The sequence below is a fragment of the Faecalimicrobium sp. JNUCC 81 genome, assembly GCF_053667625.1.
In genome coordinates this window covers 1,671,708-1,902,393 of the sequence record NZ_CM132203.1, presented here as the reverse complement: position 1 = coordinate 1,902,393, position 230,686 = coordinate 1,671,708, and the positions used below count along the sequence as shown (strand labels likewise).

Annotated in this window: 219 protein-coding genes, 1 tRNA gene, 2 pseudogenes and 4 riboswitches (1 of these 226 running past the window's edge); of the genes and pseudogenes, 68 read left to right on the top strand and 154 right to left on the bottom strand. The window is 26.8% G+C overall.

Annotated elements, in window-relative coordinates; genetic code table 11:
* The first annotated feature begins 135 nt into the window (after positions 1-135).
* Positions 136-235, top strand: a riboswitch (purine riboswitch).
* Between the two features lie 101 nt (positions 236-336).
* Positions 337-1,323, top strand: a complete 987-nt coding sequence (add, locus tag JNUCC81_RS09365) for an adenosine deaminase (RefSeq protein ID WP_454096340.1) — start codon at positions 337-339, stop codon at positions 1,321-1,323.
* Between the two features lie 40 nt (positions 1,324-1,363).
* On the opposite strand, the gene JNUCC81_RS09360 is transcribed toward add, so the two are convergent.
* Positions 1,364-1,912, bottom strand: coding sequence for a peptidylprolyl isomerase (locus JNUCC81_RS09360; RefSeq protein ID WP_454096386.1), 549 nt, complete (start codon positions 1,910-1,912; stop codon positions 1,364-1,366).
* A 231-nt stretch (positions 1,913-2,143) separates the two neighbouring features.
* On the opposite strand from JNUCC81_RS09360, the gene JNUCC81_RS09355 reads away from it, so the two are divergent.
* From JNUCC81_RS09355 to JNUCC81_RS09305, 11 genes are all read left to right on the top strand, one after another.
* Positions 2,144-2,536 carry a hypothetical protein gene (locus tag JNUCC81_RS09355; protein WP_454096339.1) on the top strand — a complete coding sequence of 131 codons (393 nt, stop codon included), beginning with the start codon at positions 2,144-2,146 and terminating at the stop codon, positions 2,534-2,536.
* 109 nt (positions 2,537-2,645) lie between these two features.
* Positions 2,646-3,275, top strand: coding sequence for an HAD family hydrolase (locus JNUCC81_RS09350; protein WP_208331465.1), 630 nt, complete (start codon positions 2,646-2,648; stop codon positions 3,273-3,275).
* A 55-nt stretch (positions 3,276-3,330) separates the two neighbouring features.
* Entirely contained in the window at positions 3,331-4,281 is a 951-nt protein-coding gene (msrA, locus tag JNUCC81_RS09345) for a peptide-methionine (S)-S-oxide reductase MsrA (protein WP_454096338.1), read from the top strand.
* 82 nt (positions 4,282-4,363) lie between these two features.
* Positions 4,364-4,468, top strand: a riboswitch (glycine riboswitch).
* A gap of 165 nt (positions 4,469-4,633) precedes the next feature.
* The gene (gene gcvT, locus JNUCC81_RS09340) at positions 4,634-5,746 is read left to right on the top strand and encodes a glycine cleavage system aminomethyltransferase GcvT (RefSeq protein ID WP_454096337.1); all 1,113 of its coding nucleotides are present in this window, start codon (positions 4,634-4,636) and stop codon (positions 5,744-5,746) included.
* Between the two features lie 54 nt (positions 5,747-5,800).
* Positions 5,801-7,195 carry an aminomethyl-transferring glycine dehydrogenase subunit GcvPA gene (gene gcvPA / locus JNUCC81_RS09335; protein ID WP_454096336.1) on the top strand — a complete coding sequence of 465 codons (1,395 nt, stop codon included), beginning with the start codon at positions 5,801-5,803 and terminating at the stop codon, positions 7,193-7,195.
* Positions 7,196-8,632, top strand: a complete 1,437-nt coding sequence (gene gcvPB, locus JNUCC81_RS09330) for an aminomethyl-transferring glycine dehydrogenase subunit GcvPB (RefSeq protein WP_454096335.1) — start codon at positions 7,196-7,198, stop codon at positions 8,630-8,632.
* Positions 8,633-8,820: 188 nt separating this feature from the next.
* A complete protein-coding gene (locus tag JNUCC81_RS09325) occupies positions 8,821-9,372 on the top strand; it encodes a glycerol-3-phosphate responsive antiterminator (protein ID WP_454096334.1) in 552 nt (183 codons plus the stop codon).
* Positions 9,373-9,588: 216 nt separating this feature from the next.
* A complete protein-coding gene (locus JNUCC81_RS09320) occupies positions 9,589-10,386 on the top strand; it encodes an MIP/aquaporin family protein (RefSeq protein WP_454096333.1) in 798 nt (265 codons plus the stop codon).
* A 106-nt stretch (positions 10,387-10,492) separates the two neighbouring features.
* Positions 10,493-12,031, top strand: a complete 1,539-nt coding sequence (gene glpK / locus JNUCC81_RS09315; protein ID WP_454096332.1) for a glycerol kinase GlpK — start codon at positions 10,493-10,495, stop codon at positions 12,029-12,031.
* A gap of 165 nt (positions 12,032-12,196) precedes the next feature.
* Positions 12,197-13,534, top strand: coding sequence for a LysM peptidoglycan-binding domain-containing protein (locus JNUCC81_RS09310; RefSeq protein ID WP_454096331.1), 1,338 nt, complete (start codon positions 12,197-12,199; stop codon positions 13,532-13,534).
* 279 nt (positions 13,535-13,813) lie between these two features.
* Positions 13,814-14,254 (top strand): DUF134 domain-containing protein, encoded by a 441-nt coding sequence (locus JNUCC81_RS09305; RefSeq protein ID WP_454096330.1) that lies wholly within the window; start codon positions 13,814-13,816, stop codon positions 14,252-14,254.
* 13 nt (positions 14,255-14,267) lie between these two features.
* Here the strand turns inward: JNUCC81_RS09305 and JNUCC81_RS09300 are convergent, their stop codons facing one another.
* Positions 14,268-15,440, bottom strand: a complete 1,173-nt coding sequence (locus tag JNUCC81_RS09300; RefSeq protein ID WP_454096329.1) for an iron-containing alcohol dehydrogenase — start codon at positions 15,438-15,440, stop codon at positions 14,268-14,270.
* A 110-nt stretch (positions 15,441-15,550) separates the two neighbouring features.
* On the bottom strand, positions 15,551-15,910 hold the full coding sequence (locus JNUCC81_RS09295) for a hypothetical protein (RefSeq protein ID WP_454096328.1): 360 nt from the start codon (positions 15,908-15,910) through the stop codon (positions 15,551-15,553).
* Positions 15,911-16,243: 333 nt separating this feature from the next.
* Here JNUCC81_RS09295 and JNUCC81_RS09290 point away from each other — a divergent pair, with 333 nt between their 5' ends.
* The gene (locus tag JNUCC81_RS09290) at positions 16,244-18,145 is read left to right on the top strand and encodes an endonuclease MutS2 (protein ID WP_454096327.1); all 1,902 of its coding nucleotides are present in this window, start codon (positions 16,244-16,246) and stop codon (positions 18,143-18,145) included.
* Positions 18,146-18,431: 286 nt separating this feature from the next.
* The gene (locus tag JNUCC81_RS09285; RefSeq protein WP_454096326.1) at positions 18,432-19,673 is read left to right on the top strand and encodes a peptidase U32 family protein; all 1,242 of its coding nucleotides are present in this window, start codon (positions 18,432-18,434) and stop codon (positions 19,671-19,673) included.
* A 43-nt stretch (positions 19,674-19,716) separates the two neighbouring features.
* Here the strand turns inward: JNUCC81_RS09285 and JNUCC81_RS09280 are convergent, their stop codons facing one another.
* Positions 19,717-20,511, bottom strand: a complete 795-nt coding sequence (locus JNUCC81_RS09280; RefSeq protein WP_454096325.1) for a M55 family metallopeptidase — start codon at positions 20,509-20,511, stop codon at positions 19,717-19,719.
* Positions 20,512-20,698: 187 nt separating this feature from the next.
* Here JNUCC81_RS09280 and alr point away from each other — a divergent pair, with 187 nt between their 5' ends.
* The 5 genes from alr (at position 20,699) to JNUCC81_RS09255 (ending at position 24,959) form a co-directional block, all read left to right on the top strand.
* Positions 20,699-21,832: an alanine racemase gene (gene alr / locus JNUCC81_RS09275; protein ID WP_454096324.1), complete on the top strand. Its 1,134-nt coding sequence runs from the start codon at positions 20,699-20,701 to the stop codon at positions 21,830-21,832.
* A 29-nt stretch (positions 21,833-21,861) separates the two neighbouring features.
* Entirely contained in the window at positions 21,862-22,470 is a 609-nt protein-coding gene (locus tag JNUCC81_RS09270; RefSeq protein WP_454096323.1) for a nucleoside recognition domain-containing protein, read from the top strand.
* Positions 22,471-22,497: 27 nt separating this feature from the next.
* Entirely contained in the window at positions 22,498-23,034 is a 537-nt protein-coding gene (locus tag JNUCC81_RS09265; RefSeq protein WP_454096322.1) for a spore maturation protein, read from the top strand.
* Between the two features lie 14 nt (positions 23,035-23,048).
* On the top strand, positions 23,049-23,957 hold the full coding sequence (locus tag JNUCC81_RS09260) for a S66 peptidase family protein (RefSeq protein ID WP_454096321.1): 909 nt from the start codon (positions 23,049-23,051) through the stop codon (positions 23,955-23,957).
* Positions 23,958-24,212: 255 nt separating this feature from the next.
* Positions 24,213-24,959: a glucosaminidase domain-containing protein gene (locus JNUCC81_RS09255; protein ID WP_454096320.1), complete on the top strand. Its 747-nt coding sequence runs from the start codon at positions 24,213-24,215 to the stop codon at positions 24,957-24,959.
* 53 nt (positions 24,960-25,012) lie between these two features.
* Here JNUCC81_RS09255 and ymfI read toward each other — a convergent pair whose 3' ends face one another.
* Both ymfI and JNUCC81_RS09245 read right to left on the bottom strand, forming a co-directional pair.
* Positions 25,013-25,750 carry an elongation factor P 5-aminopentanone reductase gene (gene ymfI, locus JNUCC81_RS09250; RefSeq protein ID WP_454096319.1) on the bottom strand — a complete coding sequence of 246 codons (738 nt, stop codon included), beginning with the start codon at positions 25,748-25,750 and terminating at the stop codon, positions 25,013-25,015.
* A 236-nt stretch (positions 25,751-25,986) separates the two neighbouring features.
* Entirely contained in the window at positions 25,987-26,193 is a 207-nt protein-coding gene (locus JNUCC81_RS09245) for a cold-shock protein (RefSeq protein ID WP_208334480.1), read from the bottom strand.
* A gap of 308 nt (positions 26,194-26,501) precedes the next feature.
* On the opposite strand from JNUCC81_RS09245, the gene JNUCC81_RS09240 reads away from it, so the two are divergent.
* Complete coding sequence (locus tag JNUCC81_RS09240; protein WP_454096318.1) at positions 26,502-27,647, top strand: aminotransferase class V-fold PLP-dependent enzyme; 1,146 nt, start codon at positions 26,502-26,504, stop codon at positions 27,645-27,647.
* 19 nt (positions 27,648-27,666) lie between these two features.
* The gene (locus JNUCC81_RS09235; protein WP_454096317.1) at positions 27,667-28,200 is read left to right on the top strand and encodes a (Fe-S)-binding protein; all 534 of its coding nucleotides are present in this window, start codon (positions 27,667-27,669) and stop codon (positions 28,198-28,200) included.
* Between the two features lie 69 nt (positions 28,201-28,269).
* On the opposite strand, the gene ytaF is transcribed toward JNUCC81_RS09235, so the two are convergent.
* Complete coding sequence (ytaF, locus tag JNUCC81_RS09230) at positions 28,270-28,893, bottom strand: sporulation membrane protein YtaF (RefSeq protein WP_208334483.1); 624 nt, start codon at positions 28,891-28,893, stop codon at positions 28,270-28,272.
* A gap of 249 nt (positions 28,894-29,142) precedes the next feature.
* Between ytaF and JNUCC81_RS09225 the strand changes: the two genes are divergently transcribed.
* The 5 genes from JNUCC81_RS09225 (at position 29,143) to clpB (ending at position 34,393) form a co-directional block, all read left to right on the top strand.
* A complete protein-coding gene (locus tag JNUCC81_RS09225; RefSeq protein WP_454096316.1) occupies positions 29,143-29,610 on the top strand; it encodes a hypothetical protein in 468 nt (155 codons plus the stop codon).
* A gap of 207 nt (positions 29,611-29,817) precedes the next feature.
* On the top strand, positions 29,818-30,195 hold the full coding sequence (locus JNUCC81_RS09220) for a hypothetical protein (protein WP_454096315.1): 378 nt from the start codon (positions 29,818-29,820) through the stop codon (positions 30,193-30,195).
* Between the two features lie 136 nt (positions 30,196-30,331).
* Positions 30,332-30,724, top strand: a complete 393-nt coding sequence (locus tag JNUCC81_RS09215) for a lecithin retinol acyltransferase family protein (RefSeq protein ID WP_454096314.1) — start codon at positions 30,332-30,334, stop codon at positions 30,722-30,724.
* A 114-nt stretch (positions 30,725-30,838) separates the two neighbouring features.
* On the top strand, positions 30,839-31,573 hold the full coding sequence (gene gpmA / locus JNUCC81_RS09210; protein ID WP_454096313.1) for a 2,3-diphosphoglycerate-dependent phosphoglycerate mutase: 735 nt from the start codon (positions 30,839-30,841) through the stop codon (positions 31,571-31,573).
* A 225-nt stretch (positions 31,574-31,798) separates the two neighbouring features.
* Positions 31,799-34,393: an ATP-dependent chaperone ClpB gene (clpB, locus tag JNUCC81_RS09205; RefSeq protein WP_454096312.1), complete on the top strand. Its 2,595-nt coding sequence runs from the start codon at positions 31,799-31,801 to the stop codon at positions 34,391-34,393.
* A 71-nt stretch (positions 34,394-34,464) separates the two neighbouring features.
* On the opposite strand, the gene JNUCC81_RS09200 is transcribed toward clpB, so the two are convergent.
* Complete coding sequence (locus JNUCC81_RS09200) at positions 34,465-35,166, bottom strand: hypothetical protein (protein ID WP_454096311.1); 702 nt, start codon at positions 35,164-35,166, stop codon at positions 34,465-34,467.
* A gap of 176 nt (positions 35,167-35,342) precedes the next feature.
* Between JNUCC81_RS09200 and JNUCC81_RS09195 the strand changes: the two genes are divergently transcribed.
* The 6 genes from JNUCC81_RS09195 (at position 35,343) to JNUCC81_RS09170 (ending at position 43,887) form a co-directional block, all read left to right on the top strand.
* Positions 35,343-36,494 carry an exonuclease SbcCD subunit D gene (locus tag JNUCC81_RS09195; protein ID WP_454096310.1) on the top strand — a complete coding sequence of 384 codons (1,152 nt, stop codon included), beginning with the start codon at positions 35,343-35,345 and terminating at the stop codon, positions 36,492-36,494.
* 1 nt (position 36,495) lies between these two features.
* On the top strand, positions 36,496-39,636 hold the full coding sequence (locus tag JNUCC81_RS09190; protein WP_454096309.1) for an AAA family ATPase: 3,141 nt from the start codon (positions 36,496-36,498) through the stop codon (positions 39,634-39,636).
* 863 nt (positions 39,637-40,499) lie between these two features.
* On the top strand, positions 40,500-41,861 hold the full coding sequence (locus JNUCC81_RS09185) for a MotA/TolQ/ExbB proton channel family protein (protein WP_454096308.1): 1,362 nt from the start codon (positions 40,500-40,502) through the stop codon (positions 41,859-41,861).
* Positions 41,851-42,477 (top strand): OmpA family protein, encoded by a 627-nt coding sequence (locus JNUCC81_RS09180; protein ID WP_454096307.1) that lies wholly within the window; start codon positions 41,851-41,853, stop codon positions 42,475-42,477. The genes JNUCC81_RS09185 and JNUCC81_RS09180 overlap by 11 nt, the downstream gene beginning before the upstream one ends.
* 426 nt (positions 42,478-42,903) lie before the next feature.
* A complete protein-coding gene (deoD, locus tag JNUCC81_RS09175; RefSeq protein ID WP_454096306.1) occupies positions 42,904-43,617 on the top strand; it encodes a purine-nucleoside phosphorylase in 714 nt (237 codons plus the stop codon).
* A 72-nt stretch (positions 43,618-43,689) separates the two neighbouring features.
* Positions 43,690-43,887 carry a hypothetical protein gene (locus tag JNUCC81_RS09170; RefSeq protein WP_454096305.1) on the top strand — a complete coding sequence of 66 codons (198 nt, stop codon included), beginning with the start codon at positions 43,690-43,692 and terminating at the stop codon, positions 43,885-43,887.
* Positions 43,888-43,934: 47 nt separating this feature from the next.
* Here the strand turns inward: JNUCC81_RS09170 and lexA are convergent, their stop codons facing one another.
* Positions 43,935-44,567 carry a transcriptional repressor LexA gene (gene lexA, locus JNUCC81_RS09165; protein WP_454096304.1) on the bottom strand — a complete coding sequence of 211 codons (633 nt, stop codon included), beginning with the start codon at positions 44,565-44,567 and terminating at the stop codon, positions 43,935-43,937.
* A 168-nt stretch (positions 44,568-44,735) separates the two neighbouring features.
* Positions 44,736-45,863, bottom strand: coding sequence for a tyrosine-type recombinase/integrase (locus JNUCC81_RS09160; protein WP_454096303.1), 1,128 nt, complete (start codon positions 45,861-45,863; stop codon positions 44,736-44,738).
* A gap of 282 nt (positions 45,864-46,145) precedes the next feature.
* Positions 46,146-46,335: riboswitch (cobalamin riboswitch) on the top strand.
* An 842-nt stretch (positions 46,336-47,177) separates the two neighbouring features.
* Between JNUCC81_RS09160 and JNUCC81_RS09155 the strand changes: the two genes are divergently transcribed.
* Genes JNUCC81_RS09155 through JNUCC81_RS09140 form a run of 4 tightly spaced genes read left to right on the top strand, consistent with a single transcriptional unit; the run spans position 47,178 to position 52,598 of the window.
* On the top strand, positions 47,178-48,650 hold the full coding sequence (locus JNUCC81_RS09155) for a 4-hydroxyphenylacetate 3-hydroxylase family protein (protein ID WP_454096302.1): 1,473 nt from the start codon (positions 47,178-47,180) through the stop codon (positions 48,648-48,650).
* Between the two features lie 37 nt (positions 48,651-48,687).
* Entirely contained in the window at positions 48,688-50,019 is a 1,332-nt protein-coding gene (locus JNUCC81_RS09150; RefSeq protein ID WP_454096301.1) for an acetyl-CoA hydrolase/transferase family protein, read from the top strand.
* Positions 50,020-50,069: 50 nt separating this feature from the next.
* Positions 50,070-51,464, top strand: a complete 1,395-nt coding sequence (locus JNUCC81_RS09145; protein WP_454096300.1) for an aldehyde dehydrogenase family protein — start codon at positions 50,070-50,072, stop codon at positions 51,462-51,464.
* 12 nt (positions 51,465-51,476) lie between these two features.
* On the top strand, positions 51,477-52,598 hold the full coding sequence (locus JNUCC81_RS09140) for a 4-hydroxybutyrate dehydrogenase (protein ID WP_454096299.1): 1,122 nt from the start codon (positions 51,477-51,479) through the stop codon (positions 52,596-52,598).
* Between the two features lie 664 nt (positions 52,599-53,262).
* Here JNUCC81_RS09140 and JNUCC81_RS09135 read toward each other — a convergent pair.
* The 7 genes from JNUCC81_RS09135 to JNUCC81_RS09105 all read right to left on the bottom strand — a co-directional run bounded on the left by JNUCC81_RS09135 (position 53,263) and on the right by JNUCC81_RS09105 (position 58,550).
* Positions 53,263-53,448 carry an H-type small acid-soluble spore protein gene (locus JNUCC81_RS09135; RefSeq protein WP_454096298.1) on the bottom strand — a complete coding sequence of 62 codons (186 nt, stop codon included), beginning with the start codon at positions 53,446-53,448 and terminating at the stop codon, positions 53,263-53,265.
* 154 nt (positions 53,449-53,602) lie between these two features.
* A complete protein-coding gene (locus JNUCC81_RS09130; protein WP_454096297.1) occupies positions 53,603-54,556 on the bottom strand; it encodes an acetyl-CoA carboxylase carboxyltransferase subunit alpha in 954 nt (317 codons plus the stop codon).
* 40 nt (positions 54,557-54,596) lie between these two features.
* Positions 54,597-55,448 carry an acetyl-CoA carboxylase, carboxyltransferase subunit beta gene (gene accD, locus JNUCC81_RS09125; protein WP_454096296.1) on the bottom strand — a complete coding sequence of 284 codons (852 nt, stop codon included), beginning with the start codon at positions 55,446-55,448 and terminating at the stop codon, positions 54,597-54,599.
* 54 nt (positions 55,449-55,502) lie between these two features.
* Entirely contained in the window at positions 55,503-56,864 is a 1,362-nt protein-coding gene (gene accC / locus JNUCC81_RS09120) for an acetyl-CoA carboxylase biotin carboxylase subunit (RefSeq protein ID WP_454096295.1), read from the bottom strand.
* Positions 56,865-56,880: 16 nt separating this feature from the next.
* Positions 56,881-57,330 (bottom strand): acetyl-CoA carboxylase biotin carboxyl carrier protein, encoded by a 450-nt coding sequence (gene accB, locus JNUCC81_RS09115; RefSeq protein WP_454096294.1) that lies wholly within the window; start codon positions 57,328-57,330, stop codon positions 56,881-56,883.
* A gap of 235 nt (positions 57,331-57,565) precedes the next feature.
* Entirely contained in the window at positions 57,566-58,237 is a 672-nt protein-coding gene (locus JNUCC81_RS09110; protein WP_454096293.1) for a hypothetical protein, read from the bottom strand.
* Between the two features lie 109 nt (positions 58,238-58,346).
* A complete protein-coding gene (locus JNUCC81_RS09105; protein ID WP_454096292.1) occupies positions 58,347-58,550 on the bottom strand; it encodes a hypothetical protein in 204 nt (67 codons plus the stop codon).
* A gap of 286 nt (positions 58,551-58,836) precedes the next feature.
* Here JNUCC81_RS09105 and JNUCC81_RS09100 point away from each other — a divergent pair, with 286 nt between their 5' ends.
* Complete coding sequence (locus tag JNUCC81_RS09100) at positions 58,837-59,115, top strand: hypothetical protein (protein ID WP_454096291.1); 279 nt, start codon at positions 58,837-58,839, stop codon at positions 59,113-59,115.
* 45 nt (positions 59,116-59,160) lie between these two features.
* Here the strand turns inward: JNUCC81_RS09100 and trmB are convergent, their stop codons facing one another.
* The 3 genes from trmB to JNUCC81_RS09085 all read right to left on the bottom strand — a co-directional run bounded on the left by trmB (position 59,161) and on the right by JNUCC81_RS09085 (position 60,622).
* Positions 59,161-59,802: a tRNA (guanosine(46)-N7)-methyltransferase TrmB gene (gene trmB / locus JNUCC81_RS09095; RefSeq protein WP_454096290.1), complete on the bottom strand. Its 642-nt coding sequence runs from the start codon at positions 59,800-59,802 to the stop codon at positions 59,161-59,163.
* Between the two features lie 93 nt (positions 59,803-59,895).
* A complete protein-coding gene (locus JNUCC81_RS09090) occupies positions 59,896-60,027 on the bottom strand; it encodes a hypothetical protein (RefSeq protein ID WP_454096289.1) in 132 nt (43 codons plus the stop codon).
* A gap of 274 nt (positions 60,028-60,301) precedes the next feature.
* The gene (locus JNUCC81_RS09085) at positions 60,302-60,622 is read right to left on the bottom strand and encodes an iron-sulfur cluster biosynthesis family protein (protein WP_454096288.1); all 321 of its coding nucleotides are present in this window, start codon (positions 60,620-60,622) and stop codon (positions 60,302-60,304) included.
* A 307-nt stretch (positions 60,623-60,929) separates the two neighbouring features.
* On the opposite strand from JNUCC81_RS09085, the gene JNUCC81_RS09080 reads away from it, so the two are divergent.
* Positions 60,930-61,808 carry a YitT family protein gene (locus tag JNUCC81_RS09080; protein ID WP_454096287.1) on the top strand — a complete coding sequence of 293 codons (879 nt, stop codon included), beginning with the start codon at positions 60,930-60,932 and terminating at the stop codon, positions 61,806-61,808.
* A gap of 26 nt (positions 61,809-61,834) precedes the next feature.
* On the opposite strand, the gene JNUCC81_RS09075 is transcribed toward JNUCC81_RS09080, so the two are convergent.
* Both JNUCC81_RS09075 and JNUCC81_RS09070 read right to left on the bottom strand, forming a co-directional pair.
* Complete coding sequence (locus JNUCC81_RS09075; RefSeq protein WP_454096286.1) at positions 61,835-62,599, bottom strand: hypothetical protein; 765 nt, start codon at positions 62,597-62,599, stop codon at positions 61,835-61,837.
* Positions 62,600-62,605: 6 nt separating this feature from the next.
* Positions 62,606-63,181, bottom strand: coding sequence for a GNAT family N-acetyltransferase (locus tag JNUCC81_RS09070; RefSeq protein WP_454096285.1), 576 nt, complete (start codon positions 63,179-63,181; stop codon positions 62,606-62,608).
* A 242-nt stretch (positions 63,182-63,423) separates the two neighbouring features.
* On the opposite strand from JNUCC81_RS09070, the gene JNUCC81_RS09065 reads away from it, so the two are divergent.
* A complete protein-coding gene (locus tag JNUCC81_RS09065) occupies positions 63,424-64,539 on the top strand; it encodes a tyrosine-type recombinase/integrase (protein ID WP_454096284.1) in 1,116 nt (371 codons plus the stop codon).
* Between the two features lie 338 nt (positions 64,540-64,877).
* On the opposite strand, the gene JNUCC81_RS09060 is transcribed toward JNUCC81_RS09065, so the two are convergent.
* From JNUCC81_RS09060 to JNUCC81_RS09020, 9 genes are all read right to left on the bottom strand, one after another.
* Positions 64,878-65,702 carry an alpha/beta hydrolase gene (locus JNUCC81_RS09060; RefSeq protein ID WP_454096283.1) on the bottom strand — a complete coding sequence of 275 codons (825 nt, stop codon included), beginning with the start codon at positions 65,700-65,702 and terminating at the stop codon, positions 64,878-64,880.
* 413 nt (positions 65,703-66,115) lie between these two features.
* Entirely contained in the window at positions 66,116-67,315 is a 1,200-nt protein-coding gene (locus tag JNUCC81_RS09055) for an alanyl-tRNA editing protein (RefSeq protein ID WP_454096282.1), read from the bottom strand.
* Between the two features lie 109 nt (positions 67,316-67,424).
* On the bottom strand, positions 67,425-67,940 hold the full coding sequence (locus JNUCC81_RS09050) for a hypothetical protein (RefSeq protein ID WP_454096281.1): 516 nt from the start codon (positions 67,938-67,940) through the stop codon (positions 67,425-67,427).
* Positions 67,941-68,038: 98 nt separating this feature from the next.
* Positions 68,039-68,998 (bottom strand): CorA family divalent cation transporter, encoded by a 960-nt coding sequence (locus JNUCC81_RS09045; RefSeq protein WP_454096280.1) that lies wholly within the window; start codon positions 68,996-68,998, stop codon positions 68,039-68,041.
* 353 nt (positions 68,999-69,351) lie between these two features.
* Entirely contained in the window at positions 69,352-70,323 is a 972-nt protein-coding gene (locus tag JNUCC81_RS09040; RefSeq protein WP_454096279.1) for an acyltransferase family protein, read from the bottom strand.
* 106 nt (positions 70,324-70,429) lie between these two features.
* Positions 70,430-71,269, bottom strand: a complete 840-nt coding sequence (locus JNUCC81_RS09035) for an alpha/beta hydrolase (RefSeq protein WP_454096278.1) — start codon at positions 71,267-71,269, stop codon at positions 70,430-70,432.
* Positions 71,270-71,533: 264 nt separating this feature from the next.
* Positions 71,534-72,865, bottom strand: coding sequence for an FAD-dependent oxidoreductase (locus JNUCC81_RS09030; protein ID WP_454096277.1), 1,332 nt, complete (start codon positions 72,863-72,865; stop codon positions 71,534-71,536).
* A gap of 232 nt (positions 72,866-73,097) precedes the next feature.
* On the bottom strand, positions 73,098-75,032 hold the full coding sequence (locus tag JNUCC81_RS09025; protein ID WP_454096276.1) for a [FeFe] hydrogenase, group A: 1,935 nt from the start codon (positions 75,030-75,032) through the stop codon (positions 73,098-73,100).
* Between the two features lie 159 nt (positions 75,033-75,191).
* Positions 75,192-75,800, bottom strand: a complete 609-nt coding sequence (locus tag JNUCC81_RS09020) for a methyltransferase (protein WP_454096275.1) — start codon at positions 75,798-75,800, stop codon at positions 75,192-75,194.
* A gap of 171 nt (positions 75,801-75,971) precedes the next feature.
* Here JNUCC81_RS09020 and JNUCC81_RS09015 point away from each other — a divergent pair, with 171 nt between their 5' ends.
* Positions 75,972-76,157, top strand: a complete 186-nt coding sequence (locus JNUCC81_RS09015) for a hypothetical protein (protein ID WP_208334135.1) — start codon at positions 75,972-75,974, stop codon at positions 76,155-76,157.
* A gap of 82 nt (positions 76,158-76,239) precedes the next feature.
* Here the strand turns inward: JNUCC81_RS09015 and JNUCC81_RS09010 are convergent, their stop codons facing one another.
* The 11 genes from JNUCC81_RS09010 to mprF form a co-directional block, all read right to left on the bottom strand.
* Positions 76,240-77,370, bottom strand: coding sequence for a putative manganese transporter (locus JNUCC81_RS09010; RefSeq protein WP_454096274.1), 1,131 nt, complete (start codon positions 77,368-77,370; stop codon positions 76,240-76,242).
* A 221-nt stretch (positions 77,371-77,591) separates the two neighbouring features.
* Complete coding sequence (locus JNUCC81_RS09005) at positions 77,592-78,431, bottom strand: 4-hydroxy-3-methylbut-2-enyl diphosphate reductase (protein ID WP_454096273.1); 840 nt, start codon at positions 78,429-78,431, stop codon at positions 77,592-77,594.
* A gap of 59 nt (positions 78,432-78,490) precedes the next feature.
* On the bottom strand, positions 78,491-79,087 hold the full coding sequence (locus JNUCC81_RS09000; RefSeq protein ID WP_454096272.1) for a lysophospholipid acyltransferase family protein: 597 nt from the start codon (positions 79,085-79,087) through the stop codon (positions 78,491-78,493).
* A gap of 19 nt (positions 79,088-79,106) precedes the next feature.
* Positions 79,107-79,757 (bottom strand): (d)CMP kinase, encoded by a 651-nt coding sequence (cmk, locus tag JNUCC81_RS08995; RefSeq protein ID WP_454096271.1) that lies wholly within the window; start codon positions 79,755-79,757, stop codon positions 79,107-79,109.
* Between the two features lie 37 nt (positions 79,758-79,794).
* Positions 79,795-80,160 (bottom strand): chorismate mutase, encoded by a 366-nt coding sequence (gene aroH / locus JNUCC81_RS08990; RefSeq protein WP_454096270.1) that lies wholly within the window; start codon positions 80,158-80,160, stop codon positions 79,795-79,797.
* Between the two features lie 8 nt (positions 80,161-80,168).
* Positions 80,169-81,383 carry an NAD(P)/FAD-dependent oxidoreductase gene (locus JNUCC81_RS08985; protein WP_454096269.1) on the bottom strand — a complete coding sequence of 405 codons (1,215 nt, stop codon included), beginning with the start codon at positions 81,381-81,383 and terminating at the stop codon, positions 80,169-80,171.
* Positions 81,384-81,393: 10 nt separating this feature from the next.
* Positions 81,394-82,035, bottom strand: coding sequence for a histidine phosphatase family protein (locus JNUCC81_RS08980; protein WP_454096268.1), 642 nt, complete (start codon positions 82,033-82,035; stop codon positions 81,394-81,396).
* 264 nt (positions 82,036-82,299) lie between these two features.
* Positions 82,300-83,187, bottom strand: a complete 888-nt coding sequence (locus JNUCC81_RS08975; RefSeq protein ID WP_454096267.1) for a glycoside hydrolase family 73 protein — start codon at positions 83,185-83,187, stop codon at positions 82,300-82,302.
* Between the two features lie 163 nt (positions 83,188-83,350).
* Complete coding sequence (locus JNUCC81_RS08970) at positions 83,351-83,719, bottom strand: hypothetical protein (RefSeq protein ID WP_454096266.1); 369 nt, start codon at positions 83,717-83,719, stop codon at positions 83,351-83,353.
* 118 nt (positions 83,720-83,837) lie between these two features.
* Positions 83,838-84,494: a hypothetical protein gene (locus JNUCC81_RS08965; RefSeq protein WP_454096265.1), complete on the bottom strand. Its 657-nt coding sequence runs from the start codon at positions 84,492-84,494 to the stop codon at positions 83,838-83,840.
* Between the two features lie 166 nt (positions 84,495-84,660).
* Positions 84,661-87,252, bottom strand: coding sequence for a bifunctional lysylphosphatidylglycerol flippase/synthetase MprF (mprF, locus tag JNUCC81_RS08960; RefSeq protein WP_454096264.1), 2,592 nt, complete (start codon positions 87,250-87,252; stop codon positions 84,661-84,663).
* Positions 87,253-87,698: 446 nt separating this feature from the next.
* Here mprF and nhaA point away from each other — a divergent pair, with 446 nt between their 5' ends.
* Complete coding sequence (nhaA, locus tag JNUCC81_RS08955) at positions 87,699-88,904, top strand: Na+/H+ antiporter NhaA (RefSeq protein WP_454096263.1); 1,206 nt, start codon at positions 87,699-87,701, stop codon at positions 88,902-88,904.
* Between the two features lie 72 nt (positions 88,905-88,976).
* On the opposite strand, the gene JNUCC81_RS08950 is transcribed toward nhaA, so the two are convergent.
* Both JNUCC81_RS08950 and JNUCC81_RS08945 read right to left on the bottom strand, forming a co-directional pair.
* Positions 88,977-89,444, bottom strand: a complete 468-nt coding sequence (locus JNUCC81_RS08950) for a hypothetical protein (protein WP_208333878.1) — start codon at positions 89,442-89,444, stop codon at positions 88,977-88,979.
* Between the two features lie 168 nt (positions 89,445-89,612).
* Positions 89,613-90,890, bottom strand: a complete 1,278-nt coding sequence (locus tag JNUCC81_RS08945; RefSeq protein WP_454096262.1) for an aminotransferase class V-fold PLP-dependent enzyme — start codon at positions 90,888-90,890, stop codon at positions 89,613-89,615.
* Between the two features lie 133 nt (positions 90,891-91,023).
* Between JNUCC81_RS08945 and JNUCC81_RS08940 the strand changes: the two genes are divergently transcribed.
* Both JNUCC81_RS08940 and JNUCC81_RS08935 read left to right on the top strand, forming a co-directional pair.
* Entirely contained in the window at positions 91,024-91,722 is a 699-nt protein-coding gene (locus JNUCC81_RS08940; protein WP_454096261.1) for a pseudouridine synthase, read from the top strand.
* Positions 91,723-91,787: 65 nt separating this feature from the next.
* Complete coding sequence (locus JNUCC81_RS08935; RefSeq protein ID WP_454096260.1) at positions 91,788-92,048, top strand: hypothetical protein; 261 nt, start codon at positions 91,788-91,790, stop codon at positions 92,046-92,048.
* A 57-nt stretch (positions 92,049-92,105) separates the two neighbouring features.
* Here the strand turns inward: JNUCC81_RS08935 and nhaC are convergent, their stop codons facing one another.
* The 12 genes and pseudogenes from nhaC to JNUCC81_RS08875 all read right to left on the bottom strand — a co-directional run bounded on the left by nhaC (position 92,106) and on the right by JNUCC81_RS08875 (position 102,993).
* On the bottom strand, positions 92,106-93,527 hold the full coding sequence (nhaC, locus tag JNUCC81_RS08930) for a Na+/H+ antiporter NhaC (protein ID WP_454096259.1): 1,422 nt from the start codon (positions 93,525-93,527) through the stop codon (positions 92,106-92,108).
* A gap of 467 nt (positions 93,528-93,994) precedes the next feature.
* Positions 93,995-94,375 (bottom strand): 3-aminobutyryl-CoA ammonia lyase, encoded by a 381-nt coding sequence (gene kal, locus JNUCC81_RS08925; protein ID WP_454096258.1) that lies wholly within the window; start codon positions 94,373-94,375, stop codon positions 93,995-93,997.
* Between the two features lie 161 nt (positions 94,376-94,536).
* Positions 94,537-95,378: pseudogene (locus JNUCC81_RS08920) on the bottom strand (3-hydroxybutyryl-CoA dehydrogenase).
* Between the two features lie 102 nt (positions 95,379-95,480).
* Positions 95,481-95,555: pseudogene (locus tag JNUCC81_RS08915) on the bottom strand (hypothetical protein); the annotation flags it as partial.
* Between the two features lie 459 nt (positions 95,556-96,014).
* The gene (locus JNUCC81_RS08910; protein WP_454096257.1) at positions 96,015-96,347 is read right to left on the bottom strand and encodes a hypothetical protein; all 333 of its coding nucleotides are present in this window, start codon (positions 96,345-96,347) and stop codon (positions 96,015-96,017) included.
* Positions 96,348-96,472: 125 nt separating this feature from the next.
* Entirely contained in the window at positions 96,473-97,129 is a 657-nt protein-coding gene (locus tag JNUCC81_RS08905) for a pentapeptide repeat-containing protein (RefSeq protein ID WP_454096256.1), read from the bottom strand.
* A gap of 65 nt (positions 97,130-97,194) precedes the next feature.
* A tRNA-Met gene (locus JNUCC81_RS08900) sits at positions 97,195-97,270 on the bottom strand.
* A gap of 82 nt (positions 97,271-97,352) precedes the next feature.
* Positions 97,353-98,126, bottom strand: coding sequence for a YdcF family protein (locus JNUCC81_RS08895; RefSeq protein WP_454096255.1), 774 nt, complete (start codon positions 98,124-98,126; stop codon positions 97,353-97,355).
* Between the two features lie 133 nt (positions 98,127-98,259).
* Positions 98,260-99,915, bottom strand: coding sequence for a hydroxylamine reductase (gene hcp / locus JNUCC81_RS08890; protein WP_454096254.1), 1,656 nt, complete (start codon positions 99,913-99,915; stop codon positions 98,260-98,262).
* Positions 99,916-100,103: 188 nt separating this feature from the next.
* Positions 100,104-101,435, bottom strand: coding sequence for a sensor histidine kinase (locus JNUCC81_RS08885; protein WP_208334781.1), 1,332 nt, complete (start codon positions 101,433-101,435; stop codon positions 100,104-100,106).
* Between the two features lie 149 nt (positions 101,436-101,584).
* Positions 101,585-102,235, bottom strand: a complete 651-nt coding sequence (locus tag JNUCC81_RS08880) for an NAD(P)/FAD-dependent oxidoreductase (protein WP_454096253.1) — start codon at positions 102,233-102,235, stop codon at positions 101,585-101,587.
* Positions 102,236-102,396: 161 nt separating this feature from the next.
* The gene (locus JNUCC81_RS08875; protein WP_454096252.1) at positions 102,397-102,993 is read right to left on the bottom strand and encodes a hypothetical protein; all 597 of its coding nucleotides are present in this window, start codon (positions 102,991-102,993) and stop codon (positions 102,397-102,399) included.
* Between the two features lie 621 nt (positions 102,994-103,614).
* On the opposite strand from JNUCC81_RS08875, the gene JNUCC81_RS08870 reads away from it, so the two are divergent.
* The gene (locus tag JNUCC81_RS08870) at positions 103,615-104,574 is read left to right on the top strand and encodes a calcium/sodium antiporter (RefSeq protein WP_454096251.1); all 960 of its coding nucleotides are present in this window, start codon (positions 103,615-103,617) and stop codon (positions 104,572-104,574) included.
* A gap of 87 nt (positions 104,575-104,661) precedes the next feature.
* Here the strand turns inward: JNUCC81_RS08870 and JNUCC81_RS08865 are convergent, their stop codons facing one another.
* Both JNUCC81_RS08865 and JNUCC81_RS08860 read right to left on the bottom strand, forming a co-directional pair.
* Positions 104,662-107,070: an ATP-binding protein gene (locus JNUCC81_RS08865; protein WP_454096250.1), complete on the bottom strand. Its 2,409-nt coding sequence runs from the start codon at positions 107,068-107,070 to the stop codon at positions 104,662-104,664.
* 527 nt (positions 107,071-107,597) lie between these two features.
* Positions 107,598-107,807, bottom strand: coding sequence for a hypothetical protein (locus tag JNUCC81_RS08860; RefSeq protein ID WP_454096249.1), 210 nt, complete (start codon positions 107,805-107,807; stop codon positions 107,598-107,600).
* Between the two features lie 310 nt (positions 107,808-108,117).
* Between JNUCC81_RS08860 and JNUCC81_RS08855 the strand changes: the two genes are divergently transcribed.
* Positions 108,118-108,636 carry a superoxide dismutase family protein gene (locus JNUCC81_RS08855; RefSeq protein ID WP_208332192.1) on the top strand — a complete coding sequence of 173 codons (519 nt, stop codon included), beginning with the start codon at positions 108,118-108,120 and terminating at the stop codon, positions 108,634-108,636.
* Between the two features lie 60 nt (positions 108,637-108,696).
* Here the strand turns inward: JNUCC81_RS08855 and JNUCC81_RS08850 are convergent, their stop codons facing one another.
* The 6 genes from JNUCC81_RS08850 to lysA form a co-directional block, all read right to left on the bottom strand.
* The gene (locus tag JNUCC81_RS08850; protein ID WP_208332191.1) at positions 108,697-108,840 is read right to left on the bottom strand and encodes a DUF4177 domain-containing protein; all 144 of its coding nucleotides are present in this window, start codon (positions 108,838-108,840) and stop codon (positions 108,697-108,699) included.
* A 276-nt stretch (positions 108,841-109,116) separates the two neighbouring features.
* Complete coding sequence (locus JNUCC81_RS08845) at positions 109,117-110,529, bottom strand: potassium/proton antiporter (RefSeq protein WP_454096248.1); 1,413 nt, start codon at positions 110,527-110,529, stop codon at positions 109,117-109,119.
* Positions 110,530-111,032: 503 nt separating this feature from the next.
* Positions 111,033-111,617: a rubrerythrin gene (rbr, locus tag JNUCC81_RS08840; RefSeq protein WP_454096247.1), complete on the bottom strand. Its 585-nt coding sequence runs from the start codon at positions 111,615-111,617 to the stop codon at positions 111,033-111,035.
* A 178-nt stretch (positions 111,618-111,795) separates the two neighbouring features.
* On the bottom strand, positions 111,796-111,921 hold the full coding sequence (locus JNUCC81_RS08835; RefSeq protein WP_454096246.1) for a hypothetical protein: 126 nt from the start codon (positions 111,919-111,921) through the stop codon (positions 111,796-111,798).
* A 32-nt stretch (positions 111,922-111,953) separates the two neighbouring features.
* Positions 111,954-113,210 carry a sensor histidine kinase gene (locus tag JNUCC81_RS08830; protein ID WP_454096245.1) on the bottom strand — a complete coding sequence of 419 codons (1,257 nt, stop codon included), beginning with the start codon at positions 113,208-113,210 and terminating at the stop codon, positions 111,954-111,956.
* Positions 113,211-113,522: 312 nt separating this feature from the next.
* Positions 113,523-114,833: a diaminopimelate decarboxylase gene (gene lysA, locus JNUCC81_RS08825; protein ID WP_454096244.1), complete on the bottom strand. Its 1,311-nt coding sequence runs from the start codon at positions 114,831-114,833 to the stop codon at positions 113,523-113,525.
* Between the two features lie 88 nt (positions 114,834-114,921).
* Positions 114,922-115,098: riboswitch (Lysine riboswitch) on the bottom strand.
* 254 nt (positions 115,099-115,352) lie between these two features.
* On the opposite strand from lysA, the gene JNUCC81_RS08820 reads away from it, so the two are divergent.
* Both JNUCC81_RS08820 and brnQ read left to right on the top strand, forming a co-directional pair.
* Entirely contained in the window at positions 115,353-115,703 is a 351-nt protein-coding gene (locus tag JNUCC81_RS08820) for a DUF3221 domain-containing protein (RefSeq protein WP_454096243.1), read from the top strand.
* 406 nt (positions 115,704-116,109) lie between these two features.
* Positions 116,110-117,396, top strand: coding sequence for a branched-chain amino acid transport system II carrier protein (gene brnQ / locus JNUCC81_RS08815; RefSeq protein ID WP_454096242.1), 1,287 nt, complete (start codon positions 116,110-116,112; stop codon positions 117,394-117,396).
* A gap of 114 nt (positions 117,397-117,510) precedes the next feature.
* On the opposite strand, the gene JNUCC81_RS08810 is transcribed toward brnQ, so the two are convergent.
* From JNUCC81_RS08810 to JNUCC81_RS08750, 13 genes are all read right to left on the bottom strand, one after another.
* Positions 117,511-118,476, bottom strand: coding sequence for an arsenic resistance protein (locus JNUCC81_RS08810; protein ID WP_454096241.1), 966 nt, complete (start codon positions 118,474-118,476; stop codon positions 117,511-117,513).
* 178 nt (positions 118,477-118,654) lie between these two features.
* Positions 118,655-119,458 carry a zinc transporter ZupT gene (gene zupT / locus JNUCC81_RS08805; RefSeq protein WP_454096240.1) on the bottom strand — a complete coding sequence of 268 codons (804 nt, stop codon included), beginning with the start codon at positions 119,456-119,458 and terminating at the stop codon, positions 118,655-118,657.
* A 410-nt stretch (positions 119,459-119,868) separates the two neighbouring features.
* The gene (locus JNUCC81_RS08800; RefSeq protein ID WP_454096239.1) at positions 119,869-120,525 is read right to left on the bottom strand and encodes an HAD family hydrolase; all 657 of its coding nucleotides are present in this window, start codon (positions 120,523-120,525) and stop codon (positions 119,869-119,871) included.
* Positions 120,526-120,658: 133 nt separating this feature from the next.
* A complete protein-coding gene (locus JNUCC81_RS08795) occupies positions 120,659-120,814 on the bottom strand; it encodes a hypothetical protein (RefSeq protein ID WP_454096238.1) in 156 nt (51 codons plus the stop codon).
* 141 nt (positions 120,815-120,955) lie between these two features.
* Positions 120,956-121,417, bottom strand: coding sequence for a DUF1905 domain-containing protein (locus JNUCC81_RS08790; RefSeq protein WP_454096237.1), 462 nt, complete (start codon positions 121,415-121,417; stop codon positions 120,956-120,958).
* A gap of 53 nt (positions 121,418-121,470) precedes the next feature.
* Positions 121,471-122,187, bottom strand: coding sequence for a DUF3298 and DUF4163 domain-containing protein (locus JNUCC81_RS08785; protein ID WP_454096236.1), 717 nt, complete (start codon positions 122,185-122,187; stop codon positions 121,471-121,473).
* A 104-nt stretch (positions 122,188-122,291) separates the two neighbouring features.
* Complete coding sequence (locus tag JNUCC81_RS08780; RefSeq protein WP_454096235.1) at positions 122,292-122,822, bottom strand: hypothetical protein; 531 nt, start codon at positions 122,820-122,822, stop codon at positions 122,292-122,294.
* A gap of 113 nt (positions 122,823-122,935) precedes the next feature.
* A complete protein-coding gene (locus JNUCC81_RS08775; protein ID WP_208331726.1) occupies positions 122,936-123,130 on the bottom strand; it encodes a (2Fe-2S)-binding protein in 195 nt (64 codons plus the stop codon).
* Positions 123,131-123,512: 382 nt separating this feature from the next.
* Positions 123,513-124,790, bottom strand: coding sequence for a GIY-YIG nuclease family protein (locus tag JNUCC81_RS08770; RefSeq protein ID WP_454096234.1), 1,278 nt, complete (start codon positions 124,788-124,790; stop codon positions 123,513-123,515).
* A gap of 401 nt (positions 124,791-125,191) precedes the next feature.
* Positions 125,192-126,442: a GTPase HflX gene (hflX, locus tag JNUCC81_RS08765; protein WP_454096233.1), complete on the bottom strand. Its 1,251-nt coding sequence runs from the start codon at positions 126,440-126,442 to the stop codon at positions 125,192-125,194.
* A gap of 701 nt (positions 126,443-127,143) precedes the next feature.
* Complete coding sequence (locus JNUCC81_RS08760; protein WP_454096232.1) at positions 127,144-127,305, bottom strand: hypothetical protein; 162 nt, start codon at positions 127,303-127,305, stop codon at positions 127,144-127,146.
* 205 nt (positions 127,306-127,510) lie between these two features.
* Positions 127,511-128,032 (bottom strand): cob(I)yrinic acid a,c-diamide adenosyltransferase, encoded by a 522-nt coding sequence (locus JNUCC81_RS08755; protein ID WP_208331730.1) that lies wholly within the window; start codon positions 128,030-128,032, stop codon positions 127,511-127,513.
* A gap of 12 nt (positions 128,033-128,044) precedes the next feature.
* On the bottom strand, positions 128,045-128,413 hold the full coding sequence (locus tag JNUCC81_RS08750) for a hypothetical protein (RefSeq protein ID WP_454096231.1): 369 nt from the start codon (positions 128,411-128,413) through the stop codon (positions 128,045-128,047).
* Positions 128,414-128,554: 141 nt separating this feature from the next.
* Between JNUCC81_RS08750 and JNUCC81_RS08745 the strand changes: the two genes are divergently transcribed.
* A complete protein-coding gene (locus JNUCC81_RS08745) occupies positions 128,555-128,767 on the top strand; it encodes a cold-shock protein (RefSeq protein ID WP_454096230.1) in 213 nt (70 codons plus the stop codon).
* Positions 128,768-128,913: 146 nt separating this feature from the next.
* Complete coding sequence (locus JNUCC81_RS08740) at positions 128,914-129,252, top strand: phage holin family protein (protein ID WP_454096229.1); 339 nt, start codon at positions 128,914-128,916, stop codon at positions 129,250-129,252.
* 51 nt (positions 129,253-129,303) lie between these two features.
* Here the strand turns inward: JNUCC81_RS08740 and JNUCC81_RS08735 are convergent, their stop codons facing one another.
* Positions 129,304-131,304: a GTP-binding protein gene (locus JNUCC81_RS08735; protein WP_454096228.1), complete on the bottom strand. Its 2,001-nt coding sequence runs from the start codon at positions 131,302-131,304 to the stop codon at positions 129,304-129,306.
* Positions 131,305-131,702: 398 nt separating this feature from the next.
* Between JNUCC81_RS08735 and JNUCC81_RS08730 the strand changes: the two genes are divergently transcribed.
* Positions 131,703-133,043 carry an APC family permease gene (locus JNUCC81_RS08730; protein ID WP_454096227.1) on the top strand — a complete coding sequence of 447 codons (1,341 nt, stop codon included), beginning with the start codon at positions 131,703-131,705 and terminating at the stop codon, positions 133,041-133,043.
* A 328-nt stretch (positions 133,044-133,371) separates the two neighbouring features.
* Positions 133,372-134,046 carry a Crp/Fnr family transcriptional regulator gene (locus tag JNUCC81_RS08725; RefSeq protein ID WP_454096226.1) on the top strand — a complete coding sequence of 225 codons (675 nt, stop codon included), beginning with the start codon at positions 133,372-133,374 and terminating at the stop codon, positions 134,044-134,046.
* 68 nt (positions 134,047-134,114) lie between these two features.
* On the opposite strand, the gene JNUCC81_RS08720 is transcribed toward JNUCC81_RS08725, so the two are convergent.
* From JNUCC81_RS08720 to JNUCC81_RS08680, 9 genes are all read right to left on the bottom strand, one after another.
* A complete protein-coding gene (locus tag JNUCC81_RS08720) occupies positions 134,115-134,927 on the bottom strand; it encodes an ABC transporter permease subunit (RefSeq protein ID WP_454096225.1) in 813 nt (270 codons plus the stop codon).
* Between the two features lie 6 nt (positions 134,928-134,933).
* Positions 134,934-135,818, bottom strand: a complete 885-nt coding sequence (locus JNUCC81_RS08715) for an ABC transporter ATP-binding protein (protein ID WP_454096224.1) — start codon at positions 135,816-135,818, stop codon at positions 134,934-134,936.
* Positions 135,819-136,196: 378 nt separating this feature from the next.
* Complete coding sequence (locus JNUCC81_RS08710) at positions 136,197-139,043, bottom strand: sialidase domain-containing protein (RefSeq protein WP_454096223.1); 2,847 nt, start codon at positions 139,041-139,043, stop codon at positions 136,197-136,199.
* A 272-nt stretch (positions 139,044-139,315) separates the two neighbouring features.
* Positions 139,316-140,137, bottom strand: coding sequence for a hypothetical protein (locus JNUCC81_RS08705; protein WP_454096222.1), 822 nt, complete (start codon positions 140,135-140,137; stop codon positions 139,316-139,318).
* A gap of 111 nt (positions 140,138-140,248) precedes the next feature.
* Positions 140,249-141,526 carry a 4Fe-4S dicluster domain-containing protein gene (locus JNUCC81_RS08700; RefSeq protein ID WP_454096221.1) on the bottom strand — a complete coding sequence of 426 codons (1,278 nt, stop codon included), beginning with the start codon at positions 141,524-141,526 and terminating at the stop codon, positions 140,249-140,251.
* Between the two features lie 434 nt (positions 141,527-141,960).
* On the bottom strand, positions 141,961-142,416 hold the full coding sequence (locus JNUCC81_RS08695; RefSeq protein ID WP_208331739.1) for a DIP1984 family protein: 456 nt from the start codon (positions 142,414-142,416) through the stop codon (positions 141,961-141,963).
* 139 nt (positions 142,417-142,555) lie between these two features.
* A complete protein-coding gene (locus tag JNUCC81_RS08690) occupies positions 142,556-143,104 on the bottom strand; it encodes a hemerythrin domain-containing protein (protein WP_454096220.1) in 549 nt (182 codons plus the stop codon).
* Positions 143,105-143,126: 22 nt separating this feature from the next.
* The gene (locus JNUCC81_RS08685) at positions 143,127-143,765 is read right to left on the bottom strand and encodes a hypothetical protein (protein ID WP_454096219.1); all 639 of its coding nucleotides are present in this window, start codon (positions 143,763-143,765) and stop codon (positions 143,127-143,129) included.
* A 212-nt stretch (positions 143,766-143,977) separates the two neighbouring features.
* Positions 143,978-144,925 (bottom strand): L-lactate dehydrogenase, encoded by a 948-nt coding sequence (locus JNUCC81_RS08680; RefSeq protein ID WP_454096218.1) that lies wholly within the window; start codon positions 144,923-144,925, stop codon positions 143,978-143,980.
* 309 nt (positions 144,926-145,234) lie between these two features.
* Between JNUCC81_RS08680 and JNUCC81_RS08675 the strand changes: the two genes are divergently transcribed.
* Positions 145,235-146,434 (top strand): DEAD/DEAH box helicase, encoded by a 1,200-nt coding sequence (locus JNUCC81_RS08675; RefSeq protein ID WP_454096217.1) that lies wholly within the window; start codon positions 145,235-145,237, stop codon positions 146,432-146,434.
* A 76-nt stretch (positions 146,435-146,510) separates the two neighbouring features.
* On the opposite strand, the gene JNUCC81_RS08670 is transcribed toward JNUCC81_RS08675, so the two are convergent.
* The 7 genes from JNUCC81_RS08670 to JNUCC81_RS08640 all read right to left on the bottom strand — a co-directional run bounded on the left by JNUCC81_RS08670 (position 146,511) and on the right by JNUCC81_RS08640 (position 153,489).
* Positions 146,511-147,020, bottom strand: a complete 510-nt coding sequence (locus tag JNUCC81_RS08670) for an HD domain-containing protein (RefSeq protein WP_454096216.1) — start codon at positions 147,018-147,020, stop codon at positions 146,511-146,513.
* Positions 147,021-147,045: 25 nt separating this feature from the next.
* Positions 147,046-147,645 carry a DedA family protein gene (locus JNUCC81_RS08665; protein WP_454096215.1) on the bottom strand — a complete coding sequence of 200 codons (600 nt, stop codon included), beginning with the start codon at positions 147,643-147,645 and terminating at the stop codon, positions 147,046-147,048.
* A gap of 199 nt (positions 147,646-147,844) precedes the next feature.
* A complete protein-coding gene (locus JNUCC81_RS08660; RefSeq protein ID WP_454096214.1) occupies positions 147,845-148,849 on the bottom strand; it encodes a LacI family DNA-binding transcriptional regulator in 1,005 nt (334 codons plus the stop codon).
* Positions 148,850-148,861: 12 nt separating this feature from the next.
* Positions 148,862-150,358 carry a UDP-glucose--hexose-1-phosphate uridylyltransferase gene (gene galT / locus JNUCC81_RS08655; RefSeq protein ID WP_454096213.1) on the bottom strand — a complete coding sequence of 499 codons (1,497 nt, stop codon included), beginning with the start codon at positions 150,356-150,358 and terminating at the stop codon, positions 148,862-148,864.
* Between the two features lie 11 nt (positions 150,359-150,369).
* Positions 150,370-151,359, bottom strand: a complete 990-nt coding sequence (galE, locus tag JNUCC81_RS08650; protein ID WP_454096212.1) for a UDP-glucose 4-epimerase GalE — start codon at positions 151,357-151,359, stop codon at positions 150,370-150,372.
* A gap of 13 nt (positions 151,360-151,372) precedes the next feature.
* Positions 151,373-152,536, bottom strand: coding sequence for a galactokinase (locus JNUCC81_RS08645; protein ID WP_454096211.1), 1,164 nt, complete (start codon positions 152,534-152,536; stop codon positions 151,373-151,375).
* A gap of 20 nt (positions 152,537-152,556) precedes the next feature.
* Positions 152,557-153,489, bottom strand: a complete 933-nt coding sequence (locus JNUCC81_RS08640) for a hypothetical protein (RefSeq protein WP_454096210.1) — start codon at positions 153,487-153,489, stop codon at positions 152,557-152,559.
* Positions 153,490-153,672: 183 nt separating this feature from the next.
* Between JNUCC81_RS08640 and JNUCC81_RS08635 the strand changes: the two genes are divergently transcribed.
* Complete coding sequence (locus tag JNUCC81_RS08635; protein ID WP_208332053.1) at positions 153,673-154,179, top strand: nitroreductase family protein; 507 nt, start codon at positions 153,673-153,675, stop codon at positions 154,177-154,179.
* A 69-nt stretch (positions 154,180-154,248) separates the two neighbouring features.
* On the opposite strand, the gene JNUCC81_RS08630 is transcribed toward JNUCC81_RS08635, so the two are convergent.
* The 4 genes from JNUCC81_RS08630 to JNUCC81_RS08615 all read right to left on the bottom strand — a co-directional run bounded on the left by JNUCC81_RS08630 (position 154,249) and on the right by JNUCC81_RS08615 (position 156,469).
* Positions 154,249-154,980: a hypothetical protein gene (locus tag JNUCC81_RS08630; protein ID WP_454096209.1), complete on the bottom strand. Its 732-nt coding sequence runs from the start codon at positions 154,978-154,980 to the stop codon at positions 154,249-154,251.
* 18 nt (positions 154,981-154,998) lie between these two features.
* On the bottom strand, positions 154,999-155,283 hold the full coding sequence (locus JNUCC81_RS08625) for a hypothetical protein (RefSeq protein ID WP_454096208.1): 285 nt from the start codon (positions 155,281-155,283) through the stop codon (positions 154,999-155,001).
* A 25-nt stretch (positions 155,284-155,308) separates the two neighbouring features.
* Positions 155,309-156,067 (bottom strand): alpha/beta hydrolase, encoded by a 759-nt coding sequence (locus JNUCC81_RS08620; RefSeq protein ID WP_454096207.1) that lies wholly within the window; start codon positions 156,065-156,067, stop codon positions 155,309-155,311.
* 117 nt (positions 156,068-156,184) lie between these two features.
* Positions 156,185-156,469 carry a hypothetical protein gene (locus JNUCC81_RS08615; protein WP_454096206.1) on the bottom strand — a complete coding sequence of 95 codons (285 nt, stop codon included), beginning with the start codon at positions 156,467-156,469 and terminating at the stop codon, positions 156,185-156,187.
* Between the two features lie 273 nt (positions 156,470-156,742).
* Here JNUCC81_RS08615 and JNUCC81_RS08610 point away from each other — a divergent pair, with 273 nt between their 5' ends.
* Positions 156,743-158,104 carry a glycosyltransferase family 2 protein gene (locus JNUCC81_RS08610; protein ID WP_454096205.1) on the top strand — a complete coding sequence of 454 codons (1,362 nt, stop codon included), beginning with the start codon at positions 156,743-156,745 and terminating at the stop codon, positions 158,102-158,104.
* A gap of 58 nt (positions 158,105-158,162) precedes the next feature.
* Here the strand turns inward: JNUCC81_RS08610 and JNUCC81_RS08605 are convergent, their stop codons facing one another.
* The 4 genes from JNUCC81_RS08605 to JNUCC81_RS08590 form a co-directional block, all read right to left on the bottom strand.
* Positions 158,163-159,536, bottom strand: a complete 1,374-nt coding sequence (locus tag JNUCC81_RS08605) for a GntP family permease (protein WP_454096204.1) — start codon at positions 159,534-159,536, stop codon at positions 158,163-158,165.
* An 85-nt stretch (positions 159,537-159,621) separates the two neighbouring features.
* A complete protein-coding gene (gene pdxA, locus JNUCC81_RS08600) occupies positions 159,622-160,617 on the bottom strand; it encodes a 4-hydroxythreonine-4-phosphate dehydrogenase PdxA (protein ID WP_454096203.1) in 996 nt (331 codons plus the stop codon).
* A gap of 25 nt (positions 160,618-160,642) precedes the next feature.
* Positions 160,643-161,956 carry a four-carbon acid sugar kinase family protein gene (locus tag JNUCC81_RS08595; protein ID WP_454096202.1) on the bottom strand — a complete coding sequence of 438 codons (1,314 nt, stop codon included), beginning with the start codon at positions 161,954-161,956 and terminating at the stop codon, positions 160,643-160,645.
* Between the two features lie 18 nt (positions 161,957-161,974).
* Positions 161,975-162,736: a DeoR/GlpR family DNA-binding transcription regulator gene (locus JNUCC81_RS08590; RefSeq protein ID WP_454096201.1), complete on the bottom strand. Its 762-nt coding sequence runs from the start codon at positions 162,734-162,736 to the stop codon at positions 161,975-161,977.
* Positions 162,737-162,985: 249 nt separating this feature from the next.
* On the opposite strand from JNUCC81_RS08590, the gene JNUCC81_RS08585 reads away from it, so the two are divergent.
* A complete protein-coding gene (locus JNUCC81_RS08585; protein ID WP_454096200.1) occupies positions 162,986-164,218 on the top strand; it encodes an aminotransferase class I/II-fold pyridoxal phosphate-dependent enzyme in 1,233 nt (410 codons plus the stop codon).
* A 98-nt stretch (positions 164,219-164,316) separates the two neighbouring features.
* On the opposite strand, the gene JNUCC81_RS08580 is transcribed toward JNUCC81_RS08585, so the two are convergent.
* The 3 genes from JNUCC81_RS08580 to JNUCC81_RS08570 form a co-directional block, all read right to left on the bottom strand.
* Complete coding sequence (locus JNUCC81_RS08580; RefSeq protein WP_208332063.1) at positions 164,317-164,913, bottom strand: TIGR04100 family radical SAM protein; 597 nt, start codon at positions 164,911-164,913, stop codon at positions 164,317-164,319.
* A gap of 26 nt (positions 164,914-164,939) precedes the next feature.
* Positions 164,940-165,422 carry a TIGR04002 family protein gene (locus JNUCC81_RS08575; RefSeq protein WP_208332069.1) on the bottom strand — a complete coding sequence of 161 codons (483 nt, stop codon included), beginning with the start codon at positions 165,420-165,422 and terminating at the stop codon, positions 164,940-164,942.
* A 235-nt stretch (positions 165,423-165,657) separates the two neighbouring features.
* On the bottom strand, positions 165,658-165,867 hold the full coding sequence (locus JNUCC81_RS08570) for a hypothetical protein (protein ID WP_208332064.1): 210 nt from the start codon (positions 165,865-165,867) through the stop codon (positions 165,658-165,660).
* A 182-nt stretch (positions 165,868-166,049) separates the two neighbouring features.
* On the opposite strand from JNUCC81_RS08570, the gene JNUCC81_RS08565 reads away from it, so the two are divergent.
* Entirely contained in the window at positions 166,050-166,526 is a 477-nt protein-coding gene (locus JNUCC81_RS08565; protein ID WP_454096199.1) for a permease, read from the top strand.
* Positions 166,527-166,528: 2 nt separating this feature from the next.
* The gene (locus tag JNUCC81_RS08560; RefSeq protein WP_286183994.1) at positions 166,529-167,050 is read left to right on the top strand and encodes a permease; all 522 of its coding nucleotides are present in this window, start codon (positions 166,529-166,531) and stop codon (positions 167,048-167,050) included.
* 185 nt (positions 167,051-167,235) lie between these two features.
* On the opposite strand, the gene JNUCC81_RS08555 is transcribed toward JNUCC81_RS08560, so the two are convergent.
* The 7 genes from JNUCC81_RS08555 to JNUCC81_RS08525 all read right to left on the bottom strand — a co-directional run bounded on the left by JNUCC81_RS08555 (position 167,236) and on the right by JNUCC81_RS08525 (position 175,035).
* The gene (locus tag JNUCC81_RS08555; protein WP_208332066.1) at positions 167,236-168,504 is read right to left on the bottom strand and encodes a sensor histidine kinase; all 1,269 of its coding nucleotides are present in this window, start codon (positions 168,502-168,504) and stop codon (positions 167,236-167,238) included.
* Positions 168,488-169,156, bottom strand: coding sequence for a response regulator transcription factor (locus tag JNUCC81_RS08550; protein ID WP_454096198.1), 669 nt, complete (start codon positions 169,154-169,156; stop codon positions 168,488-168,490). Before JNUCC81_RS08550 ends, JNUCC81_RS08555 begins: the two co-directional genes overlap by 17 nt.
* A gap of 224 nt (positions 169,157-169,380) precedes the next feature.
* Complete coding sequence (locus tag JNUCC81_RS08545; RefSeq protein ID WP_454096197.1) at positions 169,381-171,876, bottom strand: heavy metal translocating P-type ATPase; 2,496 nt, start codon at positions 171,874-171,876, stop codon at positions 169,381-169,383.
* A gap of 312 nt (positions 171,877-172,188) precedes the next feature.
* Positions 172,189-172,923, bottom strand: coding sequence for a hypothetical protein (locus JNUCC81_RS08540; protein WP_454096196.1), 735 nt, complete (start codon positions 172,921-172,923; stop codon positions 172,189-172,191).
* Positions 172,924-173,048: 125 nt separating this feature from the next.
* Positions 173,049-173,603 carry a hypothetical protein gene (locus JNUCC81_RS08535; RefSeq protein ID WP_454096195.1) on the bottom strand — a complete coding sequence of 185 codons (555 nt, stop codon included), beginning with the start codon at positions 173,601-173,603 and terminating at the stop codon, positions 173,049-173,051.
* A gap of 1 nt (position 173,604) precedes the next feature.
* Positions 173,605-174,279, bottom strand: a complete 675-nt coding sequence (locus JNUCC81_RS08530; protein WP_454096194.1) for a hypothetical protein — start codon at positions 174,277-174,279, stop codon at positions 173,605-173,607.
* A gap of 84 nt (positions 174,280-174,363) precedes the next feature.
* On the bottom strand, positions 174,364-175,035 hold the full coding sequence (locus JNUCC81_RS08525; protein WP_454096193.1) for a PspA/IM30 family protein: 672 nt from the start codon (positions 175,033-175,035) through the stop codon (positions 174,364-174,366).
* A 199-nt stretch (positions 175,036-175,234) separates the two neighbouring features.
* On the opposite strand from JNUCC81_RS08525, the gene JNUCC81_RS08520 reads away from it, so the two are divergent.
* The gene (locus tag JNUCC81_RS08520) at positions 175,235-175,774 is read left to right on the top strand and encodes a 2'-5' RNA ligase family protein (RefSeq protein WP_454096192.1); all 540 of its coding nucleotides are present in this window, start codon (positions 175,235-175,237) and stop codon (positions 175,772-175,774) included.
* A gap of 540 nt (positions 175,775-176,314) precedes the next feature.
* On the opposite strand, the gene JNUCC81_RS08515 is transcribed toward JNUCC81_RS08520, so the two are convergent.
* The 25 genes from JNUCC81_RS08515 to tpx all read right to left on the bottom strand — a co-directional run bounded on the left by JNUCC81_RS08515 (position 176,315) and on the right by tpx (position 199,062).
* Positions 176,315-177,466 carry a sodium ion-translocating decarboxylase subunit beta gene (locus tag JNUCC81_RS08515; protein WP_454096385.1) on the bottom strand — a complete coding sequence of 384 codons (1,152 nt, stop codon included), beginning with the start codon at positions 177,464-177,466 and terminating at the stop codon, positions 176,315-176,317.
* Positions 177,467-177,524: 58 nt separating this feature from the next.
* A complete protein-coding gene (locus JNUCC81_RS08510; protein ID WP_454096191.1) occupies positions 177,525-177,917 on the bottom strand; it encodes a biotin/lipoyl-containing protein in 393 nt (130 codons plus the stop codon).
* A 22-nt stretch (positions 177,918-177,939) separates the two neighbouring features.
* Positions 177,940-178,323: an OadG family protein gene (locus tag JNUCC81_RS08505; protein WP_454096190.1), complete on the bottom strand. Its 384-nt coding sequence runs from the start codon at positions 178,321-178,323 to the stop codon at positions 177,940-177,942.
* Positions 178,324-178,338: 15 nt separating this feature from the next.
* Positions 178,339-179,886 carry a methylmalonyl-CoA decarboxylase subunit alpha gene (gene mmdA, locus JNUCC81_RS08500; RefSeq protein WP_454096189.1) on the bottom strand — a complete coding sequence of 516 codons (1,548 nt, stop codon included), beginning with the start codon at positions 179,884-179,886 and terminating at the stop codon, positions 178,339-178,341.
* 29 nt (positions 179,887-179,915) lie between these two features.
* Positions 179,916-180,326 (bottom strand): methylmalonyl-CoA epimerase, encoded by a 411-nt coding sequence (mce, locus tag JNUCC81_RS08495; RefSeq protein ID WP_208332615.1) that lies wholly within the window; start codon positions 180,324-180,326, stop codon positions 179,916-179,918.
* A 15-nt stretch (positions 180,327-180,341) separates the two neighbouring features.
* Positions 180,342-181,286 carry a methylmalonyl Co-A mutase-associated GTPase MeaB gene (meaB, locus tag JNUCC81_RS08490; protein WP_454096188.1) on the bottom strand — a complete coding sequence of 315 codons (945 nt, stop codon included), beginning with the start codon at positions 181,284-181,286 and terminating at the stop codon, positions 180,342-180,344.
* A gap of 10 nt (positions 181,287-181,296) precedes the next feature.
* Positions 181,297-181,707 carry a cobalamin B12-binding domain-containing protein gene (locus JNUCC81_RS08485; protein ID WP_208332619.1) on the bottom strand — a complete coding sequence of 137 codons (411 nt, stop codon included), beginning with the start codon at positions 181,705-181,707 and terminating at the stop codon, positions 181,297-181,299.
* Positions 181,708-181,758: 51 nt separating this feature from the next.
* Positions 181,759-183,408: an acyl-CoA mutase large subunit family protein gene (locus tag JNUCC81_RS08480; RefSeq protein ID WP_454096187.1), complete on the bottom strand. Its 1,650-nt coding sequence runs from the start codon at positions 183,406-183,408 to the stop codon at positions 181,759-181,761.
* 59 nt (positions 183,409-183,467) lie between these two features.
* The gene (gltS, locus tag JNUCC81_RS08475; protein WP_454096186.1) at positions 183,468-184,718 is read right to left on the bottom strand and encodes a sodium/glutamate symporter; all 1,251 of its coding nucleotides are present in this window, start codon (positions 184,716-184,718) and stop codon (positions 183,468-183,470) included.
* Between the two features lie 234 nt (positions 184,719-184,952).
* Entirely contained in the window at positions 184,953-185,495 is a 543-nt protein-coding gene (locus JNUCC81_RS08470; protein WP_454096185.1) for a 2-oxoacid:acceptor oxidoreductase family protein, read from the bottom strand.
* A gap of 22 nt (positions 185,496-185,517) precedes the next feature.
* Entirely contained in the window at positions 185,518-186,318 is an 801-nt protein-coding gene (locus JNUCC81_RS08465; protein ID WP_454096184.1) for a 2-oxoacid:ferredoxin oxidoreductase subunit beta, read from the bottom strand.
* Entirely contained in the window at positions 186,311-187,453 is a 1,143-nt protein-coding gene (locus JNUCC81_RS08460; protein ID WP_454096183.1) for a 2-oxoacid:acceptor oxidoreductase subunit alpha, read from the bottom strand. The genes JNUCC81_RS08465 and JNUCC81_RS08460 overlap by 8 nt, the downstream gene beginning before the upstream one ends.
* Before the next feature lie 16 nt (positions 187,454-187,469).
* Positions 187,470-187,661: an indolepyruvate ferredoxin oxidoreductase subunit alpha gene (locus tag JNUCC81_RS08455; protein ID WP_454096182.1), complete on the bottom strand. Its 192-nt coding sequence runs from the start codon at positions 187,659-187,661 to the stop codon at positions 187,470-187,472.
* Between the two features lie 379 nt (positions 187,662-188,040).
* The gene (locus JNUCC81_RS08450) at positions 188,041-188,748 is read right to left on the bottom strand and encodes an MIP/aquaporin family protein (RefSeq protein ID WP_454096181.1); all 708 of its coding nucleotides are present in this window, start codon (positions 188,746-188,748) and stop codon (positions 188,041-188,043) included.
* Between the two features lie 51 nt (positions 188,749-188,799).
* The gene (locus tag JNUCC81_RS08445; protein WP_454096180.1) at positions 188,800-189,960 is read right to left on the bottom strand and encodes an iron-containing alcohol dehydrogenase; all 1,161 of its coding nucleotides are present in this window, start codon (positions 189,958-189,960) and stop codon (positions 188,800-188,802) included.
* Positions 189,961-189,991: 31 nt separating this feature from the next.
* Positions 189,992-190,417, bottom strand: coding sequence for a GlcG/HbpS family heme-binding protein (locus tag JNUCC81_RS08440; protein WP_454096179.1), 426 nt, complete (start codon positions 190,415-190,417; stop codon positions 189,992-189,994).
* Between the two features lie 15 nt (positions 190,418-190,432).
* Positions 190,433-190,789 carry a glycerol dehydratase reactivase beta/small subunit family protein gene (locus JNUCC81_RS08435; RefSeq protein ID WP_454096178.1) on the bottom strand — a complete coding sequence of 119 codons (357 nt, stop codon included), beginning with the start codon at positions 190,787-190,789 and terminating at the stop codon, positions 190,433-190,435.
* 10 nt (positions 190,790-190,799) lie between these two features.
* Complete coding sequence (locus JNUCC81_RS08430; RefSeq protein ID WP_454096177.1) at positions 190,800-192,617, bottom strand: diol dehydratase reactivase subunit alpha; 1,818 nt, start codon at positions 192,615-192,617, stop codon at positions 190,800-190,802.
* Between the two features lie 15 nt (positions 192,618-192,632).
* Positions 192,633-193,055, bottom strand: coding sequence for a diol dehydratase small subunit (locus tag JNUCC81_RS08425; protein ID WP_208332634.1), 423 nt, complete (start codon positions 193,053-193,055; stop codon positions 192,633-192,635).
* A gap of 20 nt (positions 193,056-193,075) precedes the next feature.
* Positions 193,076-193,639: a propanediol/glycerol family dehydratase medium subunit gene (locus JNUCC81_RS08420; RefSeq protein ID WP_454096176.1), complete on the bottom strand. Its 564-nt coding sequence runs from the start codon at positions 193,637-193,639 to the stop codon at positions 193,076-193,078.
* A gap of 13 nt (positions 193,640-193,652) precedes the next feature.
* Positions 193,653-195,317: a propanediol/glycerol family dehydratase large subunit gene (locus tag JNUCC81_RS08415; protein WP_208332638.1), complete on the bottom strand. Its 1,665-nt coding sequence runs from the start codon at positions 195,315-195,317 to the stop codon at positions 193,653-193,655.
* Between the two features lie 172 nt (positions 195,318-195,489).
* Complete coding sequence (locus JNUCC81_RS08410) at positions 195,490-196,479, bottom strand: PocR ligand-binding domain-containing protein (protein WP_454096175.1); 990 nt, start codon at positions 196,477-196,479, stop codon at positions 195,490-195,492.
* A gap of 553 nt (positions 196,480-197,032) precedes the next feature.
* The gene (locus JNUCC81_RS08405) at positions 197,033-197,347 is read right to left on the bottom strand and encodes a hypothetical protein (protein WP_454096174.1); all 315 of its coding nucleotides are present in this window, start codon (positions 197,345-197,347) and stop codon (positions 197,033-197,035) included.
* Between the two features lie 871 nt (positions 197,348-198,218).
* Positions 198,219-198,416: a DUF1450 domain-containing protein gene (locus JNUCC81_RS08400; RefSeq protein WP_208332644.1), complete on the bottom strand. Its 198-nt coding sequence runs from the start codon at positions 198,414-198,416 to the stop codon at positions 198,219-198,221.
* A gap of 160 nt (positions 198,417-198,576) precedes the next feature.
* On the bottom strand, positions 198,577-199,062 hold the full coding sequence (gene tpx, locus JNUCC81_RS08395) for a thiol peroxidase (RefSeq protein WP_454096173.1): 486 nt from the start codon (positions 199,060-199,062) through the stop codon (positions 198,577-198,579).
* A gap of 273 nt (positions 199,063-199,335) precedes the next feature.
* Here tpx and JNUCC81_RS08390 point away from each other — a divergent pair, with 273 nt between their 5' ends.
* Positions 199,336-199,824, top strand: a complete 489-nt coding sequence (locus JNUCC81_RS08390) for a DUF2975 domain-containing protein (RefSeq protein ID WP_454096172.1) — start codon at positions 199,336-199,338, stop codon at positions 199,822-199,824.
* Positions 199,825-199,862: 38 nt separating this feature from the next.
* On the opposite strand, the gene JNUCC81_RS08385 is transcribed toward JNUCC81_RS08390, so the two are convergent.
* Entirely contained in the window at positions 199,863-200,357 is a 495-nt protein-coding gene (locus tag JNUCC81_RS08385; protein ID WP_454096171.1) for a prolyl-tRNA synthetase associated domain-containing protein, read from the bottom strand.
* Positions 200,358-200,468: 111 nt separating this feature from the next.
* The gene (locus JNUCC81_RS08380; protein WP_454096170.1) at positions 200,469-200,639 is read right to left on the bottom strand and encodes a hypothetical protein; all 171 of its coding nucleotides are present in this window, start codon (positions 200,637-200,639) and stop codon (positions 200,469-200,471) included.
* Between the two features lie 406 nt (positions 200,640-201,045).
* Here JNUCC81_RS08380 and typA point away from each other — a divergent pair, with 406 nt between their 5' ends.
* Entirely contained in the window at positions 201,046-202,869 is a 1,824-nt protein-coding gene (gene typA / locus JNUCC81_RS08375) for a translational GTPase TypA (RefSeq protein ID WP_454096169.1), read from the top strand.
* Between the two features lie 66 nt (positions 202,870-202,935).
* Here the strand turns inward: typA and JNUCC81_RS08370 are convergent, their stop codons facing one another.
* The 3 genes from JNUCC81_RS08370 to JNUCC81_RS08360 all read right to left on the bottom strand — a co-directional run bounded on the left by JNUCC81_RS08370 (position 202,936) and on the right by JNUCC81_RS08360 (position 209,467).
* The gene (locus JNUCC81_RS08370; protein ID WP_454096168.1) at positions 202,936-206,463 is read right to left on the bottom strand and encodes a polysaccharide lyase family 8 super-sandwich domain-containing protein; all 3,528 of its coding nucleotides are present in this window, start codon (positions 206,461-206,463) and stop codon (positions 202,936-202,938) included.
* Between the two features lie 302 nt (positions 206,464-206,765).
* On the bottom strand, positions 206,766-207,932 hold the full coding sequence (locus tag JNUCC81_RS08365; protein WP_454096167.1) for a YibE/F family protein: 1,167 nt from the start codon (positions 207,930-207,932) through the stop codon (positions 206,766-206,768).
* Positions 207,932-209,467, bottom strand: a complete 1,536-nt coding sequence (locus JNUCC81_RS08360; RefSeq protein WP_454096166.1) for an alkaline phosphatase — start codon at positions 209,465-209,467, stop codon at positions 207,932-207,934. Before JNUCC81_RS08360 ends, JNUCC81_RS08365 begins: the two co-directional genes overlap by 1 nt.
* Positions 209,468-210,218: 751 nt before the next feature.
* On the opposite strand from JNUCC81_RS08360, the gene JNUCC81_RS08355 reads away from it, so the two are divergent.
* Complete coding sequence (locus tag JNUCC81_RS08355; protein ID WP_454096384.1) at positions 210,219-211,217, top strand: NAD(P)H-dependent flavin oxidoreductase; 999 nt, start codon at positions 210,219-210,221, stop codon at positions 211,215-211,217.
* Between the two features lie 143 nt (positions 211,218-211,360).
* On the opposite strand, the gene JNUCC81_RS08350 is transcribed toward JNUCC81_RS08355, so the two are convergent.
* Entirely contained in the window at positions 211,361-212,494 is a 1,134-nt protein-coding gene (locus JNUCC81_RS08350) for an aldo/keto reductase (RefSeq protein ID WP_454096165.1), read from the bottom strand.
* Between the two features lie 606 nt (positions 212,495-213,100).
* Between JNUCC81_RS08350 and JNUCC81_RS08345 the strand changes: the two genes are divergently transcribed.
* From JNUCC81_RS08345 to JNUCC81_RS08335, 3 genes are all read left to right on the top strand, one after another.
* Positions 213,101-214,036 (top strand): magnesium transporter CorA family protein, encoded by a 936-nt coding sequence (locus tag JNUCC81_RS08345; protein WP_208332680.1) that lies wholly within the window; start codon positions 213,101-213,103, stop codon positions 214,034-214,036.
* 243 nt (positions 214,037-214,279) lie between these two features.
* Positions 214,280-215,278: a calcium/sodium antiporter gene (locus JNUCC81_RS08340; RefSeq protein WP_454096164.1), complete on the top strand. Its 999-nt coding sequence runs from the start codon at positions 214,280-214,282 to the stop codon at positions 215,276-215,278.
* A gap of 204 nt (positions 215,279-215,482) precedes the next feature.
* Entirely contained in the window at positions 215,483-216,448 is a 966-nt protein-coding gene (locus tag JNUCC81_RS08335) for a calcium/sodium antiporter (RefSeq protein WP_454096163.1), read from the top strand.
* A gap of 34 nt (positions 216,449-216,482) precedes the next feature.
* Here JNUCC81_RS08335 and JNUCC81_RS08330 read toward each other — a convergent pair whose 3' ends face one another.
* From JNUCC81_RS08330 to JNUCC81_RS08320, 3 genes are all read right to left on the bottom strand, one after another.
* A complete protein-coding gene (locus JNUCC81_RS08330; protein ID WP_454096162.1) occupies positions 216,483-218,345 on the bottom strand; it encodes a tetratricopeptide repeat protein in 1,863 nt (620 codons plus the stop codon).
* 497 nt (positions 218,346-218,842) lie between these two features.
* The gene (locus JNUCC81_RS08325) at positions 218,843-220,774 is read right to left on the bottom strand and encodes an alpha/beta hydrolase family protein (protein WP_454096161.1); all 1,932 of its coding nucleotides are present in this window, start codon (positions 220,772-220,774) and stop codon (positions 218,843-218,845) included.
* A 404-nt stretch (positions 220,775-221,178) separates the two neighbouring features.
* A complete protein-coding gene (locus tag JNUCC81_RS08320; RefSeq protein WP_454096160.1) occupies positions 221,179-221,343 on the bottom strand; it encodes a hypothetical protein in 165 nt (54 codons plus the stop codon).
* A gap of 591 nt (positions 221,344-221,934) precedes the next feature.
* On the opposite strand from JNUCC81_RS08320, the gene JNUCC81_RS08315 reads away from it, so the two are divergent.
* The gene (locus JNUCC81_RS08315) at positions 221,935-222,855 is read left to right on the top strand and encodes an AEC family transporter (RefSeq protein WP_454096159.1); all 921 of its coding nucleotides are present in this window, start codon (positions 221,935-221,937) and stop codon (positions 222,853-222,855) included.
* Positions 222,856-222,947: 92 nt separating this feature from the next.
* Positions 222,948-223,100: a hypothetical protein gene (locus JNUCC81_RS08310; protein WP_208332694.1), complete on the top strand. Its 153-nt coding sequence runs from the start codon at positions 222,948-222,950 to the stop codon at positions 223,098-223,100.
* Positions 223,101-223,146: 46 nt separating this feature from the next.
* On the opposite strand, the gene JNUCC81_RS08305 is transcribed toward JNUCC81_RS08310, so the two are convergent.
* The 5 genes from JNUCC81_RS08305 to JNUCC81_RS08285 form a co-directional block, all read right to left on the bottom strand.
* Positions 223,147-223,662 (bottom strand): GNAT family N-acetyltransferase, encoded by a 516-nt coding sequence (locus tag JNUCC81_RS08305; protein WP_454096158.1) that lies wholly within the window; start codon positions 223,660-223,662, stop codon positions 223,147-223,149.
* Positions 223,663-223,781: 119 nt separating this feature from the next.
* Positions 223,782-224,912: a hypothetical protein gene (locus JNUCC81_RS08300; protein WP_454096157.1), complete on the bottom strand. Its 1,131-nt coding sequence runs from the start codon at positions 224,910-224,912 to the stop codon at positions 223,782-223,784.
* A gap of 465 nt (positions 224,913-225,377) precedes the next feature.
* On the bottom strand, positions 225,378-225,539 hold the full coding sequence (locus JNUCC81_RS08295) for a hypothetical protein (protein ID WP_454096156.1): 162 nt from the start codon (positions 225,537-225,539) through the stop codon (positions 225,378-225,380).
* A gap of 397 nt (positions 225,540-225,936) precedes the next feature.
* On the bottom strand, positions 225,937-226,107 hold the full coding sequence (locus JNUCC81_RS08290; protein ID WP_454096155.1) for a hypothetical protein: 171 nt from the start codon (positions 226,105-226,107) through the stop codon (positions 225,937-225,939).
* A 240-nt stretch (positions 226,108-226,347) separates the two neighbouring features.
* Positions 226,348-226,737: a hypothetical protein gene (locus JNUCC81_RS08285; protein ID WP_454096154.1), complete on the bottom strand. Its 390-nt coding sequence runs from the start codon at positions 226,735-226,737 to the stop codon at positions 226,348-226,350.
* A 921-nt stretch (positions 226,738-227,658) separates the two neighbouring features.
* Between JNUCC81_RS08285 and JNUCC81_RS08280 the strand changes: the two genes are divergently transcribed.
* Positions 227,659-228,021, top strand: coding sequence for a hypothetical protein (locus JNUCC81_RS08280; protein ID WP_208332701.1), 363 nt, complete (start codon positions 227,659-227,661; stop codon positions 228,019-228,021).
* Positions 228,022-228,203: 182 nt separating this feature from the next.
* Here the strand turns inward: JNUCC81_RS08280 and JNUCC81_RS08275 are convergent, their stop codons facing one another.
* A complete protein-coding gene (locus JNUCC81_RS08275; RefSeq protein WP_454096153.1) occupies positions 228,204-228,440 on the bottom strand; it encodes a hypothetical protein in 237 nt (78 codons plus the stop codon).
* A gap of 141 nt (positions 228,441-228,581) precedes the next feature.
* On the opposite strand from JNUCC81_RS08275, the gene JNUCC81_RS08270 reads away from it, so the two are divergent.
* A complete protein-coding gene (locus tag JNUCC81_RS08270) occupies positions 228,582-229,706 on the top strand; it encodes a DUF3810 domain-containing protein (protein ID WP_454096152.1) in 1,125 nt (374 codons plus the stop codon).
* A gap of 99 nt (positions 229,707-229,805) precedes the next feature.
* Here JNUCC81_RS08270 and ribH read toward each other — a convergent pair whose 3' ends face one another.
* Both ribH and JNUCC81_RS08260 read right to left on the bottom strand, forming a co-directional pair.
* A complete protein-coding gene (gene ribH / locus JNUCC81_RS08265) occupies positions 229,806-230,270 on the bottom strand; it encodes a 6,7-dimethyl-8-ribityllumazine synthase (protein ID WP_454096151.1) in 465 nt (154 codons plus the stop codon).
* A 30-nt stretch (positions 230,271-230,300) separates the two neighbouring features.
* Positions 230,301-230,686: the 3' end of a bifunctional 3,4-dihydroxy-2-butanone-4-phosphate synthase/GTP cyclohydrolase II gene (locus JNUCC81_RS08260; RefSeq protein ID WP_454096150.1), read on the bottom strand. It continues 814 nt past the right edge of the window; 386 of the gene's 1,200 nt are visible here — the last part of the coding sequence; the start codon falls outside the window, past its right edge; its stop codon occupies positions 230,301-230,303.

The following is a 230,686-nucleotide window of genomic DNA, read 5'->3' as shown; positions in this document are numbered from 1 at the left end:
TGCCTAGAGAGTTCCAAGCATAATTAAAAGTCGTTACGGATAATACCGTTGATAACTTCGTGTTTTTCTGTGGATTATTTTTTAACTGACTATAAACTGACAATTTGAAATCAAATATTACCTAAAGTATTGAAAATACAGTACTTTAGAATAATTCGTATAACCCTAATAATATGGTTTAGGGGTCTCTACCAAGAACCGATAATTCTTGATTACGAAGAGGTATTGTATGTAAATTGCACAATACTTCTTTGTAGTCGGGAATTTTTTTTATACAAAAAATCATAATAAAGTAAAAATCAACTAATAATATTTAAATAAAAGGTGGACAAACTTATGATAAAAAAATTACCAAAAATAGATCTACATTGTCATTTAGATGGAAGTGTCAGAGCTGATACAATAATAGATATAGCAAAAAAAGAAAATATAAAAATACCTTCATTTGATAGAGGTATAATTAAAGAAATAATACAAGTACCAAAGGAATGTACTTCACTTAATGAATACCTAAAAAGGTTTGAACTTCCTAATGATGTTATGCAATCAAGTTATGCACTAGAAAGAATTGCATTTGAATTGCTAGAAGATGCAGCAAAAGAAAACATTAAGTATATAGAGGTTAGATTTGCACCTCAACTTCATAGGGAAAATGGACTTAGTATAGATGACATAATACAAAGTGTATTATATGGAATTAAAAAGGCGGAAGATATCTATGATATAAAAGGCAATTTGATTCTAGGATGCATGAGAATAATGAGTGAAGAAGATGGAATAGAAGTTGTAAATGCAGGACTTAAGTTTTTAAATAAAGGTGTTGTAGCTATAGATTTATGCGGACCTGAAAAAGAGGGATTTGCAAATGAATTTAAAAAAGTTACAGATTTAGCAAGGGAATATGGATTTAATATTACAGTACATGCTGGAGAGGCTGCTAGTGCAAAAAATGTAATTGATGCAATTAATATATTAGGGGCAACAAGAATTGGACATGGGGTAAGAATAAAAGATATGAGAGAAGCTTATGACTTAGTAAAAGAAAAAGGAATTATACTTGAGATGTGCCCTACAAGTAATATCCAAACAAAAGCAATTGAGAGCATAGAAGAATATCCATTTTATAATTTTTTCAAAGATGATATAAAAACAACTATAAATACGGACAATAGAACTGTATCAAATATAGATTTAAGTAATGAGATAGATTTAATGTTTAATAACTTAGAAGTTAAAGATAGATATAAAGATATTTATTTATATACTGTAGAAGCAACATTTGCAGATGAAAAAACTAAGCAATGGCTAAAGGCATTAATATAAAAATACTGTAGTAACTATTAGTTACTACAGTATTTTTATATTAATTTAATTTTTCAGGTTCTTTGTAATCAATACCTTTAGTATCTACTTTTATAGATTCTATTATAATATCTTTTTCAGGTTTATCATTATTGCCAACTTCAATATTTTCAAGTTTTTTTACAATATCCATACCATTTATAACCTTACCAAAACCAGCATAACTACCATCTAAGTTAGGTGAATTTTTAGTAACTATAAAAAACTGGCTTCCAGCACTATCATTATTTTGACTTCTAGCCATAGATAAAACACCTTCAGTATGTTTTAAATCATTTTTAAAATTATTATTTGTAAATTCTCCCTTTATACTATATCCAGGGCCGCCCATTCCTGTCCCTTCAGGGCATCCACCTTGAAGTACAAAATCTTTAACTATTCTATGTAATGTAAGTCCATTATAAAATCTACTATTAGCTAAATAAATAAAGTTATTTACTGTATTAGGAGCAATATGAGGATAAAGTTCTGCTTCAATAGTTCCGTAATCTTTTATAGTAATTGTTGCGATAGGAAGTTCTTTTGGAGGTGTTCTAACATCATCTACCATAGGAACTTTTTTAGAACATCCGACTAATGCTACCGATGTGGTAAGTAAAGCACATAAAAATATTTTCTTTATTTTGTTTACCATTTTGTTATACCATCCTTTTGTTAATTTATGGACTCATTATATCATAAATATTTAAATTTAAAAATCTATAAAGATAATTATCAAAGAATGACTATTATGACAATTACACATAATAGATTTAATGATATTATTTATGGAGGTATAATTATGAAAAAGAAATTTATACTTATATTAATATGTACAATATTTATTTCTAATTTTAATTTATGCATAACAAATGCAAAAGAACCTATAATGGAGTATCAATATACGGCTGAGAGGAAGAAAGTTGAAAATGCACAATTTATATGGAAATCATGTATTGAAGAATTAAGAAAAAAAGATATTCTTAGCAATAAAGACGTATCAAATATAGGAAATTATTTAAGACAACAAATGATAAGTGATGAAATAGAATCTCCATCAGAAAAATGCGAAAGACAAAAAAGAGCTCTTAAACTAGCGACACTAGATAATATGGTAAGAGATAAAATAATAACTGTAAAACAAGGTGAGGAACTTAGAATAAAACTTTCTAGATATAATTTATTTAAGAAATAAAAAATGTAAAACTACAATGTATAGAATTATAAATTATATTGATATACAATATATTATATAAAATAGTTTTTATATTTTATAATAGGAAATTTTAAATGGGGGATTTAACATGAAAAGATATAAAAGTATTATATTTGATATAGACGGAACAATATTAAATACAGAAAAAATGAATTTGATTCCACTTAAGAGATTAATAAAAGAAGAGAAAAATATAGATATGAATTATGAAGACTTACTGTTTGCTTTAGCACTACCGGGGAAAAAAACATTAGAGACATTGGGTTTTGAAGATATAGAATCTTCATATGATAAATGGGTAAAGTATGTAAATGAATATGAAGAAGGAGCAACATTATTTACTAATATAGATTGCGTAATAAAAGATATTTATTCAAATAATATACTTTGTGGGATTGTTAGCTCTAAAAATAGAGCTCAATATGATATAGACTTTATGCCAACAGGACTACATGAATATATGAGTATAGTAATATTAGAAGATGATACAATAAATCATAAACCACATCCAGAACCTCTTGAAAAAGTAATACAAAAACTAAAAATTAATCCAGAGGAAGCTATATATATAGGAGATTCATTATCTGATTACAATTGTGCAAAGTCATGCAACATGGATTTTGGCCTTGCACTTTGGGGAGCTAAAAATCATATGGATATAAATGCAGATATAAATTTAGAAACTCCTAGTGATTTATTAAAATTAATAATAGATTAATACACACTTCTTTAGGGAATAAATAAAATATAAAATTCTTGAAGGAGTTGATATTATGAATAAACTTGCTACATTTTCAGGTGGATGTTTTTGGTGTATGGTAAAGCCATTTGACAAATATGATGGAGTATTAAAAGTTGTATCTGGATACACTGGAGGACATACAAAAAAACCAACATATGAACAGGTTTGCACAGATACTACAGGTCATATAGAAGCTATTCAAATTACATATGATGAATCTTTAATAAGCTATAATGAACTTTTAAATATATTTTGGAAACAAATAGATCCAACAGATGAGCATGGGCAATTTAATGATAGAGGACATAAGTATAAAACAGTAATATTCTATCATGATGATACTCAAAAAGAACTTGCCATTAAATCTAAAGAAAGTTTAGAAAAAAGTAATAAATTTAATAAAAAAATTGCAACTCAAATAGTTCCAGCCAGTGCATTTTATGAGGCTGAGGATTATCATCAAAATTATTATAAAAAAAATCCGCTTCATTATGATATGTACTATAAAGGTTCTGGAAGATATGACTTTATAAAGAACAATTGGTCTGAGAGTAAATATAATAAGAATGATTTAAAAAAAATTTTAACTCCTATCCAATTTGAAGTAACACAAAATGATAAAACAGAACCACCATTTCAAAATGAGTACTATGATAATAATGAAAAAGGAATATATGTAGATATTATAAGCGGAGAAGTGCTATTTTCATCTAAAGATAAATTCGATTCGGGTTGTGGATGGCCAAGTTTTTCAAAACCTGTTGATGATAAATTTATAGATGAAAAATTTGATTTTTCTCACGGAATGTATAGGGTAGAGGTAAGAAGTAATAAATCGGATTCTCATTTAGGTCATGTATTTGATGATGGACCAAAAGAATTAGGTGGTCTTAGATACTGTATAAACTCTGCATCACTTAAATTCATTCCTCTAGATAAAATGGATGAAGAAGGATATGGAGATTATTTAGATAAAATATAAAAATCAAAAATAACTATTTATATTTGTTGACACTAGTAAAGCATACTACTACAATTGAAATATAAAATAAAATACTTGCCAAGTGACGTTAACGAGAGATACTTTTTGATTAAAGAGCCGAAGAAGCAATTTGGAAAACTTCCAATTTTTCAAAGAAACTTTCAGGCAAAGATATCGTTAACCGATGGATCTCTGGAAAGACCTTATATTAAATATAAGGCACCGAAGAAGCAATAATACCGAGTATTAAAACTTTCAGGTACAAGAAACAGAGGATATAGGAATATTACTTAATATACCTATATCCTTTTTTATGTTGAAGTAATTTATATTTTAAAGGGAGATTTAAAGTATGGAAAATTTAAAGAAAACGCATTTAGCAGGTCAGCATGAATCTTTAGGGGCAAAGATGGTAGATTTTGCAGGATGGTTTATGCCAATAGAATATGAAGGATTAAAAAAAGAACATGAAGCTGTAAGAAACCATTCAGGTATATTTGATGTGTCACACATGGGAGAAGTTGAAATTAAAGGAGAGGATGCAAAAGAATATATTCAAAATTTAGTAACAAATGATGTTTGTAAATTAGAAAATAATCAAGCCATGTATACCTTTATGTGTTATCCTCATGGAGGAGTAGTTGACGATTTATTAGTTTATAAATTTAATGAAAATTACTATTATTTAGTTATAAATGCAAGTAATATAGAAAAAGATTTTAATTGGATGAACGATAACAAAAAATGTTACAATGTAGACATTATAAACATATCTAATAAAGTTTCAGAAATTGCAATTCAAGGACCTTTATCTCAAGAAATACTTCAAGAAATATGTAATGAAAACTTAGACGAAATTAAACCATTTCACTTTAGAAATAATATAAATGTTAATGGAGTTAATGCTTTAATATCAAGAACTGGATACACAGGGGAAGATGGGTTTGAAATATATTGTAAAAATGAAGATGTAGAAAGCGTTTGGGTAAAACTATTAGAAATAGGTGAAAAAAATAACATAAAACCTTGTGGACTTGGATGTAGAGATACTCTAAGATTTGAAGCATGCTTACCTCTTTACGGAAATGAATTAAGTGATAAAATTACACCGATTGAAGCAGGACTTTCATTTTTTGTTAAATTAAATAAAGATAATTTTATAGGAAAAGAAGAATTAGCAAAACAAAAAGAAAATGGATTAGAAAGAAAGCTTGTAGGTTTTGAAATAATAGGAAAAAACATAGCAAGACATGGTTATGAAGTTAGTATTGAAGATAAAATAATAGGATATGTTACAACTGGATATAAATCACCAACCTTAAATAAATGTATAGGATTAGCTCTTATAGATTTTAATTACGCTGAAATAGGAAAAGAAATAAATATAATAATTAGAAATAAGAAAGCAAAAGCAAAAATTATAAATAAAAAATTTTATATTAAACCAACATTAACTCATGCATAAAGAGAAGTATTAAGATTATTTAAATTGATATTAAAATTATTATGGGGGTAAATTATGTTTAAATATATACCACTTACAGAAGATGACAAATCAAAAATGCTAAATGAGATAGGGGTAAAATCTATAGACAACTTATTTGATGATATACCAGATGAATTAAAACTAAATAGAAAATTACACTTAGAAAATTCAAAGAGTGAGATGGAAATAATTAAAAAACTAAAAACTTTATCTAAAGAAAATATAACAACAGAGGAGATGACTTGTTTTTTAGGAGCTGGTGCATATGACCATTATATACCAGCATTAATAAAACATGTAACATCAAGATCAGAATTTTATACAGCCTATACACCATACCAAGGGGAAATAAGCCAAGGCACATTACAAGTAATATTTGAATTTCAATCTATGATATCTGAACTTACAGGAATGGATATATCCAATGCATCTATGTATGATGGAGCAACTGCAAGTGTGGAAGGTTGTTTGATGGCTGTAAATAGTTCTAAAAATAAGAAAAAAATATTAGTATCTAAAGCTATAAATCCAGAAATTATGGAAGTTATAAAAACATATATGAGATTTAATGAAATTGAAGTAGTTGAAATAGATTATGATAAAGTAAGTGGAAGAACAGATACAGATAGCTTAAAAATCAATATAGACAAAGAAAGTGCATGTGTGTTAATTCAAAACCCGAACTTCTTTGGAATAATAGAAGAAATGGATGAAATAGAAACTATAACACATGAAAATAAAGCAATGCTTGTTATGAACGTAAACCCAATATCTTTAGGTGTCTTAAAATCTCCTGGAGAAATTGGTGCAGATATAGCTGTTGGGGAAGCTCAACCATTAGGCAATCCTCTAAATTTTGGAGGTCCATATTTAGGTTTTATAAGTACTAAATCTAAAAATGTAAGAAAATTACCAGGAAGAATAGTTGGAGAAACTGTTGATTTAGAAGGTAAAAGAGTATACGTATTAACTCTTCAAGCTAGAGAACAACATATAAGAAGAGAAAAAGCTACATCTAATATTTGTTCAAATCAAGCATTAAATGCACTTGCTGCAACTGTGTATATGGCAACTATGGGATATAAAGGGTTAAAAGAAGTAGCAAATCAATGTATTCAAAAGTCTAACTATACTTACAATGAATTAATAAAAACTGGCAAGTATAAAAAGGTATTTACAGGAGAATTTTTTAATGAGTTTGTGCTTAAATCAAAATATAATACAGACTTAATCAATGAGAGTCTTATAAAAGAAAACATAATTGGAGGATATAACTTAGGAAATAAATATAATGAACTTAAAAATTGTTCTTTATACTGTGTCACAGAAAAAAGAAGTAAAGAAGAAATTGATAATTTAGTTAATACCATATCTAACATGAGCTTTGATAATAGTGAAGTAAAATTTCAAACTATGGGGGCTATATAAATGAAAGATTATAATAATTTATTAATAGAAATCTCAAAAGAAGGAAGGTGTGCCTACTCACTTCCGCCATTAGATATTAAGGAAGATGATACTTTAATTTCAGATAAATTAAAAAGAAAAACTATACCTAAACTTCCTGAAGTTAGTGAAGTAGATGTGATGAGACATTTTACACTTTTGTCTAATAAAAATTTCGGAGTTGATACTGGATTTTATCCATTAGGTTCTTGTACTATGAAATATAATCCTAAAATAAATGAAGATGTAGCCTCCTTAGAAGGATTTACAAATATACATCCATACCAAAATGAAAAGACAACGCAAGGATCACTTAAAATAATGTATGACTTTTCAAATATGATAAAAGAAATAACTGGAATGGATGATATAACATTACAACCTGCAGCAGGATCACATGGAGAATTAACAGGGCTTATGCTTATAAACGCATATCATGAAAATAGAGGAGATTTTAAAAGAAATAAAATAATAGTACCTGATTCAGCACATGGAACAAATCCAGCTAGTGCAAATCTATGCGGATGTAAAATAGTTCAAATAAAATCTGATGAAAATGGATGTGTAGATATAAAAGCTTTAAAAGAAGTATTAGATGATGAAGTATGTGCACTTATGCTTACAAACCCAAGTACATTGGGGATATTTGAAAAAAATATATCTGAAATTGCAGATTTAGTACATGAAGCGGGAGGCCTGCTATATTATGATGGTGCAAATATGAATGCTATTATGGGAATCACTAGACCTTCAGACATGGGGTTTGATGTTGTTCATTTAAATCTTCATAAGACATTTTCGACACCTCATGGAGGCGGAGGGCCTGGAAGCGGGCCAGTAGGAGTAAAAAAGGATCTTATACCATTTTTACCAGTACCAATAATTGAAAAAAATGATAATGGATATACACTAAACTATAATAAAGAAAAATCTATAGGTAAGATAAAGAACTACTATGGAAATTTTGGTGTTATATTAAAAGCTTATTCTTATATATTAAGTATGGGGGCAGAAGGATTAAAATTAGCAAGTGAAGTAGCTGTTTTAAATGCAAACTATTTAAAAGAGAAATTAAAGAAGTATTACACTTTACCTTTTGATACTGTATGTAAACATGAATTTGTGCTAAGTGGAAAAAATATGGGAGAAGTAACGACTATGGATGTTGCAAAAAGGCTATTAGATTATGGATATCATCCACCTACAGTTTATTTCCCAATTATAGTAGATAGTGCAATAATGATAGAACCAACTGAGACAGAAAGTCTAGAAACTTTAGATAAATTTATAGATGCAATGATTGAAATTTCAAAAGAAATTAAGGAACAACCAGAAATTTTAAAGGCTGCTCCTCACGATACAATAGTTAGAAGAATAGATGAGACTAGAGCGGCTAAAAAGCAAGTATTAAAATGGTAAAATTATAGTTTTAAAAATAGCTTACATATAATAACTTGTAGGCTATTTTTATTGGTTATAAAAATTAATTAATTATTATATAATGTGTATACTGTTTTTTTATATATATTGTGATATATTTCATAGTATAAGAAAAATATAAACTATATAAAAATATATTTAGTAGTATGAGATTTTAGGGGGACGAAATGAGAGAATTATTAGAAGTAAATCCTATAATAGGAGCTATAAAAAATGATACTGAGATAGAGCAAGTTATAGCATCAGATTGTGACATTGTATTTTTGCTAAATGGAGATATACTTACACTTAGAAAAAAGGTTAAATATTTACAAAAACATGGTAAAAAGGTTTTTGTTCATATAGATATGATAACAGGAGTATCATCTAGCCCGGTAATAGTAGATTATGTAAAAAATGAATTAAATTTAGATGGTATAATAACAACGAAAACAAATATCGTTAAAAGAGCTATAGAATTAAATTTAAACGTGGTTCAAAGATTTTTCTTTATAGATTCTATATCTTTAGAAAATGCAATTGAAAGCTTAAAAAAAGTAAAGCCACAAGCTATAGAAATTATGCCTGGGATATTACCAAAGGTCATAAAAAAAATGAGTAAAGAATATCCAAATATACCTATAATATGTGGAGGGCTTATAGATGAAAAAGAAGAGATAATTAAAGTATTATCTTGTGGAGCGATGGCAGTATCAACAAGCAAAATAGAAATTTGGTAATTTTAATTACCCATAGTTTTAGATTTAAAACAAAAAAATATGTTTGATATTTATCTAACGATGTTTTCGATTGACTGGAAAATGTTTTCATGATAATATTTAATTAACTTAACACTGGGCGAGAGAAGAGAGAGCCGTACTATTGAAAATATAGGCTCTCTCTGTTTTTTTGTCCACTTCATTTTAATGATATTAAAAATTAAGGGGGAAGTTAAAATGAAAAAGACATTGACAGGAGAATGCATTTCAGAGTTTATTGGTTCATGGATACTAATTTTTATAGGATGCGGAAGTGTTGCATCACTTGTACTAAGCGGAGCAAGTATTTCTCAATGGGAAATAAGTATTATTTGGGGTTTAGCAGTTACTATGGCAATCTATGTTACAGGAGCAGTATCAGGAACTCATATAAACCCAGCAGTTACAATTGCTTTAATGGTTTACAGAGATTTTCCAAAGAAAAAGGTTATACCTTATATAATATCTCAAATAGCGGGATGTTTTTTAGGAGCAGCTACAGTATATTTATTATTTAAAAATTTATTTTTATCTTTTGAAGCATCAAATAATATAGCTAGATCAAGTATAGATGGTTTAGCTACAGCAGGAATCTTTTCTACATATCCTCATTCAGAAATAAGCATATTCACAGCTTTACTTACAGAAATTATAATAACTATGTTTTTAGTAATGGTAATATTAGCAGTAGGAGAGTCTAGAAATAGTAATAAGCCACTAGCTAATTTAGCTCCAGTAATGATAGGATTAACTATTGCTATAATAGGTGCAAGTTTTGGAGTTTTAACAGGGTTTGCTATGAATCCAGCTAGAGATTTTGGTCCGAAGCTATTTGCAATAATAGCAGGATGGGGAACTAATGCATTAGGTCAAAATATGTACTTCTGGGTTCCTATAGTAGGACCTATAATAGGTGGATTATTTGCAGGTTTTGTATTTGATAAAGGTATAAAAAGATACATGGAAGCAGAAGAAATAACACAAAAAGCAAAATAAATTAGTAAAATTTATTAATATATATTAAAATTATAATAATAAATTGGAAAATATAATTAAATTTAAACATAGTTAAACTTTAAATAACAAAATTGGAGGAATAAAAATGGAAAAGAAATATATAATGTCTCTAGATCAAGGTACGACTAGTTCAAGAGCTATTTTATTTGATAAAGAAGGAAATATAGTATCATCATCTCAAAAGGAGTTTACTCAATACTATCCAAAGCCAGGTTGGGTAGAGCATAATGCAATGGAAATATGGGGAAGCCAAAGTGGCGTAATGAGAGAAGTTATAGAAACTAATTCTATAAGACCGGAGGAAGTAGCTGCTATTGGTATAACAAATCAAAGAGAAACTACTGTAGTTTGGGATAAACACACAGGTAAACCAGTGTATAATGCAATAGTATGGCAATGCAGAAGAACTTCAGCAATATGCGATAAATTAAAAAAAGATGGCTATGATAGTAAAATAAAAGAAAAAACAGGTCTTTTAATAGATGCATATTTTTCAGGAACAAAAATAAAATGGATATTAGATAATGTAGAAGGTGCTAGAGAAAAAGCAGAGAATGGTGATTTACTATTTGGTACTATAGATACTTGGCTAATATGGAATTTAACTCGTGGAAAGGTACATGTAACGGACTATTCAAATGCTGCTAGAACTATGCTTTATAATATAAAAGAATTAAAATGGGATGATGAGATACTTGAATTATTAGGTATACCAAAATCAATGCTTCCAGAAGTTAAACCTTCAAGTTGTTTATATGGATATACTGATGAAGCAATGCTTGCAGGAGCTCAAATTCCTATATCTGGATGTGCAGGAGATCAACAATCAGCATTATTTGGGCAAACATGTTTTGAAGAAGGTAGCGCTAAAAATACTTATGGAACAGGATGTTTCATGTTAATGAATACCGGTGAAAAAATGGTTGAATCTAAAAATGGACTATTAACTACTATAGCGTGGGGAGTAGATGGAAAAGTTGAATACGCTTTAGAAGGAAGTATCTTTATAGGAGGAGCAGCTATACAATGGTTAAGAGATGAGCTTAAAATACTATATAATGCAAAACAAAGTGAATTTTATGCTAAATCTGTAGAAGATACTAATGGTGTATATGTTGTTCCAGCATTTGCAGGTCTTGGAGCTCCTTATTGGGATATGTACGCTAGAGGTTCTGTAATGGGTCTTACTCGTGGAGCTAATAGAGAACATTTAGTAAGAGCTACTTTAGAATCAATAGCATATCAAGTAAAAGATATATTAGAAGCAATGCAAGAAGATTCAGGTATAAAACTAAAAGGTCTTAAAGTTGATGGTGGAGCAAGCGCTAATGACTTCCTAATGCAGTTCCAATCAGACATATTAGATGTAAATATAAATAGACCTAAAATTGTTGAAACAACTGCTTTAGGAGCTGCATATTTAGCAGGACTTGCAGTAGGTTTTTATGAAAACAAAGATGATATAAAAAATTCATGGATTATAGACCAAGAATTCACTCCTAATATGAGTGAGAATAAAAGAAAAGTCTTATATAAAGGATGGAAAAGAGCAGTACAAAGATCTTTAGAGTGGGCAAAAGAAGATGAAGAATTTGAAAAAGAGTTAGCAGAAATAAAAGGATAAATTATTAAAATTAAATATTTAGATAAGAGAGCCTTCTATACAGTGTATCGGAAGGCTATTTTTTATGAGTAAATTTAAGGCAAAGAACATTTTTAGACAAAAAACAATATAATAATACAAAGTAGTAATTTATCTACTTAACTATATAGAAAGGAGTAAAATATAATGTCAGAATTAAATACAATAAAGGGTATAGATATAAGTAACTGGTCAGGAAATATAGATTTTTCTCAGGTAGCTAGTAGCGGAGTTGAGATAGTATATATCCAAGCCACTGAAGGAACTTATTATATAGATCCATACCTTCATGAATTTTATAATGGAGCTAAGGAAAATGGTCTTAAGGTAGGATTTTATCATTTTTTTAATCCAGGATTTTCACCAACTCCAAATGAACAAGCACAATACTTTGTAAATGCATTAAGTGGATTAACTCCCGATGCTAGATTAGTTTTAGATTTAGAAGAAACTGGTGGATTAAGCAACTATGAATTATCAAACCAAGCAATAGAGTTTTTAGAAGAAGTAAAGAATATAAGCGGTTTAGATGTAGCTATATACACGTATACAAATTTTGCACAAACAAAGCTAAATCCAGAATTTGGCCTTGAAAATTATCCACTATGGGTTGCAGAGTACGGAGTAGACTACCCTTCTAGCAATCCAATATGGAGAAATAACTACGCAGGATGGCAGTATTCAGATACAGGAAATGTACCTGGTATAAGTGCAAATACAGACTTGGATAATTTTAAAAATGAAATACTATTAGATAGTAGCTCAAACTTACCAGGAGATATAAAACCTAGTTCTAATAGTAGTCATGTTATATACTATGTAGTTCAGCCAGGAAATACATTAAGTGGTATAGCTCAAAAATTTAATACAACATATGAGAAAATAGCATTAATAAATAATATTTCAAATCCTAATTTAATATACCCAGGTCAAACCTTAAAAATATATAGTTCTATACCTACAACCATAAAAAAAGAGGTATTTAATCAAACTTATATAGTTCAGATAGGAAATACATTGACTTCAATAGCTAAAAAATTTGAGACTACCGTTAATGAATTAGTAAATTTAAATGATATACCAAATCCAAACCTAATCTATCCAGGACAAGTTATAAAAATACCTACAAAATCAGAGAAAAAATATTCAGCATCATCTTCAAAACAATATCTTAAAACTTATATAGTTCAATCTGGCGATAACTTAACTTTTATAGCTAGAATGTTTAATACAACAGTTGATGAACTAGTTAAACTAAATGGGATATCAAATCCAAACCTAATCTATCCAGGACAAGCTTTAAAAATACTATGTTCAGGACAATCACCAAAGGATAATAATTTTAGAGGCATATATGTGGTAAAATCAGGAGATACTCTAAGCGGCATAGCTAAAAAATTTAATATGACAGTTAATGGATTAGTTATATTAAATGATATACCAAATCCAAACTTAATTTATACTGGACAAGTTTTAAAAATATAATAATCAATAAAAATGCAAGAATATTAGAAATAATAGATAAAAATGGAATTGAAAATATTATAAACACAGATGGAGAATCATTTACAAAACCTTGGTTTGGACAATTAATGACAGATCCATAAGTAATGGCATATTTAGTTCAATTAGATACCTGGTTAAATGAATATAATGTAAAACTTGAAATAGACTAAATATAAAAGGAATTGATAACTTTATCAATTCCTTTTATATTTAACATATACTATTATTAGATAAGTAATTATTTAGGGGGAATATATTATGGAAACAAAAGTATTAAATTATTTTGTTTCAAGTGAACTAGATGAAAAGGACTTAAAGGGTATAGAAATAAGTCCATTAGAATTAAAGGCACTAACATTAAAAGATGTAAAAGATTTAAATGATAAAAATAGTTCAAAAGAAATGAATATAAGTTCAAAAGAGTTTGAAGGATTATTAAAATCTGCTAGGAAAAAAATAACTGAGGCTTTAATAAATGGAACTTCCATTATTGTAAAAGATGAAAAGGAAATAAGGCCTGAGGATATAATTACAACGCTTTGTACTTTTAGATGTGCTACATGCGGTAGTATTTATACTATAAATTACGAAAAAGAAGATATAATATGTCCAATATGTTTTTCAACTAAAGTAATGACTAGTGAAGAAGCTGGATTTATAAAAAAACAATATAAATTTATAAATAAAAATAGGAAGTAGCTACTTCCTATTTTTATTTATAAGCAATATTAAATATATTTTTTACATCATTAGAATCTAATGATTTGATACATCCTATATTTCCAAAACGTGTAGCTTGAATAGACATTTTATCAAATAATGAATCATCATTTATGCCAAGTTCTTTCATAGTTGTAGGCATATTTAATTTTCTAAAGAATTCTTTTATTTCATAAATACCTTGTTTTGCAGTTGATTCTAGATTATTTTCATCATACTTAACTTTAAATACTTCACTAGCAAAAGTAGCAAAACGTTTTAAATCATATTTATAAATGTACTCCATCCAAGCGGGTATTATAACTGATAAAGTTGCTCCATGAATTGCATTGTAATGAGCACTTAATTCAGTAGCTATCATATGGGAAGCCCAGCAGCTATTTCTACCAGTATCTAATAAACCATTGTGAGCTAATGTTGATGACCACATTATTTCAGATCTAGCATTATAGTTAGTTGAATCATTTACTAAAATTAATCCATTATTAATAACAGTTTTCATAAGAGCTTCACCTAGCCTATCAGTAAGTTCAACACTTTCTGTATTAGTAAAATATCTTTCAATAGCATGAGATAATATATCTACTACACCACAGAAGGTATGATACTTAGGTAAAGTTAATGTTAATTCTGGATTTAATATAGCAAACTTTGGCCTAAGTAATGGACTTAAAATATCAAACTTAGAGTTAGTTTCAGGATTAGTGATTACAGCACCAATACTACCTTCACTTCCAGATGCAGCTATGGTTGGTATTACCCCTAAGGGAAGTACTTTATCTATTTGTATATTTTGAGTAAATAAATCCCAAACATCGCCACTATAATAAACACCTGCAGATATAGCTTTAGCGGTATCTATAATACTACCGCCACCAATTGCAAGAACTAAATCTATATTTTTATCTAAACAAATTTTAACTCCTTCCCTTACTTTGTCTATTGTAGGATTTGGAACTATACCAGATAATTCAAAAAACTCTATGTTATTATTAGTTAAGGATTTTTTAACTTTGTTCATAAGTCCAGACGATTCAACATGATTACCATTACTTCTTACAATCAATATTTTATTTCCATATTTTATGCATTCATCACCAATATTACTTTCATTATCTTTACCAAATATTATTTTAGTCTCAAAATTCCATTCAAAATTATTCATTATTTCTCCTTTATCGTAGTAAGTATTATATTAAGAAATGGTATTATTAGTATAATACCATAATTAAAAACTTAAAAGTACATAGATATATAATAAAAAAAGAAGGAATACTACTTATTCCTTCTTTTTTTATTATATATAGAGTTATTTTGTTTAGCGTTAGATTTGACAGATTTAGAAACTTTACTAGGTATAGATTTTTTTTTATCATCTACTAAGTTATCACCTTTTTTGTTAGCTAGTGTATCTAGTACTACTTTTTTTATAATACTAGCATTTCCTGATTTATTTATAAAACCAATTGAATCTTCTGTGGCTATAGCTAATTCATAATAATCAACACCTCTAATTTCATCCTTAAAGTTGATATAAAAACTATACTTTCCACATTTACTGTGCATCATTAAAGTTTCTTCATCAAGAGCAATACTTTTAAATAAACTTAAATCATCAAATTGTAATAAATCCATAAATTCACCTTTTTCTATTAAATTACATCTATTATTGTATAAAAATGTTAATACTATTATACTACAATTAATAAAATTTAATAGAAAGTTTTATGGTCAAATATAAAAAGATTAATAATTCAAATATTTTTATTGAACTAGTTTTAAAACTATGAAATAATATATAAAGATTTGAAATATAAAATAGGAGTGTGTTTTATGAAAAAAACTAATTATGCTGAGCTCGTAGGTAGACTTCTTAATAAATAAGGAGTTTATGAAATAAAAAATTCCTTATTTATTAAGATGTGTAAATTATAAAAACTGCACATTTATAAATAAAGGAGAATAAAAATGAATCAAAATACATTTGAAAAATTACAATTAAACGAGTTAAAAGAGCTAATAAAAATATACTGCGTAAGTTCCCTTGGAAAAGAACTTATAGACAAACTAAGTCCAAGTAAAAATATAAATGTAGTAAAAAGAAGATTAAAGGAAAATGAAGAAAGTAGAAAGATATTAGAAAATAGTAACCATATACCTTTGGAAGGATTATTTAATATAACGCCAATTATCGATAAAGTTGAGAAGGGAATGATACTAGAACCTGGTGAATTAGTTCATATAGAAGATTTTTTAAGAGGTTGCTCAAAAATAAAATCATTTATGGCAAATAAAGAGTTTTATTCACCTACATTAAGTTCTTATGCTTTAAATATAACAGAGTGTGAAACTATTGAAAATGAGATAAATTACTCTATAAAAAATAACAAAGTAGATTCTAGTGCATCTAAAGAGTTAAAAAAAATCAGGAGAAATATAGAATCTTTTGAGGCAAAGATAAAAGATAGGCTTAATAAGTTTTTAACATCAAGTTCAAATAAAAAATATATACAAGAATTTATAATAAGTAAAAGAGATGATAGATATGTAATACCTATTAAATCTTCGTATAAAAATGAAGTTGATGGAGCAATTCTTGATACTTCATCAAAAGGAAGTACTGTATTCATAGAGCCTTCTACTGTTTCAAAATTTAGTTTAGAACTTATTTCATTAAAGAGTGAAGAAGTTATAGAAGAATATAAAATTTTATCATATTTAACAGAACTTATATTTGAGAAAATAATGATGATAAAGTTAAATATAGAGATAATATCAGAATATGATATGGTTTTTGCTAAAGCTAAATATAGTCTAAATAACAAAGCAATTACACCAAAGGTAAATGATATAGGATATATTAAAATAATAGATGGAAAACACCCACTTTTAAAAGGTAATGTTATACCTCTTAATTTTGAAATAGGAAAAGATTATAGATCTTTAGTAATAACAGGTCCTAATGCAGGTGGAAAAACTATTGCATTAAAAACAGTAGGACTGTTAAGTCTTATGACTAGTTTGGGCCTTGATATATGCGCAAAAGAAGGGACTGAAATGAGTATCTTTGAAAATATATTTGTAGATATTGGAGATAATCAAAGTATAGAAAATTCATTAAGTACATTTTCTTCTCATATAAAAAACATTGCAGATATTATGAACGATAGTAATAAATCGACTCTTTTAATATTTGACGAGATAGGAAGTGGAACTGAGCCAAATGAAGGAGCTGGACTTGCTATTTCAATACTTGAAGAGTTTTATCAAATGGGGTGTATAACGGTAGCATCAACTCATTATGGCGAAATTAAAAAGTTTGCATCTTTGCATCCTCATTTTGAAAATGCTGGAATGATGTTTAATAAAAATACATTAGAGCCTCTTTATAAACTAACTATTGGAAGTAGTGAAGATAGTAATGCATTATTTATATCTAAAAAGATGGGTATAAAAGATAAAGTATTAAATAGAGCTAAAAATTATATAAGTGACAAGAATTATAATTTTGATTTAGTTAAAGAAAATAAAATAATGATATCAAAAGAAAATAAAGAAGAAATCATAAAGGAAATTCCTATATATAATATAGGTGATAGTGTGAAATTATTAGATAAAGATGATTTTGCAATAATTTATAAGCCAGTTGATAAATTTAATAATGTAGAAGTATTATATAAAGATACATTTTTAGAAGTGAATGTAAAAAAGATTAAGCTTCATATAAAAGCAGACCAATTATATCCACAGGGATATGATATGGATAGCTTATTCATTGATTATAAAGATAGAAAACTTGAAAAAGATATAAAAAGAGGGTCTAAAAAAGTCTTAAAGCAGATTCAAAAAGAAATAAAGCAAAATAGATAATAATACAAAAGCTAGAGGATATACTCTAGCTTTTTATATTATTTAAAGATAAGTTTACATATACAAGAGCGAAATATTAGTAAAAGAAATAGGTATATTATAAAAGAATATAAAAAATACAATTAGATATTTGTAAATATATGATATAATTATCAAGGTGAAAATCATCCTAAATATAAAACATCAATATATAATAAAAGTTTGATGAAATTCTATTTGGGTAAAATATTTTATATATTTATTGAGTCTTAAAGACTATTAAAATACAGATAAACAAGGAGACAAAATGAGAAAAGTAGAATTATTAGCACCAGCAGGTGATTTAGAAAGATTAAAGATAGCTTTTACTTATGGAGCTGATGCAGTGTATATAGGTGGAGAAATATTTGGAATGAGGTCTGCTGCTAAAAATTTCACTAAAGAAGAAATGGCAGAAGGCGTAAGATTTGCTCATGAGCGTAATAAGCAAGTCTTTGTTACTATGAATATAATACCAAGAAATGACGAATTTCTTCAAATTGAAGAATATTTATTAGACCTTCAAGAAATAGGTGTTGATGCAGTTATAGTAAGTGACCCGGGTGTATTTACTATGGTAAAAAAAATAGTTCCAAATATGGAAATACACATAAGTACTCAAGCGAGTACAACAAATGCAGATGCAGCAAATTTTTGGTATAATCTAGGAGCTAAAAGAATTGTTACGGCAAGGGAATTATCATTTAAGGAAATAAAAGAAATAAGTGATAATTGTCCAAAAGATATGGATATAGAATCATTTGTACATGGAGCTATGTGTATGTCATATTCTGGAAAGTGTGTAATAAGTAATTATACAACAGGAAGAGACGCAAATAGAGGTTCATGTGCACAATCATGTAGATGGAAGTATACATTAGTAGAAGAAAAAGTGCCAAGAGAATATGAACCAGTAGTTGAAGGAATAGATCCAGAATTCTTCTTTAACTCAAAAGATTTATGTATGATAGAGTATATACCAGAGATATTTGAAAGTGGTATAACGAGCCTTAAAATAGAAGGTAGAATGAAAACTTCTTACTACGTAGCTACAACAGTTAGGGCTTATAGAATGGCAATAGATGCATACTATGCAGACCCTGAGAATTGGAAATTTAATCCTATGTGGCTAGAAGAATTAAAAAAAGGAAGTCATAGAGATTATAGCACAGGATTCTATTTAGATAGACCAGATTCTAATGCTCATAATTACAAATCTGCATCATATATAAGAAATTATGATTTTATAGGTATTGTAAAAAATTATGATGAAGAGAGCGGACTTCATACAGTAGAACAAAGAAATAAAATGTATGTTGGAGATAAAATAGAAATAATAGGACCTTATAAAGAAACTATGTTTAGTACTATTGAAGAAATGTACGATGAAAATGGAGAACCAATAGAATCTGCACCTCGTGCAAAGCAAATAGTAAAAATGAAATTAGATATAAAGCTTGATAAAGATTATATATTAAGAAAGCCAATAGTAACTATGAATGTATTATAAATTATAAAAATAGACACTATACCATATGGTATAGTGTCTATTTTTATAAAAAGAAAAACATTCTTAAAAATTCATAGTAATCATCAGTTTTAAATTGTATAGTTTGAGAATTAATCTGTTTTACACCAGGATAAAAAGAAGATTTATAGGCTTTATAATGTTGTCTAAACTTTATTTCTATCTCAAATTTATCAGGTAACTTTATTATATGTCTAGATAAATCTCCTGTTAATGCATTTTTAACACCGTCTTTTATTTTATTTAATGCCAAATTAGGATGAATAGATATAGATGCATTTCCAATGCCTTTTGATACTGGTACAGTAATAATATTTGGATTGATTTTATTTGCTTCATTACAAAGCATTTCATCACCACTGACAAAAACTATAGGTACTCCAAAATAAGCGGCAGTATATGAGTTTATAGTAAATTCACTTACTATATTTCCGTTTATTTTTATATAGTCATAGTCACAATGCATAGTGTGAGATAGGGGGTTTCCATTTTGACTAGATCCACTATGATAGCCAATAAAAATGCAAGCATCAAAACTTTTATTAATACCAGCCATCATTACAAGAGGATCTCTAGTCCATCCTCTTAGTATACTAACATTTTCAGGAAGTGATAATGGATTTATACTTCTAGCACTATCATGTGCATCTTTAACTAAAATATTAGTAGCATTAGCAAAATTTGCTCCTATGCAAGCCGCATTAACTTCTTTTGTCATCTGATCTCTATGATAGCTTCCTACATTACTATCTAATTTAGTTTCATCCCAGTCTACAATTCCACAAGTTCCTTCTATATCAGCACTTAGATAAATTTTCATACTAATTCCTCCATAAATTTTAATATTAAATTAAAAATATATAAACCATAAAAAACTAAAAATAGGTAATATAAGCAAAAATATGGAATATATAAGGATTTTAACTATATATTAATAATAAGAAATATGGAACATATATAGAACTAAATTATAAATATAATTTAGCTTTAATAAAGGAGGCATAAGATTGAGATTATTAAGACCTACATGGGTAGAAATTAATCTAGATTACATAAAGCATAATTACATACAAATAAAAGAAAGTATCAATAAAAATGTAAAAATAGGCGCTGTCTTAAAAGCTAATGCATATGGTCATGGAGCTGTAGAAGTAGCTAAATTGTTAGAAGAAGAAAATGTAGATTATATATGTGTAGCTGGATTAAATGAAGCTATAGAACTTAGAAATGAAAATATAAATTCAAAAATGTTAGTAATGGGAGATATACCAAGTGATTTTATAAAGTTAGCTATAAAGAAGGATATAATTATAACTATATTTTCACATTCGTATGCTAAATTAATATCAGAAGCTGCCATAGATTTAAATAAAATAGCTAAAGTACATATAAAAATAAATACAGGATTTAATAGACTTGGACTTGATATAGATAACAATATATCTAATATAATACACGATATTTATAGATTACCAAATATATATATAGAAGGCATATTTTCACACTTAGCCCTAAAGGATATAAAAAGCGATTATGCTCAGTATGAGATATTTAAAAAATGTCTAGATAGTATAAAAGATATAAATATACCTATAAAGCATATATGCGATAGCATAGGTATGGTTGAATATAAAAATTTAAATATGGATATGGTCAGAGTAGGATCTAGCCTTTATGGTTATAACAGCAGAAAAACTAATATGCAACTAAAACCAGCAATGACATTTAAAAGCAAGATAACTCAAATAAGAAATATAAAAAGAGGACAAGGTATAAGTTATGATTATACATTTATAGCACCTAAAGATATAAAAATAGGAACTATTCCTTGTGGATATAGTGATGGAATACCGAGATTATTGTCAAACCAAGGTTTTGTAAGCGTAAATGGTTATAAAGCGAATATAATAGGAAAAATGTGTATGGATCAGTGTATGATTGATTTAAGTAACATAGAAAATGTAAAGGAAAACGATGAAGTGATATTTTATGGAAATGATGGACCAAAGTTATTAGATGTATCTAAGTTTGCTCAAACAAATAGAAACGAAATACTATCTTTAGTTTCAAGAAGAGTCCCAAGAGTTTACTTGAAAAACAATAAAGTTTACAAAATAGTAGATTACATAGAAAATAACTAATATTTAAAATATTAGAAGGGGGAGTTCTAGTGTTAAATTATGTATGGTTTGCTTTATTAGTAGGAGGGGTGATAATAGGAGTTTTTACAGGTAATACGCAAGCAGTAACTGATGCCGCCATATCGAATGCAGAAACTGCAGTAGAATTATCTATAGGATTAATAGGAGTTATGGCTTTATGGCTAGGGCTTATGAAAATAGCTGAAGAAGCTGGTTTGGTTCAACTTATAGGTAAGTGGTTAAGACCAATAATGAAAAAGTTATTTCCAGAGGTGCCTCAAGATCACCCAGCTATGGGAGCTATGGTTATGAATTTTGCAGCAAATATATTAGGGCTTGGAAATGCTGCCACACCACTAGGGATAAAAGCGATGAAAGAATTACAAACACTAAATGAAGAAAAAGACACTGCTACAAATGCAATGTGTATGTTTTTAGCTATAAATACAGCATCTGTAACATTAGTATCTTCAAGTGTTATAGCATATAGAGCTGCAGCGGGATCAGCTAACCCATCTGAAATAATAGGGCCTACATTAGTTGCAACATTAATTTCTGCAATAGCGGCAGTGATAGTTGTAAAAATATTTGAGAAATTTTCTAAAAATAATAAATCTAAAAAAATAGAGAATATGTAAGGTTAAATTATTTTAGGGGGAGTATAAATGTTTGAGAATATTATAAATGGAATATCATTGTATGCTATACCATTTTTTATGGTAAGTATACCTATATACGCTCTTGTAAAAAAAGTCAAGGTATATGAAGCATTTACAGAAGGGGCAAAGGATGGGTTTACAACTGCAATAACAATAATACCATTTTTAGTAGGAATGTTAGTGGCTATAGGAGTATTTAGAGCATCAGGTGCGATGGATTTAATAACTGATTTGTTTGCACCTATTACAAATAAAATAGGTATGCCTTCAGAAGTATTACCAATGGCTATGATGAGACCTTTATCTGGTGGTGGGGCATCAGGTATTATGAATGAGTTATTTACAGTTCATGGACCAGATTCACTTATAGGTAGAATGGCTTCAGTTATAAATGGATGTACAGAAACAACTTTTTATGTATTAGCAGTTTATTTTGGGGCAGTAGGAATAAAGAAAACTAGACATGCATTACCAGCAGGACTTATAGCAGATGCAGTAGGAATAATAATAGCCGTTATAGTAACTAATATTATGTTTATGTAAAAGGAGATGAATATATGATATTTCCAAAGGGGTTAAAAATAGGAGACACTATAGGTATAATAGCTCCATCTAGTCCATTTAGTAAGTATAGTTTAGAAGAAATCGAAATAGGATTTAAAGATTTAGGGTATAAGGTTAAATTTGGGAAAAGTTTAATAAGAAGATATAAAGGATATTTATCAGGAGAAGATAAAATAAGAGCTAAAGATATAGAAGATATGTTTTTAGATAAAGAAGTATCAGGAATAATTTGTATAAGAGGTGGGTATGGGACTCCTAGAATATTAGATATGATAGATTATGATATTATAAGATCAAATCCGAAATTTTTCGTAGGTTTTTCTGATATAACAGCACTCCATGTAGCATTTAATCAAAAGGCTAACTTAGCAACTATACATGGTGTAATGGCTGGAAGTGTTTTAGAGTGGGATTCATTTACATATAAATCCTTATTAGATAGTATAAATATGAGTCACAAATTAGAAATATCAAATCCTAGAAATGAAAAAATAATTACTATATCAAATGGTAGTTGTGAAGGAAAATTAATAGGAGGAAATTTATCTTTATTAGTGTCAACAATTGGTAGTAAGTATGAAGTAAATACAAAAGGAAAAATAATATTTATAGAAGAAATAGGAGAGTCAATTTATAAAATAGATAGGATGTTGACACAGTTAGGTCTTGCAGGTAAGTTTGATGATTGCGAAGGAATAATATTTGGTGATTTTTGTGACTGTCAAAAAGATGATGATGATGAATTTACAATAGAAGAAATACTAAAGGATAGAGTAGAAAAATATAATAAGCCTTGTATATATAATTTAAAATCTGGTCATTGTATGCCTATGATAACAATACCTTTTGGAATTAAATGTAAATTAGATGCAAGTAATCAAACTGTACAATTTTTTAGATAATTATAAAATAATTGCTTAAAAAGAGTACAAAAAAATATAGTAATATACGACAAATAAAAAAATCGAATAAAAGAGAAATTTAACTAATTTTAAAAATAACTATCCTAAAAGATAAAAAATAAAAGTCATAATAAGTATTTTAATGGAATTCGAATTTTCTTTGAAATTTCAACGATAAATTATATGAAGGGAATATGAAATAATTTAGTGAATTATATAATATACTTTATATTTTTTCAAAAGGGGATAAATAACATGAGATTGAGTAAAAGAGTAGTTAGCTTAATATGTTTATCATCTATGATGTTAAGTTTTAATTCATCATCAGTAAGTAACATAGAAGATAATTTTAATTTAAGCTCAATGAGCGTTATTAATAAAAAAGTAAATACAGTTGTAAAATCAATAAAATATGAAAATTCGGATTCTGAAAAATTAAAAGAACAAAGTAAATTAGAAAAAGAAAGAAAAATAAAACAAAAAGATTTAGAGTTAAAAAAAATAGAAAAATTAAGAAAAGAAAATATTACATATCTAAGAGAAAATATTACAGCCATTAGTGGTATAACAGAACAAGAATTAAAATCAGTTCTGTTAACTTACAATGGTGCAAGTACTATGGCTCATTTATCAAAAGCCTTAGTAGATGCAGAAAATAAATATGGAGTTAATGCTTTTGCTATGGCTGCTATAGTAGCTTTAGAAAGTGGATTTGCAACATCAAGAAGAGCTGTAGAAGATAATAATTTAACTGGATATGAGGTTTACAGTGACAATTCAGAAGGACGTTTGTTCAATAGCCAATATGATTCTATAATACAGACTGCAAAACATTTATCTAAAAATTATCTAACAAAAGGAGCTGTGTATTATAATGGTGTATCCGTTGACTCGGTACAGATAAATTATTGCCCAGATGAAGGTAAAGGCAAAAATTGGAATGGAAAAGTAGATAGCTTAGCAAATGATTTTCTTAAAACATATAAAAAATTATATTTATAATTAATAAAATTAAAAGCTTATAAATAGTTTTAACTATTTATAAGCTTTTAATTTTAAATTACAAATCCACCATTTGGACTAATTATCTGACCTGTTATAAAGTTAGATTTATCATCAGCTAAGAAAAGAGCTACGTTTGCAATATCTTCAGGAGTACCAAGTCTCATTAAAGGAGTTTCATCTTTTAGCACGTCTAAAATTTCATCGCTAACATTGTTTATCATATCAGTTTGTATAACTCCTGGAGCTATACAATTAACTTGAATGTTAGAAGGGCCAAGTTCTTTAGCAAGAGCTTTTGTCATACCAATTATTGCAGCTTTTGAAGTTGAATAATGAACCTCATAAGATCCACCCACCATTCCCCATATTGAAGAAATATTTATTATTTTACCGCTCATTTCAGGTATCATGTACTGAAGCGCTTTTTGAGTACAATAAAAAACACCATTTAAGTTAACATTCATCATATTTGTCCAGTCTTCATCAGTTATATCAGTGAATAATTTGTCTTGACTTATTCCTGCATTATTAACTAAAACATCAATACGACCAAATTCACCAATGCAATAGTTTACTAGTAAGTTCACTTCATGTTTTTTAGATACATCTGCTTTAAATAACTTAACAGATAGACCTTTATTTTTTAAATCAGTATAAAGTTCCATAGCTTCTTTTTCAGACTTACTATAATTTATTACTACATTATACCCAGATTCTGCAAATAAAATTGCAATTGCACGTCCTATACCACGAGAAGAACCTGTGACTATAGCTGTTTTTTTATTCATATTACTATCCTTTCTTAATATATAACTTAATTTATATAATTTTATGTATATTACAAATTATAAAATAGTATTTGAAATTTGTAAAATGTAGTTCCTATAAATGAATTAAATTTCACATAGAATTTTTATAAATTCTTTTAATATGTTAAATGTTAAAGTAGTATAGCTACTCTATAAACTCCTAGTAGAGATAATTATTACAAAAATAAAAGGTATTAAAATACCTTTTATTTTTGTCAAACTCTCTTAACATTAAAAGCACAAAGTCCTCTATCTGCTGATACCATTTCAAAGTTAACTTCTTCGCCTTCATTTAAATTTTTATTATTATTTTCATTTATATTAGAATAATGAATAAAAACATCTTCACCATTATCTGCACATATAAATCCATATCCTTTTTTAGGATTATACCATTTAACAACACCATTTATATTAGACATAATAAATCCTTCTTTCTCTTTGAAATAATATATAAATCTTTAACCTTATATATTATTTACTTTAAATTTTTATTTAATATATAGAAAAATATGAAAGATATCCATATGTTAACTATTTCAAAAACTTTAAATATAATTACTATGAATTTAAAGAAAATAAAATAAGTATAGTTATAATAGATATCCTTTTTATTTTGTAAAATACATTGAGAAGTTTTAATATGCTATAATTAAATTAAGTATTGGAAAATGAAATTAAATTTAAATATTTATAATATATGATTTATAGGGGTATAGGGGGAATTTTTATGCAAATATATTTAGATAACGCTGCTACGTCTATGATAAAACCTGAGAGTGTTCCAAAATCAATTTATGAATTTATGATAAATAATGGAACTACATCAGGTAGAGGTTCTTATAAAAGAGCCATTCAATCAGATAGATTAATTTATGAGACTAGAAAATCAATAGCATCTTTATTTAATTTTGACAATCCTAAAAATGTAATATTTACATCTAACATTACAGAGTCGCTAAATCTTGCAATAAAGGGCATTTTAAATGAAGGTGATCATGTTATAACAAGTTCATTAGAACATAATGCAGTATGGAGATGTTTAAAAACATTAGAAAGAGATAGAAATATAAGTATAAGTAAGGTTAAAGCTAATAAAGAAGGATTATCTAATCCTGAAGATATAGAAAATGCTATACAAGAAAATACAAAATTAATAATATTTAATCATGCATCTAATGTACTTGGAACTCTCCAACCGATAAAAGAAATAGGAAGCGTGGCAAGAAAATATAAAATACCTTTTTTAGTAGATACAGCTCAAACAGCAGGAGCTTATCCTATAGATATTCAAAATGATAATATAGATTTATTAGCATTTACAGGTCATAAATGTTTACTTGGACCAATGGGGACAGGTGGATTAATTATAAACTGGGATGGTAATATAAATCCTTTAAAATCAGGTGGAACAGGTGGAGACTCAGCCTACGAATATCAACCTAATTATTATCCAAATAAATTAGAAACTGGAACTTTAAATGTAAGTGGGCTAGTTGGACTTGGAGAAGCTATAAAATTTATAAATAAAGAAGGAATTAAAAATATACATAATAAAGAAAAAGAACTTATAGAGTATACACTAAAAAACCTCAATAATATAGATAATATCGAAATTTACGGACCTAAAGATAGTGAAAAAATAATAGGTGTAATATCTTTTAATATAAAAGATAAAATCCCTGAAGAAGTAGCTTATGAATTGGATACTAAATATAGTATTATGGTAAGATCAGGACTTCACTGTTCACCAAATGCTCATGAGCTAATAGGAACAAAGTCTAGGGGAACTATTAGAATAGGAATCGGATACTTCAATGAAAAAGAAGAAATAGACACACTTATAAAAGCGTTAAAAGAGATTTCTAAGAATTAACACATTAAGGGGGGACAATATGTACTTAGAATCCATAGACTTGAGATTCATACAACCTTGTACAACACATACATCAAGAATTAGGATAAAAGCAGATTTATCAAGGGAAATTTCCGAGTTATTTCCATATATAAATTCTTATATTAAATCATGTTTATATAATAATAAAGCTCAAAATGTAACATTTACTTATGAAGGTAAAATAATAACTATATTTAAAGAAAGCTTAACAATAACTAAGCTAATAAATGAAACGGATGCTTATGAAATGATGGATTATCTTAAAAATATGATTAATAAAATATATAATGATAAAGATTATATAGAACCATCATATGAAATGAATAAACTTCCAAGCCCAATAGAGCTATATAAGCTGTTACCAAAATTAAATTGTAAAAAGTGTGGTGAAGCTACATGTATGTCTTTTGCAAATAAACTATTAAATGGTCAGAGTAGTTTAAAAAAATGCATACATCTTCATGAAAGTTGTAATAAGGAAAATATAGAGAAATTAGAAGACATACTTTTAATGATTGGATATGAAGTATAACTATATATTATAAAAAGTCTAGGATATTTTCCTAGACTTTCTTTATTATACATGCATAACTTAAGTTATTTACACTACTCTTATAATAGCTAATAATATAAGTATAGCACCGGATAACCAAGATAAATTTACGTTAGCTTTTTGTGCAAATTTTGAACCTAAATAGCTACCAAGTAATAAGGCACATAAACCTATAACTAAAGATAAAATTACAACCTCAACATAGTTAACACTTCCAAGACTGCTACCGAAACCAACTGCTAAACTATCAAGTGATAAGGCAACTGCTAAGTAAAATGCCTCCTTACAATTTAGAACTTTAGACTTATCATAATCTGCTTTTATTTCATCAGCATAAATCTCAAGTACAAATTTAAAGTCAAATACTTTAAAAGTTAGTGGAACCCCAATATTTGAATATTTTTGAATATATTTTTTAAAAAAAGATTCAAATAATCTATAAACACCAAGTAAAAATAAAAGACAAAAGCTTACTGAAGTAGCGACACTTGGATTTAAAAAATCTTTAAATATAGACCCCAAAAACAAAGAAAAAGCTAAGAATAAAGAACAAACAATATTTATTATCATAGCTGAAGAAAAAGGTATCTTTATTTTGTCTGTGCCATAAGCGATACTTGCTACAAATGTATCTATACATAATGAACATACTAAAAGTAAAGATTCTAACATTCAGACACCCCCTATATTGTCATAACTATTATTATATTATTAAAATCAGTTTAATTAGTTACTTAAAATTTATAAAATATATATAAATTAAAACCATCCAGCTTTAGAAAGCTTGATGTTTTTTATATTTATTGAATTTTTAATAATTTTAACAATATAAATTTAATACAAGACAATAAATTTAATCTAAATATATCTATTTTATTCTAATAGCATATATTAATTTATAATAAAAAAAGGGGGGATATTTTGAAAAAAAGATATATATCTATTTTGGTAATAATGATTATGTTTATATTTTCGTTAAATGTATATGCGCAAGATAAAAACAATTCATCTAATTTATTTTTATTTAGAGATAGTATAAGTAACAATGATGAAGTTTATGGAGATATTTATGCATTTGCTAAGGATATATCTCTAAATAGCATAGTTGGAGGAGATATTATATCTGCAGGTCAACAAATAGCTGTTAATTCAAAAGAGGTAAAAGGTAATATTCGATTAGCAGGTCAAGACCTTTATATTAATGTTGATAATACTAAAAATATTACCGTTGCGGCACAAAATATTAATATAAGTAAGAATACCAAAAGTAATGCTATCTATGCAGCTTCAAAAGACTTTAAATTTCAAGGTCAAACAAATGAACTATCTACAACAGCTAAAGACGTTATTATAGATGGTACTGTTAATAATGACTTAAACGTTGAGTGAGAAAATATAACTATAGGTAAAGATGCTAAGTTATTAGGAAAAATTAATATAAAATCACCTAATGAAGCTACTGTTTATGGTAAACATAATTTAGAAAATGTACATTATGAAAAAGTATTAACTAAGGAAAGTAATTATTCATTTAGAATTATACCTATAGTAACAAGCTTTGTGAGTTCGATAGTTATAGGCTTTTTATTATTTATTTTGTTTAAAAATTATTTTAATAATTGTATTGAAGGTATATCACTAGATTTTGGAAAGTGTATGCTAATTGGTTTATGTGTATTTATAGCTTTTCCTATATTATTTTTATTGCTTTGCATAAGCATAATAGGAATTCCAATTTCATTACTGCTGTTAATGTTATATATATTATTAATATATTTATCTCATATCATTGTAGGTATAATAATTGGAAAATTTATATTAAAAAATTATAATTCATTTTTGCAACTCATAATTGGTATATGTGTAGTCAAATTATTAATTTATATACCTTTTATAGGGTTTATATTAGGATTATGTGCTGTATTGTTTACATTAGGATTATTAACTCTTAAAATATATTCAAGAATAAGATAATATAAAGGTGTGCTATGATATTTATATTTTGTAGCACACTTTTACTATTTCTGAAAATTATTTTTATTTGGACAAATCTTTACTCAAAATACATACTATATATTAAGTTTACTCTTTAACCAAGGAGGTAAAATGAATGCCCAAAGCAAATTATGGAGATATCATATATGTCAATCATCTTTTATATAAACATTTTGGAATATATTTAAGTGATGATTGTATAATACATTATGATGGTAAACAGGATGATTTACTCTTAAGAAAAATGTATGTAAGAGTTACAGATATCGAGAGATTTCTAAATGGTAAAGAAACTTATAAGGTTAAACAAATTAAAAATAAAAACTATTCTTCAGACGAAGTAGTAAAAAGAGCTAAAAGTAAAATAGGTTCACAAAATTTTAATATTATTTTAAATAATTGTGAGCACTTTGCTAATTGGTGTAAAACAGGAAATAGAAAATCTAGTCAAGTAAACATAATTTTAGGAGCTGTATTTTTGTATTTATTAAATGATTGTTATAAATAGATATAATTTAAAAAGGATTTATGCAATATATATTGTATAAATCCTTTTTGAATATAAATTGCACAAACAAATCATAATAAAATCATTAAGATTATTAGGGAAGGAGATGTTGTATTGAAAAAAATAGTTTTAATAAGGCATGGTCAAAGCTTATGGAATCTAGAAAATAGATTTACAGGATGGAGTGATGTAGATTTATCTGAAAATGGATTAATTGAAGCTAGAAAGGCTGGAAAAATTCTTAAAGAACATGGCTTTACATTTGACATAGCTTATACATCAGTTCTTAAAAGATCTATAAGAACCCTGTGGATTGTATTACATGAAATGGACCTTATGTGGATACCAGTTCATAAGTGTTGGAAATTTAATGAAAGACATTATGGAGCGTTACAAGGATTAAATAAAGAAGAAACAGCAAAGTTATATGGTGAAAATCAAGTGTATAATTGGAGAAGATCTGTAAATATAGCTCCTCCTCCAATAACACGAGAAGATAAAAGGTATCCAGGAAATGAAGTTAAATATGCTAATCTTAGTACAGAACAAATTCCTCTTACTGAAAACTTAGAGGATACAGAAAAGAGAGTTCTTGAAGAATGGAATAATTTAATAGTACCTAATTTGAAAAATAATAAAAAAATTATAATATCAGCTCATGGAAACACACTAAGAGCTTTAGTTAAGTATTTAGACAATATGAGTAGTGATGGAATTGCAAATCTAAATATTCCAACTGGGACACCTTTAATATATGAATTAGATAATAATCTAAAACCTATAAGACATTATTGCTTATCTATAGAAGGTGAAATACCTAAAGATGAAATACCAAAATTTATACAATAAATTTACTATTGACAAAATAATTTAAAGGTATATAATTTTTTATAAAATAAAACAAAATTATAAAAATAACTACTAAAAAATATAATATATTATATGGATTTATGTTTTCATAGTGTAAATTGTAGTTTAAAACATTATTAAAAATATTAAGAATCAAGAAAAATTCATATGCTATATATATGTAATAATTATTTCTTGGGACATAATTTAAAGGGAGGTATTTTTATGGATATAGAAAAAATGACTGTAAGAGTTCAAAAAAGCTTAAATGATGCTTATAGCATCGCTGTGAAAAATCATAATCAACAAGTTGATGTTATTCATCTTTTTAGTGCTCTTGTTAATCAAGAAGATGGTCTTATACCAAATATACTAGAAAAAATGAATATATCAGTTGAATCATTAAAGTCAAGTATCGACTCAGAACTAAGTAAATTTCCTCAAATACATGGAGAAGGTATAAGTTCTCAAGGAGTTGTCGCTACAAGAAGAATAAATGAAGTTTTAATAAAAGCCGAGGAAATATCTAAAGAATTTAAAGATGCATACATAAGTGTTGAACATGTAATGCTTGCAATTATAGATATGGAAACGAGTACATCTATCGGAAAAATATTAAAACAATACAATATAAATAAAAGTGATTTTTTAAAAGTACTATCACAAGTTCGAGGAAGTCAAAGAGTCGAGACTCAAGATCCGGAAGGTACTTACGAGGCTTTAGCTCGTTATGGTACCAACTTAGTTGAACTTGCTAAAAAACATAAACTAGATCCTGTAATAGGAAGAGATGAAGAAATAAGAAGAGTAATAAGAATTTTATCAAGAAGAACTAAAAATAATCCAGTTTTAATAGGTGAGCCAGGCGTTGGTAAAACAGCCATTGTTGAAGGTTTAGCTGAGAGAATAATAAGAGGAGATGTTCCAGAAGGTCTTAAGGATAAAATAATATTTTCTTTAGATATGGGTTCTTTAATTGCCGGGGCAAAGTATAGAGGTGAATTTGAAGAAAGACTAAAAGCAGTGCTTAAAGAAGTACAAAGTTCAGATGGTAAGATAATACTGTTTATAGATGAAATTCACACTATAGTAGGTGCAGGAAAGACAGAAGGTGCTATGGATGCAGGAAATTTAATAAAACCTATGCTTGCACGTGGAGAACTTAACTGTATTGGTGCTACTACATTTGACGAATATAGACAGTATATAGAAAAAGACAAGGCATTAGAAAGACGTTTCCAACCTGTTATAGCAGAAGAACCTAGCGTTTCTGATACAGTATCTATACTTCGTGGACTTAAGGAAAGATTCGAAATCCATCATGGAATAAGAATTCATGACAGCGCAATAGTTGCTGCTGCAAAACTTTCTGATAGATATATTCAGGATAGATTTTTACCTGACAAGGCAATAGATTTAATAGATGAAGCTGGAGCTATGATAAGAAGTGAAATAGATTCTCTACCTACAGAACTTGATATAGTTAGAAGAAAGTTATTTACACTTGAAACTGAAAGAGAAGCTTTACTTAAAGAAAATGATGAAAAAAGTAGACAAAGACTTGATATAATAACTAAAGAAATATCAGAACTTAAATCGAAAAACGACGAGATGACCGCTAAATACGAGAAAGAAAAGAGTCAAATACTAGAAATAAGAGATTTAAAATCACAACTTGATGAAGCAAAAGGAAATGTTGAGAAATATGAACGAGAATATGATTTTAATAAAGCAGCTGAAGTTAAATATGGGATTATACCAAAATTAGAAGAACAAATAAAACATCATGAAGAAAAAATGCAAAATAGCTATGATAATGCTTTACTTAAAGAAGAAGTAACTGAAAATGAAATATCTCAAATCGTTGCAAAATGGACTGGTATTCCAGTTACTAAACTAGTAGAAGGAGAACGAGAAAAGTTACTTAAATTAGAGGATGAACTTCATAAAAGAGTTATAGGTCAAGATGAAGCTGTTACAGCAGTTTCAAATGCAGTTATCCGTGCTCGTGCAGGTCTTAAAGATGAGAAAAAACCAATTGGTTCATTTATATTCTTAGGTCCAACAGGAGTTGGTAAAACAGAACTTGCAAAAACTTTAGCTCGTAATTTATTTGATAGTGAAGAAAATATAATAAGAATAGATATGTCTGAGTATATGGAAAAACACGCAGTATCTAGACTTATAGGACCTCCTCCAGGATATGTTGGATATGAAGAAGGAGGGCAACTTACGGAAGCAGTAAGAAGAAATCCATACTCAGTTATTTTATTTGATGAAATAGAAAAAGCTCATGAAGATGTATTTAACTTATTTTTACAAATATTAGATGATGGAAGACTTACTGATAATAAAGGCAAAACAGTAGATTTTAAAAATACCCTTATAATAATGACATCTAATATAGGAAGCCACTATTTACTAGAAGCTGGAGAAAACATCACAGAAGAAACTAAAGAACTTGTAATGGGAGAAATGAAATATAAATTTAAACCAGAGTTCTTAAATAGAGTAGATGATATTATAATGTTTAAACCTTTAGATAAAGAAGGTATAAAACGTATAATAGATATATTTATGAAAGATTTAGAAAATAGATTAAGAGATAAAAATATAAATATAGAAGTTACTGATTCTGCAAAAGATATAATGGCTAGAGAAGGATATGACCCTGTATATGGCGCTAGACCACTTAAAAGATATATAGGAAATACTCTAGAAACAATGATTGCTAAAAAGATAATCTCAGGAGATATTTATAGTGGATGCACAATTATTATTACCGGAGAAGATGATAGAATAATGATTAATATAAAATAGTAAAAATAGGATGGTTATTTGCCATCCTATTTTTCTTATAAATTAGAATAAACCATGTCAAAAATAAGGAGTTATTTGTTAAGCATAGCATCTTGTACTGTATCAAATCCAAGTCTGTCAACCATTTTGAAAAATCTTTCACCATCAATGCCATTATTTTTATAAAAAATTATACCTCTTTCAACTATATCTAAAGCTTCTTCTGGAGTATAAACACCTTTAAGTTCTTTACCTATAATCTTGCTCGTACCAAATGTACCACCAATGGTTATTATCACTTGATTTAGTTTTTTGCCTATAACTCCAATACACGAAAGTTGAGCTTTTGGACAACTATTTTTACATCCACCAACTCCTAATCTTATTTTATTTGGAAGGACTGTGTCATAATACCCTTTATAAAATCTTTTATGCATTTCATTAGTGATTTTTTCAGTATCTATTAATCCAAATTTACAGACAGTTCCTTTACATGTATGTATTGGTCTTACTCTTTTACCTGTACCACCATTTTCAAGTCCGATGCTTTTAAGTTCATTTTTTACAGATTCTATATCTTCATATTTTATAAATGGTATTTCAATATCTAGCCTTTGGGTAAGTGTGTAGTAAGATTTACCATACTTATCGCATATTTCACTTATTTTATTAGACTGTTCTTTTGTTATATGACCTGCAGGTATTATTACTCTACATGAAAAATGAACTCCATCTTTAAGTGGTAAAAATCCATGGCCCTTTGCTATCATTAATTCTTCTTTTGTTAATTCCATAATATACCTCCAACTCAAATAATTGCTTATTAAATTATAGCATAATATAAATAATACTATTATTTTGTTATTTAATACTAATTATTTATATTTTTAATACAAGATGTAGGATAAAAGTGAATTTTTAAAGAGCATATGATAAAATATGTACTATAAAAATATAATGAGGTGAAATAATGAAATTATTCCATTTAGGAGATTTACATATAGGAAAAGTAGTAAATGGATTTTCTATGATAGAAGATCAAGAATTTGTATTAAAGCAAGTAAAAGATAAGATAAAAGAATATAAACCAGATGTTTTAATACTTGCTGGAGATATATATGATAGGAGTGTGCCTCCTGCTAAGGCTATATCTTTGTTTAATGAGTTTTTAAGGGATGTATTGCTAGAACTAAAAACTCCAATACTCGCTATTGCAGGTAACCATGATGGAGCAGATTTGATCGGATTTGGTAAAGAAATATTTGAAAAGACAGGTCTATATATAGAGGGGAATTTTAGGAGAGATATAAAAAAAATATCATTAAAAGATGAGCATGGACATGTAAACTTCTATTTAGTTCCTTTTGCGGATTATGCTGTAGTACGTGATGAATTAGATAACAAAGATATTAAATCCTTAAATGATGCTATGAAAGCTATAATACATGATATAGATAAAGAGATAAATATTAATGAAAGAAATATTCTTATAACGCATGCGTATGTCACAGGTGGAGAAAATCCTGAAACTAGTGACTCAGAAAAAATGTTGGTTATAGGAGGAAAAGAGTATGTTGAGTCAAGCTTATTTAATAATTTTGATTATGTAGCCTTAGGACATTTACATAGATGTCAAGGTATAGGCGGAAATAGAATAAGATATTCAGGTTCACTTTTAAAATACTCATTCTCTGAGGAAAACTATGATAAATCAATAACTATGATAGATATAGATAAAAATAAAGAAATAAAGTGTGAATTATTACCATTGACTCCAATAAGAGATATGAAAACATTAGAAGGTAATTTAGAAGATTTATTAGAGAATATAGATGAAAGTATAAAAAATGATTATATAAGAATTATATTAACAGATCAAGGGGAACTTATAGAACCTATGTCAAAACTTAGACAAGTGTACCCAAATGTTATGTTACTTGAAATAAAAAGAATAATAGGTAATATGACTCAATCGCCTCTTACATCAAGTGAAAGACAATCCAAATCAATGGATGAGCTATTTAGTGATTTTTATAGATATCATATGAAAGATGATTTAAGTGAAGAAGGTATGAAAATAGTAAACAAAGTTATAAAGGATGTAAAGGGGGAAGAGTTTTAATATGAAACCTGTATCTTTAAAAATAACAGCTTTTGGACCATATGCAAAAACTACTACTTTAAATTTTAAGGAAGATTTAAAAAATCAAAACATATTTGTTATAACAGGACCTACAGGAAGTGGTAAAACTACTATATTTGATGCTATATGCTATGCACTATATGGTCAAACTAGCGGCAATAAAAGAAATGGAGAGCAACTTAGAAGTGATTTTGTAGGAATTGATGGGGATAAGACAGAAGTTGAATTTACTTTCTCAGTTAGAAATAAAGAATACTTTATAAAAAGAAGCCCTAAGCAAAAAAGAAAAAGTAAAAGAGGAAATAAAGAAGTTGAAGATAGCGCTAGTGTAGAATTTAAAGCATTAGATAGTGATAATGCACCACTTACAAAAGATAAAGATGTAAATGAAAAGGTATTGTCTGTAATAGGATTAAATGTAGAACAGTTTAGAAAAATAGTCATGATACCTCAAGGAGATTTTAGAGAATTTTTATATGCAAACACTTCTGTAAAAGAAGAGATACTTAGAAAAATATTTGGAACAGATATATATAAAAAAGTTCAAGAAAGACTCTCTGAAGAAACTACCGTTCTTAGTAAAGATGTTGAACATATAAGAAATGATATAAACTCTATACTAAAGGTAGTAAAGTGTAGTCAAGATTCTGAACTTTATAATATGATTAAAAATGATGAACTTCATTCAAAAATTATAGATAAGCTATCTGAATATATAGAAGAAGAAAAACTAGTAAAAAATGAAAATGTAAAAATTATAGAAGATTTAAACTTAGATATTAAAAATAAAAATGATAAAATAAATAAATCAACAGTAATAAATGATAAATTTAATGCTAAAGAAGCTGAAGAAATCAGATTAAATAATTTAAAACAAAAAGAAAATGAATTTAAAATTAAATGTGAAAGTCTAAAAAAATATAAAAAAGCTTTAGATATACTAGTTCATGAAGAAAATTATTTAAAAGAAGATGAAGAAAAAAAGAAACTTGAAAATACTATAAAGATAACACAAGAAGAATTAGATAGGTGTTTAGTTGAATTAGATAAAATAACTCAAATGTATAATCAAATAGAAGAGAAACAGAAAGAAAAAGAAAAGATTAATATAGATTTAAATAATTTAATGAACTATATAAAAGATGTTAATGATATAGATTTAAAGGCTAATAGCATATCTAAGTTAACGAAAAATAAAGAAGAAATAGAAAAAAAGCAAAATTCTTATAAATTTGAATGTGAAAATTTAGAAAAAGAAATTGATACATTTATAAATAAACAAGAAGAACTTTTTAAATGCAAGCAAGAAAAGATAGAACTTGAGAATATTAATAAAAACTATGCTATCCTTAGAGATAAGCTTTTAAATTTATATAACTATGCTAAGGATTATAATGCTTATTATTCTGAACTTGATAAAGAAACTATAAAAGAAGAAAATTTAGAAAAAGAAATAAATAAACTAAAAGAGCAAGAACAGGTAAAGATAGATCTATTTATAAACGGGGAAGCTATAAGGCTAGCTAAGCATCTTAAAGAAGGATGTGAATGTCCTGTATGTGGATCAACATCTCATCCTAACAAAAGGACTGCTAATGAGGATATACCCACTAAAAAAGACTTAGATGAATTTAAAAATTATATAAATTCTAAAGAAAAAGAAAAAGAGATTTTAACTAAAAATAAAAACGATTTACAATCTAAATTAATTGGATTGAAAACATATATAAAAGAAATGTTTATAGAACTTGTAAATGAAAAAATATTTACCAATGATGATAAAGTTTTAGATTATACAAACACAGTGTTACCGAAAGGAAAAGAAATAAAGTTAAAAATAGATGAAACAAATACTAAGTTGAAAACTTTAGAAGCCAATATTATCTTGTTGGAAAAAGAAATAAAAGACCTAAATGATAAGAAAGAAAAATTAAAAACACGCAAAGAGGAACTTGTAAAAATAGAATTGGAAGTAAAAAAAATAAGTGATACTTTAATAGGTGAGCAAAATTCATACAATGAAATATTAAAAAGAGTTCCTCAAAAATATCATAGTTTAGAAATCTTAAATTTAGATATAAATACTTTAAGCAAAGAACTAAATGATATAGAAGCGTATATAAAATCAGTAAGAAATAACTATGATGAAATATCTAAGAAAAAAATAACAATACAGAGTGGTTTAGACAATTTAAAAAATAATTTAGATAATACTTTATCTAAATTAGAATTACTTAAATCAAAATTTGAAAATTTAGTTAAAGAAAACTTCTCTAGCTTAGAAGAATACAATTTATCTAAAATAGATGAAAATATAATTGACAACTTAGATAAAGAAATAAATAAGTATAATGAAGAGTTAACTGTATCTATAAGAACAGTAGAAAACCTATCTAAGGAATTAGTAGGTTTAACAATTGTTAATTTAGATAATTTAAAAGACGAATTAAATGTATTAGAAACTAATAAAGAAGCTTTAGATAGTAAAATTAAAGAATTAAACTTAAATATAGTAGATAATGAAAAGATATTAATTAAAATTAAAAAAGATTATAATTCCATTAAAGAAAAAGAAGATCAATATAAACTAGTTGCAGATTTATCTAAACTTGCAAATGGAAGTAGTCAAAATAAAGTATCGTTTGAAACTTTTGTGCTGTCTAGTTACTTTGAAGATGTAATAATAGAAGCTAATAAAAGGTTACAGTCAATGACTTCAAAGAGATATTACTTATTAAGAAGAGAGGAAAATAAAGGTGGAGGAAGAAAAGGGTTGGACCTTGATGTATATGATAGTCATACTTGTAAGTCAAGACCAGTTAATACCTTATCTGGAGGAGAAAGCTTTAAGGCATCGTTAGCTCTAGCACTTGGACTTTCCGATACTGTTCAACATAATTCTGGAGGAATTAGGTTAGATACAATGTTTATAGATGAAGGTTTCGGTACTCTTGATTCTGAATCATTAGATAATGCAATTGATACACTAATGGAACTTCAGGATAATGGTAGAATAATAGGTGTAATATCTCATGTTAATGAGTTAAAGGAAAGAATACCTTCTAAATTAATAGTTGAAATGGACACTAAAGGTAGTAAGGCATATTTTAATAAGATATAAATAAAATCCAGTACTAAATTTAGTACTGGATTTTATTTATTATATAGTAATATTATATTCTTCAATTAGTTGATTGTTGGAATGTTCTATTTCAAGTCTTACATCAAATCTAAAAGCTATAAACGAAATTATACCAATTAGTATTAAAATTAACCCGGTCTTCAAACTTTTTATACAATCTTTTTTGTTTCCTTTAATGATTAGATATAATCCATATAGAGTAAAAAGAATACCCACTATTCCAGGAACTATTAAAATAGAAAAAATAACAATAAATAGTGTTAAAACTGAGAATAATACCATTTACAGAGCACCTCCTCTATTATACTATATATTATTAAAAAATATTTATAATAGTTCTAATTTACAAGTAAGATTAATGTATACATATAAAAATTTAGTCATTTTTTAAGTAGCTTATTAAAATATTAATAACTTATAAATTTTCTATAAAAATATAGATTAAAAAATTAAGAAAGTGGCATATTATCATACAACAGAACAAATGTTCTTAGTGGTAAAAAGTGGCACTTTGAAAATTTTTTTTATAAATCATTGAGATTTAAATAGTTTTAATTTATATTAAGAAACATTTTAATTTATAATAATATATAAGTAACACTATGCATATATTTATCATATTATTTAGTACACTATAAAAAACTCCCTACAATAAAAATATTATCTTAGTTATCTAGAAACTTTTATAGATAAAACCCATAACTTAATAAATGTAGGTAAGTAAATATAGTAATATGAAGTAACTGTGAAATTTTAGGTTACTTCATATTTTTTTGTATTTTAATATTATATTAAACATATAAATTATATGTATAAATAATAAAAAGGGGAGTGGTATAAAATTGAATAATATAATCATTAATTCTATAACTATAGCATTTTTAATAATAATTGTATTGTATTCAGTAATAAATATAATACTAAATAAAAACTTATATAACTTTATAAGCGAAGATCTTATAAGGCTTAATGAAAATTATAAGATAAGTTTATTATATTCGGATATAAAAAATAAATATTCTTTATACATATTAGAAAACTCACATGCAGATATAAACATAGCTTCATTTATTGAAGAGATCTGTGCAAGCTTAAAATTTAAAAATAGGTTTGTATTAGATAAAATAAAGCGAATAAAAAACGCTTCATCTACATGCATTTTATTAGGAGTGTTGGGTACATTTATAGGGCTTTCTATGATGCTTTTAAGTATTAATACTAGTGACATAATAAATTCCCTTCCTGAGACTATAAGCAGTATGCAAACTGCATTTATAACAAGTATATTTGGTATAGTATGCTCAATTATACTAAACTTAATAATAGGATATCATGATTGTGAGCATATACTAATTCAATTAATGTTAAAAATGGAAAATTTACTAACATCAGAGATTACCCATCAAAAATCACAAGACATAGATAATAAAATAGAAGATGTAAAAAGCTCTATAAAGGAAATAAGTATATCAATAAAATCAATAGAAAGATTTGATCAAATATCAAAAGATTTAACTGAATTTAATAGTAAATTTATAAAGGGAATAGAAACTTTGAAAGAATTATTAGATGGTTCTCAAAACTCTATCAAAATATTTGATCAAAACGTTAGAAAGCTAGACAAACAATTTAGTATAATGAATATGAAATTTACGAAATTATTTGATACTTATGACAATCAAAGTGAAATAAATAAAGAAATATTATTAGATATAAAAGAAACTTCTAAAAATATTTCTGAATCAAATGTAAATCAACTTAAAATGAAAGACTATTTAAGAACTTTATCAGCAAACTTTGCACTATATGAAAGAAGCGCTCAAGACTTACTTAATAAATTAGTAGAACATGAAAATAAAATAATAAAAAATCAAGGAGATCTTAATGAAGAACAAGTAAATTTAGATACGACAGTAAAACACTTAGCTTCTGTAATTGCTATATCTTCTCAAGACATTGAACAAAAATTAAATATGATATTTGACTATATAGACATCTACAAAGAAGCTTCGACAATTAACGCTATGCAAAATGATAATTATAAAAAATACTCGGGTGAAGAAATTTACGATATGGAAAAAACAAATGAATCAAATGAAATAATAAAATCTTCAAACAAATACCCAAGTAAAACATCAACATCTAAAAAATCATACAATAAGTTTAGAAGAAAGTTAATTGGAGATGATAGAAATGGTAAATAAATATAGGAGGACTATAAATAGAGAATTTGAAAAAAGTAGTTTTTGGCCTACTTTCACAGATATGATTTCAACTGTATTAATGGTTGTTATGCTTATGCTATTTAGTTCTGAATCAATTGCAGGATCTGTTGAAAAAGAGTTAGCAAAAAATGTGGGCACATCAGTAGAGGAAACTCTAAAAGCAAATGGAATACCTGTGGATGTAGATAAGACAACTGGCCAAATAACATTTGGTGAAAAAACTATGTTTGATGTAGATAAATCAGAGTTAAAACCTGAAGCGAAAGAAATGCTAAAAATATTTATTCCAAAGTACATAGAAACAATTTATAAAGATTATGGGGATAATATATCTAAAATAGTTATAAAAGGCCATACAGACGATGTAGGGAGTTATTTATATAATTTAGATTTATCTCAAAAACGTGCGTTTAGCGTTGCAAAGTTCATTGTTAGTGATGAAATAGGAGATTATAAGTATAAAGATAAAGTTATGAAAGACATAGAAGCGATAGGAAGGTCTGAGGCTGAACTTGTAAAAAATAAGGATGGTAGTGTAAATAAAGATGCATCAAGAAGAGTAGAAATAAAATATGAAATAAAAGTTAATAATTAATAAAAAATAAAAGGTGGTTAATAACCACCTTTTATTTTTTATTATATTGAATAGATTGTACAGTATCTTCATTCATTGTGTTATTTTTAAATTTTACAGAAAGATAAAAACTAAATATTAGCATTGGTATTAGTACTAACAAAGCAATTAATTGAGTATCTTTAGTCCGCTTATAATTATTGGTCAAGAAATCCCCTCCAAATCCCAAAATAAAGTAAGTTTATAATATATTTTGCTAATACAATTTTTAGGATGTAAAGTTTAGTTTTGGGAAAATATATTTTGAAAATCTACATATATTTATAGTATACTATCATAGAAACAAAAAATTTCCACATAAAATAAAGTTTTATTAAAAATTTATTTTATGTGGCATAATATCTAGTGATATTATATGATTTTTTACAAATTAAGGAGGAACAAAATATGGCTACACCAACACCACATAATAATGCAAAAATAGGAGATATAGCAGAAACTGTGCTATTACCAGGAGATCCATTAAGAGCTAAGTTTATAGCAGAAACATTTTTAGAAGATGTGGTTCAATATAATACAGTAAGAGGTATGTTTGGATATACTGGATATTACAAAGGAAAGAAAATATCTGTTCAAGGTTCAGGAATGGGAATACCTTCAATCGGAATATATTCATATGAGCTTATACATTTTTATGGAGTTAAAAATTTAGTAAGAATAGGTTCAGCAGGAGCCATAAGTACAGATTTAAATTTACATGATGTAGTAATTGGAATGGGTGCTTGTACAGACTCAAATTATGCAGCTCAATTTGATTTACCAGGAACTTATGCTCCGATAGCAAGTTATGAACTAATGCAAAAAGCAATAGATGTAGCTAAAGAACAAGGAACGAAAGTGACTGTAGGTAATATACTTTCAAACGACGTATTTTATTCAGATAGAGGGCTAGAAGGTGGGCTTGGTAAGTGGCAAAAAATGGGAGTACTTTGTGTAGAAATGGAAGCAGCAGGTCTTTATATGAATGCTGCTAGAGCAGGAGTTAATGCTTTAGCTATACTTACAATATCAGATTGTCCATTTACAGGAGAAGAATGTTCAGCTCATGATAGACAAGTAGCATTTACTAAAATGATGGAGATTGCTTTAGAATTAGCTTAATGATACTTAAAGTTCTTATTAATCGTAAAATACATAAACAATTATGAACTTTAGAAATAGGGGAAGATTACTATGTTAAAGATTTTAGCAATATTTTTTATAGTATTAGGAATTATTTTAAGAACTTCATATAAAGTTTCTATAAAGAAAGAAAATTTAACAAATAAACAAAGAGACGATTTAGAAAAATCTAAACATACAGGGAGTACTTTTATATTTGCTGGAATATCAGCTTTTATGTTAAGCTATATGTTTACGCTTTTTAAATAGTTATAGGAATACATAATATAAAAAAGATATGGATATCCATATCTTTTTTATATTACTCTAAACACACCTGTTACGATACCTACTAACTCAACATCTTTAGAATTTAAGATCATAGGCTCCATAAAATCATTTTCAGGCTTAAGTTTTATTACATTATCTTCTTTAAAGAATCTTTTAACAGTAGCGTATTCATTATGTATAAGTGCTACTACTATTTGAGAATTAGATGCAGTAGATTTTTTATCAACTACGACATAGTCACCATTTAATATACCTGCATTTATCATACTATCGCCTTTAACTTTTAATACAAAGTTATCAGTTCCTTTAACTAAATTCACTGGAAGAGGAATGTACTCTTCTATATTCTGTCTAGCTAATATTGGAGTACCTGCTGTTACTTGTCCTACTAAAGGTAAATGAAGTATTTCTTGGTTAAGGCCATTTTCAGAATCTGATTTATTAGTGTCTAGCACCTCTATAGCCCTTGGCTTAGTTGGATCACGTCTTATATATCCTAATTTTTCTAATTTATTCATATGAGAGTGAACTGTTGACGTTGATTTAAGACCAACTGCAACGCACATTTCACGAACTGAAGGCGGATAACCTTTTAGCGCTATTTGTTCTTTAATAAATTCTAATATAGCCACTTGTTTGCTACTTAAATCTAAATACATAAAATCACTCCTTTCTAAACTTAATGTAGTTTAATAAGAGTAGATGAATACCTTATTAATATAATATACCTATATTGTAGCACAATAAGTTTTTTTATACAAACGTTTGTTCTCGGAATTGAAATATTATATGTTATCTTCAATTTTTATATCTATTTCATTAGTATTTTAATCATTATCATCAATCCATTCAAAATTATTTACTATATCACGTTTAACATGTTTTTTATGAGCAGCATATAGTTGAGTAGTAGTTACATTATCATGGTCAAGTAAATTTTGAACATCATAAATAGAAAATCCATTTTGAATTAAGCTAGTTGCAGCTGTAGCACGAAGCTTATGAGGGCTATAACCGCTATCTCTTGATGTATCCATAGAAATAGATGTATACTTTTTTACTAATTGTCTAATAGCCTTTGGATTAAGGCGTTTATTTTGTAATGATAAGAATAGAGCGTCTTTATTTTCCTCACTAAGAATTTCACTTTGAGGTCGTTCGTTATATATATAATCTTTAACAACTAATTCACATGTATGGTTAATAGGCATTAAAACTTCTTTACCTCTTTTTCTATAAATTTTAAATTCACCTCTAGAAAAATTAAATGATGAAATATTAAGCTCACGAAGCTCATTAAGTCTTAACCCATAAGTAACAAATAAAGCTAATATAGCTTTATCTCTAAGCTTAGTCTTTTTCCAGTATACCTTTTCTTTATCTGTTAAACCTTCGCCACTTTCAACAGCATCTAACATCTTCGCAACTTCATCAATTTCAAGTCGTTTTATAGCATCAGGTTGAGGCTTTGGAAGCTTAATAGGATTAAAGCCATCAGTGATATTATTATCTAACTGATCATTTCTATAAAGAAATTTAAATATAGTAGACAGCGATGACTTTTTACGTGCTAAAGATCTATTATTATTTTCATAGATATGAGTGTTTTTTTCAGTATATTTATAATATCTAGTACAATAATCGCCTAAAAATAAGTTTATATCTCGTGCTTTTATTCGATTAAAATCTTCAATAGTAATATCTTTTATTTCATTGGCATCTGTAGCTTCCTTGGTTTCTACTAAATAAGAACAAAAGAATTGAATATCTTCTAAGTAGGCTAGTCTAGTGGTAACAGATACCGATCCTTTTAAGTAAATACAGTAGTCTTTCATAAACTTAGGAAGATGATTTTCTACTTGTATACACTTTTCAATAACTTTATTATTTTTAAGAACAATATTATCTGGCTTATCTGATTTATTATGTATTTTTATAGTTTTATTTTCTGACATTTAAAATCCTCCAAATATTAACTTTAATATTTTAAATATAACATAGTATTTTTTTGACTTCAACTATTCCTTAAATACTGATATAAGTGTAAGCTAATTAAAAAATCTATTTAAATCAAACTTATGGATGTTACGCTTTAGGATTTCAACCATACGCTAGAGAAATTATGAAGTAAATTCAATATTTCATATTTTTGAAGGGATTTTTTCATTTTTGTTGATTTATTATATAAATAGTGATACGCTAATAGCATAAAAATGTATATGAAAGAACAAAAAAATTAAATAATAAAAAATAGAGGTTTAATCAATATTTATTGTTGATTAATTAAAAGGGAATCAGGTGAAAGTCCTGAACTATCCCGTAGCTGTATTAGAGGAATTTATGTGTGATATGCCACTAGGAAACAGGGAAGGCGCACATAAGTGATGATTCTTGAGTCAGAAGACCTGCCTATATTTTAAAGCATAACTCTACGAGTGATAGGGATGGCTTTATCTTAACATTTACGTGCTAATTTTATATAATTAAGCATATCTTGAAAACATTTCCAATGCGTAAATTAAAAGAATTTATTATTTTGAAAAGATACTCTTCTATGAGTTGTCAATTCAAACCTATCACATCATTTACCACGAGTCAAATCACCTAATACAATTTCATTATTTTTTCACATTACATAAATATCAATAGAGTTATAATATCCAGAATTTAATTTTTAAGCGGTTTACAGAGTACATTTTTTACAATTTTCACAACACTTGTTTAATTTATAGTTTTATTTTAATTAGTACTGGCTAGGAATAAAAGTTCAAAGGAGATGATAAATGAAAAAATGTCATTATTTTAAGTGCAATATTCCTTATAGTTTCATTTTTTAAAATGGAAATGAGCGCAGTGATGCAAACATGAAAAAATTATTATTTTACTAATTGTTACTGTAGTATTTTCAAAATTACTAGGGTCTGAATTTGAGGAACACGATGATGCAGGCAACAAGGAAATTTCTGAAATTGCAGACAAATAATATTTGGATTGAACCAGTTATGGAGAGTTTGGTTAGTGGTGAATTGCCATGAGAAATTTAAAGTTCATTAAAATATAAATGTAAAAAATGCTAACTATCCAAATGAGTTATCTTAATATGAGCAAATTAGTAATCAAAATATATTATTATGGATAAAGATAAAAATAAAAAAATAAATAAGAATTATAAATTCTTAGAGACAAGTTATATGAAAAATTATAGACTATATAAATCAAGTAAAATAGAGGAGTATTTCAAAATATACACTATATATAGGAGGGGTTTTATGTCATTAATGACAAAAGAACAATATATAGAAAGTCTTAGAGAGGTAAAACAAAAGGTATATTTATTTGGAGAATTAATAGAAAATCCTGTAGATCATCCTATAATTCGTCCATCACTTAATTCTGTAGCTATGACTTATGAATTAGCTCAAGACTCACAGTATGAAAATGTGATGACAGCAATTTCGAATCTTACAGGTAAAAGAGTAAATAGATTTTGTCACATTCATCAAAGTACTGAAGATCTAATCAATAAGGTTAAAATGCAGCGTTTATGTGGTCAAAAAACTGGTTCATGCTTTCAACGTTGTGTAGGAATGGATGCATTTAATGCAGTTTACAGTACAACCTTTGAAATAGATGAGGGTTGTGGAACTGATTATCATGAAAGATTTAAAAAGTATATGATATACGTTCAAGAAAATGATTTGGTAGTAGATGGAGCAATGACAGATCCAAAAGGAGATAGAGGGTTGCCTCCAAATAAACAATCTGATCTAGATTTATTCCTAAGAGTAGTTGAAAGAAAAGATGATGGCGTTGTAGTAAGAGGTGCTAAGGCCCATCAAACTGGAATGGTTAACTCTCATGAAATTCTTGTTATGCCGACTATAGCTATGGGACCTGATGACAAGGATTGGGCAATATCTTTTGCTTTACCAACTGATACTGAAGGAATATTTAGCATATATGGGCGCCAATCTTGTGACACTAGAAAACTTGAAGAAGGTGCAGATATAGATGTGGGTAACTCAACATTTGGAGGACATGAAACATTAACTATTTTTGAAGATGTATTTGTTCCAAATGAAAGAATATTTCTAAATGGTGAAGTTGAGTTTTCTGGTATTTTAGTAGAGAGATTTGCAGGATACCATAGACAAAGCTATGGTGGTTGTAAAGTTGGTGTTGGTGATGTACTTATTGGAGCATCAGCAGTAGCTGCTGATTATAATGGGGCAGCTAGAGCTTCACATATAAAAGATAAACTTATTGAAATGACTCATTTAAATGAAACACTATACAGTTGTGGTATCGCTTGTTCATGTGAAGGATGTAAAACAAAATCAGGTAATTACCAAATAGATCTACTTCTTGCAAACGTTTGTAAGCAAAATATAACAAGAATGCCATATGAAATTGCTAGGTTAGCAGAAGATATCGCTGGTGGTATTATGGTAACTATGCCTTCTGAAAAAGATTTCAAAGATCCTAAAATAGGGCCTTATATTGACAAATATTTAAAAGGTGTTGATTATGTTCCTACTGAAGATAGAATGAGAATTTTAAGACTTATAGAAAATATTACTTTAGGAACTGCTGCTGTTGGATATAGAACTGAATCTATGCATGGAGCAGGTTCACCTCAGGCTCAAAGAATTATGATTTCAAGACAAAGCGATCTAAATAAGAAAAAAGAGCTTGCTAAAAATATAGCTAATATAAAAGAGTTAGCTAAAGCAGAGAACTAATAATACTATAAGATCCTAGAATTCAAGGGGTGAAATAATGAACTGGAAGGTTTTATATAAAGAAAAATTAATATCAACAGAAGGTGCTGCGAAAAAGATAAAAAGTAACAGTAGAATTGTTATTGGTCATGCAGCAGGAGAGCCAAAAAAAGTCATAGAAGTAATGGTTAATGAAAGTGAAAGTTATTCTAATATAGAAATAGTTCATATGATTGGTATGGGTTCTGGTGAGTATGTTAAAAAGGATAAAAAGCTTAACTTTAAACACAATTCTTTATTTGTGGGATCATCAACTAGAGAGGCAGTACTAGAAGGAAGGGCGGAATTTACTCCTTGCCATTTTTCTGAAGTTCCAAGACTTTTTAAAGAGGAATACTTAAAGGTGGATGTAGCTATAATTCAAGCTTCACCTCCAGATAATAATGGGTACTGCAGCTTTGGAATATCCAATGATTATACTAAATCAGCAGCTGAATGTGCAGATATTGTAATAGCAGAGATTAACCCTAAAATGCCAAGAACATTAGGTGATTCCTTTATACATATAAAAGATATTGACTATATAGTTGAGGTTGATTATGACATTATAGAGCTTAAACCTTCTAAAATAGGAGAAATAGAAAAAGCGATAGGTGAAAACTGTGCAACACTTATAGAAGATGGAGCAACACTTCAATTAGGAATAGGTGCTATACCAGATGCTGTACTTCTATTTTTAAAAGATAAAAAAGATTTAGGTATCCATTCTGAAATGATATCAGATGGAGTAGTTGAGTTAGTTGAAGCGGGAGTAATTACAAATAGAAGAAAAAATCTACATAAAAATAAAATGATAGTAACTTTTTTAATGGGTACAAAAAAACTATACGATTTTGTCAATGATAATCCGATGGTAGAAATGTTTCCAGTAGACTATGTAAATAACCCTGTTGTAATAAGTAAAAATGATAATATGATATCAATAAACTCTTGTATTCAAATAGATTTAATGGGTCAAATAGCTTCAGAATCTATTGGTCTTAAGCAGTTTAGTGGTGTTGGCGGTCAAGTAGACTTTATAAGAGGGGCTAACATGTCAAAAGGTGGAAAATCAATAATTGCTATACCTTCTACAGCATCAAGAGGAACATTGTCAAGGATAGTTCCATTCTTAGACAATGGAGCAGCAGTAACTACATCTAGAAATGATGTTCATTATGTAGCTACAGAATATGGTATAGCAGAGCTTAGAGGAAAATCTTTAAAAGACAGAGCAAGAGCACTTATTAATATAGCTCATCCCAAGTTTAGAGAAGAACTTATAGAAGAGTGGGAAAAGAGATTTAATAATAAATTTGATTGTTATATATATTCTAAAGCTCATAACTGATTTTGAGTTGTAAAGTAAGTATAGATATATAAGGTGTGGGAGGTGTTTATATGGAGACAAAAGCATATATTGATGAATTAGTAAAAAAGTCAAAGGAAGCACAAAAAGAGTATAGTAAGTTTACTCAAGAGCAAGTAGATGAAATAGTAATGGAGCTTGGTAAGATTGTATATGATAGAGCAGAAGAATTAGCTAAAATGGCAGTTGAGGAAACAAGAATGGGAGTTTTTGAAGATAAAGTTGCTAAAAACAAAGGAAAATCAAAAGTTATTTGGAATAATTTGAAAGATAAAAAATCAATAGGAATATTAGAAGAAGATAAGGAACATGGAATTATTAAAGTTGCTAAACCTAAGGGGGTAATTGGTGCTATAACACCATGCACAAATCCTATTGTTACTCCAATGTGCAATGCTATGTTTGCATTAAAAGGAGGCAATTCTATTATTATTTCGCCTCATCCAAGATCAAAAAAATGTAGCAAATATGTAGTAGACTTATTTAACGAAGCTATTGCAAGATTTGGAGCACCGGAAAATTTAATTCAAATTATAGAGGAACCATCTATTGATTTAAGTTTAGAACTTATGAAATCTGCTGATGTAGTAGTAGCTACTGGTGGTATGGGTATGGTTAAATCAGCTTATAGTAGTGGAAAACCCGCTTATGGAGTCGGAGCTGGAAATGTGCAGTGTATAATCGATAGAAATATTGATATTAAAGAAGCTGTAACAAAAATAGTTACTGGAAGAACTTTTGATAATGGAATTATCTGCTCTGGAGAACAAAGTGCTATAATACCTAAGGAAATTTATGAACTAACTATAGAAGAATTTAAGAAAAATGGAGCTTTCTATGTATCAGATGAAGAAACTATAGAAAAATTTGCAAAAGTAATTTTTATAGGTGGATCTATTAATGGTAAGATAGTTGGTCAAAGTGTACAATTTATTGCTAATTTAGCAGGGGTAGATATTCCAAAGGATACTAAGGTTATTATATTGAAAGCAAGAGCTAAGGGATTTAAAGATGTATTATGTAAAGAAAAAATGTGCCCAGTAATGATTGCATTTGAATATGAAAACTTTGATGAAGCGGTAGAAATAGCTCAATCTAATTTAAATGTAGAAGGAAAGGGCCATTCTTGTGCTATTCACTCAAATAATAAAGATAATATTAAATATGCTGCAGCTAATCTAACAGTAAGCAGACTTGTTGTAAATCAACCATCATCAACTTCAGCTGGCGGAACTTTATACAATGGATTTGCTCCAACTACTACACTAGGCTGTGGTTCATGGGGTAATAACAGTATTTCTGAAAACTTAGATTATAAACATTTAATTAATGTATCAAGAGTAGGTTTTTATAATGCAAAAGCAAAAGCCCCAACAGATGAAGAAATCTGGAGAAATGAAGAAACATTGGCAAAAGCTTTAAATTAAGGAGGAATTCCAATGAAAATGATAGAATTAAAACCTCAAATTTTTAAGTTTAATAATTGTAAAGCTTTTATTGAGGAATTTAAGGTAGGCAGTGGAGACTTAATATTCACAAACAAGTTTTTGTATGAGTTTTTCTTAAAAGATTTAAACATTGCTAGTGAGTATATTTTTCAAGAAGATTATAATTTAAAAGAACCTTCAGATGATATAATTGATGAAATAATTAAATATATATCTCCAAAAAATGTGAAGAGAGTAGTAGGGATTGGAGGAGGCTCAATTATTGATGTATCAAAAATATTATCACTTAAAGATGTTGATTCTTCTTGTGCACTTTTTGAAAAAGTAATACCTGCAGTAAAAAATAAGGAACTTATAATAGTACCTACAACATGTGGTACAGGTAGTGAGGTTACCAATATATCAATTGTAGAAATAAAGTGTAAAGGAACAAAGATGGGACTTGCTATACCGGAATTATATCCAGATTATGCTGTGCTTATTCCAGATCTTGTTAAGAGATTACCTTATGATTTCTTTATGTATAGCTCCATAGATGCATTAATTCATGCCATAGAAGCTTATGTTTCACCAAAAGCAAACAGCTTTACAGACATGTTTAGCATAGAGGCAATTAAAATGATAATAGAGGGCTATAAAAAGGTTATAGCAAATGGTAAAGATTATAGAGAAGAGATAATAGAAGACTTTTTAATAGCTAGTAACTATGCAGGAATTGCTTTTGGTAATGCAGGAGTTGGAGCAGTGCATGCTCTTTCTTATCCACTAGGAGGAAAGTATCATGTACCTCATGGTGAAGCAAACTATCAATTTTTTATAGAAGTGTTCAGATACTATAATGGTAAAAAACCTACAGGTAAAATAGGAAATTTAAATGAATTACTTTCGAAACTTTTAGAAGTAAAACCTGGTGAAGATGTATATGAAGCTTTAGAAAACTTATTAAGCAATTTAATTGTTAAAAAAGGTTTAAAGGAATATGGCATGAGAGAAAAAGAAATATATACATTTGCACAAAGCGTAATTGAAACTCAACAAAGACTTTTAGGAAATAATTATGTTCATATGAATGTTCAAGATATAGCTAATATTTATCATAAGCTCTACAATTAAATTAATACGTTAAATTTTCGGCTTACTGGATATAATAATTACTTGAATTTCAACAAATTAGTCATCTAAAATTAGTGATAATGATCTTAGATGACTAATTTGCTAGATTTATTCTTGTAAAAGTTAAGTAGTACAACGAGTTAAATTAAGATGTATAAATATTGGCACAGTTCAAATATCCATAAGATAAAATACGTAGTACAAGATGTAAAGCTATAGTTTTATAAGAATAAAAATAAAATTTGTAGAATTAAGTAAAGTGACATGAATCATATACAATGAGTATAAAAAATGCTTTGGATATAATATAAACGTATCAATTTATTTCTATGAGCAAAAAGAGTAATGCACATAGTTTATTGTCATTGTATAAAAAATCGAATAAATATCATATAAATTTAGTTATATATTTAAATTAACACTAACTATACCCTAAATATACATTTAAAGACTAGTTAAATTTTGAATTAAAATAGCTATATATAGAAATATTTATTATGAGTTTACTACTACTACTTTATTTGCTATATGCATGCATATTTAGATATTATAAATATAAAAAATATACCTAATATATGATTCATGCATGCATATTTAGATATTAGGTATATTTTGACATTTTATTCTGATTTCTAATATTTTTTAACTATATTATAAGTTAGAACTATTTATATATTTCACTTAATTGTTCTAAATCAACTTCAAATCTAGTATCTCCATGTAAAGATTTTACATAAGCTGTACCTATGTTATTATCAACACTTTCTATAGTTACTGGATTTTGTTTATAATAAACTATAACATCCTCATCTTTTGAGTTAACTATTTCTGCGGCTCTTCTTAATTGCATAAAATACCCTCCTATTATAATGTTATCTTATATTTAGATTAACCAATAGGATGTAAACTATTAATGTTAATATTTAGTTAAATTTATTAAAAATATAAAAGCACAAAAAGAATTTAAGATGCTACTTTAAATTCCCTTGTGCTTTTATATTTTATTATAGGCATTTTCCTATTTTTCTAAACTTATTATATCTTAATTCTATTATTTCTTCTTTACTAAGCTTTTCATAGTGATTCAATCTATCTATGATAAATTTCTTTATATCTTTTGATACAGACTCTACACTATCCTGAGCTCCAGTAAAAGGCTCTTTAATGATTTTATCAATTATTTCAAGGTCATACAAGTCTTTACTAGTAAGCTTCATTACTTCACTTGCCTCTTTTGATTTAGATGCATCTTTAAATAGAATGCTAGATAAACCTTCAGGAGATATTACAGAATAAACTGAATGTTCTAACATACAGACTTCATTACCTACTCCGATTCCTAAAGCTCCTCCACTTCCCCCTTCTCCAATAACAAAACAAATTATTGGAACAGACAATTTACTCATCTCAAGTAAATTTTTAGCAATTGCTTCACCTTGACCACGTTTCTCAGCTTCTAAACCACAAAATGCTCCTGGTGTATCTATGAAAGTTATAATAGGCCTATTAAATTTTTCAGCTTGTTTCATAAGTCTAAGTGCTTTTCGATATCCTTCTGGATGTGGCATTCCAAAGTTTCTTTTTATATTTTCTTTAACGTCATTTCCTTTTTGATGACCTACTATGGTAACATTAAATCTATCTATCTTACCAATTCCAGCAATAATAGATGGATCATCTTTGTATAATCTATCTCCATGAAGTTCAAAAAAGTCAGAACAAATATTATTAATGTAGTCTTTTGTAGTAGGTCTTTTAATATCTCTACTTAAAACTACTTTTTCATATGGTGAAAGTTCTGCTTTAATTTCACTTTTAATTTTAAGTAATTTATCTTCTAAGCTTTTTATTTTATCACTTAAATCTATATCATTAGATTTGGATATAAATCTAAGTTTTTTTATATCTTCTTCTAGATTATAAATCTTATCTTTTACATCAAGAGTTAATGTAGGCAACTTATTTCCTCCTTATCAAGGTAGATTTTAATATCTTATATTATAAATGTAGCGATAAAATTTTATATATTGTTTCTTTCATCTCTACTCTATTTACTATCATATCAATAAAACCATGTTCTAATAAAAACTCAGATGTTTGAAAACCTTCTGGAAGTTTTTGATTTATAGTTTGTTCTATTACTCTTGGACCTGCGAAACCAATTAAAGTATTTGGTTCTGAAATTATAATATCTCCAAGCATTGCAAAACTTGCTGTAACACCTCCTGTAGTAGGGTCTGTTAGTACAGAGATATACGGTAAAGATTTTTTTTCTAATTTAGAAAGAGCTTGAGATGTTTTTACCATCTGTATAAGAGAAACCATGCCTTCTTGCATTCTAGCACCTCCTGATGCACTACAAATAATTATAGGCAAGTTATTATCAGCTGCATACTCTATAGAATATGTAATCTTATCTCCAACTATAGACCCCATACTTCCCATCATAAAATCAGGATTCATTACACATATTACACTTTTAATTTTATTAATTTCACAAACTCCACAAATAACCGCTTCATCTTCTTTGGTTTTTTCTTTGTATAAGCTTAACTTATCTATATACTTTGGAAATTTTAATGGATCTTGAATATCTACATCAAATTGAAATTCATTAAAGCTTCCCTTATCTGATAATAGATTTACTCTATCACGAGCTTTAAACTTATAATGTCTTGAGCACTTTGGACATATATTTAAATTTTCTTCTATATCTTTTTTAAATACATGATCATTACATCCTTTACAATAAATCCAAAATCTATCATCTACGCTATTTTCTTTAAAATTATTATTTAAAGGAACTGTAACGTATTTAGATTCTTTTGGCGACAAAAACTTCTTTATCATAATTTATTAACTCCCTTTAGAAATGTATATAATTTAAAAATCTATACATTTAATTTATACTGTAATAGCTGCTTCTAATATAAATTCTTTTTCTATAAATTTAGTATGGTGTGTATCTTCTTTAAATTTAGTGCAACTTATAAGCGTTTTTTGAAACTCTATATTTGTATCTATACCTTCTATTATTATTTCATCTAAAGCTCTATTCATTTTTTTTATGCACTGTTCTCTATCCTCAGCCCAGCATATAAGCTTTCCTATCATAGAATCATAAATAGGTGGTATTGTATATCCTGTGTATATAAATGTATCAAATCTAACTCCAAAACCTCCAGGTATGTTTACTGATTCTATTTTACCTGGGCAAGGCTTAAAATCTAAATATGGATTTTCAGCATTGATTCTACACTCAATAGCATGACCTCTAAACATAATATCATTTTGTTTAAAAGGTATTGCTTGATTATTTGCAATTAAAATTTGGAGTCCTATAAGATCTATTCCTGTGATCATCTCTGTAACTGGATGCTCAACTTGTATTCTTGTGTTCATTTCTATAAAGTAAAACTTTTTATTTTTATCTACTATAAACTCGATTGTTCCAGCTCCTAAATAACCTATTCCTTTTACAATATTTACAGCTGTTTTATATAAATGTTTCTTTTCATCTTCATTTAAGTAGTCACTAAGAGACTCTTCTAAAACTTTTTGATTACGTCTTTGCATAGAACAATCTCTTCCGCCTAAATGTATGACATTTCCAAAAGCATCTCCAAATACTTGTACCTCTATATGTCTAGGGTTTTCTATAAATTTTTCCATATATAGATCACTGCTTGAAAAAGCTGCTAAAGCTTCAGAACTTGCCATATCAAAGCTTGTAAATAACTCTTCTTCACAAGTAACGATTCTCATACCCTTTCCACCACCACCGTTAGACGCTTTTATTATAACTGGATAACCAATTTTATTAGCAAAAGATAAAGCTTCTTCTTTACTTTTTAAAACTCCATCTGATCCAGGAACAACAGGTATGTCTAGCTCCATCATAGTTTCACGAGCTTTAGATTTATCACCCATTAAAATCATTTGATCTGTTTTAGGACCTATTAATGTAATTCCATTATCTTTGCATTTTTTAGCAAACTCTGCATTTTCAGATAAAAAACCAAATCCTGGATGTATTGCATCACAATTAAGTTTAAGAGCAAGATATATTATGTTATCTATGTTGTTATAACTTTTACTTATATTATTTGGTCCTATGCATATAGATTCATCTGCTATATATCTATGAAAACAATCTTTGTCAACATCAGAGTATATAGCTACTGTTTTTATATCTAGTTCTTTACAGGTTCTAATTATTCTAACAGCTATATCTCCTCTATTTGCTACTAGTATCTTCTTTATCATATTAAATACCTCCTACCTATAATGGTTTTATTTTAAATAGAGGTTGGTTATACTCCACTAATTCTTCATTTCTTGCTAAAACTTCTACTATTTCACCATCTATATCACTTGTAATTTCATTCATAAGTTTCATAGCTTCAAGAATACATAAAGTATCACCTTCATGTACCATATCTCCTACCTTTACGAAGTTATCTGATTCAGGGCTTGGAGATGAATAATAAGTTCCCATCAAAGGAGCTTCTATTGTGACTAAATTATCATTATCAATGTTCCTATTAATATTTTCATATATTTTAGGTGTTATATCTTCTTTAAAGTCTTTTTTTACACATAAAGAATTTTGATTTATAGAATTAACTTGTTTTGATACTTCAAGTTTTAATTCACCATTTTCAAGTTTCACATATTCTAAATTAGTTTGGTCTATAATTTTTAATAAATCTTTAATTTCATTTATATTCATTTATGTTACCCCCTTGTATTATTACCTGGTACTAATATTATATCACAAAAAATGATTTTGTAAACAAAATTTCCCACTCCCCTGCATTATGTATTTCTACAATAAAAAAGTGTTGATAATTTCATCAACACTTTTATAAAGTAACTCAACTAACAAAGCTATTGATGCGATAACCAAAACGAATTACTTTAATATCTTTGAGATAATTATAGATATTAAATTTTCAAATTTCAACTTAATTTCTAATTTCTTTTCTAATTTCTTCTATTTCATTTACTTTTAACCCTGTTATTTCTGTAATAAAATCAATATTAGCATTCTTATCTAATAAATCTATAGCCATTTCTTTCTTTGCTATAGCTAGTCTAATATTTCTTTCAATTGCTTTGCTTTCAACATTAGTTTCTAAATTAATGGATAAATCATTACGTTCATCTGAAATGACTATTTTATCTACCGCGAACATTTGTTCTTGCTCGTCGAAATCGCCATTTTCTTCAGTTAAATCATCTTCTAAACTTTCAACCTTAAAAATTTTACCCTCAAATTTATAGCTAAATAAATTAAAAGTTATGAGTATAGCCGGTATAGCAAAGTATATTTTAGCACCCATAAATCCTACTATTACTGTAGCAACAATAAAAAATATATTTATATTCTCTAGTTGAATATTAAAAATTTTTTTATTTGGCTTATAAGCTTTTATAATAGCTAGTACTAAAGTTAGGATGCATAAAGGAGTTAAGGTATAACTAGAAATAATACCATCAAACCCTAGAAAATCAAAATAATTACCTATATTACCATATACAAACATAAAACCATTTAAATATGCATATACACAGGCAATTATTCCGAGAGTTGCACCTAATGCTTGTGTATACCAATTTGTGAACCTTAAATTCATCGTATCACCCCTAAAGTATATATATAACATTCTTATGCAACTTAAGGTCCAAATATTTCTTTTAAATTAATAATTTACATTAAAAAAGCTTCTTATTATAGAAGCTTTTTTAATGTAAATTATTAATAGCATCTTGTAACGTATCTATACTTTCTTTTGAAGATTGTAAATCTATTAATTGAGAAGTTAATAGTTTAGCGTTTTCATTATCATTAGATGCTATACATTGATATATTTTATTAAGCAATTCATATTCCTCGTTAGTTACAGGATGACTCGTTTGTATTTTATTATTATAGTTATATAAGCACATATCAATCTCCCTTTTAATAATTTATTATTTATAGAATTATATAAATCTATATAAAACCCTTTTTTAATATTAGATAATATACTATTTATATTAATAATATATACATTTTAGAATAATTTATTCAAAACTTAATCTATAAGTTACCATTTTAATACAATCCTATTTATTTTTTTTATAAAAAGAATTATAATTTAATTTGTAGCAATTAAGTTTTTATTTTATAATTGATTAAATATGATTAATCTGGAAATAATTATATTAAATCCACTGAAGGGGAGCTTTGATTATGTTAGACACCATAGAATTTGTGCTTAAAATTTTATTTTTTATTTTATCTATAGTTTGGGTTGGTAAAATAATGATTTTAAGAACTGATAAGCAAATAGTTATAAATCCAATACTTATTTTAATATCCGCATTAATAGTTATAGTGCCGGAATCAAGTGAGTCAATAAAACTATTTGGAGTTAGTACAGAAATTATAAAAATAATGTTATATTCATTATATTCATTAGTAGTTCTAATAGGAATATATGTTACAAAAAGAAAAAACGGTATATTTTAATAAATTTGTAAATAATAAAAGGTTGTGAATTATCACAACCTTTTATTATTTACGAATTTTAGCTTCACACCTGAATATTTTCATTCCATAAGACATAAACTTATCTTCATATTCAGTCGTAACATTTTCAAAATCACTATTAGCTAAATTTAAAGATATATTTTTTAAAATCCAGTCGTTAGATGATATTTCATTTAAACTGAATTCAAACAATCCTTCGTTGTCCGTCTTAAAATGAAGTTCTCCATCATCTTTAAGCAAGATCTTATATTTATTTAAAAAATTAGTATGAGTTAGTCTTCTCTTAGCCCATCTAGTTTTTGGCCATGGATCACAGAAGTTAACATATACTCTACTTAATTCATCTTCTTCAAAGTAATCTAATATATTAGATACATTAGCCCAAGCAAATAAAATATTATTTAAACCCAATTCCTTAGCTTTTTCTACACCTTTTATAAGAACTTCTTCCTTTATTTCAAAAGCTATATAATTTACATCCGGATTTTGCTTAGCGAGAGTAGTTATAAATTTTCCACGCCCAGTACCAAATTCTACATATATTGGATTATTATTATTAAACTTAAAATTCCATTTTCCCTTAAGTTTATCTATATCATCCCTAAGAACGTAATCTTTATAACTTAATAGCTTCTCATCTGCACCTTTTATTTTTCGTCTTCTCATATTAGTACTCCTTATAATTTATTAAAGTATAATTATACCTAACTTTAGAAAAAAAATAAAGAGTATTAGCTTTAAGCTAACACTCTTTATTTTTTATTGTCCACAGCCAGAGCATCCTCCGCCGCATCCTCCGTCATCTTGCATATTTTCTGGTCCTACTTTAAATCCATAACCAGTATCTTCTATAACTATATTTCCATATTTAGTATAGTCTTCATTACTCATTATAAAATGTAAACCTTCAATATCATATTCTAAATCGTCAGCCTTTTGCTCATCCAGAGCAATTCCAAATGATGGACCGCCTCAGCCGATACCTGCGAAATAAACTCTTATATTCTTAGGTCTATCTTGATTATCTTTTAAGATATCTTTTAGCGTATCAATAGCTGTTTGTGGTAAAGTAACCTTCATTTAATCATTTCCTTTCAAGTTATATATTTATATTAAATAAGCTTTAGATAAATTCTAAAGCTTATTTAATTGTGAATTAATAAATTTAGTGCCCGCATCCAGAGCATCCGCCGCCGCATCCTCCACCAGGTTGGATATTTTCAGATCTAACCATAAATCCATAACCAGTATCTTCTATAACTATATCTCCATATGTAGTATAGTCTTCATTACTCATTATAAAATGTAAACCTTCAATATCATATTCTAAATCGTCAGCCTTTTGCTCATCTAAAGCTATACCAAATGATGGGCCGCTACATCCATTACCTGCAAAGTAAATTCTTATTCCTGTAGGTTTACCTTGGTTGTCCTTTAAAATATCTTTTAAAGTATTAATCGCTGTTTCTGGTAATGTGATTTTCATACTAATCGCTCCCTTTCAAATTTTGTTAAATTCATATATATTATATACTTTAATGATATATATAATCAATTGATTTTTACTAATAATACTAAATTTATCATAAAATGTATATAATTACTATTTAATTACTACTATTATATCTATTTTTAATGTATTCATATTTTACCCTCGTTACTTATATTGTAAACATAATTAGTTTTAATATAACTAACTTATTTTTTTAGTTTATATAATATTTTTATGCTATAATATTATTCTGTGATGAGCTTATGCAAGTTATAACAACTTAGGGAGGGTATGATAAAATATGAAAAAAGGCGAAACTAAACTTTCGACTATTTTGACAGAATGTCTTGGTTTATTAGTGGGATGTATATCTATGAGCATTGGTATTAATATGTTTTTAAAACCTTATACGATTGCTCCTGGAGGCCTTAGTGGTATGTCTGTAGTACTTAATAAGGTTACAGGTATATCTGTATCTAATATAATGTTAATTATAGGTATTCCTTTAGTAGTATTAGCTTTTAAGATACTTGGAAGTAAAAATTCTATAAAAACATTAATTGGAACAGTGTTATTTTCTTTTATAATAAATATAACTTCATCTTTGTCTGAAATTTTACCAACAAATGATCTTTTATTATCTTCTATATCAGGTGCAATTTTAGTAGGATTAGGTATTGGTATTGTATTTAGGGTTGATGGTTCTACAGGAGGAACTGACTTAATAGCTTTAATATTAAGTAAAAAATTTCCTGGTATAAAGGCAACTAAATTTATGATGTGTTTAGATGGAGTCGTAGTTATATCTTCGGGTATTGCAAATAAAAATATAGAAACTGCGTTATACTCTGCGATATCACTTTATGTAATAGTTAAAGTTGCAGATGCTATAATGGAAGGTTTCGATTTTTCTAAAGAATTTATGATAATTTCTAATAAATCTGATGAATTAAGAGAAGTTATAACTAATGAATTAGACAGGGGTTTAACTATACTTGATGGTAGAGGTGGATATACTGATGATAAAAAACAAGTTTTACTTGTTATTATATCTAGAAATCAAGAAGTATATCTAAAAAAATTGGTTAAAGCTACGGATCCGAATGCTTTTATAATAGTCAGTACTGTACATGAAGTACTAGGAGAAGGATTTAAAGACTTGAAAAATGGTAGTGCTTAAATAAAAAAGTGGCTTAAGCCACTTTTTTATTTATTCTTAATTAATATAGGTTGAATTATTATCCCGCTTAAAGTTCCTGATTTTAAAAATGATACTTCATGATAGAATTCAGCCTTTATTAAACAATCTGAGCAAATATTCTTTACTATAATCTTAGATATAGAATATAGTAAAGAAGGTCTTTTATCTGTTTTTATATTATCGTATTTACCTGTAATTTGTATATTATCAAATAACACATCTGTTTCTTTATCCCATCGTATTGGAGTTGTAAAAGTAATATCTTCTCCAAAGTCTATTGATATAGCATCTAATAAAATTAATTGTTCACTAGCTATTACTTTTACATTTTTGCGATCTAAATTTTCTATAAAAGATAAATCACTTATTTTATTATCTGATATATTTATCAAATTTAAATATCTTAAATTTTCAAGATTTGGAACTTTAGATATATTATTACTATCTAGCCCTATGCTTTTAAGCCTTTTTAAGCTATTTAGAAAGGAAATATCTTCTATTCTATTTTCACTAAGTTCCAAGTTGCTTAATCTAGTCAATGCAGTTAATAAATTAGCATCTACAATTTCATTTTTATTTAAACTAAGATTGTTTAAATTAATAGCGTATTGTATTCCTGTTAAATCATATATTCCTTTATCTGATAAATCTATTTCTCTTAATGTTCTTAAATAATCTTTAGTTATTTGATATGGTTCTTTATTACATGATTTAGCTATAGCATGCTTTAGATTTTTACTTATCCAATTATCATTATTTTTTTCACACAAATAGAATCATCCCTTTTTTATATAATCACTTTTAAGCATTTGGAATCTGTGGCAGACGGTATATGTTCCGAATTTGTTAGAAGGGAATTTTTTTCTAAATTTCCCGATGTAATTGAATCCTAAAATTTCTAATGGTTTTCTAGAGTATTTATTATCTTCAAATGTAATAGCTATAATTTTATTTAAATTTAAATCTTCAAAGCCGTATCTCAACATTTCAAACGCTAGCTCTGTAGATAAATTTTCACCCCAATAATTTGGATTTATGCATATCCCTATTTCGCCTTCTTTTGAATTTGGATATATATTATTAAATCCAACATTACCTATTACTCTATTTTCTCTTTTTAAAACAATTACATAGTGTCCTATTTTACCTTCATTATAATTTTTAAAGAAAAAAAGTTTTATAAATCTTTCTGTATCTTTTATGCTTTTGTGTTTTTTAAATGGAAGATATTTTACAACAATATCTTCTTTATAATAATTAAATAAATCTTTAGAGTCATTTAATGTTGCTGGTCTTAAAATACATCGTTTCGTTTCTAATATTTTCATATTACTATATTTAGAGTCATACATACTTATGTCCCCTTTAATAAATTGTATATATATTATCTATATAATTTATGCTATACAATTAACAACGGTTCGTAAAAGACATAAAATATATACTTTTATGCCAAAAATATAAAATCTAGTATTTTCAACGTATTTATGTAGAAATTTATAATTCATGTCAGTATTATGTCAGATATTTTTATTTTTTATTTATATAATTATGATATAATAAATATATAATTGTAATATATTGGAGGAATATAATGAGTTTCGCATTTATAAGAAAAAGAAGTAAAAATTATATAGTTTATTTAGAATATAAAGATAAAGAAAACGGTAAAAAAGTGCAAAAGAATATGGGATCTTTTGGGAAAAAAAGAGACGCTTCTAAGAAATTAAACGAGTTAAAAGATAGCATTTTTAATGATGAACTAACTCTACCAAATACCATAAATGTTGAATCTTTTTTAATTGACTTTTTAGAAAAATATAAAATTAATTTATCAATAACAACTTATAATTGCTACCTTAGAATTTGCAAAAAATACCTAATACCCATGCTAGGAAACTATAAATTAGAAGATCTAAAACCTATACATATACAAAATTATGTTGATGATTTAGTAGGAGTACTAACACCACAGACTATAAAAATACATATAAATATTTTGAATTTAGCACTTAAAAAAGCCTACCGATTAAGGTTAATAAGAGAAAATGTAGTAGATTGTATAGAAATTCCTAGAATTAGAAAATTTAAAAACAACATATATAATAAAGAAAATATGATTAAATTACTTAAAATTTGCAAAGGGACACCATTAGAACTACACATATTCTTAGCCAGCGGGTTAGGACTCAGAATATCAGAAATATTAGGTCTTACATGGGACAATATAGATTTTAGCGAAAATACTATAACCATAAACAAGATTACTGTAAGAAATAATGGTTCAGTTATTTTAAAAAATCCCAAGACCGAAAGTTCAGAAAGAACAATTTCAGTACCAAATGAAATAATGGTATTATTAAAAGAACATAAAAAGAAACAATTAGAAGCTAAATTAAGAGGAGAAATTAAAAATTTTTCAAACTTATTATTCTTTGATAAAAATGAGCAACCGATAGCCCAAGATGTTATGAGTAAGAAATTCAATCGTTTTCTAAATAAAAATAATTTAGAACATATAAGATTTCACGATCTTAGACATTCGCATGTAACTTTACTTATAAATTCTAAAGTACCCATCAAGGTGATATCAGAAAGAGTTGGACATTCAAATATTAATACAACTTTAAATATTTATGCTCATGCACTTAAAGAAATGGATTCTGAAGCGAGTAATAAAATATCAGAAGAATTATTTAAATTGGGATAAAATTAGAAAAAACCGGCCTCTTAAATTGAATTTTAAGAGGTTTTATTTATGTTCTCGAATAATTAAACCTAAATAATATACAATCTTCTTAAAGACGTAAATAACCATTTACATGGATAAAAGCTAAATATAATACAAAAATGGTTTCTATAATTAAATTATGTAAACTAAAATACTTCAAACATAAATTTGAGTTTGTAATAAATAAGTAAATTAATAAAACCACAAAATAATAATATACATAATTATAAATTTTAAAATAATTTATATTTTATATACCCATGTAGCCAGTGTTAAAATAATTTAATTATGTTAACACTGGCTACATGGGTATAGATTTATAATTTTAATATAAATCTATTAATAATTTGCACTACTTCAAAAGTATCTTCTAAATAAGGCGTATGTTTACCTTTTATATTTTTTAATATATAATTTTCAAATTTAAAGTTAAGATAATGATTGACTCCCATTGCATAATCTTCATCTCCATAAATTATAAGAGTCTTTACTTTTATATCAGAAGTAATATTATAATAATTTTTAAAGTACTCTTTATTATAAAAAGCTTGCTTCGACATAGAACAATTTATAAAATCTTCATCTATTTTTTTCATTCTTGAGAAGTTTTTATATTCTTTATATTGAAGTTTATAATATAGATCCTTTCGAATAAGCTCAGATGCTACTTTTTGCCAATTTCTTATTACAGAATAACCTGCATATTTATTCAAATCATAATTCAGTAAATTACATCCGTATTCAATTTGACTAAAAAGAGAATCCTCTAAATTAAGGGTTGAATTTAATAATATAAGACCTTTTATATATTGAGGATATTTATAAGCATAATTTACAGCTATTATACCTCCAAAAGAATGCGATAATAAAATAACTTTATCAAGATTTAATTTTTTTCTTATTATTTCAATATCTTTTACTAAATTATCAATAGAATAACTTGTACCTTCATCTCCTCCAGATCTTCCACATCCTCTTTGATCTATGTATATCATTCTTAATATTTTTTCTAAATGCATTCCACAAAATAATTCAAAATCTTTACTCCAAGAACCAGGACCTCCATGTATATAAATACAAGGAATTCCACTACCCTTTTCATTTACATATAATTTTACATTGTCATCAGTATTTATAAACATTCTTCCCTCCACTATTTTTGTATTTATAATTGTATCATAATATTTGAAATTTTAAAAAACTTTAAAAATATTAATGTAAAAATTTTAGTTTTAAGGCGTATAAAGAATTTTTATAATATTATTCCATTATAAAAACATAAAATCGCTTAAAATTGATTTAAATCAATTTTAAAAGAAATTAATTATAATCCTAATAATTAGTTTAAAATAATAAAATTATGTAAACTTTTCTATTGTAAGTTATTGTTATTTATAAATAATTAGCATTGTTTTCTTTTGTGAAAAGTTAGCATGTAGTTTTTATGAACAAAAAGGTAAAATTAATTATATAGTAAAAAATAGCCTACATAAAATTAGTAAACTTAAATTAATTCACTATTCTTTGTATAAGCTATTTTTATTATTATAAGTATCTATATAGATTTTTCTAACTTAGAAAATGCATAATCTAAAGCAGACTCTAAATTACCATTATTCTTTCCTCCTCCTTGAGCTAGATAAGGGGTTCCTCCTCCTCTTCCATCTACTAAGGTAAGAGCATCTTTTAATAAATTATTCATATTTATATTTGTTAAGTTTTTAGCTGCTGCAAAAACTACATTTACTTTATCATCGTTCTTTAATGCAATGAGAGCGATTGTATTTTCTTCTTCTGTTATTTTTGTAGCTACTTTAGATACATATTTTAAGTTTTCATTAGTATAAATTTTGTTAACTACAGATATATTTTTTATATTTTTACTAGATTTTATCATATCTTGAATTTCATAGTTAGCTAAAGCTTCTTCAAGTTTTCTATTAGAGTTTATACTTTCTTCAATTTTTTCTTTTAATTTTTTTATACTATTTATAGACTCATCTTCATTTGAACTTAAATATCTGCATATATCAGTTAAGTAACTATCTCTTTGTAAGGAATAGTTAATAGCTCTCTTGCCTGCTAAAAATTCTATTCTAGTAGCTCCTTTATTTTTTTCCCATCTTTTTATTTTTATCATTTTAAGGTCTAGGGTTGATTTTGGATGAACACCACAACAAGCATTAGAATCTAAATCTCCTATTTTAATAATTCTTATTTCATCAGCTGTTTCAGGTAAATCTCTTCTTATCCATATTTTTTTAAGTTCTTTTCTAGATGGTATCAATGTTTCTACTTTAATATCTTGGCTTATCACCTCATTAGCATATAGCTCTGCAGCTTTTATTTGTTCCTCAGTTAGGTGGCCATTAATATCTACTGTGCTTACATCTTTCCCCAAATGAAAAGCACTTGTATTAGCATTAAATAACTTATAAAAACTTCCAGATAATACATGTTGTCCAAAATGTTGGTGCATTCCATCTTCTCTTCTATCCCAATCTATTTTGCATTTTACTTTATGTATTTTTATAGGTTTTTTATCTAAAATATGATAAACTTTATTATCCTTTTCGTAAACATCTAATACGCTATGAACATCGATCATTCCTAAATCACAAAACTGACCTCCTCCGCCTGGAAAAAAAGCTGTTTTATCTAACAGGACATGATATTTATCTTTTATTTCTAATATTTCTTCTATTTCTGCACTAAATTCTCTTATGTATTGATTTGTATAATATAATTTTTCCATATTCAATTATCCTTTCTAAATTATAATAATATAATACCATAATTTAGATAGTATAATTATATTTATATAAATTACAGTATTAATAAATAGAATTACTTCATTATATACTTTATTTTAATAATATTATGGATTTTAAATCTGATAATAAATATAATTCATCGCTATAGTTAAATTTATTATTAATACTTATTTTAGTAGTAATATTTTTTATAAATTCTAATACTTTATTTTTATCTAGTATTATTTCTTTTTGAATAGAATTAGTTAAACCATATCCTTTTGAAGCATAGCATATAACAACAAATCGCTTTGAAGCTAGATCTAAGAAAAAATATAATTCGGGTCTTCTATTAAATAAATATTTTATATAGTCAACTACTTCAGGTATTTCATAAGCTTCCCTATTATCATTATCATATCCGTGTATACATAGATTAACTCTACACTGTTTTGCATGTTCAACTCTTAATAAAGTATTTATCCATGAATATATATCTGACATATCTTCTGATAAAATATCTTCTTTAGTAATATCTATAATTAATGTATGTCCAATATTTGGACATAATCTCATGAATTTATTAGGCGTCATAGCTTCTGTAAATAAAATATCTATATTATTCAATTTAATGTTTGTCCTCCTTATTTTAAAAGATTATACTATGATTATCTCTTAAAATAAATATAGATATACATAAAAGGTATTTACTTAAGTAAATACCTTTATAATAATTTATTAAATTTAAAAATAAGAATACCTATCACTATAATACATACCATAATACCTAATACTAGAGGATAACCATATAAAAGTTCAAGTTCAGGCATATACTTAAAGTTCATACCATAAATTCCTGTAATTATAGTAAGAGGTGCCGCTATAGCAGTTAAAATTGTAAGCTTAGTAATTAGATTATTAGTTTTTTCAGCAACTTGTGAAGAGTGAATATCTAAAAGCTTATCTGCTAATTCTCTTGTTGATAATGCAAATGCATATAATTTGTCTATTCCAAAATCTAACCCTTGCAAGTTCTCAAGATTATATTTTTTTACATCTGAATATTTTAAATATCTTATGTTTTCTTTTATAATTCTATCTCCTATATATAAAAGAGGCCTAGTATTTTTAACTACTGATCTAGTTATTGATCGAACATAATTTATTTGAGTTATATAATCATCTTTTTTTCCATCCATCATAGCATCTTCTATTTCAAGTATCATATCCTCTATTTTCTCTAGATTTTCAAACTCATGAACTATAATATTTTTAAATATTAAATAATTTATTTTAAATAAGCTTACAATTGGTGGTGCATCATCTAGTTTTATATTATTTAAAATAAGGGTTTTTACAAAACAATATATATAGTGTTCTTCTTGAGATACTACTAGTATATAGTTATCCGAAGTATAAATATTTATTTCTTCTATCATAGAATCATTTTCATCTAAATTAAAAGTATTTACACTTAAAAAATCATAATCATCAAATAAATCTAATTTTATATTTTCATCAAATGTAAGACAGTCTTTAAAAGTTATTTCATCTATGTTTAGTATATTTTTTAATAATTTAAGCTCATTAGGAGTGCTAAGCATTACATAAGAATCTTTTGTATTATAAAAATATTTATCAAATTTTTCGATTTTTTCTCTTGTATCTAAGTTTAATACATACATATTATCACCCCTACATTTAATAGTATATACTAAATCTATATTAGAAATTCATGATTATATTTTATAATTATGATTTAAAATCCTATTTCTATTAAATTTATTATAAAAAATATTTCATAAACTTATGTTTTTGAAATATCTATATATCGCTACCTATATGTATCTTAATACTTTTATAAAATTAAGTTTTTTAAAACTTAACTTTATTTAATTAAGTAAAATGTGATTCTTCTCAATGGAGTCACTTAAAAATATAAAGTCTATAAATAAATAGTTTTTGAAATAATAAAAAGACACTATTTAGCGTCCTTTTATTACTTTTTTATATAACTAATATTTTCTAATTTAAAACTTTATTTTATTAATTTATGAAAATAAGAAAATATAAACTTATAAATATTTGCAAATATTTTGCTAGATAATAAGTAAGTAACAAACAATGGACTAAATAATATTACACACTTTGTTAAAATACTTTCATCCCATGTTGGTATTAAATAAAAAATAATTAATACAACATATATATGAAATACATATACATACATCGTAGATTTTGCTAAATTGCTATAAAATGTTTTTATAGTAGGTGTTAATATACATATAAATGAACTCAAGGCTATACTACTCATATAAAGTAATATTCTATAAGCCATACCTATCCAAATATTCATGTTAAGTTCCTTATACGAATAAGATCCATATAAAAATCTATAATCTAAAATATTTTTGTCTGCAATATAAAGACCTAATACAATAAACAAAATTACACCAAGTAAAGCAGTCCATACATTTATTTTATTTAGCTTTTCTAATTTATTAGAATCACAATAATATCCTAATAAAAAAAACGGTAAGAAAAATATAGTTCTTGAGAAAGATAGAACAGATCCGTTTGGGATTAATCCGACTATTATACCAAGTGCAAAACTTATAGGAAGTATATATTTTATTTTGATTAAATATTTAAGAGATATTCTCCAGAAAAATAAACTAAGTAAAAACCATAATGTCCATCCAGGATATATTATTGGTATTTTTTTTTCTCCGGTATATAAGTAAGCTAGGGTGTACCATATAACATTAAGAACTATATATGGAACTAATAAATTATTGAAGAAAATTTTTTTACTTTTATGTATATTTTTAGAAAGAAAGCCAGATATAAATATAAACAAAGGCATATGGAATGTATATATAAACATATACATTCCCATTAGTGTATCATTGGTATTTATATAACGCTCTATTAGGTGTCCAAATACTACTAAAAATATTAGCAGTACTTTAAGATTGTCTACAAAATAATTTTTATTTATTTGATTCATTTAATTATCCTTTCATTACTTACTATTCTTTCCAAAATAATCATTATATATTTAAATTATAAAAACTTAGTAAAATAATTTATGTACTTTACTAAGTTTTTATGATTTAATTGTCGTTTTGTTTTAAAGTCTCTACATTTTCTATAAAATCCAATATATATTTAGAGTATTTATTTCCATTTCCTCTAATAATATCGATAGTGTCTTCGTGTTCAGCTTTTTTTATTATTTTTAATGTAGTATTTTCATCTAAATTTTGTACCTTATTTACGAAGGATATAGAATTTTCTAAGTCTATAAGACTATCGCTATCTCCATGTATGCACATAATCGGTATATGAACCTCTTTATCTAATAAGTTTATCGGATTGGTATCTTTAACTTCTTTTTCATAAATATAATTTTTAATTAAAAACTTTGAATAAGATGATTTACATTTAAGAAAATCTAGTACACCAGATATAGATATAAATCCTTTTAAATTATTACTATCTATATTATATTTTTTCTGTCTATCAGTATCAAATACTAAATGAGAAGATAATTCTCCCCCTGCTGAATATCCTGACACTATAATATTACCACCCACAGTATTTTCTGTATAATGTTTTAATGCAGTAAATACATCTTCTATTTGAGAAGGGTATCTATAAAATGGTGCTAATCTATATCCAACTATAACTGAAGAATATCCCATCTTATAAAAATATTTTCCTACAGAACTGTATAAAGAGGGATTTCCATGCCACCATCCTCCTCCATGAATAAAAAATATAGTAATATTATTTAAACCATTTGGATTATATACCTTATAATATTGTCTGCGACTTTTCCCATATTTAACTATATCACCTTTTATCTTAGGGTCCTTTATATAGCTATATATTATAGTTCTATGAATATTAAGTAGCTTATTTTTAAATTTAAAAAATCTAAAATTACTCATATTATATACCTCTCTTAATGTATTCTATATAATTTATATAAAGCAGTTTATAAAATTTAAGACATGAATTTTAAAACCCATGTCTTTTTTATTGACCCTTATATTTTATTTTGCCAATATCTTTAAACTTTATATTAGTAATGTATTCCTATAATTTAATTATATTACTAATTAAAACTATTATCTATTATATATAGTTTAATTTTAAAATTATAAAATAAAAAACTCGAATAATTATATTATAATCATTCGAGTTTTTTATTTTTATAAAGCTTTTAAAGCAGCTATATTTAATAAACTCCATGGTTTATTAAAATGGGGTTGGAAGAAAAAGTCTGTCATAGCTAATTCTTCTATAGTCATATTATTTTGTATCGCTACTGATAATGTATTCATAATTTGAGTTAAATCTATTTTAGATATTATCTGTCCACCAATTACTCTTCTAGTATCTTTATCAAATACTAATTTGATAGTAGCCTCTTCAAATGTTGGCATAAATTCTGGTCTATAGTTATCACTAGCTATTACTGAGCCTACATTTAAATCTGTTGTATTTTTAGCGACTTCTTCTGTAAGTCCAGTTGAAGCTATACATAAATCATATATTTTAATACCTGATGTTCCTTGAGTTCCCATATATTTTAAAGTAGGATTTATTAAATTTTTGGCAACTAGTGTACCCATTCTTACTGCATTAGTTGCTAAAGGGATATATCTTTTTTCATTCGCTGGGTTAAAGTTAACTACACAGCAATCTCCAGCTGCAAATACATCCTTTTTACTTGTTCTCATATAATCGTCTATTATTATAGCTCCATTAGGTAAAGTATCTAGCTTTCCTTTAACTAATTTAGTACTAGGTGCAAATCCTATACATAGTACTACTAAGTCTGCTTCAAATTCCTCTTTATCTGTAACAACTTTTGATACTTTATTATCAATACCTTCAAATTTAGACACCTTTTGTCCAAGTACTAATTTAACGTCTTTTTTAGTAAATTCAGCCTCTGCTTTATCAGTAAATTCTTTATCTAAGTACTTTGCCATTATTCTATTTTCAGCATCTATTAATGTAACATTTTTACCTTGTATTTCAAATGCCTCTGCAAGTTCTACACCAATATATCCTGCACCTATAACTACAACATTTTTAGCATCTTTACATTTTTTATTTATAACTTGAGCATGATCATAGTTTTTACACAACACAATATTTTCTAATTGACCACCTTCAAATTTTGGAACTATTGGCCATGAACCTAAAGTAAGAACTAATTTATCGTAATCATCTTTAAATTCTTCACCAGTTAATAAATTCTTAACTAAAATAACTTTATTATCGAAGTCTATATCTAAAACTTCGTGCTTCATATTGGTTACTATACCAGAAGCTGATAAGTTCTCTGGTGAATTGTAAAATAATTTTTCAGTTTCTGTAACAACGTTTGCAACATTTAGCGCTATACCACAAGATAGAAAAGATATATTATCATTTTTTTCATAAATAGTAATTTTACTTTCTGGATAAAGTTCTTTCATATTAACAACTGCAGCAGTTCCTGCATGTGTACATCCTACAACAACAATTTTCATAATAGTTACCTCCAATATTTGATAAATTATTAACACAAGTTATTTATACCCGTATTAAATAATTTTAAAACATAAATAGAGTTATATTTTTCAATTATTTAGTATTTATTTTAATTTAATAAATTATACTTATTATTTTTATTTATATCTACTCGAATTTTTGATATTTTGATAAAAGTGTAAAAATCAGTATATTATATCATACTGATTTTTACACTTTTATTTAATCATTTTATTTTTTTACTTTTACAAAGTATTTAGTATGCAAAAGTTCATGTGCTTTATGACTTAATGGATGGTCTAAATACTTATCATATATTGCCAATACTGCAGGATTTTCATTTGATCTTCTCAGTGGTAATGATCTATCTATTGAGTTTAAACCTTCTGCCCTTTTTTCTAAAACTTCCTGTCTTTTTCTAGCTTTAGGTTGTCCACCACCACCGACACATCCACCAGTGCAAGCCATTATTTCTATAGCATGGAAAAATTCTTCTCCAGATCTTATTTTATCTAACATTTTTCCGGCTTCTCTAAGTCCATAAGTAACTCCTATCCTAAGTTTTATATCTCCTACCTCAAGTTCACAAGCTCTAAAGCTATCCCATCCCCTAAGACAATCAAATTCTATATTATCCAATCTTTGTCCTGTCATTTTTTCTATAGCTGTTCTTGTAGCAGCTTCTATAACACCGCCTGTTCTACCAAATATAACACCTGCACCTGTATATTCTCCTAGAACTTGATCAATTTCTTCACCTGCAATCTCTTGTAAATCTATACCAGAATCTTTGAATATCTTTATAAGTTCACTAGTTGTAATCACATAATCTACATCATAATTAAGGCCTCTTGAAAACTCTGGTCTTGATGCTTCATATTTTTTTGCAATACAGGGCATAATTGCAACTGATGTAATTTGATCTCTTGCAAGCCCATGCTCTTTTCCCCATAAATCTTTTGCAACTGTTGCAAACATCTGCATTGGTGATTTCGCTGATGATGGAACATCTAACATATCTCCATAGTTTTGTTCTATAAATTTAACCCATGCAGGGCAACAAGATGTTAGTATTGGTAACTTTACATTAGGGTCTCCTGCAAAGTACTTTTCAAGCCTTTCTTGAAGCTCTGCTGCTTCTTCCATTATTGTCAAATCAGCTGCCCATGTTGTATCAAATACATAATCTACTCCTAATTTTCTTAAGGCTGCAGCAATTTTATTTTCTACATTACTTCCAGGTTCAAATCCAAAAGCTTCACCTATCGCTACTCTTACAGCAGGAGCCATTTGAGTAATCACAACTTTATTTGGAGTTGCTAAATCTCTAAGGAATTTAAATGTATTATCTCCTGCGGTTATTGCATTAACAGGACAAGCTGCTAAGCATTGTCCACAATGAGTACACCTAGTGTAATCTATATGATGATGTTTTTTAAGTTCACCCTCAATACAATCTACAGGGCAAGCTCTTTTACATGAACCACATCCAATACATTTATCTGTTATAGTTAATTTTATAAGATGATTACATTGTGATGAATAGCATCTATTTTCTTCTATATGTTCTTCTATTTCGCCATAGAATCTATCAATTATTTCTTCCATTATGTTATGACTTTGGCTTAATCTATATTTAACACTACTAGCAAGTTCTCTTAAGAGATACACATCACGCATATTTCCTCTTCCCTTACTTATTCTATCTAATATCTTCCACATTCTAATTATTTCCGTTTTTACAATAGAGTAACTTTCAAATGATTTGTCCTGAAGTTTCCCAAGTAAAAAATCTATATAAAATTTAGCGTACTGAACTATACAATCTTCTTCTGATAAAATAATTATCGTTCTGCTTGTTCCCTTAGGAAATAATTTAAAGTCCAGTGTTTTATCTAGACTGTCTTCACTTAAAAATCCTCCAAATGGTATACCTAGCTGAGCAGCTTTAAATCCTCTATCATTTAATAGCCCTCCAGCAAGATTTATTATATCAACTAGTGTTGCTCCTTCTGGAACCTCTATTATTCCAGGATTATTAATTTTTCCAGATATAGCGATTATTCGTTTTTTATCTTCTGTTATTTTTTTTAGTTCATCTTCACTAAATGCAGAAAATACTGAACCTAGTGAACTTTGTATTATAGTTTGTTTTTTATCAGCCATTATTTACTCCTTATCTATCTAAACCATTGTTATATTCATATAATTAATTTTTCCTAGTAATAGCTCTATTATTCTTATTTTTCCAAAGTTTTCTATAGAGTCTGCATTTTATTGAGTTATAAATAAAAAACCTGAATTGTTTTTGAAACAATTCAGGTTTTAGTAACTCAATTTATAAATAACAAATCTTTCACGCTCATCTTTTTTATTTAGTTTTTGCAATATAATATCTTCAGATAATATAAATGGGCTTAGGTACTCTAAATAGTATATATAGTCTTGTGATGGATAATATAAAATAATTTCTATATTTCTAGGATTTTCTTCAAATGAAATTAAAATATTTTCAACAACTTTTGTAAATATTTGTACAGAGAATGGATTAAAAAAATAAAATTTGTTATCATATGATTTTATTTTGTAATCTTGAGCTAGACAGCATTCAAAATTTACTTTATATAAGCTTTTTTTATTTTTCTTCATGTAATTAGCTTTATTTTCTAGAGCTTCATAATAAAATATTTCATTCATTTCAATTCCTGTAACATTTGATTTGTAAAAGTAGTTTATATAAAAATTAAGCCTGCCTTTACCACATCCAAAATCAACTACATGATCATTACTTTTTAATGTATATTTTTCAAATAAGCATTCAAGTGAAGAATATAGTGTTGGTTCATAAGGATGATAATGTATGTTATTTTTATTCCACTTTTGATCTCCTGTAGTTTTTATATTTAGTAAATTTTCATAATAATATTCGTCCATTGTGTTTCCTTTCTATGCTAAAATTCATAATCGGTCTGTATATTATATTGTAAATCTTTAATTAAAAGTAATCAAGTTGTTATATATTTTACTCTGCCAATATATACCTAGAGACTTTGATATATCTTGATTATATAATAATATAGAAAATATATTTTGGAGGAATTAGAGATGGATATTAATGAATTTGTTGAGATTTTAAAAGAGTGGGGGGGAAAGAACGATATGATAAGTGGAACTAATTGCGTAGATGGTTGTAATGACTGTCAATTAAATCAAAAAATTTTAATAGGTAATGAAATTAATACATTATGTACTATTTTATGTAAAATAAGTAAAGAGCTAAATAGTATATAAATATTTATACATATACGGTAAGTTTTATAATATTTAGTTTTAAATAATAAAAGGCTAATAGTTAACTATTAGCCTTTTATTATTATACTGTAATTATATAAACGATAATACCAACTAATATAGCCGGAATTGTTGTTATTATGCTCGCCCAAAGTGCTGATTTTTTATCTAATGCTATAATAGGAAATAACGCATCTCCATCCTGAGATATAGAGTTTGCAATTACAGCACCTAATGGTAGGTTCCCTTTTAAATAAAAAGACATAAGCAGTATTTGAACTCCACATCCTGGTATTAATCCAAGTAATGCACCTATAAATACACTTCCTATTCCTGTATATAAAACAAGATTAGCAATGTATTCTTCTCCGCCTACTAACATTACTACAAAATCATATCCAAGATATGCTATAAATATCCATGTGATTATAAATGATATCTCAGCTACGCCATTTATTAATATATTTTTAAGTGATGATCTATCATCTTTATCTATATTATAGTTATTAGATACAACTTTAAAACACATAGTATAAATTATAGATGATAATATACCTAATACTGCTAAAACCTCTTCAAGCTCATGGATAGAATGTATAATTTCATTTTCAATTCCTGAATGGGCTATAGTCATAAATGCAAACCCTACTAAAAGAATTAATAGATATATCTTATATCCCACTTTATGAGTCATTAGATATGCAAATTTATATATTTTACTATTTTGATTCTTAACATTTTCTCGATTATTAGATAAACCATGATTACAAGCACACGAAGTCCCTCTAGTTAATGTTGATACTTGTTTTTTTCTAAGATTTAATTTGATTTCAAGATTAAATATATCAACTATATATCCTGTTAAAATTCCTGTAATTAACCCAACTATAGTTACTATTAAATAAACTTTAAAATTCGCTGAAATTAATATAAATGCCGCATCTCCCATACTTGCTATCAAACTTGCTACTATAGCTCCAAAACTAAGTTTTCCTTGTATGTATAATGGAATTATAGCTAAACTACCACCACAACCTGGTATAGCCCCTATTAGTGCTCCGATTAATGGCTGTAACTTTTTATTTTTAGTTATGATATATGTAAAGTTTTCATTAGTTTTATAATTTATATATCCAAATAATACTATAAAAAAACCAATCATAGATCCGACGTGTAAAAATGCTTCTTCAGCTGATGACATAAATATCTCCATGACTTAACCTCCTTTTTGTTACTCAATAATTATATTTGATAATCATTATCATTGTCAATACATTTTTAAAAATAAATTTATTCCTAACTGATTTATAGCATAAATAACTTAATTATATACCTTATTTTAGATTATGAACTATAAACTTGTATATATTCTTATTTAGTAATTTTTATGTAAATACAGCATATAAAAAGTATGCACCTATAGGCGCATACTTTTTATATAGACTCTATAAAACTTACAACATCTTCGATTATCCAATTTGGAGTAGACGCTCCTGCTGTAATACCTATATTTTTGAATTCTTTTAACATTCCTTTACTTAAGTCCTCTTTAGTTTCTATTGCAAAGGTCGGAACAACTTCTTTACATATATTAACTAACTTTTGAGTATTAGAACTATGCTTACCTCCTATAACTATCATACAATCTACCTCTTTAGATAGTTCCTTTGCTGCTTCTTGTCTAACCTTAGTTGCTGAACATATTGTATTATTAAATAATACGCCTTCAATCTCTTTTGAAAGTATATCTATTATTTGTTTATATAAATCTAAATTTATAGTTGTTTGTGCCACTACACAGTATTGTTTAGATTTATCAAAAGTCATTTTATTTAACTCTTCTAGGTTTTTTATGACTATTGCAGAATTTTCGCACCATCCATTTATTCCAATAACTTCTGGATGTTTTCTATCACCTATAACAATAATATTATATCCCTTCTTATAGTATTTTTTTACTATTTTATGTATTTTAGTAACAAAAGGACAAGTAGTATCAATTATATTTATTCCTCTATCTTTTGATTCGTTGTAAACCGATTCAGATACTCCATGAGATCTAATTATCATATTATTATTAAGTGGAACATCGTTTATATCATTAATAGTTTTAAGTCCTTTTTCTTCATATCTTTCAACTGCTTGTTTATTATGAATAAGAGGTCCTAGCGCGTATATTCCATCTTCACTTTTTTCAAGTTCATCCCAGGCCATTTTCATTGCTCTTTTGACTCCAAAGCAAAACCCTGACTCTTTAGCTATTTTAACATTCATATTTATATCTCCCTAGTTATAACTTCTTATATATTAAACTTAGAATTTGGTTTTATTAATTATTTTGAATGTATATAGTAATTTTCTTTTATTACTTCTAACACATTTTGTGCTAATCTTTCATTGTCTTCTGTAGTAAGTTTTTGTTTATAGTAATCATCAAAAGATATAGGCTTATCTATATATATAGTTACTCTATTAAATATCTTATAATTAGATATTATAGATATCGGAACAACACTTGCCTTACCTTTTATAGCAAATACAGATAGACCTGCTTTAGCTTCTCCAAATCCTGGTCCTTTGATTCGTGTTCCCTCTGGGAATATACCTAATACATACCCATCTTTAATAGACCTTAAAATATTTTTTATTGTAGATACATCTGGCTTTTCTCTATTTATTGGTATGACATTTAATTTTTTTAATATAAATCCAAGCGGTTTAATCTCAAAAAGTTCCTTTTTAGCAATTGCTGCTACTTCTCTATTTCTTATTGATGCAGCTAAAAATATGGGGTCAAGATTAGATTTATGATTAGCTGCTATAATTATATTACCTTCATTTGGAATATTTTCTTCTCCAATTACTTCGTATTTAAAAAATACTTTAGAAAAACATCTAAAAATATTTATTGCAAATTTATAAAAACTCAAAATTTATCTCCCTCTTCTATTAAACATTTATTTTAGAAAGAACAGAATCTACTACATCATTTATACTCTTTCCAGTTGTATCTATTTCTATTGCATCTTCTGCTTTAACTAGTGGTGCAAATTCTCTATTTGAATCTATCTCATCTCTTCTTATTATATCTTCTATTATTTCGTCTAAAGTTATATCATATCCTTTTTTTATTAACTCTATATGACGTCTTTTTCCTCTTTCTTCTGGTGTTGCTACTAGGAAAAATTTATAATCTGCATTAGGGAATACATATGAACCTATATCTCTTCCATCTAATATTACAGAATTTCTCTTTCCTATTTCTCTTTGAACGTCAACCATTAAGTATCTAACTTCTTTAATTTTAGCTACATTAGATACATTATTACTAACTTCAATAGTTCTTATTTCATCAGTTAGTATTTGTCCATCTAAATATATATTATTATCTTTAAAATCTATTTCTGTATATTTAGCTATCTTTGTTACTTCATCTTCATTATTTATATCTATATTTTCTTCAAGACATTTATATGTTATTGCTCTGTACATAGCTCCTGTGTCTATGTAATTTATATTTAACTTTTCTGCTATTATCTTTGCTATTGTACTTTTGCCTGCTCCTGCTGGCCCATCTACTGCTATTACTAAATTGCTCATTTTGATCTCTCCTATTTCTTTTAAGAAGTGATATAAACTAATCAGTTATATCACTTCTTAAATCTTTTGCTTTATTTAAATATATATGTTTTATATCTCTTTTAGATTTATTACTATTTATATGCATTAATACCCTAATACACATAGGCAAACTTCCTACTATATATTTTTCTTCAAAGTTAAGAAGAGGTATATCTGTAATATTTAATAATTCTCTTACTGCTACTGCAGGATATACCTTATCTAAGTCTCTTGTCATTGTAAAGCACATACTTATTATATCCTCTACATCTAATTCATTTTTTTCTATAATTCTTTCCACTAAAATTGCGCTTTGTTTTAAAATTTGTTCTTTATTATTAGCTTCTACTGTTGTAGCTCCTCTTATTGCTAATACTTTCATATAATCACCTACACACTTATTCCAGCAAGATACCCCGTAGAAAATGCTATTTGTAAATTATATCCACCCGTTTGTGCATCTACATCTATTACTTCCCCTGTAAAGAATAGATTTCTTATTAATTTAGACTCCATTGTTGAAGAATTTATTTCTTTAACACTTACACCTCCACTTGTAACCTGAGCAACTTTTATGCCTTTTGTTCCATTACATGTAAGTGTCATACTTTTTATATATTCTATTATCTTTTGTTCATCAGCTTTATTTAATTCATTAGCTTTTTTATCTGATAAATTAAGTAGACCTAATATCTCTTTTAAAAAGTTTTGTGGCAATATTGATTTTAAGTTATTTAATATATTTTTATTAGGATTTTCCCTTATGATATTAGATATTTCATCAATACCCATATTAGGTAAAAAATCTATATTTATTTGAAGTTCATCATTTTCTAATGCCTTATTTATATAAGATGATGTTATAAGAACACAAGGTCCACTAAGCCCAAAGTGCGTAAATATCATATCGCCTATGATTGATATTTTTTTCTTTTTAATCTTGCATGAAATTTCAACTTTTTGCATAGATACCCCTTGTAAATTTTTAATCCATCCTTCTTTTATAGTAAGTGGAGATAGTGCTGGATATATTTTATTAATAGTATGGTTATATTTTTTTAAGATATCATACATCATACCATCAGAACCTGTGTGAGAATGACTTTTACCTCCAGTTGAAATAATTACCTTATCACAATACAATTTATCTCCATTTTCTAAAACTACACCATATATAGTATCTTCTTTTACTATAAGATCTGTAACTTTCTTATTATAAAGTATTTTTACTTTATTTTTAATTAAATCATTTTTGAATGTTTCTATTACTTCGACTGATTTATCTGATTTTGTATATACTTTATGATCATTAAAATCTTCTACCTTATACTCTAAATTATTACATTTAAAATAGTCTAATAAATCTCTATTAGTAAAAGTATAGAAACTACTGTATAAAAACTTTTTATTAGTTACTATTTTATCGAAAAAATCTTCTATATCCCTATTATTTGTGATATTACATCTTCCTCCGCCAGTAACTAAAAGCTTTTTTCCTAGCTCCTCATTTCTCTCTATTAATGTAACATTGTGATTTTGTTTTGAAGCTGTAAGTGCTGCCATCATACCTGATGAGCCACCTCCAACTACTATTACATTTGACATAAGCTTACTCCTACTCTAGTGCTGAATTATTTATTTTTTCATTATTTTTTATATGGCTAGTATCATTCATTTTTATTATAACAGGACCATAATCTCTAAATTCAACTATATTTAGTGCCGTATTATCTTGTTTTATTCTATATATGTTTTCCATAGAAGATCCTAAAAATGATAAAAGCATTGTTCTTACTGTAACGGAATGACTTACAAGTAATATATGTTTATTATCATACTTTTCATTTATTTCTTTTATAAAATTATCAGTTCTCTCTTTTATTATATGTAAAGTTTCTCCACCTTCTATATCTACTAAATGAGGTTGATTTCTCCATATATCATAAGTAATTGAATGATTTTTTTTGATTTCTTCTATTAAAAGGCCTTCCCAAACACCAAATCCCATTTCTCTAAGTGCTGGTGTCTGGTTAACCTTAATTCCTAATTTATCTCCAACTATTTGAGCCGTTTGTACAGCTCTTCCTAAATCACTGCTATATATATAATCTATTGGATAGTTTATCATAGCTTCTGATAATTCTTTTGCTTGTTCTTCACCTTTTTCTGTTAAATCTGAATTTCCATGACCTTGAGTTTTACCTAATATATTCCAATTAGTTTGTCCATGTCTTACTATATAAAATGTATTTGCCATAATGTCCTCCTAAATACTATGTATTTATTTTTTACGCTTATCAAAATTTTATTATATCATAATTTCTTAATATAAAATAGTTATACAGGGTAGTTTCCCTATATTTAATTATACTAAAAAACTACTAGACTATTATGTTCTAGTAGTTTTTAGTTAATTCTTATTATTTTGCATCTGGAGTATATATAGTTTTTTCATTTCCATCATATATTATCAATAAGTTTGCTTTAATATAAGCTTTTTAGTAACATATTACTATATGTTTTAACTTTGTACCTCACTATCAATTAACTGTAAGTTATATTGTTTGATTAAATTTATCAACATATCTGCATACGTTAATTCACCTTTTTCGTTAGCTACAGTACTATATCCTGCATTTTCTAAAGCTTGTGCTTGATATATATATGTGTTAGCATTAAATACACCATTAGCTTTATATCTTTTATTTTCTGATAAAAATTTTGCGTGATCTGCTATAGATTGCTTTTTATCATTATATTTTCGAAACTTATCATTTATAGTAGTATCTACATGCTCTTTAGTTTCTAAAGTTACATACTCTCCATTCCAGTATTTATCTGCCTTTATACCAAATAAATTATTAAAGTCTTTTGATAATTTTGATTTCCCCCAACTTGATTCAAGTATTGCTTGAGCTACTGTTATTGATGGTAGTATTTTATAAACTTTATAATTGTCTATAGCATCTTGTTTTATATCATTTATAAATTTAATATTATCAGAATTTGGATTTAAGCTAGATGGTTTTACACCATAGCTTACTAAATCATTTATATAATCATTTACTCTAGATTTTTCTTTATTGTCAAATTCTAAACCATCTAAAACATTTTCTAATTTTTTTAACTTATAACTACCGTTTTTTTCTTCTATAAACAACTGTGATACTTTTTCTATATCAGAGTTACTTACATTTTTAAAATTATTATCATTTATTACACCTATTATAGACGCAACATATTTCCAGTTTACTTGTATTTTATTCTCACTAACTTTGTCAACACAATCTATGTATTTAAATACATCTATATTGTTTTTATCTATTTCCTTTAAAGAAAAATATTTTAAGCTCCCAGCTATTACCATAATTAATAATATTATTATAGGTATAATTTTTTTTATTTTCATAATATATTCCTCCTGCATATGTTTATTATACCTATAATTTACTACATTTTTGTTACAAGTTTATTACAATTTATTCATTTTTCGACATTTTAAATAGCGTATAGTAGACATTTAATTAGTATTAATAAAAGCTATGTGATTAATCACATAGCTTTTATTAATACTAATTTGCTAAATTACTTATTCCTTTTATTTTTTCAACTAAAACATCATATTTAGATTGTAGTTGCTTATAGTTTTGCTCTGAATTCGAGATAGTTTCCTTTAATTTTGCTCCATGACCTTCTAATTCTGAAACTTTATTTTCTAATGTTGTAATTGTTTCTTTTAACTTAGATATATTTCCTTCTGATTCTTTGTTTAATTTTTCATTTTCTTTGCTTTGATTAGTTAATTCAGAAATTTTTGAATTTAAATTTGTATTCTTTCTTAACACTGTATTATATCTATCATAATTAAATAGTGCAAATCCACTTGCTACAACAGTAGTTATTACTAATACTATTATAATAGCTATTATTTTTTTATTCATATTTACCTCCCAATATATAACATTATATACTAAATAATACCATATTTTTTATTTTTATGTCATTTTATATTTACAAAATAAAAAAGCCTAGATATAATACCTAGACTTTTACTAATCTCTATATTTTTAAATAATTCCTTAAAATCTGTGCTTCCACAAATTGTCCTTTATTATTTAATTTGTCGGCTTTAAAAAAGCTTACCATCCATTCATCACATGTATTATACACAATGCCAATATTACTTATATCATCATCTGCTTTATTTTTTATTTTTTTAAAAGCATATATAGTATTTTTTGATGTTTCTTCTAAATTAAAATCATATATGTTGTCTATCGTATATACTTTTGGAGATTCTGAACTTTTTGAAGATATCGATTCTAATACTTTATGTACACCTTCTACCAATTTCTGATCAGCCTTTTTATGTTTAATTTTATGTTTTTTGTCGTCTATATAGTTTTCTAATTTTTGAGATGTTACAACTTCACCCTTATCTGTAAATACAGGATTAAAAAATAATACCTTAATATCTCCTCTTTTTGTAGGCTTTCCTATTATCATACCATCATCACATACAAATAGCCCATATGTAGGCAACTTAATATCATCTTTATACTTTTTAATTTCATCAGATAGTAAATCTCTTGCTTGGATAAGATCATTTTTTAATAATTGTATAGAATCTTTGTTTAAATTACAAATTTCTTTTTTACATAAATATGAAGCGCCTTCTTTTCTGCACTGCTTTATTTTTTTATTATTTCTAAACACTAAATCACCCCTTCCAATATTTAGCATAACAATCTAATTATTATTGGTTTAATATTATGATTTTTATTAGATAATAATTCATGTACTTAATAAAATTTCTTATTTTTAATTTTATAAAATATAAAAGCCTGAGTTGAACTCAGGCTTTTATTAGAAATAAAGTATTTTAAATACTTTGGTTAATTCTAGCATATTTATTATCATTAATTTTATTTTCTTGTTGATTGTCTTTACCTTTACCAAATAATAATATTACTTGAATCATTGTAAATACAAGAGATGTTTTTCTCTTATATGCCATATATCGTCCATCCCAAGAATCACAATATTTTTCTTTAAATTTCTTTAACCCTTGGAAAGAATAAAATCTTTGACCATGTGCATATACTTGAGCTGCTATTTTTTCACTTAAGAATGAGTATTTTGATACACCTACATTAGATAATGGAGCTAATCCCATATTAAATTTAGAATATCCATTTTCTCTTCCCCATTGGAATAAATTTACAAATATAAAGTCCATTACTCCGTTGCATGTACTTTCTGAAAAACGCATTAAATCTATAGATAAAGTTGTACGATTATCATACATAGGCATTAAATTAGCAAATCCTTGTATATTATTATCTTTATCTTTTATTATAGCTATTGGTTCACGGTTTAAATATTCTTCATCAAAGAATCCTACAGAGAATCCTTTTTCTTTTCTATCCCCTAACCATTCATCTGATATGGATTTTATATCTTTTATAAATTCTTCACTAAATGGTGGATATATTATATCAAAAGTATATCCTTCTTTCTCAACTCTTGACAGTGCATTTCTTACACTTTTCATTTTTCTGCCTTCTAATGTGAACTTATTTAAATCTACTCCCGCATCTTCCCCTAGCTTCATAAATTCATACCCTGTTTCATGTAAGTAAGGTATCATAGTTTCGTCTATAGAACAGAATACTGGTGTATAACCGTATCTATCACATAACTCATAAAATGTTTGTATTGTTTCAAAAAAGCTTTCTTTATTTCCTATTGGGTTTCCTAATACTACAACTTTATTTGCATATATTTGATATTGTATTAAAACATCTGTACTATCATTTACATATATATATTTATCATTTAAATATATATAATGTGTAAGTTGAGCTCCATTATAAGTATCAAGTATATAATCTAATTTATCCTCACACTCACCTAGCGTTAATTTAGGAAAGTTCTTAGATTTATTTGTATAATATAAAATACCCATAAATATTAGTGAGATTACAAATCCAGTAATACTTATCATTATCATTTTATAAACACGTGGGCTTGCATGTTGTATATCTATATTTAATAGAGGTATTTTTTTTATTTTACCAGATATATTTGCATACGCTATAAATAAATAAAATGCTTGGAAAAATAATAAGGCTAGTGTGTCTTTTATAACTTTACCCCATCTTAATATAAATCCTTCTCTATAAAATTGTCTTTTGCTACATTTAAGAATAACACCTACAGTTATTAAGTATAGAGTTTCTTCATAATCAAATCCTTTTATTAGTGCAAATATACTTCCAAGTAAAACTAATACCATTGTTATATTATATACCTTCTTAGATTTATAAGTTATTAAACTAGATATGGTAATTAATAAAAAACCAATTATAATCGCTATGTCTCCTGACATATGCATTATTTTAAAGTTGAATATTTTATTTATAATGTGTATTCTTTCAATAGTACTTGGCATAGCTTCTGATACTAATAACACTACCCCTGATGATAAAACTAAAAGTCTTAATCCAAAATGAGCTACTGTAGATAAAGATTCTGATACGATACTTCTTATTCTTCCGTCTACTTTATTCCATAATTCTGATAAGTATAACACAGCTCCGATGCTTACAGGAATTATGTAATAACTTATTCTATATAAAAACACTGCTAACAATACTTTTTCTGATGAAACTCCTAAACCTTCTAATCCAACTAATAAAGTTAAATCAAATGTTCCTACTCCTCCTGGTGACATACTTAAAATAGCTACTACTATTGCAGCTACAAATATAGGGAAAAATTTCATAAAAGGTATTGGTTCACCTAATATAAGTATTATCGAATAGATTAATATTATTGTAGTTACCCATTCTGATAATGATATTCCTATTATTTTAAAACTATCAATAACATCTATTTTATCATCATCATTTCCTTTTATATAGCTTCTTATTAGATATATAGACAAAACAGGTAAGTAACACCCAATTAACATAGTTAAAACTTTTACTAGACTTAACTCTTTAAATTCTAGTAAATTAGATATAACATAAAGAAAACATATCATTGAGAATCCTGATAAATTAAGTGCTACTACCTTAGAAATTTCTTTTACTAATAGTTTATTATCTTTTACATGATCTTTATAAAAATAGCTTTTTAAAGCAAGTGCAGATGTTCCACCAAATCCAACTATACTTGATACAGAACTTGCTATAAAAGAAAATTTATATAATCTTTTATTATCCAAGTTTATTCCTACTCTTTTTTTAAGTACAAAGTCATAAAAACTAAGTGGTAAAAATGATATCATTCCTAATGCTATAATTATTAATATATTGACAATAGATAATTTATCAGCATACATTACAAAAGTGTCCATATTAAAATCTGTTACTATATTTTTAAATTCCTTAAATACTATAAATAAAATAGCTACAACAAAGGCTATTTTTAAATACAGTAAAGTCTTTTTACTATTAATTTTTTTCATATCAACCGCTCCTAAATCATAATCTTGTAATTTTACATTAAAATTGTATCATATAAAGTTTCTTAAATTCCTTTCATAAACCTTAACATTTTAATATTAACATAAAATTTTTTATAATTTCCCTTTCTTACTTTATTGTTATATTTATATATTCTTATGTATTGATATTAGCATCTAAATAACATAACTGTAAGGAAATAGAATATTTTATAATATTTATATAATTTAATATTAACATTAAAAACTTAAAGATTTCTTAATATAAATCTAAAGATTTTCTAAAGATTTTTATTAAGAAATAAAAATCTTTATATAAATGTAGACATTTTTTATTGAGCAATTAGTTTTAAATTAAGTAAAAACTAATTTATATATCAAAATTTTACGCATTTTTAATATTTTAAAATCATAAATTTTATAAATACATATAGTTAGTTGGTGATAAATTGAGATTACTAAGAACTTATAGGAAACCTATAAAATTAGAGTTATTTACAAGCTTGCTTTTAATACTATCTACAATACTAGCACTTGTAATGTACAATAGTCCATTAAAATTATTGTATAAAGATATTTTTGAAAATACTTATTTGTTTAAAGGATTTTCACTACATATGTTTATAAATGATTTTTTAATGGCTATTTTCTTTTTGGTTGCAGGACTTGAAATAAAACATGAAATACTACATGGCAGCTTATCTTCTTTCAAAGAAGCATCTTTCCCTATTATAGCATCTATTGGTGGTGTTGTTGTTCCGGCTTTAATATTTATTTTTTTTAATAAAGATACTCCCTTTTTAGGAGGATTTTGCATTCCAATCTCTACAGATATTGCTTTTGCTGTAGGTGTATTTTTAATTTTTTCTAAAAAGTTAAATCCGTCACTTAAAGTATTTTTACTTTCTCTAGCTGTAGTTGATGACTTAATATCAATACTTGCAATAGGAATTGTTTATTCTATTGATATTAATACTCATTATTTATCTTTAGCTATTTTAGTATTTATGACATTGGTAATTGCTAATAAATTATTTAATATTCAAAGTATTACATATTACTTATTATCTGGTCTTTGCCTATGGTATTTTATATATCTAAGTGGAGTTCATTGCACTATAAGTGGAGTATTATTAGCTATAACTATACCTACATCACATTCTAATGGAATTAGTTCGCTTGAAAAACTTCAGAGATTATTAGTGCCTATAAATAGTCTACTAATTATACCACTGTTTGCATTTGCAAATACAGGTATATCCTTAGCTTATAATATAGATTTGTCTACTTCAACTGCTTCTACTTTATACAAAGGTATAATATTAGGACTTTGTGTTGGTAAGCCCCTAGGTATTATGATCTTTAGTTATCTAGGAGACTTGACTGGAATTACTGAAAAACCATCTAATATAAGTTGGTTTGCTGTATTTTTAGTTTCATTAATTGCAGGTATAGGATTTACTATGTCTATATTTGTCTCTGAAATAGCTTTTATAAATGATTTTACACTTATAAATATAGCTAAGTCTTCTATATTAATGTCTTCTGTAATATCGATTTTGTCTACATACATAGTAATTACTATTTATGATATTTTAAGAAAGTTAAATAACAACCCTAAGACTCGACTTATAAATAAATATTACATATCTTGATTTTTATAATAGATACGCACATATATACAAAATAAAAAGAAGATATTTAATTATCTTCTTTTTTATTTTGTATTAACAGTGCTTATGACACCCACAGTCACAATTACAATCCCAGATATCATTTGAATTAACTCCAAAGTTTGCCATATCGCACCCAAAATCATCCTCATAACATTCTTGATAACATTCAGCCGCTTTAGCTAAACATTCTTGAGCTCCTTGCATTAAGCACATACCTTCATTAGATAATTCTTTATATTCATCCCAAAGTCTATTAGCTCTTGCGCATTCTTCTATAGCTTGCTGTCTTAGACATTCCGCTCTTTCTTCAGCTTGTTTTGCTTGTTGTGCTATTCTATTTGCTTTGTTGCTTATACAATCAGCTTTTTCACATTTTTCTCTAGCTAACTCTTTAAATTTATTGCAATTAGAGCAATCTTCATTATTTATATTATTGTTATTGTTGCATCCACAATTATTTTTAAATATTTTATTACATTCACATTTTTTATTACATTTATTTTTATTTGAATATCTCATATCTCTTCACCCTTTTAGTATATATTAAGAGTATTTTTATCTCTTAATGTATATACTATGTAAAAATATAAAATATGCGCCAATTTTTTCGTATTTATCCTAAAAAACTTCACATTTCTTACATTTGATATAAAAAACATCTATATTATATAGATGTTTTTTATATATTTATTTACTTTTTGCTATATACTCTAGGGCATTTAAGAATATATTCGCTTCTTCTATAGTATTATAAAGACCTAAACTGGCTCTTATCATTCCTAAATTTTCCAAATCACTAGATACATCAATATAAGCATTCATGTCGCTTACATTTAATAATCTATATACATAAGGATGAGCACAGAATTTTCCACATCTTAGTGCTATACCCATATCTTTTGCCATTTTCTGAGCTACTTTTTCATAGTCCATATCTTTAACATTAAAAGATATTACCCCTAATCTATCTTGAGTATTTACATTATCTCCATAGACTATAAGATTATTGATTTTATTCATTTCTTTTATAATATAATTTTTTATATCAGATTCATGTTTAGATATATTATTAAATCCAATTTCTTTTAAATCTTTTAGTGCCTGAACCATTCCCATAACACCTAAAAAGTTTTGAGTACCTGCTTCATGAAGTTGTGGAGGTAAGCCCCAAAGTACATTATCATCAAATACTCCTTTTACACATCCTCCACCTTTTAAAAATGGATCTACAGTAGATAAATCTTCTACAAGTCCAACTAGTGCTCCACTTCCAAAAGGTGCATATGCTTTATGAGCTGAGAATGTTAAAAAATCAATTTGTTCGTCATCAGTTTCACCCTTCATATTTATTTCTTGATGGGCTACAAGTTGAGCTGCATCTACTATTATTTTAGCATCATGTTTATGACATATTTTAGCTATATGATTTATAGGATTAACATATCCAGTTACATTTGATGCTGCTGTTATTGCTACATATTTTATTTTACCATTATTTTCTATAAATTTTTTCTCTATATCATCTATATTAATTCTACCAAATGCATCTACCTCTATATATACTACACTTGATGAATATCTCCATGGTAAGTCATTTGCATGATGCTCCATTCTCGTGGTCATAACTTTTATATCTTTATCTTTCGTCAATATATCAGAAAGTATATTTAAACTTTCTGTATCTGACTTTGTAAATACTACAGTATGGGTATTATTTCCTTTAAGATTAAAAAACTTTAATACTTCTTCTCTTGCATTTTCAAATTTTTGTGTGCATATATCTCCTTTTTGACCAAGTCCTCTTGCTATTGGTCCATAATACTTTATATCTTCTAAAATAGTATTTATTACGCTTTTTAAAGGAGGCGTTGTTGCTCCATTATCAAAGTTTATAGGAACTATATATGATCCATTTTGAAGTTTTACAGGAGTTTCTATTCCTTCAAATAATTCTCTATAATTCATCGTATTATCACCCCTTATACAACAATATATGCATATCTTCACCAAAAGTTCTTATTATTACACCCCTTGATTAAGATTATTAACTATAATATACTTAAATAAGTTATTATATAGTATTATTAAGGAGAAATTTATGAGATTAAATAACTATATTAGCTCGACTGGAATATGTTCTAGAAGAGAAGCAGATAAATTAATTCAAAGTAAAAAAGTTTTAATAAATGGAAAAATGGCACAAATAGGGCAAGTAGTAAATCCAGGAGATGTTGTAAAAGTTAATGGAAAAATATTACATCAAAAGAAAAACGATGTTTATATCGCCCTTAATAAACCAGTAGGTATAACCTGCACAACAGAAAGGCATATAAAAGGAAATATTATTGATTATATAAACTATCCTGAGAGGATTTTCCCTGTTGGAAGACTTGATAAACCATCAGAAGGATTAATTATACTAACAAATGACGGTGATATAGTAAATAAAATATTACGTTCTGAAAATAACCATGAAAAAGAATATGTTGTAACAGTTAATAAAAATATTACACCAGAGTTTATAAATAACATGTCAAATGGAGTTCGAATATTTAATCCAGTTAATAAAAAATATGTAATTACTAAAAAATGTTCTGTTACTAAATTAAATAATTGTACATTTAAAATAGTATTAACTCAAGGGTATAACAGGCAAATACGTAGAATGTGTGAAGCTTTCAATTATGAAGTTCAAAAACTAAAACGTGTTAGGATAATGGATTTAACATTAAATGGTATAGCACCAGGTAAATGGAGAAGACTAACGCCTCAAGAAGTTAAAGGATTAATAGATTAGAACCTTCATTTAGGAGGTTTTATTTTTTTTAAATTAGCATATATCTAATAATAGGAAGTGATTTAATGAAAAATACCTATTTGGCAAAGATAATAAACTCATTTTTACCAGTACTTTCTATAACCTTACTTCTTTTTTACATATGCTGTGATTTAAGTTCTAAAATTGGTGGATTAGGCTTTATACTCTTTTCTATTTGCGATACCTGTGAAATATATATATCATTAAAAAATAAAAATAATTTAAATACCTTAAATTTGCTTCTAAACTTAATAATGTTAATATTAGGTATTCAAATGGTATTATATCCATCTGTATTTAATTAGAAATACTAAAAGACCTGATTTAAAAATCAGGTCTTTTAGTATTTCTAATTAAATATATTATATATTAGTATCTTTTACTTCTTCAGGCGGTAACTTTTCCATCGTTATTCCTGTAGCCGCATAGAATAATGATACTAATGGATTTATTAAATTTAAAAATGCAAATGGTAAGTATGCAAATGGATGAATTCCTAATGTAACCCACATATAAGCACCACATGTATTCCATGGAATAAGTGGTGATAAAAGTGTACCACTATCTTCTAATGCTCTTGATAAATTTTTAGGATGTAATCCCCTTTTTCTATACTCATCTTTGTACATCCTACCTGGTAAAACTATAGATAAATATTGTTCTCCTGTAACTAAGTTAGTAAACAAACAAGAAAATATTGTAACAAATACAAGACCAAAAGTCCCTTTTGCGAATGTTAAAAGTGCATTAGCTATAGCTTCTAACATTCCTGTTTTTTCAAGGATTCCTCCAAGAGTTAAAGCACATAGTATAAGAGAAACTGTCCACATCATACTATCTAGTCCTCCACGAGTTAAAAGCGCATCAACTTCTGAAATTCCAGTTGTTGATTCAAATCCATAATGAGCCGCATTTATTATTGATTTTAAATCTGCACCTTGGAATACTGCAGCAAACAGTCCTCCTAATAAAGTACCTATTACAAGACCTGGTATAGCAGGCATTTTAAACACAACCATAAGTATAACTATAACTGGAGGTATTAATAATATTGGAGATAAAGTATTAAATGCTCCTTCTAAAGCATTTCTAATAACTTCTATTTGAGTCAAATCTAACTCTTTACCTGAATATTTCATTCCTATTACTCCATATAAAACAAGTGCTATTAATAAAGCAGGCCCTGTAGTATAAATCATATGTTTTATATGTTCAAATAATGTTGCACCTGCCATAGCTGGTGCTAAATTGGTAGTGTCTGAAAGTGGAGACATTTTATCTCCAAAATATGCTCCAGATATTATCGCCCCTGCTACAAGAGGAGCAGGCATTCCAAGACCTTGACCTATTCCAATTAAGGCTATGCCCACTGTACCTGCTGTAGTCCATGATGAACCAGTAGCTAAAGATACTATTGCACATATTAATGTAGTAGCAACTAAGAATATTCCTGGAGATAATATCTTTAATCCCCAATAAATCATTGCAGGAACTGTACCACTTAATATCCAAGTTCCTATTAGCGCTCCAACTATCATAAGGATTAATATAGCTTGCATCGCCATTTTTATAGTATCTAAAACTCCTTCTTCCATTTCTCTCCATGTAAATCCTAATCTAGTAATGCCTATAATTGCTGCTACAACAGCTCCTAATATTAATGGAATATGAGGGTCTGCACCTAATTTAACTAGTGAATAAGCTAATACTGCAATTAAAAATATTATTGGTATTAATGCTTCACATAAAGTTGCTTTCCTTTTGGTTTTTGGTTTTGTATCCAAATTACTTCCCCCTAATTTTAATTAACAGAATATTTAATATCTTCTGTTAATTAATTATATTTATATTTTTCTATTTTTATTACATACTTCTATTGAACATTTCAATTATTGCAAAACATACTACACCTTCGCCAAATTTTCCTGGTTCAAACCCTACTTCATACCTTAATGCTTTTGAAAGTTCATAAATTATTCTAGAATCTCCATATATTAGACTCTAACTTCATTAGGTATAACTATTTCTATTTCAAGCTATAAAATCCAACGCTAACATTTCAACTTAGAAGAATACTTGATGTTACCACTTCAAATTGAGTCTTTCATATACCAAAAAATGTAAAATACCAGAAACTATAAAATTTAAAATTTCTGGTATACTTTACTTCAAAAATATTATTTACTCCTATATCAAAGTCAAAATACGATCTATTATGCCCTTATCAAACACTTCTATTTCTGGATTATTCCTAAAATCTTTGTTTATATTTAGGTACTACACAAGTACCACTTGCTTTGCATACAACTACTGGTTCTAATAAATAATCTGCTGCTGATTCATTTATATCTGTTCTTGTTATAACCACTTTTCTAGCTTCAAATTTCATTTTTCTTGAAGTTGTTCCAAAACCAATTATTTCTCCTATTGCTTCTATATAATCCCCTGCATAAACTGGAGCAATAAACTCTACCTCATCATAAGATTTAAATAATCCTTCATCTCCATCATTTCTTATTAATAATTCAGTGGCTACATCTCCAAATAATTGAAGTATTTTAGCTCCATCTACTAAATTACCACCGTAATGTGCATCATTTAATCCCATTCTCATTCTTAAAGTACATTTCATATACATATCTCCCCTAGCTTTGAAATTACTTATTTTTTAGTCTATTTATTAATTCTTTTACTGCTTTATTTATATTTTAATCTTTCTTATCCGTCTATTCCATGTGCAATAGGTAACGTTTCATTTTGTGCAAAGACTATATACATTTGCTTTAATAATTCTTATTTATACTCATAAAATCCCTTGTTAGTTTTTCTTCCTAAAAGTTTAGCTCTTACCATTTTTTTAAGTAATGGGTGAGGTCTATACTTTGAATCTCCAAATTCATTGTATAAAACTTCCATTATATTTAAACATACATCTAAACCTATAAGGTCTCCCAAAGCTAAAGGTCCTATAGGATGGTTTGCACCTAATTTCATAGCCTGATCTATATCAGAAGCTGTTGCTACTTTGTCTGCAAATATACCTATTGCTTCATTAATCATAGGCACTAATATTCTATTCACTATAAATCCTGGTGCTTCATTTACTGTTACAGGAGTTTTTGTATTTGATTAGATAGGTCAAAGATAGTATTATGAGTTTCTTTTGAAGTGAACATACCGTCAATTATTTCTACTAATTTCATAACTGGAGCTGGATTGGAAAAATGCATTCCGATTACTTTATCGGGTCTTTTTGTACTAATTGATATGTCTGTTATTGATAATGAAGATGTGTTTGTTGCTAGTATTGTTTCTTTTTTACATATATTATCTAGTTCTCTAAAGATATCTTTTTTTTCATCTATATTTTCAACTATTGCCTCTATTACCAAATCACAATCTCTTGCCTTATTTATATCTGTTGTTATTGTAATATTTGATAATATTTTTAATTTTTCTTCTTCTGTTAGTTTTTCTTTCGCAACACTTTTTTCTAAATTTAGTGTTATAGCATTTACTGCCTTTTCTATGCTTTCAATATGCAAACTTCTAATAATTACTTCATTATTATTAGATGCTAAGACTTGAGCAATACCACTACCCATAGTTCCGCTTCCTATGACCATTACTTTCATAAAATACCCCCTATTAAATTTGACTTTTAAGCTTGCAATTCTACTCATAGCAAGTTCACAACCTCCACCTAACACAAAACCATTCATATCTGCTATTATTGGCTTATCTAAATTTTCTATATTTCTAAATATATCACTTCCTTTCTTAGAGAACTTTCTAGCTTCTTCAACGCTCATGTTTTCATTGCTGATATATCATCACCTTCTACAAATACCCTACCTTGTCCAATTATTATGCCCACATAAAGTTCTTCCTTTTATTTAAGTATATCTATTGCTTTATCTAACTCACTTAACAATTCTTCATTTAATGAATTTAAGTATTTTTATCTGTCTATTTTGATAATACAAATGTTATCTTTTTTCACATATTAAATTATTAAACATTTATAGACCACCTTTATCTTCTATTTAATAAAGCATATGAAGATAAATATATATATATGATAAATATATATATATGATAAATAAATAATTTTTTGTATAAAATTTTAAAATTTATTATATTATTTATCGAAGTAATGTATACATTAAATAAACTAAAGATCCATCTATTCAATAATGAAATGTAAAAGTCAGCATACAAACTCTGTGTCAAAATTTGTATCTCGATTTTTATCCAACTGGTAAAAAAATCTACACTAGCATGTCTTTATCGAATTTTGATTTATATCCATCTATACTTTCGCCAAATCTCTTTAGCATATGATATTTTCCATTTATGTATTTTCCTAATATCCAATATCCTTCTATGTAGTCTAGTTGACAATGAATCTCTCCTCTAGACTTAAAGTTCCAATGGTCAGATATTCTTAAGCTTCCTTCTGGTTTATGAGTCCAAGATATATCAAATGTATTGTAGTAAGTGTCACTATAGGGGCTTTTAACTATATTTTCAAATTTATTTATTTCTTCTATTACTTGTTTAGGCATTATTTTAGATTTTTGAGCTATTAATATACTTTTCATCTAAATCTCCTTATATTACTCTAATTTAATATTAAGTTTTCCAATTAATATTTAATTATTTCTAAATATGGATAATAAATAAAAAATACCACTAATATTTAAATATTGGTGGTATTTTTTATTTATTATATAAGTTCTTCTTTTTTATAATTTTCTATAGCTCTTATTACATAACTTAATGTACAGAAATCTCTATCTAGATTTGCCTCAATAAAGTTTAATCCTCTTATTAATGTATTTTCATCGAAGTTTTGTAATAAAATCATTGCACTTATTGGACTTATACTTCCATCCTTTGTATCTAATACTCTTGAATTCTTTATAAACTTATTATTCATAGCTGATTTAATTGCATTTTCAAGATTTTCATTTATGTTTAATTCTGGTATTTCATCAAATACTATAACATCTGAGTTAGATATGTTTAAATTTATAGCTTTACTTATATCTGTACATAAGAATATAGTATTTTTAAATTCAGCACCCTTAAAATCTACTCCATCTAAATTAGCACAATCAAATACTACATCTTCAAATTTTGCCTTTTTAAACTTACTCTTTTTAAAATTTGTTGCAACAAACTCTGCTGATTTAAAACTACATCCATAGAAATTGCATGATTTAAAATGAGCTCCTCTAAAGCTTGTATAATTAAAATTTGATCCCGAGAAATCACTATTATAACAATTACTTCTTTTTAAATCTTTATACATAAAATTTTTATTTAATTTTTGTATATTGTTATAGTTGAACTTACCATTTATTTTTTCATTTGCAGACATTTTTTCCTCCGTTAATTAAAAAACTCTTATATCAATGGATATAAGAGTTATATTTATGCTTATATTGGTTGCGGAGGCAGGACTCGAACCTACGACCTTTGGGTTATGAGCCCAACGAGCTGCCAACTGCTCCACTCCGCGATATTACACTTTCTTCTTATTACTTAAGTATATAATATCACACTTATTATAATATAGCTACACTTATTTACTTTTTACAAATTTAAATACAATTAGATATCCTAAATATCATAGATTTTATTACATATATTATCATAGCTGGGTATTCTCTAACTGTATAGTAAAGACACCCTGATAATGAGCTTGGTGATGATAGTCCTTCATTTTCTAAACCTAATATATATGCTATAATTCTTGACCTAAGCAAATGATAGTCATTAGTAACAATAAGTATTTTTTCTTTAGTTTTTCCTTTTAATATTTGCTTGCTATATACTATATTTTCAAAAGTTGTAGTTGATTTATCTTCTTTAATAATTTTTTTTGAATCTGCGCCTTTATCTATTAAATATCTATACATTGCCTCAGCTTCAGATATAACTTCATCCTTACCTTGACCACCCGATACTATGATTTTAATTTCTTTATTTTTATTATAATACTCAAGAGCTTTATCTAGTCTTACCTTCAAGGTTTTTGATACTTCTTTTCCATTTATAGCGGCACCTAAAACTACTAAGTATTCTATATTTTTATATGATTTTACATTTTTATTTTGATTAATATTTATAAGAATTGCACTCTCTATTATTAGAAATGTTGATACAAATATTATTATAATGGTTTTATAAATTTTATATAATATATTTATCAATTTAATATTTTTATTATACGCTACCTCTTTAAATATTTTTACTCCATAAATACTCCACATACCAAATATAAGAATTATTGATGATAAGCTTAATCCCCATTCAATTACCAAAAATATATTAAAAGCAATTATACTAAATATAATATAACAGTCTTTTTTCATATTTTGCCTCTTTCATTTTTACCTTTATTTTATAATATATAAATATTTTTTTCAAATTTTAATATATAAAAAGTACTAGTATAATACTAGTACTTTTTATATATTAAAATTAATTTAATTATAAGGTTTCAATTTATATACCTTGTTGTAAGCAAGTTTTTAAATCATCATCAGGTGTGCTTATAACTTTTAAGTTAAATGTATCTATTAAGTATTGAAGTACATTTGGACTTAAGAAAGCAGGTAATGACGGTCCAAGAAAAATGTTTTTTATCCCTAAAGATAATAATGCTAATAAGTCTGCTACAGCTTTTTGCTCATACCAAGATAAAATTATAGATAATGGTAATCCATTTACGTCAGTATCAAAAGCATCAGCAAGTGCTGTAGCAATTCTTACTGCTGAGTAAGCATCATTACATTGTCCTACATCTAACAATCTTGGAAGACCTGCAACTTCTCCAAAATTCAATTTATTGAATCTATATTTTCCACATGCTAGAGTTAATATTATGCAATCCTTAGGTACTTTTTGAGCAAATTCAGTATAATAATTTCTACCTGGTCTTGCTCCATCACATCCACCTATTAAGAAGAAGTGTCTTATTTTTCCATCTTTTACTGCATTAACTATAGTTTCTGAATTACTTAAAGTAGCATGATGTCCAAACCCAACCAGTATTTCATGCGGTTCTTCATCTTTTTCAAATCCACCTAATTCCAATGTTTTATTTATTATTTCACTAAAGTCCTTTTTTCCTTCTGAGTCTTTGCCTATAAATTTAACTCCATCCCATCCAACTACATTTGTACTAAATATTCTATCTTTATAAGAATCCCTTGGTCTCATAAGACAGTTAGTAGTCATAAGTATACACCCTGGTATGTTATCAAATTCTTTTTGTTGGTCTTGCCATGCACCACCAAAATTACCTACAAGATGAGAATATTTTTTCAACTCTGGATATCCATGGCAAGGTATCATTTCTCCATGAGTATATATATTTATGCCCTTACCTTCAGTTTGTTTAAGTATCATTTCAAGGTCTTTCAAATCATGACCTGAAACTATTATAAATGGACCTTTTTTAATATGTACATTTACTTTATGAGGTGATGGATTTTTATATACTGTAGTATTTGCTTCATCTAATTTCTGCATAACAGCTACACTCATATCTCCAGCTCTCATAGTCCATCTTATTAAATCTTCTAATGTTAATGTATCATCTGTGGTAGCTTCAAGAGCTCTAAAATAAAAATTATCTACTTGATCACTAAAGTATCCTAATTCTCTTGCTTGATGCCCATATGCACTTATTCCTTTTAAGCAATATACTATAGTCTGTCTTAAAGAACGTATATCTGCATCTAAATCTTGATCATACATTATACTAGATTTTTTAGAGTCTTTAAGCATTTCTGCTTTAGTTTCACTTAAATTATATGTGGCATGATCCGTAGTATTTTTAATGCTTCCTACTTTACTTCTTAATGATTCTTTTATCTTTTGAGATTCTCTTAGTAACTCTACATGTACGTCTGCATCAAAGTTAACATTTGTTAGTGTTGTAAATAAAGAATTTTCTACAAATCTAACTATATCTTTGTCTATATTTTCCCCTTTTTCTATAATTTCTTTTGCATAACAACTTATTCCTTTTACTTGATATATAAGTAAATCTTGCAGATTAGCTATTTCTGGTGTTTTCCCACAAACACCAATCTTAGTACATCCCTTACCACCTACAGTTTGTTCGCATTGGTAACAAAACATTGGATATTCCATATCCATACCTCCTAAAGATATAAATTATTCTACTAATTACTTGCATTAGTATTATTTGGAATATTAATTTTTTTATTCTATTTAATATGTAAAGCATATTTTTTATAAACATTCTAATATAATAAAAAGTCTATAAATAGATACTTTTTAAGTATCTATTTATAGACTTTAACTTAAATATATAATAATTAAGTTCTTATAGGAACCTGTATAGCAAATTCAGTTTCTTCTTCATCACTATATACTTCAATATTGCAATTATATGATTTTAATAATTTTTTTATTGCATATAGGCCATATCCTCTATTATTTCCTTTAGATGAATATCCCATTTCAAATATTTTGTTTGTATCTTCAATTTTTCTGCCATTATTTTTAACTGATATGTTATGGTATTTATCTTCTTTATATATATCTAAGTGTACATATTTATATTCTTTCTTGCTATTTTTAAGTTCTTCAATTGAATTGTCTAGTATATTCAAAATAATTGCATTCAATTCTGACTCTAATAGCTCTATATCTTCTAATGAGCTATCTACGCATGCCGTTAGTTCAATATTATATTTTATAGCACGAGATTTTTTTATATTTAAAGCTGCATCTATATAGTCATTTCCTGTATTATAGTATACATCATTGTTTCCTATATTATTTGACATACTTAATATATAATCCCTTGCAGATTCATTATTACCCTTAGATACTTGCATTAATATTACTTGTAAGTGATTCATATAATCATGTTTCTGAGTTCTTAACAGGTTTACTGTTTCTTCCATTTGTTGTATGTTCTTTGTAATAAGATTATTTTCTATTTTTTTTAATTGTTTATTTTTATTTATAGTTATTATAGATATGATTGAACAAGTCAATGATACAATACAAAACACTATAATTATTATTTGTAATATATTTTCATTTGTTTGTCCTACTTTTATTACTTTATTTACATAAAATACACCTATAGACACTAAGACGATTACTCCATAGCTTAATACTATTATAATATTTCTAATAAACTTATTTATATCTATATTTTTATTAGTTATTTTATCGGATATATTAATATTTTTCCTATCTCCAATAAAACAAATCACTAGTAATAATACCGTTGGCATGCTAAATATTAAAAGTCTAACCACGTCATGTTCTATTAGAATACGAAAATTTAATCCCATCATTTTTATAATTATTAAAATTAATAATTCTGATAAAAATTTAATCCCTACTACTATGCTGTATGCCATTATACAATGTGTCAATTTTGGTTTTGTATATAAATAAAATACTAATAGCATTAATAGTATCCTTAATAATTTAATATCTCCCATATCTATAATGTTTGAAATTACTAAAAAAATTAAACAATATACTATAGCTATCTTAATGGATTCTCTTTTTGTTACCATATTTCCTAAAATATAATTCATAAATAAATATATAGATATTATTTCTGGAATATGAACTAATATTGATTCTTCTAAACTTATATAAATCCCTCCCTCTATATATCCCACTTATAAATTATATTAGCATATGTACGTACTTTTTTCATCTTTTTTTCTGAAAATTCCACTATTTTTTACCATTTTTCGACATTTTTTACATTTAAATTTAAAATAATTTTATATTTTAAATGTAGTTGTATTTTTTTGATAACTATCTTTTATAGCAATTCTTTTTTAAACTTTTCTATGCCTACTCTATCTATCAAATTTCCAAGTTTTTCTCCTCTTTTGCCATAGCTATTATAGTAGCTTAAAACTTTTTTTATCATCTCTAATACTTCTTCTTCATTTATATTTTCAACTAATATATCTGCTGGTCTTGGATTTAAACCAGTAATGCCTCCAACTGTTATAAATAAATTTCCATTTCCATCAGCTACTACACCTATATCTTTAGAGTAAGCGCTTATACATGAGTTTTTACACCCAGATACTCCTATTTTAGTTTTACCAGGAAGTTCAAGTCCATAAAATTGTCTAGTTATCTTCATTCCTAATCCTATGCTTGAATATTTTGACATTCTACAAAAATTTGAAGAACAAATTTCAATATTTTTTAATGAATATTTGCTCCTAATTACTGGATTCATATCTAATTCTTTCCAAATTAGATCTAAATCTTCTTCTTTTAAATTTATTATAGATATGCTTTGAGTTGAATTAATTCGTAATCCTCCACCATATTTTTTAGCTATTTCACATATCTTTATAAGATTATCTGGTGTAATAAATCCAGCTTCTATATATGGATTAATTGTATATCTTTTTTTTCCACTTATATTTTTTTGTAATCTGCTATATTTAGTCATTAGTTACTCCTTTTTTAATTTATATTAAAAGTATTATACAGTATCTGGTTTATAAAATCTGTAATATTTGTTACGTTTATTTTAGTTTTTATATCTACTAGGAATTTAATAAAATATAAAACCCCTAAATTTGCGATATAATTTAGGGGTTTTATATTTTATTAAATTTTATCTATATCCTCTTTTTTTATATCTAGCCACTGTTCTAACTCATCTAGTATTTTTTTATTATTTCTCTTTTCTTCATGTATTTTATTAATCTCTTTTGTCACTTGATTTTTATTTAAAAGTCTATACTCCATAGATTCACTTCCATCTTCATATATATATTTTATTTTATCATCTAAAACCTTAATTGTATATGTATGATAAATAATTTCATCATAATACAAAGATTTTACTTCATAAAATATTGTATCTTTATTTTCTTTTTTATCTAAAATATCATCTATTGGAAATTCTTCATTAAATATATAATTAATTATTTTATCTTTTTTAAAATACGTTATAACAATATCATCCTTTGTATCATTAACTATATACTTTCCAGTAATTTGATTTATTAATTTATTGCTTCCTATGTTTTGTATACTCTCTTTTTTATAACTTAAATCCTCTTCACTAAATATAATACCTATTTTTTTTATTAAAATACTTATAAATAATACTGATAGTAATGTAATTATTAATATCTTTTTCTTTGACATTTGTAACTTATCTTTCTCATTTGATTCTTGATCAATATCTTTTTCTTTCAATTCGTTCCCCCTCCTATCAAATTGTTGTACTAAATAACTAGCTATAAAATCTTATTCAAATACTTTTCTATAATTTCAAAGAAATACCTTCTGTAATTTTATTGTAAATATTTTTTATAATGTATAATAACTTAATTATTGGATAAAATTTGAATATCATCCATAATGATTTTATATAAATTTTCTCATCTCTAATATACTAAATAAGAAGACAGGCAATGACCTGTCTTCTTATTTAGTGTTCAGCATATATCATTTTTTTGTCATACCTCCATATACAATTATATTAGCTCTATTTATACTATTTTCTTCAAATTTATGCTCAGTTATATCTATTGCTATTACTTATGCATTTTGTTTAGCATAAGCTTTTACTATACTTCTTCTTATACTATTACTTTCTCCTGTAATAAAATAACCTTTCCTTTATACATCTAAATCTCCTTAGTTATTTTATTTTTATATCAAAAACTATCTATTATATAGGATATATTATTTTTTTCTTATTTTATATAAATAAAAGAAATAATTTTAATTTTATTATTTTATTATACATATTCTCTATGGTATACTAGTTTGTATGCTAAAATGAATATTTGATATATCATAAGGAGGGTTTTAATGCCATTTTTGTTTTTAATTATCGGTTTTATGTTTCTTATAAAAGGAGCAGATATATTCGTAGAAGGAGCGGCGTCTATAGCTAAAAAGTTCCATGTACCTCCTATGGTTATAGGGTTAACTATTGTTGCAATGGGAACAAGTGCTCCAGAGGCTGCCGTAAGTGTTGGATCTTCTTTAGCTGGTCAAAATGATATGAGTATAGCTAATGTTGTAGGATCTAATTTCTTCAATATACTTATAGTTTTAGGTGTTTCTTCTATAATAGCTAAGTTACCTGTACAAGAAGATACTATAAAAAAAGATACTCCATTTTTAATATTAGTAAGTTTAATATTAGTGTTTTTAGGATTCAATTTAAATTTAGGTAGAATAGATGGTCTTATACTTTTAATCGTATTTGCGTTTTTCTTAATAAACACTGTCAAATCAGGGCTTAGAAGTAGCAATAATAATTCTATAGATAATAATGGCGAAACTGCTGTTGCCATAGATACATCCATAGAAGAATCCTTCTCTATGCCTAAAACTATATTAGTTTGCTCATTCGGTATTATAGGAATAGTTCTTGGTGGAGATATAGTTGTAAATTCTGCAACCACTATAGCAACTTCATTTGGTATGAGCCAAAACTTAGTAGGTCTTACTATAGTTGCTGTAGGTACTTCATTACCTGAATTTGTTACATCTATCGTAGCTATAAAAAAAGGAGAAACTGAAATAGCTATAGGAAATGTTATAGGTTCTAATTTATTTAATATACTTTTAGTTTTAGGTTTAGCAGCAGTAATAAATCCTATTACTATGAGTACATTAGCTTTAATAGATGTTATTTTTATGACTATTATAACAGTTCTTTTATACTTATTCATGAAAAAAAATAACTCTCTTGTTAAGAAACAAGGAGTTGTATTAGTAATATTATATATTGTATATATGATATTTACTATAATTAGATAGTTTTTATAAAATATATTTTTTTATATCATTTTAAGAAATACCTTGTAGAGTAGATATCTAATAAAACATCTGCCCTACAAGGTATTTTTATAAAGAATATATATCTGAAAATTCTATATTACATTTTTCAATCTGAAAATCTGAATAATTTCCATCAGGTATTGTTTTATGTTCTTCTTCTACTGTTACTATTGGAAGTTCAAAGATAAATTCTGAACCTACACCTTCTTCACTATTTACATATATTTCGCCTTTATGCATTTCTATCAAAGATTTTGTAAGTGATAGTCCTATACCACTACCTTCACATCGTCTTGTTAAAGAGTGATTAACTTGTCCAAATCGTTCAAATATCAATCCGAGTTTTTCATTTGATATACCAACTCCATTATCTTTTATTGATACAATAACTTTGTTATCTTTATGCTTTATATCCACTATAATTTCCCCATTTTTATCAGTGTACTTAACTGCATTAGATAAGATATTTAGCACAATACGTTCAATCTTATCTGGATCACATGCTATTACTGTTTCTTCTCTATCTGTATCAAAAATAATATTTATATGCTTATTTTCTGTATAATTTATCACAGACATTGATATATCTTCTATTATTTGTACTATATTATAATTACTAAGCTGTAATTTATAAAAACCTGTATCTATTCTTGTCATATCAATTAAATTATTTACAAGCCTTAGTAATCTATATGAATTTTGTTTTATTGAGTTAACATATTTATTTAAATTTACATTTTTTTTAGAGTATATTTCATTTTTATCTATCTTCTTATTTAGTAATTGCATAGTTCCAAGTATAATATTTATTGGTGTTTTAAATTCATGAGAAATATTAGCGAAAAATTCATTTTTAATGCTTTCTAAATGTATTGCTTCTTCAAGAGATTTCCTTTCTTCTTCTCTTATTTTTTCTTCTGTGATATCTCTAGCTGTAACAACAAACTCTTCTGTTTCTCCTATCAATATGCTACTAAACTCTAACCATTTATATTCACCGTCTTTGCATAAACATCTTTGGTTTAGACGAATTATTTCTTCCCTATTCTTGGCTTTTGAAACATTCATTCCCGCATCTAAGTCATCTATATGAATCAAGCTAGCCATATTCATTGATAATAATTCTTCACAACTCCATCCAAGAGTTTTTGACCATTGATAATTTACCTTTTTTATCCAACCATCCTTATTAACTATCCCCATAATATCAGTTGCTGTTTTTAAAAATAATTCTAGCTCATTTTCTACATCTCTTCTTTTTTCAAGCTCTTTTTTAACTTCTCCTGACAATCTGTATTTTTTTATAAGTATACCAATTTCCATAGCTATGGTTTTCATAAAACTATCTAAGTTATTCATAGGTAAGTTTTTATTTTTATAAGAAATAGATAAAATGCCAATAAATTCTTCATCTGTTGTAATATTATATACACCTGTATATTCAATACCATTGTTTATTAATTTTTCTTTATTAAATACTTTGTATCTATTATTTATATGACATATGCCTTCTTGATTTTCTTCTTTTATGTACTTATTAAGTTCATCCTTTGAAAATTTTATATTATTTTGATTTTCAAATGTAATATTTCCAATTCCAAGTTTAACTATCGGTACCATTAACTCTCTTTTAGCATCATTTAATAGTAATACCATACCGTCTACTTCTAGATGTCTAGATAAATCTTTCATCATATCTTGTAGCATCTTATATAAGTTAGTATTTTTATTATTTTTATTCAATATGCCATATAAGGCAGACATATCATTATGACCCTTAGATATATCTAATTCTAAATTTTTTCTTACTGTAATATTTTTAGATGTTCCTATTAAATATTTTGTGCTTCCATTTACGCCAATTATCTGTGATTTAAATATTTCAAAATACTCGTTTCGTTTATCTGAAAGTATTTTTTCTTCATATAATATAGGTTTTCTTGATTGTAATATTAACTTATCTTCTTGTTCATATACCAAAGCTCTTTTATAATCCCAAATATCCCGATCATACTTACCTTGTATTTTATGTTTTTCTTGTTTTGTATATTCTAAGTAGCTTTTATTTGCATATATATACCGCCCTTTTATATCTTTAATCCAAGTCATAAAAGGAACTTCATCTAATAAATTTTCTAAGTCTTCTTTTGTATAATATTTATCAGTTAACTCTTTAGCTACGATAAAAATTGATTCTTTATTATTATATATATCTAAGATTACTTTTGAACTTAAATTTATTATATTTTTAGATTTTGAATATAACTTTAATTCTATCTTCCCTTTATTTTTATTTCTTAATAAGTCTTTTATATTAAAGTCTTCAGTCAACAAAATATTATTTATACTAAAATTATATATATCATCTTTGTTGTAATTTAATCTTAGCAATAATTTATCATTGCAGTATTGTATCTCCCCTTGATAATTGACAACTAAAATATAGTCGCTTACCTCATTTAGTATATGATTCATGTATTAATTTTCCTCTCTGCCCCAATTTATGTACTATTATAGTATATATATTTTTATGCTAAATTTCATTAAAATTTAATTAATTTAAAGTTTTTATACGTTTTTTCTATTTTTATAAACTTTTATACATAAATATGCTACATTTAATTTTGTAATGCACTATTAAATAGTATTTATATTTTTAATATTTTCTTAATAGCATTAATAATAATAAATATTGCTTAAGAGAAGACTTATAAATGTTTTTTCTTTAAATTCGCCTAAAGGAGATTTGAAATCAATTAACTTATAAAGTGATTTTTTCAACTATGATGGGAATACTATTTTGCTCAATAAAAAAGCTACTAAATTATATTTAGTAGCTTTTTTATTATTAATTCATCAACAAAAATAGTCTTGGGCAAAATATTAATATAACATTTGTATACTATATAATTATTATATCATAATTTTAAATCATAGTTAGGTTTCTTATAGTAATTTATTATGCTTATTTTAAATAGTTATTATTAGAAATTTTAATAACATTATATAAACTCAATATATTTAACATTATTTTTATCTATTGAAAAAGAACTACCTAAATCTCTACCTGACATAGTTAATAGACTAACTTCTTCATTATTATTAAACATATTTGCCCATTCAACTAATGAGTTGAAATTTCTAATGCTATCTTTTTCGATTATTCTTTCAAAACCATTTTTAAAAGTTATTTTTATTCTATTATATTTCAATTCTATCACCTTCCTAATAATAGAATATACCCTATTTGTAGTTTTTGTAATTATTTTATATTTTTATAATTAGTGTATAGTTATCTAAAGTATGGTTATAATTTTAATATCCCACTAATATTTTTTACTTATCTTTATATTTTTATATGTTAAAGACAGGCAACGGAGCCTGTCTTTTTTGTGTTTATTTTAATAAATAATACATTAGCTAATATAAGTATGCTACTCATGTTAAGTCACATTATATATTCACATAACATAGAATAAACTGTATATATTTTATGAAAATTGTGTTAAAGGAGTTGCTTTTATGGATAAATCGTGTCCTAAGTATAATATTAGTGAAATTTTTTCTTCATATGACCCTGGCGAACCAGATGCATATGCAAAGTTAAAAGGAGGACCACTAGCACCTTGCATTAAAGGTGATATCTTTTTATACCAACTACAAAATGGAGTGTATATAAAAGCATATATAACAGGAATACCTACCACTACTTCTTCGGGAAATCCTACTAGTTTTCATGGCTTCCATATCCATGAACATGGTGATTGTAGTATTGGAACTGCTACAGATCCTTTTTTAGCATCTGGTAGTCATTGGAATCCAACTAATCAAACTCATCCTATGCATGTAGGAGACTTACCTCCTATATTATCTGCAAATGGTATTGGTATTTTATCTGTTTACACTGATAAATTCACAGTATCAGATTCTATAGGGAAAGCTTTTATACTTCATGAAGGTATTGATGATTTCACTTCACAACCCTCAGGTAATGCTGGTCCAAGATTAGCTTGCGGTATTATAGTCTCTTATAGAAGATAAACTTTCAGTTACTAAAATAAAAATGAGCCAATAAGTATTAAATACTTATTGACTCATTTTTTAATTAACGGGTCTTTTAAAGTAATGCCATGCATTGCATACACAAACTAATTCCCATCCACTTTTCCCATATTCATTTAATGTTTCTGTAGTTTTTTCTCCAGCACCTAAAACCATAACACATTTATATTCGTATATTATCATCTAATCCTCCTTTAAGTTAATCCCTTATTATTTTTATATTATGAAAAACTTTAATATATTCTATTTATTAATAAGTAATTTTCTATTCTTTGAGAAAATGTAAATACAATACATAAATTATATTTTCTCTTTATATATTCCATTACATTCCTCTATTATATCTTCATTATTAAAGCGAATTACGCCATTTTTCCCTTAATATTAATTTTTATAATCTCAAAATAAACTACATAAAAAACCGTATCCTATAATTAGATACGGTTTTTATAATTATCTTTATAGTAAATCTTCTATTTTATCACCACTTAATACTAAGATGTCTCCACCTTTTATAATTGTTGATCCTTTAGGTATTAATACTTTATCTTGTCGTTTTATCATAACTATTAGTATGTCTTCCGGTATATTAGAATCCATTATACTTTTATTTGCCCATTTGCTCTCTTCAGATACATTTACCTCTATAAGTTTGCTACTAATTTCACCATCATAATCGTTAAATGTCTTCAATACAGTTGTACTATTATCAACTAAATCTAGCTTTTTAGCTACAGCAGGAATTAAAGTGCCCTGTATTCCTACTGATATTAATGCTATAAAGAATATTATATGGAATATGTCATTTTCTATAATTACACCTTGAGTCACAGCATAAATTGCAAAAACTATTGATGCAGCTCCTCTTAATCCTACCCAAGAAATAAATAATTTTTCCTTATTTGAAAAATTAAATCGTCCTAAAACTATAAATGTTGATAATGGTCTTGCAACAACTATCATAAATATAGATATTGCTATGGCTATTCCAATCACACTTGGTAATTTAGAAGGGAATGATAAAAGTCCTAACATAAAGAACAGCATTATTTGCATAATCCATGATATTCCATCAAAAAAATGAACTAAACTCTTTTTATGAGGTATTTTACTATTACCTATAATAATACCGGCCATGTAAACACTTAAGTATCCATTACCTCCAACATACTCACTAATTGCATAAGAAAGCATGGCAATAGCTGTAATAAATATAGTATAAAACCCTTCTATTTCAAATTTTGAATTTCTTAAAATATAAACAGATACTTTAGCTAATACAGATCCTATTGCTAATCCGAAAACTATCTGCTTTATTACCATAGGAACTATAAGCTCTGAACCTGAGTTGTTCATTAGTGTTAATACAATTAATGTTAACATATAAGCTATCGGGTCATTACTTCCACTTTCAACTTCTAACAATGATGCTAAAGATCCCTTTAAATTTAGTTTCTGAGAACGCAATACAGCAAATACAGATGCTGCATCTGTTGATGCTACAATCGCTCCTATAAGTAAACCTTCTAGTAAACTAGTTCCAATTATCATATTACAAAATAGTCCAGTTAAACCTGCTGTAATTATTACTCCTAATGATGACATAAGTATAGACGGTATTGCAACAGGCTTTGCCATTTTCCAATTAGTTCCAAACCCTCCAAAAAACATTATAAATACTAGTCCTATAGAACATAATTGTCTCGTTAGTTCATAGTTGTCAAAGTAAATTCCAACCATTCCATCAGATCCAAATAACATTCCTAGCAAAATAAAAATTAGTAATATAGGTACTCCAAATTTATATAATACCTTACTCGATGTTATACAAATTAATAAAACTAACCCACTTACAAGCATTAATTCAATCATATTATCTCCTCCATGTCTATTAAATTTTTATAGATAATATTACTTATGTCAGTATATCTAATTTTATATATTAACTTTTTAATTCTATATATTAAATAATTATATTTTGAATTTATAATTACTTAATCTTTCATTTTCTCACACTTGATTTTTTTAATTGATTTGATATTTTTTTAAAATTCACTTAGAAATAATTATGAAATACATAGTAATTGAATAAGTAAGATAAAACTAACTAGTAATTTAGATACTTTAAGATATGAAACCTTTTAAAATAATATATATATTAAAATATTTTCTATATAAATATTATATAATTTTTATAATAAATCGTCAATTCATTTTTTTGTAAAATGAAACAATTGCATAATTATTTTTCAATGATGCAATTTAATATTCATTTTTACTATTAAAACAGCTACTTATATATTTAATATTTAATTATAAATTTAAATAAAAAGTAGCTCTAATAATTAGAGCTACTTATATATTTAATTTATTTTTTAATAATTTTCTATAAACACTTCAAAATATCCTTGTGGATGTATGCACGCTGGACATGTTTTTGGAGCTTCTTCACCTTCATGTATATATCCGCAGTTATTACATTTCCATAATACTACTTCATCTTTTTTAAATACAGAATTATTTTCTATATTATTTAATAACTTTCTATATCTTCTTTCATGCCTTTTTTCAACTTCTCCTATTTTTTCAAATGCCGCTGATATCTCAGGGAATCCTTCTTCTTTAGCTACCTTTGCAAAATTAGGATAGTCAACTTCCCATTCTTCATGTTCACCATCAGCTGCAGCTTTTAAATTTTTAGCTGTTTCTTGATGAAAAGATACTGGATATGAAGCATTTATTTCTATAGATTCATCCTTAAAATCTTCTTTTAAAAATTTATAGAATCTTTTAGCATGTTCCTTTTCCTGTTCTGCTGTTTCCATAAATATATTAGCAATCTGAACATACCCCTCTTTTTTCGCTATACTTGAGTAATAAGTATATCTTGTTCTTGCTTGTGTTTCACCTGCAAAAGATTTCATTAAGTTTTCAGCTGTTTTTGTTCCATTTAAAGTCATAGTCAATCCCCCATCTCTTATAAGTTTTGGTTACTTTTTCTATATGCTAACATATTATTAATTAATTTTCAATCCATAATTTTCCATTAACATACGTTTATATTTAATATATAATGTAAATTTGTAACTTTTTTTAATAAAAATTATAATTTTACTTAATTGATATAATATTAACTATTTAATATACTAAATTTATCAAAATATTTATATAAATTAATGATTCATAAACTCCCTTTGATGCAAATATATTTTTTAATACTTTATCTTCCCATTTACTTTTTATAAAATTTAATACTTTGAACATAAAAAATAGATAGGAAAATCCCTATCTACTTTTTATTCTTTAAATATTATTTTAAACTCTGTAAAATCATTATTACTTGATACACTTAGTTCTCCATTATTTTTTTCAACTAACTCTTTTACTATAGCCAGTCCAAAACCATTTTCACTACTTTTTTTAGTTGTAAATCCTGGTTCAAATATCTTATTTATAATTTCATCATTTATCTTAGGACCATTATTTTTAATGTTTATATACACATTTCCAAATATTTTATAAGTTTTTATAACTATTAAACCATTTTCACCCATAGCAGTAACTGCATTACTAATTATATTAGAAATTATTCTTTGAAGATCGTACTCTGAAATATCAATTTTTGATACATTGTACTCTTCTTCTACAATTACATTTATGTTATTTGTTGTTATTGAGTTTACAATAACTGATATAATAGATTCTGAATTGGATAATACTTTTAAATTATCCGAAATAGAGTTATTCCCATTTATAATATCTCTTAAAACACCACCTAATCTCTCATATTGTTCCATTATATAAAGCCCATTTACATATGAAATTTGAGATCCATAGTCATGCTTAACCTTTTTTAATTCATTATTCTTATTCTGTAAGGCTTTATTTAGTTTACTTATTTCATCCATTTTATTTTTTGTATTAACAAAATATAATAGTAAAAATACTAAAAGTAATAATAAAAAAATTATAAATAGATTTTTGAAAAATATACTATCATTTCCATGAATTATTAGTGAAAGAGACAGTATAGTATCAAGAGAAAAAGTTACTATAATAGAAATATCAAATCCATATCTTTTTTTACTTATAAATTGGTATATATTGTATAATTTATCAACATATAATAAAATTAAAAATTCTATTAGCATCATTGGTATATACATAACTACTATTGTAGAAATTTCTTTATTATTTATCGAGACCAAACTTTGCACATATGACCATTGTATATTCCCAAATACAATAGATGTTGCTTGAAATAGAAAGTAAGTTATTACATATGCAATTATTATTTTTTCATAGTTTTTAATATAAAAACAAGTTAATATCACCATACATGATATATTCATAGATATAATTGATAAAGATGTTCCTCCCATTATACGGGTCAATGTAGATATAGATAAAAACATTGCAATTATATTTATTGCTAACCTTATGTGATTTGCTTTACCTTGGATTAGTCCATCTTTTTTGACACAATAGTAAGGAATATATGCTAATAAAACTGATTGTATTATAGTGTTAATCAAATCTGCTATTTGTAGCATAAATTAATCTCCTTTGTATTTTTTTATTAAGTCTGAATATATGTTATTTTTTAGCTTCGCAGTCGTTTTTTGTCATATATTGTTTCATTTTAGATTATAGCATAATTTAAAAATAAAGTATTTATATTTTATTTAGTTATATTGATTTTTTTATGTTTATTTTAATTATTTATTGAAATTTACCTAGTCATATTTTTAGTATTGATAGTAATAATAAATTATATTTAAATATTATAAAAAAATAAAGTAGACTATAAATCGTAAATAATATTTATAATCTACTTTATTATAAGTTTAATATATAAGTTTTATTTAATATGTTAGCTCTAATTGCATCTCTAATTCTAAAAGTTCTTCATAACTTTGTCTTTTACATATTAATCTAGAGTTTCCATTTGATACTGATACTACTGCTGGTTTAGGCATTTTATTATAATTTGACGCCATTGAATAACCATAAGCTCCTGTTGAAGATACTACTAATATATCTGAAGTTTCTATATCCATTATATTTACATCTTTTATTAATATATCTCCACTTTCACAACATTTACCTGCTATTGTAACTTTATTCACTTCATTATGATCCATTTTACTTGCAATAGAGCACTCGTATTTAGCTTTATATAGAGATGGTCTTATATTATCTGTCATCCCTCCATCTACACTTACATAAGTTCTAACATTTTTTATGCTTTTTATGGAACCTACTGTATAAAGTGTACTTCCGGCATTTGCAACTACTGATCTTCCAGGTTCTATTACAAGTATCGGAACTTTTATTCCTATATCTCTACAGACTTCTTTTGCCTTACTAATTATAGCTTCACAATATTCTTTTATCGTTTTGACATTATCTTTTTTGGTATAATAGACACCCATTCCGCCACCTAAGTCAACTTCATTTATTTCTATATTGAATTTTTCTTTTATACTTTTTACTAAATTCATCATTATTACCACTTCATCTAAGTAAGGATCTATATCAAATATTTGAGACCCTATATGAGCATGAATGCCTACTAGTTCTATATTTTTATATTTTTTTACTTCTTCTATTGCTCTATCTAAATCCCCATTTTCAAGTACAAATCCAAATTTAGAATCTATCTGACCCGTTTTTATATAATTATGTGTATGAGCCTCTATCCCAGGAGTTATTCTAAAATATATTTTCTGTTTTTTATTTTCTCTATTACAAATCTTTTCTATTAAATCAAGTTCATAAAAATTATCTACCACAAATCTTCCTACACCTAAGTTTATTCCCATTTCTACTTCATCCATCGTTTTATTACTTCCATGAAATAATATTTTCTCCATTGGAAAATTTGCTTTGTGTGCAGTATACAACTCTCCTCCTGATACTACATCTAGATACATCTTCTCCTCATTTATAAGATTACACATATATATTGGTAAAAATGCCTTACCTGCATAAGCCACTCTATTTTCATCTTCTTCCACTCTAAAATACTTTACAAATTTTTTGCAGTTATCTCTTGCTAACTCTTCATCAAATACATAAAGCGGAGTTAAATATTTTTCTCTAAGTTCACTGCAACTTACATTTCCTATATATAATTGATTATTTCTTACAGACATACTTCCATGAAGTTTCATTATATTACCTCCCTTAATATATAAAAAATCCCTTAAGTTACACTTAAGGGATATAAATATCATAAATAATAAACCACTATTATGATTCCTCAAATGTAGCTCAACACAAATTAAATTTGTGACAGTGATGCATATATTTTATACATCCCCAGGTATATAACTTTAAAGCATAGGTTATATCCTTCGGCGATAATTCCTTTTCTAATAAATCATTGTGCTTACCTCATTATTAGTACTCATAAGTACCGCGACCTCTACAGTATCTATTTAGTTTTCGTTTTTCTTAAAAAGATTATACTCTTTAGTTTTTTATTGTGCAATATTTAATGTTATTTTTAATATTTTTTATTATATTTATTCATTCATATATGTTCTCCATAAATTTATTAAATTAATCATCAAATTTGTTATAGATTTATTACCGCCTGAAATTCATATATAAAAAGTGTACATGTCTTATTGTAAATAACAATATACTATTATTAAGAGTTTTAATTAATTTATTTGGGGGATTTAAAAATGAAAAAAATTTTACTACTTTTGTCCATAATATCACTATTTACAGTTGGTTGTTCTTCTGATAATAACCAAGGAAAAATTGATATAAGAGGAAAAGTAACGTCTATAAATATAGATGAAGATAATTCAACGCTACTTGTAGAAGGTAAATTAGAAGATGATACAAATTACGATGAGGCATACGTTAATATAACTAAAGATACAAAGATTCAAAAATATGATATGGATAATTCATTTGATTTTTCTGAATTAGAGTTAGGTTTTATTGTTGAAGTAACATTTAAAGGCTCTGTAAAAGAAACCTCTCCTGTACAAGGGACTGCTCAAACCCTTAAGATCATTAGTGAATAGTTAATATATACACACTATAAAAGTATAATTAAGTTAACTTTTTTTGAAAATTTGTCTTGCATTTTAAAGATTTACTATATATAATAGGTTTTAACAAATAAAAATTAAATCTGTATTAAAAAAATAAGGAGTTTTAAGATGATAAAAAATATGAACTTGACTAATATATCAAAACTTAATATATTTTATTTTAGCTATTATAGTTAAGTTTGTATTTATGATGAATATATAAATCATGGATACAAACTAAATTGTTTGTATCTATGATGGCTAAAATTAATTTGTTATGCAAATTGCCACATAGATAGACACTATGTGGTTTTTATAATCCTAGGCCTTTAAAAGCCACATAGTGAATGTACTATGTGGCTTTTTTATATTAAAAATAAAGAAAAGAGGAAAGACTATGAAAAAATTTAAAGATATAATTATTGTTGGTTTTGCATTATTTTCACTATTATTTGGAGCTGGAAACTTAATTTTCCCCCCCTACATAGGAGTAACCTCGGGTAGTCAATGGTTAATCAGTTTCTTGGGTTTCTTATTTGCTGATGTTGGGATTATAATACTTTCAATTATATCAGTTGCAAAAGCTGGATCTTACCAAGCAGTTGTTCAAAAAGCTGGTAAGAAGTTTGGATTTAGTTTAGAAGTTATAATGATGCTTTGTCTTGGACCTATTTTAGTTGTTCCAAGAACAGCTGCTACAACTTTTGAAATGAGTATACAGCCATTATTTAGCTCTATTAATCCAATTATTTTCTCAGTATTATTTTTTACATTGACACTTTTATTAACTATAAGACCCACTAAAGTAATGGATATCATAGGGAAATTTTTAACACCTGTATTACTAATCACCCTAGCTATCTTAATAATAAAAGGAATTGCCTCACCTATTGGAAATTTAAATACTAATATAAATAATAATAGCTTATTCTCACATGGAATTACTCAAGGTTACCAAACTATGGGTGCACTTGGAGTAGGTGGAGTTGTAGCTCTTGTAATGTCATCATTTTTAGATAAAGGATACAATAATACTTCTAGCATAAAACTTACTATAAAAGCAGCTTTATTAGCAGCTGCAGGGCTTATACTAGTATATAGTGGATTAGCATACTTAGGTGCTACTGCTTCTAATATATATGATTCAAATATATCACAAACAACTTTATTAGTTAATATTTCAAATATGCTTCTAGGAAATACTGGATCATTAATACTTGCTGTAGTTGTTGCTTTTGCATGCCTTACTACATCAATTGGATTAACTTCTGTTACTGGTAAATACTTTGAATATATTACTAATAAAAAGTTAAAATATGAGTACATCGTTGTTTTTATCTGTGCATTTAGTACAATAGTTTCAAACTTCGGAGTTGATAAAATAATTTCTATTTCAATTCCTATACTTACAGTTATTTATCCAATATCATTGGTTCTAGTTATAATGAGTTTCTTAAAAAATCTTTTGAATAAAGATGAGATTTACAAAGGTGCAGCTTATGCAACTCTTTTAACTAGCTTACTTACAGTTATTGATAGCTTAAACTTAGGTTTAAATATAGACTTTATTCATAAGCTACCTTTTTCAAGTCTTGGATTCAACTGGGTAGTACCTGCTATAATAGGAGGATTTTTAGGTTTTATTTTAAGTACTAAAATAGAATTTAATAAAGCTAAGGTATAATTTTAATTCTATAAACTTTTCATAAGCTAAAAAAGGCCATAGATTCTATATAGAGACTATGGCCTTTTTCTAAATTATATTATTTATTTGTATAAAACTTATATAAATTTAAATCTATGCCACCTGCTCTTTTTCTCTTATATTTAGTAATACTTTAGATATTAAAAATAGCATAGGAAGTTCTATCAATGGTCCAATTATAAGCGCTAACGATATTAATGGCTTATCAGGAAATGTTGCTACTGCTATTGCAAGTGCTATTGGAGAATTTCTAGCTAGTGTAGTCAAGTTTAATGATACATTATCCTCATAAGTTAAATTTATTATTTTTCCAACAAATCTTCCTGCTATGAAATTTATTAAGAAAAATAATAATATAGGAACTAATAGTATTAATAAAATTTGAAGATTTTCTAAAAGTACCTTACCTTGTGATGCAAACATTGCTACTATCGCTAAGTTTAAAAAATATCCTTGATAATCACACGCTTTGCAAGTCAACTTATCTTCAAATTTTTCAATTCCTATTTTACTTATAGCAACCTTCCTAAATATAATAGCTAATGTAAGTGGTACTAATAAGCTATATATAACTCCTTTAGCTAAACTTACAATATTTATACTTACACTAGTTCCTCCTATTATAAAAATATAAAGTGGCAATAACACTAATTGAAGTACTAAATTAAGTGGTAAAACAGATGATCCTAAGGCAACATTACCTTTTGAAATACCTGTAAATATTAAATACCAATCAGTGCATGGAGTTACCATAAGCATAACAAATCCTATTAAAGTTTCTGGTTGATTGTTTAAAAATAACCTACCTAAAATAAATACAATAATTGGAGTCCAAATAAAATTCATAACTACAGATGCTATTGTAAATTTAACGTTCTTAAAAGATTTTCCTACTTCTTTTAATGGTATTTGTATGAAAACCAAAAATAGCATTATCATTAATGCAGGCATTATTAAATACTCTGCGTATCTTTGGAATATATTAATTTGACCTAGTATAATACCTATTGCGACCATTATCAAAATTATAAAACTTTGAAATTTATTTATATTATCCATCTTATTCTCCTTTGTATAATAATTTTCATATGATATAAATTATCACTTCTCATAAAATTATATCACAGTATTTTTCTACTTTCATTAAAATTAGAAATTAAACTAATTTTGATAAGATAAATACTATAACTGGTAGCTTAAATAAATACTTTACAAAACAGATAAAAGTTTTTATAAACTACTTCATAAATAGTAATAAACTTACTGCCATAACAGCCATACCAGCTACCAATCCATAAATAGAAAGATGATCTTCTCCATACTCTCTAGATAATGGTAACAACTCGTCTAAAGATATAAATACCATAATACCTGCAACACCTGCAAACAATATTCCAAATACAACATCATTCATAATAGGCATCAATAATAAATATCCAACTAATGCTCCAATAGGTTCAGCAAGACCTGAGACGAAAGAATACATAAATGCTTTTTTCTTATCTCCTGTTGCATAATAAATAGGTACAGATACAGAAATTCCTTCTGGGATATTATGTATTGCAATAGCTACAACAATAGGAATAGCTATCGTTGGATCTTGTAATGCAGATATAAATGTAGCTAACCCTTCTGGAAAGTTATGAATTCCTATTGCAATAGCTGTAAAAATACCGGTTCTCATTAACCTGTTTTCTGATATAGTTAAATTTTCTACCTGCGAAATATTTTTTATTTCATGAGGATTGCTCTCTTTTGGGATTAATTTATCTATTAAAGCAATTGAAAGAATTCCTCCAAAAAAACCTAAAATAGTTATACCTGTTCCCAACTTATCTCCAAAAGGAACAACAAGAGAATCCTTTGCTTTTGCAAATATTTCTATCATAGATACATAAATCATTACACCAGCTGAAAAACCTAGGCTAATTGATAAAAACTTAGTATTTGTTTTTTTTGAGAAAAATGCAATACAACTTCCTATTCCTGTAGATAACCCCGCAATAATAGTCAACACAAAGGCAAAAACAATATTTTCCATTTTACTACCTCCATTTATACTCTTTTAGCATAACTTTATGCTATATTGTTTTATTTTTTAATTTAATATAATAATAACTTATTTTTTATTAATTGTAAATAATAATCATTTTCAATTAAGTAAAATAATTTACTATTATAATCTAATTTTTTAAGTTTTGCTAATCCGAATTGTTCAAATCAAACTTTAAAAGATATATTGCATAAACATTTACGGTTTATTACAAACCAAACTCTATCTAGATTGAATTGGAAGGGTGCAATTGAAAGATATGATAAAGGTAAAGAACATATGATTAATTTTGCTGATATACTTTCTGATAGTATAATTAAGTAATTCACGAAGAAATTCAAATAGTTATCAAATAAAAAAGTACTTTCTTCTAAAAGATAAGTACTTTTTTATTATATCTAAAGTTTTATAATACTAGTAATTTCACTTGGATGGTTAACTATGTACTTTGGATTAAATTCCTCTAACTCTTCTCTATCTCTAAATCCCCAAGTTACTCCTATAGTATCAACGCCTGCTCTTATTCCTGTTTTCATATCTGTATCTGTATCACCAATGTATAAGCACTCACTTCTATTTATACCTAGGTTATCAAGAATCTTTATAACGCCTTCTTTATCAGGCTTTCTCCTAATTCCTTCTTGTTCTCCAGCTACTATATCAAAGTATTCTTCACCAAATATTTTCTCTACATTTTCAATAGTTCTTTCGTGAGGTTTATTAGAAAGTACTGCTATTTTAAGATTATTTTCTTTTATGTAATTTAACATATCTTTAATTCCATCATAAGCCTTAACTTCATGTAGACAATGAACTTCAAAATATTTCATATAAGTAATCAATGCATCTTCATAATTTACTAACTTAGTGTCTCCACATTCCTTTAATGCCCTTTCAATTAATACTTTATATCCATCTCCAACTAGATGTTTGTATCTGTCTTCACCTATTGGTCCTAAATTATATTTTTTAAGCGTAAGATTTGTAGTGTATGAAATTGCTTTAATTGAATCAACTAATGTACCATCTAAATCAAATATACAACATTTATACATATTTATTCTCCTTTTATTTTTTATATAATATTATTATAATATTTTTTTTAGTAAATAGTAATAAAAAATAGAACATACATTATATGCTCTATTTTTTATTACTATTTATTTTAAATATAAGTCATAATTTCACTTAAATTTTTTCTAGTAATTTTTCTAATAATTTTTTCTTTAACTGTTCAGTTAAGTTGCTGTTAGATTTTTTAGTCGCATTTTTACCTTTAAAATTTGTTTTTTTATTTTGTTTTAATTTATTATTAGCATTATTTTTACTACTTTTTTTAGTCATGCATATCCCTCAATTCTTTGAATATATGTTCTAATGTATAAATATGCATAATCTTATCTAAAGTTGACAATTGAAATTTTATAAATAAAAAAATTGTATAAAAAAGTATGTTTTTCCACAAACATACTCTTTTTATATCACTTATTTTATCTTTATTTTTTCTTCTAATTTTATAACAGCTTCATGTATTCTTTTTTCTCTAGTTTCAATTTTTTTAGCACTAGTTATCCATTGTAAATACTTACGTTTACAAGAATATGATAACGAATTATAAAATTCAAGTGCTTTTTCATTTTTTTCAAGTCCATCTTTAAAGTCATTTGGTAATTCTATTGCTCGAATCTCTTCATCTTTTTCTATTTCAACAAATACAGAATCTCCTACTTCTTTGCCTATATTTTTTCTTACTTCTTTAGTTAAACCTATCATATAACATGGAAGTCCCATCTTTACAATAGACCCTCTATATTCAAATCCATCAAATTTAGCTTTTACTTTTACTCTTTTAGCCTTAAATTCTTTTTCTACATCAAAAGGTATCTCTATATAAGTAGCATCTTTTCCATCATGTTTTTGTATTGTTGCTTCAAATTTGTAGCTCATAGAATGTCTCCTTGCAATTTATTATCTAAATGTTATTATATCATAGTTTTATCTTAGCTTTTGCAGATATACTTGTTATTAAAATATTTACCAAACTCATCAAATGTTAATTTAAATTTCGGTATTCCTACATAGTATGGAGCTATCTCATATAAACTAAAATATACTACTAGTCCGTCATTTTCTATATAAAACTGTTGATTATCACTAATTCCAGCGAATTTACCTTCATCCTGAAAATATAGTTCTTTATTTTTATTTATATTTTCTTTTATAAATGTATCTACTATTTCTTTATAGTCTATACCTTTTTTAAACATGTCTGATAATTTTAATCGTTTACCATCTCTTAAGTCATAGTTATACGAATCTAAATAAGTCATACCATGAGCTCCTCCAGTAAACTCATACTTTTGTATGGGAATACTTATTGTATGGCTTATATTATATGTTACTTTATAATCTACAATTAATTCATATTGATATTTAATATACTCTTCTTTAGATTTTGACAATACATTTATATACTCTTTTTCGTATTCCTTAGATTGTCTCTTTATCTCATTTTTATATTTCATAATATCATTATATATAGTTTGATTTATTCTATTAATAATTTCGATATTATAAAATGATGTATTAAAATAAGTTGCAAATGGTATTAAAATAGGATAGCTTATATTATATTTAAAGAACTCACTTTCTTTACTTATGCTTTGTCTATATATATACAGTGGATTATTTATGCAAGGTCTATAGTTATTATCCATTGTTATCCCTCCCTTATATTACTTACTATTTACTATATAATATGTGTTATGAAGCAATAGTGGGTACAATAAAAAAGGAAATAGTTTTAACTATTTCCTTTTTCCTATTTAAAATCTTTTATATTATTTTCTATACTTAAATATTGAAGTATACTTTGAAGTGGTAATTTTCTACTTTCTATCGCTAAGCCAAATTGCTCAAAAGCTTTATTAGTATCTTCACCATAAGTTTTTATTATTCCTTGTTCTAATTCATTTATATGGATATATATATATTCTTTTAAATCTTCAATTGTTTTTAAATTATTTATCTCTTCTCCACGTAATACATGTTTGAATATCTCAAATCCTTCTCCTTTTGCTCCCCATATGAAAATTCTAAATGTTATTAAAGATTTTTCTAGATATATTCCTGTACTTATAGAATTCATTTCATTTATATTTTCATATAAATGTTGATTAAAATCTATAAATCCACCATTTGATATCTCATGTGTTTTTTGATCACTGTATTCTATGTTATTTTTTACTATATTTTCATGAAAGTTTGTATATCCATTACTTTGAATTAATATTTCTACAAGTTTTGTAGGTTGTACAGATATTTTATCTTTGCTTAAAAAATGAATTTGCATTATGTTCTCCTTTAATCCTATATTATCCTATATTTCTATTTTAATACTTTATGTCGAATTTGCCTACAATAAAAATTAAATTTTAACTTCAAGTAACTTTTATACTTTATTAATTATTTTATATATAATCTGTTTAAGAGTACTTTTAATACGGTTAATTCTGCTTTACTTTTACATCTACCACAAGCTTCTCCAAATTTAGTTTCTCTTCTTACGTCGTCTACACTCATGCATCCCTTTAATTTGGCATCTTTTATATCTTTTACAGTTACATTAAAGCATCCACATATTCTATCGTCTTCTTTCATAATAGCCTCCACATTTTATTAAATATCTTATAATATAGTAATATACCCATTAATTATTAATATAAAAATATATGTTAACGGCTAGAATAAATATTTTTAGATAATATAAAAGAGTATCTTTAAAATTGATACTCTTTTATATTATTTTTCGTTACTTTTATTTTCATTTAATTGTTCTTTAGTTAATATTTTCTTTCTAGAAATTAATGTATTGCATTCCATGCAAAAATAACTTGTACTTCCTCAACCATCTATAGTTTGTAGTTTTTTTCTGCAGTTTGGACAATAGTATTCTTTAGTCATAATATCACCCCTTGGTATATTATTTCATACATTAATACATACTTCAATATACATTGTTATTCTTTAATTATATATTTTTTTAATAAGATTTTTCTGGATCAAATTTTTCCTTCCATATTTCTTCTAACATTTTTAAGTCCTCTTTAAACTCTTTCGTACTTTGTCCCTCTTTCATATCTATTTCTTCTAAGATTTCAAAAGTAAATTTATCTGCACCAAATTCTTTTACATCCTTTTCCACTTTCATATGTGTTCCAGAACCTGTTTTCTTAAAAAAATTAAATCTATTCTCAGCACTTTTTAAATCTATATCATTTACTAAAAGATATTTTTCATTAACTACATTAGTTATTTTATACACTCCCCCTGATATACTACGTTCTTTATATTCAAGGATAGCTTCTTTTCTACTCTTTTTATTTTCTTTCATCTTTTCATTCTCCTCATTATTTATACTTTCATTTATGTTCTTTTTCTTATTTCTACTTTTAGTTACGTTATAACAATTTCTACACGACGGGCTACAGTACTTTTCTTTTTCACTTTTTGCTATAAATACATTCTTACAATGTTCACAACGCTTTATTGTATTATTTTTATCTGTAACTGCAAATGAGTAAATTATTTCTATCGCTGTTTTTAAAGAGTCAAAATCCCACTCTATATACGGATTATCTAAAACACCAATTGTCATTCCAATTTTCTCAGCTTTAAATTTACCAGCCATTATTGTTACACTTTCTGTCAAGTTTATATTTTTATAAATTAATATTTGATTTATATGGGTTGCAATAGTTTTAGCAAAATCTATTATCCATTCTAATTTTTCACAGTAAAATCTAGAAAATACTAAATCTAATACAAGTGGTCTTTTACCATAAAATTTAGGTGAGTCTTCTGCTTTAAATAATGTCATATGCTTTCCTAATTTTCTTAAATAAACTTCATCTTCATTTGCAAAAGGTGTAAATAAGCTAAGGTACTTATCTTCATCCATTATTTTTTCATTAGTTTTTAAATGATTATTATCTGTAAGTAATACTTTTGATTCTCCTATAATATTTCTATTATAAACACTAGATGTTATTATTCCTAATAATCCATACTCTTTTACAAAATTTAATATCATATCATTTATAACATCTTTATCAATTTCTTTATCTAATGCGTTGTCTCCAATTTTTATTAAATCAAAAATCAAATCATTTGACTTATCAAATGGATTATAAATGGTAAATATTGAATTTTCTTTTGGAACTATGTAATCTGATCCATTTTCATCACTTTTTATTTCATAATCGCTATATCTTATCCAATCAGTTCTAAATTGACCTATTAAATTAATATTATTTTTCATCTTTATACTTACCCACCTTTTTTGTAATAGTTTAACGGCATTAATGTATTAACATAATAACTTTTAATATGTATTTTGTCAATTATTTTTAAACGTAAATATTTTTAGAATTATTTCAATATACAAGACATTGTAAATTTAGGGTATCATTATAACTTTCGAAATTATACTTTTATATTCACTTTTATTTTGACCTTGTTTTTATAATCTATTATTGATGTATTCTAAAAATCACTATATATTATAAATAACAAAATAATCAAACTGTAATATGTATATATGTTTTTATTATTACAATCTAACTCAGAAAAAAGGTACTAAAATATAAAGTTATTTTAGTACCTTTTTAAAATTTAAATAAATTACAATAATATTTATAAGTAATTTATTTCATTATATATTTAATTTAATATTAGATAGTTTTTATATCTATCATAGTCTTGCTTACTACATTCAATATTTAATATAGTTCCCTCATCTGTATAATTTGTATTGATTATACTCGTATATTCATTTAAGTAAGCTACTATTTCCCCCTCATTATAAGGGATTAATACCTTACACGTTATATAATCTTTAAATACTTTTTTGCATATACTCTCTATCAATTCTTCTATTCCTATACCAGATTTAGCTGATATATATATACCTCTATCAGAAGGTATATATAATTTCATTAAATCTACTTTATTGTAAGCATAGATTACAGGTATATGCTCTGCACCTATTTGCTTTAATGTTTCATTAGTAACATCAATATGGCTTTCATAATTAGGGTTAGAAATATCAATTACATGAATTAATAGGTCAGCCTCACAAACTTCTTCTAGTGTAGATCTAAATGCCTTAACTAAATCATGAGGTAAATCACTTACAAATCCAACTGTGTCTGACAATAAAAACTCCTTATTATCAGGAAGCTTTATATGTCTTACATAAGTTTCTAGTGTTGCAAATAACATGTCTTTTTCAAAAACTTTTTTATCATCATTATCTTTAAATCTATTTATTAATTCATTCATAACTGATGACTTCCCTGCATTGGTATATCCTACTAATGCTATACTTGGGATATTAGATTTATTTCTTTTATTTCTCTGTATATTTCTTTGATGCTTTAAAGTTTCAAGTTCTTTATTCAAAACTGCTATTTTATCCTCAATTTTTCTACGGTCAAGCTCTAATTTAGTTTCCCCTACTCCTTTATTTTTAGTTCCTACCCCTCCACTTTGACGACCTAAATTTTCATTTGCTCCAATTAGTCTTGGTAGTAAATACTTAAGTCTTGCTACTTCTACTTGTAGTTTAGCTTCTCTAGTTTTTGCTCTTTGTGCAAAAATATCTAGTATTAAAGATGTTCTATCTAAAACTTGACACTTTAATTTTGACTCAATATTTCTTAATTGAGATGAAGACAATTCATTATTAAATATTACTACTTCAGCTTCTAAAGTTTCTATTATATTTGATAATTCGTCAATCTTTCCACTTCCTATATAATAGGTTGGATTAACTTGTTTTGAATTTTGAACAATTGATCCTACCGATTCTATATCACATGCTAAAGCTAAATTTTCAAGTTCAATCATTGATTCATCAAAATTATTTTTATTATTTATATTAACCCCTACTAATATTCCTTTTACTTTCATATACATAATCTCCTTTTATTTACTATTTAATTTATAAATAGGACGGGATTATGACTATTTTTATACGTTTATATATTGTATAAATTTTATTTTTTCTAATTTAGCCACAATCCGTGCGCTATCCTCTTAATCTTATATAAAATATACCTACTCTAGTATTCATTTTTACACCTCCTTATTTCGGTTATTTATAGCATAAAAACACCCTGAAACACTTCTAGTGCTCCAGGGTATTTTTATTAAAATATAATCCTATATAATTATATAGTTTTATATTTTGAGTCAGAGCAACATATATTAGATTTATTGAATATTCTAAATAAATTTTTCATATATATCACTCCTCTTTAACCGATTAATTATGTCTTAATTATAGTTTATTTTAAAATAATTGTAAATGTATTTATTTACATTTTTTATATTATTACTTTAGAGTTTTAATAAATATAATTTTTTTATTTTTATTATACCATTATAGTTATCAAATTTTAAAAGTTGAAGCTAGAAAAAATAACAATACAATAAGATTCATGTTTATACCTAAATCAATAACGGCTAATGGCTTTAATGGATATATTTTAAGTTGTAATGGTCAAGGTCTTAATTAAAAAAATATAAAAGCACTTAATTTCTTGAATTATCTACCAAGAATTAAGTGCTTTCTTATTATTTTAATTTTAAACAATTAATTTGTTATACACCTATAGTACTACACATTTACCTCCACATTCAAAACATATAGAATCTGGCTTTTCTTCTTTACTTATTTGCACAGATATAGATTTACATTTTTCACATTTAAGTTTAAATATTTTTCCGCTTTTTAATAATGGATCTATTAACTCATTCTTTTTGTTTCCCATTCTAAATTTCCCTCTTAACTATATTTTTATAATATATAACATATTTTAACATATTTTTTATTTTTCAAAAATTTATATTTGTAATATATTTTATCTTTTTTAATATAATAAAATATAGATATTGATATATTCCTGTTATTATTTTATAAAAAACACCATTTACAATTGTAAATGGTGTTTTTAGTTTATTGATAAATTGTTATTTCTAAAATTCCATAGGAATCAATTTTTCTTCATTATATCTTGCTATAGCATATAAAGTATCAGATAATCTATTTACATATTTTATTAAAAGTGGATTTATTTCTTCTACTTTGCTAAGAGTTATTATTCTTCTTTCTGCTCTTCTGCATATAGTTCTTGCAACATGTAGATTTGCTGAAACTAAACTTGTTCCTGGTATTATAAATGCATTTATATCTTCTGTCTTGTTTGTATATTCATCTATTATGTTTTCTAATGTCTTTATATCTTCTTCTGACACTAATTTTTTTAATTTATTTTTATTTTGAGTAGCTAGTTCAGCTGAAACAGAAAATAGTTCTTTTTGTATTTCAAATAATACCTTTTTATCTTTTTGTCTTGCATGATTTATACAAAGCCCTATGTATGAGTTTAATTCATCTAAAGTACCATAAGATTCTACCCTTATGCTATCTTTATCTACCCTACTTCCATCGTATAGTGACGTTTGTCCTTTATCCCCTGTTTTTGTATATATTTTCATAATATCACCTCATTAATGTTTTATATTTATAATTTCTTTTTTATCTAAATCATATATTGCCTTTTGGTTACAATAATTTCCTATTTGAATAGCATCATTTTTAGATTTACTAACTACTGATATATCTAAATTTAGCTTTCCTTTATCAAACCATCCTCCTATATATAATTTATGATTTCTACCATTTATCTTTATACATCTGTTAAAGAAAACATATTCAATTATTTGATTGGTGTCCATACCTATATTTATTAAAGGAGTTATACTTATTATATACCCATATTTTGGATTGTCAAGCTTACCATTTTCATCTATAGCTATAGTAAAATCTTTATTATTTTTTATATAATTATTTACACAATCTATAAGTTCTATATACAATTAAAACACCTACTTATTATTTTAGTTATAAATATAATATATTCTCATAATTTTACTATTATTAATCTTTGCATATATACAAATACTATGATAGAAAATACATTAATATTTTTAATATAGATTTGAAAGGAGCCTTATTTTATGGCTAATTATAACGGAACAGTTAAATGGTTTGACTTGGAAAGGGGATATGGTTTTATATCATCAGATGATGGGGAAGATATTTTTGTTCATTATTCTCATATAAAAGAAGATGGGCATAATAAAGATTTACATCAGGGTCAACTAGTTACATTTGACATAGTTCAAGCTGATAAAGGTCCATCTGCTATTAATGTTCATAAGTTTAATTAATAAAAAATGTAGATACTATATAGTATCTACATTTTTTATTAATTAAGGCTATTTATTTTTATTTTGTATAATTTTTCACCTTAGTATAAAATATAATTTTATAGCTATATAATAAAATTATATTACAATTGAAAGGGGATTAAAAAATGAAAAAAGTATCATTATTTATTGTAGTTAATGCTATATCTTTATATCTAGTATCACACTTAATGGATAGTATGTATATAAGTTCTTTTAAATCATTATTAATATTAACATTAATATTTGGTTTACTTAACTTAACAATCAAGCCATTAATACAATTTTTTTCACTTCCTATAACTTTTTTAACTTTGGGATTGTTTTCTCTAGTTATTAATGCAGTTGTTTTAAAACTAGCATTTATGATAGTTCCTGGAGTTAACCTATATGGTTTTATAAGTGCAATAGGTGCTTCTATACTGTTATCAATTGCTAATACTATACTGTATAATGTATTAGATTAAATCTATTGTATGATATAAATAAAATAAAAAGCTACTAATTTTAGTAGCTTTTTATTTTAAACAATGCATATTTTCTTTAACATCACTACCCTGTATAATATATGCTTGACCTTTTGAACAAAATATTGAATTTGAAGTATACTCACTATCTGCATCTTTATCATAGTTTTTTCTTTCTATTACTTCTTCACTATTATGACATACATCATATCCATCATATATAAAACTGATACTTCCACTACCTTTACTAAAAGTTATAAGTTCTAAGCTATAATCCATAAATGTTGCGACAGGTCCCCTTCCTTCTACTATTGCAATATTGTAAGTCATAATAGGTGGTTCAAATTGCCCATTCATTTTAGATATATCTGACAGTACCCGTCCAATATAGTTTAAATCTACTTCTATTTTAAATTTATAGTATGGTTCAAGGATAATATTTTCACTACATTCTAATCCTTGTCTTAAAGCTCTAAGCGTTGCTTGCCTAAAGTCACCACCGCTAGTATGTTTATTATGAGCTCTACCTGTAATAAGTGTTATTTTTAAATCTGTAAGATTATATCCTGCAAGTATTCCCCTATGCTCTTTTTCAAATATGTGAGTTTTTATAAGATTTTGATGCCCTATACTTATGTCATCAATATGAGCTTTACTTTCAAAAATCATTTTAGAATTTCTAGGTCCTGGCTCTATTAATAAATGTACTTCTGCATAATGCCCTAATGGCTCAAAATGACCATACCCTATTGATTTATCTTTTATAGTTTCTTTATATAAAATTTCACATGGTCCAAATTCAACTTCTATATTAAATCTATCCCTAACTATTTCTTTTAATATCTCTAATTGAATTTTCCCCATTACATGTATATGTATTTCTTTAAGTTGTTCATCCCATAATACATTTAAAGCAGGCTCCTCTAAGTTTAATAAAGCAAGAGCATTTAATACATCTTTTATATTTAAATAACTGTCAAATATAACCTTTGATTTTAGTGCAGGCGTTATTTCAAATTTATTTTGATTATTATATAATTTGTTTATATATTTTATATTGGTATTTAATTCTACTAGGTAATCTCCTGAATTTATATTTGTAAGTCCTGATACTGTAAAAATATCTCCAGCACTTACTTCATTTACTACATCAAATTTATTTGAATTATAAATTCTTATAGTATTTATTTTTTCATTTATTATTTCTTCTTTGTTTTTATACGAGACTTCATTCTTAACTTGTAGCTTACCTTGTAAGGCTTTTATATAAGTTACTCTATTTTTATTTTCATCATGTTTTACCTTATATACTTTGCCTATAAATTTATCGCTATATTTATATGATGTATACGTTAAAAAATCCAATTTTTCTATAAATTCTAATATACCTATATCATTGAGTGCTGATCCTTTTAGCAGTGGGTAAATTTTATTATTTTTTATCATTTCTTTAAAATTTTCTAACCATAAATCATGCTCATAGTTATCATATAAATACATTTCAAAAAGATTATCATCCCTTTCTGCTATAAATTCTATAAGTTCTTTATTCATATCAGCTTTATTCTTATTTAATATAAAGTTTTCATTTATATCTATTACATCGATTGTTAAGCTATTTTGTATATCATTTATTACTTCATCTACATTTGCACCTTCTCTGTCTACTTTGTTTACAAAAAATATTGTAGGTACTTTATACTTTTTTAATAATCTAAATACTGTTTTAGTATGTGATTGAATTTTTTCAACAGCACTTATTATCACTACTGCATAATCCATTATACATATAGATCTTTCCATGTCTGGAGAAAAATCTATATGTCCAGGTGTATCTATAATAAAGTACTTTGAGTTATTATATTTAAAAACTCCTTGTTCTGAAAATATTGTAATTCCTCTTTGTCTTTCTATATTATGGTTGTCTAAAAATGTATTTTTAGAATCAACTCTTCCTCTACTTCTAATACTATTAGTATGGTATAATACTTGCTCGCAAAAGGTTGTTTTCCCTGCATCTACATGAGCTAGCACCCCTATTGTTTTATTCATTTTTCACCTCATATTCTTTATTTATAAATTAAATAATATTTATAGTTTTTTATATAAATTTTAATGTTATGAATTTAAGTATTATTTAATTACTTTTCTTTATTTTATTATATAAATTAGTTAATTTCTATATTTACTTAATTATTAATATATAAGATACAAGATTAATTTTAAATTAAGTTATTTAAATAAATTATTTACTAAAATTTTATTTATGTTATAATTTTATATTACTTACATTTTTAACCATTAATAATTTTAATAGCAATCATTTGAAATCTTTGTCGAAAATTTAATTTATTTTAAAATAAAATGTTGTATTAATTTTAAAAAAAGTTATAATGGTTCTTGCGCCAAAAATAATTTTAGTAAAACTTAATAAGAAAGGATTCAAAACTATGGGAAATAAAAACCTTCAAAAAAATCTTGGATTTGCTGCTGCACTATCAACAGTTGTTGGTATGGTTATCGGTGGTGGTGTATTTTTTAAGCCACAAGCAGTATATGAATTAACTGGTGGAGCACCAGGTCTTGGTATTATAGCATGGATATTGGCCGGAGTTATGACAATAACTGCAGGGCTTACTGCTGCAGAAATTTCAGCTGCAATACCGAAAACAGGTGGAATGATGGTATATATAGAAGAAATATATGGTAAAAAATTAGGATTTTTAACAGGTTGGATGCAATCTGTATTATTTTTCCCAGCAACAATAGCTGCCATATCAGTTATGTTCGGGCAACAATCTGCTATTTTGCTTGGAAATCAAAATTTAGTAATTCCAATGACTGTAGGAGTAATTTTATTAGTAGGAGGACTAAATACTTTAGGTTCTAAGACAAGTGGATCTATTCAAACTATTTCAACAGTTTGTAAATTAATACCTCTTATACTAATAATGATATTCGGTTTTATAAAAGGTGGAGGAAATAATCCAATAATGACTCCCCTTGTTGCAGAAAATCTTAAACCAACAAGTATAATAGGACAATTATTAGTAGCAATATTATTCGCCTATGATGGTTGGATAAATGTTGGAGCTATAGCTGGAGAAATGAAAGATCCAGGAAAAGACTTACCAAAAGCTATAATAGGCGGATTAACATTAGTTATGGCAGTTTACTTAGTTATAAACTTAGCTTATCTTTGGGTATTACCAGCAAACGAACTTGCTAACTTTGCATCACCTGCTGCTGCTGTTGCAGAAGTGATATTTGGTAAAATGGGTGGTAAATTGATAACTATGGGTATATTAATATCTGTATTTGGATGTATTAATGGATATTTATTAACTGGTCCAAGAATCGCTTATACATTATCTCAACAAAAAACTTTACCAGCATTTTTAGGTAAATTAAATAAATATGATGTTCCAGCTAACTCAACAATGGTTATGGCTTCACTTGCTGCATTATATGCATTATCCGGACAATTTAACTTACTAAGTGATTTATCTATGTTTGCTATATGGTCATTTTATGTATTAACATTTATAGGTGTAATAAAACTTAGAAAAACTCATCCTAATTTACATAGACCGTATAAAGTTCCACTATACCCAGTAATTCCTGCAATTGCAATAGCAAGTGGATTATTCGTAGTCATAGATCAATTATTCCTTGCTGGAGTAAAAAGTACTATGATGTCTTTAGGAGGAGTTTTAATAACTCTTATCGGTATCCCAGTTTATAACTATATGATTAATAAAAATCAAAATAGCATAGATAAAGCTGCATAATTATATAAAAAAAGTTATATGTAATATTTTGACATTATATATAACTTTTTTATATTTTCTACTAACTATATAAGCTTCTACACTTATTAAATTTCTATATTCTTATTTATACCCCCTATTATTTATATAAAATACTATATTTTTTCATATATTATATAAATATAATACTATTTATATTTCCAAATAATTCAACTTCATTTAATATATACTTTAGTGTATTACTTATAAATGGTATATTATTTATAGTAATACAATTTTTCATTCAATATTGGATTAATAATTGCTAGTTAGTATTTTGGTTTGTTATAACCCTAAAGGAGGAAATATTATGGCTGATATAGATAAAAAATCTCTCTTGCAAGAAAATTTACCATTCTTTGATAAATTAAATTCAGATGAAATTAAAAAATTAATTGATAAAAGTACAATAGTTAAGTATCAAAAAGGAGAACTTATTTATGGTAAGAATTCTTCATGTACAGGTATATTAATAAACATTTATGGCCAATTTAGAATATTTATATCTTCTCAATCAGGTAGAGAGATAACTTTATTTAAACTATTAGATAGAGATGTGTGTGTATTATCTGCTTCATGTGTTTTTAAAAATATAACTTATGATATAAATCTTGAGGCAGAATTAGATTCCTTGGCAATTGTTATAGATAGTACTTTTATAAAAAAACTATCTGAAACCAATAATTATGTATTAAGCTTTTTACTTAATTTAACTCAAGATAAACTTTCAGAAACCCTATCTTTAATTGAAAAAACTATATTTTTTAGTTTAGAAAATAGAGTTGCTAATTTTTTAATAATTGAACATAATCTTACTAATTCAGATGTAATTTATGCAACGCATGAAAATATAGCTAATAATTTAGGTTCTGCTAGAGAAGCTGTTTCTCGTATACTAAAAAAGTTTGAAAAAGACAATTTGTTAGAAATATCTCGAGGTAAAATCAAATTATTAGATTTAAAAAGTCTAGAAAATATCAAATAATACAAAAAATCATCCTAATATAATTATATATTAGGATGATTTTTTATATTATTTGATCTAAAATATTTCTATATTTTCATATCTTTTTTACTGTAAACAATATAACTTAATGCTATAGATACCATTATTATAAAAATTCCGATTATAACAAAAATAGTGTCAAATCCATTTTTTAAAATATCGCTTGGTACATAATAATCAAATGGTGATAAATACTTAAACCATTCAAAACTATCCTTTAGTCTCCCTACCATTCCTAAAAAATAAGTAATAAAGAATATTGAAATAGCAATAGATATTGAACTTTTATCAGACTTTATTAATGATGATATTAATAAACCTACTGCCATAAATATATACCCAAGCAGTAATATTGCGCTAAATAATAATTTAATATTAATAATTAAATCTATACCTTTAATATTATGAGGCTTTACAATATACGAAATTCCTATAGTAAGGACGCATGTAATAATAATATATATAAAATATATAGCTACTATTGAACATAACTTATATGTAATTATTTTACTTCTTTTTATAGGTTTTGAATATAAAAACTCAATCGTACCTTCACTTTCTTCTCTTATAAGAGCGTTAACACCTAAAATAGCACCATATATAGCACTTGCCATTGCAATATATTGAATTGCATAGCTTAAATAGTCAAATATATTTGTAAAATCAGTTGCCTCAATATTTAGTGCCTTTAGTAAATCTATTGGAAGCGCACTCATTTTATCAATTACAAGTTCTTTCATACCACTACTTTCCATGCTAGGAAAAATCGACATAAATAATATAATTAGACCACTACAAACAATCGACCAGATAATGCATGATTTTAATAGTCGTTTAAATTCAAATTTAAATATATTCATACTCCTCTACATCTCCTCATTTTCATAATAATTTAAAAATACATCTTCAAGATTTTCTTTTTCTATTAATAATTCCTCTACTTTATATCTGCTAATTTCTTTTACAAGTGTATCTATTTCTTTTGAATATATAAATGTATATAGATTGTTTTCTTTGTTTAAAATCTTGTCTGATAATTTTAATATATCGCATTCTTTAATCTCTTCACTCTTTAAAGTTACTTTTAGTTTAAGTTTATTTGTAGCTTTTTCTATTTCAAGTATATCTACAATATATCCATCTTTTATTACAGCAACTCTATCACATAAATTTTGAACTTCTACTAAATTATGAGATGATAAAAACACGGTATTTCCCTTTTCTTTTTCCTTCATTAACAAGTTAAAAAGCCTTTTTTGCATTAATGGATCTAGACCATTTGTTGGTTCATCTAGTATTAAAAGTTTTGGATTATGAATTAAAGCTTGAGCAATAGATACTTTCTTTTTATTTCCTAAGCTTAATTCTCTCATTTTTTTATTCATATCTAATTCTAATTCATTGCAAATTTTATCTGTATCTTTCTTGTTTATATTAGGATAAAAACTTTGTGAATATTCAATCATATCTTTAACTTTAATATCATCATAATATCTAACTTCACTAGGAACGTATCCTATATACTCTTTTATTTTATCACTATCTTTAACTATATCCATATTAAAAATACTAGCATTTCCACTACTTGGATATATGAAATTTAATAAAGTTTTTATAGTGGTTGATTTCCCTGCACCATTAGGACCTATAAAACCAAATATTTCACCTTCTTTAACTGAAATATTAATATTTTGTATACCTCTATTTTTACCATAACTTTTAGTTAAGTTTTTCGTTTCTATTATATTCACTCTAATCCCTCCTATTTTGTTTATCGCATATATCATTTATTACTTTTATATTAGACAAGTCAAACCAATTAAATATTTTTGAGCTTGCTATAAACATCCCTAGTAAACTTATATAATGAATAGTCGTTCTTATAAATACAGGTATTTTAAGTACTTTATTATAATTGTATAATATGTATTGAAGAAAAACTATTACTATCGCTAATAATAATAACGAATTAATCTTTCTTCATTTTCTAATAAAATCACCTTTATAATCTCTTTTATTTACAAATAGTATATGTCTTATTTATTACTAATACAAACGTTTAAGACTAAGCTGCAAAAAAGGGCTAGTCTATAATTTGAGACAGCCCCTTTAATACTTCTAATTTAAATTTATTTTTTAATATCTATACTTGGTGATATTTCTACCTCTTGATTTATTGTTGTTATCTTATTAAGTACATTTATTATTTCCATGCTTTGATTAGGTTTTACAATTAAAGTATAATTTCCAACTTCAATATCACTTGGTATAGCACCTACGAAAGTAGCCTCATTAGCACTATTATAACCTATCATATTAAATTCTACTTCTTTATTACCAAGTTTAACTGTTATGTTTCTATCTCCCATTATACTTACATTTTGGTTAAACTTTAAGTTTACTTTTAATTCGTCTCCTGGTTTATAAGACTCCTTTTGATCTACAATATATACTTTCTCTAATTTTGCTGGTTTTGTATCTTTTTCTAAATTGAATTTTAAATAATCTAAATTCATTTCAGTATAAGACATTTCTCTAACATCAGTTCCTTCATAGAATAGTCCTATATTTCCATTTGAAAGCTCCGTTAAGCAAGAATATGCAAAGTATCCTGGCTTAACTAATTTTTTGTATTTCCACTTAATATCGTATTTAGGTTCTCCATTTTCATAAGTTCCATTTTCTGATATTAAACCTATTCTTACTGTACCATCAATTCTATTTCTTGGTTCTGCATCTGGATTTGAAAATATTAATGCATCTTTTCCATCTATTTTTTGACTATAATTTATTACACTTAATTGGCAATATGGTTCTCTTATATTAGTTTCTTCAACTATATCATCTTCCCATGTAGCTCCACCATCAAAACTTGTAGCTATCCTTACATATCTACCTGGGTCATTTCTCATAAACAATTTTAGTTGACCATTTGGCATTTCTACAACTTGGCACTCTGTTAATTGATTTCCTCTTGTTTGAGTTTGAGCATTACCAACTTGACCATTTCCCATATCTCTTCCATCTGTTGCAGTTTCACCTATTTCCCATGTTTTCCCCTTATCATCACTATATATAACAGCACTTGATTGGAATCCTGCTGCATTAGTTAGATATACTGGGAATACAAGTCTTCCTGCATATTTTCCATTTTCTATTTGATGACCTCTACCTGGGCCTGTACCTAAAAATTTCATCCAATCTGCTTTAACATCTTTATTAAGATCCATTGGCCTACTCCAAGTCTTCCCATCATCATCACTATATATTAATGATAGGAAGCTTGTTCCCATTACTTTTAATGGACTTGTACTAGTTAATACATTATCTACTTTATTACTATTTCTATATAAATTCTGATCTTCATCAAGAGTATACTCAGTTACGATACCCTTATTATCATACACTTTCCCTTCTTCTCTCACTGTGTATTCATTATTATTTGCATCACGCAGTAATAAGTATCTTTGACCATCTATTTCTTTATATCCACTTCCTGGTTTAGCTTCATGAAAACCATATCCTGACGCAAAATGAGTTACTAATAAGAATATCCTTCCAGTTTCATTATCTTGAACTATTGCAGTATCTATTGCTGATGCCTTATCCGGATAATCTAATATTATTTTAGATTCTTCCCAAGTTTTTCCACCATCTTCGCTTCTTCTTATTGCAGTATCTATATTATTTGGTGCATCCCCTCCATGTGGTTTTCTAGCATCTATTGATGCTAAAACTGTACCTGCTTTAGTAGTATATAGTGCTGGTATTCTATAAGCATTTGAATTTAAATCTCCTGGCTTAAATAAATCTTGTTTTTCAGATTTATATGCATTTTCAGGAAGATAGTCATCTTCTGAAGGTATATTAGTTTCAGAAGTCTTTTTAACAAGGTAATTATCTGAAATTGATTCACTATATATATCTATAAAATCTATATCTCCATTAAATGGGTATTGATTTCCAGTTAATCTTGGTGTTTTACCTATAAAAGCAGAGTTTATTCCAACTATATCACTTAAAAATTTAGTATCATTAGCATTTTCTTTTTTAATTAATTTTCCATTTAAATATAAAGTGTAAGATTTATCTTTTTCTACTTTAAATGCAATTGTATTAAATCCTTCATTTAAAACGGCATCTCCAAAAATGTGTTTATTTAATCCTGTACTTTCATTTCTTATTTCAACACCCACTTTAGCTCCTGATTTATACAGATGAAAATGTGAGTAATCTCTATTTTTATTTGATATACCTATTAAACTAGCTAAATTCTTATTACTTCCCTTAAATCTAGCTACAATAGTTCCTTCTTCTAAATTTTTTAATTCATCTATTTTATCTGATATATCTACAGCTTGAGAATTTGAAGCTATTCTTATATTTTCATATGATTTTATTTTATTAGCTTCCTTAGATTGTTTATATATATTAACTTCAGATACAGATGCAAATCCTCCTACTCCTTCTAATGCAGTAATTTTTATTTCATCTGCTTCTACTGCCTTATCTAAAGTTACTATTTTTGTGGTGTTATCCTCTGACCATCTTCCACTTGATATAAGAGTTTCTTTTCCATCATTTATAGCATGAATTTCATATTTTGTTATAATCCCATTATTTTGAGATTTTCTTGGGCTAACTTTTATAGTACTAACTAATGCTTTTTCTCCTAAGTTCACTGTTATTCCTTGAGGAAGTTTTGCACTTTTATCCCATGGTGTATGCCACATTGTATCTGAATTCCCATCTAAAACTTTATCTGCTCCTTCCCCTGGTTGAGCAGATGTATGAGTAGCTGTCATTTTAGATTGTAAAATTTCTTCTTCTACTATTGCATTTCTATTTTTTGTATTGCTACTTTCAGCTATTGAAACTATAGAGTCTTTACCTTTATCTGTAGCTAAAACTACAGATGAACTGTTTCCTATAATTAAAGCTACTGCCATACTAATTGCAATCGTTTTCCTATTCATTTTAAAATCCTCCTGTGTATTTTTTTATAGTAATTTAGATGAGTATATTTCTATATAAATATGGTTCTACCTTTTACACTACTTTCCTTTTTATTTCTGAAATTTTTTTTCGTATTATATATAGTTTTTATAATTAAAAGTCATTTCAATATAAAAACAATTACTAAAACATTGATTATACTTATTTTCATGCAATTTTTTTTCATTAGAATTAATTTTTAGTTAATAAAAAAATCCCCATAGATGAAAAGTATCATCTACGAAGATTTTATTTAAATATCATCATTATTTATTTCTCTAGGCCATGAAAGTAAACTTTTCCTAGATATTTTTAGATTCTTTTCATCTGGGAAATATAAATCACAAAAATAATTATGATAGTTCGCTGTCCATACATATTTGTCCCAAACTTTTGTATTTTTTTTATGTATTAGTAACATTTCTTCTATTTTATCTCTATGTCTAATTAAAAGTTCAAGTTGTATTCTTTCAAACTCATATTCGTTATTACATTCTGTATAGTATTTAAATATTGTATTTAAATAATTTAAAAACCACTGTCCATCATTATCTATAAGTATCATATTATTTTGTGGTGCAACATCATAGTAATTTATATATTTCTGTAATTTTTTTACAGTTTTATCATCTAAAATAATTCTTGGATAACAAGCAAGTTTACTTTCTGTATTATGAGCATCTAAAAGTGCCGGCCCAAAAACTATATCATCATTTATATAAAAATTCCCTACACTTATTCCACCTCTTACAAACAATCCTTCTAAAGCTAAGTTAAATTGATATTCAGATACATTTTCTAGTATCTCATCTAATTCTTCTTCTCCATCACCGGTTATCGGATAAGCAACAACCATATTATCAGTAAATATTTTTATCTTACCATGGCTATATTTATTTGGAATAATGCACTGCTTGTTTTTATTTATTAAGTAGTTAATTTCTCTAAGTAGACTATTTCCATATCCATCTTCACAAGAATCTACTATCATTTGCGAAAAACCTAATATATCTATTGCACATACAATAGAATTAACTAATCTTGGATTATCCTGATCATATTTTTGTACATTCATTTAAACACATCCTTACTTACATCTTAAATTATTTACTCATTTTATCTAATAATAACTTAATTTTTGTATAAAAAAAAGACCCATATAGGATCTTTTTTATAATAAATTTTATTAATGTTTAATTTTTATACTTAATAACCTATCCAAGTAGTTCGACTTTAATTGTTCATTAGCTAAGGCTCTTTTAGATGGTTCTAATTCTAAAATTGCAGATAATATAGCACCCATAGCTCTATGGCTAGTTAATGCGTTATTATCGAATATAAGGTTTTGCAATTGACCTTTTTCTATTGCCATAAGAACTGATCTATGTACTGAATTTGCTGGTGTAATTATTTTTTCTGGTCTTTTTCTTAACATTATACTATTTTTAAAGCAATTTCTAACACATACTCCACAACCTAAACATCTATTTTCATCTACTTTTATGTAAATTTTATCATTATCTTTAGCTATACTTATTGCATCTACTGGACATACTTTTATACATTTACCACAGCTTACACAACTTTCATTATTTATATTAGGTATAAAGCTTGTTGTTTGTACAGGATGTAAATTACCAAATCTTTTAGCCGCAACTAAAGCTTCACAACAACATCCACAACAGTTACATATAAATGTTACTCCATCTCTTACATTTTCCCCACATTGAACTAGATTATTTTCATAAGCTTGATGAAGTAATTCTTTACACTCTGATGCATCTATTCTTCTTGCAAACTTATTATTTATTAAAGAATTTGCTACATTATTAAAAGTCATGCATATATCCATAGGAGCATCACAAGCCTTTCCTACATGTTCCATTCTATGTCTACAATAACACATACTTATTCCAATATGGCTAGCTTCTTCTATTATATGTGTTGCTCTTTCATAATCTAGTATTGTTACTTCATTATCATTAGTTAAAACTTCTTCTTGTACAAAAGTTCTTCCTAGTTTAGTCTCTGTTGAGTAAAATAAGTCTTTTATAAAGTCTTCTTCTACATTCATATATTGATAGTAAAGCTCTGCAAGAAGTTTTTGATCTATATCTTTCCTTGTTCTCATCATAGCAAACTCAAAAAAACCTGCCATTGGTGGTGGCATTATGTATTTTTTACCTTTTTTATCTTCTATATCAAGTAATAAAGCCTTCTTCGCTAAATTATCTAATATTTTATATGCTTCGCTTTCACTTACACTCCATATTTTTGATGCTGCTTTTACTCTAAATGGTTTTATTGGAAGTTGTGCTACTAATTCAGCTTCTTTCTCTGTAAATAACACACTTAATATCTTATATAAAGTCTCTGAAGGTGGTGCACCTTGCGGAAACTTATTTATTCTTTCTTCTAAACTTTTGTATGCATTTTTTGCATTTATATGAGAGATTTTAATCACCTTCCTTATAATTTAATTATATACATACTAATATTTATACAAACTCCTATTACCTACTTTTAATTTTATCATAATTTCAAATAAAAATATACCAACGATAAAACTAACCTTGATTAATTTTTAAACACTTATAGTATTGCATTTTATCTTAATTTGTACCTGTTTGTTTATTTTTACAAATAAAAAAACATAGTAAGTACTATGTCTAAAATATCCCCTATCCACCCTCGCTTATTCTAAATTAACACTCGGTAATAAGTTATTATATGTAATATTGTTATGCCCAAAAATTCTTTTAGGACTTACTGTCAATTGTATTAGGCTAAATATTAATTGTTTTGTATCGCCTTTAATACTACGATAAGTCAAATATAGAAACTTTTCCCCGTTTCTAGGGTTAATGTTCACCTTTAGATAAGCTACCTACTTTTGTTTTATTTTAATTCTGTTGTCCAATTTTTTTCTTGTATTTTTATATCTAATTCTCTGTATTCTTTTGCTAATGAGTCAAGCTCTTTTTGCAATTTAGGTATTTTTACTGTAGTTACAAACTTTACTTCTGATTGACTGTATCTATCATGTCTTATTGTAGCTTCATCTAATACAGAAACTAATATATTTCTTTTCCTCTTTATACTATCTCTTGTACAAATAACATCTGATAAAGTTATATCTTTTTCAAATATAGTATTAGAATTTGTGCTGTTTATTCTTTTTATTAATTGTTCTAGCTCATCTACAGTTTTATTTAATTCTTCAAGAAGTTTAATAGGATTCTCTGCAACATCTTCACCTTCTTGAACTTTTACATTGTTAATTATACGATTTTTTAATTCATGAATTTTATTTTGATAATCTGCTCTAAGCATAAGTGCTTGTGCTAGTTTCATATTTTATTCTCCCTATAGTATAATATAAGTTATATTATACTATAGGGATTTACTAATATGCAAATCAAATAAATAAAAATGAACTCTAAAATTAGAGTCCATAAAAATAATATATAATTTTCATATTTATATCTTCTTATTAAAATAATTTATATTCTAAATCATTTAATATTTTTAGGCACTTATCTTTATTTTCCTTGTTTGCATTTTCATAAACTATACACTCTATGTCTAATTTATCTAATAATTCTTTACTAAGTTTATTTTTAGCAAATGTAAATACAACTCTATCTTCTTTGTCAATGTGTCTTTCTAATAAATGTGTATAAGATATTGCATTTGCTATTACATCTAGTTTAGATTCATTATCTCCATTTATTAGTTTATTAAGTGCTTCTTCTAAGTTTTTTACATAAAGTCTTCCATAGTCATGTTCCACCATCATACCATGTTTAACTACTTTTTCTGCTAGTTCTCCTAAATTTTCAATCATTACTTTGAAAAGTATGTTTTCTTCTTTTTTATGATGATGCTCATCTGCATAGTTTTTTATAAAATAAATAATATCTTCAAAGTCTTTATAATCTATATCTTTATTTTCCATTAAATTAAAACATAATCTTCTTATAACTTTAAGCATACGAGTTACATATTTATGTTCTTCTATCATTAAATTTATAGTCTCCATAACATCTCCTTAAACTCTATTTTTAATTTCTTTCTATTATTTTTACCCCGTTTTCTTCTTCTTTATATACAAAATCATTACTAATTGTGTTTACAAAAGATTTTATCCATAAATTTCTTAATTCATAGAATAAGCTAACATCTACACCTGCATCGTTCCATATATCTTTGTGAACACATAGTCTTTTCTTCCACTCTACCCTATCTTCTGTTGAAGTTATAACTTCATCAACTCTATCACAAGGCATTCCATCTAAAATATAGTCGTTTATTTTATTATATATTTTACTTGCATCACTTAAATCTATATTTTGGTTTATTGCTTCTTTACCTGCTTTTATCCCTTGGTCAATATATACTTTTTCTATTTTAGTAATTGAATTTTTATTATTTTTAAGTATTTCGCTTATCCAAGTTGCCATCCTACCTTCTGCTGAATGAATTTTTTCTTGTAACCATCCATGTATGTTGCCATGTTCTATAATTTCTTCTAATGGTTTATTTGGTAGTTTTTCACCAAATTTTAAGTTTATTTCTTTACTTAATTTATCTATATCTAATCCTTCACTTTTAGCGACTTTTATTATTTCATCTTCTAAACCTTCAAACCATAGTATTTTACCAAATAACCAATAATGTATTTTACCTAAATATAAGCTCATAACAAGCCTCCTTATAATTAATTATTAAATTTATATTTGTCTTACATTGTTAATATTAGATTAAATATATAATATAATACCTATAAAATAATTTACGTAACATAGGTTACAGTTGTAAAATATTTTATAGTTTGAAATGAAAACTAAGATTGAAACAAATAAAAACCACTTAGATTTATATTCTAAGTGGTTTTTATTTGTTTTTTATTAGTTTATTTTAAATCTAATTTTTCTATATTTTCCTTCATTATAGATATAGAATTATCTAATTTTTCTTTTTCTGTTTTTTCAAGTGGTAAATGGATAACCTCTCTAACACCATCTTTATTTACTATACTTGGTACTGATATATAAACATCTTCATGTCCATAGTGACCTTCTAAATAAGATGAAACTGTTAAAATACTATTTTCATTTTCAAGTATTGCAGTAGTTATTTTAGTTAAAGCCATACCTATTCCATAATATGTCGATTTTTTACATTCTATTATTTTATACGCGATATTTCTAACTTCATCTTCTATTTCTTCTAAATCATCAAAATCTATTTTACTATCATTTCTAGATGCTATTTGATATATTGGTTGAACACCACATAATGCATAACTCCATGCTACAAACTGTGAATCTCCATGTTCACCCATTACAAATGCATTTATATCTTTTGGATTTACATCTAATCTTTCTCCCAATGTATATCTAAGTCTTGCTGAATCTAGAGTAGTTCCTGATCCTATTACTTTTGATTTTTCATATCCTGATAATTTTTGAGCTACATAAGTCATTATATCAACTGGATTTGTTGCTATTAATAGTATTCCTTCAAATCCAGATTTTTTTATTTCACCTATTATAGATTCCATTATTTTAGTATTTTTTTGTAATAAATCCAGTCTAGTTTCATCTTCATTTTGTATAGCGCCTGCTGTTATACATATTACATATGCATCTTTACAATCACTGTAATCACCTGCATATATTTTCATTTTTCTTGGAGCAAAACTAAGACCATGGTTTAAGTCTATTGCTTCCCCTTGGGCACGTTTTTTATCTAAATCTATCAAAACTAATTCTTCACAAGTTCCCTGATTTACCATTGAGTATGCATAACTCATACCTACCATACCTGTCCCAACTATAACTACTTTATTTTTCTTCATTATTTTAACTCTCCTCGTTAACTCTTTGTTTTAAATAATTTTTCCATATCTAATGTTATTTATTAATATAAATCATTTTTTGTCATATTTTTTTATAAATTGTTAATTATTTATTAATATAATACCCTTATTAAATACTTTCAATCCAAATAATTACATTTATTGTATAAAAAATACATTATAATTTCAATATAATTTCAATTTATTCTCATTAAATTATTTTTGTTACAACTTTTTATATTGTTATGTATAAATTTTCTTGTAATAAGTGTATAATTAGATATGGAAAAAACAATAAAGGAGTAAAAAATGACTACATTTAAAGATTTAAACTTAAGCAACAATTTAATCGATGGACTAAAAAAGCAAAATATAACTTCTCCAACTGAAGTTCAAGGGCTTAGTATAGAAAAAATATTAGAAAATAAAGATTTATTAATAAATGCACAAACGGGAAGTGGAAAAACTTTAGCTTATTTACTACCTATGTTTGAAAAAATAGATACTACAAAGAGAGAAACTCAAGTGTTAGTTCTTGCACCTACTCATGAGCTAGTTATGCAAATAGCAGAACAAGCAAAGATACTTGCAACAAACTCAAATGTAGATGTAACATCATTTACTATAATAGGTGAAGTAAATATACAAAAACAAATAAAGAATATAAAAGCTATAAAGCCACATATAGTTGTTGGAACTTGTGGTAGAGTTTTAGATTTAATAAAACAAAAGAAATTAAAAGCACATACAATAAAAACAATAATTTTAGACGAAGTTGATAGCTTACTTAGTGGAAGCAATACATCTGTTGTTAAAGATATAGTAAAAACTACTTTAAGAGATAGACAGCTTTTAGGATTTTCTGCTAGTTTAAATGAAAATACAATAGATATTTGTAATTCATTAATGAAAGAACCTGAAGTTTTAAAAACAAAACAAGAACTTCCTATAAATTCTAATATAAACCATATGTATTTATATGGAGATAGAAGAGATAAATTTACTTTACTTAGAAAAGCATTAGCTGCTACTTCTCCAAAGAGAGCTATAATATTTGTTAATGACGAAGATAGTATAGAAATTATAACTTCTAAATTAAATCATCATAACTACAAAGCTGTTGGTATATTCGGTAGAATGACTAAAGAAGATAGAAAAAATGCTCTAAACTCATTTAAAATAGGTAAATCTAAAGTATTAGTTTCTACAGATTTATCTGCTAGAGGATTAGATATAGTTGATATAACTCATGTATTTAACTTAGATTTCCCTGCCAGTAAAAATGAGTATATCCATAGATCTGGTAGAACTGCTAGAGGAAATAGAAAAGGTGATACAATATCTATAGTTACAAATCAAAATTTATCTACGGTTAGAGACTATAAGAGAAACTTCAAGATCGATATTAAACCGATGGATTTAAAAGAAGGTAAATTAGTTCCTGCTACTTTTGATAAAAAGAAAGATAATCCTAAACCTAAATCTAATACAAAACCAAATAAAAAATAGTTTTTATAAAATATTAAAATAAAAAGAGATATCTTTAGATATCTCTTTTTATTTTAACTAATCTTAATATACTTATTTAATTTTTGTCATCTATCATTTTAAAGAAATTGACTATTTCATTAACATTTTCTTTATGATGATTTCTCGCTACATCTAATATTAAATTATCATCAATCATATCTTTTAATATTTCATAACTGTACTCACTATGTTTATAATAACATTGAACCTTTTTAGATTTCTCAAATTTTATCAATTCGCCCTTAGTTAATTTATTTAAAATTACTATTATAGATTTATCAATTACATTTAATTTCTTTCTAGTTTTACCTATATCATGAAGCAGGGCTGCTTTTATTAGCCTATTTTTATTATTTATAATCTCAATATTATCAATATCTTTATTATCTATAATATATTCAATATCTTTCGCTATTCTAACACAATGTTTCTGTTCTGATTTTAATAGTTTTGTAAATAAACTTAATTCTTCTTTATTTAATATTTCAGTAACGTAATTATAGTCTTCATTTTTCATAACATCTGTTACATTCATATAAAATTGTTTTACTCTTTTAGGTATCATGCTTTTCTCCTAAATTTTTATGAATTTATCTTTTATGTCTATTCTTTTTTACCATATAATAAGTAGCTATTCCTATTGCCATCAAAATAATCATTATTATTGAGTAATTTTTCATTATATGTGTTATCTGATGTAAGTTTCCTCCTAACACATAGCCTAAATATATAAGTACAATATTCCATATGCTTATACCAATTGATGAATATAATAGAAATGATCCTATATTCATTTTGGTCATACCAGCAGGTATAGAAATAAATGTTCTAGCTAATGGAACTACTCTTGCAAGCATAACTGATAATTTTCCATATTTTTTTATCCACCATGTAGATGATTTAATAGATTCTTTCGTTTTTGGATGATTTTCTAGTAAATATTTTATTACTGATTTTCCAAAATACAATCCTAATAAATAATTTGTAATACTACCAACTAACCCTCCTATTATAGATATTATTACAGCAATTTCAAATCCTATATTACCTTTAGATACCATTATCCCTACAAATGGTAAAACAACCTCACTAGGCAATGGTAGATTTGCATATTCTAACATAACAATAATAAATATACTTATTAATCCATATTCTTCAATGAAATTTTGCACTAAAATGTTTATATCCATATTTTTATTCCCTTATTATAATAAATTCCTTCCTAATATTAATATATTTTACTCGATTTATATTTTATAATTTATCTTTATAATTTCATTATATATAAAATAAGAATATTTTTAAATATATTACTGTAATAAGTTCTATAATATTTACTATTTTATCATCTTATTAAAAAAATAAAAAGATACACTAAAGTGCATCTTTTTATGTATTTCTTATAATTAGCTTATTATTTAATATAGTTCTTTTACTATACTTATTATTATTTTCTATTTTTTCACTAAGAAGCATTCCTGCATTTTTTCCTAGCAAAAACATATTCTGGTCAACTGTACTTAGCTTTGGTTCTACCATTTCACTAAGTTCTATATTATCATATCCAATTACTGATAATTCACTTGGAATTTTTTTATTAAGCTTTTTACATGCATTTATTATCCCGATACCCATAAGATCATTGCAAGCAAATACTGCACTTATTTCTTTATTTTTACTTAATATTTTTATAGCTTCTTCCATAGTCTTGTTTACAGTTTCTCTACCATTTCCTTGACCAATATTTATTATATATTCTTTTTTTAAATTTGAAATTTCACTCATAATTTCTTTATATGCTTTTTCTTTTACGTCATAAGAATAACTATTTTCCCCTCTTATAAAAAGTATATCCTTATGATTATTTTCTATTAAATGACTTATAGCTGCTTTTGCTCCATTTTCTTCATCATTAGATACTGATGAAATGTATTGACTATTTATATTCCCATTTACAGATACTATAGGAATATTTTTAGCTATATTGTCAAAAAAATTTGACTTAGAATTTTCTACATTCGGGTCAACTAATATTATCCCTGCTACATTTCTTGCCATAAGTTCATTTACTCTTGTAAGTTCTTTTTCTTTATCGTGATTTGTTGTACATAAAAATATTGAATACTTAGAGTTATCGAAATAGCTTTCTATTCCATTTACAACATCTGTAAAAAACATATTGCTTATACTTGGGACTACTACACCTATAGTGCTTGATTGCTGCTTTATAAGATCTCTAGCTTGAGTATTTGGTGTATAATTAAGTTCTTCTATTACTTTTAATACTGTTTCTTTTGTTTCTTGTTTTACTGGATAATTTCCGTTTATTACCCTAGATACAGTTGCAACAGAAACATTGGCAGCTTTTGCCACATCTACTATAGTATTTTTCATATTATCTTATCCTTACAATATTTTTATAAATTTATTAAATGCCTTTATACCTTTTTCATCCCTTTTAAATACTCCCGCATGTTCTAAAACTTGTGCAAATTTTTTACCAACTTCATCTTTAACTATTTTATCTACATTATCTTTAGTTATATTTTTATATTCTTTTAATATATATTTGTACCAATTGGCGTGATGTTTTAACTCTTCATTGTTATTTATATCACTAACACCTTCAATTAAAAGTTTAGATATTTCACTTAGTTCATCCTTAAGTCTTGCTGGAAGTACCGCTAATCCCATAACTTCGATAAGTCCTATATTTTCTTTCTTTATATGATGAACTTCACTATGTGGGTGGAATATTCCTAGAGGATGTCTTTCACTCGTTCTATTATTCCTAAGAACTAAATCTAATTCATATAAACTTCCATTTTTTCTAGCTATTGGAGTTATCGTATTGTGATGTTCACCATTACTTTCACAAATTATGTCTACATCTAAATCAGAGTAAGTTCTCCATGTATTTAATATACAGTCTGCTAAATCTATAATTTCTTCTTTACAATTACCACTTAGTCTAATTACAGACATAGGCCATTTTACACGAGATAGTTTTGTATTTCCAAATCCTTTTATTTCAAAACTTTCTTCAATCGATGCAGTTTCCATTGCAAAAGTATAATTACCTCCTTGGTAATGGTCATGAGAAAGTATAGATCCACCAACTATTGGTAAGTCTGCATTAGATCCTGCAAAATAATGAGGTAATTTATCTACAAATCCTAATAAATTTTCAAATGTCTTTTTACATATCTTCATAGGAGTATGTTTATCATTAAGTATTATGCAATGTTCGTTATAATAAACATAAGGTGAGTATTGTAAAAACCAATTTTCCCCTGCAAATTCCATAGGTATTATTCTATGATTTTGCCTAGCTGGATGATTTATATTTCCACTGAAACCTTCATTTTCTTTGCATAATAAACATTTTGGATATGAAGTTGATTTCATAAGTTTAGCTTTTGCTATATCCCTTGGGTCTTTTTCTGGTTTTGACAAATTTATAGTTAAATCTAAATTACCATATTCTGTAGATGTTTTCCATACTATATTTTTATCTGTTCTATCTTTTCTTATGTAGTTTGAGGCAATACTTAGATTGTAGTAATAATATGTGGCTTCTTTTTTATCACTTTTATATTTTTTATTGAAAGTTTTTATAACTTCTGATGGTCTTGGCATTAACATATTCATTAATTTAGTATCAAATAAATCTCTTTGTGCTGTTGTATCTTCTATCATGCTTTTTTCAACTGCATAATCTAAAATATTTTCTAGTATTGGAGTTGCAGTATCTAAAAATTCATTAATATAAACTTCTTCAAACTCATCTAAGTTTAATAATTCTAGTATTAAGTTAGATGCATATACTGCATCTAACTTATCTATTAAATTCTTTTGAATACCAAAATTTATAAGTCTATTTATCTCATAATTTATGTTCATAATTTATCCCCCTATTTTTCAAACCCATTTGGATGACTTTTATGCCAATTCCAAGCATCTCCTATCATTTTCTTAACATCATCAAATTCTGGTGTCCATCCTAAAATCTCTTTTGCCTTTTGGCTAGATGCAACAAGTTTTGCAGGATCTCCAGCACGCCTTTCTCCAATTACTACTTTTATTTCTTCCTTAGTAGCATCAATTGCAGCCTCTATCATTTCTTTTACAGTAAATCCATTACCACTGCCTAAATTAAATATATTACTTTCATTTCCTTCTCTTAAATAATTAAGTGCCTTTATATGTGCATCAGCTAAATCTATTACATGTATATAGTCTCTTATACAGCTACCATCATGAGTATCATAATCTTCACCGAATACTGTTATGTAATCTCTCTTTTTAAGTGGTACTTGAAGTATAAGTGGTATTAGATGAGTCTCTGGAGTATGATCTTCACCTATATATCCTCCATCTATTGCACCTGCTACATTAAAATACCTAAGTGATACATATCTAGTACCATAAGATTTATTTGTCCATTTCATCATTTTTTCCATAGCTAGCTTAGTTTCACCATAAGTATTTGTTGGGTTAGTTTCATCATCCTCAAGTATTGGTATTTGTTTTGGCTCACCATATACCGCTGCTGTTGATGAAAATACTATTTTATCTACATTATACTTTACCATAGTTTCAAGAACTACTTGAGTTCCGTAAACATTATTATCATAATATGTTAAAGGCTCTGTCATACTTACTCCAACTAAAGAGTTTGCTGCAAAGTGTATTACTGCCTCTATATTATTTTCACTAAATACCTTATCTAAAAATTCTCTATCTCTTATATCCCCTTTATAGAATTTTGCATCTTTATGAAGTGCATCCATATGACCTGTTTGTAAGTTATCAACTATTATTACGTCTTCACCATTTTTTATAAGTTGATGTGATGTGTGACTTCCTATATATCCTGCTCCACCTAATACTAATATTGACATCTTTTATCCCCCTTTACCCTATTTTTCTAGTTCCATTTGATATATTCGCAACATAAAATGTTGGTGCATATCCTATTTCTTTTTCATATTCTTTTGATATATTTTCTATAAAATCTCCAACACATTCATCTTGAACTATACTTACTGTACATCCACCAAATCCAGCTCCAGTCATACGAGAACCTATTATTCCTTCTTGCTTAAGAGCTAAGCTTACTAATGTATCAAGTTCTTTTCCTGTTACTTCATAATCATCTCTTAATGAAACATGAGAACTAACCATTAATTGACCGAATAAATATAAATTATTTTCTTCTAGTGCTTTAACTGCTTTTAAAGTTCTTTGGTTTTCATATACTGCATGCTTGGCTCTTTTTCTGTCTATTTCATTTTCTATTAAACTCTTATTAGCTTCGAATTCTTCTTCACTTAATTCACCTAATGAATTTATATTTAATTTAGATTTAAGATTTTTAAGTGCTCTTTCACATTCAGCTCTTCTTTCATTATATTTAGAATCTGCCAATCCTCTTCTTTTATTAGTATTTCCTATTACTATTGAGTACCCATCCATATTTATTTGACTATATCTATAATTTAAGTTATTGCAATCAAGTAGTATTGCACACTTATCTTTACCCATACCTATAGCAAATTGATCCATTATACCACAATTAACACCTATGAACTTATTTTCTGCTTCTTGGCATAGTTTAACAATGTCTATCATATCTATATTTAAGTTATTGTAGTACTTACATATTTCTCCCATTAAAAGTTCAAGTGAAGCTGATGATGAAAGACCTGCACCATTTGGTATATTTCCATATACTAATATATCCAGTCCGCAATCTATATCATATCCATTATTTTTAAGTACTTTAACTACCCCTTTTGGATAATTTACCCAATCATCTATTTCATCATAAACAATATTATCTAAATCGAATTCTACAACTCCAATATTTTCAAAGTTTAAAGAATACATTCTAATTTTTTTATCATCTCTTTTACTGCTTACTCCATAGGTTCCAAAAGATAATGCACAAGGAAATACATGTCCTCCATTATAATCAGTATGTTCTCCTATTAAATTAACCCTTCCCGGTGAAAAAAATAAATCCTCACACTCTTTTTCAAATATATTCTTAAAATCAACCTTTAATTTATCTAACATATCTATTCCCCCTGATATATTTAAATTTCTATATTTTTTATTTGTTCTTCTACCTTTTCTACTAGATTATTGTTATCACTTTTAACTAAATACCAATTTTCATTTAAGACTACTTTTTCACCCTTAGATATGGTTTTTAATTTTCCTAAACTTTCTAACTCTAAAAATAGCTCTTTTGTATATATCTCAAAGTTTGCTCCATAATCAGAGTAATCTGAGACTTCTGTATATATATCATCAAAAGTTTTTAAAAAAATATTTTCCTCTACTATATGAGCTGACCATCTATCAGTGTTATTTATTCCTATTTTAAAGGCATCAGAATTATTAGTATCTTGAGTTATCTTTAAATATCTATCATCTATAAAACTCATTCTTTCATCGTTAAATTTTGTATATGGCCAGTATGCAAGTACTCTATTTGGAGTAAATGTAGTTTTTTTATTACTTATCGGAGTAATAGAAACTCCATTTTTACAAAGAGTTGTTATAGCCCATGGAGCTATAGTTTTTTCTTTTTCATCTAAATTAATTATTTCATTACTTATATTCACCTTAGATGAATTTTTATCTAAAACAATATTTAATATTTTTTGAATATTGTTGTACTCTTCAATATTTCCAATTATTTTTACACCATTTTCAATTTCTTCATAAGTTATTTTACTATTTTCTGGATAATAGCTTCTTGGCATATATTCTGGGCTAATCCATAATCTATGGCCTCCATATAAGTACCATTTATTATCTGTATATTCACTGTAGTTACTTAAATCTTCAGTAACTAATCTATCTATATCTTCAAACAACATATTTTCTTCATTAATAAATGAATATCTTATAATTCTAGGTCCTAATTCAAGTGGAACTACAAGTTCAATTATTTCATTACTTATATGCAAACATTTTCCGAAATTTTGATAATTAATCTGGCTCGTTTTTATATTCCCCATATATATCTCCTTTTCATAATAATTATTTAAAATAATTTGCTACTAAACTTCCCTATACCAATATAGTAAACGATTACTATTTCTATGTAAAGAAATAAATTTAACAATTTTCAAATTATTTTATGTCTAATTTTTAATTTTTATGGTATAAAATTATTATAAATTAATTAAGGGGGTACTTATATGTTAGATGTAATAAAAAATAGACGTAATATAAGAAAGTTCAATGGGATTGAGGTTGAACAAGATAAGATTATAGAGATAATAAAATCAGGTATGCAAGCTCCTTCATCTAAAGATTCTAGACCTTGGGAGTTTGTAATAGTAAACGATAGACAAACACTAGATTCTCTATCTAAAGTTCATCATGCAGCTAAACAATTAAAAAACACTAAAAATTGTATAGTTTTACTTGGAAATAGAAATAAGTTTTTTAAAGTAGGTAGATGGATGTTAGACTTATCGGCTTGTATGGAAAATATGTTGCTAGAAGCAGTAAATCAAGATGTCTGTGCTGGATGGATTGGATGTTTTCCGAAAAAAGTTAGAATGGATTATATAAGCGAAATATTAAATTTACCTGAACATATAGTACCATTTTGTATAATTGCCCTTGGCTATTCTTATGAAGAAAAAAACGAATTTATTGATAAATTCGATGAAAGCAAAATACATTTAAATAAATATTAATTATAAAAGCTATGTACTGGTCATATAATCAATACATAGCTTTTTAATTTTATAGCAATAAAATTTAAGCTATTTGTTCTTATATTTACTTTCCATATTTATCATTATTTTTTCTAAATCAAAAGTAAGGTTAATATTTAAATTATCGGATTTAATACTTATATCATTAAAAGTAGTACCTTTAAAATTATTTTTATAAATTATTATATTTCCATTATTAAATTCAACTTTAAATTCATTATCTTTAGGTATCCATTCCTTTATAAATTTATTAGTACTAAAATCTACAAGCCATTTAAATACTTTTATATCTAAAAATTTAACTTCTTTTATTTCAATTTGTAAATCTTTATTTTTATTTATTACAGGTTTGATTGTCATTTCAACTGGAGTTTTTATTTTATCATTAACTTTATAAGTAACATTAATTGTCGCTATGTCTTTTCCTAATGATATTTTTACATTTTCTAATTTTTTATTTTTTACAATGTTATCCATTATGTAATTTAATCCATTATTAACTGTTTCTTTTGGAACTAAAACATTTCCTTTAAAACCTACTGGGCTATTTATGACTTTAAGCTCCTCTACTTCTAAACCATATAAAGAACTTACAAATTCTATAGTATTTTTTATAGATTTATTTTGTATATTACTATGATTAGATTCAATTTTATCTTTTGGAGTTTCTATACTTTCTTTATTATCTTCTTTATTAATTTTCATAAATACAAACAGTATTAGTAAAATTGCAAATCCTAATCCAATCCACTTAATTATCTTTTTATTACTTTCATTCATTAAAAAATACTCCCTTTATTATTCTTTTAAATTTTTATCTATTTTATATTTTATAAATATAGGTGCAGCCCATATTCCTATTGTTGAAATTATTATATTTATATATAAGTTTTCTATGTACGCAAAAGATAATCCATTGATTATTATAAATATAAGTCCATAAATATAAAAAGATGGCCAATATATATCATAGAAACTTCCGCATTTCTTACACCTATATCCTAAGTAACCATTTTTTATGTAAACTATATATCCTTCCTTAAAACTTAATTCATCATTGCATTCCTCACAAACCTTAAACATTATGTCCTCCCTCTTTAATAGCTTGTCATTTATCTAAAAAAGACTCAAATTCATTGCATAAATAACCTAAGTCTTTTTCGTCATAATAAAAGTGACCTGAATTTTGTAGACAAATTATTTTATTTTGACTATTTAATCTCTTTTCAAATACTTTTAAACTTCTATGACTTACAAGTTCATCTTTCATTGTATGTATAACCAACATTGGCACTTCAACTTTTTTTAAACTATTTCTTGATCTTATTATTAAATTAAATAAATCTATATATCTAGGTAACCATCTTAAATATGTTAAAAATGAACATCTCTCTACACTAAAAGCATTATACGCATGGTTTGTAAGCATATCTTTTTCATCTATTTTACCTAGGGCTATCTTTAAACTACTTATTGCAATATTTAATTTTACTCTAACATGCATTGGTGTTGAAATAGATACTATTGATTTTATACTCTCTCTATGTTCTAAATAAGATAATATAGATAATGTAGCTCCCATAGAATGGCCTACTAGTATAATATTTTTATATTTTTCTTTCCATTTTAGTATTTCTTCATCTACACATTTGACCCATTTTTTTAAACTACTATTTGCAAAATTTTCTCCACTTTTACCATGACCGTCTAAAAGTATAGCCGATATAGAATAACCTTTTCTCAAGGCAAGTTTTGCAAATGGTCTAAATTGATTTGGACTTTCTAATATTCCATGTATAAATATTATAATCGTATCTGAATCTTTTTTTTCATTATAGAAAGAATTGTGTTCATATTTTTTTATCATTTTTTAACTCCCAAATATACTTAATTTAACTTAATCCTTTTGATTAATTTTAGATAATATAAAAATAGTACCATATACTTAATGTATATGGTACTATTTACTAAAATCTTTTTAGTTTTACTTCATGTGATTTCTTATTATTACATCAATGATATAATCTAAATTTACATTATTTTTATCTATATTTTCAAGTTCTAACACATACTCTTCAAACTCAACTTCTACACAAACGCAGTGTTCATTTTCATCATTTATGTAATCAACTAATCTATAGTTCTTTATTTCTTCTTGTAAGTACTCTTTTAGTTCATTATATTCTTCTTGGCTTATTTGGTTTTGTTTAGTTTTGCAACAACCTTTGCCACTACTACAACAACCTCCACCACTATTACAGCATCCCATAATTTTTTACTCCTTATCATTAGTCTTAATACTTATACTACCCTATATCAAGATATATAATCATATCTTATATTATATATTAATTTGTTGATTTATCAATATTTTAAATAAATAAAAATATATTAATTAAATATATATTTAATTTTTTACATTTAAGGTAATTAATTGTATTTGTATGAAATGTATAGAAATACAATTAATTTATTTTATAATAGTATAATATAATTTTATATTATATTTTAAAATATATCTATACAAAGGGGGAATACACATTTGTCATCGTCTGAATTATTAGCCATAGAAGAAGTATTGCCCAGGGAAAGTAAGAAGAAAAAAAGGTATATATCCATTAGAACTAAGTTTTTTATAAGTCTAATTTGTGCTATTTTATGGATATCATTTTCTATATATTTATCCATTCCATGGGTTAAAGATTTATCTTTCTTAACAAATATATTTATAGGTCTATTTATAATAGGTGGAATTGCTTATGTTCCTGGTTTTATGAACTCATTTTTAATTTCTAGTTTATTGCTAGATAGGCAACCAAATTTTAAAGTTAAAAATCCAATAGATGAAATTACTATATTAGTTGCAGCTTACAATGAAGAAGAAGGTATATTTAATACACTTAAATATATAAAAAATCAAGAATATGATGGAATAATAAATACGTTAGTTATAAACAACAATTCTAATGATATGACTGTAAAAGAGGTCTATAGAGCAAAAAAAGAATTAAATATGAATATATCATGTATAGATGAACCTAATCCAGGTAAATTTAATGCTTTAAATACAGGATTAAAAAACACTACTAGTAAATATGTAATCACTCTTGATGCAGATACACTGCTTCATAAAAAAGCTATAAAACACTTAGTTTCTAGAGTTAATAGTGCACCTAGTGATATAGCAGCAGTTGCCGGAAGTGTACTTGTTAGAAATAGCAGAGATAACTTACTTACTAAATTACAAGAGTGGGATTATTTTTTAAGTATATCTTCTATTAAACGTATGCAAGGAATGTTTCAAGGTACTTTAGTTGCTCAAGGTGCATTTAGTATCTATAAAACTACAATCGTAAAAAGCCTTGGTGGTTGGTCTGATGCTATAGGCGAAGATATAGTTCTTACTTGGAATATGTTATCTAAAAATTATAGAGTATATTTTGAACCTCTTGCTATTGCTTTTACAGATGCTCCAACGAAATTAATTCATTTTATACGTCAACGTTCCAGATGGGCTAGAGGTATGATTGAAGGATTAAGAATGGTTAAGCCTTGGAAACAGCCTAATATATATTATAAGTTTCTAACATCTATAGATTTACTTATACCTTATATGGATTTTTCATATACATTCTTTTTCATTCCAGGATGCGTATTAGCTTTATTTGGTAAATTTTATATAGTTGGACCTGCACTAATATTAGTTCTTCCTATTACTGCACTAAGTTTTCTTACTTTATTTTTTTATCAAAAGAAAAAAGTATTCGATGAACTAGAATTAGTTGTAAGGAAAAATATTTTTGCGTTTATAATCTTTTTATTAGGTTATCAATTATTAATGTCTCCCGTTTCATTATGGGGATATATTCAGGAACTTTTTAATATGAAAAGAATTTGGAAATAAATAATTTTATGATATAAATTTAAAAACCCTACTAAGATTTCTCTTAGTAAGGTTTTTATTATATAAATATACTTAGTATCATTAATTCTACAAATCCTACAGCCCACACTATTGTACTAGCTACTGAATAAACTCTTATTTGTTCTTTAACTTCTGTCACTCCTAAAGTTCTATTTACAACCCAGAAGTATGAATCATTAAAGTGAGAGAATACTAATGAACCTATACAAGCTGATAGTACCGCTAGTTCTGGACTTATTCCAAGTGTTGCCATCATTGGAGCTGTTACTGATGCCGCTGTTGTCATTGCAACAGTTCCACTTCCTTGAATAATTCTTACTATCGATGCTATAGCAAATGGTATTACTACTGCTGGAAGTGGCGTTTGTGCTATTAATCCTGCTATGTAATCTCCTGCTCCACTGTCTCTTATTATCATACCTAAAGCTCCACCTGATCCTGTAACTAACATTATTACACCTGCAGATTTTATACCTTTTTCCATTATCGTTGTTATTTCTTTTTTATCATATTTTGATCCAAGTCCATATATTGAAATTAATAGACCTATTGAAACTGCTATTACTGGTGAACCAAAGAATTTTATATATTCCATTATTTCTCCATTGTAACTCATTTGAGTTGCCACAGTATTTATAAGTATCAATATTATTGGCACAAATATAGGCATAAATGCCATTGATGCAGATGGTAAATTTTCATCTTCATCAATTAATGTTGTTGCTATTTCATTTGAATTATATTCAGTTGTATAACTTTCTCCATCTTCTGAAGGTATTCTATACATTTTTTTGCCTAAATATTTTGCATAAGCTAAGCCTACTAAAGTCATTGGTATTGCACATATTATTCCTAGCAATAAAACTGTTCCTACATTTGCTCCATATATACCTGCAACGCCTACTGGCCCTGGAGTAGGAGGAACTAATGAATGAGTTATAACTAATCCTAACGCTAGTGCTAGTCCAAGCGAAATAACCGATTTCCCGGTACTTCTAGATATAGACTTTGCAAGAGGTGATAAGATAACAAATCCTGAATCACAGAATATTGGAATTGATACTAAAAATCCTGTTATAGATAATGCTAATTCTTCTCTTCCTTTACCTAATTTTTTAACAAATATTTGGGCCATCTTTTTCGCTGCTCCAGATACTTCAAATATTTCTCCCATCATTACACCAAAACCAATTATAATTCCTATACTACCTAAAGTATTTCCAAAACCTTTAGTTATGCTATTTACTACTTCTACTGCTGGCATTCCACCTACAATACCTGTTACTGATGCTGATACTATCATTGCTAAAAATGGATGTATCTTCGTTTTTAACATCATGAATATTAAAAGTGTAATCCCTAATCCTAAGCCTAATAAAATTTTAGGTCCTGATATTATTACATCTTCCATGCTGATATTTCCCCCTATTATTAAATTTAGTTTGCATAAGGTGTAACTTATTACTTATGCAAACTATTTAATTAAGTTTAATTTATTATTTATTAAAATTAGGTGCATATTCTGATGCAAGTCTTATAGCTTCTTCTAAACTTATTTCGTTAGCTATATTTTTACCTGCTATATCAAAAGCTGTTCCATGATCTACTGACGTTCTTAAAAACGGCATGTTATTAGTTATTGATATTGTTCTATGGAAATCTACCGTTTTAGTAGCTATATGACCTTGGTCATGATAAAGAGATAATACTGCATCATAATTTCCTTGAAGTCCAAAGAAAAATACTGAATCCGCTCCTATAGGGCCTATTACGTTTATTCCTTCTTCTTTAGCTCTTTTTATTGCATTTTCTATTCCTCTTTCTTCATCTCCAAATAATCCATGCTCTCCACAATGAGGATTAAGTCCAGCTACTGCTATTTTAGGATTTTCTATTCCTAATTCTTTTAAAGCATCTTTTGATCTTACTATAAATTCATACATATTTTCTTCTGTTACTAAGTCGCACGCTTTTCTAAGTGATACGTGTCTACTTAAGAAGAATACTCTTAAGTTATGTACCTGAAACATTGTAAGTGGATTGTAAGTATTCGTTAAATCCTCTAAAACTTCTGTATGCCCAATATATGGTACTTCTCCCGCTTTAAATGATTCTTTATTTATTGGTGTTGTAGCTATAGCATCAACTTCTTTTTTCATTGCCATGTCTATTACTTTTTCTATGTATTCAAATGCCGCTCTTCCACACATTCCACTAACTATTCCGTACTCAAATTTATCCATATTTATATTATCTAAATCTATTAAATTAAGAGTTTTGTTATTATAAACACCTTCTTTAACATCTTTTATAACTTTTATATCTAAATCCAAGTCACATACTTTAATTGCCCTTTCTATTACTTTCTTATCTCCAACTATAACTGGATTACAATATGAGTTTGTACTTTCTTTAGCTATTGACTTTACTACTATTTCTGGCCCTATTCCTGCTGGATCTCCTAAAGGCACTCCTATATATGGCTTGTTCATTTTTATTCCTCCCAATTTTTAATTTTTATTTTACGTAATATTGTGTTGATATTTTAGTTAGAAGATAATCTATACACATTGATAGTGTCTCCTTATCACCTATAAGCCCACCTTTTGTTATTGCTGGCATATTAGGATATTTTCCACCGATAAACCTTCCATATACTGCTAATGGTATTACTTCATCTTTTATATCAATACCTTCTACCTGAAGTCTTTTCATAACTTCCATAGTTACATCTCCACCACTAGTGTATAATGCGCCTATTGATGAGTTCGATATTTGTAGAGATAATTCAGTAATTAATGCTAATCCTTCATTTATTTTAACTGAAATTGATTCTTCATCTAAATTTAATTCTTTTGATAAACTACTTAAATCAAGTACTTCATCTTCTCTTGTTGTTGTAACAACTCCTAGTATATTTGATGTAGCATATTTTAATTTTTCTTTTACTATTTCTATGACTCTTTTTATTTCTTCATTTTTTAATTTATCATCTATAAGTTTTAATGGATCTACTTTTATAAGACTTGGAGACTTACTTACTGCCAAATGTTCTATTTGACTTATCGTAGTTTTTGAAACACTTCCGATTGCAAAGAAAACTTTCTTTCCTTGTTCTACAATAGATTCTCCACAAAATTCATTCATTAAACATTTAGTATATGGACCTGGATCTACTGAAATTATGTTTAAATTTGATAGTTTAGATGCTTTTGCTATTATTTCTATATCTTCATTAGTTACTGCATCTACTACGATTATTTTACTGCCTTGATCTGCTAATTGTTTAATCTTTTGACCTAAATAAGTTTCCCCTCTTAAAACTTCATTTATTTCTATTGAACTAATTTTATATTTAGTTTGATTTTTAATTATGTCACTTACTCTTGAATTAGTTATTGGACATTTAGGGTCTCTTGCAACTAATGTTTTTTCAAGTGGTATAGAGTTTACTAATAAAAATCCTCCTATAGCTATTCTTCCAGAGTCTGGATATGATGGTACTACTATGGCTATTGAGTCTTTTGTATTATCTAATATTGCATCAATTTCTGAACCAATATTACCTCTTAATGTACTGTCAATTCTTTTTGTATACATTGGGTTATTATGCTTTACTCTATTTACTTCATAACTTACCTTCTCATAAGCTTCATTAGGTTTTATACCTCTACTATCTGTACTTACCGCTACAATATCATACTTATTAGCATTTTCTTTATTTATTAAGTTAGCATCTATAAATGTAGAACATTTAAACCCTTCTTTAGCTAATAGTACACTTGTTGCATTTGCTCCTGTCAGATCATCTGCTATTATATATAACTTCATATTTTTCCCCCAATATGACTAAACTAATTTTATATTAACTTCGTTTTCTTTCAAATTTGCTTTTAATTGTTCATTTATGTTTTTGTTTGTTATTACTAAATCAAATTCTTTTAAGTTACAAATCTTAGCAAAACTATTTTTGTTAAACTTAGAATCGTCAGTTACTAGAATTTTATATTCTGATGAGTTTAATATAGCTTTTTTGACTTTTACTTTATCCATAGTAAATGTAGATAAACATAAGGATGAATTTATTGCACTAGCTCCTAAAAAACATACATCTGCATTTATATTATTTAAAAATTGAACAGTATTATCATCTATGCAGCTTCCAACTTCCATTTGTATTCTTCCGCCTGCACAGTAAACATCAATATTTTTATATTTCATAAGATAGGCTGCTATTAATATATCTGTTGTTACAACCTTTAAATCTTTTTTGTCTATTAAATTCTTAGCAATTTCCATGCATGTAGTCCCCGAATCCAGTATTACGATAGATCCATCAGAAACTAAATCTGCTGCTTCTTTTGCAATGCCTACTTTTTCTTCTATACATGCTTTTTCTTTTTCTTCGTATGAAACTTCTGTAACTATATTTGATTCAATAACAGCTCCACCAAAAACTCTTGTTATTAGACCATCGTTTTCCATCTTGTCTAAGTCTCTTCTTATAGTCATCGATGTTACTTCACAAATTTTGGCTAATTCACTTACAGTAGCTTTTTTGTTATCTAATAAGTAGTCATGTATCTTTTTATGTCTATTTAACTGAAACATATATTACCTGCTTTCATTTTTGTTTATTTTGTTCATTTTGTTCATTCATGTTCATTTTTATATTTTTATAATAACGTTTGTACATTTTATTGTCAATATTTTTGTTTATTTATGTTCGTTTTATTTTTAACTTTATATTCATACAATTTTCAATTAATTTTATGTATTTTTATTTTTTTCAAATAATTTGTATCTAAATATTGCTATTTTAAATATGATATATTATACAAATATTTTGGAGGGAATGTAATGACATTTTTAGACAACTTAGTTTCTGACAGATTAGGTGGTTCATCATTTTTTACTGGCAACAAAAAATTGTACAAGTTTGAAAAAATCAAAAAATTAACTAAAGAAGCTAAATTAAGTAATCCTAATATAAATCTTATTGATATGAGTGTAGGAGAACCTGATAGAATGGCTGATGAATCTATAGTTGATATTTTAAATTTTGAAGCAAGAAAACCTGAAAATAGATATTATGCTGATAATGGAATTGTTGAATTTCAAGAATCCGCTTGCAGATATATGCATAATGTTTATAATATAGATGGGTTAACTTCTGATAATATTATGCATGGTATCGGTTCTAAGTCTATACTATCAATTTTACCTATGTGCTTTATAAATCCAGGTGATATATCATTAGTACCTGTACCAAGCTACCCAACTTTAGCAAGCTATACAAGATTTTTAGGTGGAGAAGTTTATACCCTTCCCCTTTGTGAATATAATGATTTTTATCCTATTTTAGAAGATATACCTTGTGATGTATTAAAAAGATCTAAAATGTTATATCTAAATTATCCTAATAATCCCACTGGACAAGTTGCTACTTATGAATTTTATAAGTACATTGTTGACTTTGCTAAGAAAAATAATATTTTAATTGTATGCGATGCTGCATATGGTAATTTAGTTTATGATAATTATAAACCATTTAGTATTTTTAGTATTGATGGTGCAATGGATACTTGTGTTGAGATTCACTCACTTTCTAAAGCTTTTAATATGACAGGTTGGAGGCTTGCTTTCTTAGTTGGAAATAAAAATGTTATTAAGCTTTATTCAACTATGAAATCACATGCAGATTCAGGACAATTTAGGGCAATTCAATTAGCTGGTGCTTATGCATTAGACAATTATAGTTTAGTAGATGAAAATGTTATTAGATACTCTAGAAGATTAGATTTATTAGTAAAAGCACTAAGAGAAGTCGGTTTTGATGCAAAAAAACCTAAAGGTGGGTTTTATGTATACGTTCCTATGCCTAAAGGGGTAAAAAGCGGTATTATATTTAAAAATGCAGATGACGCTTCTCTTTATATCCTATCTACGGCCCTTATATCTACAATTTCTTGGGATGATTGTGGTGGATTTTTAAGATTTTCAGCTACTTTTAATGCAGATACAGTTGAGGATGAAATTAAAGTTATTGATGAATTGAAAAGAAGATTAATCTCTTTAAATTTAGAGTTTTAATTATAAAATATTATATCTCTTAACATAAAAAATGAACTCAACTTGAGTTCATTTTTTATGTTATACAATTATAATTTCCAAATATATATTTTAGCTACTTATTCTTTGTGTCTAACTCTTAGCTCTATCCCTAGACTATTTGCTATATCATATGACTTTTCTATTTGTTCTTTAGGTATACTATCAACTACAGAAAATTTAACTTCTTTTATGTATTTTTTGCAATCACTAGCAAATTTAAGCATTGCATCAAAAGATTTTTCTCCAAATGCTGGTCTAGTAACTTCATTATATGATTTTTTATCTGGAGCATTTAAACTTATTGATACAGAATCTATAGCATCACTTAACATAATTGCAGTATCTTTTTTATGAATTAAATCACTAAGCCCATTTGTATTTACTCTTACTTTTATGTTACTTTTATTTTTTATAAATTTGGCAATTTCAACAACCTCGTTTATTCTAACTAACGGTTCTCCATAACCACAAAATACAATTTCTTTAAATTCATCTATATTATAATTTTTAAAAGCATCCTTTACCTCTTCTATACTTGGTTCATGATCCATCCATAAACTTCCACTACTTGCTACTTCATCGCCCTCATCTCTTATACAAAATGTACATTTACATGGACAAAGATTTGTTATATTTATATAAAGACTGTCTTCTATTGTGTATAAAATATTCATGTTAATTCCCCCATATTAAATTGATTTTAGTTAAAGTATTTTTTCTTTATATCTAATTTATCAAGCGCTAATCCGATTAATATAAATACTATAAAACTTCCTATAGGCTGTACTAATCCTATTAATGAAAACACAAATGCGCTTGTAAAACTTCCATATATTATTCCATCTGCAATCATATATAATATCCATCCTACAAAACCTGCTATAAATGATCCTAATAGATTTCTTGTATTTATTATTTTATTAGTTTTAGATGTTAAAAATAATACTAATATTGATTTTATAATTAATGTAGGTATTATATATATAGCATATCCTGTTATTAAATCAGCCATAGCCGCTCCTATTGCAGCACAAAAAATTGCATAGGGCATTGGTAATAATGTTGCACCTAAGTATATGAATGCATCTCCTATATGTACATATCCCTTACCCCCAATTGGTATATGTAGTATATATGCTGTAGTCAAACATATAAATGCTGCAAATAATGCGGCTGTAACCATATATCTAGTTTTCTTACTTCTATTATTTATTCTATCATTTAATCTACTCAAATTTTTCTCCCTCCTAATTAAATTGTAGTATCTAATTCTATATTTTTATATTATATTACTATTAATACCATGTATTTTATATAGTATTTTATGTTTTCCTTTTAAAAATATCATTGTATCGGTACAATCCTCTAAGTATTATTTAATAAAAAAGACGAGAAATTAACTTTCTCGCCTTATAAGTTTATTTATTTTCTTTTTTCATTTGCTGTTTTATTTGTGCTGCAAATTTCTTTTGTTCAAATCTATCCATCATTTCATCTTTTTTTGATTCCATGATATGCATTGCACCTTCGAAATTATCTTTAACATCTTCAGCAACTTCTTTTGCCATATACTTAGCTTTTTTAGCTGTATCTTTCACATCTCTTTTTAAACCATTCATATTTTCCATAACTATGCCTCCTATGTTAATACTTTTTAATATAATAATAGATACAATTTTTGTATCTATCATTATATTGCCCAATATATTATTTATAATTTATAGTTTGAATATTAACGCATAATTATTTGTTTAACTCTTTATATATCTAAATCATAGTATAGTATATTAATAAAACAAGGAGTGATTTTATGACATCATATATTATGTATGGTCTTTGTATTATAGTTTTTCTTATTGCTTTTATAAAAGATAAAGATAAAACTAAAAAAGCTCTTAAAAGTTCCTTTAAATCTTTTGAAAATATAATGCCTCAGTTTCTTTCTATAGTAATTATTATTTCTTTAATTTTATCTATTGTAAATCCAAGTACTATTTCTAATCTTATTGGCCCTGATTCAGGAATTTTAGGTACTACAATATCAGCTATTATGGGTTCAATTACAATGATGCCAACTTTTGTTGCATTTTCAACTGGAGACTCTTTATTAAAAGGTGGCGCAGGATATGCTCAAGTTGCAGCTATGATTTCTACACTTACTATGGTTGGTGTTTTAACATTTACATTAGAAGCCGAATATATAGGTAAAAAAGCTGCGTTTTTTAGAAATCTTATTGCTTTTTTATTTGCATTTATTGTTGCATTTTTCGTTGGAGGTGCATTTTAATAATGAATATAAAATTTCTTTTAAATCGATATAAATATTTTTTAATAGGATTTTTAATTTGTATTATTATATATTTTTATAACAACAATTTAGGCATAAATATTTTTAAAAATGTAAAATCTAGTATTTTGCAAATGCTTTCTATCCTTCCTCCAGTAATGATATTGCTTGGATTTATGGATGCTTGGATCCCTAGAGAATATTTTATGAAATATATGGGTAAAGATTCTGGAGTTTTAGGAATATTTTTATCTTTTTTAATAGCTTTTTTCGCTGCTGGTCCTATGTATGCAGCTTTCCCTTTTACTGCTGTACTACTAAAAAAAGGTGTTAAGTTTTCTAATATTATTATCTTTTTAAATGCTTGGTGTGTAACTAAGTTCTCAACTTTATTATTTGAATTTGGCGCTTTAGGATATAAGTTTACATTAATTAGGTTATTAATAGATATTCCTGGCGTTATTATAATGGGATATATAGTAGATTATTGTGTTAATAGAAATAATAAAAAAATCCCCCTATAAGTTGGATTATTATAAGGGGAAATTTTGTTGTAATGATGACTCAATATGAGGATGTGAGGGAGGGCCATCATTACAACGGGGTATTATATTATGGTTTTTAAGCTAGTCTTTTCTATAGTTATATAATACATTTTCTATATGAATTTTTTGTGAGTTTATTATGAATAGTGTTTGAAATTTATATTTTAAAATTCTGCATAAAATACTACTGCATTTTCTTTGTTTTTTAGTGAATGATAAAAACCATGACTATTAAATATTTGACTTACTAAATATAGCCCTAAACCACTTCCTCCTGTTTTTCTTGAACGGGATTTTTCTACTCTGAAAAATGGTTTAAATATCTCTCCTAAATACTTTCCTTCTATTTTCACCCCTGTGTTTTCAATTTCTAGACATACCTTTCTTAAACTATTTCTCTTATTAACTTTATTTGATTTTGTATATAGTCTAATTATAAGGCTTTCTCCCTTTGGAGAATACTTTATAGCATTATTAATTATATTATTTATAGCTTTAGTAATTCTTTCTTCATCGCATTCTATAAAAACATTATCTTTAATTTTCAAATCTATTTTTATATTATTTTCTTCTATTAAAAATAATTGTCTTTTAACCAACTTGTGTAGTAATTCACTTAAATTTACTTTTCTTAACTCTAAATCTTTTTCTAGAATTTCACACTTTGATACTTCTATCATTTCATTTACTAATTCCTTTAATTCTTGTGTACAATCATATGATTTTTTAAGGTATGCATCTCTATCTTTATATTTTCCTATATTATACATCATACCTTCTAATTGGCCACTAATTATAGTTATTGGTGTTTTTAGCTCATGAGATATAGTAGCAACAAAATCTTTTCTTCTATTTTCTGCTTCTCTTTCACTTTCAATTATATCTATTAAAGGTTTAGTTATAACATTAGAATATATATATGCACCTATTATACCTATTAAAATTGCTACACCAATAATATATGGCATAAGATTCCTAATTACATCACTAGCTTCATCTATAGGTTGCAGTGGCATTATTATTTCTAATGTGTATGGATTCATAGAGTCTTTAGTATATATAGGCATAGTTAACATATATTCATCTTTTTTACTACTTAAAATATATTTATTGTATCTTAGGAAAATTACCTCATTGTTTCCATATATTATTTTTCCATTTTGATTTTTTAATATTATTGCCAAGTTTTGATCTTTACCCATATAGTAAAGTCTTTCCTCTAAAAAAGCTGTATCGTAATGAATTGCTGTTTCTGCTAAGGATTTAGAACTTCTTTCTAATAAATCTATCTTATATTTATGATAGTATGATGGTAATAAAAAATATAAAATTAAATATATAATTATGGCTAACGCTACTAAAAGTATTGTGGTTATAGAAAATAACTTATACTTTATATTTAAATTTTCCCATTTATCAAATATCTTTCTCAAGTGTATATCCTATTCCTTTTACAGTTTTTATGTATGGTAAAGATATTTTTTTCCTTATATTTTTTATATGTGCATCAACTATTCTTGTATCTCCATAATAATCATATCCCCATATACTATCTAATAGATTCTCTCTAGTTATAACTTGAGGATATTTTTCTATTAGCGTTTTTAGTATATTAAACTCTTTTAATGTTAATTCAATACTCTCTCCTTCAATATTAGCCGAATATGTATTTAAATCTAATTTTAGATCTTCAAATACTATAAAATTATCATTAATAGACTTTGAACTTCTTCTTAAAATTGCTTCTACTCTTTTTATAAGTAAATTAAATGAAAATGGCTTTGTTATATAATCATCACATTCTAATTCAAATCCTTTAACTTGATCAGTTTCATCATTTAAAGCGGTTAAAAATATTATCGGTACATTAGATGATTTTCTAATCATTTTACATACTGAATATCCATCTAAGTTTGGCATCATAACATCTAAAATTACTAAATCATAATTTCCTTGTTTAAATTTTTGTATTCCTTCTAACCCGTCATTTGCATAATCTACACTATAACCTTCCGAGCTTAAAAATTCTACAATTAATTCCTGTATACTCGAATCATCTTCTACTACTAAAATAGATGCATTCATATTATCAACTCCTTATTTGTTTTTATATGCTAAATTTTATATTATTCTTATGAATTTTATATGAAAATCCTTATTCTTTACTTATTTAAGTATACACTAAGTTTTAATTTATAATTATATAAAATAAAAAAATCTCTATAATATTATAGAGATTTTTATAAATTTTAAGCAACATATGGCGATATGAGTAAAATAATTCCTCCAAACGTGGATTAAAACGGGTTTTATTTAAATGATTTAAAATTTTTAAGTCTTAATGCATTACTAACTACAGAAACTGAACTTAAACTCATTGCAGTTGCTGCAAACATTGGATTTAAAAGTGGACCTCCAAATATATATAAAATACCTGCTGCTATTGGTATACCAATAGTATTATATCCAAATGCCCAAAATAAATTTTGTTTAATATTTTTTATAGTTTCATGGCTTAGTTTTATAGCTGTCGGAACATCCATTAAGTCACTTTTCATTAAGACTATATCTGCAGATTCCATGGCAACATCAGTTCCACTTCCTATTGCTATACCAATATCTGCTTTAGCTAAAGCTGGTGCATCATTTATACCATCTCCTACCATAGCTACAAATTTTCCTTGTTTTTGAAATTTATCGACCTCATTTGATTTATCTTGAGGTAAAACCTCAGAAAGTACCATATCAATTCCTACTTGTTTTGATATAGCATTTGCAGTCTTTTTATTATCTCCTGTTACCATAGCTACTTTTATCCCCATATTGTGAAGAGTATCAATAGCAGCTTTGCTACTTTCTTTGACCACATCTGCTACTGCTATTATTCCTGCTAATTTATTATCAATAGCAATATACATAGGTGTTTTTCCTTTCCTTGCTAAATCATTAGATCTCTCTTCTAAACTGATTAAACTTATATTTTCATCATTCATCAGTTTTTTGTTTCCAAGTAAAATAACTTTATTATCTATGCTAACTTCAATACCATGACCTGTTATTGCTTTAAAGCCTTCAACTTTCATAAATTCAATATTTTTATCTATTCCATACTTTACTATTGCCTCTCCTAGAGGATGTTCCGATCCTTTTTCAGCACTAGATGCTATCTTAACAAAATAGTCTTCATCAATACCTTCGCTTAAAACCACATCTGTGACAACTGGCTTTCCTTCTGTTATTGTTCCTGTTTTATCAAATATTACTATATCTATTTTATGTGCAGATTCTAAGGCTTCTCCACCTTTTATTAATATACCATTTTCAGCACCTTTACCTGTACCGACCATTATTGCAGTTGGTGTTGCAAGACCTAGTGCACAAGGACACGCTATTACAAGAACTGATATAAATATTCTAAGAACAAATTCTATATCTTTATTTCCTACGAAATACCATAAAAGAGATGTTACTACTGCTATTACCATTACAATAGGTACAAAATATCCTGACACGGTATCAGCAAGCTTTGCAATTGGTGCTTTTGTACCTTGTGCATCTTCTACTAATTTTATAATTTGAGATAAAGCTGTTTCACTACCTACTTTTTCTGTCTTAAATTTAATACTTCCATTTTTATTTATGCTTGCTCCAGTTACTTTATCTCCTACGTTTTTTTCTACTGGGATACTTTCTCCTGTAAGCATAGACTCATCTACTGAAGTGATTCCTTCTATAACAATTCCATCTACTGGTATTTTACTACCTGGTTTTACTAATATTATATCTCCTTTCACTACTTCTTCTATTGGAGTTTCTACTTCTACGCCTTTATCTATAACTATAGCTGTTTTAGGTTGAAGTCCCATAAGCTTTTTAATAGCTTCTGATGTTTTACCTTTAGATCTTGATTCTAAATATTTCCCAAGTAATATTAATGCAATTATTATTCCTGCACTCTCATAATATAATTGATGATGATGCATAGCTGATACAGTTCCGTTTGCTATTTGGACTGTTGTATATAAACTATATAAAAATGCTGCAAGAGTTCCTATAGCAACCAATGAATCCATATTTGGACTTTTAGCTAAAATAGCTTTTATACCATTTATATAAAACTTATTACCAACTCCCATTACAGGAAGAACTAATACAAATTGAATTAATGCGTAATTTAGAGTATTCGTTATAGGGTTTATGATTTCTAGTAGAGACCATGGTCCAATTGGACTTGGTATCATTGGTCCCATTGCTATATAAAATAGAGGTATTGCAAATACTATTGCTATTACAAACTTTGTAAATAAAGTTTTCATTTCTTTTTCTTTTTTTATTTTATCCTCATCTACTGTCTTTTCTTTTTCATATTCAACTGGTTTATACCCAGCATTTTTTATTGATTCCTTAATTTGTGATAGTTTTACTTGAGATGGATTATAACTTATACTAGCTTTATCTGTTGCTATATTAACATTTATACTTTCTATCCCATCTAATTTTTTAACTACCCTTTCTACTGCTTTTGAACAAGCTGCACAAGTCATTCCCTCAATTTTTAAGTCTATATGTTTATTTTCTTCTCCTTTTTCTACTCCATAACCAGCCTTTTCTACTGATTGCTTTATATCATCAAAACTTACTTTAGTATTGTCATATTCTATTGTAAGCTTTTCTGTGGCAATATTTACATTTTGTGCTTCTACTCCATCTATTTTTTTGACTACTCTCTCCACTGCTTTTGCACAAGCTGCGCAAGTCATTCCTGTTATTTTATATGTTTCATTAACTTTATTATTCGAATCCATATTAATCTCCTTTCTTTTTTAGCATAGGATATATGTATTTATATTATAAATACCCCGTATAGGTATAATACAAAACAGTGATTTTAAAAATTTAATTATTTAAATAATGTATACTTAGTAATAGTTTTTATAATCTATAATTAACAGCTCATATATTATTTGTAATTTTTCTCATTTTTATCCTTTTAGTTAACTTCTAAAATAAATAAAAAAGCTAGGTAGTCAACCTAACTTTTTGTATTTCTTCATTTAATTTAAGTTAAAGCTTATCATAATAAATTTATATCATGTTACCTTAGTTTATTTTTTATATTATTTAAACTTATCATTTATAATACTAATCATGATTTCTTTATTTTCCTCTAATTGTACTAATCTATGACCATTAGCCCCTGATGGGTGAGGAAAACCTCTAAGTATTTGTCCTTCTTTTATTATATTTTCACTTACTAACTCATTTAATACTTCTTCTACTGCTTTTCCTAAAGGTATTATAAGCACATCATTAAGCTTATTAAAATCTTCTATGAAGTTTTCATATACATACTTCATTAAAAACTCACTTTTAATTAACTTAGGTGTGTGACCTGTATAATTTTTACCTTTTACAAATACTGAGTATGGAATAAGAGATATAGTATGTAGTAAATAATCTTTATCTTCAAATAATTCACTACAACTAACTATATTTAAACCTTCATTTAATTTTACTTCATCTAACATGCTTATTATGTTTTTTCTTAAACTTCCACTAAATCTACCATCTCTTTTACACTCATATTTAATTTTTTCTACATCTATATTTTCACTCAAACACCTTCTTGCAGTAGAAATTGCAGTACTCATTTGTTCAAATCCTGGAGTTATGCCAACTATAAATACCTTAGCCTTAGGGTTTATGTATTCATTATGAGGTGCATAGTATATTTCAACATTATTTTCTTTTTCTATTAGAAAATCATTAGTTAAAAGTTCTTCTTTTGTGTATTTATTTTTTATTGGTAATTTTTTTATTTTATCTATATATTCTTCTAAATGTTTTTTCATAAGATTATCTTCCTTTACAGTTTATATATTTTAAATTATATAATATTTTATCTATCTAATACACTTATTAAACTATAAAATAATAAAGTATATAAAAAACCTAGCATAAATACTAGGTTTTATAATTAATTTCTTTTACTTCTTATATAATCAAATATAATATACGCTACGACAGCTAAAGTTATTATTACTACAACTTTTGTTATCCATGAACTCATACCAAATCTATAGAACATTCTATGAAATGGACTATATCCGCCATAATATCCTCCATAATTTGACCCTCCAAATATTGGACGTGATGAGCTACTTCCTCCATTGTCATTATAGTTTTTATTTGAATTACTACTATCATTATTTTTAGGTTTTGTTGAAAAACTTCCAGAGTCTGGCTTTACACTATTACTTGAGTTTGATTTTGAACTACTATTACTTGGTCTAGAAGAAAATCCTCCAGAATCTGGTTTTATAGTAGTTGATTTTGGTTTTGTTGAAAAACTCTTACTTCCTCCAGAACTAAATCCTCCTGATTTTGGCTTTGAACTTGATGAAGACGCTACTATGTATTCTTTATAACTCTGATCATATGCATCTATACTATGAAAGGTAGTAGCTATATAAGCAAATAAAAATATAAATGTCGTTAGTAAACAAGCTATTTTTCTTTTACTATTTTTCATATTATACTCTTAACCCCATTTCTATGAATTTATTATTAATTCTAATAAGTTCATCTTGAGTATCGTCTACTATGACTGATTCATAATATTCTTCGCCCTTGAATTTAGAGTACTTTAATATATGCTGATTATCATAATCTTTACTATCTATCAAGTAAACATATCTATGATAATTTCCTTCACTATCCTTTTCAACTAAATATCCTGCCACATTAAATGTAAACTCTTCATCTCCTTGATAAAGAGTCACTGTGTCTTTGCTGTTTGTAAGTAAATTATTTTCTTTGTTACATTCACTTACATATTCTTTATCTCTACAGTTAAAGCATTGATTCATAGGACATACACTTACACAGTTTCTACATTTACATTGGCTACATTTATCTAATTTTTCTATATCCATTTTTTTATCTTGAGTTAAGTATTTATTTATTTCATCATTTGAGTTTTTTTGAGCTTTAAATAATTTTTTAAAAAGCCCTTTATCTTCTTTACTTTCTTTTTCAATACTATCTAAAAAATTCATATAATACTTTAGTGTATCCACTTTCTTTATAAAGCTTCTTTTATTTATTTCTTTATCATCTAGCATCTGTCTTAAGTCATCACTTGCAAATACTAAATCTGTATATATTTTATTGTATTTATTTTTTTCTTGATTAATTCTTTCATCCATAAAAAAGTCACTCCTCACAATTTAAACCACAATATTATTAAAGGTAGATAGCTTTTAACCATCTACCTTTATTTTAATATAAAATTACTTTTTCATTTGCTCTTTTATTCTTTCTAACTCATCAGCTACTTTTGAATCAACTGCTGGTGAATTATTTATATATTCATCAAGTAAAGCCTCTTCATCTTTTGGTTTTAAATCTTCTAATGCTTTACCATAGTTTTCTTTTTGAGAAACTTTCTTTTCAAGCTCATCTAGGTTTATACCATTATCATCATTAAGACCTGCTAATGTTTCATTTATTTCATTGTTTATTTCAGCAACATCAAGTCTAGTAGCTAACTCTTGTTTTTTAGATTTCATCTTAGATATTTCTATTTCTAATTCTTCTATCTTACTCTTTATAACTTGTATCTTCTCATCTTGGTCTTTTATTCTAGCTAAAGTTTGAGTTAATTTTTCTTCAAATTCTAGCTTTTGTTTTACAAAGCTTTGAGCTTTATCAGTGTCTTCTTTTAATATAGCTGCTTTTGTAGCTTCTTCATACTTAGCTATTTTTTCTTCTAATAATTTCTTTTCTCCTCTTATGCTATCTACTGATGCAATAAAGTTTGCACATTGCTTTTTAGCATCTTGAAGTAATTTTTCCTTTTTAGTTATTGATAATTCTAATAATTCTATTGGATCTTCGTGTTTTTCTAAAGCTTTATTAGCCTTTGCATTTACTACATTTTTTAATCTCTTAAAAAAACTCATTTTATTCTCTCCATTCATATATATAATTAATTTATCTTGTTATCTTTCTTATATAAACTTAATTTCATATTATTTTTAAATTAGTTTATATTATAATATATAATAGCATAAAGCAATTTAAATTTATATGAAATTTATATGAATTTACCAATTTGTAACTATTACATTTATATGATTTTAAAGTTTGGAGGGTACCATATTGAGATACGTAATTGTAAGTGTTGTTAAGGGTAATCCTGGTAATTTTAATAATAACTTAAGAAAGGAAGTTTTTAATAAATTTAAAGCAAAGTCTTCAAAACTTCCTGCTCACTTTACTATTAAGTCGCCTTTTGAAACTGATAATATAGATGATTTAGAAAATATTTTAGATAGTTTTTCCAATAATTATTTATCTGAATCTTATAAAATTAAAGGTTATGCTCATTTTGATAATGGAGTTATATTTATGAAAGTTTTAATGAGTTATGAAGGAAAAATTTTGCACGATAAACTAATTGATGAACTATCAAAAATTCCTTATATAAACTTTGGTGAAAAAGATGGAAAGGATAAAGTTTTTCATGTTACTATAAGTTCTAAAAAAATTCAAAAAATATTTAATGAACTATGGGAATATGTAAATAAGATTGATTGTGATTTTGACTGCCACTTTGATAATATCTGTATTTATAAATGGGAAAATAATACTTGGATACTTCATAAGGAATATATTCTAAAAAATTTATATCAAGATTAAAAAATTGAAATATAAAAGAGCTATAACCTTATCTTTATAGAAATGGTAATAGCTCTTTCATTTTCCAACTAACATTTTATACTCCTTATACTACATATATTATCTAATCTAATTTTGTTTTGATTTATTTTTAAAATTTAATTCATTTTTAAAATAAATATGAAATTTTTTATTCTATATATTCATTAATTCACTCAACTTCATAGTCAGGAGCATAATCATAATCTAATTCACCTTCATAACCAAAATATACTAAGCTAGTATTTTCATTCATTTGTCGTACCTCCTTATTTTTTATTATTAACAATATTATAGTTTACATAATTTATTTTTGCAAGTTCTTTTTAAAAACTTTCATTTGTACTTTATGATATGCAATTTATAAAGAAAAGATTACTATTTTTAAATTATAAAATGTAAAATGCACTTTCAATGACCTACAAATCAGGCTCGTTGCTCAGGTCTAGCAGTTTGAAATTATAATAAAAAATGCTAAGAAAATTATTTTCTTAGCATTTTTTATATTTTATATTCTATTTTCTATCCAAGTAAACTTAAAAGTATTCCTGCTGCTACTGCTGAGCCTATAACACCTGCAACGTTAGGACCCATAGCATGCATTAATATGAAATTACTTGGGTTTTCTTCTTGTGCAACTTTATGGGCGACTCTTGCTGCCATTGGAACAGCAGAAACTCCAGCTGCACCTATAAGTGGATTAATTTTTTCCTTAGTGAATCTATTCATTAACTTAGCACATAGTACCCCCGCTGCTGTACCTATTCCAAATGCTACAACTCCAAGAGCAAATATTTTTAAAGTTTGAGTACTTAAAAATATTTCAGCTTGAGCAGATGCTCCAACTGATAGTCCTAAGAATATTGTAACTATGTTCATTAAGGCATTTGTTGCAGTTTCAGATAATCTATCTGTAACAGTACATTCTTTAAGTAGATTACCAAACATAAGCATGCCTATTAAAGTTGCTGCTGCTGGTAAAAGTAATGAAACTACTATAGTAACAACTATAGGAAAAATTATTTTTATTTTCTTAGATACCGTTTTACTTTGAGTCATTACTATATTTCTTTCTTCTTTTGTAGTTAAAGCTTTCATTATCGGAGGCTGAATTATTGGAACTAAAGCCATATATGAATAAGCTGCAACTGCAATAGGTGCTAATAAGTGTGGTGCTAATTTAGTTGCTAAGTAAATAGCTGTTGGCCCATCTGCTCCACCTATTATAGCTGTTGAAGCTGCCTCTAGTCCTGTAAATCCAAGAAGTAGTGCTCCTATAAAAGTAAAAAATATTCCAAATTGTGCCGCTGCTCCAAGTAATATATTCTTTGGATTAGCTATTAATGGGCCAAAGTCCGTCATAGCCCCAACTCCTAAAAATATTAATGGAGGGAATATCCCAAGTTCATCACCTTGAAATAAGTAATGCAGTAGCCCTCCTGGTGTTTTAGTGTGAATCCCAGCTTCTATAACTCCATTAGCTACTCCCACAGGCTCAATTGTTGATATTGGTCCACTCATAACTCCTGAAAGTGGAAGATTTGAAAGTAGCATACCGAAAGCTATAGGCACTAGTAATAAAGGTTCAAAACCTTTTGCTATTGCTAAATATAATAAAATGCAAGCAATTAGTATCATTACTAATTGTCTCCAGTCCATATTAACAATACCCATTGATTGAATAAAATTAATTATAACTTCTCCCACGGGTAAGTCCCCCTTTTCTAAATTTCTATGCTATCGTTACTAAAACATCCCCAGCACTTACTGATGCACCTTTTGATACACTTATTCCTGAAATAGTTCCATCACAACTTGCCATTATTTCATTTTCCATCTTCATGGCTTCCAGTATTAATAGTATTTGTCCTTTTTTAACACTGTCCCCAACCTTAACACGAACATCATTTATAGTTCCTGGCATTGGTGCATTAACACTACCAGAACCTCCACCTGATTGTGGTGATACTTGAGGTTTTGGTGCTAGAGACTTTGAAACCTGTGGTATAGGTGTACTTTGTGGTTTTATTTTTTCTCTAGAGACTGATACTCCTTCACTTTTTAACTCTTCAACCTCTACATCGTAAGTATTTCCATTAACTGTTATATTATATTTTTTTATCATTTTTAACTCCCCCTTCTGTTCATTACTTGCTACTCTTATTTGACATACTTTCCCAACTTGACTTAGAGTTATTACTTCTTGCTATTTTTCTAACTAATATATTATTAGTACTATTTCCAGTTGCCGCTGCAATTGCTGCAGTTATTGCAGCTACTAGTTCTCCCATATCTTCAGTTTTATCATTTTCCAGCTCTATATGTGAATATTGACTACTAGCTGCCTTTATCTCTTCTGGTTTAGATTTTTCTATTTGTAGTAACTTTATTATTACTGCTATTAAAACTAATACTATAAATACCACACTCATTGAAAGTAATGCTACACTAAATCCAACAAGTAACTTATCTCCTATAGTTAAAATGGCTGATGGATCCTTTAGGGCCTCTAATAATTGGCTAATATTCATAATTTACCCACCTTCCTATAAAGGTATATTTCCGTGTTTTTTAGGCGGTCTCTCTTCACGCTTAGAGGATAATGTATCTAGTGCATCTGCAAGTCTTATTCTTGTAAGTTCTGGTTCAATTACATCATCAATATATCCTCTTTCAGCCGCTTTGTATGGAGTTGCAAATTCATCTGTATATTCTTTTATTTTTATATTTCTCATTGTTTTAGGGTCATCTGAATTTTTTATATCATTTTTAAATATAATATTTGCTGCTCCACTTGGTCCCATAACTGCAACTTCTCCAGTTGGCCAAGCAAAAACCATATCAGCACCTAAATCTTTTGAGCACATAGCTAGATAAGATCCTCCATATGCTTTTCTAGTTATAACAGTAATTTTAGGTACTGTTGCTTCACTATATGCATAAAGCATTTTTGCACCATGACGAATTATTCCACCATATTCTTGTGAAGTTCCTGGTAAGAACCCTGGTACATCTACAAAGTTTACTATAGGAATATTAAAGGCATCGCAAGTTCTTATAAATCTTGCACTTTTATCTGATGCATTTATATCTAAAGATCCCGCCATAAATTTAGGTTGATTTGCAATTATACCTATGCTTTCTCCGTTTATTCTTGCAAATCCTGTTATAATATTTTGTGCAAATAATGGCTGAACTTCATAAAAATCTCCATCATCAATTATTTCATATATAATTTCTTTCATATCATATGGTTTATTTGAACCATATGGTATTATATTATTTAAAACTTCATTTAATCTATTTGGATCATCTATACTCTCAATTATTGGTGCTTTTTCAGCATTGTTTGAAGGCAAGAAACTTAATAATTTTCTAATTTGATTTATACAATCCTCATCATTAACTGCCATAAAATGTGCTACTCCTGATGTAGCATTATGAGTTGTTGCTCCTCCTAATTCTTCAGAACTAACTTCTTCTCCCGTTACAGTTTTTATAACTTGTGGACCTGTTATAAACATTTGACTAGTTTGATCTACCATATATATAAAATCTGTTAAGGCTGGTGAGTAAACAGCTCCACCTGCACAAGGTCCCATTATAGCTGATATTTGAGGAACCACCCCTGATGCGATAGTATTTTTATAAAATATTTCTCCATATCCAGCAAGAGCATCAACAGCTTCTTGAATTCTAGCTCCTCCTGAATCATTAAGTCCTACTACTGGTGCTCCTACTTTTACAGCCATATCCATTACTTTACCAATCTTCTTTGCATGCATTTCTCCTAATGATCCACCTAATACTGTGAAATCTTGAGCAAATGCGCAAACTAATCTTCCGTCTACTTTTCCATAACCTGTAACAACGCCTTCTCCTGGTATCTCTTGTTTCTCCATTCCAAAATTAGAGCATCTATGTTTAACAAAAGCATCTAATTCTACAAAAGTACTCTCATCAAATAGTTTATTTAATCTTTCTCTTGCTGTTAATTTACCTGATGCATGTTGTTTATCTATTCTTTTTTGACCCCCACCGGATTCTATCCTACTTCTTTTTTCTCGAAGTAAATTTAATTTTTCTTGTGACATAAAATCACCCCCAAGTATTTAATTTTCGGTTATTTTCTCTCACTTAATTCTAATAATATTCCATCAGTTCCCTTTGGATGGCAAAATGCTATTTTGGCATTTCCTGCTCCGTATCTTGGTACTTCATCTATCATCTTATAACCTTTATCTCTAACTTCTTTTATTGCTTTTTCTATATTATCAACTCTTACTGCAACGTGTTGGATTCCACCACGCCCACCATTTTTAGCTATAAACTTCGCTATAGGTCCATCTTCAGTAGTTGATTCTAATAGCTCAAGCTCTGTTTCTCCAACTGGTAAAAAAGCAACTTTAACCTTTTGATCTTCTACAGTTTCTGTTCCTTCACATTTTAGACCTAGTACATCCTCATAAAATTTCAAAGTTTCCTCTAAGTTATTTACAGCTATCCCAACATGATCAACTCTTAATATTTCCATGAAAAGCCTCCCTAATTAATATTGATTGTTTCTTAATTTTTCAAATAATATATCACTTATTGTATAAGGATCTATTTCCTTAGTCATAGTTTTACCTAATAATTTATCCATTTCTTCGCTATATTCTAAATTTCTTACTATATTCGAAATACGTCTTTGAACTAATGCTTTTATTTCTGTCTTATTTCTAGAAAGCCTTTTTTCATTTAATTTATCACTTTTTTTTAGAAACATTTGATGTTTTAGTATATTTTTATAAGTTTCTTCTACACCTTCTCCAGTTTCAGCTATAGCTAGATTTATAGGAGGTCTAAATTCCCAATCTTTTTTAAAATCCATCATCATCTGTATTTCTAGAGATGTTCTTTTAGCTCCTTCTCTATCAGCTTTATTTATTACAAATACATCTGCAATCTCCATAACTCCAGCTTTTATAGCTTGTATATCATCACCTAATCCTGGAACCATTACTATAAGAGTTGTATCAGCAGTTTTTACTACATCAATTTCCGATTGACCTACTCCAACTGTTTCTATAAATATATAATCACATCCATATGCATCTAAAACTTTTATAGCCCCTTGAGTAGCATTTGAAAGTCCCCCTAGACTTCCTCTAGTTCCCATAGACCTTATGAATACTCCTTTATCTGTACTTAAGTCATTCATTCTTATTCTATCTCCAAGAATGGCACCTTTAGTAAAAGGGCTAGTTGGATCGATTGCTATAATGCCTACTTTTTTATTTTCTTGCCTTATTAACTTTGCTAATTTGTCTGTAAATGTAGATTTACCAGCTCCTGGAGGTCCTGTTATACCTATAACATAAGCGCCCCCAGTATATTTATAAATTGATTTTAGAACTTCTTCGTATCCCTCAACCTCATTTTCCACCATTGTAATAAGTTTAGCACAAGCCCTTTTATTCCCTTGTAAAAGAGCTTTAATTAGATTTTCCATAAAATCACTCCTAAGCACTTGCTGACTTACTTTTAACATTTTCCCTTATAAAATCTATTGTTACAGAAGTTGGTGTTCCTGGTGTAAATATTTCTTTTATGCCTTTTTCCTTTAAGAAAGGTATATCCTCCTCAGGTATAACTCCACCACCTATAACTAAAATATCATCATACGCTTCTTCTAATTTTAAAAGTTCCACAACTTTTGGAAGTAAGTGACTATGAGCTCCTGATAATATACTCATTGCAACTACATCAACGTCCTCTTGAATTGCTGCTTGAACTATTTGTTCTGGAGTTTGTCTAAGGCCCGTATATATAACTTCCATCCCTGCATCTCTAAGTGCACGAGCTATGACCTTTGCACCTCTATCATGGCCATCTAACCCTGGTTTTGCAACTAAAACTCTTATCTGTTTCATTTTTGTTCCCCCTTAATCTATCTTTAAAACCTTAAAATAACCATTTTTATTTTATATCATAACAGCTTGCTTGTACTCTCCAAATACTTCTCTCATTACACCACATACCTCACCTAGTGTTGCATAAGCTCTTACTGCTTCTAATATATATGGCATTACATTTTCCTCCCCTTCACAAGCAACTTTTAAATCTTGTAGCGCTCTTTGAACTTTATCATTATCTCTATTATCTCTCAGTTCTTGTAGCTTTTCTTTTTGTCTTTCTCCAACTATAGGGTCAACTCTTAATAACCCTTTTGGAGCATCTTCTTCTATTTGGAATTTATTAACTCCAACTATTACTTTTTCATTACTTTCAATTTCTCTTTGATATTTGTATGCACTGTCCATTATCTCTTGTTGTATATATCCTTTTTCTATTGCATGTGGGGCTCCACCTAGTTCTTCTATTTTATTTATTATATTCATAGCTTCTTCTTCTATTTTGTTAGTTAAACCTTCAACTAAATATGATCCTGCAAGTGGATCTATGGTATCAGCTACTCCACTTTCATGGGCAACTATTTGCTGAGTTCTAAGAGCTACCATTACTGAATCTTCTGTTGGAAGAGCTAAAGCCTCATCTTTAGAATTAGTATGTAAAGATTGTGTTCCACCTAATACTGCTGCTAGTGTTTGAATTGCTACCCTTACTATGTTATTTTCCGGTTGTTGAGCTGTTAAAGTACACCCTGCAGTTTGAGTATGAAATTTTAATGACATTGACTTTGGATTAGTCGCTTTGAACTTATCTTTCATTATTTTTGCCCATATTCTTCTTGCTGCTCTAAACTTAGCAACTTCTTCTAGTAAATTATTATGTGCATTAAAGAAGAAAGAAAGTCTAGGAGCAAAATCATCTACATTAAGACCTGCATCAAGTGCTGCTTGTACATACGCCATACCATCTGCTAAAGTAAATGCCACCTCTTGAACTGCATTAGCTCCAGCTTCTCTTATATGATATCCTGATATACTTATTGTGTTCCACTTTGGAACCTCTCTAGAGCAGTAATCAAATATATCTGTTATAAGTCTCATTGATGGCTTTACAGGGAATATATAAGTTCCCCTTGCTACATATTCTTTTAATATATCATTTTGTATAGTCCCTCTTAATTTATCTGGCGAGACTCCTTGTTTTTCAGCTACTGCTATATACATTGCTAAAAGTACTGCTGCTGGTGCATTTATAGTCATTGATGTAGATACTTTATCTAATTGTATTCCATCAAATAATATTTCCATATCAGCTAAAGAATCTATTGCAACTCCAACCTTACCAACTTCACCTTCAGATATTTCATCACTTGAGTCATATCCCATTTGTGTTGGTAGATCAAATGCTACTGACAACCCCATAGAGCCTTGTTCTATTAAGTATTTATATCTTTGATTAGATTCTTCTGCAGTAGCAAATCCTGCATACATTCTCATCGTCCATAACTTCCCCCTATACATAGTAGGTTGAACACCTCTTGTAAATGGAAATTGTCCTGGATATCCTAAATCATTTTCATAATCTATACTAGCATCTAACGGAGTATATAATCTTTTTATTTCCTCGTCTGTATCAAATTTAAATTGTTCTTTTCTTTCTGGAAATCTTGCTAAATTTTTATTAACTTTATTTTCTTCCCATCTTTCAAATGATTCTTTCATATTTCATCCCCCTTAAGCATGTATACAATAGCATGTTTTATATATAAATTTAATTTTAATTAGGCAAAAAAGTTTAATATGTTTATTAAGCCTATATTTATAGGAATTCCTATTAAGTCTGCTAGAAAAGATCCTACTAAAGGCACTATCAATAATGCTTTGGCTGAATCGCCAAATTTAGATGTTATTGAATTCATATTTGCTAATGCATTTGGAGTAGCACCTAATCCATGACCTAAAAGACCTGCTACCATTACAGCTGAATCAAAATCTTTTCCCATAAGTCTAAATACAACAAATATCGCGTATATTATAAGTACTACAACTTGTAGAGAAATAATTATAATCATAGGCCCAGCAAGTCCTGAAAGTTCCCATAACTTTATGGTCATCAGTGCCATTGTTAAAAATAAGCACAGACATACATCACCAATTAAATCTACACAGTATGTGTCTACTTTTATTAGTTTTAATTTTCCTCCAAGCGTTCTCAATACTACACCTATAAACATCGATCCAACATAAGTAGGTACTACTACACTTGTTGAATTGGTTATTACAGTACTTATCAAACTACCTACCGTAATACATATTGCTATTATACTTATATGATTTATAATTATATTCGAAGTAATAGCATTATATTCTTTAGCAAGTGCAACTTCATAACCAGAAGAACTTTTCTCATCACATTCACCTAGGTCTTGTACTGGTTTTAATTTATATTTTTTTATTAAGTATCTAGAAACAGGGCCTCCAACAAGTCCTCCTAGTATTACGCCAAAGGTAGCTGCTGCTGCCCCAATAGTTAAAGCACCTTCTACTCCTAAACTTTCTATAGTAGCTCCAAATGATGCCGCCCCTCCATGGCCACCTTGCATAGATATAGCACCGCACATCATGCCTATTAATGGATTTATGTTAGTTATCTTTGCAACAAATATGCCTATAAAGTTTTGGAATACGAATATAAATCCAGCTAACCCCCAATAAACTAGTAACAATTTCCCACCAGTTTTTACTAGAGATAGATTTGTTCCTAAGCCTACAGTTGCAAAGAAAGCTAGCATAAAAGGTGTTTGTAATGTTGTATCCATTGATACTTCAATTATTTGACCATTTTTTAAAAATAGCATTATTATTGCAAATAGTAACCCTCCTATAACTGGGGTTGGTACACAAAATTTATCTAAAATGTTTACTTTCTTTCTTAATACTTTCCCTAACAAAAGAAGTAATGTTGCCAGTGCCACAGTAGCTACCAAATCAAGTTCTAATGTATTCATTCCATTATCTCTTATAAATCCCATCCTATCCTCCCATAGTACAGTAGCTAAGTTTATCGCATAATGCTGATTGCATTAAGATTTAAAGTTTATTTTATATTTCAAAAAACTGATTTCATAAATCTTGCAAAACCTAAGTACCGAACATTACTAAGATAAAAGGTAAAATTTTATGAAATCATTTAAGAATCTGTTAACTTTTATCAACTAACTTATTTAATTTATTACTTACGTATAAATTTATTTACAATAAGCTATTTAAATAGTATTTGTCGCCTCCTTTAAGAAACGTTTTCCTTCTTCAAATGCTTTTATATTTAAATCTTCACTACCTTTGGGAACTCTATTTAAAATTGCAACTTTTATGTGTTCTGGATTTATTTCTGGTACTAAATTACTTAATACACCTAAAGTAATTATATTTGCTGTCATCGGTTTTTTCAAAATGTCATTAGCTGTTTGAAGTATTGGGATTTTATGAATTGATGCTTTGATTTGATTATTTAGCTCTATAGATGAATCTACTATTACTATACTATTCTCTTTTATATATTTTGAATATTCATTAAAAGATTTTTGTGTTAATGAAATTAGTATATTTGATTTAATTATTTTTGGAAAATTTATGTCTTTATCACTTATTATTACTTCTGCTTTACTTGCTCCTCCCCTAGCTTCTGGACCGTATGATTGTGATTGTACTGCATTTAAATTTGATAATATTGCTCCCTCTGCCAAAATTACACCTGCAAGTATAAGGCCTTGTCCTCCTGAACCACTTAACCTAATTTCCTTTTTCATATACATTCACTCCTAATAATACTTAAAATTTATCTACTACTTTTTGGTATTCTTCAGTATATTCTGGTAAAGTTATATCTTTAAAAATACCTATTGGCATTTTATCTACTTCTTTAGCTTTATTAGTGTCATTGGTTACTATACTATTTTCTTTTATTAATCTTATTAAATCTACTGCAGATCCTTTTTTATTTTTTCTACCGTAGTATGTTGGACAAGAACTAACTGCTTCTACAACTGAAAAACCATTATGCATTATAGCTTTTTTTGTATACGACAACATCTGATTAACATGATATGCACTTGCTCTAGCAACAAATGTAGCTCCTGCTGCTGATGATAATTCACAAATATCAAATGGTTTATCTATATTTCCATATGGTGCTGTTGTTGCCTTGTCATCCGTTGGAGTAGTTGGCGAATATTGACCTCCTGTCATTCCGTAAATATTATTATTAAACACTATTGTTGTAATATCAATATTTCTTCTACAAGAATGTATTAGATGATTTCCACCTATTGCTGTTGCATCACCGTCACCAGTTATAACTATAACATGAAGATTGGGATTAGCTAACTTTACACCGGTTGCAAATGTAAGTGCTCTTCCATGAGTTGTGTGTATTGTATTATAATTAAAATAACCACTCGCTCTTGATGAACACCCTATCCCTGAAACTATACATACATTATCTTTATCTAAATTTAATTCTTCTATTGCTCTTGCTATTGAGTGCATTAATATACCATGGCCACATCCAGGACACCATATGTGAGGTAGTCTATTTGTTCTAAAATTATTTTCTATAATTTTACTAGGCATATACAATTACCTCCTCTATACTAGAAGTTATTTCTTCTGGAGTGATTATCTCTCCATTAAATTTATTAATTCCTATTACAGGGCAATTGTCTTTTACTATTCTCTCTATTTCTAAAATCATTTGACCCATGTTCATTTCTGGTACAAATATATAATTTACTTTTTTACTTAATTCTCTTACTAATTCATTTGGGAAAGGCCATACTGTTTTTATAGATAATAATCCTACTTTTATTCCTTTTTCTCTCAAACAATCAACAGCATCTTTGCTGCATCTAACCATACATCCAAAAGTTACAATTAGTATTTCACAGTCATCTGTAAAATATTTTTCATATAAAAGTATATCATCTAAATTATTTTCTATCTTGTTAGATAATCTAGTAAATAATTTTTCAGCCTCCTTCGTGCTATTTGTTGGGAATCCTGTTTCATCATGTACAAGCCCTGTTACATGGAACTTAAATCCATGACCCATTGACTCCATACTTGGAATTAAATCTTCTGTAACTTCAAATGCTTTAAATTCTTCTTTGTTACATTTAGCTTTCTTTCTGTCTACTATCTCTAATTTTTCTAGTGAACTTAAATCTACTTTCTCTCTCATATGACCTATTACTTCATCTAAAAGTAAAACTACTGGCGTTCTGTATTTCTCTGCAAAATTAAATGCCCTAACTGTTAATTCATACGTATCCGATACAGTTGTAGGAGACAATACTATTAGTGAATGGTCTCCATGTGTACCCCATCTAGATTGCATCAAATCCCCTTGTGATGGACTAGTTGGTAATCCTGTACTAGGTCCACTTCTTTGAACATTTACTACTACACAAGGTGTTTCTGTTATACATGCATATCCTATCGCTTCTTGTTTTAGTGAAAAACCAGGTCCACTTGTTGCTGTCATAGATTTTTTACCTGCTATAGATGCACCTATTATTGCTGACATAGATGCTATTTCATCCTCCATTTGAATAAATGTTCCTTTAACTCTTGGTAACATTAATGATGATATTTCTGCTATTTCTGTTGATGGAGTTATTGGATATCCTGCAAAAAATTTCATTCCTGCGTGTATTGCACCGTGAACACAAGCCTCATTACCTTGTAATAACTTTACTTTTGTTCCCATACTCTCACCTTCTTAATTAAATATTTTTTTCAATGTATATTGCATAATCTGGACATCTTAATTCGCACAACCCACAAAGAATGCATTTAGATTCATCCTCAATATACACACTTTCATCATTCATATTCAAGACTTTTTTAGGACAGAATTCTATACAAATTCCGCACTTTTTACACCAAGATTCTTCTACTACTAATTTTTTTCCCAATTTGATCCCCCTACTTTTACCTATATTTAATAACTTATGATTAGCTTAGTAGATTTATTAACAGTGTTTCAAGTTGATTGTATCACCAAATTTCAATAATTCAATAAGTTTCTTTTCTATTGAATGTTTTTCTATGTTTATTTTATTTTTTTCTTTTTTAGTACAATTTCAAACCACTCATTTATAAAATTTTTGTACATACATTATTTTCTTATTGCAATTAGCAAGTATATTCATATTCCTATTTTTTATAGTATTAAAAAAAATCCCTATATAATTAGAAATTATATTCTAATTATATAGGGATTTTTTTAAAGTTGATATTATTTGCAAGATTTTATTAACTACCATTCAGTTTATTTTTATGGTAATTACACTATTAAAACATAATGCTATAAGTAAATGCTGAAACTATAGCTCCACATATAGGTGCTATAACTGGTATTAAAGCATATTGCCAATCAGAATCTCCTTTGTTTGGAACTGGCAGTATAAAGTGTGCAAGTCTAGGACCTAAATCTCTAGCTGGATTTATAGCATATCCTGTAGGTCCTCCTAAACTTAATCCTATACCCCATACTATTATACCTACTGCAATTGGACTTATTCCATCTGCTAATGGATATGCTCCTATACCCAATATTGCAAACATTAATATAAAAGTTCCTATAAATTCAGTTGCAAAGTTTAATTTTAAATTTCTTACTTCTGGAGCTGTACAAAATACTCCTAATTTAATACTTTTATCTTCAGTTAATTTAAAATGATCATAATAAGAAATTAATACTATTAAAGCTCCTATAAATGCTCCTATAAATTGTGCTATTAAATACATAGGAACATCTGACCATGAAAACTTTCCAATAGACGCAAGTGCTAACGTTACTGCTGGATTAAAATGAGCTCCACTTACATTACCAAACATAAATACTGGTATTGCAACTGCAAAAGCCCATCCAGAAGTTATTGCTATTATTCCACCATTTGAGCCTTTTGTATTTTTAAGAATTACATTGGCTACAACTCCGTCTCCTAGTAATACTAATATCATTGTTCCTATTAATTCTGCGAAAAAGCTTGAATTCATGACATTTCCCCCATTAAATTCCCCCCTCATTTCTGAAGGGGGATAGTTATATTAATATGCTGATTTAAATATGTTTACTATGTCTTTTTCGTTTCCTTTTCTTGGGTTACTAAAAGCATTTCCATCTTTAAGTGCCATTTCAGCCATATATTCAAAATCGTCTTCCTTTATACCCATTTCTTTTAATGAAGTTGGTATACCTATATCTTTAGATAATCTAAACATAGCATCTATAGCTTTCTCAGCAGCTTCATGAACTGATAATCCATCTATATTTTCACCCATAAATTCAGCTATATCAGCAAATTTTTGTGGATTAGATATTACATTATACTTGCAAACATGTGGTAATAACATTGCATTAGCAACACCATGTGGCATATCATATAATCCACCTAGTTGATGAGCCATAGCATGAACGTATCCTAAGTTACCATTGTTAAATGCCATACCTGCTAATAATGATGCATAAGCCATGTTTGTTCTAGCTTCTATATTATCCCCCATAGCAACTGCTTGTCTTAGGTTATTAGCTATTAATTTTATAGATTGTATAGCAGATGCATCAGTTACTGGGTTTGCATCTTTAGAAACGTAAGCTTCTACTGCATGAGTTAATGCATCCATTCCTGTTGCTGCAGTAAGTCCTGCTGGTTTTCCAACCATTAACTCTGGGTCATTGAAAGATACTAATGGTAAGTTTCTCCAACTTACTATAACATATTTAACTTTTGTCTTTGTATTAGTTATAACGCAATGTCTAGTAACTTCACTTGCAGTTCCTGCTGTAGTATTTACTGCTATTATTGGTGGTAATGCATTAGTTAAAGTTTCTATACCTGCATAGTCATATAAATCGCCTTCATGAGTTGCAGCTATACCTATACCTTTACCACAGTCATGAGGTGAACCTCCACCTACTGTAACTATCATATCACATTTCTCTTCTTTAAATATTTTTAAACCGTCAGCTACATTAGTGTCTTTTGGATTTGGCTCTACCCCATCATATATAGCAACTTCAAGACCTGCTTCTTTTAGATATTTTATAGTTTGTTCTACAGCTCCATTTTCTTGATTTCTTAAGAATTTATCTGTAACTATTAGGACTTTTTTCCCACCTAATATTTTAGCTCTTTCTCCAATAACTTTTAAGCATCCAGGTCCCATAAAGTTTACACTTGGTACTAAATAATCATACATTCTACTCATTTTATATTCCTCCAAATTTTTATATTATTTTTTATTTATGAAAAGCATCAACAGCAGCTTGTGCTATTGACATATCTTCCTCTACAGTTCCTCCACTTACACCTACTGCTCCAACAACTTGGTTATCTACTACTATTGGCAACCCTCCACCAAATGGTACTATTCTTGCATTATTAGTAAGTTGAAGTCCATATAAAGATGCCCCTGGTTGAACAGCATCCGCTATTTCATGGGATCCTTGTTTTAGACAAACTGCTGTAAATGCCTTATTTATTGATATATCTATACTTGTTACAAAAGCATCTTCCATTCTATGCATTAACATAAGATTTCCACCTTTATCAACTGCTGAGAATACTACAGGTACATTTATTTCTAATGCTTTTTTTTCTGCTGCCTTAGCCATTGCTTTAACTATTTCTAAGCTTAATTCTTTGTATTCATTTAGCTTTTTCATAGTAATATCACCTCATTATATTTTTTTTAGTTCTATTCCTTTAACTAATCTAGCTCCATTAGCTCCTACATTTCTTAACTTACTGTAGTCATGATTAAGTTCTATACTAATTAAAGGAATATTTTTATCTAATTTACTTGTAGTTAAAGATATCTTATCTTTACTTATACCTATTCCTATTCCTAATCTAGACTTTAAAGATGCTTCGTGACTTAGATTATTAGAGGTATCTTTTTCTTTAGATTCCACTTTATACGGAATACCTTCTTCTTCTATTCCCCATAAAATTTCTTTGAATTCATCTATATCTATATCATTACAATGAAATACGTAAACACTTGGTGTATCTAAATCATAGCTTTTTATAATCATAATAAACTCCTTAGTTAGAAGATAGTATAAGACCTGTTGCTACTGCATTTCTCGGACCTTCTGTTCCTCTTATATTTCCTCTACCTGCAACAACTCCATAGTGAGCTAGTGAATCTGTTATAAGCTGTGGAACTTCAAAGTCAAGAGACGAACCCCCAACTAATACAACAAACTCTATATCTCTAATATTTCCAGTAGGAGAAACTATACTAAGAGCTCTTAGACAATTTGTTACAAATACTTTTTCTTTTGCTTGTCTTCTTATGTTTTTTATTTTTTCTACTGAGTTTTGACCTTCTATTGGTATTAACTCATTGTCTTTTATAATTACAACCTTGGCAAATACTGATGGGTCTAGTGGTTTTTCAAAGAATTCTACACTACCATCTTCATGCCTTATATTAAATAAAGATTCTACTTTCGCTAGAGAGCATTTTTTTATATCTTCGGCTGTTGAGAAATCCTCAAGACCAAGTTCTGATTTTATAAGCATAGTTACCATATTTCCAGCACCTGCTAAGTGTATAGATTTTATTTCACCTTGCTTATTAATTATTGAGGCATCTGTTGAACCAGCTCCCATATCTAATATTGCAAGAGGTTCACTAGTTCCTGGAGTTGTTAAAGCACCTTTTATTGCAACGTCAGCCTCAACTCCTCCAACTTCTACTTTTATGTCTAAAATACTTTCTAGCTCTTTTGCTATCATTTGCATTTGTAGTTTATCAGCTTTAACCATAACTGCTATACCTACAGCATTCTCCATAGAAAATTCTTTAGCCAGACCTCCCTTTACATTTTGTGGTGTAAATGTGTCTACTGCTAGTAAGTCTTGAATTTTTATATCAGATATATTTTGATCTGTAAGGTTACTCATTACTTGCCTTACTCTCTCAATCATACCTCCTACGTTAGTTCCGGACTCTCCTTTTATATCTTCAATCGGTAAGCTTAAAGTTACTGCGTTCATTATTTCTTCTGCACCTTGGTCAACATCAACAATTTCTTTTCTTCTTTGACCTTCAATAATTACTTTTCCAGCTGGTATCTTCTTTTCTTTTACATCACCTTTTGGAGTTTTTATAACTACTGCTGATCTATTACCTATTAGTGCTCTAGATATAGGAACTATCATTTTAGTCTCTTCTGACGTTAAATCAAATACAGTTGCTATACCATATGGATTTGAAAGTTTATCTATAACTTTTCCAGTTCGTGCAACTTCTACTGCACACAACATGTTTAAAGGTACTTTTTCTAGTAGTGTTACTTCATCTACTATCGGTATACTTTTATTTAATCTATTATTAATTAAAACAGCATCATCTCTTTGTACTATTGCACCAGTTATGTTTATGCCATTTTCAATTGCATGATTTATTCTAAATGCTGCTTCTAAAAAATTCATATCACTTAGTACTAACGGAATATAACTTTCTTTTAAAGTTTCACCTTCTAATAATTCTAAATCTTTTATGTTTATAGTTTTTCCCGTTCCAAGTCCTTCTCCACCAGGTGTGGATGGATTATGACCTATCATAGTCGATTCAGTTATTATTGTTTCCGTTATAGTTTCCATCGCAACATCACCTATAACCGGAGCAGCTTCGTTTATTCTTACTAAATCTAAATCTTTAATTTGTAAATTTGCATTTTTAAGTGCCATTTTTAAAGATGAAATAACTCCAGTTATATTTTCTTTAGTTCCTTTTATTCCGCTAGTTGGAACTATACCACTTGAAATAAACTCTTTTTTGTTATCATTTACTTTTGCTATAGCTACTTCTGTGGTAGCATTTCCAATGTCTACACCTGCTATTATTTTCATTATTTTACATCCTTTTTATTCTACTCTTAATTTTTTTCTAGTTTCATAAACTTGAGCAGCTTCTCTTATAAATTCTGCATTTACTTTAGCATTGTATTTTTTTTCAAGTTCATCTGCTATTTCTAATAACTCTTCTTTAGTAGATCTAAAAGGTCTTAATGCGTTATATATTTCTAGTATTCTTTCATCAGGAACACTTATAAGTTCACCTGCTCTTCTGAAGTTTCTAGCTATTGCATCTCTGCCCATCCCTTCAGCTATTTGAGCTTGCATCTCTAAAGTTTCTTTAGATATTCTTATATCTTCAGGTTTTATTTCTCCTGACATAACAGTTTCTAATGTTATATCATTTAATTTTTTGCCTGTTGGAGTATTTATACTACCAGGTATTTTAGTTGCTAAAGGATATTCTTTAGCAGTCATTTTAGTTGATTGCATTGGTGTGTCTCCTTTCCTAATTAAAATTTAACTTCTATTTGAACTGGTTTGTTATTTTCTACAATGTGCTTAGTTTCTTTTATATGAAGTAGTGCAGCTATTGCCATAAACTTAGGTCTTGCCATTTGGTCATTTCTTGTAGGTACTGGATTTGGAGATTCTCCCTTTGCATATTTTGCTGCATTTTTCCCTATTAATCTAAATGTTTCTAAGTCTAGTAATGGAGCTTGTGGGAATAATTCTATATTATTTAAAGGTAATAAATCCTTTTGGTGAATTATTGTTGTTCCTTTCGATTGAATTCCTATTCCGATTCCTGATCCACTATATTTTGCTGCGTCATTTCCCATAAATGAAACGTCTGAAGTTCTTAAAACCCTAACTACACGAGCATGTAATCCTTCTTCTTCAATTCCTGCTATAAGTTCTCTTAAAACTTCCTCATGTTTTATTCCAACTATAGTTTTAGTTTGTTCTTTTAAAAATGAAGGTCCTATTCCTATAACAACTTCGTCTGATCTTTTTCCAACGCACGCCTCTCCCATTTCTTCAATTTTAAGAATTGGCATTACAAACTTATTCATATATATCAGCCCCTTAATCTATATCTTCTGGTTTTATTACGTTTGGTATATTTTTTATTTCATTCCATCTTTCTTCGCTTATTCTATATCCTGTTCCAGGACCTTGGTAATCATTTACATCGTTTACAGCACTTATAACATCAAATTTTTCATCTAATATAGCTGATGTTTGTAAGTAATCTCCTGTAACTCTTTGCTTTAACATGTTTAATATATTTTGTGCAACATCATCAAATCCGTGTTTGCTTAATGCTTTGACTATATCTAATCCAGTTATTCTGTTTTTAAGCATTTCTTCAGCAGCTTTTAAGTCTTCAACTATATTTCTCTCTGGCATGTCTTTACTTCCATGAGCGTAAGTTGCAGCTTCTACTTCTTCATCAGTTACTGTTGGGAATCTTAATTCCTTAAATACTGCTTGTATAGCTCTTGCTGCTTTATTTCTTATTGCTACTGTTTCCTCTTCATTTACTGGTCTTAAACCACCATCTACCATTAAGTCTCTTTGAAGTATATTGTAATCATCAAAGTCTTCAGCATCAAAGTTTGAACCAGCAAACATGTTATCGTAGTTTGGAACTGCACTGTATCCTGAGAATATAAAGTCTGTTCCTGGTAGCATTTGCATTAATGTTCTAGCTGTTCTTCTTATATCTGAATGAGAAAATGTTTGGTCATTTGCAGAAGCAACTTCTATGTCTAACATAGAAGCTATTAAGTTTTCAGCAAGTACTGCTCTTATTCCTGATGGAACAGCACCTGTCATACCTATACAACTAACTGCACCATTTTGAAGTCCTTGAACTCCTGCACCTTTAGTTATATATATACATCTAGACTCTAGGTAAAGCATTGATTTTCCTTCAGCATATCCCATTAATGCTTCTGAACCTGTACCTGATGTATATCTCATTTTTAATCCTCTTGAAGCATAAGCTGATGCTAAGAATGTTTTTGACCAAGGAGTATCATCACCATCTGTAAATACTGATTCTGTTCCATATACAGAAACTGTTTCAGCATAACTTGTAAGTCCTCTCATACCTAAGTCAAGTTCAGTTGCTTCTTCAACAGAGCATTGAGTTAAAACTCCCCCACGACCAACTTGAGAACCTATAAGTATTGCTAATGCATTAAATGGTGCGTATCTTGTTATAGCAACAGTTGTTTCTTGTTCAGAAAAACCTCTTATACCAGCTTCAGCAGCATCAGCAGCTATTTGAACTGGATTATCTTTAAGGTTAGTTACGTGACATTGGTTTGATGGAGTTTTTCTAGCACGCATTTTTTGCATTGCCATCATCATTTCAACAACATTCATGTGCGATACAACTTCTACTATTTTAGCAGGAGTTATAGATGTACTTATTTTTACTATTTCTTCTCTTCCTACATTTATATCAACTAATTTTTTTGCGATTTCTAAAGAATTCATATTCATATATTCTTCAGCTTTTTCTAAGTTTATAGCGTAATCTGCTATAAATCTATCTATCATATCAAAGTCTTCTCTTTTTTTACTATCTAATTCAACAACTTTACCATGTTCTAATTTTATAGAAGGTTTAGGGTCATTAGGACTATTCATTGCAATTAATCCTTCATCTGCCCATTCTCCAATAATACCATCTTGGTTTACTGGACGTTTAGCTAAAGCTTCAAATCTTTTTGATTTCACTTTTTATTTCCCCCTTAGATTAACAAATTCGTTTTCCTTGTTATAATTTTAACTTGTTTTTTCATTAATTCCATCTTAATATTTTGCTTTTATATATGACTTTTTCACCTTTTTTCATAAGAAAAATAGGATTATTTTGTCTTCATGATAATTGCTTATAAAAAAAATAGTTCTATTTTAAAATAGAACTATTTTTAATATGCAAATCTCTATATTTTTTAGGTGTAATTTTTTCAGCTTTTTTAAATACTCTTATAAAATAACCACAATCTTCAAATCCAAGGCTTATCGCTATATTATTGACCGTTTCATCTGTATTTACTAACAATTCTTTTGCTTTAGATATTTTTCTAGAATTTAAATAATTGATAAAAGTTAACCCTGTTTCCTTTTTAAATAACTTACTAAAATAGCATTGGCTTAAATTACAAATAAAAGATATTTTATCTAAAGTTATATTTTCATTTATATTATTATCAATATATTCAATAGCTTGTATTATAGGTAACTCAAATTCATTTTTTTCGTTAGTTTTTAAATTAACACTATCCTCTACATTTTTTTCTTCTAATACTTTTTTCTTATTTTCTTCTCTTAGCTTATAGTTATCTTCATTTAATAACATTTTAAGAAGAGCTTCTTCTACTATATAGTTACTAATGTGAAACATCATTTGTGCTATTGATCTAATCTTTTCAATACTTACAACAGGTAAGTTTTTATATTCTTTTTCTAGTTCATTTTTTAAGCAATTATCTAGTTTCTCAAAATCTTTATCTACATGTACAATTTCTTCTAGTTTAACGTTTTCAAAATTTTCAACTAAAATCTGACCTGCCATAACTGCTCCTAAATATTGATCTCTCACTATTATAGGTGCGGCAAAGTCTACTAAGCCTTTATGGCATACATATATATATGAATTTTTCATCCTTACAGATTCTAATCCACCTCTTGAATCACATTTTTCACAAAGGGATGAATATTTTTCTATTTTTCTAATCATAGAACAAAATTTAGTACAATTACTATGACTTGTTATAGGTTTTCCTTCGTAATTAACCATTATTATAGCCATACCCGTAGCTTTTGCTATATCATCTTGTATTTTTTGGAATGATTCTATGTTTATTATTTTTTCTAATGATAGCGTGCTGTTCAATATTCCACATCCCTTTTACATTTTATAGACTTTTTCTGTTTTTATTATATTGTTATGTCTAATTTTTTTCAATACTTTTCCAATACTTTGTATTTATTAAAATTAAGTTTATACTCTATTATTCTATATAAAAAGGTATAGAACTTTATATCCCTTTTTATTAGCTAATTATCAATTATTATAACATGCATTTTTCTCTTTATCGCATTAAATATAGTTATACTCTTTTATAGAGTTTTACAGTAATATTTTTTATATAAGTTATCATCTTATTTTTCTGATAATTCTTTATTTTATAACTTTTTTCTTCTCAATCACAGATTCTTTTAATTTCTCATATAAATTTAAAGAGATAGGTTAATCTCATTATAATTATATATATTTCATAAGGTTCATGCTCCTCTAAATATATGAATCAGATAATTTGTGGTGGGATTAGCTGATTCATATATCTTTTATGGTGTTTATTTTTATATTTACATATTCATTTCTTATCACTTACATTTAAATCTAATTTTTTCTTTAAAAATCTTCTTAAAATTGTCGCTTATGCTCACTTTTTATAATTTCTTTCTGATATAATAATTCTATGGAATATCATTCCATTACTATTGAAAGGTGGTGCTTTTATGTCTTTAGACTTTAATTCTTTATTTAGAGATGATACCTTAGATTCCGCTTGCCCTGAATGTAATTCTAGCATCTCATTTAAGCTTTCTGATGTTGGTGGTGTAATTGTATGCCCTAACTGTAAGGTGGAAATTAAACTTGATTCAAGTAGTGGCTTTAATGAAAGTATAGATTCCTTAAATAACTCTTTATCCGAGTTAAAAGATATATTATCCAAATTAGATAAATAATTAGCCAATGATATTAGCTATTTCAGGAATTAAATTTAATTCTTCATCTAATTATTCTTTCAAGTGTTAAATTTTATTTAATTCCTTATTTAGTAAATCTTTATCCATTAAAATCTTTACAATAAATTTATTTTTACAATGTTCTATGTATATATCCTATCTCTAATACCATATTTTAATATCTTAATATTTTCTTATTGCAAAATCATTTAAATTTGATGCAATTTAAATCAATCTTATATATTTCAAATGTAACTCATACTCTAGACTCTATTACCATTACTACTTGAATTTAAAATTCAACGTTTAATTAGTATGTATATTTTTTTGTAATATTTTGTAAAAAAATGTAATTTCATATTTTTTTATGTTATACTTTAAAATGTGGAGAAATACGTAAAAAGAAAGGGTGTTTTGTTATATTTTATTTAATTCTTTGTAAATTAAATACATCTAACGTACATTTTTTTAATATTGACAATTATGTAAAAAAATGTTCTATAGATGTTCATTATTATAATTTAAATAGTCTTTGGATCATCAAGTCCCCTCTTACATCAAATGAAATTTACGGTGTTCTTAAACCTCTGCTTGATAGTTCTGATTGTTTAATTGTTAGTGAGATAAAAAATAAAATTAATTCTTATTTATTTGAAAATACATTATTAAATCTGAAAAAATAAATATAAATTAGTATAAGACATATTTGACTATGCTTTATACTATTTTATATTTCCTGTACATATTTAAACTTACAATAACCATTTTGTTTCTAACTATAAAATATTATGCAGTTTTAAAATTGAATATTTATATAAAAAAGCCTTATATAAATAGAATATATATTCCATTTATATAAGGCTTTTATTTAAGTTAATATTATTTACAAGCTTCTATTAAATCTTTCTCAGTTTGCTTTATTGTAAGCACTCCATTTATTTTACCAACTGCTTCTTTAGAATATGCTCTACAAGCACCTATGCATCCAGTTGAAACATTATCTTCTCCTAATTTTTCTTTTAATGTATCTACGTCTACATTTGAACAGTATGGACATACTTTTATTGAATTAGCCATGATTTTTCCTCCATATTTTCTTATGTTAATTTATTGTATTTAATATATACCCACAACTAATTTGATAAAACATATTTTATATTAAAATTTTTTTATATAGTTATAGTTTAAGATAAAAAATGGCTACAAGCATATAAGCTTATAGCCATTAATATTTAATTTATTTTAACATACTTAATACTTTGTCATAATCTGGTTCGCTAGTCATTTCTTCTAAGTAATCCGCATATATAACATCATTATTTTCATCAACTATAAATACTGCTCTAGCTAAAAGTCCTAACTCTTTTACATAAGCTCCATAGTTTTTTCCAAAATCTCTATCCTTATAATCTGATATTGATTGTACATTTTTTATATTTGCACCTGCACACCATCTACTTTGAGCAAACGGAAGGTCCATTGATATAGCGTAAACTTTAACTCCGTCTAGCTTAGATGCTTCTTCATTAAATCTTCTTATTTCCATATCACAAACTGGTGTATCTAATGATGGAACAGATAAAATAACTATTTTACCTTTTATATCACTAAATTTAAAATCTTTTAAATCATTATCTACTGCTATAAAATCTGGTGCTTTATCTCCTACTTTTACTATATTTCCTTCTAATGTTAGTGGTGCTCCTTGAAATTTAACTTGCATTAATATGTACCTCCTAATATTTTTATTTAAATTTATCTTTTCACTTCTAAAATTTTTTATTCTGTTAAATATATAAATACCCATAATTTATAATTTAAACATTTTTAAATTTACACTTGTAAAACAATAAATAATTCTAAAATATAGTACATTTTCAAATAATTTATTGTTTTGCAAGTCTTATATGTTTTTTTATAATAATTATTTATTGACATTCAATAAAATTAATTCTAAAATAAATTATATAATAATAGAAAGTTGAGGTAAATTAAAATGAAAAAAAATGCTAGTTCTAAAGTATTAAATATAATTGTAACAATAGGAATTATTCTTACTTTATTAGTACTTTTGGCTACACCATTAGCAATGATCGCATACTTTAAAAGTGCCTTTTCAATGCTGAATCAAAATTTAGTAATGGCTATAACCATTTGTATATACATATGTGCACTACCTTATATGATAGCCTTATTTAATCTAAAGAAGCTTTGTAAACTTATTGTTAATAATAACCCTTTTTCTATAGATGCTCCTAAGTCATTAAGAACTATTTCTATATGTGCTTTTAGTGAAGTATTATTATTTAACGGATGCGTGATCTTTATTACATATTATTATGATATGTATTTGTATATATTAACAATTGCTCCAATGATTATAGTTACTTTTATATCAATAGCTATAGGTTTTTTAAGTTTTGTATTATCAAAATTATTTGAAATAGCTATAAAAATTAAAGATGAGAATGATAAAACAATTTAAATAAAATTAAAAACACCTTGATAAAGTTCAAGGTGTTTTTAAATATTTACATAGTATAATTTATTTCCCATAGATTTAATAAATTTATTAAACCCATCATATGAAATACTTATTGTAGCTGTGTTTACATTTGGATGAAAATTAATTACTGACTTCCCTACGATATCATTATCTACAAGTACTATTACTTCTTTATTAATATCATTTATCAATCCAAATGGTGTTACAGCCCCAGGGGTAAGACTTAAATATTTATAAAGTCTTTCTTCTGATGCAAATGATAATGAATCACTTTCTATTTGTTTTGATAAATATTTTAAATCAGCTTTTTTATTTTCATCTAAAATTACTAGATAGTGCTTATTTCCCTTTTTATTTCTTAAAAAAAGATTTTTACATTGTTGACCCGGTATTTTTATATCTAATGCTTGTGCTTCTCCAACAGTATATACTGGAATATGTTCATGTCTAGTGTATTTTATTTTAAGTGATTCCAATAAATTATATACTTGTCGTTCTTTTGTATCAATCATTTCATCCCTCCTTAAATTAAGCATACATGTATTCAATTTAGTAGTGTAGATTCTATCTATTTTAAGTATATTTTAAATCAATAAAATAAAAAAGTAGAGTCAATTTTAACCCTACTCTTTTATTTCTTTTTCTTTAGTTCCTAAAATACAAGCTAATGATATTGCAATTGGAATTACTATATTTATACCAATATTAAGTTTAAAAATAACGCTTACAATTTCTTTTATTATAAAAATAATAACTGTCAAAATAACAACATTAAAAATAAAATCTTTAACCATAAAATTCTTCCTCTTTCTTTAGAACTTTAATTATATCTATATTTATATATTCTATTGATAGTTGAATTTACCTTTAAAAACTAATTTATAATATAAATTTATACTATATTTTTTTAATATCATATGTAATATTTATCAAATTTTAAAAAAATTTAAAATTATTTAACATAAATTACTTATTTTATAATCTCTAATATATTCTATTGATTTTATTTTAAAATCCAAATAAAACCCTTATATAAAACATTTTCCTATTTGTCTTTTACTATCTATAATATTTTATTTCTATAGATAAAAATATATACTATTTTATTTTATTAAAATTCAACTATACATTAGTATCTTGTATACAGTTATAGACTATGATATACTTATAAAGTTATTTTAACCGAAAGGAGACATAAAGATGTCATCAAAACATAAAATTGTAAATATAGCTGTTATAGCCCATGTTGATGCTGGTAAATCAACTTTAGTTGATGCTTTCTTACATCAATCTGGAACATTTAGAGATAATGAAGTAGTAAAAGACTGTGTAATGGATAGTAACGACCTTGAAGCAGAAAGAGGTATAACAATATATTCTAAAAACTGTTCAATAAACTACAAGGATTACAAAATAAATATAGTAGATACACCAGGACATAGTGACTTCTCATCTGAAGTTGAACGTGTTATAAAAACTGTTGATACAGTTATATTATTAGTAGATGCTAGTGAAGGTCCAATGCCTCAAACTAGATTCGTTTTACAAAAATCATTAGAAGCAGGTTTAAGACCAATACTATTTATAAACAAAATAGATAAGCAAGATCAAAGAGCTGAAGAAGTTGTTGATGAAGTATTTGACTTATTCGTTGACTTAAATGCAAATGATGAACAATGTGAGTTCCCAATAATATACGGTGTCGCTAAGCAAGGTATAGCTAAATTAGAAATGGATGATGAAAGTACTGATCTTTCTCCATTATTCGAAACAGTTATAAACCATGTTGAAGCTTACCCAAATTATGATGATGAACCTTTACAACTTCAAATATCTGCTCTTGCATATGATGATTATGTAGGTAGATTAGGTATAGGTAGAGTTTACAAAGGAACTGTAAAGTCAGGCGAAACTGTTTCTATATGTAAAGAAGATGGTTCTGTAGCAAGAGGAAGAATATCTAAACTTACAGCTTACGAAGGATTAAACCAAGTTGAAAAATCAGAAGCTTATTCTGGTGATATAGTTGTTATAGCTGGTATAACTGATATATCTATCGGTGAAACTATATGTAACACAGATAATCCATTACCAATGGAAATGATACACATAGAAGAACCTACTCTATCTATGAACTTCTTAGTTAATGATTCTCCATTCTGTGGTAAGAGTGGTAAATTTGTAACTACTAGACATATAAAAGATAGATTAGATAAAGAATTAGAAGTTAACGTTGGTCTTAAAGTTGAGCCAATGGATACTACTGACGGATACAGAGTATCTGGACGTGGAGAGCTTCACTTATCTATACTTCTTGAAAACATGAGACGTGAAGGATACGAAATAGGAGTATCTAAACCTCAAGTTTTACTTCATAAAGAAGAAGGAAAATTAATGGAACCTATGGAGAGAGTTATAGTTAACTGTCCAGAAGTTTTCTCAGGAACTGTTATAAATAAATTAAACTTAAGAAAAGCAATGATGGAAGCAATGGAAATCGAAGGAGATTATGTTAAAATAACATTTATCGCTCCTACAAGAGGACTACTTGGATACAGAAGTGAATTCATAAATGATACTCGTGGAGAAGGTACTTTAGTTAGATCATTCGAAAAATATGAAGAACATAAAGGTGAAATACCAGGAAGAACTAACGGAGTTTTAATATCTCAAGGACCAGGAACAACTATGGCTTACGCACTTAATGCATTAAGTGATAGAGCTCAAATGTTCGTTGATCCAGGTGTTGAAGTTTACGAAGGTATGATAATCGGTATGAACTCTAGAAAAGATGATATGGTAGTTAACCCTTGTAAAAACAAGAAATTAACTAACGTTCGTGCTTCTGGTACAGATGATGCTGTTAAATTACAAGCTGCTAGAACATTCACTCTAGAGGAAGCTTTAGAATTTATAGATGATGATGAATTAGTTGAAATAACTCCAGACTCTATAAGACTTAGAAAGAAATTCTTAAACGAAAACGAAAGATTAAGATACAATAAGTCAAGACAAGGAAAATAATCATTTATATAAAAAGTGTGTAGTAAATACTACACACTTTTTTAATTATGTCTAATTTATAACCCTTTATAATAAATCAAATTTAGATTCAACTGTGGATCCATTTAAGTTCTTTACATTTACTTCTAATATTAATTTATCTGAAGAATCTATTATCTTAACTCTTTCATCTTTTGATAGTAGATTTTTTACTTTTTTATTTATTTCTACTCTTATTGTATCTTTATTCTTCATAGTAGGATCTGATACTACAACTGTCAATTCTCCATTATTTTCTCTTACCATAATAGAAGCTTTCTTATTTGAATGTATAAAATCTATACCTTGATTATCTTCCCATAGATTTACTGCTGTAATATTTAATTTCTTTTCTTTTACTGCATGAACTACTTCACTATTTTCTAATACTTCAATATCTGGATTTTCATTATATTTTTTAACTTCATCTTTAGATTTATTTGGTAACAATACGTATGAATAGTCTTTATTTTGTGGATTTATTCCATGATCAATCCACATAGTTAAGAAATTATTCTCTTCTACTTTATCTGCTTCTGATCCATTTATATTATTCCAATTTCCAGTTCTATGCTCTCTTAGTATGTTTATATTTGCTTTATTAGGAAAGTAGTATCCAATATCTGTATTTTCTTTATTCCCTTTTATATGAGCCCATCTAGCATCTTCCTTTAATTTTGAATCAGCAATATTATTTACTGAAGTTTCTCCATCTACTGTAAAAACTTCATCTCCTTTTTCTGATAATCTCCTATTTTCTATAATAGTTTCAATATTTCTATTTTTACTGCTTGTTATACCCGAACCTAGAGCAACTATTTCATCATCAAACATAAACCAAGATTTTTTAGCTTTTAAATCCATTTTATAATTTTCATCTTTTTCTTTTGGATTAACTTTATCTAGATACATTCCTGAAGCACCATATTTACCATCAATTACACTACCACCTACCCAATCTTTATCACTAACTACTTTTGATCCACTAGCTTCATCATATAATGCTACTGTATCTACAGTAGTTCCTGGTAATCTTTTTGGGTTTACAGTAGGCCAAAATCCTTTTGAAAATTGTTCTACATCGCCATTGTACAGATATGTCATTCCATCTGCAGTATGATATCCTTTTAAATTTTCTTTATTCATGGCTTCATACATATATGTTCTATCTGAATATTTACTTATACCATATACAAAACCAGAACTTCTATGAACTACTCTATCCATATTGGCATAATTATAATGACCTATTAACTCTCCTCTTGGTTTTATTATATTATCATTTAATATTTCTTTAATCATAGCTCTAAATTCTAAGTCATTTGTAGTTTCAACCATATTTTTAGAGTCATTTGACTCAAGCCAATATTTTATAGACCCTTTAAGTCTATTACTTTCTTCATTAGTTGCTGCTGGAATAAAATATTTTACTATACTTTTCATGACTGACTCACCATTATTAACATCTTGCCATTTAGATCTTGATATAGATCTCCCATTAACCATATCCATAATTAAACCTTTATACATTAAAGGTTCAAAAGATTTTTCTATTACATCATATACCATATTTACTTTATCGTTTGGTATTGCCCACTGTGTTCCTTCTAATATATAGTTTAACCTACCTATCCCAGATAACAACACAGATCCATAGGTCCCTGTATATGGTATAGCTGTATGTTGTATTATTGATCCATCTTCATAAAAACCATCTCCATTAGTTACATATTTAAGTTCCGGTAATAAATCATTACTTGCTTCTTGAATTTTATCTCCATTTTTTACAAGTAAGCTTTTATATATTACAACTTGACACATATCTAATCTATTTGCGCCTACACTTTGTGTATGTGTTTCAGGCTTAAGACTCCATTGATCTCTTGCATTTGCAACATAATAAGATATTATATCTGTATATTTTTCAATAGTTTCTGTTGTGAGATAATCCCTTATTAGTACTAGCGTATCTGTTAATCTTTGAGGTATACCTATTTGCCAATCCCACCAGTTATTGTAATATCCTTTATTATATCTATTTTCCATTAACCATTCTAAACCATATTCAATGTCTTTTATTAATTGAGGATTATTTTTTAAGCTAGACCCCTCTAACAAGTATGCCTTTGCCATTTCTCTTAATCTTTCAAAGCTTTTTGTTATATGATTAGAGTTTGTTGTACTATCTAAATCATTCCAAAGATAATCTTTGCCTTTATCTTTATTCATATTCTTCCAATAGTTTTCACCAACATCTACTATCTTTTTAACAGCTAACATATCTTCCTTATCATCTACGGATAATAGATTATTTGGAACTAAAGATTTGTATATTTTAGATAATAACTCGTCATATTTATCATTTTTATAATCCTTTATATTTAATTCAAATCTACCAATCTCTTCTCCTTTTATATTTTTAGCTATAATATTTGTTATTCCAGGTTTTATAGCACTGACTATTCCATCTTTTATTTTAGCTATATCTGTATTTTTTGACTCTAAAAAATATTCTTCCGTTGTATACTCTGGATATGTTTTAGCTTTTACTATATAATTTTTCCCTTCATATAGATCTATTTTTTGCTTTTCAAATTCTACTTTTTCTATTCCTACAGAATCACTCACTTTGACACTACACTGTGATTTTATATCTTCATAGTTATTAAGTTTAGCTGTAATATCTGCAGTTCCAGGTTTTATACCTTTGAATATTCCATCTTTTATCTCTACAACACTTGTATCACTACTTTCCCATATAATAGGTTCTTTATTAGCTTCTATTGGATCTATATTATAATTTAGTCTTCCTGTATGTCCTGGCGCAATTTTTAACTTATCCCTATCTAAATTTATACTATTTGGTTTAGGTGTAATCTCTTTAAGTTTAAAATTATCTATTACTATGTTTCCAGAAGTTCCTCCATGTAACCCTGAATCAAATACTACAACTAGCCTTAATCTTTGAGCTTCTGGCTTAGCTTCTATAGTAGTACTATAATTAGTCCAACCATTTGTTCCAGATATATTAGCTAAGTTTGTAGTTTCAATAGTTTTATTGGATATATCTAATTGTTCTGCTTTAATTAATATAGGACTATGATTTCCGTGATTACAGTTATCTTTAACTAAATTTTCACTTTTCGACCAAAGACTTATTTCATATTTTTTACCAGCTTCTATTTTAGGAGATGTTGATGTTACTGTCTTAAAAAATCCAATTGATTTATTTAAATTTATTTTAACTGCATTTTTACCATTTTTTGAGTCATTTGTTATTTCACCCATCATTGTAGCCGGAAATGAGCTGTATGATGATATCTCCCAATTTCTAGGTTTTACATTATTTCCCCATAAATCTTTATCTAAGCTAGTAGACTTAAATACATCTTCAAAGTCTCCATTCATATCTATATAGCTATCTTTTGATATATTCATATTATGAATTAAGCTTTTATTTTTCTGAAAATTTTCTTCTGCATCAATCTTTATTGGTGCTATTGTTACAAAATTATTTGCTATTAATATTGCTGCTACGCTTTTGTATATACCTCTTTCTACTCTGCTTTTATTCATATTTCCCTCCCTTTAATAACCCCATCCTTAGCAATCGTTTTCCCAACTTGCAAATTATAAAAATAATAATTATATTCATATGTAATCATTATTTTTTTGAAACATTGTTCCATTTTAGATTTATTTTATTCTATTTATACATTAAAAGTCAACTAAAATATCCATGTAAGTAATTATATTTTTATTAATATAAATTAAAGCTATATGAATTATCCAATTATGATATATAAAAAATAACCTATAAAATACAGTATTTTTACATCACTATATTTTATAGGTTATTTTTTATACTTTTTTCTATTTTATAATTTTTTTAATTCTAATTCTTCGCTTTTTTTAGTATATACATAACTACATATTGTAGCTGTCAATGGCGAAACTATTACAAGTCCTATACATCCAACAAAAGTCTGAAGTATTTCTGATGATATAAATCTAGTATTTAATATACTTAAAAGTGGCGTTCCTTGTGCCATATATACCATCATAACCCCAATAAAACTACCCATATACGCCAATAATAGTGTTGTTGTTTGAGATCCAACTATTGATTTACCTATAGTTATCCCCGATAATAATATTTCTTTTTTACTTAATTTAGGGTTTTTATCTACTAATTCATCAACTGATGCTGATATATCTATTGCCAGGTCTAATATAGCTCCCGAACATGATAAATAAATTCCTGATTGATATATTAATGTTAAATTTAAATCTTGAAATCCTGAATATAATAAAGACTCCGACCATTGCATTACTGTACCGTGAATTTTAAATATATTACCAAAGATTATTGCCAAAATACAGGTTACCAAAGATGCAAACACAGACCCAAGTATTGCACAATATGCCTTTTTAGTAAATCCGCCCACTAAAATTAAAGTTACTGTTGATATTAAGATACCTATAACAAGTGCTAATAAAATTGGATGATAACCTTTAAGTAGCATGGGCACAAATAGCTTTAATATACAAATTAATGTGAATGCAAAAGATATTACAGTTCTTATTCCTGTACTTCCTGAAAAAATCACAAGAACAATAACAAACAAACTAATTAGGATAACTTCTAAATTTAATCTATAATGGTCAACCATATTTGCAAATACTATATTTCCGTCTTCTGATTTTTCGAGTAATATAAATGCTTTATCCCCTGCATTAAATATTTTATCAGTTTCAAGTGACCCCGTTAGAAGATTTACTGCTCTTACTTTTTTCCCTTTGAAGTCTCCGCTTAATATTTCTACTTCACAAATTTGATCTCCTTGTTTTATTAATCCAGTATCATAAATAGCTGATTCATCCGTACTTAATACTTGTGCCTTTACACCTTCAGCATTAGTATAAATTTGTTTTTCAAATCCGGTTGGTATAAGTAGTAATATACCTATTGAAATTATACATATTATAGAAAATATAATATTTTTATTATGTAATATATTATTATTTTTAAATAGTTTTATCATTATTTTAATCCACAAACCTCTACTAATTTATTGAATATATCTGTATTGTCGTAAGATCCTGAGAATTTATCTGCTCCTGCACCCATTGCATATACCGGTACTGGTACACCTGTATGCGAATATGATGTCCATCCTATCCCTGCTTTATTATTTATTATATGAGTTAAAGTTACTGATAGTGGGTCATATCCACCATATAGAATTTCACTTTCTGTGCTTTTATCTCTTGAATCTTCATCTTTCATACTTTCTTCAAATGCCTTAGTTAATTTTTTGTACTCATAATCTGATAAAACTAAATTTGCATTTTCTTCTTTCTTAGCATCTTTATCAGTTGATATTATAAGCCCAAAGTTTTCTTTTATTATAGGTAATAGATCTTCTAATTTAGCTTTATCTTTATGTTTTTTTTCTTTATATTTATTAATTAATTCATCAAATTCTACATAAGACATTTTTTGTTTTTTTAGTATATCAAAAGCAGTATCATATCCCGTAGTAGCTTGACCTATTGACATCCCACCTGTTTCATGGTCTCCTGTTACAATTATAAGAGTTTCTTCTGGATGTTTATTTGCAAACTCTATAGCTACATTAACAGCATCACTTAATACTTCTACATCTTTTATATTGCTCATAGCATCATTTGCATGCCCTGCCCAATCTATCTTACCTGATTCAACCATCATAAAAAAACCATCTTCATTGTCCATTACATCTATTCCCTTTTTTACAAAATCATCTAATTTTAAACTTTCTTCTTTTGCATCTAAGTTATATGACATAGCTGATGAATCTTGTAGTTCTGGATTTATAGCATATACTTTTCCTGAATCACTATTTAGAGACATTATTTTATTTTTATCGTTAGTTACTTTATAACCATTTTCCTTCATGACTTCAAATATATCTTTTTGCTTTTCATCTTCTCCTTTTGGACTTATTAATGATCCCCCTGCAAAATAATCAAAGTCACTATTAGCCATTTGTGTTGCTATATCATAGTAATCACTTCTTGATGCTGCATGAGCATAAAATGCCGCTGGTGTTGCATGATCTAGTGATACACTACTTACTACTCCTATTTTGTAACCTTCTTTTTTAAGTTTTTCAGTTATACTCTCTGGCTTAGTTTGTTTATCTGCTTTTAATCCAATAACGCCACTATGGGTTTTTATTCCACTTGAAATCGCTGTTGCTGTTGATGCGGAGTCCGGCGCAAATGAAGTTGCATCTTGGGTCGTAGCACTACCTACCACTGGGAATTTAGTAAACTCCAATCTCTCAACCTCAACTTTATTACTATTTTTTATTGTTCCATTATATACTTGTGCTGCATTTACTTGAGTATAAGACATTCCATCACCTATAAATGTAAATATATACTTAGGCTTTTTTGAAGTAGCCTGTGTTATTTGCGGTGAGCCATTTTGTACATTTTTACTTTCATCAGTTTTTACTCCACACCCTGTCAATGATGAACCTATAAGTAATATTGATAATCCTAATACTGCTAATTTCTTTGGTCTTTTCATTATTTTCCCCCTAATTATGTAATTATTAATATAATACCTTTTTCAATTATAATTATAGGAATAATATGTTAAATAATTATTATGTTAAGGTTAATACATAGTTAAGTTTGTTAAATATTAACTTTAAAACATAAAAAAGCAAACTTTATTAAAGTTTGCTTTTTTATAGATTACGATTTTTAAATAATCTATTTTAGTATTTATCTATATTAAAATAATTATATATTATGCTTATTAATTGTCTGATGCTACGTCGTCTAATATATGACTTTCCGATATATATGATAGTAAACTAAGACCATACATAACAAATACTAATGCTGCTGTTATTAGTACAATTGCCATTTTCTAATCCCTCCTTTTAATAATATTATATCCATCTTATGTGAACTAATTATGAATTTTATTTGAATATTATATATTTTTTCTTATTTTAATGTTAAATATAATATCTTTTTAATTTTATACTATATTTTCAATTTATATACATTATAATCCTATTTTGTATTTCATTGCTAGTTAAGATATTGTAATCTTTTTATTTTAATTTAAGTTTTTATTTAAAAATAAATTTTCTATTTATTCAAAATTTATGTATTATTTTTTTTAAAATTATAGTATAATCAAATTAGCACTAGGTCATAATATTAAGTATTATAATCTAGTTCTTGAACATTATACGGAGGTGATTATAATGAAACCATTAATAATCGGTGATTTAGTAGCAAAAGTTCCCGTTATACAAGGGGGAATGGGTGTTGGTGTATCTAGATCATCTCTAGCAGCTGCTGTAGCTAAGGCTGGAGGAATCGGTGTGATCTCTGGTGCTCAAGTAGGTTATGACGAAGATGATTTCGAGAAAAATACATTAAATGCAAATTTAAGAGCTTTAAAAAAACATATAATTAAAGCAAAAGAAAGCTGCCTAGATGGAATTATAGGTGTGAATCTTATGGTAGCTATGAATAATTATGAAGAACATGTAAAGCAAGCTATAGAAGCTGGAGTAGATCTTATAATATCTGGTGCGGGGCTTCCAACTAAACTTCCTTCATTTGTAAAAAATAGTAAAGTTAAAATAGCTCCAATAGTTTCTACTTCTAAAGCTGCTAGTGTTATTTTAAAGATGTGGGATAGAAAAGAAAAAACTACTGCTGATTTAATTGTAGTTGAAGGACCTAAAGCAGGTGGACACCTTGGATACACTAAATCTGAACTAGAATCTATTAGTGTTGATGATTATGATAAAGAATTTGAAGAAATACTTAAAGTAGCTAAAACTTATGGTGAGAAATATAACAAAGAAATACCTGTAGTTGCTGCAGGTGGAATTTATACTGGAGATGATGTAGCTAAATATATAAATCTTGGTGCTAGTGGTGTCCAAGTAGGAACTAGATTTGTTACTACTTATGAATGTGATGCTCACGAAAACTTTAAAAATACATATATAAACTCATCTAAAGATGATATAAATATCGTAACAAGTCCAGTTGGTATGCCTGGTCGAGCTATAACAAACAAATTTATAGAAACAGTTTCTGTAAATCGTCCAAAAATAACAAAATGCTATGATTGTTTAATTCCTTGTAATCCAAAGAATACACCTTATTGTATATCGCAAGCTCTTATAAATGCTGTTAAAGGTGATATTGATAATTCTCTACTATTCTGTGGAGAAAATGCTTATAGAGCTGACAGATTGTATTCTGTTGATGAAGTTATAAAGGAATTAACATGTAAATTATAGATATATTAATTTTAGCTTTAATATTTAGACCTTAATTTTTGCAATACTCCTATCCTAAGGTCCTATATAGTTTATATTTAAAGGCTAAAAATAAAAAAAGGAATACTTAAAATAAGTATTCCTTTTATCTATATTAACTATATTTATGCCTTAAATACATTTTCAACTTCTTTAAGTACTTCTCTTATTTTTATATGCTGAGGACATTTTACTTCACATTTTCCACACTCTACGCACCTAGATGCATCATTTCCTTCTTTTACTAATATATTATTATATATTTCTTTAGATACAGAAACATTGTCAAACATAGATGCATTGTTTAAAAGCTCAAAGCAGTTCGGTATGCTAACATTTACTGGGCAAGGAATACAATACTTACATCCAGTACAATTTACCTTTATTTTTGATTTAAATTCATCTCTTAATTTATCTAAAGTTTCTTTTTCCTCTGGTGACATTGAGTTTTCAATGCCTTGAGTATCTGCTATTTTCAAATTATCAATTACTTGTTCCATTGTTGACATACCACTAAGAACTACTCCTATATCTTCTTTGTTGTATAAGAATTTAAATGCCCACTCTGCTGGTGTTTTTTTAATCTTTGAATTTTCTATTATATCTTCTATTCCTTTTGAAAGGTTGTTTACTAATGCTCCTCCACGAAGAGGCTCCATTATTACAACACCTAAGTTTTTACTAGCTGCATATAATAATCCTTCTGTTCCAGCTTGGTAATCTTCATCTATATAGTTATATTGTATTTGAGTGAAATCCCAATCATAATCATCAACTATTTCTTTATATAAACCTATCGTATCATGAAATGAAAAGCCTATATGTTTTACTAACTTTTCTTTTTTTATCTTATCTAAAAACTCAAATAGCCCATATTCTTTAATTGTTTCGTAAGTTTCAACATTTAAATTATGAACTAGGTAAAAATCAATATATGAAGTTTGAAGTCTTTCTAACTGCTCATTTAAATATTTATCCATATCTTCTCTACTCTTTACAAGCCATGTAGGAAGCTTAGTTGCAAGTTTAACTTTGTCTCTGTATCCTTCGCTTAAAGCACGACCTACAAATGCTTCACTTTCTCCATCATGATATATATACGCTGTATCTATATAGTTTACCCCATTATCTACAGCATGCCTTATCATTTTAGTAGATTCTTTTTCATCTATTTTCCCCTCTATTTGTGGAAATCTCATACATCCAAATCCAAGTATGGACACTTCTTCATTAGTCTTACCTAATTTTCTATATCTCATATTCTTCTCCCCCAAGATTATTTATTCCTTAATTATATAATACTATATTTTTTAAATATATTTAAACTATTCTGTAAAAATGATAAATATAATAGAATACTATTTCTAAAATTAATAATAATATTAATTTATTTATGGTTTAATCCAAGATAATATTTGATTTCCAAAACTTTTACTAAAAAATCTATAGAAATAATACTTTTGCTTTAGATAATGTTTTTTATATATAATTCTATTTATTAATAAAATCTCTTATAATATTTATCTAATTTATTAAAATAATAAAAAAATGGGTTAATAGCTTAATAAATAAGGTATTAATTTAAAAAAAATGCAATAACTATAGATCAGATATTGATTTATATCCAAGGAAAGGGTATTATGTTTAAAGGGCCTAAAAACATTGGGCCTAAAAACTTACTAATAAAAATTATAGGAGAGTGATGGAAAATGGACTTTAGTCCCTGGCGGCTAATAAGTTTAAAACATCACTTATTATTATCTTAAATCAAACTAATTTCTTTATTTCAATTATATAAATTAGTTATTTAATGAATAATATTAAGTGATGAGATTTATATAAAATTGAATAAAGGATGTGTTGCCATGATAAGATATTATAAGACTATTGAAAATAAATTGGAAAAGCTTAGTTCTTTTGAAAATGGCTGTTGGATAAATCTTGTTGAACCAAACCAAAGTGAGATTAATGAAATTGCTACTTTATTAGATATTGATATAGAAAGCATTAAATCAGCATTAGATGAAGAGGAACGTTCAAGAATAGATATTGAGGACAATCATACTCTTATACTTATAGATATTCCAGTAGATGAAAGTGATGAAAAATCATCTCACTACTCTACTATACCTCTTGGTATTATAATAGTTAACGAATCGATTTTAACAGTTTGTACTGCACAAACTAAGATTTTAAATGACTTTATAGTAGGTCATGTTAAAGATTTCTTTACTTTTAAGAAAACTCGTTTCATACTTCAAATTCTTCACAAAAATGCTACTTATTATCTTCATTACTTAAGAAGAATAAATAGAATGACAACAGTGATAGAAAAAGAAATTTATAAGTCGATGAAAAATAAAGAACTTATTCAACTTTTAGAACTTGAAAAATCATTAGTATACTTTTCTACTTCTTTAAAGGCAAATGAGCTAGTTTTAAATAAAATGGTTCGTACCCCTAGTATAAAAAAATATTCTGATGATGAAGATTTACTTGAAGATGTTATCGTTGAAAATAAGCAGGCCTTAGAAATGGCTACCATATATGGCGATATACTAAGTAGAATTATGGATGCTTTTAGTGCAATTATAAGCAATAATCAAAATAATGTAATGCAGTTTTTAACTTCTGTTACACTAATCTTTTCTATCCCAACTATCGTATCAGGATTTTTCGGTATGAATGTTGGCGGTATACCTTATGGAAATGACCCAAATGGATTTTGGATTGTAATGCTTATTACTACGCTAATTGCCTTAGTAATTACATTTTTAATGTCTAGAAACAAGTTATTATAAATATTTTATTATTTTTATATATTAGTTGCAATTTTTTCCATTTTGAAATATAATAATTAATATAAATTTATATTTTTCCCTGAAGGGGAGTAGCTTACACAAAAGTGTGTAATCAATCGTCATTTCAGTGTATAACACTCGGTTGATTAACAAGTTAATTTACTTGATAGCAAGACCTTCAAAACAAATGTTTAATATTTGTTTTGAAGGTTTTTTTAATTTTAATTTTCGGAGGTATGATTTATGAACTATATTTTTTTAATTGTTGGTTTTATATTACTTGTGAAAGGTGCTGATATTTTTGTTGATGGTTCTTCAAGTATTGCAAAGATATTAAAAATTCCGCCTATTATTATAGGGCTTACTATCGTTGCTTTTGGTACTAGTGCTCCTGAAGCTGCAGTTAGCATTACAGCATCAATAAATGGTCAAAATGGTATGGCTATTGGGAATGTAATCGGATCAAATATTTTTAACTTATTAATGGTAGTAGGAGCTTCTGGATTTATTAGTACTTTATTAGTTGAAAAATCTATTTTATCTAGAGAACTTCCATTTGTTTTAATTACATCTATATTATTAATTGTTTTATCTGCTGATATATTTATTTCAGGTCCATCTTCTTATACACTTAGCCGTATGGATGGTGCAATATTATTAATTCTATTTGCTGGATTTGTATATTATTTAGTATCTTCTGCTCTTAAATCTAGAAATTCATCTTTAAATGATGATGAAACCTCTTTAGATATTGAAGTTATAGATAGAGACATTATGGTACAACAAAAATCTTCTCCTATGTCAAAGTCTATATTTTTATCTGTCGTTGGAATATTAGCTATAATATTAGGTGGTAAAATAGTTGTTGACTGTGCATCAAATATAGCATCTAGCTTCGGTATTAGTGACCATCTAATCGGTCTTACAGTAGTTGCTATTGGTACATCTCTTCCTGAATTTGTTACATCCATTGTTGCTGCTACAAAGGGAGAAAGTGATTTAGCTTTAGGTAATGTTATAGGTTCTAATATATTTAATATATTATTTGTACTTGGTATATCAGCACTTATATCTCCAATGACTATTGACCCTAAGTTATTCATAGACGGAGCAATTATGATTATCGCTACAATAATAACTTTCCTCTTTGCTTATAGAAAAAATAATGTAAATAAATATGAAAGTTTAACATTAATGATATTATATGTTGCTTATATGGCTTATTTAATTATGACAGCATAAGATTTTATATTGATTTTTTAGGCAATTTAATATAAAATCAAATTATAAATTTATTTTCATTAATAAATTACACTATGATGGTAATTAGCAAGTTTATACTTGATGGAATACCTTCAAATCAGATATTTCACATCTGTTTTGGAGGTTTTTTTATGGTACTATTCATTTTAGCTTATAACATAATTGTTTTTGGGGGTATTATTTATGGACTATATTTTTTTAGTGCTAGGATTTGTCTTATTAATAAAAGGTGCTGATGCTTTGGTTGATAGTGCGTCGAATATAGCAAAAGTTCTTAAAGTTTCTCCTATTTTTATAGGACTTACTATTGTTGCTTTTGGTACTAGTACTCCTGAGGCTTCCGTTAGCATTATTGCATCATTAAACCATCAAAATAGCATGGCAATTGGAAATGTAGTTGGTTCTAATATATTTAATTTATTAATGGTAGTAGGTACTACTGCATTTATAAAAACTTTATACGTTGAAGAATCTATTTTGCATAAAGAGTTTCCATTAGTCCTAACTGCATCATCTTTAATGTTACTTTTATCTTTAGATATGTCACTGGGTTATTTTGATGGATTTATATTATTATTATTATTTGTTATGTTTTTATTTTATTTAATGCGTATATCTCTTACCCCTGGTAATTTTTCTTTATTGAATAAAGAAATTTCTATATCTATAGATTCGGATACTATTGCCATTGATAAAAATAAATCTATTTTTAAATCTATAATTTTAACAATAGTAAGCACTGTAGCTATACTCTTCGGAGGTAAAATAGTGGTTGATTCTGCTTCTTCTATTGCAAGTACTTTCGGTGTTAGTAGTCAATTGATTTCTGTTACAATAGTAGCTATTGGTACATCTCTACCTGAGTTTATTACATCACTTACAGCTGCTACAAAAGGTGAAAGTGCTTTAGCTCTTGGTAGTGTTATTGGTTCTAATATGTTTAATACTCTATTTGTACTTGGAATGTCTGCATTTGTATCACCTATGAATGTAGAGCCTAAATTAATCATTGACGCTATATTTATGATTGTATCCACTGTTATACTATTTATATTTGCATATAGAAAAAATGATATAAGTAAATATGAGAGTCTAACCTTAATTGGATTATATCTTTGTTATATTACATATTTAATTATGAGTACATAAAAAAGGATGATTTGACCATCCTTTTTTATGTACATTACTTTTCTATTATCATATCCATTATTAATCCTTCAAACATATCTTCTAAGTTTTCATTAATATCTAATAAGTAGTCTGGTACACACTCTTCTTCTTCTTCAATGCTTACTTCCTCTATTTCAAATGGTGCAATCAATACTTCATCAAAGTTTATATTAATAGTTGGAATACTTTTTACTATCTCCATACATCCATCGTATCCTTCATCTGCTAAGGAAGAATACATATCTAATCCTTTTTTATAATATATTCCAGCTAACATATACTCACATTTTTTATTTCCCAGTTTATATCCTTCACTATAATACTTTTCAGCTTCTGAGGAATCATTTAACTTAAGGCTTAACTGACCTAAATTATATATAGATTCAACACATTGTTTAGTCCTACCTTTTTCATACCAATATTTAGAATTTATATAATCTTTATAATAAATATCGTATATCACACCTAACATATGTTGGGCGTATGTATTATCTTCATTTGCAGGAGATTCAAACATAGACTTTGCTTCTTCATAGTTTTCACCATTAAAATAAATTCTTCCAAGATGTATTTTTGAATTTAAATGATTTTGCTTACTTGATATTTCAAAATACTTTTTAGCATTTTCACTATCATCTAGTTCTTCATATATACATCCTAACTTATAACCTGATTCTACATCTTTATTTTCTAAAGCCTTTTCATACCAAACTATAGCTTCATCAAGATGGTTATCATCTTCATATAGTCTAGCTAGCTTAATTTGACATGATAAAGTATTAGAGTTTCTTAAATAGTAAGAAATGGCTCTTTCAATATCTCCATTTTTTAAATAAAGATCACCTATATTTTCAATTGCACAACTACATCCATCCATAATTGCTTCTTCATAATACTTTATAGCATTATCAAAATCATCTTCTTCAAAATAAAGACCGGCTAAATTATTCTTAGCTTCAACCATATTATTTTCTGTAGCCATTTTATAATACATTCTTGCATTTTCTATTTCATTTCTTTTATTATACAAATTACCTAATCTATATTTAGATAACGCATGATTTTTCTCTATTGCTTTTTCATAATACTCTATAGCTTCCTCATGGTCTTCTTCTCTATCATAAATATATGCTAATCTATGTTGAGATAAAGTATCTTCTTGATCTGCACTTTTTGCGAAATATTTCTTAGCCTCTTCAAAATCCTCTTCTATTTCCATGATCAACCCCATATTAAAGCACCCTTTTACATGTCCTACCTTGTATAAATGCTTATATAGGCTTATCGCGCTTTTTATATCTTTTTCACTTTGATTTAACACAGCTAAATTATATTTACAATCTTCATCTAAAAGTATTGACCCTTTTTTGTAATACTCTAAAGCTTCATCTTCTCTTCCTAAAGTAGTGTATAATACACCTAGATTAAAGCATGCCTTTCCAAAGTTAGAATTAGAACATTCTTTTAACCACTTTTCACTTCTTGCATAATCTTTTAGCTTAAAATGTGATACTCCTAAATTATTTTGAGCTTTTACATGACCTAAACTAGCTACTTTTTCATACCAATAAATAGCATATTCGTATCCTCCTGCTTCAAAATACATATTACCTATATCAAAAGCTGCTTCATCATATCCATTTTTATAAGCCATATTGTACCATTTTTCAGCTTCATTATATTGTCTTTTATCATAATATATATTTCCTAAAGTATATTGAGACTTTACATAGTTATCACTAGCTGCTATTTTATATGATTCTATAGCATTATCTAGTTTTCCCATCTTTTCATACACAGTTCCTTTGACATGATATACTTTAGGGTCATTTGATAAATTTTTTATTTTTCCTATTGAAAATTTCGTACTTTTCATATCATACTCCCTATCTATTTTACAACTTATCCATTAATATATCTAATTATATAACATAATTCATTTTATTCTTTATTATATTTCTATTGTAATTATATTGTAATAATAAGTCTAACGCAATATTTATATAGTTTTATTACGCAATTGTTATATTCTATTATAACCATACAGTATAATGTTATGTATAGGGGCATGTACATATTCTATATATTGCAGTTACAGTATTTTTATGATTCCAATAAAAAAATTATCAGTATTGTGTAAATTTTATCATTTAATCCATTATAGATAGTTTTTATACTGTTAGATTTCAATCAGAATGATTAAGATTATATTTACGTATTTTAAATTTAATAACTTCAACTATTTATAGAAATAAAAATAAGGCTCAAACTAAGCCTTATTTTTCTACATTCATCACATATATTTTCATCCATTGTAGTAGTTTTAACATATTTATTTTTATTAAAATAATAAAAATAAATATGTTAAAAATCTTACTTCGTTTTTTTGTAACATATAAATAAAAGAGAAGATATTATACAAAAAATAAAAATATATATAGCTACTGATTTTAGACTTCCTACACCTAAAACCGCATTTTCAGGTGTTATTGTTTCTTCTTGGTCATTAATAGAAGATAAGTAAATACTTTGTAGTACAAAGCTACCTTGACCAACTGATTTAGATGGTGAAATTTCAACCTTAGAAATATTTGAAGAATCTATTTTTCCCTTAAATTCAGTAAGTGGAATCATAAGTGTTGAAAGTGGTGTAAAATTTGAATACATTGTCTTAGCATATTCATCCTTAACAGGTATAAGTGCCATTTTACCTGGTTGATACTGTAATGCAGAGCTATCTAGTGGTGTAGAGATAGTATGCGATGCACCATTTTTATCAATAAGTGTTATATCGATTATCTGATTTATACCTTTATTAAGGGGGTTTGTTGAATCTTGCATTATCTCAAAACTAAGGGTATTAAATTTTGTGAAATCATTATTCTCTAAAATTTTATAGCTAACTTTATCATTTGCATTTTTAAAATCAAGTGAAACAAGAGGATAATAGTCTGATAATCCTGGTAATCTTATATTTCCAGCAGTATGCTTTTGTTTGTCTTTACTTGCTATAATTTTTTTGTAATTTCCAGAGAAATTTTTAAAATCAGATTCAGAATTTGCATCAAATAGTTTATTACTATTTCCCTTAATAAAACTCATTAAGACCTTTTTATTATATAAAGTACCATCCTTACTAGCTGATATTTTAGATAGATTACCTTTATCTATAGCGGATTTAGAAAAATCAACAATATATTTACTAGCAAAATCTCGTTGTTCATTGCCAGACATAGGTTCTTTTAGTGTATCTCCTTTATCATCAACAAATGAATTATCTTGCTTAAAAATAGTACTATTAAAATTATTATGATTAGCAGAATATAAATATAGTAGTTGAAGGTCTTTGTCTCGTTTTTGTAAGCTCATTGTATCAAAAATTTGACGTCCTTCTAATGTATGAACATCTCCATCAAGTTGAGGTAATATAATTCCAGTAGGAATATCAGGATACTTATTAAAATCTCGCCAGTAGTTTGCTGGTGCTATTGAAATGTTTCCCTTAACATTAAGACCCATTTCTTTTAATATTTCATAACCTAAAAATATGTTTTGCCCACCTCTTGAATGTCCAACAAGAATAATGTTATTAAAATCAATTTTATCTTTCATATCAAAACCATATATATTATTAGTAGTATCTTTATTAACACTATCTAAAAGCGACTGCACATGTTTTTTAAATATTTTACTAAATAAATCTTTTTGTGCTCCATAAAGTTTTTCTTTATCAGAATCCATAGAATCTAAAGAATATACCGGAGTTAAATTCATTCCAAGTGATACAAATCCTTCATTTGCTAATGCTTTCATATTATCTGAAAAACCAATATCAAAATAAGTTGATATGCCATTTCCTGCATATGAACCATGTAGAAAAATTACAAGAGGCAATTTTTTTCCATTAGGAACAGAAATAGAACCAGTGTTATTATATGTCATATATTTTGAATTATCTTGCTCATCTAATATGTTATACATCTTATCTTTCAATAAATATTTATCTTCACCTAAGTTATAAGTTGCTACATCATTGTACTTATATTCAGGTGGAGTAACAATAAATGTATCCATAAGATTGGATTCTACAACATTAGTGGTATTCATTTTCTCAAAAACACCCATAGGCACATATATTTGGTTATTCTCTTCATAATATTTATCTTTTATCAAGGTACCATTTACATTAACTTGATAATTAGTTTTATTAAAAGTTATGTAGTCTTGTTTATCCTTATATGAAATAGTGTATTTGAATGTATTATTTTTTGAATCTTTAGATTCAACTCCTCCTAACTTTTTCATAACAGGGTTTAGGGAAAAGTAAAATACATCTCCTCCTTCAGTGATTGTTTCAAAACTATCTCCGCCAATCATCAAAGAAGCATATATTTTAGATGGCGAAAATGTAATTACTGTGATAAAACTCAGTAAAAAAATAAATAGATATTTAGTCTTTTTAAGCATTTTTTCTCCTTTCAGATGTTAGTTTTAATTATTTAGATATTTTTATTTATTTGTAACTGTAAATAATAAAAAATACCCCGTTATTATATAGACGCTTCTGAGTGTTAAAAAGTTTTTTTGAAATTCATATATTTTATAAACAAAGTTAATTAAATGCACTTATAAGTTATCCAAAAATAATAGTAAACAAATATAGATATAAAATTAAAATATTTAAAGTCTATCTATTAACTCTAATCTTTTTATTTTTGTTCTTCTATACTTATAATATTAAAACTTGTACCATCATATATTTTTTTATTTTCTAAAATATCAATTTTAAAATATAATATACACGAAAATGCAATTGTATATGTTAATATAAATAGTATAGATTTATAGTATTTTCTTTTTAATGTAAATAACATAGATACACGTATAACCCAAGGAAAGACCATCAGTAACAATGATATAATAAAATATTCTAAATTATAATCATTGTAAATTATAATTTTCAAACAAAAATAATAATAATAGATCATCAAAGGTACAATTAAGAGTAAATATTTATAATTACTTTTTATTTTTTTCATTTTATCCTCCATTCTTAATAGTAAAGTATATAAATAAGAATCGTATTAAAAATTTCACAGCTAATATTCATATTTTTACTTACTTTTTGTCTATTTCTTTTAGCATGCAATAGTTTTTATAATAATTTCTTATTAATCATGTTACTATAAAACACATATTATCGATGATATATAAATTAGCATTTAACCTCATTTACTTTTGCTAATTCAAAGTTTAAATAAATTATATTAATTATTTGTTAAGTAGTATTATCATAATTGTAAAGTAATTGTAAAATTTATATTATTAAATATCTAAATATTAACTATTTGAATCCTTAAGAACGCTTATATATTTAGCTATATATCAGTTCTTTACTATTTCATAAATATATAGACTTAATAATTAAATTAACTGTATACTATTATATGTAGGGGGGATATTTTATGAATTTTAGGAATATTTTTATGCAAGTCTTAGTTTTATTTTTATTAATTTTAGTTGGATATGTAGCAAGAAAAAAGAGTTTATTAGATGAACATTGTACGTCAAAATTATCTTCTCTTATAATGAAGATTTTTCTACCTTGTACAATAATATCTTCTATGCAAATAGACTATAGTTCTGATATGATTAGTAAAATAATAAGCTTATTAATTATTTATGTAGTCATGTATTTAATATCATTTTTAATTTCTTATCTCCTAAAATTTATTTTTAAATACGATGACAATTTAGGAATTTATCAATACGTAATAGTATTTTCTAATGTCGGGTTTATGGGGTACCCTGTGGTTGAAGCTGTACTTGGAAGTGAAGCTATTTTTTATACTGCAATATTTAATTTACCATTTAATTTACTTACAATAACTCTTGGTAGCCATCTTTTATCTAAAGATAAAAATGATTATTCATTTTCCATAAAATCGCTTATAAATCCAATTATAATATCCATATTTATAGGACTATTACTTTTTATATTTAGCGTTAAAGTACCTATATTTTTAAATCAACCAATCAAAATGCTAGGAAATATTACTACACCACTTTCTATGTTAGTTATAGGTAGTATGCTTTGTGCTTCTTCTGCTTATGATTGTTTTTCTAATAAAAAACTTCACTTTGTAACGCTTATCAGGCTTATATTACTTCCTTTACTTATCTACTATTTATTTAAAGGGCAAGTTGAAGATAGTATGATTTTAGCTATTCCCATTGTTATATCATCTATGCCTGCTGCTGCAAATACAGCCATAATGGCTAGTGAATATAAATCAAATACAGCACTTGCTTCTCAAGCTGTATTTTTTACAACATTATTTTCTATAGTAACTATTCCATTAATAAGTATGTTCTTATTAACTTAAACATAATTTTATAATTTAAATTTTTTCCTTATTATGGTATCTTATATATAAAATATGAAATAATACTAGTATGTTAGATAGGAGGAATTTATATGGATATAGATTTAATTTTTAAAATAGTTTTACTTATAGTTGTTATAGGTATATCTCTTAAAGCTATAAAAGCTATTACAAGTCTTGTGTTTAAAATTGCGCTAGTTGCATTTGTAGTTTTATTATTTTATAAAATATTTACTGGTATGTAATTTATGCTATAAATTTAAAGAGACTATTATAAATATAGTCTCTTTATTAATTAATTAAATTTTCATTGTATCTTCCCATAATATATTCATCTACATATCTACCATTTCTAATTGTCGTATATTTTTTCTTTCCTTCCACTACAAATCCAAGTGATTTATATAAATTTATTGCTTTATCATTATCACAAAGTACACCAAGTTCTATTCTTACTAACATGAGCCAATTGTCTGCTATATCTAAAAGTTTATTTAATAATTTTTTGCCTATACCCTTACCTTGATATTTTGTATGTACACTTATACCTACGCTAGCACTATGTCTAAGCCTAGGAGAACTTTCTACATTAAGAGCTGCCATACCAACTATTTTATAATCATTATCTTCTTTTATTTCTGCTACAAATATATAATCATTTATGCTAAGATTTAATGTTTTTTCCCTAATTTTCTCATCTCTTTCGTTAGGCATTGCTAATGTATTTTCCATAACACCTTCCATTGTTCTAAGTTCTAATACTTGTTTAGAATCTTCTATTTTTATAGGCCTTATAATTAAATCCATAAATCTCTCCCCCCCTTAAATTTATATAAAAAATACTATCAAATTTTAATTTAAAGATTTGATAGCAATTTAATGTAATTTACTAAGTTTTCTATTTAAATATCAAACATAATTTATATTTACTTTGAATTTTTTAATGGGTATTGGTTGAAATATCTATTAAATTCTTTATCCATATTTTCTAAAATATTTAATATTTCTTCATTATATATATTTATATTCTCAATATAATATGTATTTTCATCATCTTGATAGTTATTAAGCTTGTCATTATCAGAAATAAAATTTAAATTTTCAGTATTTGTATTAATTTCATTTTTAGCAACTTCATTAGAAATACCCTTTTCTCTTACATAGAATTTATCTACTATTAAATCTTGATATTTATCAGCTTCTATGTCTTTATATTGACTTTTAACTTCATATTCAAAGTCTTCATTCAATTCAAGTTCAGATAATAACTCATAACCTGTATTTATATTACCTTGAGTTATATTTCTAGAAAAAGCTAATCTTCTAGATTCTATAATGTATTTCCCTTTTCCAAATTTCTTATCTAGTTCATCTTGTGCATATTTTTTTAACTCATCTGCTGATATTTTATGACCAGCATTTAACTCTCCAAGCTCTACATCTGGAAATAAACTTAATTGTCTTACACTATCATCATTAGACTTAAGGAAAAATTCAGGCGTATATATTACTTCTATATTATCAATCATATCTTTAGGTTTTTCTACTTCAGGTAATTTTTCTAATAAAATATTTCCAACTATTGAATACTTTGGTTGTTTTATATCTTTAGAAACCATAGGAAATGTAATATCTTTGCCATTTACTAATTCAACTAAAGTTTCTGAGTATCCTTCTTTAAGATGAGTACCATCTTCAAATCCTTTTACCTTGTAAATATTATCGCCAACAGAATAATTAACTCTAGTTTGTATTAAATCTATAATTTTTTCATATTTGATAGTTTCTCCTGGTTTTACACCCCATTCAAAAAATGGTACCATAAGAAGTAATTCCTTAGTTTTTTCATCTATTCCATCGACATTTATAACTAAGTATGGGTCTTCTCTTTCTACATAAAGTCCACTTTCTTTCCTTCCTTTTAATTTATCTGCACTACTAATTTCTAAACGATCCTTACCTTGGTAATTTTCATAAGCTAATGCAGTGACTGAATTTCCTAGTATTAATATACCTGTTGTTGCTATTATAACCATATTTTTTCTTAATTTAAACATAATTACCCCCAATATATTCTATAATTTTAAACCTATTTAATATTATCGTATTAAATAAGAATAACTTAATATTATTTTTAAAATTTAATTAATTTTCAATTAATTTATAAATTTAATCTAAAAAAAGAACTACATTACGTAATCCTCACTAGTCATTAAAATATTTTATTAAAATCACTAACGTTACAGCTTTTAAGTCTAAGTAAGCTTCTATTTGTGAAATATATCTAATTTTTTATCTATAATTTTTCATCATCAATACATATTAAGCTATACTTTATTTTTGAGTATATATAAATAGCCTAACATCAAAGCTAGACTATTTAATAATATTATTTAATTTATTTGTGTAAGTTGTAGGAGTTGCACTTACCAATACTATTACTTACATATTAACCAGAAGGGGATCCCTGGTTTAAATATATGTTTAAATTTATAAAAAATATTTTTTATTTACTTTTTAAGCTAATTTAAATTTTCAAGTATATATTTTAATCCATTTATAGATATACATAATGCTAAAAACGATATAAGTAACCATATATATTTTGGCCATTTAACAATTCTATTTATAATTTTTTCACCATTACTTAATATTAAATTTAAAATTTTTTCTGAGTAAACCATTTTTATACCTCCTATAAAGTATACAATACTACTTTTTTAAGATATTTTCACAAATTATAACACACTGTAATAATTTGTAATTTATTGTAATATTTTGTAATAATTTGCATTTTGTCTATCTGATATATTTAATAGTCATTATTTTTATTAATTTAAGATTTGCTAATTCATATTTCCATCTAAACATTTTTAGCTTTATTCTAAAGCTGTTCGAACATAAAAATAACCTAAACATAAAGGGTTAGGTTATTTAATAATGTTATTTAATTTATTGGAGTAAGTTGTAGGAATTATACCTACTAAAACGCCTACTTACATGTTAACCAGAAAGCTGGGGAGTTACTGGGCTAAATATATCTTTAAATTTATAAAAAATATTTTTTATTTACTTTATAAACTAATTTAAGTTTTTAAATATGTTTTTTAATACGTTTATAGATATACATAATGCTAAAAATGATACAAATAACCATATACATTTAGCCCCTTTAATGTATATATTTAGAAATTTTTCACAGTTACTTAATATGCTTAACGTTAAATTTAAAAGTTTTTCTGAGCAGTGCACTATTATATACCTCCTACAAAATATATAATACCCTATTTGTAAATATTTTTCATATTTTGTAATATTTTGTAATATTTTGTAATACTTGTAAAATATATATTTAATAATATTATTTAATTTATTGTTGTAAGTTGTATAAGTTTCATCTACTTAAACTACTACTTATATATTGACCAGGAAGTGGAATCCTTGGTTTAATGTTTTTATTAGGGATTTTGGGGAGTATTTATATATATTTTTTTAAAGTTTAAACCAACTTTTAATTCCTTTTTCTCTAGGTACATAATATTGTTTGATTCCATTTTTGAGTACATATGATTTTATACCTAGTATCCTTGCATATATACATACTATAGGACTTCTTAGTCTACCTTGAGAACATCCTATTACTACTTTTTTTGTTTTATTGTCTGAAATAGTTATTAAATGTTTTTCTATTACGCTTCTATTTTTTATCAATCCACATAGTATTATCGGTATCGCAAAGTATATATATTTTTTTAAAATATTATGTTCTTTTTTACTTATAACTGGTACATTATACTGACACAAAGGCATTGCTTTATGCTCTTCTTCACTTCTAACATCTATTAATCTTTCACTTTTTATATTTTCTAAGCTTATAAACATACTTCTATCCACCTTTTTATATTTAATGGTAATCATTTTATAGTTAAATCATTTCATTATAATCACTATTTAATATCACTACGCATATATTTAATTGTACTACTTTTTAAAATTTATTTATCTCTTTAATTATCAGTATATTCTGTTAATTTCTTTTTATCGAGATGATTATAATACAAGTAGACTTTCAAATTTAAAACCGTCTACAGTTGTCTTCAACTCTGATAGCCCGAGCTAACTTATAATGTTAGCTGGGACTAACTTTTTATAAATAATTATTTATACATCATTAATCTAATAGCTTGCTAATACACTGTATCGAAAAATAACGTTTATCAAATTACTTTTTATGTAAATTATTTTGAATAACTTTTACTTATCCGGTTATATTATGTATAGGTTATCAAGTACAGTATATATCTGTTATAAAGTAAGGATTGATCTCCCTACTTTTAAAATTCCAGTTAGCATTATTTGTTAGCTGGTTTGATTTTTGATAAGTTATATTTCTATGAATCACTTATATTTTAATAAGATTCAATTTGTAACATATTTAATTATTTTTCATATAAATTATTATGAGGCTAAATAGTCTTATAACGATTTTAGAATATAATTTGTTATCATGTCCTGGGACTATATTTAATTATATATTCACTCCCTCAAATATATTGAATCAGTTAACTTTATTTAGTTATCTGATTCAATATATTTTTTGTTATGTTAATTGTCTTTTTATACATTTTTTGTATTTTCAATACGTATATATAATCTTTTCTTTTTTATATACTGTATATAAATATCTTCAACTTTATAGATATTTTAACTACTGTTTTTATAATTATTTTTTTATTTAATTATTTTATGTTATAATCTTTTATGGAATATAAATCCAAATTTAATTTAAAAGGTGGACATAATATGCAAATCGAAAAAATTAAGCCTTTATTATTTGAACAAATAAAAAAAGCATTTCATCTAACTAAAAAATTTCATGACATTTTATTAGATCATATTCTAAATCACGAAGAAGATTTTAAGATTCAATCAGCAATGCTTTGCTTAAACGAAGCATCTACTTGTATCAACTCTGCTTCTTTAATCTATTTTGCCAATTATAAAAAAGGTGATTGGCCAGAATTTGAAGAGGTTTTACATAAGTTTGAAACTCTTAATAATGAATTTATAAATGCTTATTCTATTAACCATGATTTACAATGGGTCGTTCTCGAATATAACAGCTTTTTAGAATCTTATAAAAGATGTGAAAAATATTTTAATTAATCACATATATCTTTTAGCTCTTGAACTGAATGTTCTTGAGCTTTTCTATAAAACAATCGGTATATTTAAATCGGCCATAAAATAAAATCGCCACCGAAATTCATATTTTTAATGAACGGTGGCAAATTGGTGGTAAAACGTATATATCTTATAAAATAATTTATTTAAATTATTGCAATTACTTATTTTACAGTTTTTAAATCTAAGTAAGCTTCTATTTGTGGAATATATAACATATCATTATCCTTCATATGAGTATTCCCAAATTCTCTAAGCTCTAATCCTTCTTTATCTTTAGTTATTTTATACTTTATAACTTCATTATCTTCATTTATAGTAGCATGAAAAAATGTTCCTTCATATTGTTTAAATCTAAAATCAAAATTATCTCTACTAAGTTTTATAGTTATATCACTCATAATATATCCTTTCATATTGTATATTATTTGAAATTTATTACATTATATCATAGGTAATCTATTTCATCAAAATATATATTGCTTTATACTTATAGTATATATCATTATCAAATATTTATATTCTATTTAAAGAGGTGAATTATGAGCAAAAAATATAAACTTTTTTCATTACTGTTGCTACCATTAGCTTTATTACTTAACTATATAGCCTCAAAATATCCTGAATTAATAGAGACTTATTATTCTCTTTCAATCAATAAGTTTATGATACAAACTTTAAGTAAAATTTCAGGAATTTTTCCTTTTTCTACATATGAAATTACCATTTATTTAATAATTTTTATTTTATTAATTTTTATAGTACAATTACTTTATATATTATTTAAAAACTCTGTTAAACTGAAAAGCTTTTTAGTTAATTCTCTATTAAACTTATTGTCTATTTTATCTATAGCTTATTTTTTATTTATTGTTTTATGGGGATTAAATTATAATAGACTTCCTCTTTCTACAACTCTTATAAATAAATATAACTTAGATAAATGTAAAAATATATATCAAATAAATTATAATAATGAAGACTTGATAAATTTATATAAATTTTTAATAGAAAAAACTAATGAAACTAGAAAACTTGTTTTAGAGGATAGTAATGGCATTATGAAAAATAATTCTGATTACAAGAGCCTAATGTCTAGAGCTCAATTAGGATATATTAAATTATCCAATATAATTCCTAATGCCGATAGTAGCTATTCTAATCCTAAATATGTTATATCATCAAACTTAATGTGCTATACAGGTATAACAGGTATATATTTTCCATTTACAGGAGATGCCAACGTTAATATAGCAGTACCTGATATGTATATACCTTCTACCACGCTTCATGAAATGGCCCATCAAAGGGGTTATGCTAGTGAAGATGAAGCTAATTTTATAGGCTACTTAGCATCTATAAATCACCCAGATATAGATTTTAATTATTCTGGATATATACTTGCTCTAAATCATACTGCATCAACACTTAGTAAAGTAGATTCTAATACACTTATAGAGCTTAATAAAACCATATCTAGTGATGTTAAAAAAGATTTAATTAATAATAATAACTTTTGGAAAAAGTATGAAGGTAAAGTAGAAAAAGTTTCAAATGATTTTAACAATGCATATTTAAAATCTAACGGTATTGAAGAAGGAGTTCAAAACTACGGCAAAATGGTTGAGTTACTTTTAACTTACTACAAACTTTACCCTGAATATTAATTTATAAAAATGATATAGTATAATTAATAAAATTATCTAGATTAAATTAATAAGTAAATAAAAAATAGTAGTTATCAATAACTACTATTTTTTATTTACTTAGCTAAAGTTTTTTAAAAGATTAGCCATTTCTATAGCACTAACCGCAGCATCATATCCTTTATTGCCAGCTTTAGTTCCAGCTCTTTCAATTGCTTGTTCTATTGAGTCTGTAGTTAATACTCCAAATATAACTGGTATTTCTGTATTTAATGATACGGAAGCAATCCCTTTAGATGACTCTGCACAAACGTAATCAAAGTGTGGTGTTGACCCTTTAATAACTGCCCCTAAGCAAATTACTGCATCGTATTTATTACTTTTGGCCATCTTTTTTGCTACCAGAGGTATTTCAAATGCACCTGGTACCCAAGCTATTTCTATATTTTCTTCCTCAAGTCCATGTCTTTTCAATCCATCTAATGCTCCATCTAGTAATTTTGAAACTATAAATTCATTAAATCTACCTACTACTATACCTATCCTTATTCCTTTTGCTACTAAATTTCCTTCTATTATTTTCATCCTTTTTCTCCTTTTATGTATATTTTAAATTTAATAATTTAACATATGTCCTAATTTATCTTTTTTAGTATTTAGATAAAATTCATTTACTTCGTTATGATTGATCTGTATAGGTAATCTATCTACTATTTCAATATTAAAAGATGATAATTCTTCAATTTTTCTTGGGTTATTAGTTAATAATTTAATTTTTTGTACTCCTAAGTTTTTGAAAATTTGTGCTGCACTTGAATATTCTCTCATATCCGCTTTAAATCCTAACTTTATATTAGCTTCTACTGTATCAAGGCCTTGATCTTGAAGTGCATAAGCTTTCAATTTATTTATTAAGCCTATCCCCCTTCCTTCTTGCCTCATATATAATAATATGCCTCTTCCTTCTTCAGCTATTTTTTTCATTGCTTCATCATACTGTT

Bases quoted from the DNA above. Each gene is read 5' to 3' on its own strand.
- JNUCC81_RS09195 (WP_454096310.1), top strand. From the start codon at position 35,343: ATGAAATTATTCCATTTAGGAGATTTACATATAGGAAAAGTAGTAAAT.
- JNUCC81_RS08285 (WP_454096154.1), bottom strand. From the start codon at position 226,737: ATGTTTATAAGCTTAGAAAATATAAAAAGTGAAAGATTAATAGATGTT.
- JNUCC81_RS08695 (WP_208331739.1), bottom strand. From the start codon at position 142,416: ATGAAACTAGCACAAGCACTTATGCTTAGAGCAGATTATCAAAATAAA.
- JNUCC81_RS09085 (WP_454096288.1), bottom strand. From the start codon at position 60,622: ATGAAAATCACATTACCAGAAACAGCGATTAATACTTTAAAAGATATT.
- JNUCC81_RS09160 (WP_454096303.1), bottom strand. From the start codon at position 45,863: ATGTCAGAAAATAAAACTATAAAAATACATAATAAATCAGATAAGCCA.
- aroH (WP_454096270.1), bottom strand. From the start codon at position 80,160: ATGAAAGTATTAGCAATAAGAGGAGCTACAACAGTAGAAGCTAATAAT.
- JNUCC81_RS08295 (WP_454096156.1), bottom strand. From the start codon at position 225,539: ATGGTTTACTCAGAAAAAATTTTAAATTTAATATTAAGTAATGGTGAA.
- JNUCC81_RS09295 (WP_454096328.1), bottom strand. From the start codon at position 15,910: ATGGATTTATTACAATTTGATGATTTAAGTTTATTTAAAAGTATTGCT.
- JNUCC81_RS08910 (WP_454096257.1), bottom strand. From the start codon at position 96,347: ATGAAAAGTATATTAATAGCTCAAAAATCTAAAATAATGCCTAAACAA.
- JNUCC81_RS08755 (WP_208331730.1), bottom strand. From the start codon at position 128,032: ATGAAAATATATACAAAAACAGGGGATAAAGGACAAACGTCACTATAC.
- pdxA (WP_454096203.1), bottom strand. From the start codon at position 160,617: ATGAACAAGCCATATATAGGAGTGCCTTTAGGAGATCCAGCAGGAATA.
- JNUCC81_RS08845 (WP_454096248.1), bottom strand. From the start codon at position 110,529: ATGATTGAATTAATGCTTGTAAGTGGGTTAGTTTTATTAATTTGTATA.
- JNUCC81_RS09280 (WP_454096325.1), bottom strand. From the start codon at position 20,511: ATGAAAATTTATCTAAGTGCTGATATAGAAGGAACTTGTGGAATTGTA.
- JNUCC81_RS09080 (WP_454096287.1), top strand. From the start codon at position 60,930: ATGAAAAAAGGCGAAACTAAACTTTCGACTATTTTGACAGAATGTCTT.
- JNUCC81_RS09240 (WP_454096318.1), top strand. From the start codon at position 26,502: ATGCAAATATATTTAGATAACGCTGCTACGTCTATGATAAAACCTGAG.
- mmdA (WP_454096189.1), bottom strand. From the start codon at position 179,886: ATGTCACAAGAAAAATTAAATTTACTTCGAGAAAAAAGAAGTAGGATA.
- JNUCC81_RS08430 (WP_454096177.1), bottom strand. From the start codon at position 192,617: ATGAAAATAATAGCAGGTGTAGACATTGGAAATGCTACCACAGAAGTA.
- galT (WP_454096213.1), bottom strand. From the start codon at position 150,358: ATGAACATAAATTATGAGATAAATAGACTTATAAATTTTGGTATTCAA.
- ribH (WP_454096151.1), bottom strand. From the start codon at position 230,270: ATGAAAATAATAGAAGGAAATTTAGTAGCAAAAGGAATAAGGATAGGT.
- JNUCC81_RS08865 (WP_454096250.1), bottom strand. From the start codon at position 107,070: ATGAATCATATACTAAATGAGGTAAGCGACTATATTTTAGTTGTCAAT.
- JNUCC81_RS08300 (WP_454096157.1), bottom strand. From the start codon at position 224,912: ATGTTTAAATTAAGAAAAAATATGGTTATAATAGCAACAACAGGTATA.
- JNUCC81_RS08385 (WP_454096171.1), bottom strand. From the start codon at position 200,357: ATGATTGATACAAAAGAACGACAAGTATATAATTTATTGGAATCACTT.
- JNUCC81_RS08460 (WP_454096183.1), bottom strand. From the start codon at position 187,453: ATGGGAACAAAAGTAAAGTTATTACAAGGTAATGAGGCTTGTGTTCAC.
- JNUCC81_RS08880 (WP_454096253.1), bottom strand. From the start codon at position 102,235: ATGACTAAATATAGCAGATTACAAAAAAATATAAGTGGAAAAAAAAGA.
- JNUCC81_RS09320 (WP_454096333.1), top strand. From the start codon at position 9,589: ATGAAAAAGACATTGACAGGAGAATGCATTTCAGAGTTTATTGGTTCA.
- JNUCC81_RS08645 (WP_454096211.1), bottom strand. From the start codon at position 152,536: ATGTTAGATAAATTAAAGGTTGATTTTAAGAATATATTTGAAAAAGAG.
- JNUCC81_RS08450 (WP_454096181.1), bottom strand. From the start codon at position 188,748: ATGAATTCAAGCTTTTTCGCAGAATTAATAGGAACAATGATATTAGTA.
- JNUCC81_RS09360 (WP_454096386.1), bottom strand. From the start codon at position 1,912: ATGGTAGATGATGTTAGAACACCTCCAAAAGAACTTCCTATCGCAACA.
- kal (WP_454096258.1), bottom strand. From the start codon at position 94,375: ATGAAATGTACTTTAAGAATGAGAATGGGATTAAATGATGCACATTAC.
- JNUCC81_RS08850 (WP_208332191.1), bottom strand. From the start codon at position 108,840: ATGATAATATACGAATATAAATGTGTTATGGTTTTAGGTGCTGGAGAA.
- JNUCC81_RS08345 (WP_208332680.1), top strand. From the start codon at position 213,101: ATGATAAGATATTATAAGACTATTGAAAATAAATTGGAAAAGCTTAGT.
- JNUCC81_RS09065 (WP_454096284.1), top strand. From the start codon at position 63,424: ATGAGTTTCGCATTTATAAGAAAAAGAAGTAAAAATTATATAGTTTAT.
- JNUCC81_RS09235 (WP_454096317.1), top strand. From the start codon at position 27,667: ATGTACTTAGAATCCATAGACTTGAGATTCATACAACCTTGTACAACA.
- JNUCC81_RS08310 (WP_208332694.1), top strand. From the start codon at position 222,948: ATGGATATAGATTTAATTTTTAAAATAGTTTTACTTATAGTTGTTATA.
- JNUCC81_RS08515 (WP_454096385.1), bottom strand. From the start codon at position 177,466: ATGGGTATTGTTAATATGGACTGGAGACAATTAGTAATGATACTAATT.
- hcp (WP_454096254.1), bottom strand. From the start codon at position 99,915: ATGGAATATCCAATGTTTTGTTACCAATGCGAACAAACTGTAGGTGGT.
- msrA (WP_454096338.1), top strand. From the start codon at position 3,331: ATGAATAAACTTGCTACATTTTCAGGTGGATGTTTTTGGTGTATGGTA.
- JNUCC81_RS08710 (WP_454096223.1), bottom strand. From the start codon at position 139,043: ATGAATAGGAAAACGATTGCAATTAGTATGGCAGTAGCTTTAATTATA.
- JNUCC81_RS09025 (WP_454096276.1), bottom strand. From the start codon at position 75,032: ATGGCTGATAAAAAACAAACTATAATACAAAGTTCACTAGGTTCAGTA.
- ymfI (WP_454096319.1), bottom strand. From the start codon at position 25,750: ATGAATAAAAAAACAGCTATAGTCACAGGTTCTTCTCGTGGTATAGGA.
- JNUCC81_RS08975 (WP_454096267.1), bottom strand. From the start codon at position 83,187: ATGAAAATAAAAAAAATTATACCTATAATAATATTATTAATTATGGTA.
- JNUCC81_RS08595 (WP_454096202.1), bottom strand. From the start codon at position 161,956: ATGAAGTTATATATAATAGCAGATGATCTGACAGGAGCAAATGCAACA.
- lysA (WP_454096244.1), bottom strand. From the start codon at position 114,833: ATGAAACTTCATGGAAGTATGTCTGTAAGAAATAATCAATTATATATA.
- gltS (WP_454096186.1), bottom strand. From the start codon at position 184,718: ATGGGATTTATAAGAGATAATGGAATGAATACATTAGAACTTGATTTG.
- JNUCC81_RS09180 (WP_454096307.1), top strand. From the start codon at position 41,851: ATGGTAAATAAATATAGGAGGACTATAAATAGAGAATTTGAAAAAAGT.
- deoD (WP_454096306.1), top strand. From the start codon at position 42,904: ATGGCTACACCAACACCACATAATAATGCAAAAATAGGAGATATAGCA.
- JNUCC81_RS08760 (WP_454096232.1), bottom strand. From the start codon at position 127,305: ATGGGAAACAAAAAGAATGAGTTAATAGATCCATTATTAAAAAGCGGA.
- JNUCC81_RS08355 (WP_454096384.1), top strand. From the start codon at position 210,219: ATGGGTGTTGGTGTATCTAGATCATCTCTAGCAGCTGCTGTAGCTAAG.
- JNUCC81_RS08540 (WP_454096196.1), bottom strand. From the start codon at position 172,923: ATGAAAAAACATTTAGAAGAATATATAGATAAAATAAAAAAATTACCA.
- lexA (WP_454096304.1), bottom strand. From the start codon at position 44,567: ATGTATTTAGATTTAAGTAGCAAACAAGTGGCTATATTAGAATTTATT.
- JNUCC81_RS08785 (WP_454096236.1), bottom strand. From the start codon at position 122,187: ATGGATAATAACTATAGACCTTGCATAAATAATCCACTGTATATATAT.
- JNUCC81_RS08790 (WP_454096237.1), bottom strand. From the start codon at position 121,417: ATGAGCTACAAATTTGAAGCAACAATACAAAAACATGATGGAAAAGAT.
- JNUCC81_RS08720 (WP_454096225.1), bottom strand. From the start codon at position 134,927: ATGAATATATTTAAATTTGAATTTAAACGACTATTAAAATCATGCATT.
- JNUCC81_RS09010 (WP_454096274.1), bottom strand. From the start codon at position 77,370: ATGGAGATATTTATGTCATCAGCTGAAGAAGCATTTTTACACGTCGGA.
- JNUCC81_RS08480 (WP_454096187.1), bottom strand. From the start codon at position 183,408: ATGAAAGAATCATTTGAAAGATGGGAAGAAAATAAAGTTAATAAAAAT.
- glpK (WP_454096332.1), top strand. From the start codon at position 10,493: ATGGAAAAGAAATATATAATGTCTCTAGATCAAGGTACGACTAGTTCA.
- brnQ (WP_454096242.1), top strand. From the start codon at position 116,110: ATGAAAAAATTTAAAGATATAATTATTGTTGGTTTTGCATTATTTTCA.
- JNUCC81_RS09070 (WP_454096285.1), bottom strand. From the start codon at position 63,181: ATGTATGACTCTAAATATAGTAATATGAAAATATTAGAAACGAAACGA.
- JNUCC81_RS08365 (WP_454096167.1), bottom strand. From the start codon at position 207,932: ATGATAAAACTATTTAAAAATAATAATATATTACATAATAAAAATATT.
- JNUCC81_RS08730 (WP_454096227.1), top strand. From the start codon at position 131,703: ATGGGAAATAAAAACCTTCAAAAAAATCTTGGATTTGCTGCTGCACTA.
- JNUCC81_RS08505 (WP_454096190.1), bottom strand. From the start codon at position 178,323: ATGAATATTAGCCAATTATTAGAGGCCCTAAAGGATCCATCAGCCATT.
- JNUCC81_RS08810 (WP_454096241.1), bottom strand. From the start codon at position 118,476: ATGGATAATATAAATAAATTTCAAAGTTTTATAATTTTGATAATGGTC.
- JNUCC81_RS08605 (WP_454096204.1), bottom strand. From the start codon at position 159,536: ATGGAAGATGTAATAATATCAGGACCTAAAATTTTATTAGGCTTAGGA.
- JNUCC81_RS08945 (WP_454096262.1), bottom strand. From the start codon at position 90,890: ATGAATTATAGAGAATTATTTGAAGGAATAGAAACTCCTGTAAAACTT.
- JNUCC81_RS08315 (WP_454096159.1), top strand. From the start codon at position 221,935: ATGAATTTTAGGAATATTTTTATGCAAGTCTTAGTTTTATTTTTATTA.
- JNUCC81_RS08275 (WP_454096153.1), bottom strand. From the start codon at position 228,440: ATGAGTGATATAACTATAAAACTTAGTAGAGATAATTTTGATTTTAGA.
- JNUCC81_RS08835 (WP_454096246.1), bottom strand. From the start codon at position 111,921: ATGTTCAAAGTATTAAATTTTATAAAAAGTAAATGGGAAGATAAAGTA.
- JNUCC81_RS09355 (WP_454096339.1), top strand. From the start codon at position 2,144: ATGAAAAAGAAATTTATACTTATATTAATATGTACAATATTTATTTCT.
- JNUCC81_RS09060 (WP_454096283.1), bottom strand. From the start codon at position 65,702: ATGTTTATAAATACTGATGACAATGTAAAATTATATGTAAATGAAAAG.
- tpx (WP_454096173.1), bottom strand. From the start codon at position 199,062: ATGCAAGTTAAATTTCAAGGAGCACCACTAACATTAGAAGGAAATATA.
- JNUCC81_RS08830 (WP_454096245.1), bottom strand. From the start codon at position 113,210: ATGCTACAAATAGCAGATTTGATTAACACTATAATACAATCAGTTTTA.
- JNUCC81_RS09150 (WP_454096301.1), top strand. From the start codon at position 48,688: ATGAACTGGAAGGTTTTATATAAAGAAAAATTAATATCAACAGAAGGT.
- JNUCC81_RS08560 (WP_286183994.1), top strand. From the start codon at position 166,529: ATGAATATAAAATTTCTTTTAAATCGATATAAATATTTTTTAATAGGA.
- JNUCC81_RS08725 (WP_454096226.1), top strand. From the start codon at position 133,372: ATGGCTGATATAGATAAAAAATCTCTCTTGCAAGAAAATTTACCATTC.
- JNUCC81_RS08550 (WP_454096198.1), bottom strand. From the start codon at position 169,156: ATGAATGCATCTATTTTAGTAGTAGAAGATGATTCGAGTATACAGGAA.
- JNUCC81_RS09265 (WP_454096322.1), top strand. From the start codon at position 22,498: ATGTTTGAGAATATTATAAATGGAATATCATTGTATGCTATACCATTT.
- zupT (WP_454096240.1), bottom strand. From the start codon at position 119,458: ATGGAAAATATTGTTTTTGCCTTTGTGTTGACTATTATTGCGGGGTTA.
- mce (WP_208332615.1), bottom strand. From the start codon at position 180,326: ATGGAAATATTAAGAGTTGATCATGTTGGGATAGCTGTAAATAACTTA.
- JNUCC81_RS08400 (WP_208332644.1), bottom strand. From the start codon at position 198,416: ATGGCTAATTCAATAAAAGTATGTCCATACTGTTCAAATGTAGACGTA.
- accC (WP_454096295.1), bottom strand. From the start codon at position 56,864: ATGATAAAGAAGATACTAGTAGCAAATAGAGGAGATATAGCTGTTAGA.
- JNUCC81_RS08545 (WP_454096197.1), bottom strand. From the start codon at position 171,876: ATGGATTCGAATAATAAAGTTAATGAAACATATAAAATAACAGGAATG.
- JNUCC81_RS08585 (WP_454096200.1), top strand. From the start codon at position 162,986: ATGACATTTTTAGACAACTTAGTTTCTGACAGATTAGGTGGTTCATCA.
- JNUCC81_RS08425 (WP_208332634.1), bottom strand. From the start codon at position 193,055: ATGCAATCAACTAAAATGACTGCTAAAGAATATCCTTTAGCAACTAAA.
- JNUCC81_RS08330 (WP_454096162.1), bottom strand. From the start codon at position 218,345: ATGAAAAGTACGAAATTTTCAATAGGAAAAATAAAAAATTTATCAAAT.
- cmk (WP_454096271.1), bottom strand. From the start codon at position 79,757: ATGAGCAATTTAGTAATAGCAGTAGATGGGCCAGCAGGAGCAGGCAAA.
- JNUCC81_RS08735 (WP_454096228.1), bottom strand. From the start codon at position 131,304: ATGAATAAAACAATAGGGGTGCTAGCTCATGTAGATGCAGGGAAAACA.
- JNUCC81_RS08870 (WP_454096251.1), top strand. From the start codon at position 103,615: ATGCCATTTTTGTTTTTAATTATCGGTTTTATGTTTCTTATAAAAGGA.
- JNUCC81_RS08660 (WP_454096214.1), bottom strand. From the start codon at position 148,849: ATGAAAAATACTATAGTAGATGTGGCAAAAGCTGCCAATGTTTCTGTT.
- JNUCC81_RS09110 (WP_454096293.1), bottom strand. From the start codon at position 58,237: ATGAATTTAAGGTTCACAAATTGGTATACACAAGCATTAGGTGCAACT.
- JNUCC81_RS08665 (WP_454096215.1), bottom strand. From the start codon at position 147,645: ATGGATATAAACATTTTAGTGCAAAATTTCATTGAAGAATATGGATTA.
- JNUCC81_RS09200 (WP_454096311.1), bottom strand. From the start codon at position 35,166: ATGGAATTAACAAAAGAAGAATTAATGATAGCAAAGGGCCATGGATTT.
- trmB (WP_454096290.1), bottom strand. From the start codon at position 59,802: ATGAGAAGACGAAAAATAAAAGGTGCAGATGAGAAGCTATTAAGTTAT.
- JNUCC81_RS09310 (WP_454096331.1), top strand. From the start codon at position 12,197: ATGTCAGAATTAAATACAATAAAGGGTATAGATATAAGTAACTGGTCA.
- JNUCC81_RS09190 (WP_454096309.1), top strand. From the start codon at position 36,496: ATGAAACCTGTATCTTTAAAAATAACAGCTTTTGGACCATATGCAAAA.
- JNUCC81_RS09020 (WP_454096275.1), bottom strand. From the start codon at position 75,800: ATGGACGAATATTATTATGAAAATTTACTAAATATAAAAACTACAGGA.
- JNUCC81_RS09035 (WP_454096278.1), bottom strand. From the start codon at position 71,269: ATGAGTAATTTTAGATTTTTTAAATTTAAAAATAAGCTACTTAATATT.
- JNUCC81_RS08745 (WP_454096230.1), top strand. From the start codon at position 128,555: ATGGCTAATTATAACGGAACAGTTAAATGGTTTGACTTGGAAAGGGGA.
- gcvT (WP_454096337.1), top strand. From the start codon at position 4,634: ATGGAAAATTTAAAGAAAACGCATTTAGCAGGTCAGCATGAATCTTTA.
- JNUCC81_RS09260 (WP_454096321.1), top strand. From the start codon at position 23,049: ATGATATTTCCAAAGGGGTTAAAAATAGGAGACACTATAGGTATAATA.
- JNUCC81_RS08685 (WP_454096219.1), bottom strand. From the start codon at position 143,765: ATGAGCTTATATTTAGGTAAAATACATTATTGGTTATTTGGTAAAATA.
- JNUCC81_RS08800 (WP_454096239.1), bottom strand. From the start codon at position 120,525: ATGTATAAATGTTGTATATTTGATTTAGATGGTACATTAGTTGATTCA.
- JNUCC81_RS09100 (WP_454096291.1), top strand. From the start codon at position 58,837: ATGTTAGACACCATAGAATTTGTGCTTAAAATTTTATTTTTTATTTTA.
- JNUCC81_RS08470 (WP_454096185.1), bottom strand. From the start codon at position 185,495: ATGAAAAAGGAAATTAGGTTAAGTGGTTCAGGAGGACAAGGCCTTATA.
- JNUCC81_RS09040 (WP_454096279.1), bottom strand. From the start codon at position 70,323: ATGAATCAAATAAATAAAAATTATTTTGTAGACAATCTTAAAGTACTG.
- JNUCC81_RS08670 (WP_454096216.1), bottom strand. From the start codon at position 147,020: ATGATACCTAAAAGAGTAAAACAATTTTATATGAATGTAACAGATGTT.
- JNUCC81_RS09305 (WP_454096330.1), top strand. From the start codon at position 13,814: ATGGAAACAAAAGTATTAAATTATTTTGTTTCAAGTGAACTAGATGAA.
- JNUCC81_RS08370 (WP_454096168.1), bottom strand. From the start codon at position 206,463: ATGAATAAAAGCAGAGTAGAAAGAGGTATATACAAAAGCGTAGCAGCA.
- JNUCC81_RS08350 (WP_454096165.1), bottom strand. From the start codon at position 212,494: ATGAGATATAGAAAATTAGGTAAGACTAATGAAGAAGTGTCCATACTT.
- JNUCC81_RS08635 (WP_208332053.1), top strand. From the start codon at position 153,673: ATGTTAGATGTAATAAAAAATAGACGTAATATAAGAAAGTTCAATGGG.
- clpB (WP_454096312.1), top strand. From the start codon at position 31,799: ATGGATATAGAAAAAATGACTGTAAGAGTTCAAAAAAGCTTAAATGAT.
- JNUCC81_RS08575 (WP_208332069.1), bottom strand. From the start codon at position 165,422: ATGGTTACAGCCGCATTATTTGCAGCATTTATATGTTTGACTACAGCA.
- JNUCC81_RS09005 (WP_454096273.1), bottom strand. From the start codon at position 78,431: ATGAATGTTAAAATAGCTAAAGAGTCAGGGTTTTGCTTTGGAGTCAAA.
- JNUCC81_RS09135 (WP_454096298.1), bottom strand. From the start codon at position 53,448: ATGCAATTAAGAAGAGCCGCAGAAATAGTTAACTCAAAAGATGAGGAT.
- rbr (WP_454096247.1), bottom strand. From the start codon at position 111,617: ATGACTTTAAATGGAACAAAAACAGCTGAAAACTTAATGAAATCTTTT.
- JNUCC81_RS08305 (WP_454096158.1), bottom strand. From the start codon at position 223,662: ATGGATTTAATTATAAGGCCTATAAAAATAGAAGATTCTAAACAAGTA.
- JNUCC81_RS08940 (WP_454096261.1), top strand. From the start codon at position 91,024: ATGAGATTAAATAACTATATTAGCTCGACTGGAATATGTTCTAGAAGA.
- JNUCC81_RS08740 (WP_454096229.1), top strand. From the start codon at position 128,914: ATGAAAAAAGTATCATTATTTATTGTAGTTAATGCTATATCTTTATAT.
- accD (WP_454096296.1), bottom strand. From the start codon at position 55,448: ATGATAAAGAAGTTTTTGTCGCCAAAAGAATCTAAATACGTTACAGTT.
- JNUCC81_RS09055 (WP_454096282.1), bottom strand. From the start codon at position 67,315: ATGGAAAAATTATATTATACAAATCAATACATAAGAGAATTTAGTGCA.
- JNUCC81_RS08905 (WP_454096256.1), bottom strand. From the start codon at position 97,129: ATGTCTGCAAATGAAAAAATAAATGGTAAGTTCAACTATAACAATATA.
- JNUCC81_RS08615 (WP_454096206.1), bottom strand. From the start codon at position 156,469: ATGGGATGCTGTAATAGTGGTGGAGGTTGTTGTAGTAGTGGCAAAGGT.
- JNUCC81_RS08465 (WP_454096184.1), bottom strand. From the start codon at position 186,318: ATGCCTAGTAAAATTATAGAAAATAATTTTAGAACAAATAGACTACCT.
- JNUCC81_RS09350 (WP_208331465.1), top strand. From the start codon at position 2,646: ATGAAAAGATATAAAAGTATTATATTTGATATAGACGGAACAATATTA.
- JNUCC81_RS09290 (WP_454096327.1), top strand. From the start codon at position 16,244: ATGAATCAAAATACATTTGAAAAATTACAATTAAACGAGTTAAAAGAG.
- JNUCC81_RS08640 (WP_454096210.1), bottom strand. From the start codon at position 153,489: ATGGGGAATATAAAAACGAGCCAGATTAATTATCAAAATTTCGGAAAA.
- JNUCC81_RS08380 (WP_454096170.1), bottom strand. From the start codon at position 200,639: ATGGTTAAAGATTTTATTTTTAATGTTGTTATTTTGACAGTTATTATT.
- JNUCC81_RS08440 (WP_454096179.1), bottom strand. From the start codon at position 190,417: ATGAAAAAGCTAAATGAATACAAAGAATTAAGCTTAGAAATAGTTAAA.
- JNUCC81_RS08625 (WP_454096208.1), bottom strand. From the start codon at position 155,283: ATGTTTAAGGTTTGTGAGGAATGCAATGATGAATTAAGTTTTAAGGAA.
- JNUCC81_RS09215 (WP_454096314.1), top strand. From the start codon at position 30,332: ATGCCCAAAGCAAATTATGGAGATATCATATATGTCAATCATCTTTTA.
- JNUCC81_RS09325 (WP_454096334.1), top strand. From the start codon at position 8,821: ATGAGAGAATTATTAGAAGTAAATCCTATAATAGGAGCTATAAAAAAT.
- JNUCC81_RS08530 (WP_454096194.1), bottom strand. From the start codon at position 174,279: ATGGATGAAAGAATTAATCAAGAAAAAAATAAATACAATAAAATATAT.
- JNUCC81_RS09090 (WP_454096289.1), bottom strand. From the start codon at position 60,027: ATGAGTAATGAAGACTATACTAAATATGGAAATATAGTTATAGAAGAT.
- JNUCC81_RS08855 (WP_208332192.1), top strand. From the start codon at position 108,118: ATGGATAAATCGTGTCCTAAGTATAATATTAGTGAAATTTTTTCTTCA.
- meaB (WP_454096188.1), bottom strand. From the start codon at position 181,286: ATGGAAAATCTAATTAAAGCTCTTTTACAAGGGAATAAAAGGGCTTGT.
- JNUCC81_RS08620 (WP_454096207.1), bottom strand. From the start codon at position 156,067: ATGATAAAAAAATATGAACACAATTCTTTCTATAATGAAAAAAAAGAT.
- mprF (WP_454096264.1), bottom strand. From the start codon at position 87,252: ATGAAAAAAATTAATAGTAAAAAGACTTTACTGTATTTAAAAATAGCC.
- JNUCC81_RS08420 (WP_454096176.1), bottom strand. From the start codon at position 193,639: ATGAATAAGTTTGTAATGCCAATTCTTAAAATTGAAGAAATGGGAGAG.
- JNUCC81_RS08630 (WP_454096209.1), bottom strand. From the start codon at position 154,980: ATGAATGAAAGTAATAAAAAGATAATTAAGTGGATTGGATTAGGATTT.
- JNUCC81_RS08445 (WP_454096180.1), bottom strand. From the start codon at position 189,960: ATGAGTAGAATGTATGATTATTTAGTACCAAGTGTAAACTTTATGGGA.
- JNUCC81_RS08325 (WP_454096161.1), bottom strand. From the start codon at position 220,774: ATGAAAAAGTTAGGAGGAGTTGAATCTAAAGATTCAAAAAATAATACA.
- JNUCC81_RS08270 (WP_454096152.1), top strand. From the start codon at position 228,582: ATGAGCAAAAAATATAAACTTTTTTCATTACTGTTGCTACCATTAGCT.
- JNUCC81_RS08565 (WP_454096199.1), top strand. From the start codon at position 166,050: ATGACATCATATATTATGTATGGTCTTTGTATTATAGTTTTTCTTATT.
- JNUCC81_RS08675 (WP_454096217.1), top strand. From the start codon at position 145,235: ATGACTACATTTAAAGATTTAAACTTAAGCAACAATTTAATCGATGGA.
- JNUCC81_RS08435 (WP_454096178.1), bottom strand. From the start codon at position 190,789: ATGATTATAAAAAGCTATGATTTAGATACACCAAGTGTTTACGTATTT.
- JNUCC81_RS08935 (WP_454096260.1), top strand. From the start codon at position 91,788: ATGAAAAATACCTATTTGGCAAAGATAATAAACTCATTTTTACCAGTA.
- JNUCC81_RS08950 (WP_208333878.1), bottom strand. From the start codon at position 89,444: ATGAGATATTCAAATAAAAATAAATGTAATAAAAAATGTGAATGTAAT.
- JNUCC81_RS08390 (WP_454096172.1), top strand. From the start codon at position 199,336: ATGAAAAAAAATGCTAGTTCTAAAGTATTAAATATAATTGTAACAATA.
- JNUCC81_RS08895 (WP_454096255.1), bottom strand. From the start codon at position 98,126: ATGAAAAAAGACTGTTATATTATATTTAGTATAATTGCTTTTAATATA.
- JNUCC81_RS08360 (WP_454096166.1), bottom strand. From the start codon at position 209,467: ATGAAAAGACCAAAGAAATTAGCAGTATTAGGATTATCAATATTACTT.
- JNUCC81_RS08280 (WP_208332701.1), top strand. From the start codon at position 227,659: ATGCAAATCGAAAAAATTAAGCCTTTATTATTTGAACAAATAAAAAAA.
- typA (WP_454096169.1), top strand. From the start codon at position 201,046: ATGTCATCAAAACATAAAATTGTAAATATAGCTGTTATAGCCCATGTT.
- JNUCC81_RS09255 (WP_454096320.1), top strand. From the start codon at position 24,213: ATGAGATTGAGTAAAAGAGTAGTTAGCTTAATATGTTTATCATCTATG.
- JNUCC81_RS08775 (WP_208331726.1), bottom strand. From the start codon at position 123,130: ATGAAAGAAGACGATAGAATATGTGGATGCTTTAATGTAACTGTAAAA.
- JNUCC81_RS08970 (WP_454096266.1), bottom strand. From the start codon at position 83,719: ATGAATAAAAAAATAATAGCTATTATAATAGTATTAGTAATAACTACT.
- JNUCC81_RS08320 (WP_454096160.1), bottom strand. From the start codon at position 221,343: ATGTTATTTACATTAAAAAGAAAATACTATAAATCTATACTATTTATA.
- JNUCC81_RS09300 (WP_454096329.1), bottom strand. From the start codon at position 15,440: ATGAATAATTTTGAATGGAATTTTGAGACTAAAATAATATTTGGTAAA.
- JNUCC81_RS08335 (WP_454096163.1), top strand. From the start codon at position 215,483: ATGGACTATATTTTTTTAGTGCTAGGATTTGTCTTATTAATAAAAGGT.
- JNUCC81_RS08535 (WP_454096195.1), bottom strand. From the start codon at position 173,603: ATGAAAAATAGTAAAAGAAAAATAGCTTGTTTACTAACGACATTTATA.
- accB (WP_454096294.1), bottom strand. From the start codon at position 57,330: ATGAATATAAATGAAATTAAAGATTTATTAAAAATTATAGACCAAACT.
- JNUCC81_RS08690 (WP_454096220.1), bottom strand. From the start codon at position 143,104: ATGGAGACTATAAATTTAATGATAGAAGAACATAAATATGTAACTCGT.
- JNUCC81_RS08590 (WP_454096201.1), bottom strand. From the start codon at position 162,736: ATGTTTCAGTTAAATAGACATAAAAAGATACATGACTACTTATTAGAT.
- JNUCC81_RS09170 (WP_454096305.1), top strand. From the start codon at position 43,690: ATGTTAAAGATTTTAGCAATATTTTTTATAGTATTAGGAATTATTTTA.
- JNUCC81_RS08795 (WP_454096238.1), bottom strand. From the start codon at position 120,814: ATGACTAAAAAAAGTAGTAAAAATAATGCTAATAATAAATTAAAACAA.
- JNUCC81_RS08340 (WP_454096164.1), top strand. From the start codon at position 214,280: ATGAACTATATTTTTTTAATTGTTGGTTTTATATTACTTGTGAAAGGT.
- JNUCC81_RS09245 (WP_208334480.1), bottom strand. From the start codon at position 26,193: ATGTCTAATATAAATGGTGTTGTTAAATGGTATAATCCTAAAAAAGGA.
- ytaF (WP_208334483.1), bottom strand. From the start codon at position 28,893: ATGTTAGAATCTTTACTTTTAGTATGTTCATTATGTATAGATACATTT.
- JNUCC81_RS08985 (WP_454096269.1), bottom strand. From the start codon at position 81,383: ATGTCAAATGTAATAGTAGTTGGAGGTGGCTCATCAGGTATGATGGCA.
- JNUCC81_RS09105 (WP_454096292.1), bottom strand. From the start codon at position 58,550: ATGTGCTTATATAACTATAATAATAAAATACAAACGAGTCATCCTGTA.
- hflX (WP_454096233.1), bottom strand. From the start codon at position 126,442: ATGAAAGTAAAAGGAATATTAGTAGGGGTTAATATAAATAATAAAAAT.
- JNUCC81_RS09140 (WP_454096299.1), top strand. From the start codon at position 51,477: ATGAAAATGATAGAATTAAAACCTCAAATTTTTAAGTTTAATAATTGT.
- JNUCC81_RS08820 (WP_454096243.1), top strand. From the start codon at position 115,353: ATGAAAAAAATTTTACTACTTTTGTCCATAATATCACTATTTACAGTT.
- JNUCC81_RS08980 (WP_454096268.1), bottom strand. From the start codon at position 82,035: ATGGCAAATACATTTTATATAGTAAGACATGGACAAACTAATTGGAAT.
- JNUCC81_RS08770 (WP_454096234.1), bottom strand. From the start codon at position 124,790: ATGAAAAATAATATTAATTTAATAGGTCAATTTAGAACTGATTGGATA.
- galE (WP_454096212.1), bottom strand. From the start codon at position 151,359: ATGTCAATATTAGTATTAGGTGGAGCAGGATATATAGGAAGTCACACA.
- gcvPA (WP_454096336.1), top strand. From the start codon at position 5,801: ATGTTTAAATATATACCACTTACAGAAGATGACAAATCAAAAATGCTA.
- gcvPB (WP_454096335.1), top strand. From the start codon at position 7,196: ATGAAAGATTATAATAATTTATTAATAGAAATCTCAAAAGAAGGAAGG.
- JNUCC81_RS08510 (WP_454096191.1), bottom strand. From the start codon at position 177,917: ATGATAAAAAAATATAATATAACAGTTAATGGAAATACTTACGATGTA.
- JNUCC81_RS08780 (WP_454096235.1), bottom strand. From the start codon at position 122,822: ATGCAAATTCATTTTTTAAGCAAAGATAAAATATCTGTACAACCTACA.
- JNUCC81_RS09045 (WP_454096280.1), bottom strand. From the start codon at position 68,998: ATGTATGTATTAAACTTAGATACAAGAGAAAAAATCGAAAAATTTGAT.
- JNUCC81_RS09015 (WP_208334135.1), top strand. From the start codon at position 75,972: ATGGATATTAATGAATTTGTTGAGATTTTAAAAGAGTGGGGGGGAAAG.
- JNUCC81_RS08485 (WP_208332619.1), bottom strand. From the start codon at position 181,707: ATGAAACAGATAAGAGTTTTAGTTGCAAAACCAGGGTTAGATGGCCAT.
- JNUCC81_RS09285 (WP_454096326.1), top strand. From the start codon at position 18,432: ATGAGAAAAGTAGAATTATTAGCACCAGCAGGTGATTTAGAAAGATTA.
- add (WP_454096340.1), top strand. From the start codon at position 337: ATGATAAAAAAATTACCAAAAATAGATCTACATTGTCATTTAGATGGA.
- JNUCC81_RS09030 (WP_454096277.1), bottom strand. From the start codon at position 72,865: ATGAAAATTGTTGTTGTAGGATGTACACATGCAGGAACTGCTGCAGTT.
- JNUCC81_RS08525 (WP_454096193.1), bottom strand. From the start codon at position 175,035: ATGAGTTTTTTTAAGAGATTAAAAAATGTAGTAAATGCAAAGGCTAAT.
- JNUCC81_RS08705 (WP_454096222.1), bottom strand. From the start codon at position 140,137: ATGAATGTACAAAAATATGATCAGGATAATCCAAGATTAGTTAATTCT.
- JNUCC81_RS09155 (WP_454096302.1), top strand. From the start codon at position 47,178: ATGTCATTAATGACAAAAGAACAATATATAGAAAGTCTTAGAGAGGTA.
- JNUCC81_RS08680 (WP_454096218.1), bottom strand. From the start codon at position 144,925: ATGAAGAAAAATAAAGTAGTTATAGTTGGGACAGGTATGGTAGGTATG.
- JNUCC81_RS09145 (WP_454096300.1), top strand. From the start codon at position 50,070: ATGGAGACAAAAGCATATATTGATGAATTAGTAAAAAAGTCAAAGGAA.
- JNUCC81_RS08570 (WP_208332064.1), bottom strand. From the start codon at position 165,867: ATGGAAAATATGAATGGTTTAAAAAGAGATGTGAAAGATACAGCTAAA.
- JNUCC81_RS08580 (WP_208332063.1), bottom strand. From the start codon at position 164,913: ATGAATATTTTATACACAATAGAAGACAGTCTTTATATAAATATAACA.